General features: G+C 54.7%; 198 protein-coding genes, 1 tRNA gene, 2 other RNA genes and 1 riboswitch (2 of these 202 running past the window's edge). Of the genes, 75 read left to right on the top strand and 126 right to left on the bottom strand.

Annotated elements, in window-relative coordinates:
* The 3 genes in view from RA157_RS02240 to RA157_RS02250 are tightly spaced (at most 57 nt apart) and all read right to left on the bottom strand, a layout consistent with a single transcriptional unit that may run on beyond the window.
* Positions 1 to 401 carry the 5' end (the start) of a flagellar biosynthesis protein FlgL gene (locus tag RA157_RS02240; RefSeq protein ID WP_350334856.1) on the bottom strand. 1111 nt of this gene lie to the left of the window's left edge, so 401 of the gene's 1512 nt are visible here — the first part of the coding sequence; it begins with the start codon at positions 399 to 401; its stop codon lies off the left edge, out of view.
* Between the two features lie 15 nt (positions 402 to 416).
* Positions 417 to 2294, bottom strand: a complete 1878-nt coding sequence (flgK, locus tag RA157_RS02245; protein WP_350334857.1) for a flagellar hook-associated protein FlgK — start codon at positions 2292 to 2294, stop codon at positions 417 to 419.
* Between the two features lie 57 nt (positions 2295 to 2351).
* Positions 2352 to 3719, bottom strand: coding sequence for a flagellar hook protein FlgE (locus tag RA157_RS02250; RefSeq protein WP_350334858.1), 1368 nt, complete (start codon positions 3717 to 3719; stop codon positions 2352 to 2354).
* Between the two features lie 277 nt (positions 3720 to 3996).
* Between RA157_RS02250 and RA157_RS02255 the strand changes: the two genes are divergently transcribed.
* The 9 genes from RA157_RS02255 to RA157_RS02295 all read left to right on the top strand — a co-directional run bounded on the left by RA157_RS02255 (position 3997) and on the right by RA157_RS02295 (position 12819).
* A complete protein-coding gene (locus tag RA157_RS02255) occupies positions 3997 to 4839 on the top strand; it encodes an AAA family ATPase (RefSeq protein WP_350334859.1) in 843 nt (280 codons plus the stop codon).
* Positions 4840 to 4996: 157 nt separating this feature from the next.
* A complete protein-coding gene (locus RA157_RS02260; protein ID WP_350334860.1) occupies positions 4997 to 5530 on the top strand; it encodes a SixA phosphatase family protein in 534 nt (177 codons plus the stop codon).
* 69 nt (positions 5531 to 5599) lie between these two features.
* On the top strand, positions 5600 to 7108 hold the full coding sequence (locus RA157_RS02265) for a YcjX family GTP-binding protein (RefSeq protein ID WP_350334861.1): 1509 nt from the start codon (positions 5600 to 5602) through the stop codon (positions 7106 to 7108).
* Complete coding sequence (locus tag RA157_RS02270; protein WP_350334862.1) at positions 7105 to 8121, top strand: YcjF family protein; 1017 nt, start codon at positions 7105 to 7107, stop codon at positions 8119 to 8121. The genes RA157_RS02265 and RA157_RS02270 overlap by 4 nt, the downstream gene beginning before the upstream one ends.
* Before the next feature lie 52 nt (positions 8122 to 8173).
* Positions 8174 to 8749, top strand: a complete 576-nt coding sequence (locus RA157_RS02275) for a hypothetical protein (protein WP_350334863.1) — start codon at positions 8174 to 8176, stop codon at positions 8747 to 8749.
* A 103-nt stretch (positions 8750 to 8852) separates the two neighbouring features.
* Entirely contained in the window at positions 8853 to 10028 is a 1176-nt protein-coding gene (locus RA157_RS02280; RefSeq protein WP_350334864.1) for a vWA domain-containing protein, read from the top strand.
* Between the two features lie 109 nt (positions 10029 to 10137).
* The gene (locus tag RA157_RS02285; protein ID WP_350334865.1) at positions 10138 to 11370 is read left to right on the top strand and encodes a GNAT family N-acetyltransferase; all 1233 of its coding nucleotides are present in this window, start codon (positions 10138 to 10140) and stop codon (positions 11368 to 11370) included.
* A gap of 108 nt (positions 11371 to 11478) precedes the next feature.
* Positions 11479 to 12015, top strand: a complete 537-nt coding sequence (locus RA157_RS02290; protein ID WP_350334866.1) for an RNA polymerase sigma factor — start codon at positions 11479 to 11481, stop codon at positions 12013 to 12015.
* A gap of 18 nt (positions 12016 to 12033) precedes the next feature.
* Positions 12034 to 12819, top strand: a complete 786-nt coding sequence (locus tag RA157_RS02295) for an anti-sigma factor (protein ID WP_350334867.1) — start codon at positions 12034 to 12036, stop codon at positions 12817 to 12819.
* Between the two features lie 351 nt (positions 12820 to 13170).
* Here the strand turns inward: RA157_RS02295 and RA157_RS02300 are convergent, their stop codons facing one another.
* From RA157_RS02300 to RA157_RS02310, 3 genes are all read right to left on the bottom strand, one after another.
* Positions 13171 to 13632: a hypothetical protein gene (locus RA157_RS02300; RefSeq protein ID WP_350334868.1), complete on the bottom strand. Its 462-nt coding sequence runs from the start codon at positions 13630 to 13632 to the stop codon at positions 13171 to 13173.
* Between the two features lie 321 nt (positions 13633 to 13953).
* On the bottom strand, positions 13954 to 14274 hold the full coding sequence (locus RA157_RS02305; protein WP_350334869.1) for a 2Fe-2S iron-sulfur cluster-binding protein: 321 nt from the start codon (positions 14272 to 14274) through the stop codon (positions 13954 to 13956).
* 94 nt (positions 14275 to 14368) lie between these two features.
* Complete coding sequence (locus RA157_RS02310; RefSeq protein ID WP_350334870.1) at positions 14369 to 14626, bottom strand: hypothetical protein; 258 nt, start codon at positions 14624 to 14626, stop codon at positions 14369 to 14371.
* 433 nt (positions 14627 to 15059) lie between these two features.
* Between RA157_RS02310 and RA157_RS02315 the strand changes: the two genes are divergently transcribed.
* A complete protein-coding gene (locus RA157_RS02315; RefSeq protein ID WP_350334871.1) occupies positions 15060 to 20396 on the top strand; it encodes an apolipoprotein A-IV repeat region-like domain-containing protein in 5337 nt (1778 codons plus the stop codon).
* 272 nt (positions 20397 to 20668) lie between these two features.
* On the opposite strand, the gene RA157_RS02320 is transcribed toward RA157_RS02315, so the two are convergent.
* The 4 genes from RA157_RS02320 to RA157_RS02335 all read right to left on the bottom strand — a co-directional run bounded on the left by RA157_RS02320 (position 20669) and on the right by RA157_RS02335 (position 24892).
* A complete protein-coding gene (locus RA157_RS02320) occupies positions 20669 to 21256 on the bottom strand; it encodes an ABC-type transport auxiliary lipoprotein family protein (RefSeq protein ID WP_350334872.1) in 588 nt (195 codons plus the stop codon).
* A 203-nt stretch (positions 21257 to 21459) separates the two neighbouring features.
* Positions 21460 to 22899, bottom strand: coding sequence for an MlaD family protein (locus tag RA157_RS02325; protein WP_350334873.1), 1440 nt, complete (start codon positions 22897 to 22899; stop codon positions 21460 to 21462).
* Between the two features lie 9 nt (positions 22900 to 22908).
* The gene (locus RA157_RS02330; protein WP_350336257.1) at positions 22909 to 23670 is read right to left on the bottom strand and encodes an ABC transporter ATP-binding protein; all 762 of its coding nucleotides are present in this window, start codon (positions 23668 to 23670) and stop codon (positions 22909 to 22911) included.
* Positions 23671 to 23731: 61 nt separating this feature from the next.
* On the bottom strand, positions 23732 to 24892 hold the full coding sequence (locus tag RA157_RS02335) for an MlaE family lipid ABC transporter permease subunit (RefSeq protein ID WP_350334874.1): 1161 nt from the start codon (positions 24890 to 24892) through the stop codon (positions 23732 to 23734).
* A 199-nt stretch (positions 24893 to 25091) separates the two neighbouring features.
* On the opposite strand from RA157_RS02335, the gene dgcN reads away from it, so the two are divergent.
* Complete coding sequence (dgcN, locus tag RA157_RS02340; protein ID WP_350334875.1) at positions 25092 to 26099, top strand: N-acetyltransferase DgcN; 1008 nt, start codon at positions 25092 to 25094, stop codon at positions 26097 to 26099.
* Complete coding sequence (dgcA, locus tag RA157_RS02345) at positions 26099 to 27085, top strand: N-acetyl-D-Glu racemase DgcA (RefSeq protein ID WP_350334876.1); 987 nt, start codon at positions 26099 to 26101, stop codon at positions 27083 to 27085. Before dgcN ends, dgcA begins: the two co-directional genes overlap by 1 nt.
* 19 nt (positions 27086 to 27104) lie before the next feature.
* Here dgcA and RA157_RS02350 read toward each other — a convergent pair whose 3' ends face one another.
* Positions 27105 to 28292, bottom strand: a complete 1188-nt coding sequence (locus RA157_RS02350) for an MFS transporter (protein WP_350334877.1) — start codon at positions 28290 to 28292, stop codon at positions 27105 to 27107.
* A gap of 86 nt (positions 28293 to 28378) precedes the next feature.
* Between RA157_RS02350 and RA157_RS02355 the strand changes: the two genes are divergently transcribed.
* Entirely contained in the window at positions 28379 to 29506 is a 1128-nt protein-coding gene (locus tag RA157_RS02355; RefSeq protein WP_350334878.1) for a protein phosphatase CheZ, read from the top strand.
* Between the two features lie 14 nt (positions 29507 to 29520).
* Here the strand turns inward: RA157_RS02355 and RA157_RS02360 are convergent, their stop codons facing one another.
* Both RA157_RS02360 and RA157_RS02365 read right to left on the bottom strand, forming a co-directional pair.
* Positions 29521 to 30525, bottom strand: coding sequence for a glycosyltransferase family 4 protein (locus RA157_RS02360; protein WP_350334879.1), 1005 nt, complete (start codon positions 30523 to 30525; stop codon positions 29521 to 29523).
* 7 nt (positions 30526 to 30532) lie between these two features.
* Complete coding sequence (locus RA157_RS02365) at positions 30533 to 31333, bottom strand: UDP-2,3-diacylglucosamine diphosphatase (RefSeq protein ID WP_350334880.1); 801 nt, start codon at positions 31331 to 31333, stop codon at positions 30533 to 30535.
* 167 nt (positions 31334 to 31500) lie between these two features.
* Between RA157_RS02365 and RA157_RS02370 the strand changes: the two genes are divergently transcribed.
* The gene (locus RA157_RS02370; protein ID WP_350334881.1) at positions 31501 to 32280 is read left to right on the top strand and encodes an SDR family oxidoreductase; all 780 of its coding nucleotides are present in this window, start codon (positions 31501 to 31503) and stop codon (positions 32278 to 32280) included.
* Positions 32281 to 32351: 71 nt separating this feature from the next.
* Here the strand turns inward: RA157_RS02370 and RA157_RS02375 are convergent, their stop codons facing one another.
* Complete coding sequence (locus tag RA157_RS02375; RefSeq protein ID WP_350334882.1) at positions 32352 to 33623, bottom strand: OmpP1/FadL family transporter; 1272 nt, start codon at positions 33621 to 33623, stop codon at positions 32352 to 32354.
* Between the two features lie 366 nt (positions 33624 to 33989).
* Here RA157_RS02375 and RA157_RS02380 point away from each other — a divergent pair, with 366 nt between their 5' ends.
* The 3 genes from RA157_RS02380 (at position 33990) to RA157_RS02390 (ending at position 36663) form a co-directional block, all read left to right on the top strand.
* Positions 33990 to 34604: a LysE family translocator gene (locus tag RA157_RS02380; RefSeq protein WP_350334883.1), complete on the top strand. Its 615-nt coding sequence runs from the start codon at positions 33990 to 33992 to the stop codon at positions 34602 to 34604.
* A gap of 107 nt (positions 34605 to 34711) precedes the next feature.
* Positions 34712 to 35914, top strand: coding sequence for a glycosyltransferase family 61 protein (locus tag RA157_RS02385; RefSeq protein WP_350334884.1), 1203 nt, complete (start codon positions 34712 to 34714; stop codon positions 35912 to 35914).
* Positions 35914 to 36663, top strand: a complete 750-nt coding sequence (locus RA157_RS02390) for an acetyltransferase (protein WP_350334885.1) — start codon at positions 35914 to 35916, stop codon at positions 36661 to 36663. The genes RA157_RS02385 and RA157_RS02390 overlap by 1 nt, the downstream gene beginning before the upstream one ends.
* 120 nt (positions 36664 to 36783) lie before the next feature.
* Here the strand turns inward: RA157_RS02390 and rfbA are convergent, their stop codons facing one another.
* Complete coding sequence (rfbA, locus tag RA157_RS02395) at positions 36784 to 37665, bottom strand: glucose-1-phosphate thymidylyltransferase RfbA (protein WP_350334886.1); 882 nt, start codon at positions 37663 to 37665, stop codon at positions 36784 to 36786.
* Between the two features lie 193 nt (positions 37666 to 37858).
* Here rfbA and RA157_RS02400 point away from each other — a divergent pair, with 193 nt between their 5' ends.
* The 5 genes from RA157_RS02400 (at position 37859) to RA157_RS02420 (ending at position 42409) form a co-directional block, all read left to right on the top strand.
* The gene (locus tag RA157_RS02400) at positions 37859 to 38791 is read left to right on the top strand and encodes a glucosyl hydrolase (protein ID WP_350334887.1); all 933 of its coding nucleotides are present in this window, start codon (positions 37859 to 37861) and stop codon (positions 38789 to 38791) included.
* 137 nt (positions 38792 to 38928) lie between these two features.
* The gene (locus RA157_RS02405; RefSeq protein WP_350334888.1) at positions 38929 to 39741 is read left to right on the top strand and encodes a GNAT family N-acetyltransferase; all 813 of its coding nucleotides are present in this window, start codon (positions 38929 to 38931) and stop codon (positions 39739 to 39741) included.
* A 32-nt stretch (positions 39742 to 39773) separates the two neighbouring features.
* On the top strand, positions 39774 to 40796 hold the full coding sequence (gene rfbB / locus RA157_RS02410; protein ID WP_350334889.1) for a dTDP-glucose 4,6-dehydratase: 1023 nt from the start codon (positions 39774 to 39776) through the stop codon (positions 40794 to 40796).
* 36 nt (positions 40797 to 40832) lie between these two features.
* Positions 40833 to 41264: a sugar 3,4-ketoisomerase gene (locus RA157_RS02415; protein WP_350334890.1), complete on the top strand. Its 432-nt coding sequence runs from the start codon at positions 40833 to 40835 to the stop codon at positions 41262 to 41264.
* 8 nt (positions 41265 to 41272) lie between these two features.
* Complete coding sequence (locus tag RA157_RS02420) at positions 41273 to 42409, top strand: DegT/DnrJ/EryC1/StrS family aminotransferase (RefSeq protein ID WP_350334891.1); 1137 nt, start codon at positions 41273 to 41275, stop codon at positions 42407 to 42409.
* 18 nt (positions 42410 to 42427) lie between these two features.
* Here the strand turns inward: RA157_RS02420 and RA157_RS02425 are convergent, their stop codons facing one another.
* The 3 genes from RA157_RS02425 to galE form a co-directional block, all read right to left on the bottom strand.
* Positions 42428 to 44731: a xanthine dehydrogenase family protein molybdopterin-binding subunit gene (locus tag RA157_RS02425; RefSeq protein ID WP_350334892.1), complete on the bottom strand. Its 2304-nt coding sequence runs from the start codon at positions 44729 to 44731 to the stop codon at positions 42428 to 42430.
* A gap of 104 nt (positions 44732 to 44835) precedes the next feature.
* On the bottom strand, positions 44836 to 45732 hold the full coding sequence (gene mmsB, locus RA157_RS02430; RefSeq protein WP_350334893.1) for a 3-hydroxyisobutyrate dehydrogenase: 897 nt from the start codon (positions 45730 to 45732) through the stop codon (positions 44836 to 44838).
* A gap of 131 nt (positions 45733 to 45863) precedes the next feature.
* The gene (galE, locus tag RA157_RS02435; protein WP_350334894.1) at positions 45864 to 46856 is read right to left on the bottom strand and encodes a UDP-glucose 4-epimerase GalE; all 993 of its coding nucleotides are present in this window, start codon (positions 46854 to 46856) and stop codon (positions 45864 to 45866) included.
* Positions 46857 to 47272: 416 nt separating this feature from the next.
* Here galE and RA157_RS02440 point away from each other — a divergent pair, with 416 nt between their 5' ends.
* From RA157_RS02440 to RA157_RS02465, 6 genes are all read left to right on the top strand, one after another.
* Positions 47273 to 47977 carry a corrinoid protein gene (locus RA157_RS02440; protein WP_350334895.1) on the top strand — a complete coding sequence of 235 codons (705 nt, stop codon included), beginning with the start codon at positions 47273 to 47275 and terminating at the stop codon, positions 47975 to 47977.
* Positions 47978 to 48050: 73 nt separating this feature from the next.
* A complete protein-coding gene (locus tag RA157_RS02445; protein WP_434058461.1) occupies positions 48051 to 48620 on the top strand; it encodes a DUF1638 domain-containing protein in 570 nt (189 codons plus the stop codon).
* Positions 48621 to 48882: 262 nt separating this feature from the next.
* Positions 48883 to 49185, top strand: a complete 303-nt coding sequence (locus RA157_RS02450; RefSeq protein ID WP_350334896.1) for a virulence factor — start codon at positions 48883 to 48885, stop codon at positions 49183 to 49185.
* Positions 49178 to 50041: a methylenetetrahydrofolate reductase gene (locus tag RA157_RS02455; protein ID WP_350334897.1), complete on the top strand. Its 864-nt coding sequence runs from the start codon at positions 49178 to 49180 to the stop codon at positions 50039 to 50041. Before RA157_RS02450 ends, RA157_RS02455 begins: the two co-directional genes overlap by 8 nt.
* 41 nt (positions 50042 to 50082) lie before the next feature.
* Positions 50083 to 51009 (top strand): methyltetrahydrofolate cobalamin methyltransferase, encoded by a 927-nt coding sequence (locus RA157_RS02460; protein WP_350334898.1) that lies wholly within the window; start codon positions 50083 to 50085, stop codon positions 51007 to 51009.
* Between the two features lie 291 nt (positions 51010 to 51300).
* Positions 51301 to 53355 carry an ASKHA domain-containing protein gene (locus RA157_RS02465; protein ID WP_350334899.1) on the top strand — a complete coding sequence of 685 codons (2055 nt, stop codon included), beginning with the start codon at positions 51301 to 51303 and terminating at the stop codon, positions 53353 to 53355.
* 88 nt (positions 53356 to 53443) lie between these two features.
* Here RA157_RS02465 and RA157_RS02470 read toward each other — a convergent pair whose 3' ends face one another.
* The 3 genes from RA157_RS02470 to RA157_RS02480 all read right to left on the bottom strand — a co-directional run bounded on the left by RA157_RS02470 (position 53444) and on the right by RA157_RS02480 (position 59488).
* Positions 53444 to 54859, bottom strand: coding sequence for an L-serine ammonia-lyase (locus tag RA157_RS02470; protein WP_350334900.1), 1416 nt, complete (start codon positions 54857 to 54859; stop codon positions 53444 to 53446).
* A gap of 206 nt (positions 54860 to 55065) precedes the next feature.
* The gene (locus RA157_RS02475) at positions 55066 to 56601 is read right to left on the bottom strand and encodes a trimethylamine methyltransferase family protein (RefSeq protein ID WP_350334901.1); all 1536 of its coding nucleotides are present in this window, start codon (positions 56599 to 56601) and stop codon (positions 55066 to 55068) included.
* Between the two features lie 322 nt (positions 56602 to 56923).
* Entirely contained in the window at positions 56924 to 59488 is a 2565-nt protein-coding gene (locus RA157_RS02480; RefSeq protein WP_350334902.1) for a GcvT family protein, read from the bottom strand.
* Between the two features lie 559 nt (positions 59489 to 60047).
* On the opposite strand from RA157_RS02480, the gene bmt reads away from it, so the two are divergent.
* On the top strand, positions 60048 to 61076 hold the full coding sequence (gene bmt / locus RA157_RS02485) for a betaine--homocysteine S-methyltransferase (protein WP_350334903.1): 1029 nt from the start codon (positions 60048 to 60050) through the stop codon (positions 61074 to 61076).
* A gap of 86 nt (positions 61077 to 61162) precedes the next feature.
* Here bmt and RA157_RS02490 read toward each other — a convergent pair whose 3' ends face one another.
* The 7 genes from RA157_RS02490 to RA157_RS02520 form a co-directional block, all read right to left on the bottom strand.
* A complete protein-coding gene (locus tag RA157_RS02490; protein ID WP_350334904.1) occupies positions 61163 to 62275 on the bottom strand; it encodes an alpha/beta hydrolase in 1113 nt (370 codons plus the stop codon).
* Positions 62276 to 62368: 93 nt separating this feature from the next.
* Positions 62369 to 62962: an MOSC domain-containing protein gene (locus tag RA157_RS02495; protein WP_350334905.1), complete on the bottom strand. Its 594-nt coding sequence runs from the start codon at positions 62960 to 62962 to the stop codon at positions 62369 to 62371.
* A gap of 159 nt (positions 62963 to 63121) precedes the next feature.
* Positions 63122 to 63718, bottom strand: coding sequence for a sarcosine oxidase subunit gamma (locus RA157_RS02500; RefSeq protein WP_350334906.1), 597 nt, complete (start codon positions 63716 to 63718; stop codon positions 63122 to 63124).
* A complete protein-coding gene (locus tag RA157_RS02505) occupies positions 63711 to 66722 on the bottom strand; it encodes a sarcosine oxidase subunit alpha (RefSeq protein WP_350334907.1) in 3012 nt (1003 codons plus the stop codon). Before RA157_RS02505 ends, RA157_RS02500 begins: the two co-directional genes overlap by 8 nt.
* Positions 66722 to 67027 carry a sarcosine oxidase subunit delta gene (locus tag RA157_RS02510; RefSeq protein ID WP_350334908.1) on the bottom strand — a complete coding sequence of 102 codons (306 nt, stop codon included), beginning with the start codon at positions 67025 to 67027 and terminating at the stop codon, positions 66722 to 66724. Before RA157_RS02510 ends, RA157_RS02505 begins: the two co-directional genes overlap by 1 nt.
* Positions 67028 to 67040: 13 nt before the next feature.
* Entirely contained in the window at positions 67041 to 68288 is a 1248-nt protein-coding gene (locus RA157_RS02515; RefSeq protein WP_350334909.1) for a sarcosine oxidase subunit beta family protein, read from the bottom strand.
* A gap of 149 nt (positions 68289 to 68437) precedes the next feature.
* Positions 68438 to 69406: a GlxA family transcriptional regulator gene (locus tag RA157_RS02520; protein WP_350334910.1), complete on the bottom strand. Its 969-nt coding sequence runs from the start codon at positions 69404 to 69406 to the stop codon at positions 68438 to 68440.
* 271 nt (positions 69407 to 69677) lie between these two features.
* On the opposite strand from RA157_RS02520, the gene RA157_RS02525 reads away from it, so the two are divergent.
* Positions 69678 to 70523 (top strand): fumarylacetoacetate hydrolase family protein, encoded by an 846-nt coding sequence (locus RA157_RS02525; protein ID WP_350334911.1) that lies wholly within the window; start codon positions 69678 to 69680, stop codon positions 70521 to 70523.
* Positions 70524 to 70547: 24 nt separating this feature from the next.
* On the top strand, positions 70548 to 71774 hold the full coding sequence (locus RA157_RS02530) for a winged helix-turn-helix domain-containing protein (RefSeq protein WP_350334912.1): 1227 nt from the start codon (positions 70548 to 70550) through the stop codon (positions 71772 to 71774).
* 148 nt (positions 71775 to 71922) lie between these two features.
* On the opposite strand, the gene RA157_RS02535 is transcribed toward RA157_RS02530, so the two are convergent.
* Together RA157_RS02535 and RA157_RS02540 are read right to left on the bottom strand one after the other, a co-directional pair.
* Positions 71923 to 72429 carry a hypothetical protein gene (locus RA157_RS02535; protein WP_350334913.1) on the bottom strand — a complete coding sequence of 169 codons (507 nt, stop codon included), beginning with the start codon at positions 72427 to 72429 and terminating at the stop codon, positions 71923 to 71925.
* A gap of 116 nt (positions 72430 to 72545) precedes the next feature.
* Complete coding sequence (locus RA157_RS02540; protein ID WP_350334914.1) at positions 72546 to 73034, bottom strand: pseudoazurin; 489 nt, start codon at positions 73032 to 73034, stop codon at positions 72546 to 72548.
* A gap of 136 nt (positions 73035 to 73170) precedes the next feature.
* On the opposite strand from RA157_RS02540, the gene RA157_RS02545 reads away from it, so the two are divergent.
* The 3 genes from RA157_RS02545 (at position 73171) to RA157_RS02555 (ending at position 75488) form a co-directional block, all read left to right on the top strand.
* On the top strand, positions 73171 to 73578 hold the full coding sequence (locus RA157_RS02545; RefSeq protein WP_350334915.1) for a VOC family protein: 408 nt from the start codon (positions 73171 to 73173) through the stop codon (positions 73576 to 73578).
* A gap of 45 nt (positions 73579 to 73623) precedes the next feature.
* Entirely contained in the window at positions 73624 to 75018 is a 1395-nt protein-coding gene (gene fumC / locus RA157_RS02550) for a class II fumarate hydratase (protein ID WP_350334916.1), read from the top strand.
* 101 nt (positions 75019 to 75119) lie between these two features.
* The gene (locus tag RA157_RS02555) at positions 75120 to 75488 is read left to right on the top strand and encodes a GIY-YIG nuclease family protein (protein ID WP_350334917.1); all 369 of its coding nucleotides are present in this window, start codon (positions 75120 to 75122) and stop codon (positions 75486 to 75488) included.
* A gap of 154 nt (positions 75489 to 75642) precedes the next feature.
* Here RA157_RS02555 and RA157_RS02560 read toward each other — a convergent pair whose 3' ends face one another.
* The 3 genes from RA157_RS02560 to RA157_RS02570 all read right to left on the bottom strand — a co-directional run bounded on the left by RA157_RS02560 (position 75643) and on the right by RA157_RS02570 (position 79565).
* Positions 75643 to 77196, bottom strand: a complete 1554-nt coding sequence (locus RA157_RS02560) for a 2-isopropylmalate synthase (RefSeq protein ID WP_350334918.1) — start codon at positions 77194 to 77196, stop codon at positions 75643 to 75645.
* 339 nt (positions 77197 to 77535) lie between these two features.
* Positions 77536 to 78141, bottom strand: coding sequence for a hypothetical protein (locus RA157_RS02565; protein ID WP_350334919.1), 606 nt, complete (start codon positions 78139 to 78141; stop codon positions 77536 to 77538).
* Between the two features lie 71 nt (positions 78142 to 78212).
* Positions 78213 to 79565 (bottom strand): vWA domain-containing protein, encoded by a 1353-nt coding sequence (locus tag RA157_RS02570; RefSeq protein WP_350334920.1) that lies wholly within the window; start codon positions 79563 to 79565, stop codon positions 78213 to 78215.
* A gap of 236 nt (positions 79566 to 79801) precedes the next feature.
* Between RA157_RS02570 and RA157_RS02575 the strand changes: the two genes are divergently transcribed.
* From RA157_RS02575 to RA157_RS02585, 3 genes are all read left to right on the top strand, one after another.
* Positions 79802 to 80242: a DoxX family membrane protein gene (locus RA157_RS02575; RefSeq protein ID WP_350334921.1), complete on the top strand. Its 441-nt coding sequence runs from the start codon at positions 79802 to 79804 to the stop codon at positions 80240 to 80242.
* Positions 80243 to 80305: 63 nt separating this feature from the next.
* Positions 80306 to 81271 (top strand): helix-turn-helix transcriptional regulator, encoded by a 966-nt coding sequence (locus RA157_RS02580; RefSeq protein WP_350334922.1) that lies wholly within the window; start codon positions 80306 to 80308, stop codon positions 81269 to 81271.
* Between the two features lie 137 nt (positions 81272 to 81408).
* Positions 81409 to 82392, top strand: coding sequence for an MBL fold metallo-hydrolase (locus RA157_RS02585; RefSeq protein WP_350334923.1), 984 nt, complete (start codon positions 81409 to 81411; stop codon positions 82390 to 82392).
* 90 nt (positions 82393 to 82482) lie between these two features.
* Here the strand turns inward: RA157_RS02585 and RA157_RS02590 are convergent, their stop codons facing one another.
* The gene (locus tag RA157_RS02590) at positions 82483 to 83574 is read right to left on the bottom strand and encodes an L-dopachrome tautomerase-related protein (protein ID WP_350334924.1); all 1092 of its coding nucleotides are present in this window, start codon (positions 83572 to 83574) and stop codon (positions 82483 to 82485) included.
* 94 nt (positions 83575 to 83668) lie between these two features.
* Here RA157_RS02590 and RA157_RS02595 point away from each other — a divergent pair, with 94 nt between their 5' ends.
* Both RA157_RS02595 and RA157_RS02600 read left to right on the top strand, forming a co-directional pair.
* Positions 83669 to 84604 (top strand): LysR family transcriptional regulator, encoded by a 936-nt coding sequence (locus RA157_RS02595; RefSeq protein WP_350334925.1) that lies wholly within the window; start codon positions 83669 to 83671, stop codon positions 84602 to 84604.
* Positions 84595 to 85050 carry a GNAT family N-acetyltransferase gene (locus tag RA157_RS02600; protein WP_350334926.1) on the top strand — a complete coding sequence of 152 codons (456 nt, stop codon included), beginning with the start codon at positions 84595 to 84597 and terminating at the stop codon, positions 85048 to 85050. The genes RA157_RS02595 and RA157_RS02600 overlap by 10 nt, the downstream gene beginning before the upstream one ends.
* 52 nt (positions 85051 to 85102) lie before the next feature.
* On the opposite strand, the gene ilvC is transcribed toward RA157_RS02600, so the two are convergent.
* From ilvC to miaA, 5 genes are all read right to left on the bottom strand, one after another.
* The gene (ilvC, locus tag RA157_RS02605; RefSeq protein ID WP_350334927.1) at positions 85103 to 86125 is read right to left on the bottom strand and encodes a ketol-acid reductoisomerase; all 1023 of its coding nucleotides are present in this window, start codon (positions 86123 to 86125) and stop codon (positions 85103 to 85105) included.
* Positions 86126 to 86184: 59 nt separating this feature from the next.
* On the bottom strand, positions 86185 to 86877 hold the full coding sequence (locus RA157_RS02610) for a TetR/AcrR family transcriptional regulator (protein WP_434058462.1): 693 nt from the start codon (positions 86875 to 86877) through the stop codon (positions 86185 to 86187).
* Positions 86878 to 87303: 426 nt separating this feature from the next.
* Positions 87304 to 87855 carry an acetolactate synthase small subunit gene (ilvN, locus tag RA157_RS02615; RefSeq protein ID WP_350334929.1) on the bottom strand — a complete coding sequence of 184 codons (552 nt, stop codon included), beginning with the start codon at positions 87853 to 87855 and terminating at the stop codon, positions 87304 to 87306.
* 18 nt (positions 87856 to 87873) lie between these two features.
* Positions 87874 to 89643 carry an acetolactate synthase 3 large subunit gene (locus RA157_RS02620; protein ID WP_350334930.1) on the bottom strand — a complete coding sequence of 590 codons (1770 nt, stop codon included), beginning with the start codon at positions 89641 to 89643 and terminating at the stop codon, positions 87874 to 87876.
* Between the two features lie 233 nt (positions 89644 to 89876).
* The gene (gene miaA / locus RA157_RS02625) at positions 89877 to 90839 is read right to left on the bottom strand and encodes a tRNA (adenosine(37)-N6)-dimethylallyltransferase MiaA (protein WP_350336259.1); all 963 of its coding nucleotides are present in this window, start codon (positions 90837 to 90839) and stop codon (positions 89877 to 89879) included.
* 20 nt (positions 90840 to 90859) lie between these two features.
* Between miaA and serB the strand changes: the two genes are divergently transcribed.
* Complete coding sequence (serB, locus tag RA157_RS02630; RefSeq protein ID WP_350334931.1) at positions 90860 to 91753, top strand: phosphoserine phosphatase SerB; 894 nt, start codon at positions 90860 to 90862, stop codon at positions 91751 to 91753.
* On the opposite strand, the gene RA157_RS02635 is transcribed toward serB, so the two are convergent.
* The 7 genes from RA157_RS02635 to RA157_RS02665 form a co-directional block, all read right to left on the bottom strand.
* A complete protein-coding gene (locus RA157_RS02635; RefSeq protein WP_350334932.1) occupies positions 91743 to 93206 on the bottom strand; it encodes a Do family serine endopeptidase in 1464 nt (487 codons plus the stop codon). The two genes, serB and RA157_RS02635, sit on opposite strands and share 11 nt — an antisense overlap.
* Before the next feature lie 60 nt (positions 93207 to 93266).
* Complete coding sequence (locus RA157_RS02640) at positions 93267 to 93452, bottom strand: DUF2065 domain-containing protein (RefSeq protein ID WP_350334933.1); 186 nt, start codon at positions 93450 to 93452, stop codon at positions 93267 to 93269.
* A gap of 16 nt (positions 93453 to 93468) precedes the next feature.
* Positions 93469 to 94359, bottom strand: coding sequence for a protease modulator HflC (gene hflC, locus RA157_RS02645; protein WP_350334934.1), 891 nt, complete (start codon positions 94357 to 94359; stop codon positions 93469 to 93471).
* The gene (gene hflK, locus RA157_RS02650; protein ID WP_350334935.1) at positions 94356 to 95438 is read right to left on the bottom strand and encodes an FtsH protease activity modulator HflK; all 1083 of its coding nucleotides are present in this window, start codon (positions 95436 to 95438) and stop codon (positions 94356 to 94358) included. Before hflK ends, hflC begins: the two co-directional genes overlap by 4 nt.
* Positions 95439 to 95605: 167 nt before the next feature.
* Positions 95606 to 96121: a dihydrofolate reductase gene (locus tag RA157_RS02655; protein ID WP_350334936.1), complete on the bottom strand. Its 516-nt coding sequence runs from the start codon at positions 96119 to 96121 to the stop codon at positions 95606 to 95608.
* Positions 96121 to 96915, bottom strand: coding sequence for a thymidylate synthase (locus RA157_RS02660; RefSeq protein WP_350334937.1), 795 nt, complete (start codon positions 96913 to 96915; stop codon positions 96121 to 96123). The genes RA157_RS02655 and RA157_RS02660 overlap by 1 nt, the downstream gene beginning before the upstream one ends.
* Positions 96916 to 96960: 45 nt before the next feature.
* Complete coding sequence (locus tag RA157_RS02665) at positions 96961 to 97434, bottom strand: YHS domain-containing (seleno)protein (RefSeq protein WP_350334938.1); 474 nt, start codon at positions 97432 to 97434, stop codon at positions 96961 to 96963.
* Between the two features lie 167 nt (positions 97435 to 97601).
* Here RA157_RS02665 and ssrA point away from each other — a divergent pair.
* From ssrA to RA157_RS02685, 4 genes are all read left to right on the top strand, one after another.
* Positions 97602 to 97958, top strand: a transfer-messenger RNA (tmRNA) gene (gene ssrA / locus RA157_RS02670).
* A gap of 56 nt (positions 97959 to 98014) precedes the next feature.
* Positions 98015 to 98614, top strand: coding sequence for an SspB family protein (locus RA157_RS02675; RefSeq protein WP_350334939.1), 600 nt, complete (start codon positions 98015 to 98017; stop codon positions 98612 to 98614).
* A 479-nt stretch (positions 98615 to 99093) separates the two neighbouring features.
* Complete coding sequence (locus RA157_RS02680) at positions 99094 to 99282, top strand: DUF4169 family protein (protein ID WP_350336138.1); 189 nt, start codon at positions 99094 to 99096, stop codon at positions 99280 to 99282.
* A complete protein-coding gene (locus tag RA157_RS02685) occupies positions 99245 to 99520 on the top strand; it encodes a ribbon-helix-helix domain-containing protein (protein WP_350334940.1) in 276 nt (91 codons plus the stop codon). Before RA157_RS02680 ends, RA157_RS02685 begins: the two co-directional genes overlap by 38 nt.
* Positions 99521 to 99801: 281 nt before the next feature.
* Here the strand turns inward: RA157_RS02685 and RA157_RS02690 are convergent, their stop codons facing one another.
* Together RA157_RS02690 and RA157_RS02695 are read right to left on the bottom strand one after the other, a co-directional pair.
* The gene (locus tag RA157_RS02690) at positions 99802 to 103626 is read right to left on the bottom strand and encodes an AsmA family protein (protein ID WP_350336139.1); all 3825 of its coding nucleotides are present in this window, start codon (positions 103624 to 103626) and stop codon (positions 99802 to 99804) included.
* Between the two features lie 41 nt (positions 103627 to 103667).
* Positions 103668 to 105092 (bottom strand): FAD-binding oxidoreductase, encoded by a 1425-nt coding sequence (locus RA157_RS02695; RefSeq protein ID WP_350334941.1) that lies wholly within the window; start codon positions 105090 to 105092, stop codon positions 103668 to 103670.
* 225 nt (positions 105093 to 105317) lie between these two features.
* On the opposite strand from RA157_RS02695, the gene RA157_RS02700 reads away from it, so the two are divergent.
* The 5 genes from RA157_RS02700 to RA157_RS02720 all read left to right on the top strand — a co-directional run bounded on the left by RA157_RS02700 (position 105318) and on the right by RA157_RS02720 (position 112689).
* Entirely contained in the window at positions 105318 to 105770 is a 453-nt protein-coding gene (locus RA157_RS02700) for a thioesterase family protein (RefSeq protein ID WP_350336140.1), read from the top strand.
* Positions 105771 to 105776: 6 nt separating this feature from the next.
* The gene (locus RA157_RS02705; protein ID WP_350334942.1) at positions 105777 to 107414 is read left to right on the top strand and encodes a chloride channel protein; all 1638 of its coding nucleotides are present in this window, start codon (positions 105777 to 105779) and stop codon (positions 107412 to 107414) included.
* Positions 107415 to 107534: 120 nt separating this feature from the next.
* A complete protein-coding gene (locus tag RA157_RS02710; RefSeq protein WP_350334943.1) occupies positions 107535 to 109880 on the top strand; it encodes an ATP-dependent helicase in 2346 nt (781 codons plus the stop codon).
* Between the two features lie 22 nt (positions 109881 to 109902).
* On the top strand, positions 109903 to 110772 hold the full coding sequence (locus tag RA157_RS02715) for a 50S ribosomal protein L11 methyltransferase (RefSeq protein WP_350334944.1): 870 nt from the start codon (positions 109903 to 109905) through the stop codon (positions 110770 to 110772).
* Positions 110773 to 110874: 102 nt separating this feature from the next.
* Positions 110875 to 112689 (top strand): aminopeptidase P family protein, encoded by a 1815-nt coding sequence (locus RA157_RS02720; RefSeq protein ID WP_434058484.1) that lies wholly within the window; start codon positions 110875 to 110877, stop codon positions 112687 to 112689.
* Positions 112690 to 112824: 135 nt separating this feature from the next.
* Here the strand turns inward: RA157_RS02720 and ligA are convergent, their stop codons facing one another.
* From ligA to pdxR, 22 genes are all read right to left on the bottom strand, one after another.
* A complete protein-coding gene (ligA, locus tag RA157_RS02725) occupies positions 112825 to 114978 on the bottom strand; it encodes an NAD-dependent DNA ligase LigA (protein WP_350334946.1) in 2154 nt (717 codons plus the stop codon).
* The gene (gene recN, locus RA157_RS02730; protein WP_350334947.1) at positions 114975 to 116651 is read right to left on the bottom strand and encodes a DNA repair protein RecN; all 1677 of its coding nucleotides are present in this window, start codon (positions 116649 to 116651) and stop codon (positions 114975 to 114977) included. Before recN ends, ligA begins: the two co-directional genes overlap by 4 nt.
* A gap of 16 nt (positions 116652 to 116667) precedes the next feature.
* Positions 116668 to 117516 carry an outer membrane protein assembly factor BamD gene (locus tag RA157_RS02735; RefSeq protein ID WP_350334948.1) on the bottom strand — a complete coding sequence of 283 codons (849 nt, stop codon included), beginning with the start codon at positions 117514 to 117516 and terminating at the stop codon, positions 116668 to 116670.
* A gap of 277 nt (positions 117517 to 117793) precedes the next feature.
* Positions 117794 to 118741, bottom strand: coding sequence for a UDP-3-O-acyl-N-acetylglucosamine deacetylase (gene lpxC / locus RA157_RS02740; protein WP_350336141.1), 948 nt, complete (start codon positions 118739 to 118741; stop codon positions 117794 to 117796).
* 223 nt (positions 118742 to 118964) lie between these two features.
* Positions 118965 to 120746, bottom strand: coding sequence for a cell division protein FtsZ (ftsZ, locus tag RA157_RS02745; RefSeq protein ID WP_350334949.1), 1782 nt, complete (start codon positions 120744 to 120746; stop codon positions 118965 to 118967).
* 102 nt (positions 120747 to 120848) lie between these two features.
* Positions 120849 to 122138 carry a cell division protein FtsA gene (gene ftsA, locus RA157_RS02750; protein WP_350336142.1) on the bottom strand — a complete coding sequence of 430 codons (1290 nt, stop codon included), beginning with the start codon at positions 122136 to 122138 and terminating at the stop codon, positions 120849 to 120851.
* A 32-nt stretch (positions 122139 to 122170) separates the two neighbouring features.
* Positions 122171 to 123100, bottom strand: coding sequence for a cell division protein FtsQ/DivIB (locus tag RA157_RS02755; RefSeq protein WP_350334950.1), 930 nt, complete (start codon positions 123098 to 123100; stop codon positions 122171 to 122173).
* Positions 123088 to 124017 carry a D-alanine--D-alanine ligase gene (locus RA157_RS02760; protein WP_350334951.1) on the bottom strand — a complete coding sequence of 310 codons (930 nt, stop codon included), beginning with the start codon at positions 124015 to 124017 and terminating at the stop codon, positions 123088 to 123090. The genes RA157_RS02755 and RA157_RS02760 overlap by 13 nt, the downstream gene beginning before the upstream one ends.
* Positions 124018 to 124974: a UDP-N-acetylmuramate dehydrogenase gene (gene murB, locus RA157_RS02765; protein ID WP_350334952.1), complete on the bottom strand. Its 957-nt coding sequence runs from the start codon at positions 124972 to 124974 to the stop codon at positions 124018 to 124020.
* On the bottom strand, positions 124971 to 126386 hold the full coding sequence (gene murC / locus RA157_RS02770; RefSeq protein ID WP_350334953.1) for a UDP-N-acetylmuramate--L-alanine ligase: 1416 nt from the start codon (positions 126384 to 126386) through the stop codon (positions 124971 to 124973). The genes murB and murC overlap by 4 nt, the downstream gene beginning before the upstream one ends.
* A gap of 15 nt (positions 126387 to 126401) precedes the next feature.
* A complete protein-coding gene (murG, locus tag RA157_RS02775; RefSeq protein WP_350334954.1) occupies positions 126402 to 127511 on the bottom strand; it encodes an undecaprenyldiphospho-muramoylpentapeptide beta-N-acetylglucosaminyltransferase in 1110 nt (369 codons plus the stop codon).
* Positions 127501 to 128673, bottom strand: coding sequence for a putative lipid II flippase FtsW (gene ftsW / locus RA157_RS02780; RefSeq protein WP_350334955.1), 1173 nt, complete (start codon positions 128671 to 128673; stop codon positions 127501 to 127503). Before ftsW ends, murG begins: the two co-directional genes overlap by 11 nt.
* Positions 128673 to 130073 carry a UDP-N-acetylmuramoyl-L-alanine--D-glutamate ligase gene (gene murD / locus RA157_RS02785; protein WP_350334956.1) on the bottom strand — a complete coding sequence of 467 codons (1401 nt, stop codon included), beginning with the start codon at positions 130071 to 130073 and terminating at the stop codon, positions 128673 to 128675. The genes ftsW and murD overlap by 1 nt, the downstream gene beginning before the upstream one ends.
* 2 nt (positions 130074 to 130075) lie before the next feature.
* Positions 130076 to 131161, bottom strand: coding sequence for a phospho-N-acetylmuramoyl-pentapeptide-transferase (gene mraY, locus RA157_RS02790; protein WP_350334957.1), 1086 nt, complete (start codon positions 131159 to 131161; stop codon positions 130076 to 130078).
* Positions 131162 to 131178: 17 nt separating this feature from the next.
* Positions 131179 to 132585, bottom strand: a complete 1407-nt coding sequence (locus RA157_RS02795) for a UDP-N-acetylmuramoylalanyl-D-glutamyl-2,6-diaminopimelate--D-alanyl-D-alanine ligase (RefSeq protein WP_350334958.1) — start codon at positions 132583 to 132585, stop codon at positions 131179 to 131181.
* Entirely contained in the window at positions 132585 to 134048 is a 1464-nt protein-coding gene (locus RA157_RS02800; RefSeq protein WP_350334959.1) for a UDP-N-acetylmuramoyl-L-alanyl-D-glutamate--2,6-diaminopimelate ligase, read from the bottom strand. Before RA157_RS02800 ends, RA157_RS02795 begins: the two co-directional genes overlap by 1 nt.
* Before the next feature lie 48 nt (positions 134049 to 134096).
* Positions 134097 to 135833 carry a peptidoglycan D,D-transpeptidase FtsI family protein gene (locus RA157_RS02805; RefSeq protein ID WP_350334960.1) on the bottom strand — a complete coding sequence of 579 codons (1737 nt, stop codon included), beginning with the start codon at positions 135831 to 135833 and terminating at the stop codon, positions 134097 to 134099.
* Positions 135830 to 136189, bottom strand: a complete 360-nt coding sequence (ftsL, locus tag RA157_RS02810; RefSeq protein ID WP_350334961.1) for a cell division protein FtsL — start codon at positions 136187 to 136189, stop codon at positions 135830 to 135832. Before ftsL ends, RA157_RS02805 begins: the two co-directional genes overlap by 4 nt.
* A gap of 2 nt (positions 136190 to 136191) precedes the next feature.
* Entirely contained in the window at positions 136192 to 137229 is a 1038-nt protein-coding gene (rsmH, locus tag RA157_RS02815) for a 16S rRNA (cytosine(1402)-N(4))-methyltransferase RsmH (RefSeq protein ID WP_350334962.1), read from the bottom strand.
* Positions 137226 to 137705: a division/cell wall cluster transcriptional repressor MraZ gene (locus RA157_RS02820; protein ID WP_350334963.1), complete on the bottom strand. Its 480-nt coding sequence runs from the start codon at positions 137703 to 137705 to the stop codon at positions 137226 to 137228. Before RA157_RS02820 ends, rsmH begins: the two co-directional genes overlap by 4 nt.
* Positions 137706 to 138000: 295 nt before the next feature.
* Positions 138001 to 138382, bottom strand: an RNA gene (gene rnpB / locus RA157_RS02825) — RNase P RNA component class A.
* A gap of 45 nt (positions 138383 to 138427) precedes the next feature.
* Complete coding sequence (gene pdxR / locus RA157_RS02830; protein WP_350334964.1) at positions 138428 to 139945, bottom strand: MocR-like pyridoxine biosynthesis transcription factor PdxR; 1518 nt, start codon at positions 139943 to 139945, stop codon at positions 138428 to 138430.
* 79 nt (positions 139946 to 140024) lie between these two features.
* On the opposite strand from pdxR, the gene RA157_RS02835 reads away from it, so the two are divergent.
* Both RA157_RS02835 and RA157_RS02840 read left to right on the top strand, forming a co-directional pair.
* Entirely contained in the window at positions 140025 to 140792 is a 768-nt protein-coding gene (locus RA157_RS02835; protein WP_350334965.1) for a GNAT family N-acetyltransferase, read from the top strand.
* Positions 140793 to 140823: 31 nt separating this feature from the next.
* Positions 140824 to 141474 carry a pyridoxamine 5'-phosphate oxidase family protein gene (locus RA157_RS02840; protein WP_350334966.1) on the top strand — a complete coding sequence of 217 codons (651 nt, stop codon included), beginning with the start codon at positions 140824 to 140826 and terminating at the stop codon, positions 141472 to 141474.
* A 76-nt stretch (positions 141475 to 141550) separates the two neighbouring features.
* Here the strand turns inward: RA157_RS02840 and RA157_RS02845 are convergent, their stop codons facing one another.
* From RA157_RS02845 to RA157_RS02865, 5 genes are all read right to left on the bottom strand, one after another.
* A complete protein-coding gene (locus tag RA157_RS02845) occupies positions 141551 to 142045 on the bottom strand; it encodes a lytic transglycosylase domain-containing protein (RefSeq protein WP_350334967.1) in 495 nt (164 codons plus the stop codon).
* Between the two features lie 158 nt (positions 142046 to 142203).
* Positions 142204 to 142959, bottom strand: coding sequence for a peptidoglycan recognition protein family protein (locus RA157_RS02850; protein WP_350334968.1), 756 nt, complete (start codon positions 142957 to 142959; stop codon positions 142204 to 142206).
* Positions 142956 to 143663: a TerB family tellurite resistance protein gene (locus RA157_RS02855; protein WP_350334969.1), complete on the bottom strand. Its 708-nt coding sequence runs from the start codon at positions 143661 to 143663 to the stop codon at positions 142956 to 142958. Before RA157_RS02855 ends, RA157_RS02850 begins: the two co-directional genes overlap by 4 nt.
* A 161-nt stretch (positions 143664 to 143824) precedes the next feature.
* Positions 143825 to 144481 (bottom strand): cytochrome P460 family protein, encoded by a 657-nt coding sequence (locus RA157_RS02860; RefSeq protein ID WP_350334970.1) that lies wholly within the window; start codon positions 144479 to 144481, stop codon positions 143825 to 143827.
* Between the two features lie 61 nt (positions 144482 to 144542).
* Positions 144543 to 144974 carry a tetratricopeptide repeat protein gene (locus RA157_RS02865; protein WP_350334971.1) on the bottom strand — a complete coding sequence of 144 codons (432 nt, stop codon included), beginning with the start codon at positions 144972 to 144974 and terminating at the stop codon, positions 144543 to 144545.
* A 186-nt stretch (positions 144975 to 145160) separates the two neighbouring features.
* On the opposite strand from RA157_RS02865, the gene RA157_RS02870 reads away from it, so the two are divergent.
* Entirely contained in the window at positions 145161 to 146543 is a 1383-nt protein-coding gene (locus tag RA157_RS02870) for a multicopper oxidase family protein (protein ID WP_350334972.1), read from the top strand.
* A gap of 548 nt (positions 146544 to 147091) precedes the next feature.
* Here RA157_RS02870 and metF read toward each other — a convergent pair.
* From metF to RA157_RS02885, 3 genes are all read right to left on the bottom strand, one after another.
* Positions 147092 to 147988, bottom strand: a complete 897-nt coding sequence (metF, locus tag RA157_RS02875; RefSeq protein ID WP_350334973.1) for a methylenetetrahydrofolate reductase [NAD(P)H] — start codon at positions 147986 to 147988, stop codon at positions 147092 to 147094.
* Positions 147989 to 148049: 61 nt separating this feature from the next.
* The gene (locus tag RA157_RS02880; protein ID WP_350334974.1) at positions 148050 to 149030 is read right to left on the bottom strand and encodes an ArsR/SmtB family transcription factor; all 981 of its coding nucleotides are present in this window, start codon (positions 149028 to 149030) and stop codon (positions 148050 to 148052) included.
* A gap of 134 nt (positions 149031 to 149164) precedes the next feature.
* Positions 149165 to 150244 (bottom strand): DUF2336 domain-containing protein, encoded by a 1080-nt coding sequence (locus tag RA157_RS02885; protein WP_350334975.1) that lies wholly within the window; start codon positions 150242 to 150244, stop codon positions 149165 to 149167.
* 160 nt (positions 150245 to 150404) lie between these two features.
* Between RA157_RS02885 and tsaA the strand changes: the two genes are divergently transcribed.
* Entirely contained in the window at positions 150405 to 150905 is a 501-nt protein-coding gene (gene tsaA, locus RA157_RS02890) for a tRNA (N6-threonylcarbamoyladenosine(37)-N6)-methyltransferase TrmO (protein WP_350334976.1), read from the top strand.
* A 311-nt stretch (positions 150906 to 151216) separates the two neighbouring features.
* Here the strand turns inward: tsaA and RA157_RS02895 are convergent, their stop codons facing one another.
* Positions 151217 to 151633, bottom strand: coding sequence for a response regulator (locus tag RA157_RS02895; RefSeq protein WP_350334977.1), 417 nt, complete (start codon positions 151631 to 151633; stop codon positions 151217 to 151219).
* Positions 151634 to 151712: 79 nt separating this feature from the next.
* Here RA157_RS02895 and RA157_RS02900 point away from each other — a divergent pair, with 79 nt between their 5' ends.
* Entirely contained in the window at positions 151713 to 153224 is a 1512-nt protein-coding gene (locus RA157_RS02900; protein ID WP_350334978.1) for a PAS domain-containing sensor histidine kinase, read from the top strand.
* Between the two features lie 50 nt (positions 153225 to 153274).
* Here RA157_RS02900 and RA157_RS02905 read toward each other — a convergent pair whose 3' ends face one another.
* Entirely contained in the window at positions 153275 to 156247 is a 2973-nt protein-coding gene (locus tag RA157_RS02905) for an NAD(P)-dependent oxidoreductase (RefSeq protein ID WP_350336143.1), read from the bottom strand.
* Between the two features lie 377 nt (positions 156248 to 156624).
* On the opposite strand from RA157_RS02905, the gene RA157_RS02910 reads away from it, so the two are divergent.
* From RA157_RS02910 to RA157_RS02920, 3 genes are all read left to right on the top strand, one after another.
* Complete coding sequence (locus tag RA157_RS02910; protein ID WP_350334979.1) at positions 156625 to 156978, top strand: ArsR/SmtB family transcription factor; 354 nt, start codon at positions 156625 to 156627, stop codon at positions 156976 to 156978.
* Positions 156959 to 157417 (top strand): SRPBCC family protein, encoded by a 459-nt coding sequence (locus tag RA157_RS02915; RefSeq protein WP_350334980.1) that lies wholly within the window; start codon positions 156959 to 156961, stop codon positions 157415 to 157417. Before RA157_RS02910 ends, RA157_RS02915 begins: the two co-directional genes overlap by 20 nt.
* Positions 157418 to 157521: 104 nt before the next feature.
* The gene (locus tag RA157_RS02920; protein ID WP_350334981.1) at positions 157522 to 157980 is read left to right on the top strand and encodes a VOC family protein; all 459 of its coding nucleotides are present in this window, start codon (positions 157522 to 157524) and stop codon (positions 157978 to 157980) included.
* 269 nt (positions 157981 to 158249) lie between these two features.
* Here RA157_RS02920 and ettA read toward each other — a convergent pair whose 3' ends face one another.
* The 6 genes from ettA to RA157_RS02950 form a co-directional block, all read right to left on the bottom strand.
* The gene (gene ettA / locus RA157_RS02925; protein WP_350334982.1) at positions 158250 to 159914 is read right to left on the bottom strand and encodes an energy-dependent translational throttle protein EttA; all 1665 of its coding nucleotides are present in this window, start codon (positions 159912 to 159914) and stop codon (positions 158250 to 158252) included.
* A 64-nt stretch (positions 159915 to 159978) separates the two neighbouring features.
* A complete protein-coding gene (astB, locus tag RA157_RS02930) occupies positions 159979 to 161316 on the bottom strand; it encodes an N-succinylarginine dihydrolase (protein ID WP_350334983.1) in 1338 nt (445 codons plus the stop codon).
* The gene (astD, locus tag RA157_RS02935) at positions 161313 to 162785 is read right to left on the bottom strand and encodes a succinylglutamate-semialdehyde dehydrogenase (protein WP_350334984.1); all 1473 of its coding nucleotides are present in this window, start codon (positions 162783 to 162785) and stop codon (positions 161313 to 161315) included. Before astD ends, astB begins: the two co-directional genes overlap by 4 nt.
* Entirely contained in the window at positions 162782 to 163798 is a 1017-nt protein-coding gene (locus RA157_RS02940) for an arginine N-succinyltransferase (RefSeq protein WP_350334985.1), read from the bottom strand. The genes astD and RA157_RS02940 overlap by 4 nt, the downstream gene beginning before the upstream one ends.
* A complete protein-coding gene (locus RA157_RS02945) occupies positions 163792 to 165015 on the bottom strand; it encodes a hydrolase (RefSeq protein WP_350334986.1) in 1224 nt (407 codons plus the stop codon). Before RA157_RS02945 ends, RA157_RS02940 begins: the two co-directional genes overlap by 7 nt.
* 162 nt (positions 165016 to 165177) lie before the next feature.
* Positions 165178 to 165657, bottom strand: a complete 480-nt coding sequence (locus tag RA157_RS02950; RefSeq protein ID WP_350334987.1) for an Lrp/AsnC family transcriptional regulator — start codon at positions 165655 to 165657, stop codon at positions 165178 to 165180.
* Between the two features lie 180 nt (positions 165658 to 165837).
* Between RA157_RS02950 and RA157_RS02955 the strand changes: the two genes are divergently transcribed.
* Complete coding sequence (locus RA157_RS02955; protein ID WP_350334988.1) at positions 165838 to 167178, top strand: aminotransferase family protein; 1341 nt, start codon at positions 165838 to 165840, stop codon at positions 167176 to 167178.
* Between the two features lie 70 nt (positions 167179 to 167248).
* Positions 167249 to 168103, top strand: coding sequence for a D-amino-acid transaminase (locus RA157_RS02960; protein ID WP_350334989.1), 855 nt, complete (start codon positions 167249 to 167251; stop codon positions 168101 to 168103).
* A gap of 7 nt (positions 168104 to 168110) precedes the next feature.
* On the opposite strand, the gene RA157_RS02965 is transcribed toward RA157_RS02960, so the two are convergent.
* The 3 genes from RA157_RS02965 to RA157_RS02975 are packed head-to-tail and all read right to left on the bottom strand — an operon-like array spanning position 168111 to position 170711.
* Positions 168111 to 168878 (bottom strand): LamB/YcsF family protein, encoded by a 768-nt coding sequence (locus tag RA157_RS02965; protein ID WP_350334990.1) that lies wholly within the window; start codon positions 168876 to 168878, stop codon positions 168111 to 168113.
* Positions 168879 to 168906: 28 nt separating this feature from the next.
* Positions 168907 to 169953, bottom strand: coding sequence for a 5-oxoprolinase subunit C family protein (locus tag RA157_RS02970; RefSeq protein WP_350334991.1), 1047 nt, complete (start codon positions 169951 to 169953; stop codon positions 168907 to 168909).
* Positions 169950 to 170711 (bottom strand): 5-oxoprolinase subunit B family protein, encoded by a 762-nt coding sequence (locus RA157_RS02975; protein ID WP_350334992.1) that lies wholly within the window; start codon positions 170709 to 170711, stop codon positions 169950 to 169952. Before RA157_RS02975 ends, RA157_RS02970 begins: the two co-directional genes overlap by 4 nt.
* Positions 170712 to 170877: 166 nt before the next feature.
* Positions 170878 to 171072: riboswitch (cobalamin riboswitch) on the top strand.
* A gap of 105 nt (positions 171073 to 171177) precedes the next feature.
* Here RA157_RS02975 and RA157_RS02980 point away from each other — a divergent pair.
* Complete coding sequence (locus RA157_RS02980; protein WP_350334993.1) at positions 171178 to 172413, top strand: aromatic ring-hydroxylating oxygenase subunit alpha; 1236 nt, start codon at positions 171178 to 171180, stop codon at positions 172411 to 172413.
* Positions 172414 to 172418: 5 nt separating this feature from the next.
* Entirely contained in the window at positions 172419 to 173504 is a 1086-nt protein-coding gene (locus tag RA157_RS02985) for an FAD-binding oxidoreductase (RefSeq protein ID WP_350334994.1), read from the top strand.
* Positions 173505 to 173598: 94 nt separating this feature from the next.
* On the opposite strand, the gene RA157_RS02990 is transcribed toward RA157_RS02985, so the two are convergent.
* Positions 173599 to 176067 (bottom strand): GcvT family protein, encoded by a 2469-nt coding sequence (locus tag RA157_RS02990; RefSeq protein ID WP_350334995.1) that lies wholly within the window; start codon positions 176065 to 176067, stop codon positions 173599 to 173601.
* A gap of 57 nt (positions 176068 to 176124) precedes the next feature.
* Complete coding sequence (locus tag RA157_RS02995) at positions 176125 to 177660, bottom strand: trimethylamine methyltransferase family protein (RefSeq protein ID WP_350334996.1); 1536 nt, start codon at positions 177658 to 177660, stop codon at positions 176125 to 176127.
* 125 nt (positions 177661 to 177785) lie between these two features.
* Between RA157_RS02995 and RA157_RS03000 the strand changes: the two genes are divergently transcribed.
* Positions 177786 to 178688: a LysR substrate-binding domain-containing protein gene (locus RA157_RS03000; RefSeq protein ID WP_350334997.1), complete on the top strand. Its 903-nt coding sequence runs from the start codon at positions 177786 to 177788 to the stop codon at positions 178686 to 178688.
* Between the two features lie 56 nt (positions 178689 to 178744).
* Here RA157_RS03000 and RA157_RS03005 read toward each other — a convergent pair whose 3' ends face one another.
* From RA157_RS03005 to RA157_RS03035, 7 genes are all read right to left on the bottom strand, one after another.
* The gene (locus RA157_RS03005; protein WP_350334998.1) at positions 178745 to 179944 is read right to left on the bottom strand and encodes an ABC transporter substrate-binding protein; all 1200 of its coding nucleotides are present in this window, start codon (positions 179942 to 179944) and stop codon (positions 178745 to 178747) included.
* A 116-nt stretch (positions 179945 to 180060) separates the two neighbouring features.
* On the bottom strand, positions 180061 to 181014 hold the full coding sequence (locus RA157_RS03010) for a branched-chain amino acid ABC transporter permease (protein ID WP_350334999.1): 954 nt from the start codon (positions 181012 to 181014) through the stop codon (positions 180061 to 180063).
* 1 nt (position 181015) lies between these two features.
* Positions 181016 to 181906 (bottom strand): branched-chain amino acid ABC transporter permease, encoded by an 891-nt coding sequence (locus tag RA157_RS03015; RefSeq protein ID WP_350335000.1) that lies wholly within the window; start codon positions 181904 to 181906, stop codon positions 181016 to 181018.
* Positions 181899 to 182645: an ABC transporter ATP-binding protein gene (locus RA157_RS03020; protein WP_350335001.1), complete on the bottom strand. Its 747-nt coding sequence runs from the start codon at positions 182643 to 182645 to the stop codon at positions 181899 to 181901. Before RA157_RS03020 ends, RA157_RS03015 begins: the two co-directional genes overlap by 8 nt.
* A complete protein-coding gene (locus RA157_RS03025) occupies positions 182645 to 183406 on the bottom strand; it encodes an ABC transporter ATP-binding protein (protein WP_350335002.1) in 762 nt (253 codons plus the stop codon). Before RA157_RS03025 ends, RA157_RS03020 begins: the two co-directional genes overlap by 1 nt.
* Before the next feature lie 251 nt (positions 183407 to 183657).
* Positions 183658 to 184611: a LysR family transcriptional regulator gene (locus RA157_RS03030; RefSeq protein ID WP_350335003.1), complete on the bottom strand. Its 954-nt coding sequence runs from the start codon at positions 184609 to 184611 to the stop codon at positions 183658 to 183660.
* Between the two features lie 225 nt (positions 184612 to 184836).
* Positions 184837 to 184913, bottom strand: a tRNA-Ile gene (locus tag RA157_RS03035).
* 154 nt (positions 184914 to 185067) lie between these two features.
* On the opposite strand from RA157_RS03035, the gene RA157_RS03040 reads away from it, so the two are divergent.
* The gene (locus RA157_RS03040; protein ID WP_350335004.1) at positions 185068 to 185790 is read left to right on the top strand and encodes an SIMPL domain-containing protein; all 723 of its coding nucleotides are present in this window, start codon (positions 185068 to 185070) and stop codon (positions 185788 to 185790) included.
* A 69-nt stretch (positions 185791 to 185859) separates the two neighbouring features.
* Here RA157_RS03040 and rpoD read toward each other — a convergent pair whose 3' ends face one another.
* The 3 genes from rpoD to RA157_RS03055 form a co-directional block, all read right to left on the bottom strand.
* On the bottom strand, positions 185860 to 187911 hold the full coding sequence (gene rpoD, locus RA157_RS03045) for an RNA polymerase sigma factor RpoD (protein WP_350335005.1): 2052 nt from the start codon (positions 187909 to 187911) through the stop codon (positions 185860 to 185862).
* 424 nt (positions 187912 to 188335) lie between these two features.
* Positions 188336 to 190264 (bottom strand): DNA primase, encoded by a 1929-nt coding sequence (dnaG, locus tag RA157_RS03050; protein ID WP_350335006.1) that lies wholly within the window; start codon positions 190262 to 190264, stop codon positions 188336 to 188338.
* An 81-nt stretch (positions 190265 to 190345) separates the two neighbouring features.
* Complete coding sequence (locus RA157_RS03055) at positions 190346 to 190795, bottom strand: GatB/YqeY domain-containing protein (protein WP_350335007.1); 450 nt, start codon at positions 190793 to 190795, stop codon at positions 190346 to 190348.
* 259 nt (positions 190796 to 191054) lie between these two features.
* Between RA157_RS03055 and carA the strand changes: the two genes are divergently transcribed.
* Positions 191055 to 192257, top strand: a complete 1203-nt coding sequence (carA, locus tag RA157_RS03060; protein ID WP_350335008.1) for a glutamine-hydrolyzing carbamoyl-phosphate synthase small subunit — start codon at positions 191055 to 191057, stop codon at positions 192255 to 192257.
* Positions 192258 to 192294: 37 nt separating this feature from the next.
* Here the strand turns inward: carA and ypfJ are convergent, their stop codons facing one another.
* Positions 192295 to 193242, bottom strand: a complete 948-nt coding sequence (ypfJ, locus tag RA157_RS03065) for a KPN_02809 family neutral zinc metallopeptidase (protein WP_350335009.1) — start codon at positions 193240 to 193242, stop codon at positions 192295 to 192297.
* Positions 193243 to 193393: 151 nt separating this feature from the next.
* On the opposite strand from ypfJ, the gene RA157_RS03070 reads away from it, so the two are divergent.
* Positions 193394 to 193636, top strand: coding sequence for a helix-turn-helix domain-containing protein (locus tag RA157_RS03070; protein WP_350335010.1), 243 nt, complete (start codon positions 193394 to 193396; stop codon positions 193634 to 193636).
* A gap of 24 nt (positions 193637 to 193660) precedes the next feature.
* Here RA157_RS03070 and RA157_RS03075 read toward each other — a convergent pair whose 3' ends face one another.
* From RA157_RS03075 to RA157_RS03085, 3 genes are all read right to left on the bottom strand, one after another.
* On the bottom strand, positions 193661 to 194551 hold the full coding sequence (locus RA157_RS03075; RefSeq protein WP_350335011.1) for a LysR family transcriptional regulator: 891 nt from the start codon (positions 194549 to 194551) through the stop codon (positions 193661 to 193663).
* A gap of 33 nt (positions 194552 to 194584) precedes the next feature.
* Positions 194585 to 195550, bottom strand: a complete 966-nt coding sequence (gene trxB, locus RA157_RS03080) for a thioredoxin-disulfide reductase (RefSeq protein WP_350335012.1) — start codon at positions 195548 to 195550, stop codon at positions 194585 to 194587.
* Positions 195551 to 195662: 112 nt separating this feature from the next.
* The gene (locus RA157_RS03085) at positions 195663 to 196664 is read right to left on the bottom strand and encodes a mitochondrial fission ELM1 family protein (protein WP_350335013.1); all 1002 of its coding nucleotides are present in this window, start codon (positions 196662 to 196664) and stop codon (positions 195663 to 195665) included.
* Positions 196665 to 196805: 141 nt separating this feature from the next.
* On the opposite strand from RA157_RS03085, the gene RA157_RS03090 reads away from it, so the two are divergent.
* Positions 196806 to 197279 carry an Lrp/AsnC family transcriptional regulator gene (locus tag RA157_RS03090; protein WP_350335014.1) on the top strand — a complete coding sequence of 158 codons (474 nt, stop codon included), beginning with the start codon at positions 196806 to 196808 and terminating at the stop codon, positions 197277 to 197279.
* A gap of 51 nt (positions 197280 to 197330) precedes the next feature.
* Here the strand turns inward: RA157_RS03090 and greA are convergent, their stop codons facing one another.
* From greA to RA157_RS03105, 3 genes are all read right to left on the bottom strand, one after another.
* Positions 197331 to 197804, bottom strand: a complete 474-nt coding sequence (greA, locus tag RA157_RS03095; RefSeq protein WP_350335015.1) for a transcription elongation factor GreA — start codon at positions 197802 to 197804, stop codon at positions 197331 to 197333.
* A gap of 110 nt (positions 197805 to 197914) precedes the next feature.
* The gene (gene carB, locus RA157_RS03100) at positions 197915 to 201325 is read right to left on the bottom strand and encodes a carbamoyl-phosphate synthase large subunit (protein WP_350335016.1); all 3411 of its coding nucleotides are present in this window, start codon (positions 201323 to 201325) and stop codon (positions 197915 to 197917) included.
* Between the two features lie 171 nt (positions 201326 to 201496).
* The gene (locus tag RA157_RS03105; RefSeq protein ID WP_350335017.1) at positions 201497 to 202312 is read right to left on the bottom strand and encodes a LytTR family DNA-binding domain-containing protein; all 816 of its coding nucleotides are present in this window, start codon (positions 202310 to 202312) and stop codon (positions 201497 to 201499) included.
* An 88-nt stretch (positions 202313 to 202400) separates the two neighbouring features.
* Here RA157_RS03105 and RA157_RS03110 point away from each other — a divergent pair, with 88 nt between their 5' ends.
* A complete protein-coding gene (locus tag RA157_RS03110; protein ID WP_350335018.1) occupies positions 202401 to 202802 on the top strand; it encodes a DUF2306 domain-containing protein in 402 nt (133 codons plus the stop codon).
* Positions 202803 to 203299: 497 nt separating this feature from the next.
* Here the strand turns inward: RA157_RS03110 and msrP are convergent, their stop codons facing one another.
* The 4 genes from msrP to RA157_RS03130 all read right to left on the bottom strand — a co-directional run bounded on the left by msrP (position 203300) and on the right by RA157_RS03130 (position 208569).
* A complete protein-coding gene (gene msrP / locus RA157_RS03115) occupies positions 203300 to 204262 on the bottom strand; it encodes a protein-methionine-sulfoxide reductase catalytic subunit MsrP (RefSeq protein WP_350335019.1) in 963 nt (320 codons plus the stop codon).
* A 163-nt stretch (positions 204263 to 204425) separates the two neighbouring features.
* Positions 204426 to 206474, bottom strand: coding sequence for an elongation factor G (locus RA157_RS03120; RefSeq protein ID WP_350335020.1), 2049 nt, complete (start codon positions 206472 to 206474; stop codon positions 204426 to 204428).
* A 234-nt stretch (positions 206475 to 206708) separates the two neighbouring features.
* On the bottom strand, positions 206709 to 207185 hold the full coding sequence (locus RA157_RS03125; protein ID WP_350335021.1) for a DUF992 domain-containing protein: 477 nt from the start codon (positions 207183 to 207185) through the stop codon (positions 206709 to 206711).
* Between the two features lie 181 nt (positions 207186 to 207366).
* Positions 207367 to 208569: a pyridoxal phosphate-dependent aminotransferase gene (locus RA157_RS03130; RefSeq protein ID WP_350335022.1), complete on the bottom strand. Its 1203-nt coding sequence runs from the start codon at positions 208567 to 208569 to the stop codon at positions 207367 to 207369.
* 334 nt (positions 208570 to 208903) lie between these two features.
* On the opposite strand from RA157_RS03130, the gene RA157_RS03135 reads away from it, so the two are divergent.
* Complete coding sequence (locus RA157_RS03135) at positions 208904 to 209536, top strand: glutathione S-transferase family protein (protein ID WP_350335023.1); 633 nt, start codon at positions 208904 to 208906, stop codon at positions 209534 to 209536.
* Positions 209537 to 209596: 60 nt separating this feature from the next.
* On the opposite strand, the gene RA157_RS03140 is transcribed toward RA157_RS03135, so the two are convergent.
* Positions 209597 to 210082: a PH domain-containing protein gene (locus RA157_RS03140; protein WP_350335024.1), complete on the bottom strand. Its 486-nt coding sequence runs from the start codon at positions 210080 to 210082 to the stop codon at positions 209597 to 209599.
* Between the two features lie 160 nt (positions 210083 to 210242).
* On the opposite strand from RA157_RS03140, the gene RA157_RS03145 reads away from it, so the two are divergent.
* Positions 210243 to 211400 (top strand): PQQ-dependent sugar dehydrogenase, encoded by a 1158-nt coding sequence (locus RA157_RS03145; protein WP_350335025.1) that lies wholly within the window; start codon positions 210243 to 210245, stop codon positions 211398 to 211400.
* 93 nt (positions 211401 to 211493) lie between these two features.
* Here the strand turns inward: RA157_RS03145 and RA157_RS03150 are convergent, their stop codons facing one another.
* Together RA157_RS03150 and RA157_RS03155 are read right to left on the bottom strand one after the other, a co-directional pair.
* The gene (locus tag RA157_RS03150) at positions 211494 to 212054 is read right to left on the bottom strand and encodes a tetratricopeptide repeat protein (protein WP_350335026.1); all 561 of its coding nucleotides are present in this window, start codon (positions 212052 to 212054) and stop codon (positions 211494 to 211496) included.
* Positions 212055 to 212227: 173 nt separating this feature from the next.
* Positions 212228 to 214318, bottom strand: a complete 2091-nt coding sequence (locus tag RA157_RS03155) for a putative bifunctional diguanylate cyclase/phosphodiesterase (protein ID WP_350335027.1) — start codon at positions 214316 to 214318, stop codon at positions 212228 to 212230.
* 388 nt (positions 214319 to 214706) lie between these two features.
* Between RA157_RS03155 and uvrB the strand changes: the two genes are divergently transcribed.
* Positions 214707 to 217343, top strand: coding sequence for an excinuclease ABC subunit UvrB (uvrB, locus tag RA157_RS03160; protein ID WP_350335028.1), 2637 nt, complete (start codon positions 214707 to 214709; stop codon positions 217341 to 217343).
* Positions 217344 to 217451: 108 nt separating this feature from the next.
* Positions 217452 to 217817 (top strand): septal ring lytic transglycosylase RlpA family protein, encoded by a 366-nt coding sequence (locus RA157_RS03165; protein ID WP_350335029.1) that lies wholly within the window; start codon positions 217452 to 217454, stop codon positions 217815 to 217817.
* 2 nt (positions 217818 to 217819) lie between these two features.
* On the opposite strand, the gene RA157_RS03170 is transcribed toward RA157_RS03165, so the two are convergent.
* Positions 217820 to 218542 (bottom strand): class I SAM-dependent methyltransferase, encoded by a 723-nt coding sequence (locus RA157_RS03170; RefSeq protein WP_350335030.1) that lies wholly within the window; start codon positions 218540 to 218542, stop codon positions 217820 to 217822.
* A gap of 200 nt (positions 218543 to 218742) precedes the next feature.
* On the opposite strand from RA157_RS03170, the gene RA157_RS03175 reads away from it, so the two are divergent.
* Positions 218743 to 219135 (top strand): hypothetical protein, encoded by a 393-nt coding sequence (locus RA157_RS03175; protein WP_350335031.1) that lies wholly within the window; start codon positions 218743 to 218745, stop codon positions 219133 to 219135.
* Here the strand turns inward: RA157_RS03175 and RA157_RS03180 are convergent.
* The 3 genes from RA157_RS03180 to RA157_RS03190 form a co-directional block, all read right to left on the bottom strand.
* Positions 219132 to 220517: a DUF3179 domain-containing (seleno)protein gene (locus RA157_RS03180; protein WP_350335032.1), complete on the bottom strand. Its 1386-nt coding sequence runs from the start codon at positions 220515 to 220517 to the stop codon at positions 219132 to 219134. The genes RA157_RS03175 and RA157_RS03180 overlap by 4 nt on opposite strands.
* Before the next feature lie 157 nt (positions 220518 to 220674).
* The gene (locus RA157_RS03185) at positions 220675 to 221484 is read right to left on the bottom strand and encodes a CE1 family esterase (protein WP_350335033.1); all 810 of its coding nucleotides are present in this window, start codon (positions 221482 to 221484) and stop codon (positions 220675 to 220677) included.
* 117 nt (positions 221485 to 221601) lie between these two features.
* The gene (locus RA157_RS03190; protein ID WP_350335034.1) at positions 221602 to 222645 is read right to left on the bottom strand and encodes a zinc-dependent alcohol dehydrogenase family protein; all 1044 of its coding nucleotides are present in this window, start codon (positions 222643 to 222645) and stop codon (positions 221602 to 221604) included.
* Positions 222646 to 222836: 191 nt separating this feature from the next.
* Between RA157_RS03190 and RA157_RS03195 the strand changes: the two genes are divergently transcribed.
* Positions 222837 to 223505, top strand: a complete 669-nt coding sequence (locus tag RA157_RS03195) for a DUF938 domain-containing protein (RefSeq protein WP_350335035.1) — start codon at positions 222837 to 222839, stop codon at positions 223503 to 223505.
* A gap of 212 nt (positions 223506 to 223717) precedes the next feature.
* Positions 223718 to 224143: a DUF4864 domain-containing protein gene (locus tag RA157_RS03200; protein WP_350335036.1), complete on the top strand. Its 426-nt coding sequence runs from the start codon at positions 223718 to 223720 to the stop codon at positions 224141 to 224143.
* Between the two features lie 18 nt (positions 224144 to 224161).
* Here RA157_RS03200 and RA157_RS03205 read toward each other — a convergent pair whose 3' ends face one another.
* The 6 genes from RA157_RS03205 to RA157_RS03230 all read right to left on the bottom strand — a co-directional run bounded on the left by RA157_RS03205 (position 224162) and on the right by RA157_RS03230 (position 229374).
* Complete coding sequence (locus RA157_RS03205; RefSeq protein ID WP_350335037.1) at positions 224162 to 224800, bottom strand: MBL fold metallo-hydrolase; 639 nt, start codon at positions 224798 to 224800, stop codon at positions 224162 to 224164.
* 39 nt (positions 224801 to 224839) lie between these two features.
* The gene (locus tag RA157_RS03210; RefSeq protein WP_350336144.1) at positions 224840 to 225520 is read right to left on the bottom strand and encodes a DUF922 domain-containing protein; all 681 of its coding nucleotides are present in this window, start codon (positions 225518 to 225520) and stop codon (positions 224840 to 224842) included.
* An 86-nt stretch (positions 225521 to 225606) separates the two neighbouring features.
* Complete coding sequence (locus tag RA157_RS03215) at positions 225607 to 226476, bottom strand: phytanoyl-CoA dioxygenase family protein (protein ID WP_350335038.1); 870 nt, start codon at positions 226474 to 226476, stop codon at positions 225607 to 225609.
* A 176-nt stretch (positions 226477 to 226652) separates the two neighbouring features.
* A complete protein-coding gene (locus RA157_RS03220; RefSeq protein WP_434058463.1) occupies positions 226653 to 228014 on the bottom strand; it encodes a sensor histidine kinase in 1362 nt (453 codons plus the stop codon).
* A 53-nt stretch (positions 228015 to 228067) separates the two neighbouring features.
* The gene (locus RA157_RS03225) at positions 228068 to 228784 is read right to left on the bottom strand and encodes a response regulator (protein ID WP_350335039.1); all 717 of its coding nucleotides are present in this window, start codon (positions 228782 to 228784) and stop codon (positions 228068 to 228070) included.
* A gap of 14 nt (positions 228785 to 228798) precedes the next feature.
* Complete coding sequence (locus RA157_RS03230; RefSeq protein ID WP_434058464.1) at positions 228799 to 229374, bottom strand: MarR family winged helix-turn-helix transcriptional regulator; 576 nt, start codon at positions 229372 to 229374, stop codon at positions 228799 to 228801.
* A 202-nt stretch (positions 229375 to 229576) separates the two neighbouring features.
* On the opposite strand from RA157_RS03230, the gene RA157_RS03235 reads away from it, so the two are divergent.
* Complete coding sequence (locus RA157_RS03235; RefSeq protein ID WP_350335040.1) at positions 229577 to 230473, top strand: branched-chain amino acid aminotransferase; 897 nt, start codon at positions 229577 to 229579, stop codon at positions 230471 to 230473.
* 78 nt (positions 230474 to 230551) lie between these two features.
* Here the strand turns inward: RA157_RS03235 and RA157_RS03240 are convergent, their stop codons facing one another.
* On the bottom strand, positions 230552 to 230686 hold the 3' end of the coding sequence (locus RA157_RS03240) for a molybdenum cofactor biosynthesis protein MoaE (RefSeq protein ID WP_350335041.1). Its footprint extends 336 nt past the window's final position; only the last 135 of its 471 coding nucleotides appear in the window; the start codon falls outside the window, past its right edge; the stop codon is at positions 230552 to 230554.

Below are 230686 nucleotides of genomic sequence, written 5' to 3' on the forward strand. Positions count from 1 at the left end.
CGTCCGCCGACCTCGGAGTTCAGCAGACCAATCAACTCCGCAACAAGACTTTCTGTGCCACGCTGTGCTCCGGTTCTACCATCACTCAGCAACGTGAATTCATTGGCATCAACAAGACCCTGAGTATCCTGACCAATGGCAGAAATACGCTCAAGCGTCGTATCAATCACACTGGACCGGACCGTCAGCAGATTGATTGTCTCAAGATAGGCTTCCGTATTTGACAGGCGCTGCTGGAAATTGATCACCAGATTGGCATCACGTCCAAGACCACCATAGGTCTCGGAACGCTGGCCGGTGCCAAGCTGCCGCTCAAGGTCTTCAATACTGGATCGCAGATTACGTGTGTCACGGATCAGCTGAGTGGCAAACGTTCCAGCAATGGGTGAAGATGTAACCATCGGATCAGCCTATCTTTAAAATCTCAGAAGTGTGTTGAGCATTTCCTGCACGGCCTGGAGCACACGGGCATTCGCCGCATAGGCACTTTGCAGTTCACTCAACCGCGCGACTTCTTCATCAATATTCACCTTGGTTGCGTCTCGAAGTCGGGTCTCAAGCCCGTTCAGCGTCGTCTGCTGGGCGGTATTGATACTCTTGGTCGCTTCAGCTGCTGCCCCCTGAAAGGTAATCACCTGCCGGGCATAATCTTCGATCCGACCGCGGAACGGCGCGCCGTCCGAGCCAATACCTGTCCCCTCCGCGCTGAATTCAAAGAAACCATTCTTGAAAGCATCGGAAAGAGCGACAGCGCGTGTCGTGTCCCCGGCGGGTGTTTCTGGTGACGTACTATGGATCACAAGGAGTGAATTGTCCCTGAGAAGGGCCGGGTTAACAGTGATCCGCTGGGAGAAACCAACCTTCTGCCCATTGCCATCCAGGCTGCCCGTATAAGGATTACCACCGCTTCCATCGACAAAGAACGGCAAGGCTTCCGCCGATTCATCCTGCAAAGAGGATGCTGTTACAGAAGCCGAGACGCCCGTTATGTCAATCGTAGCAGCCGCTCCGTCATCCAGAATCTGAATGGTGGAGCCAGACGGGTTACTGACTGTAAAGCTTCCGCCAAGAGCCGCACCGATCTGGGTCGCCACAGAACCAATACCGCCCGAGAAATCAATGCCGAAAACTGTGTCATTGGGATCGGCAGTCGCATTGTTCGGCAATGGCAGAACGGACGGGTCGTCGACGCGGACCAGCGTGACTGTGCGGTCTTCACCCGGAGGCGTTTCCCGATACTGGATGGTCACTTCATTGCCAGCAGCCAAAGACGACAGATCAATATCGAAACCTTCTTGAGCGCCGGATGTAACTGCTGTGCCATCAACATCGTAGTTGGACAGAGCCAGAGCGAAGCTGTGCGCCAGTTCATCCAGCTGCTGTTGGGCCTGGGGCAGAACACTGTCACGCAGGTCTATGAGTGATTTGATCCGGCCTGACCTCAAAACATCAAGTTCGATCAGATCGATATTGGCCCCGCTCGCGCTTCTGAGCTCAAGCGTACCCACACCACGCTCCGTATCATCAGCAGACCATTCCTGATTGGCTGTAAGCGTGGAGCGGGTGTCAAAATCAAATTGCGCCGCCCGCCTGTCAAACAGCGTCAGGCCTGACTTGGTGAAAATCCGGACGGAGTTATTTTCTGCCGGAACAACCGTTACATCAAACAGTTCCGAGATCGTCTGGACCTGCCTGTCCCGCTCATCAAGAAGGTCAGCAGGCGGGGTTCCGTTCGTTGAATTCTCAATAATCTGATTGGTCAGAGTTTCAATCTGCTGCAAGGCAAGATTGGCTTCCTGAACGGCTGAACCGATATCTCGCTCCGCATCACTGCGCAGCGATTGGATCTCTCCCGACAGCGCATTGAACTGCGATGCCAGGATCTGGGCACGTGACAGGACTTCAGAACGGGCGGCAAAAGAGTCGGGACTTGCGGTCAGAGTTTCCAGAGACTGCGAGAAATTGCTCAGGATCGTATCAAGCGCATTCGTCGACCCCGGAGCGCCATAAGCCTGATCCAGCCGTTCAGCATAGGTGGCCCGGGTATCCGCATAATTCGCATCAGCCAGGCTGGCCCAGTACTGTCGCTGAATGGCCTTGTCCAGCAGGCGCGTCACCTCATCAGCCTGGATACCAATAACCCGTGAGCCGCCCACCTGAACCCGCTGGTTCAGTGACTTTTTGGTATAGCCCGGCGTATCCGCATTAGCGATATTCGCTGCGGTCAGCTCAAGATTTCTTTGGTTGGCATTAAGACCGGACAGCGCCAATCCCAATGCGGAACTCAGCCCCATAACATTCTCCCTGCCCACAGATTACCGGGGGAGAACACCCCCGGCATCAGAGGCGATTTATCGGATGATGTTGGTGATTTCCGACAACATTTCATCCGTCGTCGTGACCACCCGCGTGTTGGCCGTATAGGCCTGCTGGGTCACAATCAGCTTCGAGAACTCACTGGCAATATCCGTGTTCGATGCCTCTACAGCGTTACCTGTAATGGAACCGGTTCCGCCCAGAGTTGCCTGGCCTGACTGGGTGTTGGCGCTGAAGGCACCACCATCTTCCAGTTTCAGCTGGTTAGGCGCGTTGAACACAGCCAACGGAATCTGAGCGATGGCCTGGCTTCGGTTATTGGAGTAGTTCGCAATAATCCGGCCGTCTTCGATGGAAACGTCAACCAGCTCACCAGCCGGAGAGCCGTTCTGGGTCAGGTCGGTGATCCGCGCGACACCATTGCTGTCATCAAACTGCGTCAAGCCGCTGGAACCATGGCTCAGCGTGATATTACCAAGGTTTAGACCTCTGACTGTCAGGTTGTTCACGGTCACCGTATTGGTGGATGACGTCATGGTGCCGGAAGCGTCGAATTCATAATCGGCACCAACATTGGTCCAACCAACATCTGTCCCCGTTGCACTGGCATCATTCTGATAGAAAAGGTTCCAGGTCTCAGGAGAAGTATTGGACGTCTTTGCCCAGCGAAGCTGGATGTCAACAGGGGTACCATTGCTGTCAAATGCTGTAATGGAGCCGCCAGCGATGGAGTTTTCGAGGAAAAGAGTATTCTCACTCCCGATAACAGTGCCAGCACCGCCGGTTGTCGGATCATTGGTGAAATCCGCCGGATCAAGCAATTCACTATCCGCAACATCACTATCGGCATCAGTGGTCCGCGGGAAGCTGGCCAGGTTGGCACGATATTCAATCGTGGTCGTCGCTTCAGCAGCCAGGAAGCCCGCGCCAACATTGATGGCCTCCGGCGTACTGCCCTGCGGGTTACCCGTTGACGGATCAAGTGGCAGTGCCTGCAGATAGTAACCGCCACCGTTTACGAGGAAGCCTGAGTTATCCAGATCAAAATCACCGCGACGGGTGTAGAGATCGGTCCCACTAAAGATTGGCTGACCATTGTTGTCACCAATCCGGCTGGAAACAACAAAGAATCCCTCACCGTTAATCGCGATATTGGTATCAACAGCAGTACTCTGAACCGCACCCTGAATAGAGTTTGTCGCCTGGGACCGCGCCAGAACCGAGCCTGCAAACTGCCGAGCAACCGTCGAAGCATCAGACGAGATCAGGTCCTGGAAAGACGTGTCAAGCCGCTTGTACCCGACGGTCTGAGAGTTTGCGATATTACCGGAGATGTTCTCCAGCGCGAAAGACTGTGCCTGCAGGCCACCAACGGCGCTGAACAAGGCGTTAAAAATACCCATCGTGTTTGCCCTTCAGTCGACTCGCCCATCCTGGGCCTAACCAAATTCCTGATCCCTACAAGCAATGGGCATGCCAGATAGATTTCATTAACCATAACAGCATGTTGACCAATAGAGGCCTCAACACCCCTCCGTCAAAGCGGCAGGATCTGCCGCCTGAAGGCAGAAAATACCCATCAGAACAAAGCATGCGGACCACCCCTGTGTTCCATTCTTCTTGAACGAAACAAGCCCAGGCACTACGGTCTCCACCAACAGTATGAGCAGGATGAATCGTATGGCCTTTGAAAGCACCGATACCTATGTCGCCACCGATGATTTGCGGATTGCAGTCAATGCCGCAGTCACACTTGAGCGCCCGCTTCTTGTGAAAGGTGAGCCCGGCACTGGGAAAACGGTACTGGCACAGGAAGTCGCCAACGCACTCGGCACCAACCTCATCCAGTGGCACATCAAATCCTCCACAAAGGCGCAGCAGGGACTGTATGAGTATGATGCGGTTTCACGCCTCAGGGACAGTCAGCTTGGGGATGAAAAAGTTGAGGACATCGGCAACTACATCAAGCGAGGCAAGCTCTGGGAAGCGTTTACAGCCGACAATCGCCCTGTTCTGCTGATTGATGAAATCGACAAGGCAGACATCGAGTTTCCGAACGACCTTCTGCAGGAACTCGACCGCATGGAATTCCATGTCTACGAGACAGGCGAAACGGTCAAAGCTGAAAACCGCCCGGTTGTCATCATTACATCAAACAACGAAAAAGAGCTGCCGGATGCGTTCCTGCGCCGGTGTTTCTTCCACTACATCAAATTCCCTGATGCCGACACAATGGCAGCAATTGTGGATGTTCACTTTCCCGATCTGAAATCCCGCCTTCTGAAGGAAGCCCTTGGTGTCTTTTATCAGCTGCGGGATATTCCCGGCCTGAAGAAGAAACCATCCACCTCAGAACTGCTCGACTGGATCAAGCTTCTGCTGAATGAAGATGTAGACCCGGAAGTCCTCCGGGAAACGGAACAGAAAAAGCTGATCCCTCCCCTGCACGGCGCACTTCTGAAAAACGAGCAGGATGTTCATCTCTTTGAACGGCTCGCTTTCATGGCCCGTGGCAACCGCTGAACACACTGGCCCGTTCCCGACAAATTGCCGAACCGGGTACATATCCCGTTAACCAGGGCAGCAGACCTCTCGACAGGGTTATAAATTGTTGTCCGGCCTTACAGATCAGACTGCTATAATCCAGCCTGCTGATTGATCGATTCGAATTGGAAGTCCCATGCTGCGCCTCATGCTTCTCCGCCACGCCAAATCATCCTGGACCGGCACGACGCAGACCGACTTTGACCGGACCTTGAACGAGCGCGGCCGTCGCAGCGCTGCTCTTATGGGACACCATCTGTCAGATCATCGCCTGGTCCCCGAGCGCATTCTCTGCTCTTCAGCCCAGCGCTGCCGAGAAACCCTGGCGGGCCTGCTGCCTTATTTCTCTTCCGCAATGGATATCGATGTCTCACGTCCGCTCTATGACGCGATGGATGACGATTATATCGATCACATTCACGCCTTTGGTGGCAATGCCCGTTCGCTCATGCTGATCGGGCATAACTCGGCAACACAGGATACCGCCCTGTCTCTTATCGGCTCCGGTAATCCGGAACTGATCGAACAGATGAATGCTAAGTTCCCGACCGCCGGCATCGCGGTTATCGACTTCGACAAAACGGCCTGGTCAACAATTACGGCCAGTTCCGGGCGACTGGTCGCCTTCTTCCGCCCCCGTGACCTTGCCGCCAATGACATGGACGAATAGGCCCACCCGCTCATCAACGGTTGTCACCCCCCAAAAGAGGCTTATATCTGGTGAGAACCGGAGACCCATATGCCTCGACTGACCAGCCTGACCGATGAAGCCAAACTGGCACTGGATACCCTCAAGGATCAGGCAACATCCCTCACCACACCCGTTATCAAACTGGGTGTGACAGGGCTTTCCCGATCCGGGAAGACCATTTTCATTACAGCTCTGCTGAACCATCTTATCAACGGTGGCCGCCTGCCTCTCTTCGAGCCGTTCAACTCCGGCCGTATCACCCGCGCCTATCTGGAACACCAGCCCGATGATCTGGTGCCACGCTTTAATTACGAAAGACATCTGGGACAACTGAACGGGGAAAGATTGTGGCCGCAATCCACTCACTCAATCAGTGAGATGCGGCTGACGATTGAATATGAGAGCGACAGTCTGAGATCCCGCCTTCTCGGTGGTGGGCGTCTTCATCTCGATATTGTCGATTACCCCGGCGAATGGCTGCTTGATCTGCCGCTGTTGTCGATGACCTATCGTGACTGGTGTCTGCAGGCCCATAAGCAGGCTCGCCACCCGGCCCGGCTGAAGCTCGCCGGGGATTGGCTCGAAGTTCTGGAAAAGACAGATCCCGCAACCCCCGCAGATGAAGTTGCAGGCGCCAGACTCGCACAGGTCTTTACTGACTATCTCAAAGCATGCAGGCACGACGCACACGCACTCTCCTACCTGCCTCCCGGGCGCTTTCTGATGCCCGGAGATCTAGCAGGCTCCCCTGCGTTGACATTCGCCCCTCTTGTCGTGTCAGAAGAGACGGACGCTCCGAACCGCCATTCCTTATGGGCTATGATGGAGCGACGGTTCGAAGCTTATAAGAACCATGTTGTCCGACCATTTTTCAGAGATCATTTCGCACGACTGGATCGGCAGATCGTCCTTGTTGACCTGCTCAGCGCACTGAATGCCGGACCCGACGCTGTCACTGATCTGGAACAGACATTACAGGATGTACTCCAGTGCTTCCGGCCGGGCCGCACCGCCTGGCTGAGCAAACTGCTGAGTAGACGCATAGATCGTATCCTGTTCGCTGCGACAAAGGCAGATCACCTGCATCAGGCAGATCATGACCGGTTAGCCGCCATTCTGAAGCACCTGGTTTCAAGAGTGATTGATCGTGCTGAAATCAAAGGTGCCGGTATTGATGTCACAGCGCTCGCATCCATTCGAGCAACACGTGAAGCAGAGATACAGACCGGCGATGAAGCGCCCCTGCCAGCAATTATCGGAACCCCTCAGGAAGGTGAACGCATAAACGAACAAACATTCGATGGAAATCAGGAAATCGCCATATTTCCCGGTGACTTACCCGACAATCCGGATTCAGTTTTCAAGCAAATTGATTCAGCATCTGAAGATGCTGAATCTGCGTCTGATCTCACTGGTTCCTTGCGATTTGTGCGCTTTAGACCGCCCTTACCAACCCAAGCATCGGTGCCATCTACTCATGGCAAGCAAAGCAGCCATCTCCCTCATATCCGGCTGGACAAAGCACTGCACTTTCTGATCGGAGATCAGTTCCAATGACGGCAAAAAGACAACCCGGTGCCTTCGACCCCAATGCAGATAACGTCATCTCCGCACCGAAAGAGGCGCCAGAACAGGAAGACATTTCGTCGCCCCATACGCCTGAGACATCGGGACAGCCAGCAAAGAGACGAACCGGCTGGCTGACCGTGTTGGGATCAGCCCTGTTTGGACTGCTTCTGATCTGGTTGACGGAAAGCATATGGACCACGCTCCAGGATGCTCTCAACGGAACAAGCTGGTTCGGCTGGGCTACACTTGCATGTCTCTCCCTCGCCTTGCTGTCCGTCCTGGGTCTCATCGCACGTGAAGCCTTCGCGCTTCGTCGGCTGGGCAAGGTTGAACAGTTCCGTTCCCGCTTCACAGACGACAAAACTCACAGAGACAGAAAGACCGCAGAACTCTTTACCAGCGAGCTGATTGCACATTTCAGGCACATTCCGGAAACAGCGCGGGATCGACACAGCCTCAAGACCTATATGAAAGATGTGATGGATGCCGACGATCTTCTGATCCTGACTGAACGCACTCTGATTGCTCCCATCGACGAGCGCGCCATCGCCGTCATTCGACGAAACGCTCTACGCGCTTCCGCGATCACCGCACTCAGCCCACGCGCAATCATCGACATCCTTGCCATCCTTTACCTGTCGGCCAGAACGGTCCGAGATATTTCAGAACTCTACGCAGGTCGCCCGGGCTTTATCGGCATGTGCCGGATCGCTCGCTCAGCTGTCACGCACCTTGCTGTAACGGGAACTCTGGCCGCCGGAGATACGCTGTTGCAGCAGCTTCTGGGTCATGGCCTTGCGTCCCGTCTGTCTGCACGTCTCGGGGAAGGTATTCTGAACGGCCTGATGACCGTACGGCTTGGACTGGCGGTCATGGCTGTTTGCCGTCCGGTCCCGTTTACAGAAGACAATCGCCCTCGCCTGAAGACAGTCGCCAATGGTCTCTTCGAGGGTGTAGTCACGAACTCTTCAGAGACACGAGAGCACGAGAGGGTTGGTTAATCTTCAGCGAATAGACTAAGGTTGCAAAAAATAACCGACTGGAGAGACCGGGATGGAGCACTCGAACACATCGAGACTGTCAGTTTTGCGTCATCTGTTGATGATCCTCGCCCTGACATCCCTGGGAGTTATTGACAGCCTGACCTCATCCGCCTGGGCTGAACCGAACAGCCGGTTTCTCTCCCGCCTGGACGGCACCTGGGAAGGCCGTGGCCATATGGCCTTCGGACCCCAGAATACATTTGATTTCAATTGCCGCATCCAGGGCGATCCGAAACGCCAGGGACAGCAGGTCAAACTGACTGCAAGTTGCTGGCGTGGCCTTCTGTCCACATCAATGAATGCCGAACTCAAATATAACCCCCGGACCAGACGATATGAAGGTCTTTTCAACGACGTGACCAAGGCCTGGAAAATCGATATCAACGGTCGCCGCAAAGGCAACCGGCTGTCACTGGATCTGAAACAAGGCAGAGGACGCGGAATACTAAGCGCTAAATTCACCAAGGATGACAAGCTTGACCTGAACGTATCGATCGTCCACCTCAAATCAAAGAGGAAGATTCCGGTCATTTCCGTCAATCTGAAAAAAACCAGCGACAAAACCGTCACCCGTCGATTGCGCTAGAACACGCTTAGTCACGATACCTCCCAATACGGCGTGCGCCAGTCATTGCAATAAGCCTCTGCATGCGAATATAGTCCTGCCACACATCTGACAGGGTTGCTCCATGTTCACCACCTTCTTCCTGGAACTCAAACAGGCTGGCTTGCCTGTTTCCCTGCGGGAATATCTCACCCTGCTTGAGGCTCTGGACAGGGATCTCGCCAATCGCCAGGTGGAGAATTTCTACTACCTCTCCCGTACGGCACTGGTAAAAGACGAGCGCCATCTGGACAAGTTTGACCGTATTTTCGGCAGCACTTTCAAAGGGCTAGAACTCTTGTCTGAAGATGTCACCACAGAAATTCCTGAAGAGTGGCTCAGGAAACTGGCTGAGAAATACCTGACAGAAGAAGAAAAGCAGCAGATCCAGTCACTGGGGGGCTGGGACAAGCTGATGGAGACACTCAAGGAGCGCCTCAAGGAGCAGAAAGACCGGCATCAGGGTGGCAACAAGTGGATCGGAACAGCGGGCACTTCTCCTTTCGGGGCTTATGGCTACAATCCCGAGGGCATTCGCATTGGTCAGGATGAAAGCCGCCATCGCCGGGCCGTGAAAGTCTGGGACAAACGGGAATTCAAGGATCTCGATGATACGGTTGAACTTGGAACCCGTAACATCAAGGTTGCTCTCAGACGCCTTCGCCAGTTTGCCCGAACTGGAGCGGCAGATGAGCTTGATCTTGGCAACACAATCCGCAGCACCGCAGAGCGCGGCTATCTCGACATCCAGATGCGCCCGGAACGCCGCAACGCCATTAAGGTTCTGATCTTCTTTGATATCGGCGGTTCAATGGATGATCATATCCGGGTGTGTGAGGAGCTGTTCTCTGCTGCCAGAACAGAATTCAAGACGCTTGAATATTTCTACTTCCACAACTGCCTCTACGAATATGTCTGGAAGGACAACAAGCGCCGCTATACGGAACGGATCCCGACCTGGGACGTGCTGCACACCTACCCTTCCGACTACAAGATCCTGTTCGTTGGTGATGCATCCATGTCACCTTACGAGATCGCCTATCCGGGTGGTTCTGTCGAACACTGGAATGAAGAAGCCGGCGCTGTCTGGCTGGACCGTCTGTTGCAGATCTATGATCGATCTGTCTGGCTTAATCCGACGCCGGAACAGCACTGGTCCTATACGCATTCCATCGGCATGATCCGCCAGATATTCTCGGACCGCATGTATCCACTTACGCTGGAAGGCCTGGACGAGGCCATGCGGGAGCTGAGCCGTTAAGACTTTATCGTCATCGCTATTGAGAACTGCTTAACCCTCTTTGTTTGCCTGACTTTAAGGGTCAATCACTACACTGCCAGCTATCTAACCGGGCGTGAGAACAGCCCCGATGACAGAGGTAGTGATGGCAATCTCGGACTTTCAGGACGCTTTAGCAAAGCGTACCGGCTACGCCGGATGGCGAGAAAGCCTTGCTCGTCAGGGAACTGGCACCCTCTCTGTTGACTGGATAACCTCCATCACATCTCTTATGGAGCTTGAAGCTGACTGGCTTGAAATTCAGTCAGACAGCGGCCATCCCATCTATTTTCAGTCATTCAGCTGGGCAAAAACCTGGTCCAACTATTTTGCTGATGGTCCTGATGCTCCGTACCAACTGGCTATTGCGACCATACGGGACGATCACGAACTGGTCGGGATTCTTCCACTTGCACTGAAGAAAAGCTCTCTTGGGAACATTCTGGTCGGTCTCGGCGAGCCTATTGCCCAGTATGATGACATCCTCGTCCGCCATGGCTGGAATCCGCACGTGGTTCTTGATGCCTTCTGGCGATCATTGAAGCAAAGGGTGGATATTGATGGCCTGATGCTGCGTCGCATTCGCCAAACATCACCACTCTATACATATCGCTATCTGCAGCCATGGGCCGCAGAAAGGACCGAAGTCCCAATCCTGGATTTGAATGGCTACATCTCATCCGGAGCTGATTTCCTGGCAGAGGCATCTTCCGGCCTCAGGAAAGAAGTGCGACGCAAGGAAAAGAAGCTGGCCGAACTGGGTACGATCAAACAGAGCTTTTTCAGAGGCGGTCCTGAGGCTCAGCTTCTGACCCGCAAGGCACTCAGCTGGAAACAGGACTGGTTGCTGGCTAACAACATGACCAGCCGGATGTTCATGGATCAGAATGCGCTCAACATGCTGATTGAGTATACCGGCCGTACAAACAGCAACACACTGGTAAGCGCGCTCTACAAAGACGACACACCCATCGCAATCGAGCTCTCCTTTGCCTGCAACAAGCATCTTGGAAGCTTTCTCGGAGCCTATGATCCTGCCTTCAGCACCAATGGGGCGGGCCTTGTTCAAATGCAGAGAACAATCCAGTGGTCGATTGAAAACAGCTTCAGTCTGTATGATCTGTTACCGCCTGATGCCAGTTACAAACGCCGGGTCTCGAACCAGACTGTTGATATTGTGGATTTTGCCTGCCCTCTTTCTGAAAGAGGCTGGTTGACCTTTTACTGGTGGAACCGCCTTCTGAAACCGCGTCTGAAGCAGACTTTCTACCGCCTGCCGGAAAGCTGGCGATATCGTCTGGTCAATGCGCTCAACGCCGGATAGCTCAATTGTTACCGTGATTTCGCCTTTTTTGAGTTTTCGAACTAGCCAGCGTCCACACCACCGGATTATGGTGTAGGTGGTATATCTGACCGGGGTTCGCACACACGCATGCAATCTTCCAACGAACGTGAGCTGGTAAGCGGCGCATTGCCGGAAATCCTTCCGAGGCTATGGCGCTTCGCAATGGTGTTGTCCGGTCGTAGAGATGTTGCCGACGATCTGGTGCAGGCCACCTGCGTGCGTGCACTTGAACGCGCACATCAGTTTCAGCCAGGCACGCGGATAGATCGCTGGACTTTCACGATTCTGTCATCCATTTGGAAAAATCAGCTCAGATCCGAGAAGATCCGCCAGGGCCAGGGGTTCGTAGACCCTGAAGACGTTCTTGTTGAAGATGGAAATCGGAAGATCGAGGCGAATATTTTCCTCCAACAGGTGTTGAAGGAAGTACAGGCTTTGCCGGAAGCTCAACGCGTAACAGTCCTTCTCGTATATGTTGAAGGATTGAGTTACCGCGAGGCCTCGGAAGTGCTTGATATTCCAATCGGGACCGTTATGAGTCGTCTCTCTTCAGCCAGAGCTTCCCTGGGAAAGCTGGCAAAGGATACGCCCAGCGCGTCCGGCAGAACAAGGAAAGGGTCGTAAATGCCGTCTGAGGAACGGATGATCACGGACGAAATGATCGTCGCCGTTTTGGACGGGGAGGCGGACGAGAATCTGCGTCAGGCTGTTGAAGATGCAGTCGATGCCGATCCGAACGTCGCAGCCCGGGTTGATCTGCTGGCAGCGGGTGAGCGGCCATTTGCAGAAGCGTACGACCTTGTCCTGGAGCAGACAGATCAGACTCATCTGGCGCAACTCCTGAAAACTGCAGAAGAGAGTATCAGTAAACCTGCGCTGACGGTTGAGAATACAGGAACTGTTATCCCATGGCGTCGCCTGTCAGCTCTGGCCGCTGTACTGGTACTGGGTGTTGGCCTGGGCTTCGGCAGTTCACACCTGTCTACCCAGACGCAGCAGACGCAGATCGGCTGGCGACAGGCCGTTGCTGACTATCAGGCACTCTACACAAAAGACACTCTGGATCTCGCACGGCAAACCACAGAGCAGCAGACAAAAATTCTCGCCACAGTCTCAGAGAGACTGGGTCGACCGCTCACCCTTGAAGGTGTCAATCTTGACGGATTGAGCTATAGGCGCGCCCAGATCCTGAATTTCAAGGGGAAGGCTCTGGCCCAGCTTGCCTATCTGTCAGGTGAAGACGCGCCAATCGCGTTTTGCATTGTTGCGTCCGACAAGGGTGCAAAGCCGATGGCGACGGAAACACGCAACGGCCTCAATATCGCCTTCTGGAACGATGGCTCGCATGCCTACATGATCATTGGTGATCTGGATGAAGAGAGCCTGAAAAAACACGCTGCGGCCCTGCAAGCCGGCCTGACATCGTAAGATTAAAGCGCGTTGTACATAAGCGGGAAACGGTTCAGCGACAAACAACTCGTTTCAGTGAAATGTGTAAGGCGTGTTGCATGAGTTCCATTCAGCGCAACACGCTCTGATCTCGTCGTAACGGACATTGTCTTCAGCAGTTATCGGGAAGCAGAAGCCGCGGACCTGCTAAACAAGGCAAAAATCACCCATAACTGACTCAATGGCCTGTCATTTAAAGAAATAAGTCAAATGGCACTTTCTGATGTGTGCTGATCGGAAGGTCACAACACAGATGGTCAACGGTGAAATTCAGATACAACGCGTATTCTCGTTATTAGACAACGAAGGCAAATACCCTTCGAAAAATTGCTACGAACATATAGCTTTTATCAGCTGACTCTCCGTTGTGAGCCAATCTTCCTGAAGTATTGCCTTCTCTGCGTGGCTCGCTCTTGAATCAAGATTATCCAAACCATTTAAGATCTGAAACCCTTTGTCGAAATGAACTGCTATCACGGGATGCGAATGTCTACCTGCATCTACCTTCACCGTAAAACACTTATCATCAAGCCAATAGGCAAACGGACGCTCCCAGCAATAGACTGCGACTTTCTGTAAGCATCCAACAACGACTGACTGTTGATCACCGCCCGAACCCCAAACAATCATTCCCATATCGTTCAACATTGTCGCTTCAACGATATTGAAGGCGATCACAAATCGTGTGCTTGAAGCATTGAAGCACGTTTCATCACGGGCCCAGGGGTGACGGTCATGCGGGGCTATTGATTGGATGTCTAAATCATCTGGAATTCTATCTATATACTGCACGCATAACCCTATAAATTGATAGTTCTAGTGAACATTACTTCGCGACAACATCCAAATTTTCAATTATCTTTGCTAATCATATCGAAGTCTATGAAATCTCGCTTCTCTTTTGAGAACTAATTGAACCCACTCTGCTGACGGACATTCGTAATCCCTGCCTGATCATTGCGAAGAACATTAAAGCACCAGAACTTTAACCTGAATTGGCGGCGGTGTTTTAAGAACTTGCTCCTACGCGAGCTTTTATCCAAAAAGAAACCCTGCTTCCCGCGCTAGGCTATAGCGAGGAAACAGGGTTTCAATAATTCTGCACAAAATCTGTCAGGCCTGGCGTTCCGGAATCTCGAAGACCGCGCCATCAAGCTCATCCGTGATCTTGACCTGGCATGACAGACGGCTGGTCGGCCGGATGTCATAGGCAAAGTCCAGCATATCCTCTTCCATCGGATCAACGTCGCCAGCCTGATCTTTCCACTGCTCGCCAACATAGACATGACATGTCGCACAGGCGCAGGCACCACCACATTCGGCTTCAATACCCGGAACTGCATTCTTGATGGCATTTTCCATCACAGTGGTGCCATTGGCCGCTTCTACCGTGAAGGTCTTTCCGTCATGTGTCTGAAAGGTGATCGTTGCCATTCCAATTCCCTACCTGTCCGAATATGCCGCTTCGGCTCTCATGATTATTCAATTTGCCATATAAGGGATTTCTCGCTTTCAGACCAGCGTGTTTTTACAGCTTGGCTCGAAAGCTCCGAACCGCATCAAGCGTTTCCTTAATCAGAAAAGAAAATCGCGCCTGATTCAGGTCTGAATGGACTGCGTCATCCGAACAGTGAGGCGCCAGGAAATCTGCAAGCGCAAGGCACCCCACCCCAAGGCTGGCCCCTTTCAGGGTATGAGCTGCAGCCCTGAATCCGTCCGGCTGATCGCGGATTATGGGACATAAGGCCTCTATCTGTTCCTCATAAAGACCCAGAACAGTCTTCATGACGTCTTCGTCTCCAAAAGTCTGTTTCTCCAGTGTCTGGAGGTTAAAAATGCCATGTTCAGACACACATCTGACCTTTCCAACGATAAAAAGACGCCCCAGCATGCAGATTCCAGCACAATGTGGAAAAGACTCGGAATACGTGCAAGCGTCGATGACGGCAGAGACACCCTAGGAATTTATGGTTAACGCCCGACTACCTGATCTTAACATTAATGAAACGTCACTTTTCTGCGATTTTTCGGTTCCTTTTCTGCACTATTCCCAGTACGATAGCCTCGCGGCGAGAACTTTGTGTATATACGTTTGGTTGCATTTCTCTTGAGCGCATCTAGGGGGACACTTGCGTATCATCGATATATCGCGGTCGTAGAAGCCTGCTGCGTAATGTGGCAGACTAGGGTGTTTTGAGTATCGATCCGAGGCGACATTCATGGCGAAGAATACAACACCAAAGCAGGATCCGGCGGAAGCAGCGCTGTCTGCGGTAGAAGAAGCATTGAAGCTGGATTTCGGTGCAGAAGACAAGGACGCTTCATCAGAAGCAGCCCCTCCGGCTGACAAGAAGGCGTCAAAACGGGCAGCTGGCAAGGACGCGAAGGCAGCCGATGCCAAAGCGGCACGCCCTGGCATCAAGCGGCCTGCCAATGCCGCTAATGATGATCGGCGCTCCGTTGGCAATCTTGTCTATTCACTTCAAAGGCGCCCGTCCACGGCACCGCTCTGGATCGCATTCCTCCTGTCTGTCCTCTGGATAGCCGGTGGTGCCTATGTGACCATGACATCCTTCGGAGATACGCTGAAATCACTGACAACTGTGGGCGATCTCGCAGGCAGACCGGGGCTCCTTGGCGCTGTAATCGCCACGACATTGCCGGTTTTCTTCTTCTGGGTCATGGCCGCCATGATCAGACGTGCTCAGGAAATGCGCATTGTTGCCCGCTCCATGACGGAAGTCGCCATCCGTCTTGCTGAGCCGGAAGGAGTCGCAAAAGAAGCTGTTGTCAGCGTTGGACAGGCCATTCGCCGTGAAGTGGCTGCCATGGGTGACGGGATTGAGCGCGCTCTTGCCCGGACCAATGAACTTGAAGTCATGGTCCACAATGAAGTCGCCTCTCTTGAACGCTCCTACAATGACAACGAATTGCGCATCCGTGCACTGATTGAAGAATTGGTCAACCAGCGCGAAGCGATCGTCAACAATTCAGAACGGGTGAGCGCGGCCATCAGTGGCGCACATTCCGGTTTCCAGGACGAATTGCTCTCCGCAAGCAGCAAAATCGTTCAGGACATCACCGATGCAGGCGGAATAATCTCATCCGGCCTCAGCGAACGCGGTGAACACATCACAGTTGCTCTTGCCAATGCCGGTGAGACAATGATTTCCATGCTGTCTGATCGCGGCACTGATCTTGTGGATCGTTTGTCCAATACAAGTCAGGATGTGACCAGCGCTTTGCAGAAAACGGGCGCTGAAGTCGCAGGCTCCCTGCAATCCGCCAGCACTGACGTGTCCAACGCCCTTCAGTCAACCGGAACAGATGTGACCAACATGCTGGCCACCACCGGAACGGAAGTGGCCAAAACCATTTCCGATCGTGGTGACGAGGTCAATAATATCCTCTCCTATGTGGGCAGTGAAATTACGTCCAACATTGCCGCACGCGGTGATGAGGTGAATGAGAAACTCACAGCCGTCAGCAACCAGATGGAAGAGACCATCACGTCTCAGGGCCGTGACATCACAGATTCACTCAATCGCGCAAGCACAGAGCTGACAGCGTCCCTCACGCTCGCCAGCACCGAGCTCAACGCCACGGTTGAAGAGAAGCTGGGCAATGCCACACAGACCCTCACAGACACCGGGCAACGCGTTGTCGAGACGATCTCGACCCAGGTTGCAGACGTCAACTCCTCACTTCAGGCCACAGGCGAAGCTCTGCTTGTTGATCTCTCCCTGCGCGGCAACCAGCTGACCGACAAGCTTGATGAATCCGCAGGTCGGATTTCTGAAACAATCAGCACCAAAGGTGGTGAACTGGCGTCTCGTCTGGACACAACCAGTGAGCGGATTGACAATGCTGTCTCTGTTCGCGGTGCGGAACTGGCAGATCGTTTGACTGCCGCCGGAGAGGCAATTGCCTCCACGTTTGACACGCGGACCAACGATCTCGAGCTGCGCATCAACGACGCGACACAGCGCGTCAGCGACGCGTTTGGCAGCCATAGTGCCGATGTAACGGACCGTCTTGCAACGGTTGGCGCAGAAGTCGCCAAGGCCATTGCAACGCGTGGCAACCGCATTTCCGAAAGCATTCTGGAAACCAGCGAGCGGTTCTCGGCCAAACTGGCTGATGGCACCGATGCCCTGCAGGGTATCTTCGACGAACGCGGTTCCGCCATCCGTGATCTTCTGGATCAGCGTGTCAGCTCGTTTGATGACATCGTGACCATCAAGGGCCACAATCTTGTCGACTCTCTTGGCGGACGTATCGACGACCTGTCCATCAGTCTCGACAAGCATTCCGAAACGCTGACCAGCGCAATGGAAAGCCGTATCGGCAAACTGGACCAGACCCTGGATGACAAGACGAAAGCCCTGTCCAGCCTTCTTGAAGACAGGTCTGAGGCCATTGAAATCAGCTTCAATGACACATTGAGCAAGTTCAGCTCGTCCATCGACACCCACGCAACCGGCGTTGCCGATACCCTGTCTGATCGCCTGACTGGATTTGAGACATCGATCTCCACCCGTCTCACCACCTTTGAAGACAAGGTTGGTGGTCGTCTTGAAACGGCTGCAACAGCGTTTACCAGCAAGGCCGATTCCCTGGCCGATACGCTGGATGAGCGCACGGGACGTATCAACGATACGCTTGACGCACGGTCCCGGCAGATCAACGAGACCCTGCTTGATCGGACAAAAGAGATCGCGCAGGCCTTCGCACAGGGTCAGACGGAAATTTCAACAGCGCTTGACGGACGCCTGTCTGAAGTTGGGGACGTTCTGTCCCGCCAGGCCAATACGCTCACAGAAACCCTGTCTGACCGTGTGGCAGAGATCAACGTATCTCTCGGCTCCAAGGTCTTCGAAGTTGCGGAGACCCTCGATAGCCGTGCCACTGATCTGGAACGCGTCCTGAATGAACGCCTGCACAGCATTTCAACCGCATTTGCGACAGAAAGCGAAAAGGCCCGCGAGACACTGGCGACATCTGTCGACCTTGCAAACGACACCTTGCAGGTCCGCACCCGCGAGATCAATTCCGTTCTCGGCACGCGCAGTGCAGAGCTCGCAGCCCTTCTCGACAACCAGGGCAACACACTCGTGGCAACTCTGGAAACCCGCGGCGCGGATCTGTCCGGCAAGTTCCAGGAAGCTGGCGACGCAATCGTTCTGGCCCTCTCCACCAAAGGCGGGGAAATTGCCGAGACTGTTGCACGTCAGGGCCTTCAGGCAACCCGTTCGATTACAGAGAGCGGCGAAGCCCTGATTGGCGCGCTGACCGAGCAGAGCTCGGGTGCTGTTGAGGCCATGAGCAAGTCCAGCGCTGAGCTGGCTGAAACTCTCGACAGCAGAAGCCAGGCAGCCGTGACGGCTATGATACAGTCCAGCGCCGAGCTGTCGGAGACGCTCGCCACCCAGAGCCAGGCAACGGTTGATGCACTTACACGTACCGGTTCTGATATTGTCACAGCCTTTGACGGTCAGAGCCAGCAGACGCTGGAAGCAATGGCCGCAACGGGTAAGGATGTTGTTGCAACCCTTGACGAGAGAAGCCGTGACACGATTGCCTCCCTCACGGAGACCGGCGATAAGGTTGTGGCAAGCCTCGATGCCAACAGCAAGGAAATGGCCGAACTGCTGACCCAGGCTGGCGATGGAATGGTCAACGCCTTTGCAGCACGCAGCCAGGACGCGGTGGATGCTATCACCCGCACCAGCGGCGAGGTTGCTGCAACATTCGGCACCCGCAGCCGTGAGGCCGTCGAGGCTATTACCCAAACCAGCGACCATCTCGTCAATGTTCTGAGCACCCAGAGTGACAAGGCTGCCGAGGCCATGACCCAGTCCGGGACCATGCTGGCCTCGACCTTCAGCGAACAGACCCGTATGGCTGTCGAGACGCTGAATACAGCCAATGATCGCCTGACAACAACCATCGAAGAAAGCAGCCGAGAAGCTGTCAGCAGCCTCAGCGAATCCGGTGAGAAACTGCAGACAGAAGTCAGCTCCCTGCTTGGTGGTCTGGACAATGCCAATGTCATGCTGCGCAAGGTGCTTGATGATGCCGGTGCAAATCTGACTGAAGTCGAAACCACCCTGAGCCAGCGCGCCGGAGACTTCCGTACCGTCGTTGACCAGGCGGTTACTGACACGACACAGTCCAGCCACGTCATCTCCGATCAGGTGTCCATTCTGCGTGATGTTTCAACGTCGGTCCTTGCTGACGTCCAGTCTCTTGCCGAGAAATTTGACGAGCAGGCCCGCTCCCTTTCTGATGCTGCAAGCTCACTCGACAAGACCAACAAGACCATGGAAGACACTGTCGATGAGCGCCGCGCATCACTCGAGGCCCTGACCGACAGCCTGCTGCGCAAAACCCAGGACGTTGATCAGACAATGCGGTCCTTCATGACCCTCATCAACGAGACACTGGAAGCTGCAGAAATCCGTGCGAAGGATGTTGGTTCATCCCTCAGCCACAGTGCTGAGACAGCCGCCGCGACCATCGTCGACCGGCTTAACGCACTACGCATTACTGCTGATGAAGAAGGCCGACGTGCGTCCGATACCATGCAGACGGTTCAGTCCAAGGTGACAGAAGATCTGGCAGCAACGATTGGTGATGTCAGCTCACGCTTTGAAGCAACGGCTCAGGAACTGCGCCGCACCACCATGGATATGCGCACAGAGCTTGAAAGCACACGTGCTGATCTGAAGCGGGGTATCCTTGACCTCCCAGAGGAAACCAAGGAAGCCACAGCATCTATGCGTAAGGCGGTTCAGGATCAGATCAAGGCCCTGAACGAGCTGTCCTCTCTCGTGACAAAACACGGTGGTGGACTGGATCTGGCCAGCGCCCGCCGCGCCCAGACGCAGGTACAGGCCCCGGCTCAGCCGGCTCCTGCTGCGGAACCGGCTCCAGCCTATGTGCGGCAGGAACCAGCCCCTGCCTCGGCACCGGAGGTTCCGGCAGCCCGGGATACCGGACTGGACTTTACACTGCGCACCAGAGCTCAGGAGCCCCAGATTGAGGAAGAAGAGCGGGCACAGCCTCGCGGATGGGTAACCGACCTGCTTCGTCGGGCCTCCCGTGATGAAGAGGATCATGTCCCGGCACAGGAGCCTGTCTACCAGAGCGCCCAGCCAGCACGGGCACCTCAGCAGGCTGCACCAAGAGAAGATGAGCGCTCGCCGCTGCACATGGTGGAATCGCTCAACTCCCTGTCTGTCGATATCGCCCGTGCCATTGACCACGATGCCTTTATCGACCTGTGGAACCGGTACCGTCGTGGCGATCGTGATGTCTTCACCCGTCGTCTGTACACACTGCAGGGTCAGCAGACATTTGACGGCATCCGCCGCAAATATGCTCAGGACAATGAGTTCAAGCTGGCCGTGGATCGCTATATCGAAGATTTCGAGCGGCTGCTCGGAGAGGTTTCCCAGAACGATCGGGATAATATGCTCTCCCAGACCTATCTCACCTCCGATACAGGCAAGGTTTATACCATGCTGGCCCATGCCAGCGGGCGCCTAGGATAGGACGCTTAGCACCTGCAAAACACAAACCCCGGATCATTTAATGATCCGGGGTTTTCTTATGCCTTCAGCAGACCGCAGACAGCCCTGACCGATGACGACATCAGAAGAAGAGAGATGAATAGAGAAGACTGAAACGGCACCCGTACGCACGTTTCGGGAAACTGCTTTAAAGTACCAAACCTTAATGTTGAATCGGCGGCAGTACTTTAAGAGTCTGTTGTTGCACGAGCTTTTATCTGAAAGGCTGCCTATCAACTTTTCAGAAGCACACTCTAAATCCGTTGCAGGACCCAGCGGACAATATCGTCAGCTGCAGTATTGAAGGCCTGGTTGATACCCTCGACAACAAGATCAGCATCATGCCCTGCAACCGGTGCATTCGCTTCAAAAACGCGCTGTCCTACCAGTCGACCGTTGCGTTCATTGATGATCTTTACGCCAAACCGGACCACTGCCCGGCTGTCCCCGTCAGAAACAGCCTCAAAAGCCCTCACATCAAAAGCAAGCTGATAGTCAATCAGCAGTCCCTCACCTGGGCGACCAATCGCCCGTGTTCGCCCGCTGTTTTCAAACGTCTGGATCATCCGTGCCTGAACGAGCTTGGGGACGCTGTCCGTCCACTGAGCTTTGGCTAGATAGGACACCTCAAACGCATCCGATCTGATCGCGATCCGCTCACTGTCCAGAACGCTGACAGCAGAAGGTTCCTTGATCAGGAGTTGAGCACTGGTACCACTCTGCAAACCGTCAAAGGATGCAGGAGCCACCACGTCAAATGTTGCCCGCTCCTCACCACCAAGAAGCGCTGCGCAACCCGCCGTCGTCGCCAGCAAGGCCGTAACAACAGCCGCGCGGCTCATTTGTGCCAATCGACAATGGAAAGATACCATCAGTTACGCCGCCTGGACCCCAGCTCAACAAATCAATACAGAGTTTTCTTTCTAAAGGCTTTCTTAACGTGATGAAAGTGCCAATGCGTCACACAGACCGGTAATCTCCGTCAAATGACACACCGCCATTCAAATCACTACCTGAGCACCCCACGGCAAACGAGACACCAGGATCAGAACCGGCGGCCGTTATATTCCTTCACCTTTGATCCGCCAAACAACAGACTGTCTGGTTCCGTCTCGATCTTTTTGACCACACCTTCAATCCGCCGCAGAGTGACCCGGGCATCACCCACCAGTGCCTCTACGTCGCGCAATCCCCGTGTGGAGAATCGCGCCAGGCCATTGGCGATGGCATCAGCCCGTCCCTCAAAACTCTCGGCAATCTTGCGGATGGATTTCGCGGCCTGCTGGATTTCAGCAAAGAGCCCCTGCTCACTCAGATCACCAACAACCCCGTCAACCTTATCCAGGACACCATTGATCCGAAGTGAAGCCGCGTTCAGCCTCTGGGCAAGAGTCTTGGCATCCGCAACAATTGCATTGATGTTGTCGCGATTGTCCGACAGGGTCTGGGTAAAGTCCTTCACGTTACCAGCCGCAGCCTGCGCATCAGCCAGAATAGTATCAATCTGATCGCCCGACTCAGACAGAATCTTGGCAAAAGCGGACAGATCCTCACCACTCTTCACAAGGCCTGCCGTAAAGGTATTGGCATTTTCAATCGTCTGCCGGATCTGCTCGCTATCAAGTGCTGCAACGATTGTCTGAACGCTTTCAAGAGTTACATTCAGGCCGCTTGAGAAAGTTGAAAACTGTGATGCAGCTGTTTCGGCCTTGTCCACAATGGACTGGAAGTTTTCTGAGGCTTCAGACAAACGGACTGAGAACGCCTCCACATTGTTGATCGTGTTCCGAACCTTCTCTGGCTGGATCGCTTCAAGAATCGGATCAAGATTGGCCGAGACAACCTCCAGTCTCTGGGCAAGGCTGCCCACCTGATCGGCGGCGGATGAAACGCTGGACAGGAACCTGTCTACACCTTCAGAATTCTTCGCAAGAGCTTCGGTGAACACTTCAGCATTCTTGATGGTCTGGTTGAAGGACGGACTGTTATCGTCGAGAACCTTCTCAATTTTGAGCAGAACCGTATCTGCCCGCTGCACCAACCGGCGACCAGCCTGCAGGATATCCTGAAACGCAGACGGTTCCGCCGTCAACTGAGGTGTTCCCTCCTGACGCAATATATTGGGCTTGGTCGCAGTGCCTCCTTCCAACTCCACCAGAGCAACACCGGTAAGCCCCTGAAAAGCCAGAGATGCCCGTGTATCGCCCTTGACCGGAGTATTGGGATCCAGAAGCAGTTGACCAATCACGCGCCCCGGGTCATTCGGGTCAAGCGAGAGAGATTCAACAGATCCCACCTTGATACCGTTAAACAGAACATTGGCACCTTCACCCAGGCCCGTAACCGTGCCAGGGAAAACCACCGTCAATCGGGACTTTTCAGCGCCATCATCATATCGGGCAATCCACAAGGTCAGCCCCACACCAAGCAGTAAAACTGCCAGTGTGAAAAAACCGATCAGGACATAATTGGCCCGCGTTTCCATCTGTCGCTCCTAACCGGTCATATGGCGTGCACGGACGCCGTAGAAATAATCCCGGACCCAAGGGTGATCGACCTGCTTCATAGCATTCATATCGCCCGTGACAAGCACTTTACCCTCGGCAAGCACGGCAATTCGATCACAGGCTGTATAAAGACTACTCAAATCATGAGTGACCATAAAGACCGTCAGACCCAGCGTATCCCGCAGTTTGATAATGAGATCATCAAAGGCTGCTGCACCGATCGGATCGAGACCGGATGTGGGTTCATCAAGGAAGACAAGTTCCGGATCAAGAGCCAGGGCACGCGCCAGACTGGCTCGCTTGATCATGCCGCCGGACAATTCAGACGGCATCTTGTTGGCAGCATCCTCCGGCAGCCCCACAAGCTGAAGTTTCAGCATGGCCAGCTCATCCATCAGCTTCTTTGGAAGCTGCAAATGCTCCCTCATGGGAATTTCGATATTCTGCTTGACGGTCAGTGAGGAAATCAGCGCTCCATGCTGGAACAGCACTCCCCAGCGCCGCTCGACACTGCGTCGCTTATTGTCCCGTTTCTTGCGATCAATAGAGCTGCCCAGAACACACACTTCACCAGACTGCTTGCTGTTCAGCCCGACAATTGTCCGCAGAAGAACAGATTTCCCCGTTCCGGAAGCCCCGACCACGCCCAGAATTTCACCACGATGAAGGTCAAGGTCCAGATCCTGCAAAACCCGGTGCTCTTCAAATCCCACGCAAAGGCCCCGCACCGACAGCACAACATCCCGCATATCACCGGAGGCAGGTTCGCCGGGCACCCGAGGATCACTCTGATGGGAAAGGTCTGCCACTCTAATACCCCACAAAACCGAAGAAGATGGCAAACAGCCCATCAACAACAATCACCATGAAGATGGCCTTCACCACGGAAATCGTTGTTTGCCGACCGAGGGATTCAGCGCTTCCTTTTGTCCGCAAGCCTTCACTGCAGGCAATCAGCGCAATAATCAGCCCCATAAATGGCGCCTTGATCAATCCGACAAACAACGTATTCAGCTCAACAGCATCCTGCAGACGATCAAGGAAGATCTGTGGCGGCAATCCGGAATAGGCCCATGCCATCATCCCGGCCCCGAACAGACCGGACAGATTGGAGATAATCGTCAGAAGCGGCAGTGCGATAACAAGGCCGATCAATCGGGGGGCAACGAGCACCTCAACCGGATCAACGCCGATCACGCGCAACGCATCAATCTCCTCACGCATTTTCATGGAGCCGATTTCTGCCGTGAACGCGCTGCCCGACCGCCCGGCAATCATGATTGCCGTCAACAAAACACCCACCTCTCGCAGAACCAGGATGCCGACCAGATCGACCACAAAGAGCTCCGCACCGAATGTCCTGAGCTGGAAGGCCCCTTGCTGGGCCACAATCCCACCGATCAGAAAGGACATCAGGGCAATAATCGGCACAGCGGACAGGCCCGTCCGCTCGACCTGATTGATCACTGAAATGAACCGGATACGCCCCCGGCCCACAAGCCCTTTCAGAACACCAAGAATGACCTGTCCGATCAAGGAAGAGATTGCGAGAATGTCCAGCCAGACATTCATGACAACCCGACCAAGCCGTTCCAGAATATCCTGAACCGGGTTCCTCAACTGCTTTAAGGGAGCTTCCTTGCGGTCAATGCTGGCAATGGATGTGAGGAGAACCTGATGCTGGTCGCTGGCATTACGGACAGAGACCGAGGAAACACCTTCTTTGCGAGCCCGCCGCATAACCCGACAGAGGATCCAGGCCCCTGCTGTATCCAGTTCCTGCAATTCTGAAAGGTCGGCGACAATTGCCTTTTCTCCGGCAAGACGAACATCTCTGACGACAGGGTCAAGGTCTGTGGTGGCTTCAAGCGTCCAGTCTCCGGCCGGGCGCAGAACCAACGCGTCTCCGTCATGCAAAACAGACAACGTGCCCGCTGTGTCATTCGGTACCGTATTGTCCAGTGACGACATTCCAGAGCCTCAATACCGGTCTGTATCCGCTCTAACCTGGACACCTCACCAACATGGTGTTCGCCATTAGTTAAATTAACACAGAATCCATTGCACAAGTCAGCTTTGCATGGATATATCAGGTTCTCATCAGAACACATAGTGGCGGTCTGGCAATTTTGCCGATGCCGTCGAACACAATCGCTGCAAAGGTGCTGAGATGGAACTGAAGACACCCTACCTGCTATTCCTCGGCGACGTGCCGGACGCGCTGGCAGCCAAGACGGCACTTGGTATCGTCGACTGGCGCCCCGAATGGTGCATCGGCCAGCTTCGCCTGCCAGGCTGCAAGGCGGATTGCGGAGTTCCGGATCTGTCCCTGGATGAGGCGCGCGAAAAAGGTGTTCAGACCATGGTTATTGGCGTGGTCAATGCTGGTGGCGTGTTGCCTGACCATTGGGTAGACACTGTTGTTGCCGCACTTGAAGCCGGTCTTGATGTGGCGTCTGGCCTGCACAAGAAACTGGAATCCAACGAGCGCATCAAAGCTGCCGCAGAAGCCAATGGCCGCACATTGCACAATGTCCGTCATTCAGATCGCACATTCGACACAGGCAAGGGTACCAAACGCCGCGGCAAGCGCGTGCTGGCAGTGGGAACGGATTGTTCTGTGGGCAAGAAGTACACAGCCCTCGCCCTTGAAAAAGCCATGCGTGCCCGTGGTATGGACGCTGATTTCTGCGCAACCGGTCAGACAGGAATTTTCATCTCGGGCCGCGGCGTCTCTATTGATGCCGTTGTTGCAGATTTTATCGCCGGTGCAGCCGAATGGATCAGCCCGGCAGCCGAGAGCGACGACCACTGGGACGTGATTGAAGGCCAGGGCTCTCTTTTCCACCCGAGTTTCGCAGGCGTATCCATCGGGCTTCTACATGGGTCCCAACCGGACGCCCTGATCATCTGTCATGAGCCCACGCGCACAACGATGCGTGGAGTGGCAACACCTCTGCCAAGCATTCAGCAGGTCATCGACCTCAATCTGTCCTGTGCCAGGCTGACAAACCCGAATGTGCGGTGTGCGGGTATTGCCGTCAATACGCAGGCACTTGCCGAAGATGAGGCAAGAGCTTATCTCGCCGGGCTTTCAAGCGAATATGGCCTGCCTGCCACAGATCCCGTCCGCTTTGGCATGGACGAGATTGCAGCCAAATTGCAGGACGACTTCTGATGTCTGAACGCACGCTGAGCCATTCCATCGACCGTTTTCCAATTGCCGGGAGCTTCACGATCTCTCGTGGAAGTCGGACGGAAATCGTTGTTGTCAGCGTGACAATTTCCGAAGGGGGTCTTCAGGGGCGAGGAGAATGCGTCCCGTATGCCCGTTATGGGGAGAGCACCGACAGCGTCATTGATCAGATCAATGCTGTTACAGAGGCACTTTGCGCCGGTATGAGCCGACAGGAACTCCAATCTGCAATGCCCGCTGGCGCAGCCCGCAATGCTGTCGATTGTGCCCTTTGGGACCTTGAGTGCAAAAGCTCGGGCAGAACGGCAGCTGAGATTGCAGGCCTCCCCCGCCTCACCTCAGGCACGACAGCTTACACTTTGAGCCTTGGCACGCCGGATTCGATGTTTGACGCCGCCCGAACGAATGCCCACCGTCCTTTGCTGAAGGTGAAACTGGGCGGCGATGGTGATGCAGACCGGATCCGGGCCGTCCGTGACGGTGCACCCGATAGCCGCATTATCGTCGATGCCAACGAATCCTGGCGCGCGGATATCTACGAAATCAACATGGACGCTTGCGCAAAAGCAGGCGTCGTACTCGTAGAGCAACCACTTCCGGCATCTGATGACAGCGTGCTTTCTGAGCTGCCGCGCCCGATCACAGTCTGTGCAGATGAAAGCCTTCACACAAGGGCAGACCTGCCTCGCCTCAGACCTCTCTATGATGCGATCAATATCAAGCTCGACAAGGCTGGCGGTCTGACTGAGGCTCTGCTCCTTCAGCAGGACGCAAGAGCACAAGGGTTCAAGATCATGATCGGCTGCATGCTTGGCACCTCTCTAGCCATGGCTCCGGCCATGCTTATTGCGCAGGACGCTGACGTCATCGACCTTGATGGCCCGCTGTTGCTGGCCCAGGACAGGGATAACGCCCTGGCCTATGAAGACGGCCTGATCATGCCTCCTACCCCGGCACTCTGGGGCTAGAGCCAGTCCAGGAAGGTGTTCATTCTCTTAGTCTCTGGGCATTCAACATCCTCTCACCCAACAGGATCGCCGCCCCGGCAAAGGATGTCACAGCCATTACTGAAAACAGGATTTCGGCTCCCGCCTCATAGAGGAACCCTGCTGCCAGTGTGGTGACAGCCATCGCGACACTGGAAATTGTCGAATAGAGACCCTGTGCAGACCCGGCCTTGCGCCCATGAACCTGAGAGGCAATGAAGGCAACGATCCCCAAATGCGTCGCTCCAAAAGAGGCTGCGTGCAGGATCTGGAGAACAAAGGTCGTTTCAAGTCCTGATACAAACGGGAAAATCAACCAGCGCGCACCACCTAAAGCCGCACCCAGCCCGATCAGAAACACCGGACTGAGTATCCGCAGATGTTTTGAGACAAAGAACAGCAGGATTTCGGCAGTTACGCCAACAGACCACAAAAGTCCGATCTCTGTGCCACTAAACCCGGATCGCTGCCAGTAGAGTGTCCCAAAAGAATAGATACCTGCGTGAGCCGCCTGCACAAGTGCAGCAGCAGCCATGACAATTATCAGGCGACCCGTCAACCAGCGGGGCACCTCACCTGGCAGTATATATGCCTCAGCCATCGGCTGCTCAGATCGTGCCACGTCATCCGCCAGACGAGGCAACAGGACCGCACTGCCTGCAAGAACAGCAAACAGGATGGCCAGTGCCAGGAAAGTCTGGTCAGCAGACCCGGCCTCCATCAGCACACCACTCCCAAGTGTCCCCACAATGAAAGCCAGAGAGCCCCAGATCCTTATTCGCCCATAGTCGAGCTGGCGCAGACGAGCACCCAAAGCCGCTGATGCATCTGCCAGCGGCAGCAAAGGCTGCCAGAAAGCAGACACTGCAAACAGCATCAGAAACAGAAAAACAAGACCAGTCTGAAACCACAGAAGCGGAAAAATCAGGCAGGCCATGACGCTACAGCCAATCAGGGCTGTCCGCCGATCGCCATGCTGGTCCGCATAATGACTGATCACAGATGAGAACAGGATTTTCGCAACAATTGGTGCTGCCAGAACAACAGACAAATCAGCATTGCTGTCCAGTCGCTCATTCAACCAGACCGGAAATACGGGAATATAGAAGCCTAAAATAAGAAAAAAAGAGCCGTAGAAGACGGAAAAACGCAGCCCAAACCGATCTGACCGACTTCTTGATTGCGTCATTGCAATGAGATTCCTAAACTTTTTGATAAAGATTCGCCTTCATTCTTTGAAGGACACCGCATAAGCGAACTGAATGGCACGACCAGATGACGGAAAAAACTATGGCTATCGATACGCCTCCTGTCCCGATAAGGGAAGAAGATTATGAAGCGATTGAATCAGCCGTTATGGAGACTGCGCGAGGCCGCTGGTTTCTGAAGGAATACACGAGACGTCATCGGTCTGCAGATACCAATATGCTGCTGGATGCCATCAGCCGCCTCGAAAAAACGATTACCGGACCTCAACCCGCTCATGATGTCGACGCAATCCGCTTTGATCTGGCGGATATGGCCAATGCGATTGAGCGCACGAAGGAAGAGATTTCCCGCCTGCAAAGCGAAAACAATCCGGACAATCAGTTTGAACGCGCGTCATCCGAACTGGATGCCATTGTCGGTCAGACAGAAACTGCCACGTCTGAAATTCTGTCTGCAGCGGAAACCATCCAGGAAATCGCCTGGACTCTGCGTGAAAGTCAGGTTGATGAAGAAGCCTGCGATACGCTTGATGCCCGTTCCACCGAAATCTACATGGCCTGCTCTTTCCAGGATCTGACCGGACAGCGTATCCAGAAAGTGGTGCATGTTCTCAAATATCTGGAAGGCCGGATCAACGCGATGATGGACATCTGGGGCGAAGCTTCAGAAGCTGCTGGGGCCACCCCGGCGGCATCATCCGAAAACCCGTTCCGCCCTGCTGGTGATACAAGACCTGATGCTCATCTGCTCAACGGCCCTCAGCTTGAAGGGGAAGGCGTTGATCAGAGCGACGTGGATATGCTGCTCAGTGGCGCATCTGCAGATGACATGGAATTTGACGCCATCGACATCACGCCCTCAGCTGAGGCTGTTACGACAGACCCTGTCGAGATGGTTGCCGAACCAGCAGCTCTCGTAGAGGATGCGACCGAGCTTGCAACAGATGACATCGCTGCATTCGATGCTGATCTTGCTGAAGACATCGCAGATCTTGATAGTGGCTTCGAGCTCGATGCAAGTCCGGAAGTGATCCCGGCTGACGAGCCGACAGAAGCAGAAGTCGTTGCACCCGTCACAGATGAAACCCTCGAAACAGATTTCAGCGAAGCTATGGCAGATGCAGGAATCTCAATCGATATCGAGACGGATGCCGACGATCTGAGCTTCGGCGAACGTGCTGCTCTCACACAATAGATAATAGTCCCTTATCAGGGCCGGTGAGCTGCAGACGCAATTGTCAAAAACGTCTGAGCGCAACGCGCCCAGCTGTTTTCCAGGGCAAAATCCCGACAAGTATCCCGAGAGAGCTCCAGAGCATCCAGAGATGCCTGCCTGAGATCTCTGTTCAGGCAGCCGACAGGACGATCTCCCACCACATCAAGCGGACCTGTTACCGGATAGGCAGCGACAGGTAATCCCGAGGCCAGAGCCTCCAGAAGAACCACCCCGAATGTATCCGTCAAACTGGGGAAAACAAAAACATCCGCAGACGCATAGGCCTCCGCCAGCGCCTCTCCGGTGCGCGGTCCGACAAAATGTGTGTCAGGAAAAGCCTCTTCCAGTCCCTGGCGGGCAGGCCCGTCGCCAACCACGACTTTTGAACCGGGAAGATCCAGCTCCAGAAAAGCTTCGATGTTCTTTTCAACAGCCAACCGTCCCACATACAGAAAAACTGGTCCGGGCACATCGAACACAGCAACATCCCTTGGGCGAAACAGCTCTGTATCGACCCCACGCCACCAGACATGCAAATTGTCAAAGCCCCGTCCAGACAGGTCTTCCTTCATGCTCGGGGTTGTCACCAGAACCCCGGATCCGGAATTGTGAAACCTGCGCAGCCAGCGATAGGTCCAGCCGGTCGGAATGGGTGCGCGAGCACGGAGATATTCTGGAAACTTCGTATGATAACTTGTGGTGAACGAGACATCATTTTTGATGCACCATCGTCGGACAGCAAGGCCAATGGGCCCTTCTGTGGCAATATGCACATGCTCCGGTTCAAACGCCTGGATATGCCTCGCAACACCTCTGACACCGGTGAGGGACAGCCTGATCTCGGGATATGTCGGACAGGGAACGGTCCGAAAAAGCTCTGGCGACAGGATAAAAACACCATGCCCGTCAAGCCGTAATTCTTCGGTGACAGCCTGTAAGGTTCGGACAACCCCGTTGATCTGAGGCAGCCATGCATCCGTTGCAATGAGAATCTTCATCGTAGGGTCAAGCCGCCGCCTTGTGCTGGGATCGGCTCGGCACGGGCACCTGATCTTTCAACATGGTCCAGCGGATAAGCTCAAATGTGCCATCGTGATGCTCAGCGATTGCCGTACAGCTCTCAACCCAATCACCGGAATTGATGTATTCGATGCCATCAATGTTTCGGATCGCTGCATGGTGGATATGGCCACAGATAACCCCGTCCACCCGATGGCGACGGGCCTCTGATGCCAGAATACGCTCATAGTCACCGATATAATTGACGGCATTCTTGACCTTCGCCTTGGCCCAGGCAGACAGAGACCAGTATTGTAACCCCAGACGACGGCGGACATAATTGCTCACCGTGTTGAGGTCCAGCGCCAGTGTGTAGGCCCAATCCCCCACGAGGGCCAACCACCTGGCATGGCGGACGACCACATCAAAGTAGTCACCGTGAATAACCAGATAGCGCCGGTCATCCGCAGCCTGATGAATGGTATAATCCACCACCTCAATGCCGCCGAAATGAGAGCCGAGATAGCTTCTCAGAAATTCATCGTGATTACCGGGCGTATAGACAATACGCGTACCCTTACGGGCCTTTCGCAGCAGTTTCTGCACCACATCATTGTGTTGTTGAGGCCAGTACCAGCCCTTCTTCAATCGCCAGCCATCGACAATGTCACCGACCAGATAGATCGTCTCCGCATCATTGTGCTTCAGAAAGTCCAGAACAAAGTCCGCCTGGCACCCCCGTGTTCCAAGATGCAAATCGGAGAGGAACAAGGCGCGGTAATGCCGGTTTTTCAATTGGTCAGTCATGCAGATGCCCCAGCAGCGGAACGTTAACAATTTGAGCACCTTATCGACGATTCCGATTTCAGAATTATGACACCCCCGGGATCGGAGAAACCGGACATGAAACAGAGCCTTGCAACAGACCTCACACGGCCCCATTCTGAAAACAGGAAAGAGAACGGGAGTTGATTATGGATCTGGGGATCAAAGGTTTGGACGCAATCGTCTGTGCATCCAGTCGAGGGCTTGGCAAAGGCTGCGCTATGGCGTTGGCAGAGGCCGGGTGCAATCTGGTCATCAATAGCCGAAACGAAACCACGCTCAATGAGACAGCAGACGAGATAAGAGACCGTTTCGGAGTAAGGGTCACAGCGATTGCCGCAGATGTCAGTACGGCAGGTGGTCAGGCTCTGCTTCTGGAAGCCTGCCCGAACCCGTCCATTCTGGTGAATAACAATGGCGGCCCACCGCGCAAGGACTTCCGCGAAATCGGTCGCGAAGAAATCATTGATGGCGTGGTTCAGAACATGGTCACACCCATCGAACTCATCAAGGCAACGATAGACGGCATGGCTGAACGAGGCTTCGGGCGGATCGTCAACATCACCTCCCTGAGCGTCCGCCGCCCCCTGTCGGGCCTTGATGTTTCAAGCGGCGCCCGCGCCGGACTGACCGCCTTCCTTGCCGGCGTCTGTCGTCTCTATGCTGAGCAGAATGTAACAATCAACAATCTCCTGCCCGGCAAAATGGACACCACCCGACTGACAGGCGGTTTTGAGAAAGCAGCGCTCGCTACAGGCAGAACCATAGAGGAAGTCGCTCAGCAGCAAACCGCTGAAATTCCCGCAAAGCGCTTTGGCACTCCCGAGGAATTCGGCCAGACATGTGCCTTTCTCTGCTCACAACACGCCGGATATATGACAGGCCAGAACGTCTTGCTCGACGGTGGCCTGTTCGAAAGCGCATTCTGAAGCGACCCTGCCAAACACAAAAAAGGCCCGGAAAACCGGGCCTTTCAATTCGATACCGTAGTAACGACAGTCTACCACTTGTACTTCATAGCAGCACTGAGGATGTGTACATCCGCGTCGACGTCCGCTGCAAAAGAAACTCCGGCGAAATCCTGATGACCAGGGCCGATAAGCACTTCCGTATCAAACGTGGTGATATAGGAATACCCCAGATCAAAACCGAGCTGATCTGAATACTGATAGCTCATGCCAGCACTCAGCCAGAGCCGATCATCATCCGGAATTCTCAAACCACGAATTTCGGTATCAATCGGTGAAATTTCCCAGGCAGCACCAGCTCTCAACGTGAGTTTTTCATTATATCTGTATTCACCGCCAAGGGCGAAATACCAACCATCATCATAGTTGAACTCGAACGCCAGATCGGCAGGGATCACGGTTGTCGCCTGCTGAACCGGGAAAGAACCAAACCGGCTCCAATTGGTCCATTCAACCGTACCCAAAAGGTCAAATTCTTCCGTTATCGTCTGTCTGAAACTGAACGTGACAATCTCCGGCAGGGTCACATCATCAATGCGAATACCTGTCTGTCCGTTGAACGGCGCGCCAGCGGTCAAATCACCTTCAAGGTCAAAACTGACCGGTGACCGGTAACCAAGTCCAAGCTCGGTCCCTTCGAACGGCTTGAACGTAATCCCGGCCGTTCCACCAAAGCCGATGTCATCGCCTTCGAGCTCGAGCGTACCATTGGTCGGACCGAGGGAATTGGTCAGACGCGCATCGAAATAGGCTATGATCCCGCCGACAGCAACACTGACCTGATCGTTGATCTGGTAGGAAACAATCGGATTGCCATACAGTGACAGAACCTCATTGGTTCTCGAGAAAGTCTGTCCGGAGCCGTTCGGATTAGCCTTGGTCCGCAATCCGAATGGCGCATTGAGGGCAAAACCGAGAACAACATCGTCATTCAGACGATAAGCTGCATAAGATGACCCGACCAACCCGTCTCGACCGATGTCGCCCGGACCACCCAGGTTAAAAGGTGCATTCGCCAATGTGGTACCAGTGGGATCCACGTCGAAATCAGAGTTGGGCAGGATCACTGAGTAGTGACTTTCAGTCGTGATCCCCTCACCAGCCTGAGACAACGTTGCCGGATTCCAGAAAATAGAGCTGATGCCACTGCCATTTGCAGCCACACCAGCAAACGAAGAACCCTGCCCTGTTGCCGACTGTTCACGAAGGGCGAAGCTTCCTGCTTCAGCCATTCCAAGTGTTGAGACCAAGGCCACGCCGGACAACAAAGTCGCCAGCCCATGCTCTGCCCGAATTCTTCTCAATGCACCGCCTCCCGAGTTCACAGCATTGATTAATACAATCACGTTAGTGTGTAAGAAACGACGAATCACCAATGGCAGTCAATGCCACCACACAAATACTTGCTGTGATAAGCAACATGACTCCGGCAAACCGAAATACATTCACACTACCTGATATGTCATAAAACCTTGATATTCATCTCATTTACGAAAGCTCACCTAACGGAACTGTCATTTTGATCGATTCAGTAATAAGAATCAAAAAGTTATCCCTTGTTGCACCAGAAACACAGGTGACGTAGGGAGAGATAACGTAAGGTGATTGGTATGTTTGACCATCGGCAGATGCCACCGATCAAAGGTGATCACAGATGTGTAGGGGTTTGAATGATGACTTTTGAGCATATCCTTGCCTTTAATCTTGCCCTGCTGGCAGCCATGGCAAGCCCTGGTCCGGCCCTCCTCGCAGTCTTGCACACGACACTCTCAGCCGGCCGAATATCCGGCATCCTGACTGGCCTCGGCCTGGGACTGGTTGCCGCCACCTGGACAGCGGCAGCCCTTATCGGCCTCGACATCGTATTCAAGCTGTTCCCATGGGCCTACACATTATCAAAGATCGTAGGGGCACTTTATCTGCTCTACATCGCCCGCTCGATCTGGAAGTCAGCGACGGATGACATAGGTGGCGGCGCACCCGTCAAAGCCGGAACAGCATTGCTGCGCGGCATGCTTATCAACCTGCTTAATCCAAAGTCGGTTCTCTTTGCTGCGGCCGTGCTCGTGGTGATTTTCCCGTCCGGGCTCAGTTCTCTGGAAAAGGGTTTCATCATCCTCAACCATCTGCTTGTTGAATGGCTGTGCTACACAGTGCTGGCCATCCTGATTGGCACCCGGGCCATGAGCAGGCGTTACCTTGCTGCCAAGCATTATCTCGACAGGCTGACCGCCCTGGTGCTTGGTGCGCTTGGAGTACGTCTTTTGCTGGATGTTCAAAGGTAGAATACAACTGGACTTGCCATTCCCTTAACCCTAAACAGACCCGACTATTCAACCGTCGTCTGTTTCATATCTGCTTCATCCTGAAGCCAACCATATGCTGAAGCTCCATGCCATTTGTTCTGCCCGGCTCGAAGAAACGTTTTAACATCCGCTACGCCAGATGGGTCTGGTGGCGCGCGATCTGTCGGATCCTGCCTGCCCTCAGACACAAAATCCATTTTTACGACCGCCTGATTACTCCGGACAAGGTGCCCCACGAAGTTCTGTCCACTGTCGAACATCACTATGATCTTTGCACCCTCGGTCATGGCATGACAGACGCTGAAACAGCATTCATGGAACTGGCCTACGATCATGACAAAGCAACCAACAAGATTACCAATAAACGGACAGTCCGATGCCTGCGCGATATCCAGCTTCACGGCCAGGCGGGCAACCTGATCTACAATGCGCAAACTGTAGGGACAGATCCCAATCTGGTGAACTATTCCCATTGTCGGGCCTTTTTCAATCCACGCATTATAGAGCAGCCGGACGACCGGTTATGGTTGCCAATGCTTGGCATTCATCAGGGTCATAAACATTTCGGCCATTTCTTCATCGATTATCTGGCAATGATCTTCTATGGCATCCATGATCTGCCGAAAGACCAGCCCATCACCGTGGTGACCAGACAGGATCTCGCACCGTTCCAAAGGCTGGTTTATGAGCGCATCAAAGAGCGTTTCCCAAATGTCTCCTTCGTTGAAATGCCTACGGATGAATTCTGGGTATTACCGCGCGTCATCTTCGTCGACAGGCAACTGACGATCGGTTCGATTTTCTTTGACCCGGAATACACAGCATTTCTGAGAGACATCCTGTCGCCGGACGCGGAAGAACAACAAGCCATTGATAGCGGCGCCATCAAACTACCTACAGGCGGCCGCTACTACATCTCGCGCGGTGATGTTCCGAAACGCAATATTGCCAACGAAAGAGACCTGACCGAAGCACTGGAGCGGCATGGCTTCCAGACTATCCGACCAACGGAATATTCACTCACGCAGCAAGCAGCCATTTATCGCTCAGCAGACGCCATTGTCGCTGCAGCGGGCTCAGCCATGATCAACCTGACCCATGTGTCCCCTGAGACGAAAGTTCGCCTCTTTTACCCCTCCAATCAGGTTGGTGGAGATTTTCTCTGGCTTGCCAAATCGCTTGGCATTCAGGATCATAGGCATATCATCATGGGTCCGTCAGAAGGACGACGGGGGCATTATCGCGTGGATGCCACAGCAATTAATGAGATATTGGAAGGTGTCGACTGATGAGCAAAGAAGGGCTTGTAACCACGGGGCCAAACGGACAGTCTGTCTTGAAAACAGATCGTATGGCCGGATCTGCAGGCGATCAGTTGATCATTGTCGGTGGTGGAGAGACAGCGACGCTGGCCTATGAGTACTTCACTCACGACAGCCCTTACCAGGTTGTCGGTTTTGCAATCGAAAGCCAATACAGGGAAACGGACAGTTTTCTAGGTCTTCCTCTTGTCGATCTTGAAACGCTTGAGGAACATTTCCCTCCCGGCACCCATGATGCTCACGTTGCGGTCAGCGCTTCACAGTTGAACAGGAATCGAGCTCGACTGTTCAACGAAGTCAAAGGCAAAGGTTATCACTGTGCCAGCTATGTCAGCAGCGCATCATTTGTCTGGCACAACGCAAAGATCGGTGAGAATGTCTTCATTTTTGAAGACAATACCATACAGCCCTTCAGTGATATCGGCGACAACGTCGTTTTGTGGAGCGGCAATCATATTGGCCACAGAACGGTTGTGAAACCACATTGCTTCATCACCTCACATGTGGTGGTCTCGGGTTTCTGTACAGTGGGCGAGTACAGCTATATCGGCGTCAATGCGAGTATTGGCGACGAGATCACAATTGCCGAGGATAACTTCATCGCTATGGCCGCGGTTATTGCGAAAAGCACAGAACCGGACAAGGTCTATAAAGGCAACCCGGCTGAAGCCAGCAAGATTTCCGCTAAGCGCTTTTGCCGTGTACCCAAGGGCTAGAGTCAAAGCCTATTCATTCTGCGGAGGCGGTTTTCCGTTCGGCCTGGCGAAAGTCTGAAGGAACCCTGCCGGGTTTTCGAAGAACGTCAACAAAAAGCCGAGCAGTAAAATCTCCCTGCCCTAGGCAATCAGTCCGGTCAGATAGGCCCCATAAGGGCTTTTGGCATATTTGGCAGCCAGTCGCAGCAATTGCTCGTCATCAATGTAACCACAGTGATGGGCCACTTCCTCAATGCAGCCGATCTTGAGGCCCTGCTGCTGCTCGACAATCGAAACAAAATTTGATGCCTTCATGAGGGAATCAACCGTCCCCAGATCAATCCATGACGCCCCGCGCGACAGGATCAGAGCCTGAAGCGACTGTTCCTCAAGGTACAGATTGTTGAGATCGGTAATCTCAAGCTCACCACGTGCTGAAGGTTTCAGATCACGGGCAAAATCACAGACGCGCTCGTCATAGAAATACAGACCGATAGCAGCGATGTTGGATTTAGGCCTGGCTGGCTTTTCCTCAAGTGACAGAATACTACCGGTCTCGTCGGTCTCAATGATCCCGAAACGCTCCGGTTCCCGCGTCCGTGTACCCACAATAAACGCGCCATTTTCGACACTCAGACAGCGTTGCCACTCGGCATTCAGATTGCCCCAATAGAGGAGATTGTCCCCCAGCATCAGGGCAACAGGATCACCATTGACGAACTCGGCACCAACAATGAATGCATCTGCCAAACCGCGCGGTTCGTCCTGGACAGCATAAGAGATGGAAATACCGAGATCAGAACCGTCCCCCAAAATGTTCTGGAGGGAAGGTGTATCCTTTTCCGTACTGATAATCAGGATTTCCTCTATTCCCAACAGCATCAGGGTAGACAGAGGGTAGTGGATCATCGGCTTGTCATAGACAGGCAACAATTGTTTGCAGACAACATTTGTCAACGGCTGAAGACGTGTCCCGTGGCCACCGGCCAGAATAATGGCTTTTCTGATCACAATTCTGCTCATTCTCTTACCGGAACTCAAAGCCGGTCCTGATATAGACCGATACACTTATACGAAAACGCGACTGCATAAAATTGTTTTCCGTTCCGGGCAAAAAAAGGGAAACACCGCTATTCACCCATAGGGCCTTTCGGGTATGGTCGCGCGACTTCAGAATAACGGTGACAGACCGCCCGGACGCGGAGACGAGAACACGATGCAATGGAAAAAGCACGGCCTTGTATATGGGCCGGATGGAAGCCTGCCCTGGGCACAATCTCACGCGATGATTCCAACACCCTTCCAGCTCAACAAGGATGTTGTCCGGGTCTTCACCAGCTTCTGCGATGCATCCGGAATGGGGCGTCCGGGCTATGTGGATATTTCAGCACGAGACCCCATGCAGGTTCTTGACGTGTGTCAGACGCCTCTTATTGATGTTGGCAAGCCCGGAACCTTTGATGAAAATGGTGCTGTGGTCTGCTCAGTCACTCGGGCATCGTCCGGCGACGTTTTGATGTTCTATGTAGGCTTCGAGCTCGGCACCAAGATCAGGTACCGGCTGCTCACAGGTCTTGCCATCAGTCATGATGGCGGGCAGACCTTCATCAAACACCAGGAGACACCTGTTCTCGAACGCTCTACAGAAGAGCTGTTTTTCCGTTGTGGTCCTTATGCAAAAGCCCGACCAGACGGCAACGGTGTTGATCTCTGGTATGTAGCCGGTAGTGAATGGGTGGATGTGGAAGGCAAGGATATGCCGGTTTATGATGTTCGGCATGCTTTTTCCCCAGACGGGAAGACATGGCCCTCATCCGGCAATATCATCCTCGAAATCACTGACGATGATGAGCACGGTTATGGACGCCCATGCGTGATGCCACGCCCGGGTGGCGGCTATCGCATGTTTGTTTCAGTGCGGAAGAAGTCCGTCAAAGCCTATCGGCTTGCCTATGCCGAGTCAGAAGACGGAATCTCCTGGCAACGGGCGGATCACAAACTCAATCTTGATGTCAGTGAAAGCGGCTTCGATTCAGACGCCATCATGTATGCGACTCCATTCGAGATGAATGGCAAACTCTATGTCTTCTACAATGGCAACAACTTCGGTCGTGATGGATTTGCGCTGGCGGAGCTGATTGAAGAATGACCCTCACCATTCAACCATTCACGCAAACACAATCAGACAATTGGGATGCTTTTGTTGAGCGCTCGTGTCAGGGAACGTTCCTGCACAGCAGATTGTTTCTTTCCTATCATGGCGACCGATTCCAGGATCGTTCCCTGATGATCCTCCGCGATGACAAGCTTGTCGGAGTCCTTCCGGCAGCGAAACATCCCTCTGATCCCACAACAGTGATCAGTCACCCCGGAAGCTCTTATGGGGGCATTCTCCATGACGGTTATCTGTCAGGCGAGATCATGGTGACCACACTTCAGGCCATCTGTGATCACTATCAAGCGGCTGGCTGTAAAGAGCTGATCTACAAGGCCGTTCCATCATTCTATCACCGGTCTCCAGCCATGGATGACAGCTATGCTCTCTTTCGCCTGGGAGCAGACCGCTATCGTGTTGATCTCAGCGTAACGATTGACCTGGATAATCGCCGCCCGATTGGCTCCAGACGCAAGCGTGGCGTCAAAAAGGCTGTTAAGGCTGGCCTGGAGATTCAGACCGGTGCTCACCTCCTTCCGGCCTATTGGGATGTTGTCACAGCAAATCTCGCCGACAGGCATGACACCAGACCAGTCCACACACTGGATGAAATCCAGATGCTGGCAGATCGCTTTCCCGATACGATTTCCTGCACCTGCGCCCTTAAAGACGGCGTAATCTGTGGCGGTCTGGTCAACTTCCTGAGCCCCATGGTCATGCACAGCCAGTACATTGCATCCACGGCAGCCGGTCGTGACTGTAATGCTCTGGATATGGTCTTCGAACATTGCATTCTAAGCGCCCGGGAAGCCGGTTTGAGATATTTTGACTTCGGTATCTGCACCGAGGACAATGGCACCTATCTCAACGCTCCGCTCTATACCTACAAACACGAATTCGGCTCTGGTGCGACCGTGCATGAATTCTACCGGCTCACATTCTGATACCAGGCCCAACCATTTCGACGGATTTTACAATGCGTTTTCTTATTACCGGCGGGGCCGGCTTTATCGGATCAGCAGTCTGCCGCAGACTGGCGTCAAACCCCGCCTATCGGGTCGTCAATCTCGACAAGCTCACCTATGCCGGTAATCTCAGCTCGCTGCGCTCGCTTGACAACTGCGACACCTACCGTTTCGTTCAAGGTGACATTACTGACAGATCGCTCGTGGAAGAGCTCCTCTTTGAAGAAGAGATCGATGTCCTTATGCACCTCGCCGCGGAAAGCCATGTAGACCGGTCAATTGAAGGGCCTGCAGATTTCATCGAAACCAATATTGTTGGCACCTTTCAGCTTCTTCAGGCAGCGCGGACCTATTACGATACGTTGACGGGCGAGCGACGTGAACGCTTTAGATTCCATCATGTCTCCACAGATGAAGTGTTTGGTGATCTGCCCTATGACGACAGTCTGTTCCGGGAAGACAGTCCCTATGCACCATCTTCACCGTATTCAGCTTCAAAGGCATCATCAGATCATCTGGTCCGGGCATGGCATGAAACCTACAAACTGCCTGTTGTCCTCTCAAACTGTTCTAACAATTTCGGGCCCTTCCAATATCCGGAAAAGTTCATTCCCGTTATCATTCTGAATGCCCTCGACGGGCAATCAATCCCTGTTTACGGCAATGGCGAGAATGTCCGGGACTGGCTGTTCGTTGATGATCACGCAAAGGCGCTTGAGATGGTTGCCCGGGATGGACGGCTTGGCGAAAGCTACAATATCGGAGGGGATGGCGAGCGCCGCAATCTTGACGTTGTTCATGCCATATGTACCTGCCTCGATAAGGTGAGACCTCGGGAAGACGGAACATCCTATACAGATCAGATTCGCTTTGTGACAGACAGGCCCGGTCATGACAGGCGCTATGCAATTGATGCCAGCAAGATTAAATCCGAACTCGGATGGCAAGCAGAGCAGACATTTGAGACAGGCTTACAGGAAACCATCAACTGGTACCTGGAGAACCCCTGGTGGTGGTCTCCGCTTCGAGGCTGAGAACAAAGAACAAAAATCCGAGAACCGGAAAAAAACATGACAGATTGCGAAAGCAAAAAAGCCTATCTCATTGAGCTTAAAACCCACACGGACAGTCGTGGGAACCTCAGCGTCGGCCAGATCGGAGATGACTGGGATTTCGAGATTCGCCGGGTCTACTATCAGCACGGTCTTAAAGAAGACAAGCAGCGCGGTAATCACGCACACAAAGCCCTGCATCAGGTTATGATTGTCGTCTCAGGCTCCTGCACGGTCCTCACAGATGACGGGAAAAATCCAGCAGAAACATGGCACCTCGACACCCCGACCAAGGCTCTTCGGATCAAACCTGGTGTCTGGAGAGTGCTCGAGAATTTCTCCGAAGATGCAGTCGTCCTGGTTCTCGCATCCGAAGTCTATGACCCTGATGACTACATTCACGACTATGATGCTTTTCGCGCATACATTTCCGAACAGAATGAGGACTAACAGCAATCATGACTGACGGACCGGTCACATCTGTTCCCTTTCTGGAACCAAGAAAAGCCTATCTTGAGCTGAAAGAAGACATCGATCAGGCCATAGAACGTGTTCTTCTGTCGGGGCAGTATATCGGTGGCCGGGAGCTTGAAACCTTCGAGCAGGCCTTTGCCGCCTATTCTGATGCGGAGTTCTGTGTCGGCGTCGGTAATGGTCTTGATGCGCTGAGACTGGCTCTCCTTGCGCTCGATATCGGTCAGGGCGACGAAGTCATCGTACCAGTCCATACATTCGTCGCCACATGGCTTGGTGTCGATCAGGTGGGTGCAAAGGTCGTGCCCGTATCCTGCTCTGAGGACTACACAATCGATCCTGTAGCAATTGAGGCCGCGATTACCTCGCGAACCAAAGCCATCATGCCGGTCCATCTCTACGGACAGGCCTGCGATCTGGACGCAATTCAGAATATCGCCCGCAAACATGACCTTCATGTCATTGAGGATGCGGCACAATGCCAGGGTGTCCGTTCAGACAGCGGACGCCGCATCGGCGGGATCAGCGCCGTGACATGCTGGAGTTTCTATCCAGGCAAGAACCTTGGAGCGCTGGGAGATGGCGGTGCTGTCACCACCGATGACAAGAATATCGCCGATCGTATCCGTGAACTTGGAAACTATGGCTCCAGGCAGAAATATGTTCACAATGAGCTGGGAGTTAACTCACGGCTGGACCCGCTGCAGGCCGCAATCCTGACGGAAAAACTCAAAGTCCTGGACGACTGGAATCAAAGGCGCAAGGCCCTGGCCCAACGCTATCTGGACGGCCTAAGAGACACGCCAGGGCTCGATCTGCCTGTGGTCAACCGCGATCATGTCTGGCATCTGTTCCCGGTTCGGCTGGATCAGACGCTTCGGGATCGAAACACATTTCTGGATCAGCTCCACAGTAACGGGGTCAACACTGTCATTCACTACCCCATCCTGCCCTGCGACCAGCAATGCTATCAGGGCCGCACGGATTGGAGCGACCGGTTCCATACTGAACGGCGCTGGACGGAAACTCTGTTTTCCCTGCCTATTTCTCCACATCACACAAACGAAGACATTGATTTTGTCATTCGGCAGATCAAGGCGACTTTCCAACGCTCATCCTGAGAGAACAGCAGGAGAGAATTACTGTGTAGCCTCCCGGATCGCTTCCCAGACGCGCCCCGGCGTTGCCGGCATATGGAAGTCCGTAATGCCACAACCATCTGACAAGGCATCGATGACAGCGTTCATGACAGCCGGGCATGCACCGATCGTTCCGGCTTCCCCTGCTCCCTTGATACCCATCGCATTGATGGTTGAAGGGATGTTGCGCGTTTCAAAATCGATCATTGGCAGATCTGCGGCTTTCGGCAGGGCATAGTCCATCAGGGAGGCCGTCAGAAGCTGACCGGTCTCGTCATAGACCACATGTTCATAAAGTGCCTGGCCGATACCCTGCACAACACCACCGTGAACCTGCCCGGCAAGAAGAAGCGGGTTCACCACAACACCAAAGTCATCCACAATCGTATAACGCAAAACCTCTGTGTGTCCGGTTGCCGGGTCTATCTCGACTTCGCAGACATGGGTGCCATTCGGATAGGTCGCGTCGGTTTGCTTGAACTCACCCACACCCAGCAACTCATCCGGAGTCTCAGCCTTTGCGGCAATCTCGGCCAGCGAAACAGACCGATCCGTCCCCACGATACGGATCTCACCATCTGATACATCCAGATCGCTGACAGACGCTTCCAGCATGTCAGATGCGAGCGTCTTGAGCTTCTCAACCAGAGCTTTCCCCGCTTCATCGACAGACACAGCCCCCAGCGGAATGGATCTGGAACCGCCTGTGCCCCCACCACGGCGGATCTGAGCCGTGTCACCCTGGACCACTCGGAACCGGTCCGGTGAGAGGCCGAAATGCGCTGCGGCGACCTGGGCATAGGCGGTTGCATGCCCCTGCCCGTTGGACTGAGTGCCGATCAGAATGGTGAAGTTCCCACCCCGCTCCAGCCGGATCTGCGCTTCTTCCGATCCGGCAAAGGCACAGGCTTCAACATAGGTCGCAAGCCCGATGCCCCGGTATTTCCCTTGCGCTCTGGACTGCTCACGCCGTGCAGTAAAACCATCCCAGTCAGCACCGTTGCAGGTTTGCTCAAGATGGGCGGAAAATTCGCCTGTATCATAGGTTCGGCCACCTTGCGTTTTATAAGGCAAGGCCTCGGGCTGAATGAAATTTCGCCTGCGTATCTCCCTGGGGTCCAGCCCTGCCACACGGGCTGCCTCATCAACCAGCCGCTCGATCAGGTAGGCTGCCTCCGGTCTCCCTGCTCCGCGATAGGCATCGACAGGTACCGTGTTGGTAAAGACACCACGCAGCCGCACATGCAGGGCAGGAATGTCATAAACCCCCGTCGACATGGAAATACCAATCCACGGCACAATCGGTGCAAGCTGCGAAAGATAAGCCCCCATATTGGCGCGCAGGTCAATGCGCAGCCCCAGAAAGTGCCCCTCTCCATCAAGCGCAAGTTCAGCTGTTGCCAGATTGTCCCGACCCTGCGCACAGCCAAGGAAATGCTCCGTTCTCTCTCCAACCCATTTGACCGGGCGACCAAGTGCACGGGCAGCAAAAAGGGACAGCGGATATTCACGATACATCACCGCCTTGGTGCCGAAGCCACCACCGACATCTGGCGTAATGACCCGGAGCTGTGTCTTGTCGATACCCATAACACGGGAGAGAAGGATACGGATGTTATGGACGCCCTGGGTTCCGAGCGTGGCCGTAAACTGATCCGTGTCAGCATCATATTCTGCGACAATACCCCGGGTTTCCATATAGTTGGTGACAAGCCGGTTGTTGACAATCTCCAGCCTGGCGACCTGATGAGCTCCTGCAAACGCCTCATCTGTCGCGGTCGGGTCACCAAGACCGGATTCAAACGCCAGATTCGTCTCGCGACCGGCCCAGATGCACGGGGCATCAGACTGGAGAGCCGCGTCCACATCAACCACGGCGTCCATGTCGTCAAAATCAAATTCGATCAGCTCGGACGCATCCCTTGCCTGAAGTTTCGTCTCAGCCACAATAAAGGCCAGAGCGTCCCCGACATGGCGAACAATATCCCGGCACAGAATGTCATAGGGAGGCACATCAATAGGCGACCTGTCGACCTGGGGTGCAAGCGCTGTGCACAACAGTGGGGACAGGCCATCCAGGTCATCAGCGGTCAAGACAAGATGGACGCCCGGCGCGGACCGGGCCTCTTTAAGACCGTCCAGGCGGAACCGGGCATGCGCGACGGGAGACCGAAGAACATAGGCATGCAGACAATTATCCGGTGCAACATCATCTACAAACCGGCCCTGCCCGGTCAGCAAAGCCGGATCTTCAAGGCGCCGGACCGGCGCCCCTACTCCAAATTTCGCGTTCACAACGGTCATGCGTCATCCACCCCTGTCAATATCGTGATGCCTGAATCGTGATACCTGAGCCAAATCCTTTTGCCATGTAGGGTTCATGGGTTCGCATTGCCAGACTGAACGGATCAGTCAACCAGATCTCCGCGCAAAAAGCGGATAATACCGGAGAAGTCAGTCCCACCATGGCCGGCGGCATCAAACAGGCTGTAGAGCTGTGCCGCCTGAGCGCCCATCGGTGTGGCCGCACCGACATCCTGGGCTGCATCCTGGGCCAGCTTCAGATCTTTCAACATCAGAGCTGTGGCAAAACCCGGTTCATAGTCACGATTTGCGGGGCTGGCCGGGACCGGGCCCGGAACAGGACAATAGGTATTGATTGACCAGCACTGACCGGATGAGGTGGACGCTACATCAAACAGAGCCTGTTTATCCAGACCCAGCTTCTCGGCCAGAGCAAACCCCTCACAGGCTGCAATCATGGAAATACCAAGGATCATATTGTTGCAGATCTTGGCAGCCTGTCCCGCCCCTGCATCACCGCAATGAACAATCTTCTGTCCCATGATCTCGAGAATCGGTCTGGCACGGTCAAATGCTTCTGAAGGCCCGCCCGCCATAAAGGTCAGGGTCCCTGCGGAAGCACCACCGACACCGCCCGAGACCGGTGCATCCAGCATCAGCATATCCGCGTCAGACGCAGCCTGATGAACAGCACGGGCCGAAGCCACATCAATCGTGGATGAATCGATAAAGACAGTGCCCGGAGCAGCAGCGGACAGCAAACCATCAGGCCCTGTATAAACAGACAGAACGTGTTTTCCCGCGGGCAGCATGGTCACCACGAGCTCGGCTTCCGCAGCAATGTCCTTGGCGGTCGCCACAATCTCAATCCCATTAGCGCGCGCCGTAGCAAGCGCGTCCTCAGCAAGATCGAACCCTTTAACCGTATGTCCGGCCTTGACCAGATTGGCCGCCATCGGGCCGCCCATATTTCCAAGTCCGATAAATCCGATGGTCGCCATTGTCATCTCCACGGGCTGGTGTGCTTGGTACAGACATGATTCTGCTGGTGCAGATCATAAGCAATGATCAGCGCTATCCAAACAACATAGAGGGGGCGAGCTCAAGCTGGCAGAAGGGAGAATAGGCAGGACTATGTATGTTTTTGAAGAAGCATACGTTCCCAACTCAATGCAGTCTCGACAATGAGGTCAAGGTCTGCGTGGCTCGGCTCCCAGCCAAGCACAGATCCGGCACGTTCTGAATTGGCCACAAGGCTCGGTGGATCACCGGCACGACGATCCACATAGTTCACGGCAAAATCCACGCCTGACGCTCGTTTGACAGCCTCCAGAACCTGCAGAACGGAATAGCCGTGCCCATAACCGCAATTGGCGACCAGACTGTCTCCACCATCACGCAAGCGCGCAAGCGCAAGCGCATGAGCCTTAGCCAGATCACTGACATGGATGTAATCGCGAACGCAGGTTCCATCAGGCGTGTTATAGTCGGTACCGAACACATCCATATGAGAACGGTCGCCCAACGCCGTCTGATTGGCCACCTTGATCAGATGCGTTGCACGGGGCGTTGACTGACCAGCCCGCCCCTTGGGATCGGCACCGGCCACATTGAAATAACGCAAAGCCGTATAATTGAAATCCGGATAAGCAAAAGCCGCATCTCGCAGCATGATCTCCGTCATCAGCTTCGATGAGCCATAGGGAGAAATCGGCTGCAGGGGCATGTCTTCAGCAATGGGGCTGTCCGTATCCGGAATGCCGTAGACTGCTGCGGTTGAAGAGAAAATGAAGCTGTTCACCCCCGCTGACACCGCCTCTTCGATCAGGCCGCGCGACTTGACCGTATTGTTGAAATAATAGCCCAGCGGATCAGTGACGGAATCCGGCACCACGATAGAGCCGGCAAAATGAATGATCGCATTAACACCATGATCCCTGATCACCTGCCCGACCAGAGCCTGGTCTCCGATGTCTCCCACGACCAGCGGCACATCTTTCGGCAGAACCCAGTCAAACCCGGTCGAAAGATTGTCAATGACCACAACGGACTCACCGGAATCATGCAGTTCCCAGACCATATGGCTGCCAATGTATCCGCAGCCGCCCGTAATCAAGACAGACATCTTGTTTGCTCTCTTTGTTGGTATCAGATCGAAGCACTCACCTCTCCGATATAGCCTCAATTGATGAAGAGAGCTTGAAGACCAAGGGTGCATCTGCCCAACATCCGACAGGGTTTTCCGGGGAAAATCACGCGGACGTGACAGAGGAAATCAGCAAAGAGAAAAATGCGGCATCACTTCTCCGGACAGAAATGCATCGGAAAAAAACATTCTATGTCAGAGGCTTGTCGATCATATATTTCCAGCTTCCCATCAATCTGCATTTGCCGAAAGCCACGAAATTGGTTATTTTTTTGAAATAGTTCCAACCTGTCGCTGGTGTTCTGGAATGTGTCGCTTTAATTACACACTTCCAATACCAGTTCAAACACAGTGCTGGATTAGAATTATAAACTTGAGTTGCTGTGGAGCGGCCTATGTCCGAAGAGGAAGATCTCGACCTGCGTGAATTGCCCGATGATGAACTTGTCGAGCAAATGCACGATGATCTGTATGACGGTCTGAAAGATGAAGTCGAAGAAGGAACCCAGATCCTTCTCGAGCGTGGATGGACACCTTACAAAGTCCTGACCGAAGCGCTTGTTGAAGGCATGCGCATCGTTGGTGTGGATTTCCGTGATGGCATTCTGTTCGTTCCGGAAGTTCTGATGTCAGCCAATGCCATGAAGGCAGGCATGACCATCCTGCGTCCGCTGCTCGCCGAGACCGGCGCACAGAAGGTCGGCACGATGGTGATCGGCACCGTAAAGGGTGACATTCATGACATCGGCAAAAACCTCGTTTCCATGATGATGGAAGGCGCAGGCTTCGATGTGATCGATATCGGCATCAACAACCCTGTCGAGAACTACCTGGAAGCGCTCGAAGAGCACAAGCCGGACCTTCTTGGCATGTCTGCCCTGCTGACAACAACAATGCCGTACATGAAGGTCGTCATCGATGCCCTTAAAGAAAACGGCATCCGTGATGACTACGCGGTTCTCGTTGGCGGCGCTCCGCTGAACGAAGAGTTCTCTGAAGCTATCGGCGCAGACGCCTATTGCCGCGACGCTGCCGTTGCTGTGGAAACCGCTAAGGAATTCATGGCACGCAAGCACAACAAAGCCGGTGCCGCAGGATAAGGCTCCAGACGGCCTCGGGCCGACTGAAACATTAACGCTTGCCGGAGACACATCTTCGGCAAGCGAAAAAATCTTGATCCTGGCCTGCGGAGCCCTTGCGCGGGAAATTCTCGCCCTGATCAAGCAAGACGCTCTCTCCCACGTTACTCTTCACTGCCTCCCCGCTATATTGCACAACAGTCCGGAAAAGATTCCGGATGCTGTACGCGCATCCATTCGCGAACACAGGTCAGGCTATGACCGTATTCTTATCGGATACGGGGATTGCGGTACTGGTGGCCTGCTCGACAAGGTGCTTGAGGAAGAAGGGGCAGAACGGATCGGCGGGCCTCACTGCTATGCCTTCTTTACCGGCCTTGACGAGTTTGCCGAGCGTGAAGATGATTACATGCAGGCTTTCTTTCTGACCGATTTTCTGGCCCGGCACTTCGATGCCTTCGTCACCAAGCCCCTCGGCCTGGACCGCTTCCCGGAACTGAGGGACATGTATTTCGGGCACTACCAGAAAGTCGTTTATCTGGCCCAGACTCATGACGCCGAGCTGGAGCGGCAGGCCCGTGAAGGAGCCGAGAAACTGGGTCTGGACTTCGAGATTCGCTTCACTGGCTATGGCGATCTGGCACCTTTCGTAACCAGCCCATAAGCGACACGCCCTATGCTGCAAAGCAGCATGATCATGATGTCAATTTGCGGCACTTTCCCCCGGAAAAGTGCGCATTCCAGACACCCTTTCTCAACTTTTTTCACCATCGTCGGATTCATACGTTTGCGTGTCGCGACTGGAATATCAGAAACACCGCATAACAAACATACCTGTCAGTGAGTAAGCAGGGACTTCAGGCCTGCTGACTAACCACCACAGATATACAGGCGGCTACAGAGCTGCAGTCGTCCAGGAGAGCCAGATGGCACAAAGCACGATCGTGTATTGGCGTGATATCCCGACCCAGGTGATTGTCGGCGCAGGTCGGAAGAAGGTCAAACGCGAATTGGCAAACCGTTTCATGGTCGCCGTCGATTCCTGCGCCATGAAATCCGGCGCGGACGGAACAGACGACTACCTGGCGGACTGGCGTCGGGGCGAACCTCAGCCTTGCGGTGATGATCTGGAAGCTGAAGCAGATGCACTCGCAGCGAAACTTGAAGAAGACTATCCAACAAGCCGCCTCAAGGCTCTGATTGAGGCCGGAGGAAAAGACAATGGCTAATCTGAACACAAACGGCAAGATCCGGTCCTCCATCGAGGTCAGCCCTAAGCAGGCGATCGAGAAAGAAGAGATCTACGATGCAATCCCCAGAGGAGAGCGCGTCTACATCACAGATATTGGTACAGCTTCCGAAGACATGATCATCGCGGCCGCCAAGAAAGTGACTGACAAGGGTTTCGTCGCCGTACCGCATTTCCCGGCTCGCCGGTTCCAGAGCCACAGCGCTTTTGAAACCCGCATCAAGACCATGACCCAGGAATGCGGTGTGACCAGCCTTCTCACCATTGCTGGTGAAGCCGATAAGCCGGGCCCGTTCAAGTCAACGATCGACCTGTTCGAGACCGGTCTGTTCGACGAATGTGGCATCAAGAGCATTGCTGTTGCCGGTCACCCGGAAGGCGCACCGGACATCAAACCGGACGTCATCAAGGAATTCCTTCAGCGTAAAAACGAGATCGCCAGCAACAGCGATGCGGATTTTGTTATCGCAACGCAGTTTGGTTTCGATCCGGAACGTGTTATTGCGTGGCTTGATGAAATTCAGTCCTGGGGCAACACCTTCCCGGTTCATATCGGCATTGCCGGACCGGCCAAGATGACCACCCTTGTGAAATATGCCGGTATTGCCGGTGTTTCAAACTCCATGAATTTCCTCAAGAAGCGCGGCGGTGCTCTTCTCACCATGCTGACATCCTACAATCCGGATGACGTGGTCGCCCCGCTTGAGAAATATCTCGCAGCCAACCCGGACTCTCCGTTGGCGCAGATGCATGTGTATCCGTTCGGTGGCGTTGCAAAATGCGCTGAGTGGCTTTACGAACGTGGCACCTGGGAAAACAACGCAGCAGCGGCCTGATCGGCTGGCGCATAGCATTTTTGAAAATTAAGGGAAGCGAAATGACCCGTACTATTGTCAGCTCAGACAAGATGGAAATTGCCATCGGTTTTGACCAGCCGTTCTGCATCATTGGTGAGCGCATCAACCCGACCGGCCGTAAGAAGCTGGCCGCCGCCATGAAAGAAGGCGACTACTCCATGGTTGAGGCCGATGCCATTGCACAGGTAGAGGCTGGCGCTCACATGCTAGACGTCAATGCCGGTATTCCTCTGGCAGACGAACCGCGCATTCTGGCCGAAACCATCCAGCTGGTGCAGTCTCTGGTTGATGTGCCGATCGCAATCGACTCTTCCATCATCGACGCTCTGGAAGCCGGTCTGTCCGTCTACAAGGGCCGCGCACTGGTTAACTCCGTTACCGGTGAAGACGAGTCACTCGAGCGCGTTCTGCCGCTGGTCAAGAAATACGACGCTGCTGTTGTTGCTATCTCCAACGACGAAACCGGCATCTCCGAAGACCCGAATGTCCGTTTCGAAGTTGCGAAGAAGATCGTTGAACGCGCTGCCGACCACGGCATCTCTCACGATCGTGTTGTTGTTGACCCGCTCGTCATGCCGGTTGGTGCTCTGAACACCGCAGGTGTTCAGGTTTTTGACCTTCTCCGTCGTCTGCACACCGAGCTGAAAGTCAACACCACCTGTGGCGCATCCAACATCTCCTTCGGCATCCCGAACCGTCACGTGATGAACGCTCACTTCCTGGCCATGTCTTCCGTTGTTGGTATGACATCCGCCATCATGAACCCGCTTCACAAGGAAGAGCTCGAAGGTATCCGCGCAGCTGACGTGCTGAACGGTCACGATCCGGACTGCCTGTCCTGGCTGAAAGCCAACCGTCCTGCTGAAGAACCATCTGCTGATGGCGCTGAAGGTGGCGAAGGCCGTCGCGGTCGTCGCGGTGGCGAGCGTCGCCGTCGTCGCGCCTGATCAGGCTCAGACTGTTGAGATGATTTTAGCCGACCCGGAGCTGCTTCGGGTCGGCTTTTTGCTGGAAACGACAAAACTGGGACTGCTGGACAAGACAAACAATAAATTCGCCGATAAGTCATTGATCAGCAGAGAATAATTAATACATCACGCACAGAGTCACAGTGTCTCTACAGCGTGCTGCTGAAAAGTTGAAAGACTTTTCAGATAAAAGCTCGCGCAAAAACAAAATCTTAAAGCGCCACCACCGTCTCAGGTAAAGGTCCGGGCTTTAAGTGAATGGAGTCGGGAATGACGGAAACCGGAACAAAAGACAAAGCGCTGGTCATTTTCCAGCCAAGCGGTCGCAGGGGCACCTTTGAGGTCGGCACACCTGTTCTCGACGCGGCAAGATCCCTGGGTGTCTATATCGAATCCGTCTGTGGCGGACGTGGTATTTGTGGCCGGTGTCAGGTCAGCGTCTCAGAAGGCCAGTTCGCCAAGTACAACATCACCAGCTCTGCTGAAAACCTGTCGCAGTTTTCCGAGAAGGAAAAACGCTACGCCTCAAAGCGTGATCTGGCAGACGATCGCCGCCTGAGCTGCTCCGCGTTTGTCACCGGCGATCTGGTCATCGACGTCCCTGATGAGGGACAGGTCAACCGCCAAATGGTGCGCAAGGCAGCAGATACCCGGCATATCGACCGCGACCCGGCAACCCAGCTTTGCTATGTGGAAGTGGAAGAGCCGGATATGGAGAACCCGCTCTCCGATGCTGACCGGCTCATTGAAGCGATCAAGACCGAATGGGGTTATGAGAACCTCACAATCGACTTCCCGATTTACAAGTCTCTCCAGACCATTCTGCGTAAAGGCGACTGGAAAGTCACCGCAGCGGTCTTTGAAGACAAGGGACATCCGATAGTAACTGGACTTTGGTCCGGTTTCCACGACAGGCTCTACGGCCTGGCGGTTGATATCGGCTCCACCACCATCGCCATGCATCTGAATGACATGCTCACAGGACAGGTTGTCGCCTCAGCAGGTGTCTCCAACCCGCAGATCCGTTTCGGCGAAGATCTGATGTCCCGTGTGTCCTATATCCAGATGAACCCGGACAAGCAGCCCGAGCTCACCAAGGCCGTTCGCGATGCCATTGATACGATGATCGGTCAGGTGACGGAAGAAGCCGGTGTCGATCGCGAGGAAATCGTCGAAGGCGTCTTTGTTGGCAACCCGGTCATGCATCACCTGTTCCTCGGCGTTGATCCGGTTGAACTGGGCGGCGCACCATTCGCGCTGACCGTGTCTGAAGGCATGACCAATCTTGCCCGTGACATGGACATTCGCATCAATCCCTGCGGGCGGATCTATACCCTGCCCTGTATTGCCGGCCATGTGGGCGCTGATGCCGCAGCTGTTGCCCTCACAGAGGGCCCGCATCGTGGCGAGGAAACAACGCTTGTTGTGGATGTTGGAACCAATGCTGAGATCATCATCGGCAACAACAAGCGCGCCCTTGCGGCCAGCTCACCCACCGGCCCGGCCTTTGAAGGTGCAGAGATTTCCTGTGGTCAGCGGGCCGCTCCCGGTGCCATCGAGCGCGTACGCATCAACCCGGAAACCCTCGAGCCGCGGTTCAAAGTCATTGGTGTTGACCTCTGGTCTGATGAAGAGGGTTTCATTGAGGCGGCAGGTGAAATCGGCGTAACCGGCATCTGCGGTTCCGGCATTGTGGAAGTCATTGCCGAGATGTATCTCGCAGGCGTGATTTCCGAAGACGGCGTCGTTGATGGCTCCCTGCAGGCGAAAAGTGACCGTATCATCGCCAATGGCCGGACATTCTCTTATGTCCTCTGGTCTCATGGCGACACGGTTATCTCCATCATCCAGACAGATGTTCGGGCTATCCAGTTGGCCAAGGCCGCTCTCTATGCAGGCGTTAAGCTGCTGATGGACAAACTGGGTATCGAGACTCCCGACGCCATCAAGTTTGCTGGCGCATTTGGCAGCTTTATCGACCCCAAATATGCCATGGTGCTCGGCCTTATTCCGGACTGTCCGCTCGACAAGGTCAAAGGCGTTGGCAACTCAGCCGGAACAGGTGCCCGGATGGCTCTTCTCAATCGCGGGCATCGCCGCGAGATCGAGAAAACCGTCCGCGAGATCGAAAAGATCGAAACGGCACTTGAGAAAAAGTTCCAGGATCACTTCGTCAATGCGATGGCTTTCCCCAACAAGGTGGATCCATTCACCAACCTGCGGGCAGACGTGACCTTGCCGGAGAAGAAAGCACCAGCCGAACCGGGTGATGATGAAGCATCCGGTGGCCGGAGAGGTGGACGTAGGCGCTCACGCCGAGGCTGAAGCAAGTGACAGACAAAAAAGAACGCGGCCCCCGAGCCGCGTTTTTTTTACAGAGAGTTCTCCCGAAAGATCACCACCGGAATGGTCGTCAGCACTCGGGCAGATGCACACCAACCTTCACAGCCAGCCCGCCCTGGCTGGTCTCCTTGTAGCGCTCCAGCATGTCCTTGCCAGTTTCCCACATGGTCTCGATCACTGTATCCAGAGACACATGATGGCTGCCATCACCTTTCAGCGCCAGTGTTGTGGCATTGATCGCTTTGACCGAAGCCATGGCATTCCGCTCAATGCAGGGGATCTGGACCAGCCCGCCAACCGGGTCACAGGTCAGACCAAGATTATGCTCCATGCCAATCTCGGCAGCATTCTCAATCTGCTCATTACTACCTCCAAGCGCAGCCGTGAGGCCTGCAGCAGCCATGGAACAGGCAACGCCAACTTCTCCCTGGCACCCCACTTCAGCGCCTGAGATAGACGCATTCCGCTTATAGAGAACACCAATCGCTGCTGCCGTCAGCAGAAAGGTATAGACCCCCTGCTCGGTCGCCTTGGGATGCAGTTTACGATAATAATTGAGCACGGCAGGAATAATGCCCGCAGCCCCATTGGTCGGTGCCGTCACCACCTGACCACCGGCGGCATTCTCTTCATTGACAGCAAGCGCGTAGAGATTGACCCAGTCCAGAATACTGACCGGATCCTGATAGGATGATTCAGCCTGCTCCTGCAGGCGGCTCTTCATGGTCGGCGCGCGCCGTTTGACGCTCAGACCACCCGGCAGAATACCTTCGGTCCGGCAACCACGACGGATACAGTCCTGCATAACGTCCCAGATCCGGTCGAGGCCCTTGTAAACCTCATCCTCATCCCTGAGAGCCAGTTCATTGGCCAGAGCAATCTCAGCTATGGATTTGCCTGTTTCCCGCCCGATCTCCAGAAGCTCTACCGCTGTTGTAAACGGATGTGGGAGGGCCGCGACTGTCAGCTGTGGAGGTTCATTGCTGGTTGTCTCGTCTTCCGAAACCACAAAGCCGCCGCCGATGGAATAATAAATGCGTGAATCCAGCTCCTGTCCTTCGGCATCACGCGCAACAAACTTCATGCCGTTTGAATGAAACGGCAGAAATTCCCCAAACTTGAATTCAATAGCTGATTTCGGAAAGGCAACTGACTTGCGGCCGAACAGATTCAACTGTCCGGTTTCGTAAACCTCCGCCAATTTGCCAGGCACCGTCTCCGTGTCAATCAGATCCGGGCGCTCACCAAGCAGGCCGAGAATAGTCGCAGTATCCGTACCATGGCCAACACCGGTCAAAGCCAGCGAGCCATAAAGCTCCACCGTCACATGATCCAGTTTTTCAAAGAGGCCTGTATCATCCAACCGCTCACAATAACGATTTGCGGCGACCATTGGGCCGACTGAATGCGAGCTGGATGGCCCAATTCCAATCTTGAACAGATCGAAGACGCTGACGACTTCCTGGGTTTTCTGTTCCGTGTCCATACCCTGATATCCTTTGAAAGGAGAAAGAAGGCACGACACTGGCCATGCATTCCCGGCAACTGGGACACTAGCAAGACATGCTACGAAAGGATAACAAATTTCCGATGGGAAATTCCCTGTGGCCGACATGCATTTGACGCCACAGGGAAATTTTTATTCGGGAGGAGTGGTCTCCTCCCTGACTGGTTCGGCGATGCCGAAGCCTGTTAGATATTGCTGTCCGGGAATGAATCTTTCCGGCGTGCCATGAAGTCGATGAGAGCTTCATCAATGGCAACATCCAGTTCCGGAGCTTCATACTCAGCCAGCATCTTCTTCCATTTCTTGTTGGCACGCTGTGCCATATCAAGACGGCCATCCAGCTCCCACTGTTCGAAGGAGTTGTTGTCGGCAATCTCAGAACGGTAGAAACCGGATTCGAAGTTGGCCTGAGTATGAGCCGCACCAAGATAGTGACCGCCTGGACCAACTTCACGCAGGGCATCAAGTGCCAGCGCGTTTTCATCGGTCTTCACGCCCTTGGCCAGCACATGCATCATGCCGAGCTGGTCAGCATCCATGATCAGCTTCTCATAGGAAGAACAGAGACCACCTTCGAGCCAGCCAGCAGAGTGTAGCGCAAAGTTCACGCCACCCATCAGGGTTGCGGTGATCGTGTGCGCAGCTTCCTGTGCAGACTGAGCATCAGGCAGCTTGGAAGCTGTAAACGAACCACCGGAACGGAATGGCAGGCCAATACGGCGAGCAAGCTGGGCTGCACCGGCCAGAAGCAGAGACCCTTCAGGAGAACCAAAGGTCGGCGCACCGGACTGCATGGAGATGGACGATACGAATGCACCGAAAACAACCGGAGCACCCGGACGCAGCAGCTGCGTCAGAGCGGCACCAGACAGCGCTTCCGCATAAACCTGGGACAGCGTACCGGCAACCGTAACCGGGCTCATAGCGCCGGCAAGAATGAACGGTGATGTGATACAAGCCTGATTGTTGCGTGCATAGACCTTCATCGCACCCAGCATGGTCGCATCCCATACCAGCGGCGAGTTGGCGTTGATCAGCTGGATCATCACGCAGTTATTCTCGACAAAATCCGCACCAAAAGCGATTTTCGCCATATCGACGGAATCCTGTGCTCGCTCAGGAGCGGTAACAGACCCCATGAACGGCTTGTCAGAATATTTCAGGTGAGAATAGACCATGTCAAAATGGCGCTTGTTCACCGGCAGGTCGACCGGCTCACAGACTGTACCACCAGAGTGGTGCAGATATGGAGACATATAAGCCAGTTTGACGAAATTCCGGAAATCCTCAATCGTGCCATAGCGACGGCCACGGTCCAGGTCGGTCACGAAGGGAGGGCCATAGACCGGAGCGAACACTGTATTGTTGCCGCCAATCTGGACATTGCGCTGCGGGTTACGGGCCCACTGGGTGAATTCCCTCGGCGCGGTCTTTACGATTTCACGCAGAAGACCTTTCGGGAAGCGGACGCGCTCTCCGTCAACGTCAGCACCGGCGTTTTTCCAGATCTCAAGAACTTCCGGATCTTCACGGAACTCAACGCCGATTTCCTGAAGAATGGTTTCGCCCTGCTCTTCAACGCGGGACAGCCCCTCTTCATTCAGGTATTCCATCAGCGGAATTTCACGTGTGATGTACGGCACGGCTGCAACAGCCCCGCCCGACGTTCGCTTTTCCCTACGCGCGGAACGCCCGCGCCGCGCAGCCTGTCTGTCGGACATTTGTTTTCCTTAATTCACTACTAGTGCAACAGTTACCCTATAGTGACAAAGTTCCAATCCTGTTCTGCTCTCCGTGCGGCCTGCAGTTCTCTTAATTCGCCATTCCGCCGGTCACGCAGCATTTCAAGGCCTGAAACGATATTTTGCAATCCAATTCCGGGAAAAATGCAGAATAATTCTGCGCGCGGCAGGTTCACGGCTGATAACCCGCTCGTCTCTTTGTATAACCGGGCATGCTCAGGGGTTCAGTCAGACCAGACAACCCCCATAAAAAATGCCGGGGTCACAGCCCCGGCATCGTTTGTCAGTTTTGGAAATCCTATCAGGATTTCATACGGGCATTGGTCGGGTCGTAGAGAGCCTTCATGCCAACTGCTTCCACCTTGATCGGGAATTTCTGGTTGAAATACTCGATCTCCAGCTCACGGCCTTCTTCGCAATAGTCATGCGGCAGATAACCGAGTGCGATGTTCTTGTCTACGGACGGACCATAGGCAAAGCTGGTGGTGTAGGAGCGACGGCCCTTGCTGTCGATCAGCACTTCGTTGGTGCGCGGATCAATGATCGGGCAATTGCCCATCATGAAGCGGCGAACACCTTCCTGATCCACATCGTTGGTCACGGTCATGGTGCAGAGCAGAGCGGCCTGATGGTCAAGCTCACGCTGTGCAATATTGGCCGCTTTACCACGGAAGTCGGCAGCTTTGACCTTCGGACGGGCAAGACCTGCTTCAAGCAGGTTATACTCGGTCAGGAGGTCAGCATTCTGCAGACGCAGGCTCTTTTCCAGACGACGGCTGTTTGCGTAGGTCTCAACGCCGACCGGAGTGATGCCCAGTTCACGGAACATATCCCACAGAGCCAGACCATAGCTCATGGAGAAGTGCAGTTCCCAACCCTGTTCACCGACATAGGAGATACGGAAGCCTTTGACCGGCACGCCGCGCAGGGTGAAGTTTTTACATGCACCAAATCCGAAGTTTTCCAGATCCAGGCCAGCCGGGTCATCAGCCAGCTTCTGCAGGGTGGCACGGGCATTTGGACCCCAGACACCAATACAGCCATAATGATCTGTCCGGTCTTCAACAAAGACATCCCAGCCCTTGTCCTGAGCCATGCGGCGCAGATAGGTCGCATCACGGTTACCGGCATCACCACCATCGATCATCTGGAAGCGGTTCTCGCCCAGACGCAGAACGGTCAGGTCAGCCATCACACCGCCGGTGTCATCCAGGAAGTTGGTGTAAACACCTTTGCCGACAGCTGTGTCACCAGCCACTTTGGAGGAAGACACATATTCCATCAGTGTCGCGGCATCACGACCGGTCACATCGTAGATGGCAAAGTGAGACAGGTTCACCATGCCGATGTTCTCGGAAAGCTCCAGATGCTCGGCATTGGACACACGCCAGAAGTGACGATTGTCCCACTCATTCAGGCGCTCAGGCACACGGTCTGCATATTTCTCAAGCAAATGGTCATTGCCTGCATAACCATGCGCACGTTCCCAACCAACGATTTCCATGAAGTGGCCGCCGAATTCCTTCTCACGAAGGTAGTAAGGTGCAGTCCGCAGATTACGACCCATGGAATACGGCTCGCGGGAGTGAACCGGCGGGTTGTAGATCTTGAACGCTGTTTCATAGCAGCGGTCGTAGATGTATTTTTCAGACTTCTGGATCGGGTAGTAACGCGCATAATCAATGCTGGCGTGATCGATATGGGTACGACCATCAGTCATCCAGTCAGCAATGATCTTGCCGGTTCCTGGGCCGTCTTTAACCCAGACGGAAACACCGTACCAGAGACCGCGGACATCCGGAGATTCACCGATGGACGGACCACCGTCGGCTGTCACCTGAAGCAGACCGTTGAAGGAGTGCTTTTCGTTGTAGCCGAGTTCACCCAGGATAGGTGTCAGCTCCATGGCACGCTCAAGCGGCTCGATAACCTGTTCCATCTCAAGGTCACGCTGGGACGGAGACAGACGGGCCTGTTCCTTCTCGAGAATATCGCGCGGGTGAACCAGACGCGGCTCTTTCTCTTCGTAGTAACCCCATTCAATCTGGCCACCTTCAGTGGTACCAGCAGCGCCAGTGTCGCGCAGATATGCAGAGTTACCCTGGTCACGAAGCAGCGGGAAACCGATTTCCTTGCCAGTACCTGCGAACTCATCATACGGACCAAAGAAGGTCAGCGGGTGATCAACAGGCATAACCGGCAGATCTTCACCAGCCATCTCAGAAATCAGACGACCCCAGAGACCGGCACAGACAACAACATGCTCGGTAGCAATGTAGCCTTTTTCGGTGTGAACACCCTTGATGCGGCCGTTCTCGATATCAAGACCGGTACAGGAGCAGTTCGCGATGGTTTCCAGTTTACCGGTTGCTTCTGCTTCCTGAACCAGTTCACCGGCAACAGTCTGAGAGCGCGGAACAACCAGACCAGCGTCCGGGTCCCACAGGGCACCCTGGATGTAGTCGGTATCAACCAGCGGCATCTTTTCCTTGACTTCCTCAACGGACATCATCCGGACATTGCTGCCGAACGCACGACCGGAGGTTACGCGACGCTCCAGCTCGCGCATACGCTCATCGTCGTCTTTACGAGCAACCTCGATACCACCGATACGCTCGTAGCGACCGCGCGCTTCAAAGAAGTCGATGCTGTACTTGGTGGTGAAGATTGTCATCTGATCATGAGCGGTCATGAAGCAGAAATCTGATGCATGACCGGTGGACCCGATGTCGGTTGGAATACCGGATTTATCGATACCGATAATGTTGTCCCAGCCACGTTCAATCAGGTGGTGAGCAACGGAAGCACCAACAATACCGCCCTGCCCGATAATGACGACCTTCGCGCTTTTTTGGAACTGCGCCATGGATACCATCTCCATCTTGGAAGATTATGTTTATGAGGAATTTGTCGCATTTGACTGAATGCGTTCCTTGTGGCGCAATGTTATATAGCTTGCGCGTCAAAACTACACCTATTCCGACGGTTTCTGGCGACTATTACGACGGTTTCTCATGACAGTGCATAATCAGCGACATCATTGGGGACACTGCCTGGACATTTGCAGCAGAACAGCCGGCTCCGACGGACATCAGAATTCAATGTCCAGTTAACACAAGAAGCTATACAGCTGAGATTCTTTCTGAATCTCCGCACATCCCCCGGAAACACATCCCCCAACAGTGCGGAACGCGCTGAAACAGCATGCCCCGACAAAAGGCACTGACGAAAGCCATTTGCCGACTACCGGCGTTTCGCTCTCCAGATTTCTTGAATTTATACAAAGATTAGTTTTTGATTTTTTATATAAAGATATCCTTATGTCTATCTATCAACTCAGTTCATGCCGTGCTATAAAATCACAGCATTGTTAATTATGGCGGTCCACGACCGACCTGAAGTTTGCCGACAGTCAGGAGGCTCCCGTGTCAAAGTTACAAGATCTGATTACCGAGAAAGGCGTTCTGCTCGCCGACGGCGCAACGGGAACCAATTTCTTTGGCATGGGACTTGAATCCGGCAACCCGCCGGAGGAATGGAACCTGACCCTTCCTGAAAACGTCAAGCGGCTGCATCGTGGCTTTATCGAAGCCGGATCGGATATCATCCTGACCAATACATTTGGTGGAAACCGGCACCGTCTGAAACTGCACGCTTTTGACAATCAGGTCGCTGAGATCAACAAGGCAGCCGTACGCATTGCTCAGGAAGTGGCCGCAGAAGTCGACCGAACCGTGATCATTGCAGGCTCCATCGGCCCAACCGGAGAACTGCTCGCCCCTCTTGGAGAATTGACCTATGAAGGGGCCGTTGACGCCTTTCGTGAGCAGATGGTTGCCCTGAAAGAAGCAGGTGCGGATGCCCTTTGGGTCGAAACCATGTCATCTCCGGAAGAGATGAAAGCTGCAGCAGAAGCCGCTGATGGCCTCGATATTCCCTTCGTGCTCACCGCAAGCTTTGATACAGCGGGCAAGACCATGATGGGCCTGTCGCCAAAGGGTCTGGGTGATCTGACAAAGGAATTCAAATGTGAGCCGGTCGCAATCGGGTCCAACTGTGGGGTTGGCGCGTCCGATCTCCTCGCAGCAATCTCCGAACTGACCGCCGCTTACCCGGATATCATTGTGGTCGCCAAAGCCAATTGCGGCATCCCGCAGGTTTCTGGTGACAGCGTGATCTACACAGGTACGCCGGAACTGATGGAAGACTATGTCCGCCTCGCAATCGATGTCGGCGCACGCATCATTGGCGGCTGCTGCGGCACAGCCTGTGAGCACCTGTCCAGAATGCGTTATGCCATGGATCATCATGAACGCGGCCCGCGCCCGAGCAATGAAGTGATTGCCGCACGGACGGGACCATTTGTGGCAAATCTCGCCAATTCCAACAGCGAAACGGAAGGCCAGGCACAGCCACGCCGCCGCCGTGCTGGAGGTCGTCGTCGCAGCGCCTGATCTGCCCCAGATTTGGACAGTCAAAGATACGAGAAACCCGGCATCACCGATGCCGGGTTTTTATTTTCAGTCGATCCGCCCAGGTTTTATGGTGTTGCCAGACCGGGGATTGGAACAACGGTGCTTGCTGCATTCCGAACCAGATCAGTAAGGCTCGACCCGACCCGGACAAGATTCTGGCCAACACCCGAATCTTCGGTCCGTCCATCAACCAGACGGGCCTGCCTGGCCAGACGCGGCAGGATATCACTGATCTCAGCGAACGCTGAATGGCCACTGCGATCGGCGGAATCAACATCGGTCAGATCCAGCAGAATGAGACCTTGTTCCGCAAGCGCATCCCTGTCCCGATAAGCACCGAGACGCGGAACGTCACCGCCAAGACGCTCAGACAGCTGCAGAGGCAAATCATCACCTGAAGCGATCAGCAGAATGGGGCTTTCAGGTTTTCCAATATCTTTCATCTGCTCCATAAAGACATTCAGATCGATATCCGGTGCGGCCATAACGACGGCCCCCCGTCGTCCACGGAAAGGATCCTGTCCCTTCAGTCGGGACTGACGCAAGGTTTCCATCAACAGCCAATTGCCCATGGAATGAGCCATGATGTGAACCTTGCCCCTAGCATGGCGGGCAGCCAATTCAATTGTCTTTTCAAGCCTGTTCCGCGCTGCCGTCGCACTGTTCAGGTCATAAAGATACAACGGTACTTCCCCACGTGAGGCCCAGCTGAAATGAAGAGCGGTCCCCGGAAAACCGGAATCGTGCACAATCTGAGTGAACCGATAAAGACCCTCAGCAAAATGCGTGTTGTATCCATGTACAAAAATCAGAATATCACCAGAGCCCTGTTGCACGTCATGGATCAGATTCCGTGAGAAATCACGCGTCGACAAATGTCCCGCAGCACGTACGGTAAAGGCCTCCTGCGGATTGCCCGGATAGGTACTTGGCCACTCAATTTTATCGGTCTCATGCCCCGGAGGCACGGAGATGTGAAACTGTGCGAAATTAAGCCCTTCGGCCCGCTCGCCGTTGAAGTAAGTCCCGCGCCGCTCATCGCGCTGTCGCGAGCTCGCAACAAAGATCGTATGAAGAGAAGCCCCTGTATCAGGGTGCAGACTCGTCAGCAGGGCCCCACTTTCAGGACGCCCCCGCGCGCACCCCGACAGCACAAGAGCTGAGAGAAGAATCAACATCCAGTTTCGTAAAACAGAGCCAGACATCATGATTGCCAATCTCTTAGAGACATTCACAACACCGTCGCAAGCGGAGCAGCGTAACGTGCAAAGCTATCCGCGTTTCTTGAGCGCAGGTTCATAGATGCGCTGCGGTGGGATATGCAAGGTGCAGGTTTCCCCGATTTTCAGCATACCTTCCCGCTCAACCCAGGCTGTGACCCCGCGCTTGTTAATGGCCGCTTTGGGAAAGCCCATTCCCTTACCGGGATGTTTCTGCTCAATCAAAGATGCCGGATAACGGCAAGGCTCATTCTCCATATCACAGACAAGAGAAACACCATTCTCGAAAATCAGGCGGGAAGAAGGTGGAACCAGTGTGAAATCCGGAATACCCGACAGAACCAGATTGGCCCAGACCCATTCAGGCTCAATGCCGGGAATCTCAATCGTCGAGGCCACGCTTGCCATTTCTTCCTGAGAAACAATGGAAATCTGACGCGTGTTACGAATTTCCGTACCCACCGGATATTGCCTCTTCACCCTCACACAGGATGGACGGGTCAATCCACCATGCGCCTCTCCTTCAAAACCTGCATAGGTGACAGAGACTTCATCGATCCGGTCAACAGCAAAATCCTGTTCCCGGTCACGGTTGACCAGCAGACACTCAACTCGGCCTGTAATCGACGTCGGGCGTAAAATCACGAACTCAAATCCTTATGCTACACCAAAGGAACTCAGTATTGGCTCATGTGACTGAGCTTGCCCCCATACATCACTTTTAACGGCTAAACGAAAAAGGGGCGACCCGAAAGTCGCCCCTTCAATCATATATTATGACCATCTGTTACGGTCAGCGGACTATCAGGCAAATTCCCGCATATTCTCGAGCAGAAAGCGTGCCAGATATTCCGCAAAGGAATTCCGGACAAACAGCTTGAACTCAGGTTCATCACCGGTCTGGATGATGAGAACCTGTGCACGGGAATAAACGGTCTGTGCCGATTTTCCGACAGACCAGCACACCGGATCAATATCCAGCGGACAGCCCTTGTTCATCACCGTCCAGGCAGCTTCTCCTGAAAGGCTGAGCGTGGTGCGGTTATCTGACAGGTCCACAACGGAAACATGCTGATCGCCGAAAGCGGAAATCAGTGCACCCATGAGCGCTGCATCTTCTTCAGGAGCAACAATGCCCCATTCGTCTGGACCAAGCCAGACAGCGATGCGACGACCAGACCGGGACGTCGTATTCGGCTCAACCGGCAGATCAAGGCCAGTCGTACCCTGGAAAGCAGAGACAAATGCCGGATCATCGGCATTGCCACGTACGTTCAGCTGAACCAGGAACGCCTCTTCCCGAAGGCTGACCTTTGCAGATGAACCATTTTCCATCAGCGTCGTCAGATGGGCCAGTGGAGACCGCGGAGATGCGGCCGACAATGCTGCTGAATTAGCCATCTTTGCGCGCTCCTTCTTTGTCATAGAAGACCTGTCCGGTCACTTTGACAGCGTGATACTGACCACGAGACCAGGCGTAAAGGCGATCACCTTCCCGGTTGAAACCGTTCTTGCAGGTGGCAAGCGCGATGGAATGACCAAGCGCCGCACTCCAGTAAGACGAGGTCACGTGACCCAGCATCGGGATCGGCTTCGGTGCATTCGGATCTTCGATCACCTGCGCACCTTCGTCCAGAACCACTTTCGGATCTTCCGTCACAAGGCCAACCAGATGCTTACGGTCTGTCCGGGAGGTGTCCTCACGGGTATAAGACCGCTTGCCGATATAGTCTTTCTTGTTCGGAGAGACGATCCAGCTCATGCCCGCATCCTGCGGAGTGATGGTTCCGTCCGTATCCTGACCGGCGATGATGTAGCCTTTTTCCGCGCGCAGCACATGCATGGCTTCTGTGCCATACGGCGTAATGCCATGCGGCTTGCCAGCTTCCATCACAGCTTCCCACATGGCGAGGCCATAGCGGGTCGGAACGTTGATCTCGTAACCCAGTTCACCAGTAAACGAGATCCGGAAGACACGGGCAGCAACACCAGCCACTTCACGATCCTGAACACTCATGAACGGGAAGTTCTCAGTAGACCAGTCCTGTCCTGGAGCCAGAGCTTCCATCACCGCACGGGCTTTCGGGCCACCAACGGAAACCGTTGCCCACTGCTCGGTCACAGAGGTGAAGTAGACTTTCAGCTCAGGCCATTCTGTCTGGTGATACTCTTCCAGCCAGTCGAGAACACGAGCGGCACCGCCGGACGTGGTCGTCATGTGGAAGTGGTTCTCACCAAGGCGCGTGGTCACACCATCGTCGAAGATCATGCCGTCTTCACCGCACATTACACCATAGCGGCAACGACCGACGCCAAGCTTCAGCCAGGCATTGGTGTAGACGCGGTTGATGAATTCTGCGGCATCCGGACCCTGAATGTCGATCTTGCCCAGTGTCGAGGCGTCAAGGACACCAACACCATTGCGAACCGCCAGACATTCACGGTTGGTCGCGGCATGGATATCTTCGCCACCTTTCGGGAAATACCATGGGCGCTTCCACTGTCCCACATCCTCAAACTCAGCGCCGTTTTTCACATGCCAGGAATGAATGGAGGTGGTGCGGACCGGGTCGGACAGATCACCCAGCTCACGACCAGCCAACGCACCGAATGTAACCGGCGTGTAAGGCGGGCGGAATGTGGTGGTTCCGGTTTCCGGAATGGAGCGACCAACAGCTTCCGACAGGATTGCCAGGCCGTTGATGTTGCCGGTCTTGCCCTGATCGGTACCAAAGCCGGTCAGAGTGTAACGCTTCATATGCTCCACAGATTCGAAGCCTTCGCGAGCGGCCAGACGAATGTCGGCTGCCGTTGAATCGTTCTGGAAGTCGATGAAGTGTTTCTTCTTGGAACGGCCCACAGGGCTGTCCGTCGGGATCAGCCATGCAGCGGTTGGCAGGCCTGCATCGGTTTCTTCAGATGCCGGAGCACCAGCAGAAGATCCGTCGCCGAAACCTGCAACCTGGGCAGCTTCAGCACCAGCGGCATCACCGCCGGAGAGACAGGAACCCAGACCGAATTCACCATTTGCACCGCCAACAGACGCACATTTCTGAGCATAGAGAGCAGGTACGAAACCGGCTTTCTCGTCATCATAGCGCAGCTTGCCCTGAGACTGGCTGAACAGGTGAACAACCGGGCTCCAGCCGCCGGAAACCATCAGAAGGTCACAGGACAGGCTGATTTTGGAGCCGGAGACATCCTTGCCGTCAAAGGCCATCACTTCAACGCCGGTGACTTTCTTCTTGCCGTTGGTCGTGACAACGCCATAGCCGTCCATGATGCGGATGCCGGCAGCACGAGCCTGCTCAACAAAAGCACCGGTCGGATTCTTGCGGGTATCGACAATAGCGACGATCTCGGCACCAGCCGCCTTCATGTCCAATGCGGCTTCATAGGCGCCGTCATTGTTGGTGAAGACAACAGGCTTTTTACCAGCCAGTACGCCAAAACGATTGGCATAGGTCTGGGCACCGGAGGCAAGCATGACACCAGGACGGTCATTGTCGGCAAAAACCAGCGGACGCTCATGAGCACCGGTTGCCAGCACCACACGCTTGGCGCGGAAGTGCCAGACGCGCTGACGGACATTATCCGGAGATGACGCTTCGCTGGTATGATCCAGACGACGCTCAAGACCAATCAGATAGTTGTGGTCGAAATAGCCGAAGACCGTCGTGCGCTTCAGGACAATCACATTGTCCATTGCGTCCAGCTCTGCAGCAACCTCGGCCGCCCAGTCAGAACCGGCCTTGCCATCAACCGTACGGTTGACGTTCAGAAGGTAGCCGCCGAATTCCTGCTGCTCATCCGCGATAACCACGCGAGCACCGGTTTTGGCAGCAGCCAGGGCAGCCTGCAGACCGGAAGGTCCGGCCCCAACGACCAGCACGTCGCAGTGACGGTGGATATGGTCGTAATAATCGGGGTCCGGATCTTTCGGCGCCACGCCCCAGCCGGCAGCTCTCTGGATCGCAGGCTCAAGCACATTGTGCCAAAGCCATGGAGATCCAAACATGGTCTTGTAGTAGAACCCGGCAGCAAAGAACCGGTGGAAGACACCATTGATCGCCTGAACATCAAAGTTCACAGACGGCCAGCAGTTGACACTGGTTGCGACCAGGCCATTGAACAGCTCAATCTGTGTCGCCTTCGGGTTCGGTTCTGTCCGGTCACCGGTGCGAAGCTGAACCATTGCGTTCGGCTCTTCCGTACCGGCAGACATGATGCCGCGCGGACGGTGATACTTGAACGACCGGGCAACAAGATGCACACCATTGGCCAGAAGGGCTGATGCAAGCGTATCGCCTTCATACCCCTGATAGCTCTCACCGTTAAAGGTGAACGACAGGGATTTGGTCCGGTCGATACGACCGCCCTCTTCAATACGATATGACTGTGTCATCAGGCTTTCTCCTTCGCAGCCCGAAGCGCATCCAGGTCAGGACGCTCATCGTCAATCTTGTAAACCGCAAGGATCTCGTGGCTCACCGTGTCACGCACGGCATTGAACCAGCGACGGCAACCCTGGGCGTGCATCCAGCGTTCCTGATGCAGACCTTTTGTATTGGTCTTCATGAACAGGAAGTCGGCCCATTCCTTGTCATCCAGAGCTTCCGGGTCTTCCGGACGCGCGATGTGCGCCTCGTGACCATAGCGAAACTCGATTTCATCACGTTCCCCACACCAGGGGCATTTGATCAACAACATCGTTCAGCCCTCCTTAGTGAGCAACACCGGCAGCGCCGTGTTCGTCGATGAGGTAACCGGTTTCAAACCGGTCCAGTGTGAAGCCCTTGTTCAGCTCATGCGGCTCATCATTGGCAATCGTGTGGGCATAGACCCAGCCGGAACCCGGGATAGCCTTGAAGCCACCGGTACCCCAGCCGCCATTGATGTAGAGACCCTGAACCGGAAGCTTGGAAATGATGGCAGTCGCATCCGGGCAGGTATCAACAATACCGCCCCACGTCCGCATCATCTTCAGGCGTGAGAAGATCGGGAACATCTCAACAAGCGCGTTGATCTGGTGCTCAATGATGTGGAAGGAGCCACGCTGACCATAGGAGTTGAATGCATCGATACCGGCACCGATAACGAGCTCACCCTTGTCGGACTGGCTCACATAGACGTGCACGGCATTGGACATGACAACACATGGATGAACAGGCTTGATCGGCTCAGACACAAGTGCCTGAAGCGGGTGGCTCTCGACCGGCAGACGAATGCCAGCCATGTCAGCCAGAACAGACGAGTGACCAGCCACACAGATCGCAACCTTCTTGGCCTTGATCGTGCCCTTTGTGGTCTCAACGCCGGTAACCTTGCCGCCATCACGCAGGATATTGGTGACTTCACATCCCTGGATGATATCCACGCCGCGCTGGTCAGCACCACGGGCATAGCCCCACGCAACCGCATCGTGACGGCCAACACCACCGCGCCGCTGCAGGGTCGCACCCATAATCGGGTAACGCAGATCCTTGGACGTGTTGATGATCGGGCAGAATTCCTTGACCTGATCGGCATTCAGCCATTCGGCATCAATACCATTCAGGTTGTTGGCATTCACACGACGAACCGAGTCACGAACATCCTGAAGCGTATGCGCCAGGTTCATCACGCCGCGCTGGCTAAGCATGATGTTGTAGTTCAGGTCCCGGGACAGGCCTTCATAAAGCTGCAGGCTCTTCTCATAGAGATGAGCACTTTCATCCCAGAGATAGTTCGAGCGGATAATGGTGGTGTTACGGCCGGTATTACCGCCGCCAAGCCAGCCCTTTTCCAGAACCGCCACATTGGTGATTCCGTGCTCTTTAGCCAGATAGTAAGCCGTTGCAAGGCCATGCCCGCCGCCACCGATGATGACAACGTCATACTCGGATTTCGGCTCGGGGCTACGCCATTGACGCGGCCAGTTCTCGTGGTAGCTCAGCGCATTGCGCGCAAGCGAAAAGATCGAATAGCGCATTCTGTGTCCGCCCATTCAAGGAAGTATCGCGGACACTAGAGCCGATAATCAGTAAAATCGCTTCAATGAGCGCGACCATCAGGTGCCGCAAATGCGACATCAATGCACAAATCCGACATGAATACGGAGATTCAACCAAACAAGAGGAATTACTGCAGAGACCGACGCTCTTCACTCGGCGTCCGCTGGAAGTGTTCCCGATAGCACTTGGTGAAATGGGAGGCGGAAACGAAGCCACAGGATATTGCGATCTGCAGGATCGGCTGACTGGTCTGCCGCAGCAGAGATTGTGCTTGCTCCAGGCGGAGACGCAGATAATAGCGGGTTGGTGTACAGCCGAGATATTTCTGGAAAAGACGTTCCAGCTGACGGGACGACAGGCCCACAGTCGAAGCCAGTTGCGAGCAGCTCAATGGATCCTCAATAGAGTTCTCCATAATCTGCACCACATCCAGCAGCTTGCGATGAGTAATGCCCAACCGGGCGCGCAAATCGATTCTCTGCGCTTCCTCGCCTCGACGAATGGAATGGTGCAGACTCGATTCGGCAATAGCCATTGCCAGACGGTGACCATGCTGAATAGCAACAAACTGCAGCATCATATCCAGTGCAGCAGTTCCACCGGCGCAGGTATAGCGATTCCGGTCCACTTCATAGAGTTCGGACGAAACATCAATATCAGGGAACTCTTCCCGGAAGGAGTTGATGTTCTCCCAGTGGATGGTGCAGCGATAATCGTTCAGGAAGCCAGCCTTTGCCAGATAATAGCTGCCGGTACAGACCGAGCCGATGGACGACCCGCGCGAAAGCAGGAAGCGCAACTGTTTGGCCAGAGCCGGATGTGACTGGACACGTTCCACATTCACCCCTGCGCAGACGAGAACGAGGTCTGCACGCTCAATGTCCGCAACAGATCCATCCACATTGATGGACAGGCCATTGCTGGCCATTACCGGTTCGCCATCAACAGAATAGACGCCCCAGTCATAGAGTCGTTTTCCGGACAGACGATTGGCAATACGAAGCGGCTCGACCGACGATGAAAACGAAATCATCGTGTAATCAGTCAAGAGAACGAACGCGATAAACTGACGGTCCAGATCTTCGCTACTCTGCACTATAAAACCTCCGCGCTCAGCCCCGGAACGGGCTGGCGAGATATAACATTATGCGATCCGTGCACCCTCTGCCAAGAGATGTGGCACGGTGTCAAGACTGATCACTACCCTAAAAGCCTTTTGACGAAGTAAACTTATTCACTAAGCGACATAAAAAGTCGACCTCAATAACAACGAGAATTGCGATCAACCACTGGCGCGGTTACGCTGACTTCAATCAGCCTTCCCATTCCGCGATCAGGCGGGATAAGACATTCAGGAGAGAATTTTCATGAAACTTGTGCGGTTTGGACCTCCGGGTGAAGAAAAACCGGGCCTGCTGGACGCGGACGGCGTCTTGCGCGACCTGTCTGGCATCATTCCAGATGTGGCGGGTGCTGTCCTGCTGGACGAAGAACTGCAACGCATCCGCGATCTGGATCACGCAGCACTGCCAGCCGTCGAGGGCTCTCCACGCCTTGGCCCGTGTATCGGTCAGGTTGGCAAAATCGCATGCATCGGTCTCAATTACTCCGACCATGCGGCAGAGACCGGCATGGAAGTTCCCCGTGAGCCCATCCTGTTCATGAAGGCCACATCTGCAATCACCGGTCCGGATGATGGCATTGAAATCCCGCGCACCTCAGAGAAGACAGACTGGGAAGTGGAACTTGCGGTCGTCATCGGCAAGCAGGCCAAATATGTCAGCGAAGACGACGCCATGTCTCATGTGGCGGGTTATTGCGTCATCAATGATGTGTCCGAGCGAGATTTCCAGGCCAAGCGCAAAGGACAGTGGGTCAAGGGTAAGTCAGCCGACACATTCGGCCCGCTGGGGCCCTGGTTTGTCACCCGCGACGAGATTGCCGACCCGCAGGACCTCAAACTGTGGTGCAGCGTCAATGGAGATATGCGTCAGGACGGCTCCACAAAAACCATGGTCTATGGCGTCAGCTTCCTCGTCTCCTACCTGTCTCAGTTCATGAGCCTGCAGCCAGGTGACATCATCGCCACAGGAACCCCTCCCGGTGTGGGCCTTGGCATGGACCCACAGACCTTCCTGAAACCTGGCGATGTGGTCGAACTCGGTGTCGAGGGTCTCGGAACACAGAGACAGGTTGTCAGAGCCGCAGAGTAATAGCGTAACAGGCTACAGATTCACATGGCCAGTAACAGCGATAGCACACTCAGCAACAGGCAGGCGCGGCGTATCGCGCTTGCCGCCCAGGGCTTTCTGCCCCAGCGCCGTTCTCTCAAACGGTTCGACAGGCGGCATCTGGATGACGTGTTCAAGCACACCGGCCTGCTGCAGATTGACTCTGTCAATGTTATCGACCGGGCTCACTATCTGACGCTCTTCGCCCGCCTCGGGGCCTATGACAAGAGCTTGATAGACAAAGCTGCCCATATACCGGGCAAACGTGACCACTATTTCGAATATTGGGGGCATGAAGCCTCTATCCTGCCCGTGGAGCTCCAGCCGCTGCTGCGATGGCGCATGGAACGGGCCCGGAATTTTCGTGGCCTCTGGCGCGGCATTGCAGACTTCGTGAAAGAGAACCCGCACAAGCTGAAAGCCGTTCTGGATGAATTACGGGACAACGGCCCGAGTGGTGTTTCAAACATCGGCAAGGATGAACAGCGGACATCACCCTGGTGGGGTTGGCATGACACCAAAATCGCTCTCGAGTTTCTGTTCTGGACCGGAGATATCACATCAGCCGGTCGTCATAATTTCGAGCGCATATATGACCTGCCCGAGCGAGCGCTCCCATCAGACATTCTCAACACGCCAACACCCGATGAGCCCGAGGCCCACCGGGCCCTCATGACAATCGCAGCCAGATGTCACGGGGTTGGCACAGAAAAAGACCTCCGTGACTATTTCAGACTGGACGCGGTGGATGGCAAGCGGGCCTGCCAGGAACTGGTCGAAGAAGGCACGCTTGTTCCCGTTCATGTGGAAGGCTGGTCCCATCACGCCTATCTGTACAAGGACGCACGTGTTCCGGCCCGCGCCAGATGCCGGGCCCTTCTCGCCCCCTTTGATTCGCTCATCTGGGAGCGCAGTCGTACGGAGCGGCTGTTCAACTTCTTCTACCGTTTGGAAATCTATACGCCCGAACCAAAACGGCAATATGGCTATTACGTCCTGCCTTTCCTGTTGAACGACAGTCTGGTCGCACGAACAGACCTCAAAGCCAACCGTCAGGACAGCATCCTTGAGGTTCGTGCCACCCATAGCGAGAAAGGAATCGACCAATCAGTTGTTGTTCCGGCCCTTGCGGAAGAGCTTTCTCTGATGGCCAGCTGGCTGGGGCTTGACGCCATTCGAATTCACGAGAAAGGCGACCTGAGCACCGCTCTCTCAAAGGAAATTCACACCTGAAATCAAGCCTCTGGCAAGCCGTGCGGATTCAAATACGCAATCCCTTTAACATCAAGGCGCAAACGGAATCAGCACTTTAACTGATGGAAAATTCTGATTTTAAATCAGGATGATAAAACCAATTCCGAATTCTACCTCTCAGCCTCATTCATGAATGCCCGACCTGCTGATGAACCATCTGACGAGTACCCTTTTCCTGCACAAAGGGCAGAAGAGGCGTCAGGTTTGCGACCGCATCCAGCAACGCTTCCGTATTGTGCCCTTCACAGACCAGAAGTGCAGCAGCCTGGGCACTGAACCGGTCATCCCTGCGGATACACTGGATGACCCGCAACAAATGCCGCTCATGGTCGGTCACTTTGTGGCGGCAACACTTGCAATTGGGATTGTTAAAATGAAACCCGGTTCTGCGTGCTGTTCTCATGCGACTGAGCACGGCCATAACAGACATCCCAATGGCAGGACCGAATGTGTCACCGAAGAGGTGACACGCCTGCTCAAAAGCCACCTCCCAGTGCGGATGCTCCCGGTCGGCATAGGCCGTGCAAAAAATTCGGGCGACCTTCAGAAGATTTGTCTCAATCTCATCAAGCCTGGCTTCCTTGACGGTGAAGTCTTCTGCTGAGCTCCACTGCATGCGGCGTCGGTTGGTCATAGTCAGTTATCCGTTTGCAGCAGGCAGCTGCGGCCAGTGTAAAAAAGCGATAGAAGGAAGTCGGCATAATGAAACCGACTTCCTACGGGTCAGTTCTTCGCGTCTATGAATGAAAGCTAACTTGCGAGGAGACCGTCAGCCTCAACCTGTTCCCAGAGCCTCTTGAAAACCCTCTTCGCCTTGCCGCGCTGTTTGACAGCTTTGGCCGCTTCAAGATTGTGAGCAACGCCATCACCTTTGACGATCACGAGTCCCACCATGCCGAGAGAAACATGCGGCGTGCACATGTACCCATAGATACCGGGCTTCTCGAACGTGACAGAAATCTCCTGATTGATCTTGCCCTTCCAAGGCTCAGCGCCTTCAGGGATCATGCCCTTGATCGATGCTGAATTATGCCCTCGATTGGTCGGCAGAAACGTCACGGTATCCCCTGCTTCAACAGTCTGGATAAGCGGGTAGAATACATTGCGCATTTTGCGATGATCCGGATGCTTGTTCAGCATCTGCACTTCGTGAACTGTTGGCGCAGCCAATGCGGGCCGGGCAATTGCCAGACTGGCCATACCGACAATCAAACTACGACGGTCAATCAAAAGGGTCATCGCGGACATCCTGTTGCGAGAGCAAAACAAACTGATTTGGTGAGTCAAAATCTTTCTTGACTTCAATAGTCAGCAATATCTAAAAACATGACTATACAAGTCAAGTTTTATTTCTCGCAATGGAAGGTGATTTTCGATGATGACCGCCCACCGCACTCCCGAACCGGTTCTGCTGGCTTATGAGCTGGAGGACACCGTCCGTTTCTATAAGGAGCAACTGGGCTTCTCGATTATCCATCAGGAAGACAGCGTTCTCGCCGAGAGAGATGACATGACAATCAGGCTGGGTGTTGTGAGCAAAGATGTGGACATATCCGGCATGACGGCCATTCTTCGCACGGACAATGTACGCGCGGTTCACACGGAATACAGAGCAACAGGCATCCCGTCTGTCACTAACCTGCTCACGACACGAAAGAAACCACTTCAGTTCTCGCTGAAGGATATCAACGGCAACTATCTTCTGTTTGTCGGGCCTCAGCCCGAACTGGCCATCCTGCCCGGCAGCCTGGCAGCCATCGCCCGTGACCGGCAATACGCATAGCCCTATAGTGCAAGACACCGCGATTGACACAAAGGAAGCCAGACAATGCCTCTCAATCCCCGGACCGAATCTGATTCCTTTGGGTCTCTGGAAATCCCCGCGAACATGTATTACGGCGCACAGACGGCCCGTTCTCTCATCAATTTTCCGATTGGTGGCGAGACCATGCCAAGACCACTGGTCCATGCACTCGGTATCATCAAGCAAGCCGCGGCCCGGACAAACCATGCTCAAGGTAAACTTGAAGCGACCATTGCCGATGCCATAGACGCCGCAGCGGCTGAGGTTGCATCAGGGAAGCTGGACGACCATTTCCCGCTTGTGGTCTGGCAGACAGGTTCAGGCACCCAGTCCAACATGAATGCCAATGAAGTGATTGCAAACCGGGCTATCGAACTGCTCAGCGGGGAGGTCGGTAGCAAAACACCTGTTCACCCAAACGACCACTGCAATATGAGCCAGTCGTCCAATGATACCTTCCCGACAGCAATGCATATTGCCGCCGCCCGAGAGGTGACCCACACCCTGATACCAGCTCTTGAACAGCTGAGACGGGCACTGGACGAAAAAGCCGCCCTCTGGTCACATATCATCAAGATAGGCCGTACCCACACCCAGGACGCCACGCCTCTGACGCTTGGCCAGGAGTTCAGCGGCTATGCAACCCAGGTTGAACAGGGGATAAAGCGAATTACGCTGGCACTGGATGGATTGTATGAGCTGGCCCAGGGTGGCACTGCTGTCGGCACCGGGCTCAACACCAAGGACGGTTTTGCCGAAGCCTTTGCAGCCGAGGTCGCGGACCTTACCGGGCTGCCTTTCCGAACGGCTCCCAACAAATTTGAAGCTCTGGCTGCTCATGATGCCTGTGTCTTTGCCCATGGAGCCTTGACCACAATCGCCAGTGCGCTGTTCAAGATAGCCAATGATATCCGCTTTCTGGGGTCCGGACCGCGCTCAGGCCTGGGAGAACTTTCCCTGCCGGAAAACGAACCCGGTTCCTCCATCATGCCGGGCAAGGTCAATCCGACCCAGTGCGAGGCAATGACCATGGTCTGCGCACAGGTTCATGGCAACCAGACAACCCTCTCCTTTGCAGGCAGTCAGGGGCACTTTGAGCTGAACGTGTTCAAGCCCGTCATGGGCTACGCGCTTCTGCAGTCTATCCGCCTTCTTGCAGATGCCTCGGTCAGTTTCGCAGACCGTTGCATCGCCGGGATTGAACCGAATGAAGAGAACATTGCGCGCCTGATGGAGCGATCCCTCATGCTCGTCACAGCTCTGGCTCCTGCTATTGGTTATGACAGGGCAACCGAGATTGCGAAATATGCTCACAAGAATGGAACCACACTCAAACAAGAAGCGCTGCGGCTCGGCTATGTCAGTGATGAGGACTTCGACCGTCTGGTCAAACCGGAACAGATGATCGGCCCCTCATGAGGTTCCAGAGCCCTATTGCGCAGTTATTTGACAGCAGCCGGATGCAGCTCCCTCAACCTTTGGGCTGGAGCGATCCGGAGCAATACAGTCAAATTCCCAAAATGCCTGGAGCCTACCTGCTGCTGTTGACCTTGAATGAGCCCACCACAATCCTGCGCCCGAAGGCGACAGAACTTCCCGCCGGTGATTATGTTTATGCAGGCAGCGCGAACGGGCCGGGAGGACTTCAGGCACGTCTGGGGCGTCATCTGCGACCAGACAAAAAAGCACGCTGGCACATCGACCATCTGAGCCTCAGGGCAGCAGCTCTTTACGGTGCCTGGTACACGGATCAGACAGAATGCCAGTTACGGGAAGCTCTACAGGCGACCGGACTGTTCCAGATCCCCTGCCCCGGCTTCGGAAGTTCGGATTGCAGAACCTGCCTGAGCCATCTCCTACGCTGGCAGTCCCGAGAACGTCCACTTTAAAGCGCCAGACCTTTAACATGAATTGGTAGCGCTGCTTTAAAGGTTAGTTTTTGCGCGAGCTTTTATCTGAAAAGTCTATCAACTTTTCAGAAGCACGCTGTAAAAAGGGCAGCTGAAAGCCACCCTTCTACAATTTGCAAATTTTCGATTTTAATCAGACACCCACAGCGTGAGGCGCTGACTTTTCACGTCGGGTCACCAGCTTGTTCAAGGCACTGACATAGGCCCGGGCAGAGGCAACCATGGTATCCGTATCAGCACTGCGGCCGGTGACCATCTTGCCGTCTTCTTCCAGACGCACAGATACATCAGCCTGCGCATCTGTCCCCTCGGTCACCGCATGCACCTGATAGAGTGACAGGGTTGCCTCATGCGGCATCAGGGCCTTGATCGCATTGAACGTGGCATCAACCGGCCCGTCACCGGATTCTTCCTTGGTCACATGATGACCATCCATATCCAGTGTGATGATGGCCTTCTGTGGCCCGCCTGTACCAGCAATCACGGTCAGTGCGATAACTTTCACCACCTCGCTGGCAGCTGAAACCTCATCTTCAACCAAAGCGTCAATGTCTTCATCGAAAATGTGTTTCTTCTTATCTGCCAGGTCCTTAAAGCGACGGAATGCATCTTCAAGTGCATTCTCACCCAGCTCATAACCCAGCTCAACCAACTTCTCGCGGAAGGCATGGCGACCGGAATGTTTGCCCATGACCAGAGAGGTGGATTTCACACCGACATCTTCAGGACGCATGATTTCATAGGTTTCGGCATTCTTCAGCATACCATCCTGATGAATACCACTCTCATGGGCAAAGGCGTTCTTGCCGACAATCGCCTTATTGTACTGAACCGGGAAGGCAGACACGGCAGAAACCAGTTTTGAGGCACGCATCAGGTATTGTGGATTAATACTGGTCTCGTAGGACAGACGATCGCCACGGGTACGGATTGCCATAACGATCTCTTCCAGAGCCGCATTACCGGCCCGTTCACCCAAACCGTTGATGGTACACTCGATCTGGCGGGCACCACCAGCAACGCCGGCCAGAGAATTGGCAACAGCAAGTCCCAGATCATCATGACAATGCACCGAGAAAACGGCTTTATCTGAATTCGGCACACGCTCTTTGACCATTGCAAACAGAGCCTGATATTCCTCCGGCACCATATAGCCGACTGTGTCCGGAATATTGATCGTGGTGGCACCGGCATTGATCGCCGCTTCCACACAGCGGCAGAGGAAGTCATGATCGGTCCGCGTGCCATCTTCCGGAGACCATTCCACATCGTCCACCAGACTACGAGCACGGCTCACGCTTTCGATGATTTTCTCGTAAACCGTCTCAGGCTCCATCTGCAGCTTGTATTTCATGTGCAGGGGGCTCGTGGAAATAAACGTATGAATACGTCCGCGCTCAGCATGCTTGACTGCTTCACCGGCTCGGTCGATATCACGGGACGCAGCACGCGCCAGACCTGCAACGGTGGCCCGCTTCACACGCTTGGCTATCTCGCTGACGGCCTCAAAATCTCCGTTTGATGCAGCAGGAAAACCGGCTTCGATAATATCAACGCCCATCTCATCCAGCAGTTCAGCAACCTGAATCTTTTCTTCAAGTGTCATTGATGCGCCCGGGGACTGCTCACCATCCCGCAAGGTGGTATCAAAAATCAGAACGCGGTCTTTTTCCTGAGAAACTGTCATGGGTCTTGTCCTTCGTCGGTCTGGCCGCCTCGCGCACGTTTTGGCATCAGCCAGACACTATAATCAATCTGGTTCGCTAATTCGTCATCCCCTAAGTGCTCGCCTCGCAAAAAGGCTGCCAGCGCTCAGGGGCACCTAAGAAGAAGGAGGTCTAGAAGAAGAGCAGAACGAAGAGCACCGCCAGCCGGGGCGGTGGCAGGAACACAGTTCGCAAAATGTTGCGCGGTCTGGGTCATCAGTCTTTCGTTCGTCAGCAGTACGCGCTTCGCGCACCCTTCATGTATATCGAGAAACTCTTAACTGAATTTCAAACCGAGGGCAAGCCGGGTTTCAGAAGGCTTAGAGCCGCATCAAGAGGGCCCAGGATCGACCTCGCTTCTCATCAGGAAACAGATCAACAACCCTGCTCATGGACAGCTGTGCAAGCACGACCAGCCTGGCCTCTTTCAGCTCATTCCGAGCCCTGTCGGCAATCCGCTCCAGATAGAGGTCAATCCGCCCGGAGAGAAACAGATCCCAAGCCCCATCAACACAGGACACCGAGATATCACCCGTACGATCAGTGGCACGGAACGCCGCCTGAAAAATATCCTCAGTGGTGTCTCGCGTCGAGGGCGCAGCATAGAGAACAGAAACACGCCCTCCACAATCGGCAGCCAGCCCGGCCAGAACCCGATCAAGCCTCAGGACATCATGTCCTTGCCCGGCCAGGTCATCCGCAACAGGCCCCAGTGAGGAACAGGTGCAGATCAACCGGGATGAAGACAATTCGTTTTCAAACGCAGCGCGAACATCTGTCCGAAGTTTCTCGTCCAGTCCGTTCAATGTAACAGCCCGCGCAAGAAGGTCCGGGCGCACAACATGAGCAACACCTGCCGGGTCCGGCAGTATGCCCTTGATCAGATCCGCATTGGATTCTGCGGTATGAAACCAGATATCAGCCAAGATAGCCTCTAAAAAGAGAATCTCCCCGGAAAATCTTCCGGGGAGAACCATTCTGTTCGTGTTGAGCCGACTTACTTCTGGCTCTTGATCTCAAAGCGGTCCACGATACCAGTCGTGTCACCTTTCCGACCGTCCCACTGTCCCATTGCCAAAGTCGGCTTGCCTTTCGAGCGGATCAGCGTCAGTTCTTCCGTGGAAACATCAAACGTGTCCTGCTTGAAGTTCGCGAAATATTTCCGCCCGCGCTTTGACAGCGTAACGGCACTGGGGTTCTCTGCCAGGTCTCCAAGGAGCTTGTTGACATCGGCTTTGGAAGCATTCCCCCAGCCACAGCCTGAGCCGAGAATATTAGCCTGGAAGCTTGATTCCTCACCTTTCACGCGCTTGATGATGCTAACGCCAACCGCTGAACAGTGACCGGTATTGGTCCAGAGGTGAGCTGCAATGAAGTTGTCCTTATCTTCATAAAGGCCAACCCAGCCGCTGTCTCTGCCTGTCGCCATATCGAAGGTACCGGTCATTGTCATGTCCCAGTCACCACGCGGCGGCTTGGACTGCCACTGAACGATATTCTTGGAATTCTGCTCACGCAGACCGGAACGGCCTGAGTTAACCAGGATCAGTTCACCATTATCGACAACGTAGTTGTCCTGATCTTCATTGATCACAACCCAGTGCTCGCCAAGTGCCTCACCTTCAAATTCATCCAGGAAAACACTCTTTGCAGCTGGTCTAACTGGCTCCGGTTCAGGCTGAGGTGCAGGTTCTGCGGCAGCAACAACCGTTGCATTAAGCGCATCACTCAATGTAGAAGCATCAGCGGCTGCCAGATACTGACCACCCGTATTATCAGCAAGACAAGAGACCTGCTTGCCTTCCTCTTCCGAGAGGCCAAAGCCGATAACATGTGTTGTGAAATTGGTGCCTGACTTCTCGAGTTCATGACCCAGTGCGCACGGATCCTGATTGCAGGTCTCAAGACCGTCAGTGACCAGAACCACCGTCGCAGCCTTGTCTTCGTAACCGAGATGATTGGCCGCTTCACGAACAGCAAGTGTCAAAGGTGTCTTGCCTTTCGGCTTGATCGCATTGACCTCGTTGCGGATAGCGGCGCCGATATTCTTCTGCGGTGGCATAACCAGCTCGATATCATCGCACTGATTCTTGTGGCGATGGCCATAAGCCATAAGCCCGACCGCACGATCTTGCGGGATATTGCCGAGCACATCCGAGATGGTTTCCCGGGCAATCTCGATCTTGGCCTTGCCGTCAATCTGCCCCCACATAGAGCCGGATGCGTCAAGAACGAGGATGATGTTTTCATTACCATCAGCGGCCCGTGCCTGGGCGGACATGGTCAATCCAGCGCCCACAGCCAGAGCCGCAGTCGTCATAAGTGCCGTCTTCAGAATTGTCTTGGTCATTTTTTGCTCCATTGCCTTAGAAGTTTCAGATCTTCTGACCATCAGTCGCATCAAGCTTTGGAGAGGTTCAAAAAAAATTGCCTCGGAAGTTCTTTTTATTTCCAACAGCACAGTGAACGGATTGATATCCCAATATCTTAACTCCTGATTTTCCCGGGATTTCCCTTGCACCATCGGTACAGACTCCTTTACCTCCACTGACATATGGAAACCGGAATAGAACGCGAGGTCAAGAAATGTTGCAGGAAAATCGGGAAGCACTCGGAATGCTTATCCTGCGTCTGGGGCTGGCGTGGTTTATTTTTGTCTGGGCAGTAAACAAGTTCCTGGCGCCACAGCAATATGCCAATATCTGGAAGCATTTCCATGGAATAGACATAGGATCCCTGGCCAGCTATGGCTTCGGCACCATACAGATCATCATCTGCCTGATGGTATTTCTGGGGTGGAAAAGGCTCTGGAGCTATGGAGCGCTGGCGTTAATGCACGGGGTCACCATTGCCGTCATTTTCCCGAGACTGATTGATCCGTTCGAGATTTCCGAGCGCGGTTTCCCGGTCAATCGCAACTCTTCGATAGCCCTCGCCGTCTTTCTCGCCATGCTCGCCCTGTGGCTTCTCCGCCATCGGGACGTCTGGTCACTGGATGAGTGGCTCAAGGCAAAGGCCCGTGACTGAAGGCCCATACACTGATACCATCTCCCCTGACTATCATGATCAGATCGTCTCAGGGGTAAGGCCTTGCACAGCCAAAGACCAAGCCTGCCAACGGAAACACTGGAGAAATGGCAACGGGTCGTTGACCTGATCTCTGAACTTGCCAGAGTTCCGGCAACGCTGATCATGAGCACTGCTGGCGACAGCCACAAGGTCACTATCTCCAGTCATTCAGCGGGCAATCCCTATGAGCCCGGCCAGTCTTTCAAACTTGAAAAGAACCTCTATTGCTATGGAGTTCTGCAAAAGGGTGGAGAACTCTTTGTGGAAGATGCCCGCTGTGATCCGGACTGGATGGACAATGAGGACCTCTGCAAGGATGGCATGAGTTTTTACATTGGCTATCCCATCCGCTGGCCGGATGGTGGAATCTTCGGGACCATTTGTGTTCTTGATCGCAAGAAAAACGAGAAGGCCACCCTGTTCCGACGTGGATTACAGGAGTTCTGCGGTATTGTCGAAGATGACCTGGCCATGCTGCAAGAAGTAGAGCAGCGTAAACAGGCACAGACCGCCCTCAGACAGACCCTTGAAAGCCGTGACGCCACAATCAAAAGCCGGACCCACGCGCTTGAGGATGCCAATACGGCACTCCGTGTGCTGATAGAAAATGTTGAGACAACAAAGCGCGATGCGGAGCAGACAATCATCCGCCATATCAAGGACCAGATCCTTCCGCTTGTTGAAAAACTCCAGCTTCTTCAGCCCGACAATGACACCCAGCAGACATATGTGGAGATGATCAGAACCAGTCTCGAACAGATCACCTCAACCCTGTCATCTGAAGCCGAACAGGCTCTGTCCTGTATGACTCCGGCTGAGACCGAAATCATCCAACTGGTCCGCCACGGACGCACGACCAAGGAAATTGCCCGCATTCTGCATCGCGAGCCAAGCACAATTGACTTCCACCGCAACAATATCCGGCAAAAGCTTGGCCTGAACCGTCGTCAGAATCTTCGCCGCCACCTCTTGTCACTATCTCACTGAGATATCTGCGGAACTCATAGAGAATAAGGGGATTACCCCCATATTATTCAATCATTCTTCAGAGGATGAGCTTTCTGTCCAATCTCCTACCCTGATCATCCGGGCATTCGCCCAGCCATAACGGGAGGAGAAGTGGAATGGAAAAGGATCAACTGCAACCGGTATATGTTGACGGAAAAACAGAGGACATGCCGGAAAATCTGTCCCGGCGTTCATTCTTTATGGCCGCTGGCGCTGCTGGTCTCGGCGCTGCGGCGACCATGGCAGCAACCTCACCAACACAGGCCCAGTCCACAGACTGGACACAGCCCGGCAACAACAACCACGTCATTGAGCTGCAGAACGCGGACAGTTTTCCGGATGGAGAAGTCGGCATTGATTTCTACGGACATTGCGCCCTGAAGATTACGTCACCAGGTGGTGCAACCATTCTGTTTGATCCGTGGCGTGATGACCCGTCAGGGGCCTGGGGCCTATGGTTCAAGCAGAAGTTCCCGGAAACCCCGGTCGATATCACGATGTCGACCCATACCCATTTTGATCATGATGCAATTGACCGCCCCGTCTCAACCATGGTGCTCGATCGCATGGTCGGAACGTTTGAGTTCGCCGATCTGAAGATCACCGGTTTTGCCGACAAGCACGCCTGTGTCGCACCGGGCTGGTATCCATGGACTGATGCTCTGAAGGAATTCGGCGTTGAAGCCTGCCCGCCCAACAATGTGGGGCATATGGACATGGTGGTCTATGTGGTTGAGACCGGTGGTGTCCGAACCCTGATCTGGGGCGACAACAGGCCTGACCCGGGCCCGGAATTCTGGGAAGCGATTGGCCGTGTCGATGTGCTGACCTTACCCGTGGATGGCTCCCAGCACATCCTGTCTTATGACCAGGCAAACGCTATCGTTGACCGGCTGAAGCCGAATGTGGTCATCCCGACCCACTATCTGAGTGAGACCACCACCTATACCCTCTCAACACTCCAGCCTGCCGATGAATGGGTAAAGGCCCAGAAGAGCTTTACAATGCAGGACGGTGCAAGCCTGAAACTCGCGTCATCTGAAGTCGAAAAGATGCAGAGCGAATTTATCTATTTCGGCCATAACGCGCTCACAACCTGAGTCTCTCGTAATCAAGGGCTACTCATATAACACCCTCCGGAAGGGCAGAATAATCACCCTTCCGGAGTACTGGACCGTATCCCGAGTTTCCTATCGCCCGCTCACGCCCTGCCCCAGAGCAGGAAACCGGACAATCCGGAAGTTGCCGGTGGACGCATCCTTGCCACCATTCAGCACAGGAGAGCGGTGCAGTTCATTGACTGTTGCATAGACATATCCATCAGGTCCGATTGCAAATCCATCCGGCCAGGACAGGGTTTCGTCAGACTGGAACAGCACATCATAGCTGCCATCAGGCCGGGTCACACCAATCGCATTGTCCGTCATTGCCGTGATGTAGACATTTCCAGCCACATCTACGGTTGAGCCATCGGAAATGGGCTTGTCACCATAACGGACCACACGGCTTTCAAGCTCGGCATCACTTAGGGTTTCATTCAGCAGGTCGTCCGTGCGAACGCGATACATGGCGCTTGCTGTCATCGGCGCGAAATAGACCCAGCTGTTTGTCGGATCGACCGTAATCGGATTGACACCAATCTTGGCCGGATTTCCCCCAAGCAGAACTTCTTTGCCATCAATGATCATCGGTGTGTCTTCAGGCGTCGTGACCTTCGATCCCTCAAGCACACGCCGCGCACGACCCGTCTCAAGGTCCAGCACAATCAGGGCGGAGTTCTGCCCGTCTCCCGTATCCGAGATGTAGATCGCATTGTGATCCCGATCCACGGCCAGATCATTCAGGAAGGATGTGGGCCGCGTAACCGGCTGGCCCAGATAGTGGATTGCATGGAGTTTTTCGGTTCGGGTGTTCCAGCCGACCACACGACCAGCATGACCGTCCCCCTGTCCATCGAGCATCCAGAGAATTCCCTGTCGGTCAGCCCGGAGCCCCAGAACACCTTTCAACCCGTCGCCATCCTCTTTCGGAGCACGTGCCCAGCCCTCTGTGGGATAAGGCCTGGTTGACCCGTCTTTCATGACTTCAACCACCCGAAGCTCCGGGCCATAAAATTCATGAACGGACATGAACATCCGGCCATCAGGGCCAATCGCGAGATTACCCGGAGGCATAGCTTTCTCAAACTCCAGATAGGTTTCAATCTGTTGAGCCGATGCAGCCATCGCTGAAGGCAAAGCCAGGCCACATGCCACACATGCAGACAGCAGAAGTGATTTCATAAAATCCTCCATTCAGATTTGTGACAGCTAGCCTATCAATCGATTTTTTCTTATAAAGTGAGTGATATCTAAAATCAGAATTCGAAAATTTCGAATGTATAGCATTGTCGATCTTCAGACCTTCATTGCCGTCGCACGCCAGGGCGGCATTACCGCTGCCGCCTCTCATCTGCGCATTTCAGCGGCCACAACCAGCCATCGGATTGCCAAGCTTGAGGCAACGCTGGGCATCAAGCTCTTTCATCGAAACAGCCGCAATGTCACCATCAGTCATGAAGGTCTGATCTTCCTGGAGAAGGTTGAACCGATCCTTCTCCAGCTTCAGGAGGCAGAACAGGCTGTCGGTGTTGGAGAAAGTGAGCTGCGCGGACATCTTCGCGTCACCACATCGCCCTGGATCCTGTCACGGTTTATCATGCCGCATCTGGCTCGCTTCCGAACCCGCCACCCGGATCTGACCATCGATTTCCTGACCGTTGATCGTTATGTCTCGCTGGTTGAGGAAGGGCTCGACTGTGCCATTCGCGTCGGCAATCTGACCGATTCGTCACTCATTGCCCGCAAGCTCGGTGAAAGTGATCGGATTATCTGTGCCGCACCGGAGTTTCTCGACCAGCACGGCACCCCCGCCTCTCTTGATGATCTGGAAGATGCATTGTGGGTCTGCCTGCCCTGGCAAAGCCAGTTTACGGCCAGAAACGAGACCGGCTCAGCCCGCCGCCTGACAATCAGCAGAAGTGTGACAGTGTCCAACTCTGACATTCTCACCGATGCAGCACTTCAGGGCCTCGGCATCACAGTAAAATCCCGTCTGGCGGTTGCTCGTGAGCTGGCCGCTGGCAGTCTGGTGGAAATCATGCCCGGAGTTCTTGAGCCATCATCCGCTCCAATCTGGTTCCTCTATCCACCCAACGGTCGCAACAGCCGCAAGACCATGGAATTCAGCCGGCTGGTCCAGTCTGCCTTCAAAGATACTGTAACGGAGTTTCCCACTGCCGAGCCCGGCACGGACAATGCACAATGGTCATAGAAAAAGCCAAAACAGCGGATCTGGCTACCATAAAGATCTGCGCCAGACACGCTTATCAGATTTACATAAAGGATATCGGTCGGGAACCGGCCCCTATGGTCGCTGACTTTGCCGCACAGATTGCCGAGGGCATTATCCATGTGGCGCGGGACAACCGCGGCGCTGTACTTGGCTTCATCTGCTTTTATCCGCGCGATGATCACATGCATCTGGAAAATGTTGCGGTCAGCCCGGCAAGCCACGGTCTTGGCGTCGGCAAAGCTCTGATTTCTTTCTGCGAGGATCAGGCACGCAAGACCGGTCTTGAGGCTGTGGAGCTTTATACCAATGTCAGGATGACAGCCAACCTGTCGCTCTATCCTCACCTTGGCTATGTGGAGACCCACCGGATGCAGGAAGACGGCTTTGATCGTGTCTTCTTCAGGAAAGAACTTCGAGCACAATAGAAAAGCCCCCGGCACAGACCGAGGGCTCTCCACGTAATTCGGCAAAACCGGATTAGTTTTTCGCTTTGTCCACCAGTTTGTTGGCGGAAATCCATGGCATCATGCCACGCAGTTTTTCGCCGGTTTCTTCAATCTGGTGCGCATCATTGTTGCGACGGGTTGCCTTGAAGCTCGGCTGGCCAACCTTGTTCTCAAGCATGAAGTCACGCACGAAACGGCCGGACTGAATGTCGTTCAGAACCTCTTTCATGGCAGCTTTACACTGATCTTTCGGGACGACGCGCGGGCCGGAAACATACTCACCATACTCAGCCGTGTTGGAGATGGAGTAGTTCATGTTGGCAATGCCGCCTTCATAGATCAGGTCGACAATCAGCTTCACTTCGTGCAGGCACTCAAAGTAAGCCATTTCCGGCGCATAACCGGCTTCAACAAGAGTTTCAAAACCGTTGCGGATCAGCTCGACAAGGCCACCGCAGAGAACAGCCTGCTCACCGAACAGATCGGTTTCACACTCTTCCTTGAAGTTGGTTTCGATGATGCCGGAGCGGCCACCACCGATAGCGGAGCAATAGCTGAGACCCAGCTCAAGAGCATTGCCGGATGCGTTCTGATGAACGGCAACAAGGCACGGCACACCGCCACCTTTCTGATATTCACCACGCACTGTGTGGCCCGGGCCTTTTGGAGCCATCATGATCACGTCAACGGTCGGCTTTGGCTCGATCAGGTTGAAGTGGACATTGAGACCGTGAGCAAAAGCAAGGGCAGCGCCATCACGCAGGTTGGCATGGATGTGCTCGGCATAGATGTCTGCCTGATGTTCATCCGGGGTCAGGATCATCACCAGATCGGCCCATTTGGCAGCTTCAGCGATTTCCATGACTTTCAGACCGGCAGCCTCAACCTTGGCAGCGGTGGAAGAACCGGCACGCAGAGCAACGACAACCTCTTTGACGCCTGATTCATGCAGGTTCAGCGCGTGCGCATGTCCCTGGGAACCATAGCCGACAATGGCAACTTTCTTGTCTTTGATGATGTTGATATCGCAATCACGATCATAATAAACGCGCATAACCTGTCCTCTTTCTATGCACATCCGGGGCAAGCCCCAGTGGTTTACTGGCCGACCCTCTAAGAGCCGGAGTTTTGATTTGACCCTGCAGCCGCATCCGTGCAGCACAGCCGGTAGAACTGCGTCACGGCCTCGTCAGCCCGACGCATGAAATCCCGTTCGCTCTCTCTAAGACCTTCACCCAGAAGCATGCGAACGTGACAATCCCTGATCACCAACCCATAGAGAAGGCTGTATGCCTCATCCGGGTCATCAAATGACAGAAGCCCGCGCGACCGTCCCTCTTCCAGAAGGGTCCGCGCATTGGCACTGATCATCCGTTTACCGCGCTCAAGCAGCAAAGTGCCAAGCGCTGCCCCCTCACCGCCAGCCTGGCCAATCGCAAGCCGGTTTAGAGCCAGAGAGGTCTCGCCAAACAGAACGCTCATCAGCTGGGTAACAAATGATCTGAGCCGTGCCTGATAAGCCCGGGCATCACCGCCATCCGCCTCAGCGTCCGGAAAACCGACCTTCCCTGCCTGAAAGGTAATCACAGCTTCAAGCAGACCCTGCCTGTCACCAAACCATTTGTAGAGACTCTCTTTCGAGCAATTCGCGGCCCGCGCAAGCCCTGCTGTTGTCAGCCCCTTTTCCCCGCCATCCACAAGCAATTGCAGTGCCTTTTCAAGCACATCCGCCTGCCGGGAGGAAAATCTCTGCACTGTGTCTGCCCGAGCCTGGGAAAGTTCATCATTCCTTTTCCCGGAAGCCATATCCCCGTCAGAAATCTCAGAAGCATAACAAGACACAGGCTCGTCAGCCGCACGCAAAGCGGAGCCGTCCAAAGAGCCCAAGCCCTTCGTCGAACCATTCCCCGCATTCGCTGAACGCCCAGTCACAACCGCAATCCACTCACTTGAAAATCAAACGTACCGTACCGTACGGTTCTTATTTTTTACGGTAAGACAAGAGGAGTGTCAACAACCGGTACTATGGAAATCAACAAGTGACATGTCTGGGCGAGGAAAAGCGCTAGTCAACAGGTGCCAAACTCTGGATTTTACTGCAGAGAATCACCGCAGGTCCAAGTCTGCTCCTCACCCGCTTGAAACAAAAAATCAGTATGGTGAAGGAACAATCATCCCTTCACCATCATGCTGCACAAGCCCGGCAGTCAATCTGATCGTGCTCTGGCAGAGCTACAGAGCCTCACCGCCACGGCCAACAGCAACGACACCTGTACGGGCCACTTCGACAAGGCCCAGTGGCTCCATAATGGAGATGAACTGGTTCAGCTTATTGGTACGACCGGTTATTTCAAAGGTGAAGTGCTCCACTGTGGCATCGATGACACGAGCCTGGAACGCCTCTGCCAGACGCAGGGCTTCAATTCTGTTGTGGCCCTCTCCACGCACCTTGACCATCGCCAGTTCACGCTCCAGCGGACGGCCATCAACGGCATCAAGGCTCAGATTGGTCACCCGGTGCACCGGCACCAGGCGTTCGAGCTGATGGTGGATCTGCTCAATGATCATCGGCGTACCCGTGGTCACAATGGTGATGCGGGACAGATGATCGGCCTGAGACGTTTCCGACACGGTGAGCGAGTCGATATTGTACCCGCGTCCGGAGAACAGCCCGACCACGCGGGCTAGAACACCAGCCTCGTTATCCACGAGGACCGATAGGGTATGTGTTTCTTCACGCTGGGAAATTTCCTTCAGGAAATAAGCGGAGCCTTGCTGATTCATGATCTCACCCACCCTGTCTTAAACGAGCATCTTGCCATCTTCGCCAATGGCGTTTTCAATCGCCTCGTCATTGGCTTCATCCGGCAGCAGCATTTCATTATGTGCCTTGCCCGACGGGATCATCGGGAAGCAGTTGGTCAGATTGGCAACCCGGCAATCAAACAGAACCGGCTCATCACAATCAATCATCTCCTGAATGGCAGCATCCAGCTCGGATGGCTTTTCACAGCGAATGCCGCGCCCGCCATAGGCTTCCGCCAGCTTGACGAAATCTGGCAAAGCCTCTGTATAGCTCTCAGACAGGCGGTTGCCATGCAGCAATTGCTGCCACTGCCGCACCATCCCCATATACTGGTTGTTCAGGATAAAAATCTTGATCGGCATGCGATACTGAATGGCCGTCGACATCTCCTGCATGGTCATCAGAACCGATGCGTCACCGGCAATATCAATAACCAGACTGTTCGGATGGGCCACCTGAACGCCGAGCGCCGCCGGCAAGCCATACCCCATGGTGCCAAGACCACCAGAGGTCATCCAGCGGTTCGGCTCATCAAAACCGTAGAACTGAGCAGCCCACATCTGATGCTGCCCCACTTCCGTGGTGATGTAGGTATCGCGGTCCTTGGTCAGTTCATACAGGCGCTGGATGGCATATTGCGGCATGATGACATCATCATTGGCGGTATAGGCAAGGCAGTTACGCGCCTGCCAGCCCTTAATCTGAGCCCACCAGCTTTTCAGAGCCTGCTTGTCCTGCTCAACAGCAGAAGACCGCCACAGACGTACGATATCATCCATCACATTGCCAACGTCGCCGACAATCGGCAGATCAACCTGGATATTCTTGTTGATCGATGATGGGTCAATGTCGATGTGGATCTTCTTCGAACCTGGCGAAAACGCGTCCGTCCGGCCGGTGATCCGGTCATCGAACCGCGCACCAATGCAAACCATCAGATCACAGTCATGCATGACCATGTTGGCTTCGTAAGTACCGTGCATGCCCAGCATACCAACCCAGTTGTCGCCGGATGCCGGATATGCGCCAAGTCCCATCAGGGTAGAGGTAATCGGGAAGCCGGTCAGGCTGACCAGTTCACGCAGCAGCTGGGTCGCTTCCGGACCGGAGTTGATAACACCTCCGCCCGTATAGAGAACCGGCTTCTTGGCATTCGCCATCATCTCTACAGCCATCTTGATGCTGGCGAGATCACCCTTCACCTGCGGCTTGTAGGAGGTGTGCGACATGGACGGCTTCGGCCCTTCATAGGTGCCGGTAGCAAACTGAACGTCTTTCGGGATATCAACGACAACCGGACCTGGACGGCCGGACGTCGCAACATAGAATGCCTCATGCAGAATACGCGGCAGATCCGCAATATCCCGCACCAGCCAGTTATGTTTCGTGCATGGGCGGGTAATACCGACCGTGTCACACTCCTGGAACGCATCATTGCCGATCAAAGCCGTCGGAACCTGTCCTGACAGACAGACCAGCGGGATCGAATCAAGCATAGCATCAGCCAGTGGCGTGACCGCATTGGTGGCACCCGGACCGGATGTAACCAGCATGACACCCGGCTTACCGGTGGAACGGGCATAGCCTTCAGCTGCGTGTCCTGCACCCTGCTCATGCCGTACGAGAATGTGCTTAAGTTTGTCCTGCTGGAACAGCTCATCATAAATCGGTAGCACAGCACCGCCCGGATAGCCGAAGACGTGCTCCACACCCTGATCGATCAGAGCTTGAACAACCATTTCCGCACCAGTCATTTGCCGTGTCATCGTTCATTTCCTTATGCTTCGGCACATCAATCCAGTTCAAAAGCAAGGTCAGTCTGTTTCTTGTTCGCAAGCCGTGCCTGACTGTCGTCCGGCAACAAAAAAGGGGCCGTTTCCTGGCCCCTGGCTGCGCACTACCGATCCCGACAACGTCACGTTATCGCGGCAGCGCGCCTTCCCACTACGACAAGAATAATCCTGCTGAACATAAAGTCCTCACTTTGTTGCGGCGCAACTTAATCCGCCTCCTGAGAGGGGTCAACCCTCTTTTCCAAACATGTCCGAATTTCTTCAATTGTTTTTCGAAAATTGCGCGCGTCCAGTCTGACCCAGTCTGAAAACTGGTTCCGGAACCAGGTTCCCTGCCGCTTTGCATACCGTCGGGAATCACGCCTCGCGAGCTCGATTCCCTCCTCAAGAGAACAATCTCCGTCCAGACAGGGTGCAAGCTGCGGGACACCGATAGCCTTCATCACAGGCAGAGCCGGATCAAGGTTACGTTTCAACAGGTCTTCGACCTCCGAAAGCCCGCCCTCCTCGACCATTTGTCCGAACCGCGCATTGATCCGCTCGTAAAGAAGCTCCCTCGGCGGATCGAGTACAAAACGGGCAACCCGTTCAGCAGAAAGAAGTGGCGGGCTGTTCGGTTCTGACTGCCAGTCCGCAAGCGAGCGCCCGGTCTGATCCAGAACTTCCAGTGCACGGATTATTCGCTGACCATCCTGCGGCATCAACCGCCCGGCCATAACCGGATCGCGCTCACTCAGGGCATCAAAGAGAGCATCCTGCCCTTTGTCTTCCAGAAAGCTGCGCCAGTACTGGCGGACAGTGGGGTTAATATCCGGAATAGGCGACAACCCGTTCAAGAGGGCAGAGAAGTAGAGCCCCGTACCGCCGAGGATGATTGGCAGGCGTTGTTGCTGTCTGAGGCGCTCCAGCAGAGGTTTGACATCCGTCAGCCATTCACCAACCGAATAAGACTGCTCAGGCGCTACATGACCATAGAGATAATGAGGGGCCCGCGCTTCATCCTCAGAAGACGGACGCGCGCTGATAATACGCAGACCGGAATAGACCTGCATGGAATCCGCATTGATGATGACGCCATCAAGAGCTTCAGCCAGCGCCAGACCAAATGCGGACTTGCCGCTTGCCGTCGGTCCGGCTAACAAAATGGCTTCTATCCCATATTGGTTCATCACAAGGCTGTCTTCCCACTATGTCCCTTGTTGCAACGCTTGTCGCCGCTCCGAAATCCCGCGTGCTTGACCCGGACTTTGTCAAAAACCTTGACGCACTGCCCTGGATAACAGGCACCAAAACACTCAGCGATGAGCAGGCTCTGGATCTTCAGATAGCCGAAACGGAACAAAGCGAAAAGACCATTGAGGAGACAATCCGTCAGCTCTGCGGGAATCGCCCGGTGGATATCCTTGTCCAGCCACAGACAAACCGCAGGAAACAGCTCTTCCTTGCTGATATGGATTCAACCATGATCGGTCAGGAATGCATTGATGAACTGGCGGCCGAACTGGGACTGAAAGACCATATCGCTGCGATCACTGAACGGGCCATGCGCGGGGAAATCGCCTTTGAACCGGCTCTCAAGGAACGGGTGGCTCTGCTGAAAGGGCTCGACCTCTCCGTCGTCGACACGGTCATTCGGGACAGGATCACACTGACGGAAGGTGCGCGCACGCTTATCCAGACCATGCGCCACCACGGAACATATTGCGCACTCGTCTCCGGAGGCTTCACGGTCTTCACCGACCGGATTGCCGGGATGCTGGGCTTCCATGAAAACAGAGCCAACATCCTGCACCACGAAGATGGCATTCTGACGGGAGATGTGGGACTGCCTATACTTGGACGGGATGCTAAGCGTGACCGACTGCTTGCCCTGCGGGACGAACACTCCATACCAGCAGATGCCACAATGGCCGTTGGTGACGGAGCCAATGACCTGGCCATGCTGTCAGAAGCATCAATCGGCATTGCCTGGCGGGCCAAACCTGCGGTAGCCGAGCAGGCGAACGCCCGGATTGACCATGCTGATATGACAGCCCTGCTTTATGCCCAGGGCTATCATCAGGACGACTTCGTTACGGGTTAAGTGGAAGCGAGATATACCGGACTTCACCGTCTCCGGTGAAAATCAGAAGGCTGGCCCGCGTTCTCTTGTTGTCAATCAGGGTCTTGAGCTCTTTGGCAGCTTCCTGCTCTGTGACAACCGGCATCTGGGCGATTTCTCCGATGACATCACCAGCCTTGATCTTGCGCCCGGCTGCAACACTGCCCTCTTCAACACCGATGACGGCAACACCCTTAATATCATCAGCAATCTTGTATTGCGCGCGGAACGCGTCAGACAGCGGGCCAAGCTCAAGACCAAAGAGTGCCTTGAGGTCAAGCGGAGGCTGGGAAACCTCGGCTTTCTCAATGCCCTTCTCTTTCAGACGACCAATGGTCACGTCCAAAACCTGTCGTGAACCATCACGAAACACCACAACAGGCACCTCTGCACCCACGGGCGCTGCAGCCACAAATCGTGGCAGGTCGCGCATTTTCGTCACGGGTCTGCCGTCAAATTCCAGAATAATATCGCCGACGCGAATATCGGCACCTGCTGCTGGCCCGTTCTCACTCACCCCACTAATCAACGCACCACTGGTATCCGCCAGTCCCAGCTCTTCCGCCTTTTCATCAGACACAGGCTGAATGCGCACCCCCAGCCAGCCGCGTCGGGTCTCACCAAATTCCTGCAACTGCGCAATGACGGCCTGGGCATTATTGGACGGGATCGAAAAACCGATGCCAATTGATCCACCGGTTGGAGAAATGATAGCCGTATTCACGCCGATCACTTCACCAGCCATATTGAACAATGGTCCGCCGGAATTGCCCCGGTTGATTGCGGCATCCGTCTGAAGAAAATTGTCGTAAGGGCCGGAATTGATATCTCGGTTACGGGCGGAGACAATACCCGATGTCACAGTCCCGCCCAGATTAAAAGGGTTACCGATCGCAATCACCTGATGGCCGACCCGTACCTTGTCGGAATCACCCATAGGCACGGATTTCAGCGGTTTGGGCGGGTCCACCTTGAGAACAGCCAGGTCGGTCTTGGCATCCCTGCCAATAACACGAGCCTCCAGCTTGGTCCCGTCATTGAAATTGGCATAGATCTCGTCCGCCTCGGCAATGACATGGTTATTAGTGATGATGATACCGGACGGGTCGACCACAAAGCCGGAACCCAGAGACTGGACTTTCTGTGGCTGCCGTCCATTTCCCTCCTGCCCTTCGAAGAAATCCTCAAAGAACTCCTTAAAGGGTGATCCCTCAGGGACTTCCGGAATGGGAATCCCGCGAGAGCCACCAACCGTCTGGGCGGTAGAGATATTCACCACCGCATCAATCAGGCTGTCGACAAGATCAGCAATTTCTTCTGAATCATGCGCGGAAGTCGGGCTCGCTGCTGGCACAATCAGCGCCAGTGCCACGATCAGAGCCAACACATATCGGCTCGCCCCCCCGATCAGTCCTGTGGTGAGACGATGTCGCATGGAATGGCTCCTCCTCGCTTTGCCATCACAGTCTTTATGCTGTGTCAGCCCGCGATTGGATCACCCGCGCACAAGCCAGACCAGCAATGTCCCGAAAAATGCCGCCGCCAGTCCCGCACGTCGCAGAACATGATCCGGCATCGGGATCATCTGAACTAATATCGATTTCATACGGGAAGGCATCAAGGCATAAAGTGCGCCCTCGATCACAAATACGAGACCGAGGGCGACAATCAGATCATTCACAGTGAGTTAACCGGGCTTACTGTGCTGCAGATGACGGAACGGCACCACCTGATTCCCTGAAGAAACGGAAGAAATCCGAATCAGGGGTCAGAACCAGCGTGGTGTCATTCTTCTGCAGGGCTTCACGATAGGCCTGCATGGAGCGGTAGAATTCGAAGAAGTCCGCATCCTGGGAATAGGCGTTTGCGAAGATACGGTTACTCTCCGCGTCACCATCACCCCGGATGATTTCTGAATCCCGCTTCGCTTCAGCCAGGAGCACCGTTACCTGACGATCAGCACGCGACGTGATGCGCCGGGCTGCCTCTTCACCCTGAGCACGCAGTTCTGTTGCCTGACGCTGACGCTCTGTCTGCATCCGCGAGAACACCGCATTCTGGTTCTGTACCGGAAGATCAGCACGGCGGATACGGACATCCACAATCTGAATGCCGATATCACGGGCCTGCACATCCATCTGGACCAGGATACGCTCCATCACTTCTTCACGCTTGTCGCGAACAACTGCAATGAAGGAATCCTTACCGATTTCTGCACGCAGAACAGAGTTCAGGAAGGTTGAGAGACGCACTTCACCCTGAGGGATATTGTTGACCGTCTGATAGAATTTCACCGGATCAACAATCTGGTACCGGGAAAACGCATCCACAACGAGACGCTTCTGGTCAGAGGCGATCACCTCTTGCGGCGGCGTATCAAGATTGAGGATACGCTTGTCGATCGGAACAGCCTGCTGGATGAACGGGATTTTCACGTTCAGGCCAGGCTCGGTAATCGAGCGTTTGATATCACCGAACTGCAGAACCAGAACCTGCTGATACGGATAAACCACGAACAGCGAGGCGAATGCCAGAACAGCAAAAGCGGCAACAAGAATGCCAAGGCCGTAAAGGGTACCTGTTTTCATCGTGTTGCCCCCTGGTTTGAGCCGGTCAGACGATCAAGCGGCAGGAACGGCACAACACCGGACCCTTTGCCATCATTGTTATCAATGATGATCTTGTTCTGACCACGGAGAACCTCTTCCATGGTTTCAAGGAACAGACGCTTCCGGGTCACATCCGGAGCCGTTTTGTAGGCGCCATAGACTTTCAGGAAACGGTCAGCCTGACCGGTGGCATTGGCAACAACCTGATCCCGGTAACCATTGGCGGCTTCCAGAATACGGGCAGCTTCACCACGCGCTTCCGGAACAACCTTGTTGGCATAGGTTTCAGCTTCGTTCTGCACACGCTCCTGGTCGGCCTTAGCCGCCTGAACGTCACGGAATGCATCAATCACCTCACGAGGCGGGTTGACGTTCTGCGTCTGCACCTGACGGACAGAAATACCAGCCTGGTAGGAATCAAGCGTCTGCTGCATCAGCTCAAGGACAGCAGCCTCTGTGCCAGCACGGTTTTCTGTCAGGATCGGCTCAATATCGCTGTTGCCGATGATTTCACGCATGGCACTTTCAGCAACCTGACGAACAGCCGTTTCCGGGTCTTCCACATTGAACAGGAAGTCACGGGCGTTCTGGATACGCCACTGAACCTTGAAGTCGATATCAACGATGTTCTCATCGCCCGTCAGCATCAGGCTGTCTTCAAGATTGTTGCCTGAAGAGCCGATCGACGTTTCACGAACAGTCAGAACCTTCGGCCGGAACACAGTACCGACAGGAGACGGGAAATTATAGTTCAGGCCGGGCTGTGTGGTTCCGACATATTTGCCGAAGACCAGCTCAACACCCACTTCATCCTGCTTGACCGTATAAAAACCGGTTCCAAGCCAGACAGCCGCCAGAAGAACCAGAATCAGAGCGATCCCTTTACCCCCAAACGAACCGCCACCGGGAACAACATTTTTCAGCTTGTCCTGACTGCGGCGAATAATCTCTTCTAGGTCTGGCTGATTATTGGGGCCGGAATTCTGCGGGCCGGACCCCCAAGGGCCACCATTGCCCCCTTTCCAGCCACCACCACCGGATTGGTTACTCCAGGGCATATTTGCTCCTCATCATGGATCTACGGATGCACCATGCATAGAAATGCAGGTCATGCGATAGGTTATAGGTATGCGATCACAATGTTTCAATGCGGATAAGAGCAGCAGTCGCGCATTCCTGAGGTTTAGATTAACGCGAACAATGAGCAGGGCTCGAATAGTTGGCGCTATTTCCGCTCATAAGTGATCAGTTCGATATTGGTGAAGTCCTTGTCCGTACGCGGGATCTCTTCACGGTGTGATACGCTCCAATCATCAGATGAGATGTGCGGGAAACGCGTATCCCCCTCCGGTTCTGCATCGACCTGGGTGATATACAGCCGATCAGCCCTATCAATCGTTGCCGAATAGATTTGCCCGCCGCCAACAACCATCATCTCATCAACGCCACGGGCTTCGGCCAGTTCCTGCCCTTTCACCAGCGCGTCATCAATGGTTGCACAGCGATAGACACCCTCTTCGGAAAAGCTGTCATCCCGCGTAATCACAAGATTGTCTCGCCCATCCAGAGCCTTACCGATGGCATAGAATGTCTTTCGACCCATGATGATGGGCTTGCCCATGGTCAGCGCCCGGAATCGTTTCAGATCCGACGAGAGACCATGCCCCCAGGGCATATCATTGGCTGAGCCAATCATGCCGTTTTTGGCAACAGCGGCAATAAGACACAATTTTACAGACATCAGACAGCAACCTCTGCTTTGATATGCGGATGAGGGTCGTAGCCGGTCAGAGTGAAGTCGGAATAGTCGAAATCAAACAGTGATCTGACATCCGGGTTCAGCGCCATCTGCGGCAGGGCTCTGGGCGCTCGCATCAACTGCTCCCGCGCCTGATCCTCATGGTTGGAATAGATATGCGCATCCCCGAGCGTATGCACAAAATCACCAGGCTCAAGACCTGATACCTGGGCAATCATCATGGTGAGCAGCGCATAGGAAGCGATATTGAACGGAACACCCAGAAAGATATCGGCCGAACGCTGATAGAGCTGACAGGATAACCGCCCCTGAGACACATAAAACTGAAACAGGCAGTGACAGGGTGGCAACGCCATTTCCCCCACATCGGCCGGATTCCATGCCGATATAATCAGGCGGCGGGACATCGGATCCGTCTGAAGGCGCTCCAGCAGGTCAGAGATCTGATCAATGACCCGGCCATCCGGCGCAGCCCAGGACCGCCACTGCTTGCCATAAACAGGCCCCAGATTACCCGCGTCATCCGCCCATTCATCCCAGATGGACACCCCGTTATCCTTGAGATAGGAAATATTGGTGTCGCCCCTGAGGAACCACAGAAGTTCATAAATGATTGAGCGCAGATGCAGCTTCTTGGTGGTGACAAGCGGAAATCCGGCAGACAGATCATAGCGCATCTGATGACCAAAGACGGATCGTGTTCCCACGCCCGTCCGGTCATCACGCACTACGCCATGTTGAAGAACGTGATCTAGAAGATCGAGATATTGCCGCATCAGTCTCCCCGGATTCGTTGGTGAATCCCTAGAGACCTATCATTTTCACGGCGTGAAAATCGAGTCCCAATAGGCCTGTGCTCTTGAAATCTTCTGTGCTCGGGCTGTGTCCCATCTTGATGCAATCGTGTCATCCCGGTTCAGATATAGCCGTCCATCAATAATGGACCAGGTTTCGGGATTGGCATCCTTGAGCATTCCCTTGGCAACATCATAAGCTGAATAGCCACCGAATTGCGGCACATAAGCCGCCGGATCAATAGCAAAGGTTGAACGGTTTTCCTTGTTCTCGAAAGCCCAGACAACCCCATTGTAACGATATGTATAGCTGGTCTTGCCCTTGGCAGGCCGTCCCTGCCGGAAATAGGCAACCGGGTCATAACCGGACAGAGCCACGCCATCGACACTGTTTACCGACAGGTCCTGTGGCTTGACGGTTGTCGTCATATCCGGTTCTCTGAATGCGGCAAGGGTCAAAAATCCCGCAACGGCCGCCAGTAAAACTGCGCTACGTCTCATGACCATCACTCCTGTACAACGAATTAGGTTGTATATGGTGATGCTCGTAAGGCCTGTCCAGACCACAGATTTTCACGTCCATGTGAGAAAATTAACTACGCAATGCGCCGCCTGCCCTCATATTGGGTTAGGCATGTTTTCCAAAGCCCACATGTGTTTTTGCGTCAACCCTTTTCACGCCCTTCGGGAATCTCTATATTTGCATTGCTGGTTTTCCAGCTATGGCGATAAACGGTCAGTGTAATAAACCTATCGGACCCGGGGGCGGTACCCGGCGCCTCCACCAAAGCACATACAGGTTATGTGTTTCGGCGGGGGCGAAATAGGATCGACGAGGGCGTAAAGACTGAACTTTTGCTCGGCATGGTTCCGCCGTTATCGGGCCGTTTCAATAGTTGCAAATGACAACTATGCTATGGACAACGCTGTTGCTGCGTAATGCGGTACCAGTAGTCTGCTAAAGTCCTGTCGGGTAGCACCGTCAGGCGGGGTTCCGGAGGCACCTGGCAACAGAAGCCTCCACCTAATTTGACGTGCTGATCTCAGCGCCCAGCCCACCCCGGTAACGGACCTGCATTTGATGACAACAGATCATATCCGCTTCGACATTCTGGCACAGGAAGCTCTCAGAGGCGTCGTGCGCCGGGTTCTATCGGAAGTATCAAAGGCTGGCCTGCCGGGAGAGCACCACTTTTACATCTCGTTTGATACGCGTGCGCCGGGCGTCGACATTTCCGAGCGTCTGCATGAACAATATGCAGAAGACATGACGATTGTCCTGCAGCACCAGTTCTGGGACCTGGCCGTACACGAGCATCACTTTGAAATTGGCCTGTCCTTCAGCGGTGTACCTGAGAAACTTGTCGTCCCCTTTTCAGCGATCAAGGGCTTCTTTGACCCCTCAGTACAGTTCGGCCTCCAGTTCGATGTCAGCATGGGTGAGGAAGCCGATCTCGAACAGGACGAGCTGACAGATACTCTGCTTAAGGACAAACCTGTTCCGCTTGAGCCTTTGGAACAGGACAAACCGGTTGATGTGACACCGGCAGCGGAACCTCTTTCTGAGACGATCACACAGTCGGAAAAAACTGAAGAAAAAGAGTCAGAAAAGCCCCCGGCAGGTGAGACCGGTGGTGCGGATGTTGTCTCTCTGGATTCCTTCAGAAAAAAACCATCCTGATCTGTTCCCGCCTGGCTTGGTATCATCCAGACAGATATTCCGACCTACAATGCAGGTCTGGAGTATATCCGGCTTTTATTGGGACGCTCCCCAACGGGCAGAAACACGCTGATCACAACGTGCAAAAGAAGCCTGCTGAAACGTCACCTTCTTAAGATTGCAAAAATACGCATTCTATTTAATGAATATAAAAAAGCGCGCCACCTGACGAATTCCACATTAGGCGCCAACCAATCTCAAAAACGTCCCCTACCTGACCGGCAGCCCGCAGATTAATAGTGATTCTGTTAATCGCACATCTTTATTCAAAAGCGAAAGAATCAATTTTTAGTTGCAAAAAATACCAATAAAAAATGGTAATTTTGCTGAATTCGGACCATAATGAGGTAAAATAAACCCGAAATTAGCTATCTTCGCTCGATATCACTTGGCAAATGATCCGGATTTTGACAGGCTAGCTTCATCAGAATGGTGAAATGATGACAAACGTAATCAATCTTCGATCAGCAAAGAAAAAACGAGAGCGATCGGGGCGTGAGAAAATTGCGGCGGCTAATCGGGTCAAGTTCGGAAGAACCAAAGCACAAAAGGAACTCGAGAAAGCTGAAGGTCGACTGAAGGAGAAGACCCTTGACTCTCACCAACGAGAAAACCAGTCGGAAGACTGAAAAGGACGCACACGGCATTCGTAAACGTTCTGTAACCATTGCGGGTCACCGAACAAGCTTGTCGCTTGAAGACCCGTTTTGGGAAGCACTGCAGGAAATTGCGCGCCAGCGTGGCGTCAGTATTGCCAAGATCATCCGTGAAGTTGATGCGGAACGATCTGTTGGCAACCTGTCTTCTGCCATCCGGATCAAGATCCTTGGTCATTTCCGGAGTGACATGAAACAGGCTGCTGAATAGCAGGCGATATTCTGTGAGACAGCATGCGGTTAAAGGCAGTGGTTTACAACCACTGCCTTTTTCTACAGCGTGCTTCTGGAAAGTTGATAGACTTTTCAGATAAAAGCTCGCGCAAAAACAAACCCTTAAAGCACCGCTAGCAATTCAAGCTAAAGGTCTGTGCTTTAAAGCATATTCCCGAAAAATGCGCGCGTCTTTCGGATAAGAATATGTCTGGAAACAAAGAGATAGAGCCTTTGGAGTGATCCCGTTTTCACACAAATGCTCTATGAAGGCTCGCTTCAGTTCACAGGGCCAATTTCTACCGGAGCATCCAGCGGTGGCAGAAGGGTCTCCGTTTCCGGTGGGTTCGGATCAAGCAGGTCATCCGTTTCACTCAATGCGCCCCGGATAAGGTTCTCAAAGGACGCCTGATCCTGATCGCTAAGCTGCTTGCGCGCCGGTTTCTTGGGAGCAACAGTCCGTGGCCGGCTTGATGGCGCGGTTGTCACAGGGGTCTGGACTTCAGGGGCCTGGACTTCGGGGGCCTCGATTTCGGGTTCTGGCACTTGTGAAACCGCAGGTCTGCGGGCCTGACCTCCAGTGACCGTATCCTCCACTGAGGCTTCGCTTTCCCCATCCGAAGGCAAAGGCGCTTCAGCAGGTTCATTGCGAGCAGAAAGATGCCGGTCGCGTTCCTGCTTGATCCGTCTCAGTTCCCGCGACAGATAATCCCGCTCCAGAATATCATCCTGCAGGCGTTCGATTTCCTCAACTTCCTGCTCAAAGGCCCGAATGGTCAGGAAGCCGACAAAGGTCGAAAGATCGATCGCCCGCTCCGGCTGCCGCATATCACCGGAGAATACAAGAGCGGCCTCCGGCCTGCCGCCCGCGACCGCGTCCTCACCCGCATCAACAGACAGGGTCCAGGCGCTCTCAAGTTCAAGAGACCGAAAATCCATCTGACCATTTGCGAAAGTGGTCGCCTGACGACCTGTATCAAATGTTACATTGCGGGATCGCGCCACACCGTTGCTGAGTGAAAATGCGCCACTGGCCTGAGAAAAGGACAAGGCACCTGAATCCAGATGACCCGCAAACAGATCCTTTAGTCGCTCATCAGACACTTCCAGCCCGCCATCAACAGCACGGATGATCAGACCAAATGCAGCCGGGTTCATCTGTTGCAGGGCACCCTCTTTCAGATTGAAGGTCCCTTCACCACCAAGATTGGCCACCAGCCCGGAGAGGCTCCGCCCCTCAGACATCAGTTGGGCCGTAACAGACAGATCACCATCGACCAGGGGTAACCCGGACGCTCTGGATACCCATAGAAGCTCTTCAGCGCGATTCTCTGATAGCTGGACGCGGATCTCTGAACGCACCGTATCGTCAATCCGGTCAATCTGCAGCTGCCCCGATGCCTCACCACCGGCAAAGCCACCTTTATCCAGGGTCACAGTGAGAGAAGATGGCCGATAGCGCGTGGTCAGATCCGCATTTGAAATAGTCTTTGTCCCGGCAAGGACCAGCCGCTCCACATCAAGCGATAAGTCAAACGCCACATCACCAGCCAGAGCATCACCAAAGACCGTTTCCGACCAGATCGGCGCGGCCTCTGGTTCAAGAGAAACACCGTCCCCGAGAATAGAGCTCATCACAGCTTCAAGTGACAGTTCCGGCACTGAGAATGTGCCTTCAGCCTTTGGTCTCTCGCGGCGCAGGTCAACCGTAAGCGCCCCGGACAGGGACTGCTGAGACAATTGGCCTTTCACATCTGCAAAAGAAATCTGCCGGTCCTTCACTGACAACCTGCTCGTCAGATTCGAATCAAGTCGTGTTGCTCCATATCCCGGCAAGGGTTGACCAAGGGTCAGTACAAGCGGCAGAACATCATCTGACACCAGAGACACAGCGCCTGACAGCATGAGGGTGTCATTCTGAATACCACCATCGCCATCAAACTGCGCCTGAGTTCCGCCAAGATTGAGATCAACCTTCAATGCACCGCCTTCTGACGGTTTGCCGTCAAAGACCGCACTGATCATCGCTGAACCACCTGGTTCAACAGGAACCACATCAATCCCGAGCTGGCGCAGCAGTGGCAGGGTTTTCGGATTGCTCATATCCGCACTCAGCACCCATTCCGCATCGACAGGACGTGCGGGGCTTCCCTGCACAAAAGCATCAAGGGCCAGTTCCGTCTCACCAATCTTCCCGCGCACCTGTCCGGTGAACCGGGCACTCCCCTCCTCGGCACCTGCATCTGCCGCAAGGGAGAGATCAATGTTACGTAACGCCGGTTCAGCATTGCGCAGGCGTTGGCTCAGACTTTGCGGGAGCCCCGCCGCCTCCAGAAAGGCGATAACACCGGAAAATCGCTGCGCTTTGAGATCAAGAGTCATATTGCCGCGCGGCTCGGAAAAAATCCGCTCGAACTGCCCTTCACCCTTCAGAGAAGCTCCGGCAAGATCCGCAACCTTCAACCGGTCAACCTTGAGGTTCTGCCCGTCAAAGGCCACCGAGACATCAACACCTTGCGCATTTCCCTGTTCAGATTCAATCTGCCCGGCCTGAAACGCGAGCTTGATACCGGACGAAGGTCCGGCCCCACGCAGCAAGGTGCCAAAAGCAGTCAGAAGATCAAGACGCACCGTCTTGGTCTGCGCGTCCACGTCAAGGACACTATTCTCACCCGACTGGTGCTGAACCGACCCGCGCAATACAGTCTTACCGGAGGTCAGATTAAACCTGTCGAGGCTCCACCCGTCAGGCCCCAAAGACAATCCACCCTTGAGGACCAGACCATCTCTCGGACGCCCGCTTGTTCCCTGCTCAACGGCCAGACCGAGCCAGTTCAGAAACACATCCGGTTGATCGGTAGAAAGCGTCAGCGGTCCCTTGATGAACTGACCATTGCCCCCGGCCTCGCCTGAGAGAAGGACATCTGTTCCACCCGGCAATCGGCCACGCAAGGTATCAACGATTGCACCGTTCGGAGACATGGAAAGGTCAAGCTGGACACTCTGGATAAGGTCACCTGCGACAACAATCCCGGGCACGTCAAAGCCGATTTTTCCATCAATTCCCGGCCAGGCGATGCTTCGGGCTGTATCAGACAGAGCGGATAGAGCTTTTTCAACAGAAACAGGTTTATCAGGCCCGTCACCGAGTGCCCGGTCCAGGTCAATCTGCCGCGATGTCAGAACAGCATCCAGTCTTGGGGCCCTTGAGTAATCAAGGCTTCCGGCCCCGCTGAACGTATAACTGCCCGCCTGCCCTTCACTTCCAAAAATGGTGGTGAATTCCGGCAATCTCAGCATGGCAGACGTCAGCTCAAAGCTGCCGCGGCTTGTCCATCGATTGGCCTGCTGGTCGTTATCGTCCTGCGCTTCCAGAGACAGTTCCTGAAGATCAAACCGGCCTTCATAACGCAGAGTCTGATCCGGACGGCTGATCCTTCCATCAAGCGCAAGAGTGACAGGCCTGTGGGCCGGCACCAGGCTGATCTTGCTGCGCAGGCCCGTATCATCCGCCAGTCCTGTGGCAATAATAGCTGAATAACGCTGACCATCGAACAGGCCACTGCCTTCAATCTTGTAAGGACCCTGCAGACTGCGCGCACTCAGGGACGCATTGATATTCTCGACAAGAAAAGTACGGCCATTCCGCTTGTCATCCAGCCGGAACGATCCGCCCCTGATCGTCACCGCGTCAAAGACAAAGCTCAGCTCCTGAGTTTCAGGTGTCGACTTGAGGTCTATCCAGTCAAGCGAGCCGTCATCCTGCACAGAGACAGACACATCCGGATTATCCAGCACCATATCAATAATGCGTACTTCACCACTGAACAGCGGCATCAGTTCGATACGGGTTTCAAACTGCTCAACCCGGACAGATGGTCCACCATCGTCGCCAATCCGCACATCTTCGAAGGCCAGCATCGGCGTCGGCAGAAGACGAGCGTCAGCCTTTCCGGCCACAACAACCCGATGACCGAGCAAGCGCGAGGCTTCAGTCTCAAATGTTGTTCGATATGCGGACCAGTCCACAAACAGCGGCCCGATCAAAGCAACCAGAAGCGCGATGACGATTGTGCCGCCTATAGTAACGTAAAGCGAATTCAGCGAATTACTCCATCATTGGAGAGCCAGTTCAGGCCTGTTTATCATGCCCCGATTTGAATGGGGAGAATCTTTCCCGGATTCAGAATATTAAGCGGGTCCAGCGCCTGCTTGATCAAGGCCATCGGCCCGAGAGCCAGGCCATGCTCCTGTTCCATATACTTGATCTTCCCCTGGCCGATACCATGCTCACCGGTGCAGGTTCCTTCCATGCCAATGGCCCGTTCGGCCAGGCGGTTCAAAAACGTGTCAGCGGCAGCCAGCTCTTCTGTGCTCTCCATATCCAGAAGCAGCAGAACATGAAAGTTGCCATCTCCCACATGGCCGACAATCGGAGCAAGAAGTCCCAGCTCGTCCAGATCGGCAGCAGTCTCACTCACACACTCAGCCAGTCGTGAAATCGGCACGCAGACATCTGTTGAGACGCCGCGCGCACCCGGCCGCAAGGCCACAGAAGCCCAATAGGCATCATGGCGCGCTTTCCAAAGCCTTGTCCGGTCTTCCGCCTGGGTAGCCCAGGTGAAGGGACCACCACCAAGATCGTCTGCAATAGCACCAAAAAGATCCGACTGTTCTGCAACCGAGGCATCAGAGCCGTGAAATTCCAGAAACAGCATAGGCTGCTCTGGCAGATCCAGTTTCGAGTACGCATTACACGCCTTGACCTGCAAAGGATCCAGAAGCTCGATCCGGGCAACAGGAATTCCGCACTGGATAGCAGCAATCGTCGCCTGACAGGCGGCATCTATACTGGGGAACGGGCAAACACCACCCGAGATAGCCTCCGGAATACCGTGCAGCTTCAGCGTCAGTTCCGTGAGAACCCCCAATGTACCCTCTGAACCGATAAGAAGCCGGGTGAGATCATATCCGGCAGAGGATTTCTTGGCCCGGCGGCCTGTCCTGATAATCCGCCCGTCCGCCATCACAGCAGTCAGGTTGATGACATTATCCCGCATGGTGCCGTAACGAACCGCATTGGTTCCTGATGCCCGGGTTGCAGCCATGCCGCCAAGGCTGGCATCCGCACCCGGATCAATCGGGAAAAACAAGCCGGTATCCCGCAGATATTCATTCAACTGGATCCGGGTAACACCGGCCTGTACTTGGCAATCCAGATCTTCCGGGTGAACGGCCAGAACCGCATTCATCCCGGTCATATCAAGGCATACACCACCGGCAGCCGCATTCACATGACCTTCAAGAGACGTTCCCGCCCCGAACGGGATGACCGGCACACCATAGTCCGCACAGGTGGAAACAATCTCGGACACCTCTTCGGTGCTTTCAGGAAAAACCACACAATCCGGCGGCATGTTCGGGATAAACGTTGTTGTATGCCCGTGCTGTTCCAGCAGAGAAGGAGACACGGAAGCGCGCTCGCCAAATCTCTGCTTGAGGATAGAGAGAACCGTGGCAATCCCGTCCTCATTCCGTTCCAAAGCGGGAAAACGATCTGCAATTCCCATAACTCACTCCCAAACAACCCCGAAATCCCGCAAAAACGGGACGACCTTATCATTGGCGTCAATGATCATGGATGCCATAATAGACTCAAAGACGAGTCGAAACACCTGAACAATATGCGACAAGAGTTCCAGCGCACCAGTCTGTTCAGGACGCACAAAGCATAATCGTCAAAACCGGGGAAATTCGTGACCTTAGCCTATCCTGCCCCTCTTATCTCATCCCGCATGACCATCGAACTGGACTGGATTGATTATAACGGCCATCTCAACATGGCCTTCTACAATGTCCTGTTTGACCGAGGTGTGGACGAGGCTTTCGCGCTCGTCGGGATGGGGCCGGATTATGTCCGATCACGCAATATGTCGTTTTTCACCGCAGAAGTGCATGTCTGTTATTTGCGGGAACTCCATCTGAATGATCCTGTCACGGTATCTTTCCAGCTTCTGGATCTGGATGACAAACGGGCACGTTTCTTCCAGGAACTGCGACATGCGGATGAAGGCTGGATTTCTGCAACATCCGAACAGCTCTGCGTACATGTGGATATGACAGAGAGGCGGTCTGCTCCTTATCCGGAGGATGTCAAAGGCAGGCTTGAGGCGCTTCAGGATGCGCACCGGCCTATGCCCTTCCCCGAGAAGGCCGGTCGGACAATCGAGATCAAAAGGAAGACATGATCCCCCATGAGGCAGCAGTTTCTACATCTGGTTAATCTGCTGATCCGCTGGATCGAGCCGAACTTCCGTTATTTCCGCACCACCCGGCAACCCATTCTCTGGTTTCTGGCACTGGCCATCGGAATAAGTGTCGGTCTTGCCGCTGTTTTTCTCCGTTATGCAATCGGCGTTGTCCAACTGCCCTGGCTCGGCACCATCAGTGAACTTGTTGTCACTGCAGCACGTGAGCAGCCCTGGTGGGTTATCGTCGCGGCACCGACACTGGGCGGGGTGATTGTTGGCTGGTTTCTGACCTATGTTCAGCCGGGCCATCGGGCCAATGGCGTGGCCGATGTGATTGAAGCCCGCGCTCTTGGTGGCAGGGGGCTTCCTTTCTGGCCCGGTATCAGCAGTGCCTTTATCACCATTATCTCACTTGGGTCAGGCGCCAGCGCCGGGCGAGAAGGACCAATGGTTCATCTTGGGGCCACGTTGTCTGCAGCCATTGCCCGCTTCTTCAGCCTGCCCGCATCAGGTCGCAGAACTCTGCTGGCGGCGGGCGTTGCCAGCGCTGTTTCAGCCTCGTTCAATGCGCCCATTGCAGGCGTTCTCTTTGCCCATGAAGTGATCCTCGGCCATTACAGCATTTCAGCCTTTGTCCCCATCGTCATTTCATCTGTGATGGGCACACTGGTATCTCATCTGATTATCGGGGATGTCGCAGCCTTCATCATCCCGAACTATCAGATCACCTCTTACTGGGAAATCCCGGCCTTTGGCCTTCTCGGCATCACATGTGCAGCGGTTGCGATCCTGTTTCAGTTTGCGCTTATTGGAACGGACTGGGTTGCCCGCCACATCACCATGCCTCTCTGGTTCCGCCCGGTCATTGGCGGATTTGCCGTTGGCTGTATGGGGCTGGTGTTTCCAGAAGTCCTGGGCGTTGGTTATGAGACAACAGACGCCGCACTGAAGCAGGATCTGCCACTCACGCTGATGCTGACGCTCATCGTGATGAAGACGGCAGCAACCGCCATAACGCTCGCTTCGCGCTTCGGGGGTGGCATTTTCACACCGGCCCTCTATCTCGGGGCTTTGACCGGTGGCGCTTTCGGCCTGATCGCCGCCGGGGCCTTCCCTGACCTCGCCTCCAGCCACGGCCTTTACGCCATTCTCGGCATGGCGGCTGTGGCTTCTGCCGTATTGGGCGCGCCTATCTCCACCACTGTCATCGTCTTTGAGCTGACCGGTGGGTACGACGTCACCATAGCCCTTCTGTTAACGGCCTCCATTGCCACTGGCCTAACGCTGGCTGTGCACGGACGGTCCTTTTTTCACTGGCAGCTTGAAATGCGCGGCGTCTTTCTACAGGACGGCCCGCACCGCTATCTTATGGGCACGATCAAGGTCCGGGACTTCATGGAACGCCCCGACATCGGCGACCCCGAACCCGAACCCTTCGACCCCGGTTCGGGTTTCCCCTATCTCCGACCACACGACACATTGGAAACCGCTTTGCGGATGTTCGATTCAAGTGGGGCCACTGATATCCCGGTGGTCGATGAAAACGACGCAACCAGGGCCATTGCCTGCGCCAGACAGGTTCGGGCACTGCGTTATTTCAACAAGGAATTGATCGCCACAAGCGTAGAAGAACACCGGTAGCACCTTTTTGGCCGGGTTAGCACAGGAAGCCATTCCGTTTCCGTTCTGTTCACTGCTATAGTGGCCGCCAAATTGATTCCGGCCTGATACAGACGCATCGGGCCAGCGACCGGGTTTTTCATGACACGACCTGACGATACTTTTGACCATGTGCCTTTGTCCGTGCCACAGCCGGGCGGCATTGCTGCGCGCGCCATGGGCCGGCGACCAGTGCCCTATCTTGATGGCCTGAACCCGGAACAACGCGATGCCGTTGAGACCACAGAAGGCCCGCTTCTTGTGCTGGCCGGAGCCGGCACAGGCAAGACCCGGGTTCTGACAACACGTATTGCCCATATTCTGGCCAGTGGCAAAGCCCATCCCAATCAGATCCTCGCCGTGACCTTTACCAACAAGGCCGCACGCGAAATGAAACACCGCATCGGCCAGTCGATTGGTGCCGGTGTTGAAGGCATGACATGGCTCGGCACGTTCCATTCCATCGGTATTCGCATTCTCCGCTACAGGCCGGAGCTGGTAGGGCTGAAGCCGAATTTCACGGTGCTGGATACGGACGACCAGCTCCGTCTTATGAAACAACTCATCCAGGCTGAAGGGCTTGATGACAAGCGCTGGCCCGCCCGGCAGTTCCTGTCCTATGTGGATGGCTGGAAAAACCGTGGTCTGACACCTGAACAAGTGCCGGATGGAGAAGCCGGAGCCTTTGGCAATGGAAAGGGCGGCAAACTCTACCAGGACTATCAGGCCCGCCTGAAGATCCTGAACGCTGTGGATTTCGGTGACCTTCTGCTCGAGTGTATCCGCATGTTTCGGGAAAATCCCGATGTGCTGGCCGACTTCCAGCGCCGGTTCCGCTACATGCTGGTGGACGAGTATCAGGATACAAACATTGCCCAGTATCTCTGGCTGCGGATGCTTGCCCAGAAAAACCCGAATATCTGCTGCGTCGGCGATGATGACCAGTCCATCTATGGCTGGCGTGGTGCAGAAGTAGACAACATTCTCAGGTTTGAGAAGGACTTTCCCGGCGCCAGGGTCATCCGGCTTGAAAGAAATTACCGTTCCACACCGCATATTCTGGCCTGCGCCTCCCATCTCATCTCCCATAACGAGGGACGACTAGGCAAAACGCTTTTCACAGATGTTGATGATCAGAACGCGGCAGAAAAAGTGTCTGTTGCATCAGCCTGGGACTCTGAAGAAGAAGCCCGTGCGATCGGGGAAGAGATTGAAGCTCTCCAATCCAAAAGCCACGCCCTCAATGATATCGCCATTCTCGTCCGTGCATCCTTCCAGATGCGCGAATTCGAAGACCGGTTCATTACGCTGGGCCTGAATTACCGCGTCATCGGCGGCCCCCGTTTTTATGAACGGAAAGAAATTCGCGACGCGCTGGCCTATCTCCGGGTTGTTGTCCAGCCAGCCGATGATCTCGCATTTGAGCGCATCGTCAATGTGCCGAAGCGTGGTCTTGGTGACGCCACGCTGAAGATTGTCCATGCCTATGCCCGCGCGCGTGAAATTCCTCTGACCGAAGCCGTCCGCGACCTGGTGGAAACAGAAGAGCTGAAGCCAAAGCCGCGCAATACATTGAAGACATTGCTGCAGGACTTTGACCGCTGGGCGGGACTACTCTCATCAACCCCTCATTCAGAGGTCTGCGAGACCCTTCTGGATGAATCCGGTTACACCGAGATGTGGCAGAAGGACCGCAGCGCCGATGCACCCGGGCGTCTTGAAAACCTCAAGGAACTTATCCGTTCCATGGAAGAGTTCGAATCTCTGCCAAGCTTTCTCGAACATATCTCACTGGTCATGGACAGCGAGAATAACGAGAATGATGATGCGGTCAGCATCATGACGCTTCACTCTGCCAAAGGGCTTGAATTCGACACCGTTTTCCTGCCCGGCTGGGAGGAAGGCTTGTTCCCCCACCAGCGCGCGCTGGATGAAGCTGGACGCAGCGGACTTGAGGAAGAGCGGCGGTTGGCTTATGTGGGCGTCACCCGGGCGCGGAAAAAAGCCTTTATCTGGTTTGCCGGGAACAGGCGCATTCACGGTCTCTGGCAGAATTCAATGCCATCCCGCTTTGTCGACGAGTTGCCCCAGGAGCACGTGGAAATCAAGGAAGCCTCATCCAGCTATGGTGGTTATGGCGGGCAAAGCCGTTTCGAACGGTCCTCATCCTTTTCAAGCGCCTATGACACGCCAGGATGGCAGCGGGCACAGAGAAGTGGCAGAAGCTCATCCGCGTCCGGCCACAGGTCATCAGCACCGATGATCGAGGGTGAACTGATAGCCAAGAGCGTGATCGGTGGCTCTTCTCTTTATGAGAAAGGGGAACGTGTGTTCCATCAGAAATTCGGTTATGGAACCATCCGCTCCATTGATGGAAACAAACTGACCATCGAATTCGAGAAAGCGGGTCAGAAACGCGTTCTCGATTCCTTTGTCGAGCGCCACTGATCTGTCCTGAAAGTCACATCCTATGCCAGTATTACAAGCCAGTGTTACAGCCGACAAAGCCTTTGCTGACCGCGCCACGGACGCGCTTGAAGATCTGTTTTCCGAAGATGGCACCCCCATCGCCTGTTTCGAGGTCGAAGACGGCGTCTGGTGTGCATCCGTCTACCTTGAAACAGAAGCCCCGGACACAGAAAGCAGCCGGATCAGGACGCATCTTGAAGCTCACGGACTGGCTGCTGGTCTTGTCATCGAAGAGCTGCCGGATACGGACTGGGTTACAGAAAGTCTTGCAGGCCTGACACCGGTGCCCGTTGGCCGGTTCCTGGTTCATGGCAGCCATGACAAGGATGCTGTACAGCCGCACATGATCAGCCTTCTGGTCGATGCGGCACAAGCCTTCGGAACGGGCCATCACGGCACCACATCGGGCTGCCTTCAGGCCATTGACGACCTTCTGAAAAAACGCAGCTTCCATCGCTGCATTGATGTGGGTACCGGCACAGGGGTTCTTGCTATGGCTCTGGCCAAACGGCTGCACCGCCCTGTGCTTGCATCCGACATTGATCCCATAGCGACCAGAGTGGCGAGGGATAATGCCCGCCTGAACCAATGCCACCCCTGGACCAGCTGCATGACCGCAACAGGCACACACCACCCTGATGTTCAGAAGTCCGCTCCCTATGACCTGGTCGTCGCCAATATTCTGGCAGGGCCCCTGTCTGCACTGGCGCCAGACCTCACCCGAATTCTGACACAAGACGGTCGTCTTATCCTGTCCGGGCTCCTTGAACGGCAAGGGAACTGGATCCTGACCCGCTATCGCCAGCATGGCCTTTATCTCGAACGGCGCTACGTGAGGGAAGGCTGGCTGACCTTGATCCTTAAACGTTAGGATCCCGACCTTGAAAACACGTATAGATCGAAAGATTAACTTGAAATGAGTGAATTTATAAAAAATAACTCAAAAGAAGTTAAAATGTACATGACAAAGCCCATGTTCCAGTCCTATGAGCAGACATCCAATCCGAGATTTGGCCGTGAGCGGTGTACCCGATTGCGGGACTGGCTCTCCAGTAACGGTCTGGATGGATTTCTTGTTCCGCGTTCAGATGAACATCAGGGGGAATACGTCCCTCCCCACGCAGAACGCCTTGCCTGGCTGACCGGCTTCAACGGTTCTGCAGGCCTTTCAATTGTGCTGAGAGACACGGCGGCCATTTTTGTCGATGGCCGGTACACTATCCAGGTCAAGGAACAGGTGGATACGAGTGTTTTTGAGCCGAGACATCTGATCGAGAACCCGCCAAAGGACTGGCTGGCTGAAACGCTGTCAGAAGGACAGAAACTGGCCTACGATCCCTGGCTGCATACAGTGTCCGAGATCAAGAGCCTCCGCAAAGCGGTGGAGGGTGCAGGTGCCGAACTGGTCAAGATTGACCAGAACGCCGTCGATGCAATCTGGACAGACCAGCCTGATGCGCCTGCGGGCGCCGTTCAGCTTCATCCTCTTGCCCTGGCGGGTGAAAGCAGCGACAGAAAACTTTCAAAACTGGCAGAAACCCTCGTAGAAAAGACAGTTGATGCGACGGTACTGACTCAGCCGGATTCAATTGCCTGGCTGCTGAATGTCCGTGGGTCGGACGTCTCGCATACCCCCCTGCCCTTGTCTTTTGCGATCCTCCACAAGGATGGTGCTCTGCACTGGTTCATCTCCGGAGAGAAGGTAAAAGGCATTGCTGACAGCTTTTCTGATCAGATCACCCAGTGCGAGCCGGATACATTCAACACAGCGCTCGAAGAGCTCGGCAAAGCGAATGCAACTGTGCTTCTGGACCCGGCCTGGGCAGCAGATGCCATTGCCAGTCTGGTAGAAGATAACGGCGGCTCAATACTGGCAGAAGCAGACATCTGTCTCCTGCCCAAGGCACGGAAAAACGCCGCCGAAATCGAAGGAACCAGGCAGGCTCATATTCGTGATGGTGTTGCTTATGCGAAGTTTCTCTGCTGGCTGGATGAGGAAATCGCCAATGGTGAACCAACCGAAATCTCCGTCGCCAGAACGCTCGAAGGCTTCCGCGCGGCAAGTGGAGAACTGAAGGATATTTCCTTCGATACCATCTCTGCAGCAGGCCCTCATGGTGCAATTAACCATTATCGAGTTACTTTTGATACAGATCTTCCTCTTTCGACCGGCCCTGTCTTCCTGATTGACTCCGGCGCGCAGTATGAAGATGGCACCACCGACATCACACGAACCATTGCTGTCGATGCACAAAGCCTCGAGGTCCGCACCCGGAACACGCTGGTCCTGAAGGGTATGATTGCCATTTCCACAGCCCGCTTCCCAAAAGGCACAACAGGCGGCCATCTGGATGCTCTGGCTCGCATGGCTCTATGGCAGAACGGTCTGGATTTCGATCACGGGACCGGTCATGGCGTGGGCTCCTACCTCTCCGTTCACGAAGGTCCGCAGCGCATTTCTAAAGCCTCGATGGTTCCGCTTGAGCCAGGCATGATTCTGTCTAACGAGCCGGGCTACTACAAGGAAGACGCGTACGGTATCCGTATTGAAAATCTGATTGTTGTCCGTGAGGCTGAAGAGGTTCCGGGTGGCGACCGCCCTATGTACTCATTCGAGACCCTGACACTTGCGCCCATCGACCAGCGGCTGATTGAAAAGAGCCTGCTGTCCGATGAGGAGAAGGCATGGCTGAACAGTTATCACCAGACTGTTTTCCAGACCCTGTCTCCACATCTGGGTGATCATGAACGCCGCTGGCTTCAGCAGGCGACGGATATGATCGCTTAGAGCGTGCTTCTGAAAAGTTGATAGACTTTTCAGATAAAAGCTCGTGCAGAAACAAACTCTTAAAGCACCACCGCCGGTTCAGGTTAAAGGTCTGGTGCTTTAATAGGCGATCCTTATCCAGGGAACAAAACGCGTTTACTGTTCGCCCTCAATGAGGGCGAACCAGCCGTTTTCATCAATCACCTGAACACCGGAATCCTGCGCCTTTTTCAGCTTGCTGCCCGCCCCGGGACCGGCAACCAGAATATCCGTCTTCTTTGAAACAGAACCCGCCACTTTCGCGCCGAGACGCTCAGCCATGGCCTTTGCCTCATCACGGCTCATCTGTTCAAGTTTACCGGTGAAAACAACAATCTTGCCCGCAACCGGTGAACTGTCGGAAACCGTCTCAAGCGGCAAAGGCGTCACCTGCTCGGCCAGAGCATCAACAATTGCGAGATTATGCACTTCGGAGAAAAACTCCACCGCAGCACGCGCGACAATATCACCGATCCCGTCTGTGGCGACCAGATCAGCCCAGGCTTCACTTTCAGGATCATGCGCAGCGACCAGCGCGTCACGCAACATATCGAAAGACCCGTATGTCCGCGCCAGCGTCTTCGCATTGGTTTCACCGATATGCCGGATACCGAGCGCGAAGATAAAGCGGTTGAGATCAATTGAGCGACGTTCGTCAATGGCGTCAAACAGATTACCGGCAGACTTGGGGCCCCAGCCTTCCCGATCCTTCAGGCGCTTTAGTGACCGAGCATCACGGTCCCGCAGGGTAAAAATATCAGCAGGATTCATGATGAGGCCATCCCTGTAGAACGCCTCCACCTGCCTGGCCCCCAGCCCTTCAATGTCAAAGGCATTGCGCGCCACAAAATGCTTCAAACGCTCCACAGCCTGAGCCGGACAGATAAGTCCACCACTGCACCGCTTGACCGCATCCACCTTGCCTGTTGCCTCATTCACATCGCGGATCGCATGACTGCCACAGGCAGGACAGGCATCGGGGAAGACGAAGGCTTCAGCATCATCAGCACGTTTGGACAGATCCACATCGACAATCTGCGGAATAACATCCCCTGCGCGCTGAATGGTAACCGTATCCCCCACGCGCAGGTCCTTGCCCTCGCGGATACTCTCACCATTTGAGCCAACACCCCGCACATAATCTTCATTGTGCAATGTCGCATTGGACACCACAACGCCGCCAACTGTGACGGGTCGCAGTTTGGCAACCGGCGTCAGTGCGCCTGTACGCCCGACCTGGATATCAATTCCATCCAGAATCGTGGTCGCTTTCTCTGCTGGAAACTTGTGAGCAATCGCCCAGCGCGGCGACCGGGACACAAAGCCGAGCCGGGCCTGGTAATCCAGCCGGTCGACCTTGTAGACAACACCATCAATATCATAGCCAAGCACTGCACGATCCGCTTCAATCGACCGATACACTGCAAGTACATCACCCACAGCTCCACAGCGCTGGAGATAAGGATTGACGGTAAAGCCCCATTCCGCAAGGCACGCGACCATACCGGCCTGTGTCTCAGATGGCATCGCACTCATGTCACCCCAGGCATAGGCGAAGAACTGCAATGGCCGGGAGGCGGTAATGTCCGGGTTAAGCTGCCGGAGCGACCCGGCCGCTGCGTTACGCGGATTAGCAAATACCTTGCCGCCATGGGCAAGCATCCGGTCATTCAACGCCGCAAAATCCTCATGCGCCATATAGACCTCACCGCGCACCTCGACCACATCGGGGATATCGGAGCCGGAAAGGGTCTGCGGGATAGAGGAAATTGTCCGGATATTGGCGGTGATATTCTCCCCAACAGCCCCATCGCCACGGGTGGCAGCAACAGTCAGAACACCTTTTTCATAGCGCAGACTTGCTGACAGGCCATCAATCTTCGGTTCCGCAGTAAAGGCCAGGTCCGCGTCAGCATCCAACCCGAGGAATCGCCTGATTCTCTGGTCAAACTCGGCAACATCCTCATCATCAAAGGCATTGTCGAGCGACAGCATCGGCACCGCATGCTGTACCTTCTCAAACTTCTCCTGGGGCCTGGCACCAACCCTGTCACTGGCCGAATCGGCAAGTTTTAAATGGGGAAAGCGTGCTTCAAGCGCCAGATTGCGGCGCTTCAGATGATCATAGTCCGCATCGCTGATCAGCGGCGCATCCTGTCCATGATAGGCCTCATCATGTTGCAGAAGCTCCTGCCCCAGCGCATCCAGCTCTGCACGTGCTTCATCTTCCGTCAGATCATCAACGGACCGGTCCCTGAGAGTTCCGCTCATGCACTCCCTGCACCCGCCATCAGCCTGTCTGCTGCAGCGCGTGCCTCCTCTGTTATTGTTGCGCCTGCCAGCATGCGGGCAATTTCTTCCCGGCGAGATGGTCCGGAAAGCGCCGAGACCTGCGTCGCGACCCGTTCCTCGTCAGCCACACGGGATTTTGCGATCAGCATATGGCCAGCAGCACGGGCGGCCACCTGCGGCGCATGCGTGATCGACAGAACCTGCACCCGCCCCGCAAGGCGAGCAAGGCGTAACCCGATTGCTTCCGCAACAGCACCGCCAACACCGGTGTCAATCTCATCAAAGACGAGCGTAGGCGCCGAGGCCTTGTCAGCCAGAACGACCTTTAACGCCAAAAGGAAGCGGGATAACTCACCACCGGACGCGACCTTCATCATAGGCCCGGGCTTCGTACCGGGATTGGTCTGGACCCAGAATGCCACCTGATCGATGCCGTCAGCCTGCGGCAGGTCCCGATCTGCCTCGTGATGCACGATGAACCGGGCCGCCTCAAGTTTCAGGTCCGGCAATTCGGAATTCACAAGCTCAGCCAGTGCACCGGCATGATCAGCCCGCTGCTCACTCAGGCGCTCTGCCAGAGACCAGTAAGTGGCCCACGCCGTTTCCAGCTCTGCAGCAAAACCATCAAGACGCTCTTCACCTGCATCCAGCGTTTCAAGCTGCCCGGCCATATCCGTGGCAAGAACAGGTAATTGCTCCACCGGTACGTGATATTTGCGGGATGCTGCTCTCAGAGCAAACAGACGTTCTTCCACCTCTTCAAGCTCACGCGGGTTGAAGTCCGCATCACGCAGGGCCTGCTCAAGCGCCGTAGAGGCGTCCTCAAGGCCATTCAGAGACCGGTCCAGGGCTTCCAGCGCATCATCCAGCATTCCACCCATATCAGCAGCCTTACGCTGCAGGCGGCGCATAAGGCCGGATATGGTGGGGATAGGAGAGGCATTGCCGCTGATAATCTCAACCGCATCATTCAGATCAGAAGCGATCTTCTCTGAATTCATCATGGTCTGGCGTCGTTCGGCCAGGCTCTCCTCTTCCCCTGCTTCAGGAGCAAGGGTCTGCAGCTCTTCAACAGAAGCACGCAGATAATCGGCTTCACGCCGGGCAGCCTCTATTTCGGCCTGTAATCTGTCCCGCTCCTTTTCGAGATGGCGACAGCTCTGGAACGCCTTCCGGACATCATCACAGAGTCCAGTCAGTTCGCCGTAGGAATCAAGAAGAGCTCTGTGGCTGGCAGGATCAATCAGCGCCCGGTCATCATGCTGGCCATGGATTTCAACCAGCAGACCACCAATATCCCGGAGAAGCCCGGCAGATACGGGCTGATCATTGACAAAGGCCCGTGTCCGACCGTCCGCTGACTGCACACGTCGCAGCACCAGCTCACCATCAGCATCAATATCATGAGCATTCAGATGAACAAAAACCGGATGGTCTGCTGGAAGATCAAAGGTCGCGATCACATGTCCCTGTTTGACACCTGACCGGACAAGACCGCCATCACCGCGGCCACCCAGAGCAAGGGACAGGGAATCAAGCAGGATAGACTTGCCCGCACCGGTTTCTCCAGTGAGCACGGTCAAGCCATCCGAAAAATCGATATCCAGCCGATCAATCAGAACGATATCACGGATCGACAAAGCCCCCAGCATGATCCGATGATTGTCCTTAGCTGAGACCTGTCAGAGTACCCACTGTCTTGCTGATCCAGGAGCCCTTGTTTTCCTGCGGCTTGTAACCACCTTCCGCAAGAAGTTCATAGGCCCGCTGGTACCATTCGCTGTCCGGGAAGTTATGTCCAAGCACAGCAGCAGCGGTCTGCGCTTCCGGTACAACTCCGAGCGCCAGATAGGTCTCGGTCAGACGGAGAAGCGCTTCCTCCACATGACGTGTGGTCTGATATTCGGAAACAACGGTTTTGAAGCGGTTCGCCGCAGCAATATATTCCTGCCGCTCCTGATAGTACCGGCCCACCTGCATTTCCTTACCGGCAAGCTGATCGAGCGTAACACGTACTTTCTGGCGCGCATCATCCGTATAATCCGATTCAGGATAACGCTGCACCAGCTCACGCATGGCTCTCAGCGCCTTGGCTGTCATTTCCTGATCACGGGTCACATCCGGGATCTGGCGGAAATAGGACTGGCCGATCAGATATTGCACATAAGCGGCATCTTCATCGCCCGGATACAGCGTGATGAAACGACGAGCCGAAGAGATCGCATCGTCATACCGGGCGTTCTGGAAATTCGTATAGGTACTCAGCACAAGAGACTTCTTGGCCCAGGTCGAATAGGGATGCTGACGGTCAAGATCCTTGAACTTCTTCTGGGCCGTCGAGACATCGCCTGAGTTCAGAGCAGCCAGTCCCTCGTTATAGAGCCGGTCAGCCGGCTCGTCCTTGAAAGCCAGATCATCCAGCGATTCTTCAGTGCTGGAACAGGCTGCAAGAAACGTCATACAAGCTGCAGCAAGCCAACCGAAATACGCTGGTACTGTTTTCCGAGTGCTATTCATCGCCTGAATTTATCCCATAACGCTGTAGCCATACGCTGAGGCAAAACAATACTGCCGCAGAGCTGCCCATGACAAGTCACCAAAGACCGTTTGATGTCTTTACCCTAAATCCACCTCGAACGCCAAGCCCGATGCCATGAAATTGGAGCGGAACTAAGGCAATTTTTCCACCCATGGCCGACGGGTTACACCCTTTCAGGGCATAAAAGCAAAAGGGGCCAGAAACCGGCCCCGCAATAATGCCCCCGGACACGCCGGGATATTCCGGTAATCCCTGTTACGAAACATCCGCACGGAATGCAGCAGCGGCAATACCAGCTGGCAATTCCCCATGGCCAACCGTGCGGGTCGGAGCTTCTTCAACATATTCCCAGGCGTCGGGGTCAGCAAACAGGGCCTTGACCATGTTGATATTCACACGATGGCCACCACGATAAGAGCGATAAAGCCCAAGAATAGGCGCCCCCGCAAGAGACAGGTCACCAACAGCATCAAGGGTCTTGTGCCGAACAAACTCGTCCGGGTACCGCAGCCCTTCAGGGTTGACCACTTCATCGTCACCCAGAACAACCGTGTTATCGAGCGAGGAGCCAAGTGCATAACCCATGGCCCAGAGACCTTCCACATCCTTCATGAAGCCAAAGGTCCGCGCTCTGCTCAACTCATCACGGAAAACAGCCGGGGACAGATCACCGGAAAATTTCTGGCGACCGATAACCGGCGTATCAAAATCAATCTCGACCTCAAACCGGCTGCCATCAAACGGACGAAGCTCTGCATAGGACTGGCCATTCTCAATCCGGACAGGCTTCAGAACCTTGATGAAGCGGCGGGCACGGCGCTGCTGCTTAAGCCCGACCTGCTCGAAAGCATCGATATAGGCAGCGGAACTGCCGTCAAAGACCGGAACTTCCGGGCCATCAATCTCAATCAGAACATTGTCCACGCCATAGGCAACAAGAGCAGCCATCAGATGCTCGACCGTTGCAACAGACACGCTGCTCGGATCACCAAGCACAGTGCACAGCTCTGTTGCAGACACAACCTTGTGGGACGCGCGGATTTCGTAATCCTTGCCATCTTCGGAACGCAGAAAAACAATACCATGATCATCTTCAGCAGGATGAAGCGTCATCGAGACCGGCTTACCACTGTGAACACCGATACCGGAAAGTTCCACAGGCTCAGCCAGAGTGTGTTGCCGCCGCACGTCAGTCATGGTCATCATTCTGTCCCGAAAGATTTTATTATTGGATTTTCGAATCTGCGCCCTTAAGCCCTGATGGCTGCACAATACAAGTCACCCGCAACGGGTACAAATCACGCTTTCTTACTGTTTGTTACGATTTTCAGAAAACTTTCAGATGCTGTAATTCATTGAATTTAAACGAAAAACAGGGGCAGAAAATCTGCCCCTGTCATAATCTGTAACAGTCTGTATCAGACGATCAGTTCGCCTGGCGACGGAGGAATGCCGGGATTTCCAGCTGCTCATCCTCATGAGCCTGTGGCTGAGGCTGGGCACGGCCACGCGGATCAAGCTGACCCTGCTGCGGCTGATACATGCCCTGAGGTGCCGGGCGCGGCTTTGCAAATTCGCTGCGCGGAGCCTGCTGTGGCGCATAAGCCTGAGGAGGAGCCATCTGGGCTGTGGCAGGCATCTGCGGGCGAACCTGCTGGGTCGGAGCCGGAGCAGGTTCTGCTTCAGCAGCCTCATGCTCCTTGCGACCCAGGCCAACATTGGCCAGGCGGCGCAGAATGGTCATCGGACCTTTTTCCTCAGCCTCAGGAGCAGTTTCCTGAGGAGCTTCTGGAGCCATGCGAGCCTGAAACTCTCGCTGACCGACCGGCGGGAACTCTTCCATACGCGGCATACGCGGTGCACGAGGCTCAGGCATTTCAGCCTGCGGCGGAATGAAATGACGCTGCGGTGCTGGCTGTTCAGCAACTTCCGGAGCTGGCATCGGATCGATTTCCGGCTGCGGCTCTGGCTCACTGAATGCTGGCATTTCCGGGCGGAAAGGCTCAATCATCACATCCGGATCTTCAGCACTGGCAACCGGAGCTGCTTCCATTTCCTCATACTGCATCAGATCAGCGGAAACCTGCTCCTGGACATCATCACGGATGATGAACTGCGGCAGTTCCACTTCTTCTGCGTGCTCTTCCTCGGCAACTTCTTCATGCTGCTCGACGGTCAGCGTTTCACGCTGCTGAGCCAGCTCGGAAAGACGGATTTCAGCAGGGGTCACCTCTTCAAGGATCTCCTGATCGATACCCGTTGCCACAACAGAGACGCGGATGACACCCTCAAGGCCTTCATCAAACGTAGCGCCCAGAATGATATTGGCTTCCGGATCGACTTCCTCGCGGATGCGGGTTGCCGCTTCGTCCACTTCAAACAGGGTCAGATCCTGACCACCGGTGATCGAAATCAGCAGACCGCGTGCACCCTGCATGGAGATGTCATCCAGCAGCGGGTTGGCAATAGCCGCTTCAGCAGCCTGAACAGCACGACGGTCACCGGACGCTTCACCGGTACCCATCATCGCCTTGCCCATCTCGCGCATGATTGAGCGAACATCAGCAAAGTCCAGATTGATCAGGCCTTCCTTGACCATCAGATCCGTGATGCAGGCCACGCCGGAATAAAGCACTTCGTCAGCCATGGAGAAGGCATCAGCGAATGTGGTTTTCTCATTGGCGATACGGAACAGGTTCTGGTTCGGAATGCAGATCAGCGTATCCACATTCTTCTGCAGTTCATCAATGCCGCTTTCCGCAATACGCATGCGGCGCTGGCCTTCGAAGTGGAACGGCTTGGTGACCACGCCGACTGTGAGAATGCCATGTTCACGCGCAGCCCGGGCGATCACAGGAGCTGCCCCCGTACCCGTGCCGCCTCCCATACCTGCGGTGATGAAAACCATGTGTGAGCCAGCCAGATGGTCATTGATCTCATCAATCACCTCTTCGGCAGCAGCACGACCGATTTCCGGCTGAGAACCTGCGCCGAGCCCCTCGGTCACGGCAATTCCCATCTGGACCACACGCTCGGCCTGAGACGTGGACAACGCCTGGGCATCGGTATTGGCAACGACGAACTCAACGCCCTGCAATCCGGCTGTGATCATGTTGTTGACGGCGTTGCCGCCAGCTCCACCAACACCAAACACCGTGATACGCGGCTTCAGTTCTGTGATATCGGGCATCTTCAAATTAATGGTCATGGCATCCTCGTCGGGCTTGGACGGCCATTCCCGCCGTCTCGACCTCTCTCAGTATTCTCCGATTCACCTTGATTCGACGAGGTTAAACCGGAAAAAGATGTATTAAAAGCACTCCCTGAACCACTGACCGACCCGGGCGAAGTACCCGTCCGTCCCGGTCAGGGACAGTTTTTGTTTTCTCGTTGCAAACTGTTCAATCTGGGCAACCTGCGGATAAATCAGCAGGCCGACCGCAGCGGAAAAAGACGGCCCCTTGGCAATCTCCGGCAGACCAGCAGCCCCAAGGGGACGGCCGAGCCGAACATTCCGCGCCAGAATCCGTCTTGCGACTTCCGACATTCCCGTAAGCTGGCTTGCACCACCGGTCAGCACCAGACGGCGACCGACCTGGGCAGAAAACCCGCTTGAATTAATCTTGTCCCGAGCCAGCTCAAGGATCTCTTCAACCCGAGGCCGGATGATCCGCGTCAGCGCAGAGCGTGGCACCTGGTGGGGCAAATCCCGCTCATCATCACCGACTGGCGGAACGGTCAGGATCTCACGATCATCAGACACACTCGGCAAAGCGCTGCCAGCAAGGGTCTTCAGCCGTTCCGCATCGGCCAGCCGTGTGGACAGGCCGCGGGCAATATCCATGGTCACATGATGCCCGCCAATGGCAAAGCCATCGGTATGCACAAACTGACCCTCGACGAAAATCGAAATCGTTGTGGTGCCACCACCCATATCGATACAGGCAACGCCAAGTTCAGCTTCATCGTCCACCAGAACGGAAAGACCGCTGGCATAAGGCGTAGCAACAAAAGCCTCCACCTGCAGATGACAGCGATTGACACAGAGCTCAAGGTTCCGGATCGGCGCATGGTCTGCAGTGACCACATGCATATCCACACCGAGCTTGTTGCCGAACATATCTGTCGGATCACTGATGCCGCGATTGCCATCAAGAGAATAGCCAATCGGCAGGGAGTGAATGGATGAACGCCCTTCCGTCAGCGAATGAGACCGACCGGCCCGAAGAACCCGGGCAATATCATCTTCCTGCACTTCATGGCCATCAAGAGCAACGCTGGCGCTGTATGTTTCGCTCTGCAATCGGCCTGCAGACATGCTGACAATGAGAGAATCCACGGTCAGATTGGCCATCCGCTCCGCTGCATCAACAGCGTGACGGATACAGCGTTCTGCCGCTTCCATATCGGTAACAACACCGGACTTCATGCCCTGGGCCTGACGCTGACCAAAACCGATAATCTCGATCTGATGGGTCCGGCCACGTAGTGCTTCACCCGGATCACGCGGACGCAACCGCGCGATGATGCAGCAGACCTTGGTGGAACCGACATCCAGAACCGACACAACAGACGAGCGATGCTGTGGCAACGGCTTCATGTGCACGCCACGAACGCTTTCAGGAAGGCGGATCATGCGTCACCTCCCGTCTTGCGCCGCTTGATGGCTGCTTCAAAAGCCGCCTTGCGCTCAGTTGCAGCGTCATCCGTCAGACGCAATGTCACCTTGTCAGCGAACCGCAAGTCGACCCGTGAGATATCCCGGGCCAGAATCTGGCGATCCCGCGCAAGCGCATCCAGATCACGAAGCGCGCGGGCAAGTCCCTCTTCCGGCAGAAGAACCACAGTGCCTGTATCCAGATGCAGATTCCAGCGGCGGTCTGCAATGCGAGATGAGGCCCGCAGACGGCTCTGCAGAAGCGGATAGCGCACCAGTTCGGAGAAAAGCCCCTCGGCTTCACGCTGGGCACCTCGTCCGACAATCAGAGGAAGGCTGGCAAAATCGCCACCCTGCACATCAATGATCGGCTCACCGGCCTGGTCAACCACGGATAACAGGCTGCCGCGCTGCCAGACCGCAAACGGCCGGCGCTCGGTCACAGCTATCCGCAAGGTACCGGGATAGAATTTCTGTACGGTCACAGATGAAATCCAGGGATTGGCCAGCAGCCGGTCCCGTGCATCTGCCACATTGAAAGCAATGAGGGATGTGGATGGGGTAATTCCGAGCTGGGACAGAATCTCTGATTCAGACACAGATGCCTGGCCGGAAATATGCACTTCGGTAATCGCCAGACCGGCCTTTTTGGACGCGGCATCAACAGCCGGGCCGAGATGCCCGCCAAGAGATGCCCCATACACGATGGCTGCGGAAAGGAAGGCAACCGTTGATACCGTACCAAGCCACTTCGGTGTCAGATTGAGGAGGCGCCAGCTTTCAGACGCCAGTTTTGCGAAGGAACCATAACGATGACGCAGCGAATATTCACGATCAAGTCGCGCCTGTTCGGCGGATTTGATCCCGTCGCTGTCTCCATCATGTCGCTTCGCTAACGGTTGCAAGAAGCGTCCTCCACCATCCAACTGACCAATGCGCGGAAATCATGTCCGGCATCTGCTGCAAGTTCCGGCACCAGTGACGTTTCCGTCATGCCGGGCTGCGTATTAACTTCAAGACAAATCAACTCACCTGTGCCGTGCAATCGGTCATCGAACCGGAAATCAGCGCGACTCACACCGCGACAGCCAAGCGATTGATGTGCTCTTAAGGTTAATGTCTGTATGTTTTGGTAAATATTCGGTGAAATTTCTGCCGGAAGAATGTGTTTTGATCCACCAGGGCGATATTTTGAATCGAAATCATAGAAGCCTTCGTCAGGCAGGATCTCAATCACCCCCAGGGCCACGTCACCCATCACCGCACAGGTCAGCTCGCGGCCCGGAATATAGCGCTCAACCATAACAATTTCGCCATATGGCCAGTTATCTGAATAGAGCTGTTGGGGTGGATGTTCCATGTCTTCAGAGACAATCAGAACGCCATAACTGGACCCCTCATTCACCGGTTTGATGACATAAGGCGGCTTCATCACATGTTCGCGCGCTGCATCTAATCTGTGGACAATTTTTGATTCTGCAACGGGTACACCCGCCTCACGCATCACATCCTTGGCCTTTTCCTTGTGCATCGCCAGTGCAGATGCAAGGACACCGGAATGCGTATAGGGGATGCTGAGCGTCTCAAGAATGCCCTGAATACAACCATCCTCACCGTATGGGCCATGCAGGGCATTGAAAACCACATCGGGCTTCAGCTCCTGCAGCACAGTCGCAACAGACGGCTCGGCATCCACCCGTGTCACACGGTAGCCTGCGTCCTCAAGAGCATCAGCGCAGGCATTGCCGGACGCAAGACTAACACTCCGTTCCGCGGACCATCCGCCCATCAGAACAGCTACATGCTTACCAGTGCTCATCATTTATCTCCCGAGAAAGGGTTGAATATTCACGCCATCCGGCAAGGTGCCAATCCGCTTGATTTCCCAGTCAAGCCGAATGCCGCTTGTTGCCAGAACCTGAGACCGAACCGTCTCCCCAAGCAGTTCAAGTTCCGTGGCCGTCGCGTTTCCGGTATTGAGCAGGAAATTGCAGTGCAATTCAGAAACCTGGGCATCGCCGATATTCATGCCACGGCAACCTGCCGCATCAATAAGCTGCCAGGACTTGTGCCCTTCCGGATTCTTGAACGTCGAGCCTCCCGTACGGCTCTTTACCGGCTGCGTCGCTTCACGCGAGGCTGTGATCTGCTCCATCTCAGCGCGCAACGCGTCCGGTTCCCCGGCAGAACCGCGATACAGGGCTTCCGTGAAAATCAGGTCACCAGATGCTTCTGAGTGCCGATAGCTGTATCCGAAATCAGCGTTTGACAGGATATGAACCTGCCCCTGCCTATCAACCGCGCGGGCTTCGATGAGGAAATCCTTCGTCTCACCGCCATAGGCACCGGCATTCATGCGCAATGCGCCGCCAATACCACCCGGAATGCCCCGGTAGAAGGACAGCCCCGCTATCCCCGCATCAGCCGCCGCCTTGGCTGCTCTGACATCAGGCACAGCAGCACCGACGCGCAAATGGTGATCGGGTTCCGTGGTAATCTGCCCGAACCCCTTGGCCGAGAGGCGTACAACAACCCCGGCAACACCACCATCCCGCACAAGAGTGTTGGACCCAAGACCCAGAACCGTGACAGGAATGTCTTCCGGCAGAACCGCCAGAAACCGGGCCAGGTCCTCTTCATCAGCAGGTTGGAAAAGCAGCTGCGCCGGTCCACCGACACGGAACCAGACATAATCCTTCAGCGGAGCATTGGTGATCAGGCGCCCACGGACACCTTCAAAAGCAGAGCCGTGTTCTTCCAGAAGATCCGGGAAACTCATCCCTTCCCTCCTTCAAGCTGTTCAAGCGCCTCCGGCAGGGCATGAGCCCAATGTGTAATACTGCCAGCCCCGAGACAAATCACAAGGTCTCCCGGTTCGGCCTGCTCGCGGATCAACCCGGCAAGGCTCTCCGGTCCTTCCAGCGGCAGCACACTGCGGTGGCCGTGGCTTCTCAAACCGGATACAAGCCCGGTCTTGTCCGCACCTTCAATCGGCTCCTCACCGGCTTCATAGACATCAGCAATGATCACCGTGTCCGCATCATTGAAACAGCCGCAGAATTCATCAAACAGGTCATGCAGACGCGTATAGCGGTGTGGCTGCATGACCGCGACTACCTTGCCTTCTGTCGCCGAGCGCGCAGCCTGCAAAACCGCTGCAATCTCTACCGGATGATGGGCGTAATCATCAAAGATGCGGATGCCGTTCCAGGTTCCGGTTGCCGTAAAGCGGCGCTTGACCCCGCCAAAATTCTGCAACCCGGTTCTGATCGCGTCTTCCGATACATCAAGGTTGAGCGCGACCGCGATTGCAGCAACAGAGTTCGAGATATTGTGCAGACCCGGCATGGGAAGAGTCAGATCATTGATAGCCGTTTCCACTCCGGTCGCGCGATCGCGCGCGATTAGATCAAATTTCGAGAACCCGTTATCGGAGCGCACATTGCGGAACCGGATATCAGCCTGCGGATTTGCACCATAAGTGACGATCCGACGGTCCTCAATCCGACCCACAAGAGCCTGCACTTCCGGGTGGTCAAGACACATCACCGCGAAACCATAAAACGGTACATTCTCGACAAACAGCCGGAACGCCTCACGGGCATTGTCAAATGTGCCGTAATGGTCCAGATGCTCCGGGTCGATATTGGTGACAATCGCTACATCGGCAGGAAGCTTGACGAATGTGCCATCGGATTCGTCTGCCTCGACCACCATCCACTGGCCTTCTCCAAGACGTGCATTGGTGCCGTAAGCATTGATGATACCGCCATTGATAACGGTCGGATCAAACCCCGCAGCATCAAGCAGAGTTGCCACCAGAGACGTGGTGGTGGTCTTACCATGCGTACCACCAACAGCCACAGCCGAACGAAGGCGCATCAGTTCAGCCAGCATTTCCGCGCGCCGAACAACAGGCACCATACGGTCACGTGCAGCACACAGCTCCGGATTATCCGGCTTGATGGCGGATGATACGACCAGAACCCGTGCCTCACCGAGATTCTCCTCGGCATGCCCGATAGAAACCGAAATGCCCTTGGCTCTCAGACGCTGAACATTGGCGCTGTCTGACATATCGGAGCCCTGAACCCGATATCCGAGATTATTCAGAACCTCGGCGATCCCGCTCATCCCGATACCACCAATACCCACAAAATGAATGGGTCCGATATCCTGAGGCATTTTCATCGATCACAAGATCCTTCAATTCGAGTTGTGAGTCAGCTCATCCACAAGATCAGCCAGCCTGACAGCGGCATCGGGATAGCCCGCAGATTTGGCCGCAGAGGCCGCAGTCCATAGTTTTTCCGGTTCATCAAGAAGCGCGCTCAGATCTCCCGCCAGACGCTCCGGTGTCAGATCAGCCTGCTCTCTGATCCATGCCCCGCCGGCCTCTGCCAGACCTTCAGCATTCAGCCGCTGATCATGATCAAGCGCACCCGGGTAAGGAATGAGAATAGCCGGTCGTCCGATAACAGCCAGTTCCGATACAGTGGATGCTCCAGCGCGCGAAATCACCAGATGGCTTTCAGCCATGCGCTGCGGCAAATCCTCAAAGAAGGTTTCCAGCTCGATACTCATCCCAAGTGCCCGATAGCGCGCAAGCGTTGTGGAGAGGTTCTCAGGACGACATTGCTGCACAACCGAAACAAGATTGCGCTTGTCCTCGGGCAACAGCTCAAACGCAGCAGGCACTACCTCAGACAGGAATTGAGCGCCCTGACTGCCGCCGAAAACCAGAAGCCGGAACGGCAGATGGCCGCCCATGGTCGGATAAGGCCTGTCTGCCGCCTCAATCACTTCAGGACGGACAGGATTGCCCGTGTGGATGGTTCGCGCATGACCATCAAGCCCGCGCGTCTGCGGCAGGCTCATGGCAACAGCATGGATGTTCTTCAGAACAGCTTTGTTCGCCCGGCCCAATACGGCATTCTGCTCATGGATACAGGTCGGCACACCGAGCTTCTGCCCCATATACAGCGGAGGGAAAGTCGGATAGCCGCCAAAACCGACAATAAGATCAGGCTGGTAACGCTTGATAAGCTGTCGGGATTCATAAAACCCGGTCAGAAGCTGAATGGCACCCCGCGCCAGCGCTACCGGTGATTTCCGGGCAAAAGTCGCTGATGACACCCGATGAATCCGCGCGCCCAGAAAAGCCTCATCATAGGAAGAAACCCGATCATCGGTCAGCCAGTGCACCAGATAGTCACGTTTGAGCAACTCAGCAGTCAGTGCGGCTGCCGGGAACACATGACCACCGGTCCCACCAGCGGCAACAAAAACACGTTTGGGATCTGATTCAGACTGCATCTGGTTTGGTAACCTGTTCAGAACGGGCAAGAGGCTGGCGATGCCTGAGCGCGGATCGCACCGGCTTGCTGCGGGTGAAGGCGAGAACCACCCCCATGACAAAAGCGGCTGATAACATGGATGACCCGCCATAGGAAATGAATGGCAATGTCATGCCTTTGGCAGGCATCAGCTTGAGATTAACCCCGAGATTGATCACCACCTGCAGGCCGAACAGCGAGACAAGGCCGAATGTCGCCAGACGATGAAAGGCATCATCGAGACGCTGCGCCTGATAGAGCCCGCGCATGACCACAAACACCATGATAGCCAGCAGCAGCAGGCAGACGATGATGCCGAATTCCTCGGCAGCCACCGCAAAGATGAAATCCGTATGGGAATCCGGCAGGATCCGTTTCACGGTCCCCTCGCCCGGCCCCCGTCCGAACCAGCCACCTTTGACAAAGGCATCAATGGCTGTATCCACCTGAAACGTGTCCCCCGATGACGGGTCAAGAAAGCGATTGATACGCCCTGCCACATGGGCAACGGTGAGGTAGGCAATCACACCGCCAATCACACCAAGCCCGGCCAGCGCGAAAATCCAGGTCCAGGACAGACCGGCCATGAAAAACACCATACCCCAGGCGGCCCCGACCAGAGCAGTCTGGCCGAAATCCGGCTGGGCGACGAGCAGAGACACCACCATAACCAAAAGCAGAATGGCAAAGATATTGCCCGGAATATCCGCCTGACGCTTGTGTTCTGCAAACAACCAGCCAGACAGAATGATCAAGGCGGGCTTCACGAACTCAGACGGCTGCAGTGAGAAACCACCCACCGAGATCCAGCGGCGGGCGCCCTTGATTTCAAGACCGATAAACAGCGTCACGATCATCAGGGCAACACCGCCCAGGAAAACCAGAAGCGCGAGCCGTCGCACCTGTTTTGGAGACAGCAGCGAAACGCCGAGAAAGATCACGAGAGACGGGATCATGAACACAGCATGGCGTTTGACGAAATGGTAGGAATCAAGCCCCAGCCGTTCAGCAACCGGAGGGCTGGCGGCAAATGAGAAAATAAACCCGGTGATCATAAGGGCGATGACGGAAAACAGCAGATACCGGTCGACAGTCCACCACCATCGACCGATCAGGGTTCCGCCTTCCGTCCGGCTGACCATCAGAGGGCCTCCGCTTTCGGCTGGTCCAGATCGAGCGCTTCCACAGCCTTTCTGAAGGCATCACCACGCAACTCGAAATTGTCATACTGATCGAAAGAAGCACAGGCCGGAGACAGAAGAACAACAGCTTCATCCAGGCCCGACCGGAAAGCATCACGCGCTGCCAGAACAACGGCATGATCCATTGTTGAGGCGATCTCGTGCGGCACTTTTTTGCCCAGAGTGGCGGCAAACGGCTCTGCCGCCTCGCCAATCAGATAGGCCTTCCGGATACGCGGGTAGAATGGCTCAAGCTCATCGATACCGCCATCCTTGGCACGACCACCCGCAATCCAGAAAATATCCTGGAACGAACCAAGAGCCGTTGCAGCCGCATCCACATTGGTGGCTTTGGAGTCATTTACAAAGGCAATGTCGGCAATCCGGCGAACCTCTTCCATACGGTGAGCCAGTCCGGGAAAGCTCCTCAGCCCCTTGGCCAGCGCGTCATAGCTGACACCAAGGCAACGGGCGATAGCAGCATAGGCAGCTGCATTCTGCGCGTTATGCCGACCTCTCAGAGACGGAATGCCGGTAAGGCGGGTCACCACGTGACGACGCCCGGACAGAGTATCAACCAGCTGGTCAGCCATAGCATACAGACCATGACCCAGCGCCTGTCGTGTGCTGATGTCGATCACAGAGACACCATCAGATTTCAGTGTCTCTGAAATAGACCGCGTTGTCTCGTCATCAATACCGATGACGGCGGTCTCCGACTGCGCCACAAGATTCCGCTTCACTGCTGCATAATGCTCGAACGAGCCATGCCTGTCGATATGGTCTGGGCTGATATTCAGCAGAACACCAATCGTCGGATCAAGCGTTGGCGCCAGATCAATCTGATAGGACGAACATTCGAGAACATAAACGGCATTGTCAGACAGTTCATCCAGCGAGAGCACAGCAACGCCGATATTGCCGCCCATCTGCACATTGAAACCGCAGGCCTTCAAACCGTGCGCCACAAGCGCCGTTGTGGTTGACTTACCGTTGGTTCCGGTAATTGCAACAAGCTTTGAACCCGGCGCACGAGCAGCTCGCTCGCGGCAAAAAACTTCAATATCACCGATAATCTCGACACCGGCCCTATTGGCCAGATTGACGATCCGGTGCGGCACCGGATGGGTCAGCGGAACACCTGGCGCAAGGACGAGAGAGTCAAACCGACCCCAGTCCGCGTCATCAAGACTGCCAACGGGGATACCCTCCCTGGCCGCTTCATCCATCCGACCCTGATTGTCATCAGCTGCGAGAACCTGTGCGCCCCCGGCAACAAGAGCTCTGGCGGTTGCCATGCCACTGCCGCCAAGCCCGAACAGAGCAACCGATTTTCCCTTGAATGTGGTTGCCTTGATCATGCCTACCTCAGCTTCAGCGTCGACAGGCCGATAAGCGCCAGGACAACAGCAATAATCCAGAACCGGATCACCACCTGCGGCTCTGTCCAGCCAAGATGCTCAAAGTGGTGATGGATCGGAGCCATGCGGAACACCCGCTTACCGGTCAGCTTGTAGGACCCCACCTGGATGATGACCGACACAGCCTCAAGGACGAAGAGCCCGCCGATAATAGCCAGAACGATCTCGTGTTTAATGGCGACCGAAATAGCCCCCAGCATACCTCCAAGAGCCAGAGACCCGGTATCACCCATGAAGATGGCCGCTGGCGGTGCATTGAACCACAGGAAGCCCAGCCCCGCACCAATCAGTGCACCACAGAGAATGGAGAGCTCACCCGCGCCGACCACATAGTGGATCTGGAGATAGGATGAGAACACCTCGTTTCCGGTGAGATAGGCAATCATGCCAAAGCTGGCACCGGCAATCATCACCGGGACAATAGCAAGACCATCCAGACCATCGGTCAGGTTAACCGCATTGCCCGCACCAACAATCACAAAGGCTCCGAACAGGATGAAGAACCAGCCAAGGTCAACCACCAGATCCTTGAAGAACGGGAAAGCAAGTGATGTAGCGAAAGCCGTATCGCCCACAAGCGCCACAACAAGGCAGGCAATACCGGCAATAAGCGCTTCCAACCCCAACCGGGACCGGCCGGAAAAGCCCTTGTGGGATGATTTCGTCACCTTGAGATAATCATCATAAAGACCAATGAGACCGAAACCGAGCGTCACACCCATAACCACCCAGACATACGGATTGCTCAGATCAGCCCAGAGCAGAGTGGAAACCAGAACGCTAGACAGGATCATCAACCCGCCCATGGTCGGCGTGCCTTTTTTGGTCAGGATATGGCTCTGCGGACCATCCTCGCGGATAGGCTGTCCCTTCCCCTGACGAACCCGCAAACTGTCAATGATCCCCGGTCCAAACAGGAAGACAAACAGCAAGGCCGTCATCACGGCACCGCCAGTCCTGAACGTAATATAACGGAACACGTTCAGAACCGAGATCTGGTCCGACAACTCCGCAAGAAGAAGAAACATTCTGCTTTACCCTGCCCTCAGGCCGTTGACCGGCCGAATTCCTTTTTCAGCATCTCAACCAGCGGCCCCATACGGCTACCGAGAGATCCTTTGATCATGATGACATCACCCGGCCCCACTGCATTCTGCAAAGGCTCATGCAGGCCGTCCGACGTTGGTGCATAAGCACCGCGAACAGTCTCTGGCAAAGCCTTCCAGAGATGTTCCATATCCGGTCCACTACAGAAAACACAGTCCACCGAAGCTTCTTCAATTGCCTCAGCAAGACCGGCATGGAAGACGGGCGAATCACTACCCAGTTCCAGCATATCACCGAGAACGGCAATTCTGCGTCCACCTGTGCCTCTTTCCGAGCTTCCAAGCAACCGTATTGCGGCTTTCACGGATGTGGGGTTGGCATTGTAGCTCTCATCAATGAGCGTCATGCTGCCGCCCTTGCGTGTCAGGCTGTGCTGCTCTCCACGACCTTTCGGAGCGGTAAAATCGGCAAGCGCCATGCCTGCAAGCGCAAGGTCCGCTCCCAGAACATGAACAGCCGTCAGGATAGCGAGGCTGTTCAACGCCATATGATCCCCCGGCGCACCCAGCTTGAAATGCATCGGACTACCGAGAACCGAAACATCCAGAACAGACATTACACCTTGGCTGATGATGGTTTCCAGCCGTGTATCCGCATCCACGGATCGTCCAAAACTCACAATGCGCTGAACACCGGCAGCACGGGCAGATGCAAAGAGATGATCAAAATAACCATTGTCGCGATTGATGATGGCAACACCATCAGACACCAGGCCCTCGAAAATCTCCGCCTTGGCATCGGCTATCTCATCAACTGAGGAGAAGTGAGCCAGATGCACCGGGGCAACAGTGGTGATGATTGCCGCATGTGGCTGAACCATCTTCACCAGCGGCCGGATCTCATCAGAATGGTTCATGCCGATTTCAAAGACACCGAACTCGGTATCAGATGGCATCCGCGCCAATGTCAGCGGCACACCCCAATGATTGTTGAAACTGGCAACAGCCGCATGGGTTTTGCCCTGGCGCGACAGCACCAGCCGCAGGCCATCCTTTGTGCTGGTTTTCCCGACGCTTCCTGTCACCGCGACAATACGGGCCTTAGAGCGGGCCCGAGCAGCAACAGCCAGTCGTTCCAGCGCCCTCAGCACATCATCCACCAGCACATAGGGCTGCGGCGTGGTTTCATCAGCCCGCGAGACAACCGCAAAGGCCGCTCCGTTATCCAGAGCCGCTTTTACAAAATCATGACCATCGAACCGGTCACCCTTGATGGCAAAGAAGGCATGCCCAGGTTCAAGGGACCGACTGTCAATCGACAGATCCAGAACATCCCCCTCAACCGACCCCACCAAAGAGCCACTGGTCGCCTCAAGAAAATCAGCAAGTGTCCACAAGACAGTCATCAGGCACCCCGCTCAGACAATGCCATACGTAGTTCATCATGATCAGAGAACGGATGCATGACACCCTTGATCAGTTGCCCGGTCTCGTGCCCCTTGCCAGCCACCACCAGCACATCACCAGCCTCAAGAAGCCCCACGCCATGGCGGATTGCTTTCCCGCGGTCGCCGATCTCAAGTGCTTTCGGTGCAGCATCAAGAATGGCGCGACGGACAAGGGCCGGATCTTCGTTACGCGGGTTATCGTCCGTCACAATGGCAATATCAGCCTGGGCTTCTGCAATGCCGCCCATAATGGCCCGCTTGCCCGGGTCCCTGTCCCCACCGGCACCAAACACAACAATCAGTCGCCCGTTCGTGAACGGCTTCAAGGCACGCAGAGTATGATCCAGCGCCTCCGGCTTGTGGGCATAATCAACAAAGCAGAGGCTCTCACCCGGCCCGCGCCCCACAAGCTCAAGCCGTCCTGGAGCACCCTTAAGGCTTTCAAGCGCTGAGAAGGCCTCCTCAATACGGCACCCACCCGCAATCGCAAGCCCGGCAGCCAGGATGGCATTGGAGACCTGAAACTCTCCCACAAGCGGCAGCAGGAACGACACGTCCTGACCAAACGCGTTGACGTTGACCGACTGGCCGAACCCGTCAATCGCAACGGACTTGATCCGGATATCATCGCCTTGAAAGCCAACCGTCTGCACCGGGTGACCGGCAGCCCTGGCCCGTTCAGCCATCAGCTGGCCGTAAGAATCGTCCACGTTGATAATCGCAGGTGCGTCCTGTGGCAGCAAAGTGTCAAACAGACGGGCCTTGGCGTCGAAATAAGCCTCGGTCGTCTCGTGATAGTCCAGATGATCCCGCCCCAGATTGGTAAATCCGGCTGCTTTCAGGCTCACTCCGTCCAGTCGACGCTGGTCAATGCCATGGGAGGATGCCTCAAGCGCCACATGGGTACAGCCATCGTCCGCAAGCGATTGAAGACTGCGATGCAATGAAACAGGATCAGGTGTGGTCAGTCCGCCGTAGACATCACCATTGGGAGACACAATCCCGAGCGTTCCGACACTTGCCGCCTTGAGCTTTGCGGATAACCAGATCTGACGGACAAAGGACGCGACAGATGTTTTGCCGCTGGTCCCTGTCACAGCAACCACCGTTTCCGGCTGCGGAGCAAAGAAACGCGCAGCCATGAGCGCGAAGTCCCGCCGGACATCATCACTGCGCAGAACGGTCGGCCCGGATGGAACTTCACCGATTTCCGGAGCCAGAACACAGTTTGCACCAGCCGCGATGGCGTCGCCCACAAAGCGCATGCCATCCACCTGCGTTCCGGGCAAAGCCGCAAAGAGCGCGCCCGTCTCGACCACCCGACTGTCTGAGGTAATGGTGCTGATTTCGACGTCCGCGTTGCCTTCAATAGAAACCGAATCGCTGACGAGATCTTTCAGATGTCTGGCCTTGTCCGACATGCTTTCACTCTTGCTGTTCTTTGCCCCTCTCCTTTAAAGCGATCCGCTTCAGAAGGAAACAAGAATGGTTTGCGCATCAATGCCGTCAAATTTGGGGCGAACACCCAGCATGGGAGCAATTCGGGCAATCACCTTGCCAGCCGTCGGTGCTGCATTGTAACCGGCTGTAGCATAGCCGAACGTCCCTTCAGCTGCTTTTGGTTCGTCCAGCATGATCAGGACAACAAATTCCGGATCGTCCATCGGAAAAGCAGAAAGGAAGGACGTATAGAGCCGGTCCTTGGCATAGCGACCATTGACCACCTTCTCAGACGTCCCTGTTTTGCCGCCAACCCGATAGCCGAGCACATTGGCCTTGCGGCCGGAACCCTCTTCCGAATTCAACTTGAAAAGATACCGCATCTGCCGACTGGTTTCAGGCAGAAGAACCTGCTCTCCAGCCGCATAGGCCTCCTCTGCACTGCGCACAAAGAAGGTGGGCTTGATCAGTCGACCACCATTGACAAGCGCGGCTGCTGCGGCAGCTGTCTGGATCGGAGCCACCGACAGTCCATGACCAAAAGAGATGGTCATTGTGCTGAGATCGGTCCAGTCGCGCGGTGCAAGCGGTCGCCGGTTTTCAGGCAGTTCGGTTTTCAGTCTTGTCAGCAGTCCAAGGCGGCGGAGAAAATCCTGATGCGCATCCTTGCCAAGGCTCAGCGCCATTTTAGCGGTGCCAATATTGGAAGAATAAATAAAGATCTCCGACACACTGAGAGATCGTTTCTTGGCGTGGAAATCTGAAATCGTGAAGCCGCCCCGGCGAATGGGCTTTGTGGCGTCAAACTGATCAGACAGCCGGATGCGTCCGGAATCAAGCGCCATGGCTGTTGTGAACGCCTTAAACGTCGATCCCATTTCATAGACACCGGCTGTGACGCGATTGATCCGGTCATCATCAAGTGCCGTTGCAGGGTCATTCGGGTCATAGTCAGGCAGGGAAGCAAGACCGAAGACTTCGCCGGTCTTCGCGCTCAGGACGATACCAGACACGGCATCTGCTTTGAAAAACTCCTTGGCTTTTGCCAGCTCGTCACGCAGCACATGCTGCACCCGAAGATCAATGGAGAGATTGACCGGCTCCATCCGCTGGTTCCGGGCGAAACCGAAATCACGCAGGTCGGCCAGGCCTTCGTCATCCAGATGCTTTTCAATTCCCGCAATGCCCTGATTGTCCACATTCACATGACCGATCACATGAGCAGCGGTCGGCCCACTGGGATAAAAGCGCCGTTTTTCAGGCAGGAACCCAAGACCGGGCAATCCAAGCGCATGAAGAGCAGCCTGCTGTCTTGGTGTGATTTCCCGCTTGAGCCAGACAAATCCGCGCCCGCTCTCAAGCCGCTCACGCAATGTGCTCTCGCTCAGGTCTGGCAGGACTGACAGGATCCGTTCAACAGCTTCATCCACATCAACCACGCGCCGCGGTTCGGCATAGAGCGAAGCACTCTGGATATCTGTCGCCAGAATTTCACCGTTGCGGTCAAGAAGATTGGGCCGTGTCGCAGCAATCGCGTCCTTTGCCGTCAGGCGAATGCCCGCTTGCGCCGTGTCGGTCTGGGCCAACTGGATAAGACGCCCGGCAATTGCCGCATAAAGTCCAAGGAAAACCAGTGCGACAAGCACAGTCCGGGACCGGGCAATCTTGACAGCACCCTTCTGGCTGCCTTCCAGAACAACCCCGTCATCTCCCGAAGCATCCTCTTCGGGCCTGGAGTTCCAGCGCTTTTGGAAAAACTGCTTCATTGTGCCAGCACTCCCGGCTGGCCAGCCGCGACGCCGCCAAGCGCACCACGCGAGAGCGGATCAAGCTCAATCGGGCGCAACGGAACATCATCCAGCGTCGAGAACTGATAGACTTCCATGGGGCCAAGCTGCAATTGCTGCTCGTAACGCTCCACCAGCGTCTGAATACGGTCAGGTCTGCTCAAGTGGCTCCATTCAGCCTGAAGGATTTCAATCGTCTGGCGGACTTCATCAATCTGACCCTGCAAAGCGGCAGCCCGATCGGACGCCTCCTCGGCTTCACCCTTGATCTGGTAGACATATCCAACGCCCAGAACAACAAGCAGGATAAGAATGAGATTCACAACTCTACTCACAATTACCCTCCTTTACCCATAACCAGATCAGGCACGCCCCATGCCGTCTGGTCTGAGTGTCTTGATGGCGCATCCGTCCGCACAGCTGCTCTCAGGCGGGATGAGCGCGCACGCGGGTTCTCCGCAATTTCATCATCCTGAGGCGAAAGAGCCTTACGGGTTTTCAAAGTAAAGGTTGCATCCGGCAAGTCCTGCTCCGGCCGATGCCGGGAACCGCCACCATGGGTCTTCGACCGCTCAGTGAAGAAGCGCTTGACGATCCGGTCTTCCAGAGAATGGAAGGTCACCACAACAAGCCGCCCGCCTGGCTTCAGCACACGCTCTGCTGCAAGCAGAGCTCGGCCAAGCTCATCAAGTTCGCCATTCACATAGATCCGCAGAGCCTGAAAAGTCCGGGTTGCGGGGTGTATCTTGTCCCGCATGCCACGGCCAATTGTCTTCTCGACAAGGCTGGCTAGTGTGCTGGTGCGTGTGATCCGCTCAGCTTTGCGGGCTTCAACGATCGCCTTGGCGATACGGCGTGATTTCTTTTCTTCACCAAAAATGTAGAGCACCCGGGCAAGATCGGCCTCGCCGAGCTCATTCACCACATCTTCCGCGCTTGGCCCCGCCTGCTCCATCCGCATGTCGAGCGGGCCATCATAGCGAAATGAAAATCCGCGTTCCGCCTCATCAAGCTGCATGGAAGAAACGCCGATATCGAGCACAACTCCGTCCACAAATCCGCCGAGCTGTTCATCAACCAGCGCATCAAGATCGCCGAAACGCCCCATAACGAGCTGAAGTTTGCCGGAAAAACGATCCACCAGAGCCTGACCGTCACGGATTGCATTCGGATCACGATCAATCGCAAGAACAGAACCGGCACCGGCTTCAAGGATAGCTGTCGTATAGCCACCAAGGCCAAACGTGCCATCCACGAACACACCGCCATCTCGCGGCTCCAGCGTATCCAGCGTATCCAGCACTTCTCGAAGAAGAACGGGGACGTGACGGGATGGTCCGCCAGCAGCATTTTCGTGCACGCTGCCTCCCGTCATGTATCCGCCCCCGAATTGGGCGAGCCTGAAGACGTTGCTCCAAGCCTGCGACGCAGCTCACGCACGCGAATTTTGGCCTCATTGCGATACGTTTCAAAGCGTTCGGGCGCCCAGATCTGAAACTTGTAACCCTGACCGACAAAGGTCACATGGGTCGTGATACCTGCATGTTCTTTCAACGCATCTGACAGGGTAACGCGACCGTCTGTATCAATCTTCAGGTTCTCGCTTTCACCCAGAAGAGCTGTCGACAGGAACTCATGATCTTCAGAAAATGTCTCAAACTGCGCCAGCCGATCCCGGATAGCCCCCTGAAACCGGGAGCCGCCCGCATCAATAGCCTGCATGTCAAGTGTCGGACAACAATAGAGAAATTTGGCTTCCTCATAATCCAACACGGCCCGAAAGGCTGCCGGGATAGACACCCGTCCTTTCGAATCCAGCTTGTTGGTTACGCGGGAGACAAAATCACTCATCAGTATCCCCAAAAACGCAGGCTCTCTTCGACCCGCTTCAGATTCCCAATCAAACTGAGCGACAAACCGTCCTGATCCTGACTGTTCAGCCTGCCCACACTGACAACACGCCCGATCACTCAGTACAACTTCATGGGATAATATGGGATATCATGGGAGAATATGGGCGTCAATGGAATCGTCCGGGATTCATGCCCTATACACATGTCTAAACCAACCGCGAAAGGGTTAAGATTTCCTTTCATCGGATTCCCCTCTGCAGAGTTCCGAGTTCAGGCTGTTACAGGAAAGAAAGTACGCCAGTCGGTCTGTAAGCCGGGTTTTGTATGGCGGAGAAACTCCGCGCGGCAATCATTCATCTGGGATGCCCATCACTGGACACCTCACGCGACCCACCCGGACAGCTGACGTGGAAATACGCCTGGACACAGGCCCGCGCTGTCCCTATTCGGTCTTGCTCCCGGTGGGGTTTACCATGCCGCTTCCGTTACCGGTCGCGCGGTGAGCTCTTACCTCACCCTTTCACCCTTACCGATCATGATCGGCGGTTTGCTTTCTGTGGCACTGTCCCTGAGGTCGCCCCCGCCGGATGTTATCCGGCACCGTATTTCCATGGAGCCCGGACTTTCCTCCCCGGATTGCTTTCGCGACACCGGAGCGATCACCCGACCGACTGGCAGGATGGCCTTACGAAGATAGAGCCTGAGGGTCAAGCACCAAGATTATCCGATTGCTGCATATTCTGTTGAGGCACGCTCCTGCAGAAGCTTCAGCAGAGCCCGACTGGCACGTTGTATCTCTTGCTCGGGAGAACTGGCGAACCCCAGCAGCAGCCCCTGCCGGCGGGGTGCAGTCGTATAAGACGGGCTCAGCGGAACCCCGTCAAAACCCAGCGCCCTGAACTGCATCGCCAGGCTGACGTCGTCCATCGTCTGGTCCCGCAGCCAGGCGACGAGCTGCATTCCACCATCCGGCACAACAATATTCAGATAGGCCCCGCAGGTATCCAGCAGCAATTTGGCCATGACATCACGACGCTGCTCGTAAATCTGGCGCATCTGCCTGACATGGGCACGGTAATGGCCATCCTCAATGAAATCAGCCAGCGCATCCTGAATATAAAGGCTCGGCACCTGCCCCGTATTCCGCAAGGCCCGTGAAAACGCCTCCACCAGCCCACGCGGAACAACAAGATAGGCCACACGCAAGGCAGGCAGCATGGTCTTTGCGAAGGTGCCCATATAGATGACACTGCCATTTTGATCGAGCCCCTGCAGCGACGCGATCGGCCGTCCGCGATAGTGGAACTCGCTGTCATAATCGTCTTCGATAATGAAAGCCCCGGTCTGTGCTGCCCGGTTCAGCAGTTCCGTACGTCGTTCAAGCCCCATAAAAACGCCGGTCGGATATTGATGCGATGGCGTGACGTAGATCAGGCGGGGGTCTCCGGCCTGACGTTTGATGGAAACCCCTTCTTCATCGACCGGCACCGGTACGATACGAGCTCCGACACCAAAAAGAGAGGCCCGCATGCCGTGATATCCCGGCTCCTCGATCCAGGCTTCATCCCCCGGGTCAACCAGCATACGGGCGACAAGATCAAGCGCCGCCTGGGCAGAACTGAGAACCAGCAACTGGTCATCACCGGCACGGAGCCCCCGGAACTCAACCAGATGCCGCATGATCGCAGATTTGAGGCGGGGAAGGCCCTGATAATATTCATAGCCACCGCGACGACCGGTGATCTGCCGCCCGGCCCGCCTCAAACACCGGGCCCAGAGGTCAGACGGGAACAGTCTCGGGTCCGGCATACAGGGCTGCATCGGCAGAACCTGCTCTTCATCGCGGCGCTGAACCCTTGTCAGAGCCTCACCAGCACGCGACAAGCGGACAGCATTGTCCTGTCCTGACATATCAACAGTCTCAAGACCAACATCACCGGGCAGGAACTGGTCAGCAGCCGGAGCCACGCGGGTCCCGCCACCTTTTCGAGTGATCAGATATCCCTCCATGGTCAGCTGCTCATAGGCCGCAACCACGGTATTACGGCCCACATCCAGCATATCGGCCAATTGCCGCGTTGCCGGGAGCCGAAGATGTGCTGGCATGGTTCCGGATACAATCGCGGCCTTGATCTGCCTGTAAAGCTGCCGATTGAGCGGTTCAGGAAGGGCCCGATCCAGAGCCAAAGATGAAACAGCCTGCTCCATAACTTCATTAGTCCCATATGATGTGAACATTTGGACCTTTATGAAGAACCAAACAAAAGAAACCATATAGGCGGGCAACAGGGAACGCAAGACGTGGAGCTGACAGGGAATGCAAGAACCATATCAGTGGCAGAACAACGACCAGGGTTATTCGGTCGGACTGCCACTCACGCATGCGAAAAGACCGGACCATCCGCGCAGACAGGCTCTTGAAGGACAGTACTGCACGCTCCAGCCTCTTGATGCTAGGAAACATGCTCGCCAGCTTCATGACGCAAACAAACTTGATGCAGATGGCAGCATCTGGACTTACCTGCCTTACGGACCCTTTGCAAAACTCACCGATTATCAATCCTGGCTTTCCGATTCGGCGACCAGCATTGATCCGATATTCTTCACCATTCTGGAGCGGGAAACAGGAGAAGCCGTCGGGCTTCTTTCCTACCTCAGGGTCAATCCCGCAGCCGGGTCCATCGAAGTCGGCCATATTTGCCTCTCCCCAAAAGCACAGAGGACACGGTTGGCAACGGAGGCTCTGTTCTTGCTGATGAGCAATGCCTTTGCTCTCGGCTATCGTCGGTTCGAATGGAAATGCGATGCCCTGAACCGGGGTTCAAGAGCGGCCGCCGAACGACTTGGCCTGTCCTTTGAGGGTGTTTTCCGCCAGGCCACTCATTACAAAGGCAGAAACCGGGACACGGCCTGGTTTGCGGCAACAGACCAGGACTGGGCAACACTCAAGCCCGCTTTCGAACACTGGCTCGCCCAGGACAATTTTGATGAGGCCGGGCATCAGATCAGCAGCCTGTCCAAACTGACAGCGCCAGTCCTTCACCTGCGTTTCTCAGACTGGCCGCTTGCAAGCAAACTTCCCTGACACAAGACAATACCAAGATACGAGATATCCAATGACTGACATTTACAATCCAACCAAGCTCGGCAAGATTCGCGTTGGAGCAAAGGCTTCCTATGACAAAGAGAGCATCCATGCGGTTCTTGACCAGGGCCTGATTGCCCATATGGGATTTCAGGTCAGTGACAGACCTGTGGTCATTCCCATGGCCTATGGCCGGATAGGCGACAAGGTCTATGTTCACGGTGCCAAGGCCACCCGCGCAATCAAGGCGAACAGGAACGGACTGCCCATCTGCCTGACGATTACACTGATTGACGGGATAGTGGTCGCAAGGTCCAGCTTTCACTCTTCGATGAACTACAGATCCGTTGTGCTGCACGGAACAGCCAATGTGGTCTCAGACAATGAGGAAATAGAGGCCGCACTTGCAGCCATTACCAATCATCTATTGCCGGATCGCTGGTCCGAGGTCCGCCCTTCAACCCACAAAGAAATCGCCGCCACCGGTGTTCTCGGGGTTACAATAGAAGAGGCATCCCTCAAGCAGCGCTCGGGGATGCCCATTGACGATGATGAAGATTATGAAACAGACGCCTGGGGTGGCGTTCTTCCCATCTCCACAGTGTACGGCACACCATATGACGATGGCCGTATCAGATCAGATATAGCGGTCCCGAAATCCGTTCTGGCCCGGTCGTCCTGATCGCTTACAGCGTGCTTCTGAAAAGTTGATAGACTTTTCAGATAAAAGCTCGCGCTAAAATGACCCTAGAAATACATTACACCCGGCCAATGACCTTCTTCACCTTGCGGCAATAGCGGGCACTGGTCGGGTTCATCCGCTTGGCATAATGACCGGCATTATATTTCAGGATAGCCCCACAGATGGTTTTGCCACCGCGCTTATAGGCACCGGCAAGATATTTCATGCCATACTTGATATTGGTTTCAGGATGGAACAGCGCCTTGCGCGATCCCTTGAAGCCCATGCCCCGCGCCGTGCGTGGCTTGATCTGCATAAGACCCACTTCACCAGCACGCCCGACGGCGCGCGGATTAAAGCGGCTCTCAATCTGAACCACAGCAAGGGCCAGATTAACAGGCACACCCTGTTTACGGGCTTCCCGAATGACCATGGATTTCAGACCATTGTTCTTGGTCTGGGAATAGGCCAGTCCCTTGGAATTTGTTGAGCTTCCCTGTAGCGGTCCTGTTCCACAAGCCGCCAGCCCCATGAGCAGGGTAATCAATACAACGCGGTTGAATGCGATCATTTTTATTGTCCATCATTTGCAGAAAGCCGGGCTTTAAGTGCCCTTTTTCCGCCCCGGCAAAAACTGGAGGGGCAAAAAGTGCGCAAATGTGACCAAATTATGAATTTTACCCTGCAATGCAGCAAAAAGGTCCCAGAACACCACAAATCAGAAAAAAGTCACGTTTTCTGCAAGCGAACGACATCATTCAGCGTCGCCAAAGTGGACAGGTCTGCAATGCCATCCACCCGCTCAGGACGGAACCGCCGCTGAAACGCTGTCACCACAAAAACTGTCTTCCGGTCAAAGACACCAGAGACCTCCACATTATACCCGACCAGGGCAAACATGGTTTGCAAGGCGCGAATGGGCTGCCCCTCGTCACCTTCCTGATACAGCGGACCATCCTGAATAGAATGAGGTGGCGTGTAGAGGCACAGGCCTTCAGCAGCAAGCTGATGCCAGGGGAACAGTTCACCCGGATCCTGTTTACGATCCGGCGCTATATCAGAGTGAGCCAGAACACGATCTACAGCGATTGATCGCCTGCTGCAGATATCATCACAAAGCGCAATCACAGCATCAATCTGGATTTGAGGAAAGGCCTCATAGCCATGCTCATGGCCCGGATTGTGAATTTCGATGCCGATTGAGCAGGAGTTCAGATCCGTATTGCCCTGCCAGAACGACCGGCCTGCATGCCAGGCCCGCTTGTCTTCTGACACAAGCTGGATAATCGAACCGTCTGCGTGGATGAAGTAATGACAGGAGACCTGGCTTTCTTCAATGGAAAGCCAGCGCAAAGCGGCCTCTGCGCTGGGCATTCCTGTGTAATGCAGAATGATTGTATCAGCCGCAGCATCATTCTTGCGGGGGCCGAAATTGGGTGATGGCGAGAACCCCGAAACCAGATCACTGTCAGCGTCCAGAGTCATCTCAATCCGCGTTCCGCTGCAATCTCACCCCAGGCCACATTCACATCAGCGAGTTTCTGATTGGCCAGTTCGATAAACTCCTGGGGTACTCCACGTGCCATCATGCGGTCCGGGTGATGCTCGGCAACGAGCTTGCGATACTGGCGTTTGATATCGCTGTCACTCATCTCGCGGTCAACACCCAGAACCGCGTAAGGATCAGCGTGCTCGGACATATGGCGTGCCTTAATACGGCTGAAACAGCGATCTTCAAGGCCGAAAATATCAGCCACATGTTCGAGATAGGACAGTTCATTCTCGTGGATAACGCCATCAGCCTTGGCAATATGGAACAGGCCATCAACAATATCCACCAGTGTTTCGCTCTCATCCTTGAGAAGCTCGGATAATTGTGCCGCGTAAGCCTCATAGCCAGCTACATCACGCTTGGCGAGATTAAACACCCGGGCAACATTACGCGCCTCGGAAGACGGGATTTCAACAATCTGCTTGAACGCGATAATCTCGTCCTGGGTGACAACGCCATCGGCCTTGGCCATTTTCGCCGATAGAGCAATCATTGCCACGGTAAAAGCCATCTGCCGACGCGTCTCGCTACCGCTTACAGACGTAAAATACCCGGCAACACGATCAAGAAACGCGCTGATCGTCTCCTTGCCAGATACCTGTGCTGCAAGCTCTGCGATTTTGTCCCAAATGCTCATATCTGAAGTTTATGCGACTCGGCACCCGCTTGCGAGTGCTCATTTGGAGCACATCCATTCTATGGTGGTTCACTTGACCGGCTGGAACAAAGAAGGCCCGGCAGATTTGCCGGGCCTTCTCCGATATTCAGGTCAGACGTCTTTGACGCCCATCGTGAAGCTTAACCTTCGACGCGGTAATCCACATCGGGGAAAAACATTGCATCATAGTCTTCAAGAGCGTTCTGATGACAACCATGGCAGAACTTGATCTTCTTCTCGGATTCTGTTCCGGTCTGGCCGATGATCTTGCCTTTCGGAGAAATCAGGGTGTACTTCCAGTCACCTGTATCCGGGAGCGTACCAGCAGCAACTTTTTCCATCAGGAAAAGCGGGCCCGGACGAACCTTGCCATCCTTCTTGGAGACCGCGAAGCTTTCCTTGGCAGCAATCGTGCCAACCGGCATGACGTTCTTGTCCACATCATCATATTTCAGATAGGCTTCCTTGCCGATATCGTTGATGTAATGCTGAACAAAGCGCTTGCCGTGTGTCGGAGAGACAAAGGTGTTGGTGTTTGGCACAAACCAGCTTCGGAAAGCCGTTGCTTCTTCAAGACCGGACCCTTTGTACCCTTCTGCCAGTTTGTCCTTGATGCAATCATACAAAGCGGTCGCATCAGCATCTGTCAGGTCATCTTTGGCTTTCTTCGTTTCACATGCCGCCGCATGAGCCGGAGATGTCAGAGACGGAGCATATGATCCTGTCTCAATTCCTGTAAGTCCCGCCACTCCAAGTGTCGCACCGAACACTGCTATCGCTGCAAGTTTCTTAGTCATTATTGGTATCCTTCCCGTTTTCGGAGATGATCTTGCATCTCGAAACTTTTCATATCCCGTATCAGTTGGCTGAAAGCCCGAACTCATCCAGAATCTGCTTCGCGAGCGGATGCCCGAGCCGGGCAGACTTCTGAAGCCATTTGGCCGCAACGTCTGTGTTTTGAGTAGATTCCTGAAGCAGCAAATCTGCCAGACGGATCATCGCAAGAGGGTCGCCCCGCTTTGCGCCGATCGCATACCAGTGACGGGCCTTGCCCAGATCTACAATGTCTGCTTCACCTGTCTCGTAGAAGCCTGCAACGATCACAATGGATTCCAGATCACCAAGTTCTGCGGCCTGCAGCCACAGGGAAAATGCCGTTACCGTGTCACCGCCGTCATAGGCTTCCGACGCCCGCTCTTCCAATGCGTCCGTGCTGGTTGCAGCCGTTACGCTACCAGCAGCACTCGCCAGAAACATCAGTGAAAACAACAATGTGGCTAATCGGATCATCCAAGCCCCTTGAGACAAAATGTCACTCTCTCTTGGATGGAAAATCGCAATTGGAACCGGCCCAGGCAACACACGATCAAACAACTATCCGTGAGCGGAGAGACTTGCCACCTCCGGCTATCCATCTGTAAAGTCAACAGATCTGAGTCTGAGAGCCGTCACCCTCTGGCAAGAGATCGTATACTCATGAGCCCTTCATTCAGCCGTCGCACCCTGCTTAAGGGCGCTGGTCTTATGGCTGCCTCCGCGGCAGTCCCTGCTTCCCTGAAAGCACTCGCAGCCACAACACCAGAACTGACCGCTCAGTTCGACAAGAACAACCTCATGCTGCCCGGTGCTGCTCCCACGCGCGTGATGACCTATGAACAGGGCCACATGCCCCCTATCCTCCGGGCCAGGCAGGGGAAACCCTTTTCCTTCCGGCTCGTGAACAGATTGCCGGAACCGACAACAATCCACAGCCACGGCATTCGCCTGCCAAATGAGATGGATGGCGTTCCGTTTCTGACGCAGGCAGCCCTGTACGAAGACGACAGCTTCACCTATTCCTTCACACCGCCTGATGCAGGAACATTCTGGTACCATCCTCATTGCAACAGCCTGGAGCAGATCGGCTATGGTCTGGCGGGCGCATTGATTGTGGATGAAGCAAAAGACCCTGGCTTCGACGATGACATCACTCTGGTCATGCGCGACTGGCGCCTTCGGTCTGATGGCAATTACCTGCCATTCTACAAGGCACGCTCCTCAGCCCGAGCCGGAACATTTGGAACAATCCGGACATCAAACTGGCAACAGGCTCCACTCTATGACGTTCCCTCCGGTGGTCTTGTCCGTCTGAGGCTGATTGCGGCAGACGTCACCCGCATCTATTCCATCGCCTCTCCCCAGATGAAAGCCATGATCATCGCAGTGGATGGCAATCCGGTTTCCTCGCCTTCATTGCTTGAGACAATGCGGATCGGTCCGGGCCAAAGGCTCGATCTAGCCATACAGATACCGCAGGAGGAAGGAACGACAGCAAAGATCATAAGCCATTCAGGAAGCGGGGCATTTGCCGTTGCGCGACTGAGAGCAAACGGGGCATCGCTAAAGCGTCACATCAGGGACACCCCACAGCTCCCGGCCAATCCGGTACAGGACATCGACCCAAAGACAGCAGAACCCGTTCTGATGGAGTTTTCAGCCTCGGCCGAGAAAGCCCCGGCCAATATCATATGCGGATCCATCGGTTACACATTCTGGGCCATCAATCAGGCAGCCTGGCGCGGCAGCACAGCCAACCCGACAGAGCCCATGATGACATTCAAGCTTGGCAAAAGTTACCGGATCACTCTGATCAACCGCACCCCGCATACCCACCCCGTTCATCTTCATGGCATGAGCTTCCGGCTGCTGAACTCGAACAAGCGGCAGATCCCCAACTACGTCACGGATACAGCCCTGCTGCTGCCTGATGAGCGGATGGACATCGGACTTGTTGCGGACAACCCCGGAGACTGGCTACTCCACTGCCATATTCTGGAACATCAGAAAAGCGGTATGAGTTCGTTCGTACGTGTTGAATAGCCGGGCTGCATAAACCGACTCGCCACAACCCTGCCCTGTCAGATTTATTACAAAACCATGACAGGGAATTAACACTTTGGCGAACAATGCGACAACTTGCCCACATGGAGGCGGAAGGAGAAATAATCATTTATAACCAGTTCGTTAACGCCAGTTTATCCAAAGGATTTACACCTTTTGGCGCAATGCAGCATAATTTTTCCTAGGCCTCATCCGTCTTCCGACATAAAATCATCTCATCGAAGGCAAGATTGGAGATCGGTTATGGGTCACATTACGCCACTTAATATTATAGCAGTCTGCTCAACTTTCGCATTTCTCGGAGCAATAATCCTTGGATTAGTCTGAGTCCCATACCATCGAGTCAAGAGTTTCTCACAGCCGGTCAAACTGACCGGCTGTTTTATTTTGAAATGCCCGGAAGCGGCTGGTTTACAGCGTGCTTCTGAAAAGTTGATAGACTTTTCAGATAAAAGCTCGCGCAAAAACAAACCCTTAAAGCACCGCTACCAATTCAAGTTAAAGGCCTGGTGCTTTAGGAGACCAGTCTAGGCAGCCTGAGCCAGAGAATTCGGCCGAACGCCAATCATCCAGCATATCGCGTATGTGAGCTCTGCCCTGTTCATTGTGTAGAAGTGAAAATCACGCACGCCACGCTGATGCAGATCTTGAACCTGTTCGGCAGCATAAGCAGCGGCAATCAGCTCACGCGTCTTGAGGTCATTATCCAGACCTTCATATCGCTCGGCCAGCCAGGTCGGCATTGCCGTCCCGCATCGCTCTGCAAATGACGCGACCTGTTTGTAGTTCAGGATAGGCAGAATTCCAGGCACAATAGGGATATTGATTCCGGCTGCCCGCACCCGATCCACATAGGACTCGTAAAGATCATTATAGAAGAAAAACTGCGTAATGGCGCGTGTCGCTCCAGCATCCACTTTCCGCTTCAGCACATCAATTTCATGCTGCCAGCTCGGACTTTCCGGGTGCTTTTCCGGATAGGCAGACACAAAGACATCGAAGTCACCGATATCCCTTATCCCCCGTACAAGCTCATCTGTGGTCTGGTAGCCATCGGGATGAGCTTCATAAGCTGCCCCGACACCGGCAGCCGGGTCGCCGCGCAAAGCGACAACATGCTGGATACCGGCTGACTTGTAAGAACGGATCACATGATTGACGTCTTCCTTCGACGCACCGACACAGGTCAGATGCGCTGCAGGCGCAAGAGACGTCTCGCGCCGGATCCTCGCCACCGCATCAAGCGTCGGCTCCCTTGTGGTTCCGCCTGCACCATAAGTGACGGAAACGAAGTCCGGATTGAGAGGTTCCAGTCTGCGGATTGTCTGCCAGAGAGACATGGCCATCTGTTCCGACTTTGGCGGAAAGAACTCGAATGACACACGCAAGTCACTGACAGGCGTAGCGATTTCGGTATTAGGCATAGTCATATCCCTCGATCAGATTGATTATCGGCAGATTGATTTGTGGTTTGGCTAAATTAGCTCAGGCCAGACTAAGAACCCCTTGCGGGCGTTCGGGCTTTGAGGCGACCCATAGGCAGACCGTCAGCGCGTCCTCTCCCTCATCCTGTCGATGAAGTTCAGCGTCAGAGGTCATCACAAGGCCTGCATCCTCGATCCAGCGGCGCACATGCTCCGTGTCAAACCCAAGCCGTCTGTGGGCATGGTCATCACGAAGAAACTCGAGATGATGGGGGGCAAAGTCCACGAGTACGAGAACACCGCCAGGCAGCAGGGCGCGCGCAGCTTCTTCAATCGCCCGATGCGGCTCATCAAGAAAGTGAAGCACCTGATGGATGGTCACCAGATCGCTGCTCTCTTCAAACCGGGCGAGATCCAGAATGCTGCCGTGCAGAACTTCTGTATTGGTCACCGCATCACGGGCGAGATTGGCTCGGGCCACTTCCAGCATGGAATGGCTCATATCAACGCCGACACCCTTGTCGATCTGACCGGAAAACAGCTGAAGAATTCGACCTGTCCCGGTACCAAGGTCGAGAAGTGACTGGAAATGACGGCCGTGAACAGCATTCAGCATTGCCTGCTCAACCTGCTCGTCAGACACGTGAAGAGATCTGATCCGATCCCAGGACGTCGCGTTACGTGAGAAGTAACGTGTAGCCCGCTCCAGATGGACATTCCAGATAGCCCGCAGCGCGGCAAGATCCCCATCAAGAACAGGGTCTTCAGGATTCAGCTGCTCATTCAACAAGGTAACCAGCTCTCTCGCCTGGTCATCTTCCGCCAGCTTATAATACACCCAGGATCCTTCAGGAGACCGGTTGATAAGGTCAGCATCTGTCAGGATCTTCAGATGGCGTGAGATACGGGGCTGGCTCTGTTCCAGAATGAGCGTAAAATCCTTGACCGTCAGATCGCCCTCGGCCAGGAGCGCAAGCATACGCAGCCGCGTCGGTTCCCCGGCAGCCTTCAACCGTTGTACCAGTGTATCAAGGTCAGTCACATCACACTCCAGATAAGATATAAAGATATCTTTATATGATATTTGAAACTTGTCAACTGGAACAGCCATAAAAAAAGAGGCCGGAAATCCGGCCTCCAAGTTCGGGGTAACACAAGTCAGGAAGGGAAAATCATCTAACCGTCTGTATTCCAATAGGAAACAATCCTCTGGGCTGTCTCGACCTTCAGGGTTTCAAACCGCAACATGGCGATGTTCCGCACATCATTGGAAAGCCAGGTCGCAAGCGGACCAACAGAGAGAAACTGCTGAATTGTTGAATCAGCGAACTCAGCAGCCCGGGCTGAAACCACCAGAGGCTCCATCTGCTTCTTGCTGACCCAGGTCATAATCGTACTGCGTTCAAGGTCACACAGGCGGCACAGGATAGAGATCGCAAGAGCCAGATCATTGTCCTTCATGGCATCCACCAGATGCAGCTCATCCAGCTGACCGTGGACCATAAAGGACGTTACCTGGCGCTCGGCCTGATCGAAGTCACAGCCATCAAACAGGAAGTCAAAACCAAGGCGCTCTTCCGCCACACGCGCGGCATCTTCAATCTTGTTGAGTTCTGAGAAGCGCCCCTTTTCAACAAGCTGAGCTCGCACTTCATGGGTCGCATGTCTGATGAGTTCGGCCAGGAGATGCTTTGGCATATCCTCGCGCTCCGCCAGAGTTCTCTGCAAGCTCTCATCACGTGACAATTGCGCAGACAGAAGGCGGGCTGCCACATCTCCAAAGCGGGCGCCCGGGTTTGCGGCCAGCTCACGACGTGTCTGGTCATCCCCCCGGTGGGCGACGGCATCTGTCACATGTTCGGACAGGGATGTACGCTGAGCAATGAATGTTGCATGGGACGGTGATTTGGAATCCGCAACCCGGATGAGGTCATCGTCAGTCAGAACAGGGGAATGCTTCAAGACCGGTTCCGCGACCACGTAATCATCTTCCGCCAGGGCGCAAACGAAATCCCGAGGTGCATTCTGGAGATCTGCAAGCTTTTCAGAAGCAAAGCGCTTGGCTTCCTGCTCCACCATGTCCGCCAATCGCAGAAGAACGGAGTCATAAATATGCAGAAGATCATCTGAGCACCGGTCTGCTGTCAGAGCAAACAGGGAAACAACCTGCTTCATCAATGCACCACGGCGCTCCACAGATGGATCCTGCTCCAGCGCATTAAAATCGACCAGTTGGGTCTCAACGGCCATAGACATGATTTTCGTCCCTTTTCAAGTACGCAACCTGAGAGGACCTTAGCACCAAGAAACGTAGAACCGTTTAAATGTGCACATGGCATTTGAGTAAACTGCGAGTAGAAACTGACTAAAAAATCAAAGATATTTAGCTAAAATTGCAAGCATATCGGAGCACCTGATGAGCGAGATAAAAACGCACTGGCCGCCTGAGGGAGAAGCAGATGCCAGCCTCTATTATATAGGGCGGATCAGAACGCCCTGGACCACCAAGAGGCAATGCCCGCGCAACGCTCAGGAAAGCGAGGTCATCTGCCAGATCGAGCTGCTCCCGCAGTTCCAACTAGCACTTAGATCGCTTGATACAGCCACTCACATTATCGTGCTTTACTGGCTCAATCAGGCAGACCGCGACCTCGTCGTCCAGCATCCTTCCTTTGACAACCAGGCTCACGGCACATTCGCGCTTCGCTCACCAAACAGGCCGAACCCCATAGGTCTTTCCGTCGCCCGGCTGATCAGCATCAACGAGAGCAGTCTGTCAATCCGTCATATCGATTGCCTGGACGGCACGCCCCTGCTGGATATCAAACCCTATCTTCCAAACACAGATGCTATCACGGACGCCCATGTGGGCTGGTATGAGCAGCGGGCCTGGCCTGACCGCAGGCGATCTGATTGAAACCTTACGCATTGGGATGAAAGAAAAACGGAGCCGCAAAGCAGCTCCGTTCGTGGATGGTTCGAGGAGACACGCGAGAATCAAAGGCCATCCACATTATCCGACTGACGTGAGTCGAAGGACGCGATGGGAACACCAATGCCACAAGTGACACAGCTGCCCCATCGCGCCCACAGGACCATTCGAAAATCCGGGGCATGGATTTACATCTTTCAAATAGCCTGCCCCGTGAACATGACAGCGCGCCTCAATCAGATCAAATCGCATTAATCGATGATGACGATAAGATAAATTTATAAACACTCAATAGATTACAAAAGCGTCTCCAGAAGCCGGGTCATATCCTTGAGCGTTTCCGGTTTCGAAAAAACATCATCGGCCCCATAGCGGCGCGCTTTTGCAAAACTATCCTCATCAGACGCCGTCGTAACGACGATCAGTCGGAGCTGCTTGAGAACCGCATCTTCGCGACAGATTTGCAGAAGGTCAAAGCCAGTGAGACCAGGCATATTCAGATCCACCAGAACCAAATCGGGCCAATCCCCTGCACTCACCTTCTCTCTCAAACTCACAAGGGCACTTTCTCCATCTGAGGCGACCGAAATATTAGCCTCAGAAGCGGTAACCCGTGCCGCTTTCGCCAAAGCACGCCGCATGACCAGAACATCATCCGGATCATCATCGATAATAAAGATTTTGCATGGCAGTCTGCTAGACTGCTGATACATCGGCATACTGGTTACCCAATTTATACGTACTACACCGTATAATCCGACAGGCAATCCGGCAACTACACTTGTGGATATGATGACTGCTCGCGACACTGAGATCGACACAAAGCTACCCACCGCAGCAGCGGACCAACTGCTTGGCGGTCTGGGTCTGCTTGACTGTTCCGAGTGCCCGGCGGGCCAGATAAATCCCGTATACCTGGTTGACGGAAACGAGGCATTTCGCACCCTGCTGTGTTCAGACCAGCGACTGAGCCACGGTCGAGATATAAGCCCCGATCTGACCCGGCTTCTGGGCGCACAAGGCAGCACAACAATCAGGAAATCTCTGGATAGCAAGACAGTCCAGAGAACGACGCTGACCTCTGATAAACCGGGCACTCTGAGCTATCTCATCTCCATCTACCCGGACGAGACCCGCGACAGGCATATCTGGCTGAGCTTCACGCCTCTTCCCGCCAATGAAACGGAGCCATCAGGTCAGCAGGGCACTAAGCCGGATGAATTTGAAAAACTCTACAGAAAAACTCCGGCCCTCATGCATTCCATTGATGGAGAAGGAAAACTTCTTGAAGTCAGCGACGCCTGGCTGGATGCTTTCGGATATCAGCGTGAGGAAGTGATCGGAAAGAAGTCCAGCGATTTCCTGACGCCGGAATCAAGAGAGCTGGCAGTCAACGTCATCCTTCCCCGGTTCTTCGAGGAAAAGGAATGCTGGAACACACCCTATAAATGGGTCCGTAAGGATGGTTCCATCTTCCAGGGAGATCTCTCGGCAATCATGCGGAATGATGATGCGGACCCCATGATCAAAACACTTGCTGTTATCACAGATGTCACAGAGCGGAATGAAGCTCGTGACAGGCTTCAGGCAAGCGCTGAGCAACTATCTGTGGTCAATGCGAAACTCAATCAGTTTGCTCACGTGGCATCCCATGATCTTCAGGAGCCGCTTCGCAAGATCAAGACATTCTCCCACATCCTGATTGATGCAATTGCTGAGGGCGATCATGAAGATGCCGAGCTGGCACGGCAGGTTCTGACAAGCTCTGTCGACAAAGCGCGGAACCTCATTCGGGACCTGCTGGACTATGCCAGATCCCAGAATCAGGAACTCACCATCGCTCCGTTCAACATCACTGAGATCATCAATCGCAGTGTTTCAGGATTGTCCCAGCTGATCGAAGAAGTGGGAGCTCAGATCAAAATAACCTCAGCGGACGATATCATATCCGGAGATCCTCAGCAGATAGAGATGCTTCTCAGCAACCTTATCAACAATGCTGTCAAATACCGGCGCTCTGACCAGCCTTGTCTTGTCACGATCGTCTTCGAAATCACTCCGGATAAGAGCTGGGCTCTGAGTGTAAAAGACAATGGTCTGGGTTTTGACCCCAAATATGACAAGCAGATCTTCGAGCCGTTCAAACGCCTGCATCCGGACGCAAGACAAGGCAGCGGCATCGGGCTGGCAATCTGTAAATCCGTCTGTGATCGGCACGGCTGGGATATTTCGGCAGTTTCCGAACCCGGTAATGGCAGCACATTCACCGTCACTCCGCTCCCTGACAAACAGGGAAGGCAATAAAAAAGCCGGGTGAACAATCACCCGGCTTCTTTGTACTCATCCGCTTAGGATCAGCCGTATGGGCCTTTCAGGCCAAGCTCTTCCATCAGAGACGCATAACGGTTGGAATGATACACAAGCTGCGCACCATACTGGTTAACCAGCTCCTGGCGGCGATCCGCATCTGTTGTGGATGCAAACGCACCCCAGATAGCAGCCATCTGCTCAGCAGATTCACGAGCCTGAGCGGCGGCACCCGCGCTGCCTGCAGCAGAGCTCAGCGCGTTCGGTGTCACTTTGCCAACGCCATTGACAGTTGTTGCGCCAGAATTGGTGTAACCTTCCGGCAGGTCGCCTTTCAGGTTGGTCACAGCTTTGTACTGGATCACATCAAAGATCTGGTCGATAGCCTGCTTGGCACCTTCCACACGGCTCAGATGCTCGGTGTCAGCTGCAGCATGCGGCAGCAGTTCCAGCTTATCACCATGACGCTCAACAAGGCCGAGATACGGAACCATCGGTCCTGAAAGCTCACCGGTCTCAGCGTTCTTGAACAGATCAGCATCGATTGCCGCATACCGCACTTTACCGCTGGTGAGAGCTGCATCAAGTGCGTCCGCATTGACCACTTCACCACGGTCATAATTGACGATGATAGCGCCGTCATTCATGGCATTGAGAACGTCAGTATTGACCAGGCTGTCATTGGCAAACTTGCCGGTTTCGGCATTCAGTGCACCAAGGCCGGTATGCGGGCTCAGAACATCAGCGCCGGTTGCAGCTTCAATCGGTGTCTCGGCGTAGGTAAAGCCTTCAGACTCGATCCAGTCCTTGTGGTGAGCACGGGCATAGATGGATACATTCATGCCAAGGGCTTTGCCGAGATTGGCCACTTCACGACCGATATTGCCGTAGCCGATAACGGCCATTTTCTTGCCTTCGAGCTTCTCGGTCGGGAACTTGCAAAGATCCTTACCTGTGTCGAAGTTGCCGTCACAGACCAGACCGTGCATTTCGTCGACCGGAAGATCCGGAGCAACTTTCAGAAGCGCCTTGATGGCCATGTGAGCGGTTGCACGGCTGTTGAAGCTCGGTGTGTTCATCAGCGGAGCTTCACCGCCGGTGCCGTTGCCGCCACCCCAGGAGGCAGAGCCCATATTGCCGGTACCGGCACCGATACGAACGCCACCATGCTTGAAGACGGACGCCTGCGGCAGGAAGGTCGCGGCAACGATAGTCGCGTCATACTGACCGTCTTTGGTGCGCGGCAGCAGTTCTTCTTCGGTTGACAGGTTCGGCTCGTAGAAGAAGTGGATTTTACCAGCTTCCAGGTCCTGACCGTCATGACCGCCTTCGTGGAAGACACCGCCCTTGCTCTCAACATGGGCACGGGCTTCTGAATGGTCCGGGTTGCCGTTGGCATCAAACTTCAGGCCAATGAGGTCAGCAACAAGAACCTTGTAAGCCTTGCTCTGATCATCCTGACGAACGCGACCACCAGCAGCAGAAGCAGAGGATTCGAACGTTTCACCCTGCTCTGCCAGCAGTTCTTCAAGAACAACAGCTTTGGCACGCAGATAGGCATATTCGAGGTTGTCCAGAAGAGCCGGGATATCAGCATGCGGACGGATACCACCAATCCAGGCCCGGTAGTCACCAGGGGTGCCCGGGAAAGCATTGACGTAGCGAGCCACATCAAGGCCTGGCTCACGGTCACCATTCGGATGGGTCAGACCTTCAAAGCCAAGCAGCTGCTTGGAGCGGGCAATGATGCGCGCATGTAGATCAGCGTCGGTGATGTCGGCATCATTGACTTTCAGAAGGGTCACGGCAGCACCACGACGGGCCACTTCCTCAACGCCAAGCTCAAACAGGTCATGGCTTGCGACCCAGTCATTGACAGCTTCACGGTTTTCAATGGAACGGCGGTTCAGATCACGAACAGAACCAACCAGCTTCTCGGAACGCAGCAGGCCAAATGTGGTTTCAGCGAAAGCCAGCGTCGAGAAGGTGTTGATGATGCCGCCGAGCATCTTGTGCTCTGCCGGGTCGTAGAACGGGCCAAGGCCAACGGTTTTCTTGCCGGTCAGCGGCAGTTTCGGGTTTTCCGGAACAACAATCTTGAGCTGACGCGCAATCGCCCAGGACGGATCATTCTGGTTTTCTTCAACCAGCGCCAGAGCGGCCGGGGTGAAGGAGATCAGGAAGTAACCGGAGATACCGCCGATTGCCTTCTGCAGCGGCATGAACATGCAGCATTTGTTCTGAACCTGGTCAACCAGATCCTGATCCCAGACCATAGAACCAAGCAGAGACGTGGCGTCGATAACAGCATGGTGGTTTGCCGGATCACGATCGATCCAGGCCAGCAGATTCTTGATGTCGCCGTCTGTGTAGGTGGACGCGCCGGTTGTTTCATGACCTACGCCGAAGAAGACTTTGACGCCCATTTCGACCAGCTCATCAGCAGACGGGATAGCGCCTTCCTTGCCGGTGAAGTGAACACGACCCATGTCGCCGTTCGGAGCATATTTGTGCAGCTCAAGGATCTGCGCACCCCAGGACTGACGGAAGAATCCGCCGATCATGGCTTCTTCTGATTCCGGACGCGGTGTATCAACAAAGATATGCTGATCCTGTTTGTTGGCGTTGATCAGATGAACAGCGGCAACAGTGAAACCGGAGTGACCGCCGCCCAGACCGACAGCCATCTTGTTCTGCTTCGGGAACTCGAAATAGCGGTTGATCTCGTACATCATGTCGAGAAGAACCTTATCCGCCGGATAGCCGCGGTGCATGGAGCGGCCCAGCTCAGCAGACGTGATCGGTCCGAGATCGTTACCCTTGTCGTCGAGCTTGCGATAGTTGGCTTCAAGCCATGCTTCGAACTCGAAGCGCATCAGGCGGCTGTCGACCTCATCGGTCGTGATATCCGTGATCGGACCCACACCGAAAAACTGGTTGGAGGTCCGGGCCGGAGCACCGGCTGCGGTCGCGGCCAGCGCGGCTTCTCTCTGCGCTTTCAAGTCAGCAATCGACGCCATGTCAGGTTCCTTGTCTGAAAAAATCATCCCACGCATTCTTTCCTGAATGCGGTTTTTTATGTGATGCGGAAAATACGTCCACTTTCGGAATATTGCTCCACCCAAATCCGACACATGTTGAAGAGCGAGCGTCGCAATTACGTTAGTGACTGAAGATCATCCCGGCAGACCGGCCATATCCAGTGTCAAATGCGGGAATTCTCCCGTTGCTCCAAACTTTCCAGAACCATGTCGAAAGAGAAAAACGGAGCAAAAAGGGCGCCCGGCTTTTCTCCATCCGACATAGGCCCAACCAAGATCGCTATGGGGCCTTCGCAACTTGACAGTGCTTCTGCTTTATTATTAGCATATTTGTTAATTAACAAATGAGAGAATTAATGGATACTCCCCTTCCCCAACTCTTTGCAGCCCTGGCGGACCCGACACGCTTTGCCATCATTGAGCGTCTGAGAGAGAACGGCGAGCAGCATATCGGCCAAATATCCGAGCCGTTTCAAATGTCAGCTCCAGCGATCTCGCGACATATCAAAATTCTGGAACAGGCCGGCCTGGTGAAACGAAGAACAGAACAGCAGAAGCGGTTCCTTAGCCTGCGCAGGGAGTGCTTTTCGACCCTTGATGACTGGATACGACACTATCGGGAATTCTGGAACGACAGCTTCGACCGCCTCGATAACTATCTGGAAATCAGAACCAATTCAGGAAATCACGATGCAACAGACAAGCCATGAGACAGAATCCAGAATTCTTCGACTGGATCGGGAGTTCAATGCATCACCGGAACAGGTCTATGATGCCTGGACCGATCCGGAACAGCTTGTACAATGGTGGGGCCCTGAAGGAATGACCATTCCGGATTGCCGGATGGACCTTCGGGTCGGGGGCCACTGGACCACAACAATGCTGTCTGCCGAAGGCAACCGTCACACGGTGCAGGGGGTCTATACGGTCCTGGATCGACCTCACCACATCGCCTTCACCTGGGCCTGGCTCTACGATGAAGGCCTTGGTCATGAGACCATTGTTGATGTGCACCTGGAACGGACAGAGCGCGGGGGCACAAAGCTGACCATGGTCCAGCAGATCTTTGCCGAAGAAGAACACCGCAACAACCATGAATCCGGTTGGTCATCGACCTTCAACTGCCTTGAGGTCTTTTTGTCAGCCTAATACCAAAGACAGGCTGCGGGACTTCCATTCAACTCACCGCACTTTGGGGTCCAAATTACACCAGACCGAACAAGGCAAGATCAAACCAAAACAGGGAGGACACAATGAAAACACTACCGGACGGCATGAGCAGCGTCATACCCCATCTGATGTTCGATGGAGCCGATGAGGCGATCGCCTTTTATGAGAAAACTCTCGATGCAAACCTCACAGGTCGTGTCGGCATGCCTGGCTCAGACAGTGTCTTGCACGCAATGCTGCAGATCGGTACCTCTACCGTGTTTGTCAGTGATCCCATGCCGGGATCAGAGCGACGTCCTCCTCAAGGCCTGTCACCGGTCGAATTCTATGTTTATGTGGAGGATGTAGACGCCGCATTCTCAAAGGCCATGGCAGGCGGCATGACCTCCCCGGACGAAGGTCCGATGGATATGTTCTGGGGCGACAGAACCGCTGTGGTGCATGACCCCTATGGCTATGTCTGGACCCTGGCTCAACATCAGCGTGACGTTACTCCAGAGGAAATCGAAGCGGCCATGGCAACAATGATGCAACAGGAATAACAGAAGGCAACCAGGTCCCGGCTTGTTATCGTTGACTTTCCGGTCATTGGCCCATCTCGGGCCTACAGCGTGCTTCTGAACAGTTGGTAGACTTTTCAGATAAAAGCTCGCGCAGAAACAGGTTCTTAAAGCACCACTGCCGATTGAGGTTAAAGATCTGGTGCTTTGTGCAGAAAGACTGCCGCTACAAACGGGACCATAGCGCTCTTTTGAATAAAAAAGAGGCGAGCATCATGCCCGCCCCTTCAAATCTTCAGGTCCTGTCAGGATCAGCGTGTCAGACGCTTGTACTTGATCCGTTTCGGATTGACTGAATCCGGGCCAAGTCGGCGAATCTTGTCCTGCTCATAATCTTCGAAGTTACCTTCGAACCACTCAACGTGGCTATCGCCTTCAAAGGCCAGCATATGGGTCGCAATACGGTCGAGGAAGAAGCGATCATGCGAAATCACAACAACGCAGCCGGCGAAATCCTCAAGCGCATCCTCAAGGGCAGCCAGTGTTTCAGTGTCCAGATCGTTGGTCGGCTCATCGAGCAGCAGAACGTTGGAACCGGAGCGCAGCATTTTCGCCAGATGGACACGGTTACGCTGACCACCTGAGAGATTACCGACTTTCTGCTGCTGATCACCACCCTTGAAATTAAATGATGAGCAGTAAGCGCGGCTGTTCAGCTCTCGCTTGCCGAGCTTGATAATCTCATCACCGCCGGAGATCTCTTCCCAGACAGTCTTATTCGGATCAAGCGCATCACGGCTCTGGTCTACATAACCAAGGTCAACTGTATCACCGAGGCGGACCGCACCGGAATCAGGCTGTTCCTGACCCGTCAGCATCTTGAAGAGCGTGGTCTTACCAGCACCGTTCGGGCCGATAACACCGACGATGCCACCCGGAGGAAGCTTGAAGTTCAGACCATCAATCAGGGTCTTGTCACCAAAGCTCTTTGCCAGGTCCTCAGCTTCAATCACCACATCACCAAGACGCTCGCCTGGCGGGATAATAATCTGCGCATTGCCCGGAGAGCGCTCTTCGTTCCGCTTGAGCAGCTCGTCATAGGCCTTGATACGGGCCTTGGATTTTGCCTGACGGGCTTTCGGGCTGGCACTGATCCATTCACGCTCACGGGCCAGTGCACGCTGACGGGCAGCCTCTTCACGGCCTTCCTGTGCCATACGCTTGGCCTTGGCTTCCAGATAGGCGGAGTAATTGCCTTCGTATGGAATGCCACGACCGCGATCAAGCTCCAGAATCCAGCCGGTCACATTATCAAGGAAGTAACGATCGTGGGTGATGATCAGGACAGCGCCAGCAAACTCGCGCAGGAATTTCTCGAGCCACGCAACCGTCTCAGCATCAAGGTGGTTGGTCGGCTCATCGAGCAGCAGCAGGTCAGGCTTTTCCAGAAGCAGCTTGCAGAGCGCCACACGACGCTTCTCACCACCGGACAGCTTGGACACATCCGCGTCTGACGGCGGGCAGCGAAGCGCATCAAGAGCCACTTCAACCTGGGAATCAAGATCCCAGAGATTATCCGCGTCAATCTTGTCCTGAAGCTCGGTCATCTTCTCCATCAGCTCATCGGAATAATCTTCCGCAAGCTTCATGGCGAGCTCGTTATATTCGTCAACAATGGCTTTCTTGTCCGCGACAGCAACCATCACATTGCCGAGCACATCCTTGCTTTCATCCAGCTGAGGTTCCTGCGGCAGATAGCCAACCGTTGCGCCCTTGGCGACCCAGGCCTCACCCGTATAATCATTGTCCAGGCCTGCCATAATCCGCAGAAGCGTGGACTTACCGGCACCGTTCGGGCCAAGCACGCCAATCTTTGCGTCCGGATAGAAGGACAGATGAATGTTATCGAGAACTTTCTTGCCACCGGCATAGGACTTGGACGTCCCCTGCATGTGATAGATGAATTGGCGCGCCATGTATCGAACCGACCTCTAAGCGTGATAGCTGAAACGGGAATTGCGCCTCTTTTAGAGAAACCCGTCAGGAAGGGCAACGCTGAAAGTCATAGAGAGGTCCAAGTTCCAGAAGACCCGTCAGGTCATCCAGCGCAGCGCGCGTTTCATCAACAAGCAAAGGATCACGCAGGTCATCCGGAGCCAGTTCTTCCCGATAATGGCGTTTGACCCAAGCCTCAAGCGCGGAAATCCGCTCTTCGGTCATCAGAACAGCACCTCCTAGTCGCTGCTGATCATCAAGCGAGAGGGCAACACGCAGCCTGAGACAGGCGGGACCACCACCATTCTGCATACTTTCTCGCAGATCAAAGTAATCAGCCCGGACGATCGGATTATCCATATCCAGAAGATCAGCCACATAGCTTTTTGTATTGGGGTTACTCTCCGCATCCTGTGGCAGGATCAGCGCCATCCCGGCCCCATCCGGCAAGGAGACAAGCTGCGAGTTGAACAGATAGGAGCGGATCGCATCATCCAGGCTCACCCGATTGGCCGGGACTTCAACAAAGACAGGATCAAATGAACAGGCCGCACGAACAGCCGCCTGCATGCCATCCCGATCCTCAAAGGCCTGCTCATGGTAGAACTGGACAGAGCCATTGGCCACAGCAACCACGTCATTATGGAAGGCTCCTGCTTCAATTGCCTCACGGCTCTGCAGCACATAGATCGTGCGACGCTCGTCAAGTCCATGGGTCCGGGCAATGGCCTGACTGGCTTCAAGGGCCTGTCGAGGTGGAAACCGTCGTCCTTCCAGCCGGTCAAAGGCAGATCGCCCATAAACAAACAGCTCAGCCCCGATATCACCATGCGCCGCACAGAACCGCCCGTGATTGGCCGCTCCCTCATCACCAAACCCGCCGCCATAGGGCACGGCTTCGTGGACTGCAAACCGCTGCGGGTCAGGAAAAATCGCTGACAGGGTTCTGAAGGTCTGTTCCGCTTCCAGCGACCGGTGGAACATGGTGCCAAGATTGGCCACCGTCAGATGGGTCCGGCTATCTCTTGTGTCAGTTGCCGGTGATACCGTTGCCGCATTTGCGGTCCACATGGCCGAAGCAGACATCAGATTGGCCAGAAGAACCGGCGAGGCCCGGTAACAGGCATCCACCATCTCTGCTGTTGTACCGGAAAAGCCCAATCCTCTCAGAACCCGGTCCTGCGGTCGCTCATGGGGCGGCAAAACACCCTGCGGGATACCCAACGCCATCAGATGGCGCATCTTGGCAAGCCCCTGAAGCGCAGCCTGTCGCGGTCGGGACACAGCCCCCGCATTACGGCTCGACGCCAGATTGCCAAGAGACAGACCACCATAATTATGGGTCGGGCCGACCAACCCGTCGAAATTGACTTCCTGCATCATCTGTCCTGCTCTCCCGGCAGCGGGGTTTCATCAGAGGCGTTGCTTCGCACCATGCTGGCGCGCGGATAGGCACAATAGTCAGCGGCATAATATCCCGCCGGTCGGTGGTTCCCCGATAGGCCAATACCGCCGAACGGTGCCCGCCCGGATGCGCCTGCCGTGGGCTGGTTGATATTGACAATCCCCGCCCGGCTTTGATTGAGGAAAGGTTCAAACAGACTGCTGTCATCAGAGAGCAAGGCAGATGCCAGACCAAAGCGGGTATTGTTTGCCAGCGCCACAGCCTCTTCAAACTCGTCAACCTGGTAGACCTGCAGCAAGGGGCCGAAAATTTCATCGTCCGAGGCAGCCGCCGCATTGCTCATATCGATGATGCCCGGCGAGACGAAGGCAGGCCCCAGATCCATGGCTCCAGCTTTCAACAGAACGTCACCACCGAGGCCTTCAAGATGAGCCTGCCCCCGCAAAACACTATCCCGCGCATGCTCTGAAATAAGCGCTCCCATGAACGGATTGGGGTCGGCACGCGGGTGATTGATAGCCAGACGACCGGCTAGCTCCACAACCTTCTTCATAAGATTCTGAGAAGATTCATCTTTACCGACAATCAGTCGACGGGCGCATGTACATCTCTGACCGCCTGAGAGATAGGCGGACCGGACAATCATACGGGCGGCACCCAGTGTATCGTGCGCACCCCACGCAACAATTGGATTATTGCCGCCAAGTTCAAGCGCAACAATCTTGTCCGGATGCCCAGCCAGATCCCGATGGATCGACAGACCTGCTTTCACCCCACCGGTAAACAGCACGCCCGCAACATCATCATGACTGATCAGTTGTCGGGCTGTCCCAGCATCCCCATGAACCAGATTGATGACACCCTTGGGGAGACCTGCAGCCTCCCACAGTCTTATCGTCAACTCAGCCACTGCAGGTGTCTGTTCGCTCGGCTTGAAGATGACGCTGTTCCCGGCCAGAAGCGCTGGCACAATATGGCCATTGGGCAGGTGCCCCGGAAAGTTGAACGGCCCCAGCACCACCATCACGCCATGAGCATGATGACGGGTCACAAGCGTCACCCCGTTGGCTTCCGTCTCCCGCACACCAGTGCGCTCGTGATAGGCATCAACCGATATGGCAATCTTGCCGATCATGGATGCGGCTTCTCCTGCAGCATCCCAGAACGGCTTGCCGGTTTCCCGGCTGATCAGCAATGCCAGCGTGTCCTTATTCTCACGGAGTTGGTCTTCAAAAGACTTTACAATGGAAAGGCGCTCTTCAAAGCCCATGGCCCGCCAAGTTTGCCCGCCTTTAACCGCGACTTCAACAACATCAAGCGCCTGCTCATCATCGGCCATTCGGCCATGCCAGATTGACGTCTGTTCTGCCGGGTCGAGAGACGTCAGGTCATTGCCTCGCCCCTCTATCCACTGCCCGCCGATAAAAAGCTCGCCACTCAACATCATTTACGCTCCATCGGATAGACAAGAACCGGCTCACCTTCGCCGACATTCAGCGCGATCCGCAGCTCATCAGACAGGGATATCATCTCACCTGACAGGGATACGGCCCCCTGAACAGTGACAAACTGCTCCAGATCCAGGTTCGAGATAAGGCATTTCTGCTCACCTGTTTGAATGCTGTCGCTCTTCTGAACCATGTATCTCCGAGCATCCCGGACAATACCGATATTCTTCTGCCGCGCTTCAATACACGGACCGGCATCGAAGATATCAACCAGATTCTCATAGGAAAAACCTTGGCTCTCAAGCAGCCTGAGCGCGCCAGCCGCACCATCATGCGGGACGGCAACAACGTCACGAGCACTGTCCGGCAGAAGATCGGCGTAAATCGGATAGCTCGGCATCAGTTCCGCAATAAACCGGTAGTCCCTGCCCGACCGCTGATCAGCCGTTGTCAGGTCCAGTTTGAAGAACTGACGCCCGACCGCATCCCAGAAAGGAGAATTCCCTTCTTCATCCGTCCAACCTCTGATTTCAGCCATAACACGGTCAGGAAACCGTTCGCGAAATGCAGCAAGAAACATCAGACGGGTGAAGGAAATCAGACGCCCTCGGCCCCCTCCCCTAGCATCGGGCGAGAGATAGAGCGTGCCCAGCTCTGCAGCGCCCACATAGTCATTGACCAGATGCAGAACCTGGGCATCCACACGGATATCCAGATCGGGAGACGCCTTGGCAATCCGGGCAACCCGATAATTATAGAAAGGCCTGTCCAGCCCGACAGATGCGTAAATCGCACTGAGCCCGACAATCGCGCCATTCTCTTCCAAAACAAACAGATAGGCCTCGTCTCCCGGTTCAGTGATCGTCTTGTCAAGGCTGGACAAGGCATGATCTATCCTGTGCCGGGCTTCTTTCGGGCTGCGGGGCATGGTGGTCATATGGCCACTGACAGACAGTATCAGCTCTGTCAGTGCAGCCTCATCCGCCGCCCGGACACCGCGCGCGATCAACATGTCATATCTCCGTTTGAAAGAGGCGCATCCTGAAAAGACACCAGGACCGAAGTGAGAAGCAGCACCCGCTCAAGAAAACTGTCCTCTACAGCAAATTCATCTGCTGAATGAATGGCGCCACCACGCACACCAAGTGTGTCCACCACGGGGATGCCACCGGCAGCGATATTGTTCCCGTCGCACACCCCGCCTGTATCTGACCAGGTCACATCAAGCCCCTGCTCCACACCAAGAGCATGGACGCGATGAAACAGCTGCGCGTGATTATCCGTCATCGGTTTAGCCGGTCGATGAACAGCACCATGCAGCGCAACCTCCACATCAGCCTGACCATTGTGGTGTTCTGCAATCCGGCGGAGTTCCTGTTCTGCCCAGGCCATGTGGTGAGGTTCAGGCGAGCGGATATTCACCCGCACCACAGCGGATGCGGCAACCGAATTCAAACTATCACCACCGCGCATCAGGCCCACATTAAACGTGGTCCGTTCCCGCTGGCCATTCAGCCCATCCACATCCGCAATCAGCCGGGCAGCGGCAGTAATCGCGTTCCGGCCCTCATGAAAAGCCCGGCCCGCATGGGCAGCTCGGCCCTTGAAGGCAAAATGGAAATTGCCACTGCCACCACGGCCACCGGCCAGTGATCCGTCAGCCAGAGCCGGTTCGACAACAAGACCAGCCTCAACGCCTTGCGCAGCCGCCGTGAGATGCCGGGCGGAGGCAAGCGAACCGGTTTCCTCATCTGAATTGATCAGAACATCAATGCCCATATCCGGCATGAGGCCGAAGCGCTCAACCGCTTCAAAAGCCCGGAACAGAATGGCCAGACCACCCTTCATATCGGCAATGCCCGGTCCATTAAGATGGCCATTGCCGATCCTTGTCACAGACTGGAAGGGATGGCTCTCCGGGTAAACCGTATCTACGTGACCAACACAGAGAAGACGACGCGTGGCTTCCGGTCTCAGCTGCGCCCGCAAGACAGGACCAAAATGAAGGACTTCTGGCTCGCCCTGGTCACTGATTGATGTGACCGGGTCAGACTCTTCAAGAGCACAGGCAAAGGACAGGCGCTCCAACTCAGCGCGCACCAGATCCTGCATTGTGCTGATACCCGCAAGATTGCGCGTACCGGAGTTGATATGACTCCAGCCAATCGCTTTCTCGACGGTTTCATCGGCCGTTGTCGCCAGCCAGTCCTTAACGTGATGATGCAGCAAATCCGAAGTCCTTCTTATGAGCCAGGCTGATGAGCCGGGGTATGAAGGCTCGACAGATAGATCCTGCATCAAGTCAGGCCGAATGTGCTGCCGAACTTCGATGGAAGCGCGACAAGAGCATCGTCAGGACAGAAAACTTCAGAATATTATTCGGAAAACACCTTACTCAGAGCGAGCAATCATCCCCACGGGCATACCACGGAACGGCTTGGCTTCGGACAGCATCGGGATGGTAATCAGCTTGGAGATACCGATTTCCGCACTGATCAACCGATCTGACAGCTCACTGAGATGGCGCATGTCACGGACCACAACCTGCAGCAGATAGTCAAACCGGGCGCCAACCATGAAACTGGCCACCACTTCGTCCGTTGACTGGATTGCCTCATCGAACCTGTTGAAATCATTTTTATAATGATTTTCCAGCGAGATTTGGAAGAAAGCTGTCAGAGAAGAACCAACTTTGTCCAGATCAACCATGGCACAATAACTGGAGATATATCCCGCTTCTTCCAGCCAGCGCGTTCGGGTCAGACAGGCACTGGGAGACAGCCCTACTTCATCAGCCAGATCCTGATTGGTAATCCGGGCATTGCCCTGAAGGGCTGCGAGAATCTTGAGATTGATCCGATCCAGTTTCATAATGCTCTCTTCCGAATAATCTGCGGCCTAACAAACACAAACCACATCAAAGCGCAACCGTTTCCGCAAAGCCGATAAGACATTTCGCACCGCCTGTGCTTGAATTTTAGCCAAATAGTGCCTCACGCCGTCGTTGGCATGCGGCATTTTTCCAGGCACCAAGGCAGGATGATCATTGCTATGCAGAATATTCTTCACCCGGCAACATCGATTCAATTGCTTGAGGAAACCGGCCCCCGCGTTATGCAGCACGCATCCGGCATGCATGTGATTGATCAGGATGGCAACCGGCTGATTGACGGCACTGCTGGCCTCTGGTGTTCGAATGTGGGCCATGGCCGCAAGGAAATTGGAGAGGCCATGCAAACCGCCGTCTCCGAACTCGATTATTTTCACACGTTCAACGGCTTTTCCAACGCTCAACAGATCAGGTTGTCTGAACGCCTGGCGGATCTCGCACCAGCCGGGCTGAATCACGTCTTTTTCGGATCGTCAGGGTCGGACGCCAATGACACGCTGATCAAGATACTCTGGCACTATAATGTCATTCAGGGGCGGCCTGAGAAGAAGAAGGTTATTGCCCGCTGGCAAGCCTATCACGGCACATCCATTTCCACTGCCAGCCTTACAGGTCTTCCGGGCTTTCACAAAGGTTTCCACCTGCCACTGGATTTCGTCGTCCATGTCTCCTGCCCGCATTTCTATCGCTATGGACAGGAAGGAGAAACCGAGGCCGCCTATACAGCCCGGCTGCTCCGGGAACTGGAGGAGACCATTGAGAAAGAAGGTGCTGAGACCATCGCCGGTTTTATCGGTGAGCCGATTATCGGCGCAGGTGGCGTCATCACTCCACCAGAGGGATACTGGGCCGGTGTACAGGAGATCTGCCGCAAACATGACATCCTGATTATCGCTGACGAGGTGGTCAGCGGATATGGTCGCACCGGCAGCATGTTTGCCTGCCCAGAACTCGGCATCAAGCCTGATATGATGACCACCGCAAAAGGCCTGACCGCTGGCACGTTCCCCTATTCCGCCGCGTTTGTTTCTGACCAAATCCATGACGTTCTGCGCAAAGGCTCCGAGCTTTTCGGCGCTTTTGCCCATGGCTATACCTATTCCGGCCATCCAGTTGGTGCAGCAGTTGCCAATACGGTTCTGGATATTATTGAGCAGGATAATCTGATTGAGAATGCCCGCACCGTCGGCACCTATCTGCATCAGGAGCTTCAGAAGCTGGCTGACCGCCATCCCAATATCGGTGAGATCAGGGGCAGGGGTCTTCTCGCAGGTATTCAGCTTGTTACCGACAAAGAGACAAAGACCCTGTTTGAAACATCCGAGAAAATGCCCGGTAAACTGTCTGAAGCCTGCTATAGAAAAGGCCTGATTATCCGCCCGCTTCCCACTGTCAGTTCACTGGCCCTGTCCCCGCCATTGATCATGACAAAAGCCAACGTGGACGCCACACTGGAGATACTGGCAGACGGGCTTGAAACCATCTTCGGCAAACAAGCATAAAAGACGCTCGGCAAGGCCCGAAAACGTGTTAAACCAGCCCCATTGACGGCAACAAATCGGATCAAATGCTATGAGCAGGATTGTATATGTGAACGGCGACTATCTGCCGGAGGAAGACGCCAGAATTTCGGTTTTCGATCGCGGCTTCCTGTTTGCAGATGGTGTTTATGAGGTGAGTTCTGTCCTGAACGGCCGCCTGATTGACAATGAAGGACATCTGGTCCGCCTGCGCCGGTCACTCAATGAGCTGAATATGCCCGCTCCGGCCTCTGACGCCGATATTGAAGAGATTCAGAACGAGCTTATCAAACGCAATAATGTGGAAGAAGGCGGCGTCTACCTTCAGGTCACACGCGGCGCTGCGGACAGAGATTTTCTCTACCCCAAAAATGCCAAGCCGTCTCTCGTTCTCTTCACTCAGGCACGCTCCGTTATTGATAACCCGAAGGCAAAGACTGGCATGTCTGTCATTCTGCTTGAGGATATTCGCTGGCGTCGCCGGGATATCAAGACCGTCGGGCTCCTCGCCCAGTCGATGGCGAAACAGGCTGCGTTTGAGGCGGGTGCCGACGATGCCTGGATGCATCAGGATGGTTTCATTACCGAAGGCAGTTCCAACAATGCCTATATCGTCAAAGATGGCACCATCATCACGCGTCACCTGAGCAACGATATCCTGCACGGCATCACCCGTAAGGCTGTTCTCGCACTGGCGAAAGAAACCGGCATGCCGATTGAAGAGCGCGCCTTCACCCCGGACGAAGCAAAGGATGCAGATGAAGCCTTCGTCACCTCTGCCTCAACCTTTGTCATGCCTGTGGTCAAGATCGACGGCAGCGACATAGGAACCGGAACACCTGGCCCTATCGCCACTCGTCTGAGAACCCTCTATATCGAAGAAGCCCTGAACAGCATCAAGGACTAGGACCGGCCTAGCTTCCGAACATCTTCACTGCGATACCGGCCTTTTCCAGTCGGTTTCGCAGAGCGGATGCCATGGCAACCGCTGCCGGATTATCTCCATGGACGCAGATGGTTTCCGGCTTGACGGGCGTTCTCACACCATTGATGGACGTGACCGCCTGATCATCAATCATCTTCAGCACACGGTCCGCCGCCATATCAGCATCATGAATGACAGAACCCGGCACTGACCGGGATACAAGGGTTCCGTCATCATTATAGGCACGGTCAGCAAAGACCTCACGGGCGATATTGCCGCCCTGCTCCAAAGTGGCTTTTTCAAGTGCGGTTGACGCCATAGCGACAACGTAAAGGTCTGGATCAACGGCCCGTGCCGCTTCCACATACATATCCGCCAGGGCCTTGTCACGGCTGGCCATATTGGCAAAGGCGCCATGCAGTTTGACGTGGCGGACGTGCGCACCATTGACCCGGGCCATGGCCTGGATTGCGCCGATCTGATAGATGATATCACGCGACAAAACATCATGCGGGATACCCTGGATTTCATAACGCCCAAAGCCATGCAGATCCCGGAATCCAGGATGCGCGCCGATACCGACACCTTTCGCCTGGCACATCCTGATTGTCTTATCCATGACCTGTGGATCACCGGCATGAAAGCCGCAGGCAACATTGGCGCTGGTGACAATATCCAGCATCTCGGCATCATGACCCATCACCCACGGGCCGTAGGATTCGCCAAGATCCACGTTCAGATCAATTGAGGATGTCATTGTCTTTTCATTCCATTTCTGTTCGCGCTCAATCCCTGTCCCAGGGCAACATATCACCATCAGCGACTGCGCCACTAATCAACTGATAGGACAGAAGGTCATCCATCTCGGACGGATCTCTCAACAAAGGCGTGCTCAGGCTCGGCAAACGCTCAAGCTCTGCCCTGAAACGCGACAGGCAGCCAAGTGCTGTCTCTTCATCAACCAGCTGGAAACGGAAACGGCTGCCGCTTGGCAATTGCGCCAGAGCATTCAGGTCAGCACCAATCACCGTTGCAATGCGTGGATAGCCACCAGTGGGCTGCCTGTCAGCAAGCAATACCGCTGGGAAACCGTCCCCCGGAATTTGAATATCGCCGAGAGAAATCGCGTCAGATGTTCCCGACAGAGCCATTTCAGTGTTGAACGGGTCTGCGGCAAAATCCAGCCGAACCCCCATTCTGTCCCGCTTGGAGGAAACCTGAAACTCGGTGGCCAGAAACCGGGCCCGCTCATCCTCTGAATAATAATGCGCCTGCGCACCCCAGAGAATGCGAATGACAGACCGTCCGAAATACCCGGGTTCCGGCAGGGCTTCCCCAAGCTTCGATCGTGCAGGACCATCACCAATCTTCAGGCAATCGCCCGCCTGAAGCATCCGCCCCTGATACCCGCCAAACCCCGCCTTTACATGGGTCGCACGCGCGCCCATGGCCATCGGCACATCAAAACCGCCAGCCACAGACAGATAACCATAAGCACCACCGGACGCGCCACCGATATCGAGCACCTGCCCCTCTTCAAGCCGGAATGCCGAACGCCAGACAACAGGTGTGCCATCAACGGAGGCTCGAAAGCATGCCCCCGTCAGCGCCACATCGACAGCTCCATACTCCGCCTGGAAACGACCACCAAGGCCATAAAACTCAAGCACTGCAAGCTCTGATGCCTGCCCCAGAAGGGCTGAACCTTCCCGATAGGCGAAGGCATCAACCACCCCGCCTTCGGTCACGCCATAACGTTGATAGCCGGGACGCCCCAGGTCCTGCACACTGACAGCAGGCCCGGCGGACAAAACGCGGAGAACAGGGTTCACGACAGCACCTCCCGCTCCACTACGCTTTCGCCGGACAGAACACGCGTCATCAGATCCTCAAACTCATCTTTGCAGATTGGCTTGAATGCCACTTCATCACCGGGTTCCATCAGGAAAACCGGATCACGCTGGAGATCAAAATTGCGGAATGGTGTCAGCCCGATCCGCCGCCAGCCTGTTGGCATGGCTATAGGGAAAATAACGGTCTGCCGAACAGCAACACAAATCGACCCAACCGGCTCTTCCGGTTTGACATGATCAAGCCGGGCAAAGTCCCATGGCTCCGGCAAAGCTCCGCAATAGGCCAATCCCGGTGAAAAGCCGATCATGTTTACCCGCAAGCGGTCCGCAGAATGCTGATGTATCACGTCTTCTGCCTCAACACCCAGAAGAGCGGCCACATCCTCAAGGTCTGGCCCTTCCTCATCGCCATATTTTACTGGAATACGCCAGAGACTTCGCCCCTCCGGCAACTCAGATGCATACCAGTCCCGGTCAGACAGCAAATCTGAAAGAAGTCCACGCAGGGTCTGTGGAGCCAGGTCAAGCGGATCAAACCGGATCAGCACAGATCGATTGGTAGGTGCTGTTTCCAGGATCTGTGGCAGGGCCATCGTCCGCAAGGCCGCATCAAACACGATGGCCGCCGTGTTGCAACGCTCATCAAGCCTGTCACCAAACTCAACGGTCACCGCCGCCTCACCGACCGATCGGATCAACGGATATTGTGGTTCAGAGACAGAAGACGACAGCGTCAAAACGAACACTCTTTCAAACAGAAAACAGGTTCCGATTTGTACATGGTCGAGCCGGTTTGTGAAGACCGGATTTAAACCAAGCGGTTCACAACACAGTCGGAAACATGGTGTCTGTTCTATTTTAAATCATGTCGTTTTTGTCGTCAGATACAGTTTTGAATCGGTCTAACGTCCGGAAAATCAAGGTGCCGCCTGCGGGCGGAGAATTGGGAAGCCGGTGAAAATCCGGCACTGCCCCCGCAACGGTAAGGACGGGCAGAACGTGGCAAAAACCACTGGGTTTGAGGAAATCCGGGAAGGTGCCATGTCGGTCGCGAGACCCCGTCCAAGTCCGGAAACCAGCCTTGTTTGTCAACGTCAACCGCGGGTGGCGGTGAACGGCGTGGATCCGGCCTGTCTTTCCGGTGCGCCCTCACTTTCGCCTGCCTGTATTGCCGCGGGGTAGCGGCAGAAAATCAGGTCGATCATGTATCAGCAATCCGATATTTTCATGCACTTGCTTAATCGCAAGTCCGCTCACTCGCTTGAGCAGCCTTTCTACACAGATCAGTCCATCTTCGACTATGACATGTCCGAGATCTTCTACAAGGACTGGCTGTTTGCGATCCCCGCATGTGAACTGGCAAAGCCTGGCAGTTATGTGACCCATCAGGTCGGTGCCTACTCCGTCATCATCGTTCGCGGTCAGGATCAGGTCATTCGGGCCTTCCACAATGCCTGCCGCCACCGCGGATCGGCCGTCTGCACCGCTAAAAAGGGCAATACGCCAAAACTGGTCTGCCCTTATCATCAGTGGACCTACGAACTTGACGGCTCACTTCTCTGGGCGCGAGACATGGGTCCTGATTTTGACGCCAGCAAGCATGGTCTGAAACCTGTCCATTGTCGCGAGCTGGAAGGCCTTGTTTACATCTGCCTCGCCAACCATGCCCCGGACTTCGATCGATTTGCAGAGCTGGCCCGGCCTTATCTCCGGCATCATGACCTCGGCAATGCCAAGGTCGCTTATGAAAGCTCCATCGTCGAGAATGGCAACTGGAAACTGGTCTGGGAAAACAACCGCGAATGCTACCATTGCGGTGGAAACCATCCCGCACTCTGCCGCACATTCCCTGATGATCCAGCGGTTACCGGCATCGAGGGCGGCACAACACCTCCTCACCTTCAGGCACATTTTGACCGCTGTGAACAGGCCGGACTGGCCTCCGGGTTCCATCTGAGCGCAGACGGGCGCTACCGGCTTGCCAGAATGCCATTGAAGGAGAAGGCGGAAAGCTACACGATGGATGGCAAGATAGCCGTCAGCAAAAAACTGGGTTCTGTTCCGTTCAATGATGCGGGTGCGTTGTTGAAGTTCAACTACCCGACCACCTGGAATCACTTCCTGCCGGATCACTCCATCGTCTTCCGCGTCACCCCGCTTTCCCCGACCACAACAGAGGTCACCACCAAATGGCTTGTGCACAAGGATGCGGTGGAAGGTGTCGATTATGACCTGAAACGCCTGACAGAAGTCTGGATAGCCACCAATAATGAAGATCGTCGCGTGGTTGAGGACAACCAGCGCGGCATCAATTCACCGGCTTATGAGCCCGGCCCGTACTCTCCAACCCAGGAAAGCGGTGTTATCCAGTTCATTGACTGGTACTGCGAGCGTCTTCTCTCCGGCATGAGAAGACTGAATGTAGCGGCTGCGGAGTAGGCGAAATGGGTCTTCATCAACATTTCGAAACCCTGGACGATTCCGCCATCTGGTCGGACGACGAAGCCCTTGAGTGCACTCTTGTGGTTCGCGAAACTGAAGATACGGCAACGTTCACGTTCCGGGCACCATCCGGTGCCTGGTTCCGTTATCAGCCGGGGCAATTCCTGACCCTTGAACTGCCCGTACCAGGTGAAATCGTCTGGCGGACCTATACAATCTCGTCATCACCGTCGAGACCACTCTCCATCTCAGTAACGGTCAAGGCCCAGCCTGACAGTATCGGCACACGCTGGATGATGGATCACCTGAAGCCAGGCATGCGACTGAACGCGAAGGGCCCAGCCGGCGTTTTTACCCTACCGAAACGCCCGAACGGAAAATTCCTGTTCATCTCAGCAGGCTCCGGGATTACGCCAAGCCTGTCGATGACACAGTATCTCTATGACCGGGGACAGGACCCCGATATCTGCTATGTGAACTGTGCCCGTCGCCCATCCGACATCATCAGGAAATCCCAGCTCGAATACATGGCTTCGCGTGTGCACGGTCTGCAGCTGCATTTTGTCGTCGAAGAAGATGACCCGTTTCAGGCCTGGACCGGCTATCGTGGCAGACTGTCCCAGGTGATGCTGTCGATGATCGCACCGGACTACCTGGAACGGGAAGTCTATTGCTGTGGCCCCGAGCCCTTCATGCAGGCCGTCCGCGATATCCTGAACGCGCTCGGCTTCGATATGGATAACTACAATCAGGAAAGCTTCGGGGCGCCAGCTGAAACCGTGGCGGAGGTCGAGGAAATCGACGATACCGTTCCGGATGAGCAGAAAGAGGCAGAAATCGTCTTCACACAGTCCGACGTCAGCACGCCTTGCACGGAGACAGACACAGTGCTCGGCATTGCAAGGTCTTCCGGCCTGAATATCCCGTCAGGCTGTACCTTTGGCGTCTGCGGTACCTGCAAGGTGAAGAAAGTCAGCGGCGACGTTCATATGGTTCATTCAGGTGGTATTTCAGAAGACGACATCGCCGATGGCTATATCCTCGCCTGTTGTTCCAATCCGATCGGCCGCGTGGAAATCGATATCTGACGGGTTACAGACTTGCTCTGTAAACTGAAAAGCCGCCCGCAGTTTTGCGGGCGGCTTTTCTCTTATCTAGCCAACTGAGGCCGGGGTCCTGACCCTAGACGCGCATATTGGCACCGTTTGCATCATAGATCGGCCCGCCGAGAACTTCTGCATCGTAAAATTCACCCAAAATTTCGACCTGCAGCCTGGTTCCCGGTTCAGCATTGGCCACAGAAACGTATCCCATGGCCATTGACTGGCCAACGCGATGTCCATAGCCGCCAGAGCTGACATAGCCGACGGCTTCCCCATCCTTGAGGATTGCTTCGTCGTTTGACACATCGATGCCGTCCACATCGATCGTCATGGTCACAAGCTTCCGCTCGACACCTTCATCACGGAAGGTTTCAGTGGCAGCCTTGCCAACGAAATCCTTCTTCCAGTTGATGAACACGTCCATACCGGATTCAACCGCATTGAAGTCCGGCCGGAATTCAAGCGTCCAGACGCCCCAGCCTTTTTCGAGACGCATGGACATCAGCGCACGTGCGCCGTACCAGCGATACCCCAGATCAGCACCGGCATCCTCTATGGCTTCCGCCAAACGCAGCAGATATTGCGGACGGCAATAGATCTCAAAACCAAGTTCACCTGAGAAGCTGATCCGGTTCAGGATAACAGGCACACCACCGACAAAGGTCTGGCGCAAGTCGCGGAACTTAAAGGCATCCGCAGAAACATCATCGCGGGTTATCCGCGCCAGAAGTTCGCGCGATTTCGGGCCAGACAGCGCAATGCCATGCCAGTCGTCAGAGACATTCCCGTAGGTCACACCCTCCGGCAGGTCTTTTTCAAACCAGCGACGATGCGCCTCCTGCATGGCACCAGAGCCAAACAGCATGAAGTGATCGTCCGCCAGACAGGCAACCGTCAGATCGCCGTAGAGGCGGCCTTTTTCCGTCAGCATGGGTGTCAGGGTCAGACGACCCGTCTTCGGTACATACCCGGCCAATACGCGATCAAGATAGGCACGGGCACCTTCACCCTTGAACTCATGCTTGGCAAAGTTGGCAATCTCAATGCCGCCCACCGCTTCCCGAACAGCGGCAACTTCCCGAGCCACATAATCATGTGACCGGTTCCGCTCGAATGTGGGATCCTCATGGGCGTCTTCCGGACCATCCGCAAACCAGAGCGCATTCTCAAGACCAAAGCCCTGCCCCATAACAGCGCCTTTGGCGATCAGACGATCATAAAGCGCTGTTGTTTTCTGAAGGCGTCCCTTGGGCAGGGTTTCATTCGGGAAGGTCATCACGAAACGGCGTTCGTAATTCTCTGAAGACTTAACGGTGCCCCAGTCCGGGGTTGCGAACTCACCGAAGCGGGCGACATCCATAGCCCACACGTCGATGGACGGCTCACCGTCAATCATCCACTCAGCCATGGTGAGGCCAACACCACCACCCTGACAGAAACCAGCCATGACACCGACCGCGACCCAGTAGTTTTTCATACCAGGAACCGGGCCAATCATCGGGTTGCCATCGGGGCCGAACGTGAATGGCCCGTTGATCATGTCCTTGATGCCTGCTTCCCCAATGGTCGGGATGCGCTCGAAAGACATTTCAAGGCGGTCGGCAATCCTGTCCAGATCAGGCTGCAGAAGCTCATGGCCGAAGTCCCATGGCGTGCCGTCAACCTTCCACGGCGTCGATTTCGGCTCATAAGTGCCAAGCAGCATGCCCTGCCGCTCCTGCCGGAAATAGATGTTCGCTTCATAGTCAATACCGGCAGGCAGGCGACCCGCTTCACCCATGCTCTCCATCCGCTCGGCAATCAACGGAATCTTCTCGGTGATCAGGTAATGATGCTCCATCGGCTGCACCGGCAGATGAATACCTGACATGTGTCCTACTTCGCGCGCCCAGAGGCCGCCGCAGTTGACCACATATTCCGCATTGATCGTGCCCTTCGGCGTCGTCAGATCCCAGCTGCCGTCAGGACGCTGGCTCATGCTGGTGACCCCGCAATGGGTGAAGTACTGCGCCCCGTGAACGCGCGCGGACTTGGCAAAGGCATAGGTTGCCCCGGACGGATCCAGATCACCATCCTGATCATCCCAGAGAGCCGCATAATAGTGTTTCGGGTCAATCAGCGGATGACGCTCTGCCAGTTCCTGCGGAGAAATGAATTCCTGATGCAGGCCCATATAACGGGCCTTGGAGCGTTCACGCTTCAGGTAGTCGTACCACTCCTTGGTGGACGCCGCATAGAACCCGCCAGTGATGTGCAGGCCCACGGAGTGCCCGGATGTCTCTTCAATCTCCTTGTAGAGATCAATCGTGTAGGACTGCAGACGGGAAATGTTGGGATCAGACGAGATGGTGTGAATCTGTCCAGCCGCGTGCCAGGATGATCCGGACGTCAGTTCATCCCGCTCAAGCAGAACAACATCCTTCCAGCCGAATTTAGACAGATGGAACAGGATGGAACAACCAACAACACCACCGCCGATCACAACGACTTTGGCGTGGGACGGCAGAGCCTTGCTGCCAGTGCTTTCATCTTTCTGGATTTCAGGCATATCTGTCTTCTTTCATGACTTCAAAAGGCCATCTCTGGCCGCATCTGCAATTCAGGGTCAGTACCAGGCGTCCGGCATGGAGGCTTTGCGCTGCTCGACAAAGGCTTTCAGCTCTTCGTCCTTGGCCACATCCATCTCCGGCAGCTCATAGGTATCCAGCAACATGTTCCAGCGCTCATAAGCCCGGCGGGCCGTATCTTTCGAACCCATCTCGGTCCACTGCTCAACGCTTTCCGAATCAGACATTCTGGCGTCGTAATAGGCTGTCTCGTAATTACCCATCGTATGCCCGCAACCGAGGAAGTGACCACCCGGCTCCACCTCGTGATACGCTGAGCGGGCCAGACCGTTATCGTTGGTTTCGATGCCGTTCAGAACCACAGCCATGGCCCCCAGGCGGTCAGCATCAATCACCAGCTTCTCAAAGCCCATAGACAGACCGCCTTCCATCCAGCCCGCGGAATGAAGCACGAAGTTCGCCCCGCCCAGGACCGTGGAATGGATGGAATCCGCGCTTTCAAATGCAGCCTGTGCATCCGGGACCTTGGAAGCGGTCAGCGAACCACCACAGCGGAGCGGCACACCAAGACGGCGGGCCAGCTGGCCGATAATGTAGTTGGACATGACCGGCTCCGGCATGCCGAATGTTGGTGCGCCGGATTTAAGGCTCATGGATGAGAGGAAGTTCCCCAGAATGAACGGAGCGCCCGGGCGGACCAGCTGGCTGAATGCCCCGCAGGCCATCCCTTCTGCCAGCGCCTGGGCAATCGCCCCTGCCGTAGTGACAGGGCCCATCGCGCCGCCGAGAACAAATGGAGCAACGACAATTCCCTGATTGGCCCCGCAATAGACCTGGATGGCCTCGGACGCGACCTTGTCCACCAGCAGAGGCGAGTTTGTGTTGACGTTCCCCATGATGACGCATTTCTGCTCAAGGGTATCTGCCCCGTGTAGGATGCGCGCCATTTCAACGGAATCTTCTGCTCTTTCTTTCTCTGTGATTGCGCCCAGCATCGGCTTGGTGCTGTAGCGCATGTGGGTATAGAGCATATCCAGATGGCGCTTGTTGACCGGCACATCACAGGGCTCGCAGGTCACAAAGCCCGAGTGATGCAGCGACGGCAGCATGGCCGTGATTTTCACAAGCTTCTCGAAATCCGCCATGTTGCCATAGCGGCGGCCACCTTCCAGATCACGCACAAATGGCGCCCCGTACATGGGTGCGAAGATCGTATGCTTGCCGCCAATCTTCACCGAGCGCCCCTCATGGAAGGCATGCTGGGTAAACTCAGAGGGGATGGTCTTCATCAGCTCCTGAGCCATACCCTTTGGCAGGCGCACACGTGTGCTCTTTACATCGGCCCCGGCATCCTTCCAGATTTCAAGCGCTCTCGCATCATCCCGGAATTCGACCCCGATTTCCTGCAGTAGCCAGTCTGCCTGGTTCTCCAGATCAACCAGCCCTTCCTCTCCGAGAAACTCGAAATAGGGAATCTTGCGGGTGATATAGGCAGGAGCATCCACCACGGCCCGCTCTGCACTCGCTCCACTTCCACCGCGCCGTCTGCGCGACCGTCCTCTGGTATCCGACATGACTGTTCTCGTTCTTGAAGGCCTGCCCGTGACAGCCCTGTGTCATTTTTACGAAAACCCAGTCTAACGGCACGAGCTGTCCTTGTGACGCTTGAAAATTCTGATCCTTTGGATAAATTGAATTTATGCAAAAACTCCGAAAACTCATCCAGTCTCCGACATCCCTGTTCGCATTTGAAGCAGCCGCTCGCCATGGCTCGTTCACAAAAGCCGCAGCAGAGCTTAATGTTTCACAGCCTGCTGTCAGCTTTGCCATCAAGCAACTGGAGGCAAGCCTTGGTGTTACCCTGTTCGAACGCAGGCATCGAGTAATCAGGTTGACTGATGCAGGAGAGACATTCTTCAAGGATGTATCCATCGGCTTGAGCCATATCGGGCAGTCTGCCGAAGGCTTGTCACAGGTATCATACGATGAGCATGTGACCGTATCCACATCAACAGCCTTCGCCAATTACTGGATTGTGCCGCGCCTTTCCGAGTTCAAAACCCGCTTCCCCGATATTGATCTGCGCCTGCAATGTACGGATCAGGATGGCGATCTGGTCAGCGAAGGCATCACCCTTGGCATCCGCCGCGGGAAGGAGGGCGACTGGCCAGGCTATGAGGCCGAGCGGTTGACAGACGAGATCATCCACGCGGTGTGTAGCCCTGCCCACAGAGCCGCATCCGAGACAATCAGCAAAGCGGAAGACTTGCTCAACTACCAGCTCATTCATCTGGAAGAGCCTTACCGCCCCCGCCCCACCTGGTCAGACTGGTTCGCCAGCCACGGGGTCAGTTACAAGGATAAAGGAGATGGGTTGAGATTGAACGATTACGCCCTTGTGCTGCAAACCGCCATGGCTGCCCAGGGCATTGCCATGGGGTGGCAGCATGTCACCGACAGCCTTGTCGAACGCGGTCTCCTCCATCGCATAGAAGGCCTCCGCTACCATTCCGGCAGCGCCTTCTGCATGATCTGGAACAAGGCCACTCCGCTGAATGACAAGGCCCAGGCCGTCAGAGACTGGATCTTATCCGGGCAGTAAAAAAAGGCCCACATCGCTGCGGGCCTTTCTTTAATTTGCTGTATCAGGTGCGCTGATTAGCGGGTCTGCCAGGTGCCGTCGTCACCGACGATCATCAGGTCATAGATACCAGCCACATCACCATTGCCGTCGAAATCAACAGCACCGGTTGCGCCTTCGTAGTTGATGTCTTTGCCTTCAGCAATCAGTGCCTTGGCCTTGGCCCACTCACCCGGACGGATAACTTCCCCCGGGGCCGTTGAGACAGAAGCCAGAGCTGCCGGGATAGCTGCGCGGTCCGCAGAACCGGCCTTTTCAATCGCCAGAGCCATCAGGAAGGCTGCATCATAACCATGAGCGGCATAAGGAGCGGCAGGGTCATTGCCGGTTTCCTTGTAAGCAGCAGCAAAAGCCTTGTGAGAGGCATTGGACTGGTCAGACGCAGGCTGCGAAATCCACATCCGGCCTTTCAGGTTCTCCGCACCGATCTGCTCGATAACAGACTTGTCCATCATGCCGTCAGCCGCATAGAACTTGGAGAACAGACCATTTTCAAGACTGTTGCGAACGATGGAAATGCCGCTGGAACCATAATAGGCAAACAGGGCCAGAGCATCCGGCTTGCCGCCCGCGAGGGTGGACAGTTCAGAACGGTAGGACGCCTTGTTCGGCTCGTGAGCCTGATTGGCCGTGATCTTACCGCCGAGGGCTTCATATTCTTTGGCAAAGACACCAGCCAGACCGGCATTGTAGTCATCATTGGCATACGTCACGGCAACGCTTTTAACGCCAGCATCAAAAACGATCTTGGCCAGAGCAGCACCCTGATAGGCATCAGACGGAGCCACACGGAACACGGTGCCGTTGTCTTTCAGCTCGGTGATCGATGGTGCGGTGGCCGAGTCAGAAACAACGGCAACACCAGCCGGGATACTGACAGACTGCACAAGACCGCTGGTCGCGCCAGAGCAGCTCGGACCCACGATACCGACAACCTGCTCGACATTGACAAGTTTGTTGCCTGTATCAACAGCCGCTTTCGGATCACAGGCTGAATCGCCCACAACCATCGTCATGGTATCGCCTTTGAGAAGGCCGCCATTATCATTCACATGTTTCACAGCCAGGTTACGGCCAGCCAGGATTGGGCCAACCAGCTCGGCAATCGGGCCGGTCACACCACCAGCGGAGCCAACCTTGATTTCACCGGCATTGGCAGACGCTGCTGCAAGGGCCAGTGTTGACGCTGCGAGAGTCAGGGATTTCAACAATTTCATGAGTAAACTCCTCTCCTGTTTCTCAAAATATACAGTTTTTCGAATGTGGAACAAAGACTTATCTCACTTCAATGATAAAGCCCGGGCCCCACTGACAGTCTTTCAAAGACAGCCGGTCACAAGGACTGGCTGTTCTTGATCTTCGGACGCACTTCCGGAAAGAAGCCCTGTGGGAACTTCTGCAGGAAGATCTGCAAAGCCAAACCAATCAGGAAGATGCGGACGTAAGCTGTTCTGACAGCAAGTTCAGTCGGCAGCTGGCCTGTGAGAATCTCGGTAGCGGACCAGACTCCCCAGATCAGGAAAGCGCCGACAATTGCCCCCTTGTTGTTGGCACTGCCACCAATGATCAGCATCACCCAGACAAGAAATGTCGCCAGAAGCGGCTCTGTAGCATTCGGGTCGACAAATTTCAGGTAGTGGGCCATCAGAGCACCGGCCAGTGCCATGATCATGCAGCCGATAACAAAGCCTTCCATACGGAAGGTCTCCACATTCTTACCAGCTGCCTTAACGGCGGTCTCATTCTCGCGGATCGCCGTCATCACACGGCCCCATGGTGACTTCCGCACCACTTCCAGCATCAGATAAAGAACAGCAACAATGGCCAGAACCAGCCCCAGAAAGGCGAAGTGGTTCCACGGCTCAGGCAGGCCCTCAAAGGGTTTGGGAATCTGCGTCACACCGCGGGGGCCATTGGTTGCCCAGGTCTCGTTCTTCAGGATGAGACGGAAGATCTCGGCAATACCAATCGTGGCAATGGCAAGATAGTCACTTCGAAGCTTGAGGCAGACCTTGCCTATGCCGTAGGCGATGATCCCGGACAACAGCATGGCCGCACCAAAACCCACCACATAGGGCATCTCGAACCCGCCCAGATGACGCACAGACGGCGCTGTGGTCAGAAGTGCCGATGTATAGGCACCAATACCGAAGAACCCGGCAATACCTGCATTGAACAAGCCGCCAAATCCCCACTGGACGTTCAATCCCAGTGTCAGCACCGCATAAATTCCACCCATGGTCAGCAGGGCGATCAGATAGAGCATATATCCGTAAAGCTGATCCATATCAGAACACCTTGCCTTTGAAGAGACCGGTCGGACGCCACAACAGCATGCCAACCATGATGACAAAGGCCACACCGGCCTTGTAACCCGGGTTGATCAAGGGCGCATCTGTGATCCACGGATAAGCGGACAGCTCTTCCGCCAGGCCAATAATCAGACCACCGGCAACCGCTCCATAGGGGCGACCGATACCGCCCAGAATGGCCGCAGCAAACATTGGCAGCAGCAGCTTGAAGCCCATCATGGTCTCAACCTGGGTATCAATAGCCAGGAAAACACCCGCCGCGCAGGCCAGACCGGCACCAACCACCCAGGTCGCCATCACCACCTTTTCCGTATCGATACCCGTCAGGCGCGCCAGTTCCGGCGAATCCGACATGGCCCGCATGGCCTTGCCAATCTTTGTGTAGGTCAGCAGGTAATGCACACAGAACATCAGCGCCACAGCACAGCCGATAATCAGCACATGCTTCGGCAGAATGCGGATCGTATCAAACAGCCACCATGGGAACTGGATACCCGGGAGGATGCTCTTGAGCTGAACACCCCAGAAGAACTGCACCGCAGACCGGATCATCAGCATCAGACCAAACGAGGCAATCACAAGCATGATGACCGGCGCGTTACGCAAGGGCTTGTAGAACGCCTTGTCGACACCGATAGCCACAGCCACAGTCAGCACCATGGCAATCGGCAGAACTGCGAGCGGATGCAGACTTGTCAGCTGCACCAGAGACCAGGCAAAATAGACGCCCAGCGTCATGATTTCCCCATGAGCAAAGTTCGCAAAGCGCAGAATGCCGAAGGTCATCGAAATACCGATGGCCCCAAGAGCATAGATACTGCCGAGCACGAGCCCCGGGATGAAGTAGAAATTGATAAACTCAGCCATTTGCATCCCCGTCGGGATTCTTGTTGCCAGACTTGCCGCCACCGAGGAACATCTCGCCGACATCCGGATCATTCAGAAGGTCTTCACCGGTTCCCTCGAAACGGTTCTTGCCATCCACCAGCACATACCCGCGATGAGCAATACCCAGGGCCTGCTTAGCATTCTGTTCCACCATCAGAATAGGCGTACCTGCCGCATGGATGGTCTTCACAATCGAGAAAATCTCGCCACGATATTTGGGAGAAAGACCGGCAGTCGGTTCATCCAGAAGCAGGATTTTCGGCTCAAGCATCAGCGCCTTGCCCATGGCCACCATCTGTCGTTGACCACCAGACAGCGTCCCGGCCGCCTGACGACGCTTCTCGGCCAGTGGCGGGAAGATCTCATAGATTTCCTGAATACGCGGGCGATAGTCGTCGGTCCGCACAAAGGCACCCATTTCGAGATTTTCCTCAACACTCAGGGTCGGGAAAATATTGGATGTCTGCGGCACATAGCACACGCCGTGACGCACCACCTGCTCCGGCGGGGTGTTGGTGATATCCTGTCCGTCCAGCACAACATTGCCGGATGTCAGTTTCAGCAGACCGAAGACCGATTTCATCGCTGTGGATTTACCGGCACCATTCGGCCCGATGATTACAACGATCTCGTCCTTCTCAACCGCCATCGAAACACCATGCAGGATCTGGGTATCTCCATAACCGCCGATGACTGAATTCAGTTCAAGCACAGCCATTACGCATCCTCCCCGCCAAGATAGGCATCCAGCACTTGCGGGTTGCTGCGCACATCAGCCATTTTGCCTTCTGTAAGAACAGTGCCTTCCGCCAGCACGATGACCGGATCACAGATCGCTGCAATCAGATCCATGTCATGCTCAATGACGCAGAATGTATAGCCACGCTCCTCACGCAAACGCACAATCATATCGCGGATCTTGAGCAGCAGCGTCGGATTCACCCCGGCGCCTGGCTCATCCAGCAACACGAGCTTGGCATCCGTCATCATCGTGCGGCCGAGTTCCAGAAGCTTCTTCTGCCCGCCGGACAGGTTGCCTGCTCTTTCATCCCTCAGATGAGAGATCGACAGAAACTCAAGGGCATCCTCTGCAAGAGCCCGGACTTCATCTTCCCGACGTTTGACGGACTTCGAAGAAAGCCAGTTATTGAAAATGCGCTCGCCCGGCTGCTGCGGTGGAACCAGCATCAGGTTCTCCAGCACAGTCATCTTGGCAAACTCATGAGGAATCTGGAATGTCCGGACGATACCGCGATGGAACATCTGATAGGTGGGAAGACCGGTAATGTCTTCTCCCTCAAAGATGATGCGCCCGGATGACGGCGCGAGTTCTCCGGCAATCATGTTGAATGTAGTGGTCTTACCAGCCCCGTTCGGTCCAATCAGCCCCGTAATGGACCCCTTGCTGATTTCAAATGAGCACTCATTAACTGCATGAACCCCACCAAAGTTCTTGCTGAGCTTTTCTACCTTGAGCACGTGTGCTCCGCCTTCCTCGTAAAAGCCTGTTAGGCAATCTTTTTATCGCACATGTGGCAGGAAGCAGCACCACCCGATGAGAGCTGGCCTTTATAACGCGACCATTGCAACTGTATCGACTGTCAACCTCTACCCCGAATGTGGGGCATTAATACAGTATTCAGAGCCCAATTCAATCAGAGTCCATCATCAGGCTGAGAGATTTGAAGTGAGATACGCAGCTGAAAAGCCTGGTATCCCAATCTCGAAAATCAGGCGAGATCCGGCCTGCCCGCAACATCTGACTGAAGTGCCGGCAACCGATTATTGCGGATCATGTCACGACAATGCTCGACAAAGGCCTGAACTGTTCCAGTGGCACCGGCCCCCGGTGTCATAACAAGTCCCATGCGCACCGGTCTGACATCACCAGCGAGAGGGATAAAAACCAGTTTCCCCCCATCCGGCGAGCGGTCATTGAGAGGCCTGATATTGACAATCGAATAGCCATAGTTGTTGGCAACCAGACTGCGCATAACCGCAATGTCTTTTGTCCGCTCAGCAATCTGCGGCTTGATACCCGTACCCGCGAAAAATGACAGGAAATACTCGCTGCTGTGGGGCAGATCCAGAAGCACCATCGGGTAGGTCTGCAGCTCAGCAATCGTCAGGGCCTCCTGCCCCGCAAGCGGATGCTCTTCTCCCAGAAGCACATAAGGCTTCAGCTCAAGCAGCGGAACAAAATCCAGGTCATTAGGAATATCAATCTCGTAGGTCACAGCCAGATCCAGCTTTGCCTGTCTTACTCCACTGAAGATCTCATGCTGGTTAAGTTCATGCTGGCGGAACCTCACATCCGGATAACGGCCCTCGAAGTCTCGCCTCAGACGCGGCAGGATGATCTGTGCGAAGGTCAGCAGGCACCCTACAGACAAGGGGCCACGAACCTGACCGGAAATTTCGCCAGCCAGATTGTTGAAATAGTCCGCTTCCTTCAGAATAACCCGCGCCTGTTCCAGCAAACGCTGACCGGATTGCGTCAGCAGCAGGCCTTGCGCATGTTTGCGCACAAACAGATCAAGCCCAAACTCCTTTTCCAGCTGTGAAACTGCCGTGGAAATAGACGGAGAAGAGATGTTCAGCTTCTCACTGGCTATGGAAATGCTGCCGTACTCGCCAACAGCGACAAAATATTCAAGCTGTCGAAATGTAAAGCGCAGAGGCATGATATCAGCTTCCCATTCGGCACAAGATCAGGGCATTCACCAGAGAGCTTAATCACTCTTCTCACCCGTTGCATCCAGATCTTTGGTTTCTCACCAGCTTATGACATCAGCAATAAGCCGCCCACCCCATGAGAGAAGGCGGGTTCGCAGGTGCAAACGCACGCCGCGCTGTTAGCGCGCCCCGTCAGAGATCATGAGTAAAGCGAATTGTTGTGAGATAAGAAATGGTGGGCCCGGTAGGACTCGAACCTACGACCAGACCGTTATGAGCGGTCGGCTCTAACCAACTGAGCTACAGGCCCCCATGGGATTAAACGGTTATACAAGCTTCAATTCAGGCGGCAAGCCTGTTCGTCGCAATGCGGTCGTATTTTTTTGTGACACCCCTATAGATCATTGATTTGACTTTCAAAAAAACTCACAGTTGACCCATAATTCACAACCGGAGCATTTCAGATGAAATCCTTATTGAGCAGCTTTGTTGTTGTCTGCGCCTTGCTGACGCCTGCATCAATCTCCCATGCAGAAGAACAGAACCCGGCATACCTGACCATAACTGCCACGGGTACCGTCAAGGCAGAGCCTGACATGGCCGTGCTCACCACCGGCGTTCAGACCAGAGGCAAAACCGCCAAAGAAGCGCTTCGAGAGAATTCAGCTGCCATGGAAAAGGCGCTTGCAACCATTACCGCAGCAGGTGTTGAGCGCAAGAACATCCAGACAAGCAATTTCAGCATTCAGCCGCAATATATCTATCCGCGCGACAGCAATGGCCAGTCAAAACCACCCAAACTGGTTGGCTATATAGTGTCCAATCAGGTGACCGTCACAGTCAAGGATCTCGACAAGGTCGGCTCGCTGCTTGATGCCGTCATCTCGGCAGGTGCCAATAATGCCGGTAATCTCAGCTTCTCTATTGCAGAGCCGGACCCGCTTCAAAACGAGGCACGGCGCAAGGCTGTTCAGAAGGCCCGGGAGAGAGCCGAACTCTATGCGGAGACCGCAGGCGTCAGACTGGGGCACATTCTATCCATCTCGGAAGGTCACATACGCCCACCGCATACGCCACACTTCAAGGCAGAGGTCGCTGCATTGCGCGCTGCGGATTCCGTTCCCGTTGCAGCAGGCGAACAGAGCCTCAATGCGACAGTCACCATCACCTGGCAACTTGAGCAGTAGAACCGAAAAAGGCCGGGTCTAAACCCGGCCTTTTCACGATAGGATCGTCAAACGTCCAGCGTCCCGATGTTAGCTGTCAAGGAAGCTACGCAGCTTGCGTGAACGGCTCGGATGTTTGAGCTTCCGCAGCGCCTTCGCCTCAATCTGACGAATACGTTCACGGGTCACCGAGAACTGCTGACCAACCTCTTCCAGAGTGTGGTCTGTGTTCATACCAATGCCGAAGCGCATGCGCAGCACACGTTCCTCACGCGGGGTGAGCGAGGCAAGAACACGGGTTGTCGTCTCACGCAGATTGGACTGAATAGCCGCATCAATCGGCAGAATGGCATTCTTGTCCTCAATGAAATCACCCAGATGGGAATCTTCCTCATCACCGATTGGCGTTTCAAGGGAGATCGGCTCCTTGGCAATCTTGAGAACCTTGCGCACCTTCTCCAGTGGCATCTGCAGTTTCTCAGCCAGCTCTTCCGGTGTCGGCTCGCGACCAATCTCATGCAGCATCTGCCGGGAGGTCCGGACAATCTTGTTGATTGTCTCGATCATATGCACCGGGATACGGATGGTCCGGGCCTGATCGGCAATAGACCGGGTGATCGCCTGCCTGATCCACCAGGTCGCATAGGTAGAGAACTTGTATCCGCGACGATACTCGAACTTGTCCACCGCCTTCATCAGGCCGATATTGCCTTCCTGAATCAGGTCAAGGAACTGCAGACCGCGATTGGTGTATTTCTTGGCGATGGAAATCACCAGACGCAGGTTGGCTTCCACCATTTCCTTCTTGGCGATCCGGGCTTCACGTTCGCCCTTCTGCACCATGTGAACGATACGGCGGAATTCCGAAATTTCGAGACCGGTCTCAGTCGCAAGGTTCTGGATTTCCCGACGCAGGTCCTTCAGAAGTTCCTTCTCCCGGGCAACCAGTTCTTTCCAGCCGCGAGATCCCAGATTGGCCACGCGACGAATCCAGTTCGGATCAAGCTCAGAGCCCTGATACTGCTTCAGGAAGTCATCACGACGGACACCGAAGGATTCTGCAAGACGCAGCAGACGACCCTCATAACCGATCAGGCTCTTGTTGATATCATAAAGCTGTTCCACCAGAGCCTCGATACGGTTCTGGTTCAGCGACAGGGACTTCACTTCAACAATGATGTCCTCTTTCAGCTTCTTGTAACGACGCTCCTGAGACGGAGACAGGGTCTTGTTCTGCAGGCGGTTTTCCACCAGCTGATCCTGAAGACGGCGCAGCTTTTTGTAGTCGTCCGCGATCTGGTCAAAGATTTCGAGAACCTTCGGCTTCAATTCGGCTTCCATGGCAGACAGGGAGACATTGCTCTCCATGTCATCATCATCGTCTTCGCCTTCACCACCTTCGCCATCAGTCTGCGCTTCGCCGTCACCAGCCGGGGCAGCCTGTGCCTTGGTGTCCTGAGGCTGCGAGGACACAATCCGTGGTCCGCTTGCAGCAGCGGCTTCACCTGAGGCCGCCTCGCCTTCTTCACCGTCACCATCTTCATCCTCATCTTCGGCCGCGCGGGCCAGAGGGTCGGAATAGGTGGCTTCCAGGTCGATAATGTCACGCAGCAGAATGCGGCCTTCATTCAGCTCATCACGCCAGATGATAATCGCCTGGAATGTCAGCGGGCTCTCGCAGAGGCCGGCAATCATGGCTTCGCGGCCAGCTTCGATCCGCTTGGCGATGGCAATCTCGCCTTCACGGGACAGAAGCTCGACAGATCCCATCTCGCGCAGATACATACGGACCGGGTCATCCGTTCTGTCAGTCGGCTCGCGGGTTGTCGTCTTGGCTACAGCGGTTGAGCTGGCAGCAACCAGATCGCCGCCCTCAGCCGCAGCTTCCTCTTCCGCTTCCTCGTCAGATTCGACCACGTTGATCCCCATGTCACTCAGCATGGACATCGTGTCTTCAATCTGCTCGGAGGTAACCTCTTCAGACGGCAGAACAGCGTTCAGCTCTTCATAGGTTACATAACCACGTTTCTTGGCGGTCTTGATCATCTTCTTGACCGCGGCATCGGAAAGGTCGAGAAGCGGGCTATCCTGGGATTCCGGATTAGCGCCTGCATCTGCCTTTTCTGTCGCCTTCGCCACCATAATCTCTCCTCACGCTCGCCAGGAGCGGGTCGTCAGGACCAGGCCAGACGCACTGATCCAAGTGTTCCAATCAGGCAAGAGATACGCTCTCTCCGTTAAATGGGGATTAACCCTGCCATCCAACGTTGCCCATAATTACCGTCCGGCCTGCTGATTGGTCAGCAACCGGGTTAAAATCTTCCGGGATTGTGCGGCTGGTTTTATCATTCGCCGGGTCAGTTCCCTACAGCGCCAGTTTGCCACATGAATAAATCTATTTAGCGTTCCTGTGGAAATCTTCAAGCGCCGAATCGATTCGGCGGCGGAATAAACCGGTGATTCGCGGCGAAAATCCGCAAATGTGAAAGCTGAATGATCTGAATCGGTTATCTGGAGCGATCTATGCCTGAACTTGACGCACTGATTCGGAAAGTGATTCGACCGGTCAATTTGCCGCCAGAGCCATCAGGTTCGATGTATCCGGTTGCCCCTTGTAGTTCTTGCGGATCAGGCCGGATTCTTCAACCAGTTCCTGTTCGTCACGGGCAAGCTCCTCGCGAAGCCGGCGAATATCTCTGGTCAGGGAAATCAGAAGCTGCTCATCATCCGGTGTCGGCTCACGCTTGGCGCATTCATCCAGCACCCGCTCCACATCTCCCTCCATATCCCGGACACAGAGGTAGGACAGGAAATAGTCCATACTCCGCACGATAAAGTCCTGGGCCGGATGGAATTTGAGAATGGGAAAACGCCTCAGAATCATGACGCCGGAAACCTCGACATTGCCGTCATCATCAACCTTGCGCGGACCATGCAGAGTTCCAAGGGCCGCATAGAAACGCGGGTCGAGCTTCTGATAGATCTCCGCGGTTGAAAGCTCATCACAGGCTATCAGCAGTGTATAGAGCCCTTTCGCAAAGGCATTGTGCACATCCAGCTTGAACTCATAGAGTGTGATGTCTTCGATCTTGTCCGAATAGATATTCGGGTAATGCACACAAAGGCCGAGAACAATACGTTCAATATCAATGGCCTTGTCCTTTTCAGGTACCGGCAGACTATAGGCGGCCTCCTGGACTGCGGGCGCAGACGCCTTGCGGTCTGTGGTCCAGAACAGATTGGACAGTTCAATCCGGTATTTCATCCGGTACTGCCGCTGAACAAGCGCGTCCTTGATCTGGTTCACAAGCTGGTTGAGCCGGTTTTCAAGAGCCGCTTTCCGCTCCGGCGTATCAATCGGCGTAACACTGATTTCCCGCCGCCAGAGAATATCCGAGAGGGGGATCGATCGCTCCAGCTGATTCCGAAACGCCTCAAGCCCGCCATTCTGGATCAGGTCATCCGGATCCTGTCCTTCTGGCAGAAGCGCAAAATTGAACGACTTCCCGGCCTTCAACTCCGGCAGGATACGATCAACAGCCCGGTGGGCGGCCCCCAGTCCCGCGCGGTCGCCATCGAAACAAATGACCGGCTCCGCAGACAGTCGCCAGAGCCTGCCGATCTGACTTTCCGTAAAGGCCGTCCCGAGCGTAGCCACCACAGCCTTGATACCAGCCTGATAGACAGCGATCGCATCCATATAGCCTTCTGTGACAACCACAGAACCGCCCTCATAGGCCGCCTGGCGGGCCCGGTGGGCGTTGAACAGCAGATAGCCCTTGTGAAACAGACTGGTCTCGGGCGAGTTCAGATATTTCGGTTTGCCATCCGGATCGAGCGTCCGGCCACCAAAGGCCACGACCCGGCCTTTTTCATCCTGGATAGGAATAATCAGGCGATTGCGGAACCTGTCATAAGTGGGTCTGCCATCATCTGGCTGGATAATCAGTCCAACCGCAATCATATCGGCTTCACTGACCCCCTGCCCTGCCAGATGTTCCTTGAGTGCAGTCCGCCCATCAGGCGCATAACCGATACGGAACTCCGCAACAGTTTCAGAGGTCAACTTACGCTGCTGCACATAAGAGCGGATAGGGGCGGCACTGGGCGCACGCAACTGGGCCTGAAAGAAAGTGCAAGCCATCTCGGCAATGTCGATCAGGCTGGCTTTCTGCTTCTCACGGCGCTCTGCATGCGGGTCTACCTTCGGAAGCCTAACGCCGGTTTCATCCGCAAGCCGCTCCACCGCTTCTGGAAAAGACAGGCCCTCGGTCTCCATCAGAAAGGTGAAGATATCCCCATGCTGACCGGATGAGAAACAGTGATAAAAGCCCTTTTGGTCATTCACCGTAAAGGACGGTGTCTTTTCATTGGTGAACGGGCTGAGACCCGCAAATTCACGCCCCTGACGGCGCAGCTTGACCCGTCGGCCAACCACTTCCGAAACAGGAAGTCGCGCCCGGATCTCGTCCAGAATGTCAGGGGTGAAGCGCATTATGTAGCCCCGATGAAAAGCGTGTCGCTTTCAGTTTACGATTTTCGTCACAAGGATGCCAAGCGGACTTTTGAAACCCGCCTATTTCAACAGCTCCTTAACAATCGCACTGGCCTTGCTGAAATCCATCTGGCCGGGATATTTCTCTTTCAGAACAGCCATGCACTTGCCCATATCGCGCAGGCCCTGGGCACCTGAAGTCTCGATAGCCGATGAGCAGACAGCGCGCACCTCGTCCTCAGACATCTGTTTTGGCAGGAAGTCGCGGATAATGTCGATCTCGGCCTTTTCCTGCTCTGCCAGCTCAAGACGACCCGCCTCTTCATAGGCCTTGATGGAATCATTGCGCTGCTTGATCATCTTGCCGAGAATCTGCTGGATATCAGAATCCGTTACAGGGTCCTTGTTATCGGAGCGATTGGCGATATCCCGATCTTTGATAGCAGCCAGAATGAGCCTGAGAGTACTCACCCGCCGTTGATTTTTGGCCTTGATTGCCTGCTTCAGACTGTCATTCAGCTTCTCACGCATCAGCAAGTCACTCCGCTTTGTTCTTCTATCGGGCTCATTCAATGAGTATGATTCACGAGGAAATACATCAAGCTATTGTTTTTACAAAGAAAAAACTTCCATCTTCGTGCTTGACGGGCTGACCGCTTTCGCCTAATTTCAGCCAACTCTCGACAGCCGCCGGTCCCTGTTTGCCGCACCCGCATGAGAAGCGGACGCACAGTCACGCGCGACGATCAAGAGTGCGCTACACTATACGAACATCTGCAGGACGCAAGCCATGGTCACGAATGTCTGGGAAGATCCGAAGCCAACCGCTCTCCTTGTCTTGGCAGATGGGACAGTCATAGAGGGACAGGGCCTCGGCGCCGTTGGCCACGCTGTCGGTGAAGTCTGCTTCAACACCGCCATTACCGGATATCAGGAAATCCTGACCGATCCGTCTTACGCCGGTCAGATCATCACCTTCACCTTCCCGCATATCGGTAATGTGGGCACGAATGACGAAGATATCGAGACCGTCAACATGGCATCATCTTCCGGTGTTCGCGGATGTGTGCTGAAGACCGATATCACAGACCCGTCAAACTACCGCTCCGGACGCCATTTTGATGCCTGGCTGAAAGCTCGTGGCATTATCGGCATCAGCGGTATCGACACCCGTGCCCTGACAGCACTCATTCGCGAAAAAGGCATGCCGAACGCGGTGATTGCTCATTCCGAAACCGGCGAATTCGACATTGACGCGCTGAAAGCAGAAGCTGCTGCATGGCCGGGCCTTGAAGGAATGGATCTGGCGAAGGAAGTCACCTGCCCACAGACCTACACATGGTCCGAAACACCCTGGACCTGGCCGGAAGGTTTCGGTGAGCGCCAGGCTGAGGCCTACCACATCGTCGCTGTGGACTTCGGCGTAAAACGCAACATCCTCCGCCTGCTGGCAAATGAGAACTGCAAGGTCACTGTTGTTCCTGCAACGGCAACAGCCGAAGACATTCTTGCGCACAATCCGGACGGTGTCTTCCTGTCAAACGGCCCCGGCGACCCGGCAGCCACCGGCGAGTATGCCGTGCCGATGGTAAAAGAGATCGTCGCGAAGGATATCCCGGTCTTTGGCATCTGCCTTGGCCATCAGATCCTCGCCCTGGCTTTGGGTGCAACCACCATGAAGATGCACCAGGGGCACCATGGCGCCAACCATCCGGTAAAAGACCACACCACATCCAAGGTGGAAATCACCTCGATGAACCACGGCTTCGCTGTAGACACAGATAGCCTGCCGGATGGCGTTGAAGAAACCCATATTTCCCTGTTTGACGGTTCAAACTGCGGCCTGGCTCTCAGCGGCAAACCGGTCTTTTCCGTACAATACCATCCGGAAGCCAATCCCGGCCCACAGGACAGCCATTATCTGTTCAAGCGGTTCATCAACCACATTCGCCAGCTCAAGGGTGACGAACTCGTTCAGGAAACGGCAGCTTAAAGCACCTTCCATGATCTCAAGCTAGAGGTCTGGTGCTCTAAAGTCGCACATCCTTTGCGAAGGTATCGCAGGCCTGCATCTCGCCGCTGCGGAAGCCTTCGAGAAACCAGCGTTTCCGCTGTTCTGATGTCCCATGATTGAAGCTCTCGGGCACCACATAGCCTTGCAGACGTTTCTGGATTGCATCATCCCCGATCTGGGTGGCAGCATTCAACGCTTCTTCAAGATCACCTTCTTCCAGAAGTCCTTGCTGCTCGGAGTGAAAGCCCCAGACACCGGCGAAACAGTCAGCCTGCAGCTCTACTCGGATCGACATGGCATTCTCCTGAGCCTTCGATAAAGACCGGCGGATCCGATTGAACTCCGGCAGAACACCAATCAGGTTTTGGACATGATGTCCCACTTCATGAGCAAGCACATAGGCTTGAGCAAAGTCTCCCGGCGCCTCGAACTTCTTTCGAAGTTCGTTGTAGAATGACAGATCGATATAGACCTTGCTGTCACCCGGGCAATAGAACGGGCCACTTGCAGAACTGGCAAAGCCACAGGCGGACTGGACCTGTCCTGTAAACAACACCAGCTTTGGCTCACGATAAGTCTGCCCCTGGGCGTTGAAGATCTTGTGCCAGCTGTCTTCGGTATCCGCCAGAACGGTCGCAACAAACTGGCGCATTTCATCCTGCCGACCAACTGTTTGCGCTTCATATGAGCCAGAGCTATTTCCAGAATTGCCCGACGACTGTGTCAAAGGAATCTCGCCTCCCAACATCAGAGACAGCACCTGAAGTGGATTGCCGCCCATCAGCCAGATCACAAGACCCGCGACCACCAGAAAGCCGATACTGAGTTTCCCGCCACGCCGACGACCGCCGCGACCCATTGGTAATCGCAACCGGCGACCACTCAACCGGCGACCAAAGCCACGGCCCCGCGCTCCACGCCTATCTTCAATATTTGAACTCTGCCGACGGCCTCTCCAGCGCATGTCACTGCTCCAACGTTCACTCCCCCTCACCAGCTCTAGCAGGAACAGAGCTTGATGTCTTGAGGTTCAAAATTGCGAAAAACAGAATTTTTCAATTGCGCACTGAGTGCACCATTACTACTCTGCATCGCAGAATAGAGGGAGCGGTATCATGTCACCTGAAGGCTTCAGGGCCTGGCGCAAACAGATGGGGCTAAAGCAGAAGGACGCAGCCGACCGTCTGGGTCTCAAGAAGCGTATGGTTCAGTATTACGAGAAAGGTGAACGCAACGGAGTTCCCGTCAGCATTCCCAAAGCCGTACGTCTGGCCTGCTACGCGATTACAAACGGCATCGATGACTTTGACGGCAAGCACGTGACCCACGTATCTGAGGATCAGATCACTCAGGATTGAGAGAAGCAGGACATTCCGGGCAGATCAGAAACGCCAGGTCTTGGCCTTTGAAATCAGAAAATCACGGAAGACCGATACGCGCGCTGACTTCTTCAACTCTTCCGGATAAACAAAATAAGTATCGAATGACGGCAGATTGGCATCCAGATCAATCTGCACAAGCCCGGAATCGGAGTCGATCAGATAATCCGGCAGGATAGCAACACCTATTCCCTTCAAAGCAGCCCGTTTGATGGCCAGAATATTGCTGATCTTCAGCGTAGACAATCGCGGGTTACTGGCAGAACGACCTGCTGTCTCAAGCCAGTTTATTTCCTTCAGATAGCCAGGAGCCCGTTCGCCAAAGGTGATAATCCGGTGATCGTCCAGATCAGACACCTTATCGGGATGGCCGAACTGGTTGATGTAGGCTGGAGACGCAAACAGATGGAAATGAACGGTGAACAGACGCCGCTGGATCAGGTCCGGCTGGGTCGGTTTTCTAAGGCGGATCGCCACGTCCGCCTCCCGCATAGCCAGATCAAGTTCCTGATCTTCCAGCATCAGATCAATCTGCAGATCAGGATAGAGTTCGATGAACTCGTTGAGGCGCGCCGCAAGCCAGGTTGAGCCAAGGCCGATGGTGGTGGTTACCCGCAGGGTGCCTGTCGGTTTGTTACGGGAATCGGTGAGATGCGCCTGAACAGACTCAAGCTTCACCAGCACTTCATGCGCGGTGCGATAAAGCGTTTCGCCCTGCTCGGTCAAAATAAGTCCGCGCGCGTGCCGATGAAACAACGGCACGCCTACCTCATGCTCAAGCGCACTCACCTGCCGACTGATAGCCGACTGGCTCATATGGAGCTTGTCACCCGCATGGGTAAAGCTCCCCGCCTGAGCAGCCGCATGAAATATGCGGAGCTTGTCCCAATCCATGGCCTGTTTCCTCCCTTTCAGGCCCGAAATTCTTTATTCCGCAGCTTCGCTGGCAGCCTCATGTTCTGCAATATAACGTTCAGCTTCAAGTGCAGCCATGCAGCCCATTCCGGCTGCAGTCACAGCCTGGCGGAAAATATCATCCGTCACATCACCGGCAGCGAAAACCCCCGGAATACTTGTCTCAGTTGAATCCGGTGCCGTCCAGATATACCCCGAATCCTTCAGCTTCAGCTGATCCTTCACAAGACTTGTCTCAGGAGCATGACCAATAGCGATGAAAATGCCATCTATAGGCATTTCTGTCAGCTCACCTGTCTGGGTATTCTTCAGACGGACACCGGTAACCGCTGGCGGGAAACCATCCTTGCCCAGAACCTCATCCAGCTCGCTGTTCCAGATCATTTCAATTTTTTCGTTACGGAACAGCCGCTCCTGGAGAATCCGTTCGGAGCGCAGCTCATCACGACGGTGTACCAGATAAACCTTTGAGGCATGGTTGGTCAGATAGAGCGCTTCCTCAACAGCCGTGTTACCACCACCGACAACAACCACTTCCTTGCCGCGATAGAAAAAGCCGTCACAAGTGGCACAGGCCGAAACACCAAAGCCCTGGAATTTTTTCTCGGACGGCAACCCGAGCCATTTGGCCTGAGCACCTGTGGCCAGAACCAGTGTATCAGCGGAATAGGTGTCACCGCTTTCTGCAACAAGCTGGAAAGGGCGAACCGACAGGTCGACTGAGGCAATATGGTCCTGAACAAGCCGCGTTCCCACATGCTCGGCCTGTTTTTCCATCTGCTCCATCAACCAGGGGCCCTGAATTGTATCTGCAAACCCAGGGTAATTCTCCACATCCGTGGTGATGGTGAGCTGACCACCCTTCTGCAAACCGGCAATCAGAATAGGTTCCATCATGGCCCGCGCCGAATAGATGGCTGCGGTGTATCCAGCTGGTCCTGATCCGATGATAATGGTCTTCGAATGATAATGCGCCATGGTAAGCTCAACCTTATATGTTCTACGTCCGACCTAACAATCCCAAGCGGACGTTAGCAAGAGATATGGCTGATTCCCGTGACACAGTCGACCATATCTCCCGACATATAGGTCAGCTCTCACTGGTAACCAACTGCTGAAAATCAGAAAATGCCTGTGCCAGAGCCTGAGCAATTGCCGGCGTCGCGTCAATCTGGGGATAGCCAGCTGCACAGGACGCCTTTTGATCCCCTACTGCACCCTGTTGAGGCAGTTTATCCAGAAATCGCGCCAGCTTCGGGTTCAGTTGCGGTGGCCTGAGAACCGACACCGGACAACCGGCTGCGAGCACTTCACTCACCATATTATGAGAGTCACCAGTTACCGCCAGCAGGTCCGATTGCGCCAGTATCTGACGATAGGGGTTATCCCCTTCACCGGACCAGATCCAGAACGGTTTCTCTGCAAGATGTTGAGACAAAGCCTCCAGGAAAGCTGCTGGCGTCCGGCGAGATGGCGTCACCAGAATAGAACCCGCCTGCCGGACCAGAGGTTCAAGCTGACCAAGCACCGCTGAACCAGTCTGATCCTGATCACCTCGTCCTCCGGTCGGATCGCCGACAACCAGTCCCAGCCAGGGGCGCGGAAGCTGCACCCAGTCTTCCGGAACGACAGCGCGCGCACTCTCCAGCACATCAGGGCTGATCCGATGAGGAGCCGTATCCGTCACCATCACATTTCCGCCCCGCAGACGGTCATGTGCTGGTACCCAGATAAAATCAGCAAAGCCTGTACCGATGCGCGGATCTTTCAGGAAAACCGTAAAAACCCGCCCGGCAGACGCCTTCTTGATAACCGGAAGGTAAGCTGCAGCCCGTCGACCGGATGCGATAACCAGATCCGGAAATGGCGGATGAACAGGGCTGCCCGGCTGATCCGGCCTGTCTCCGGGAGGAATCGGCCCGCGCGGCAGAAACCAGTGCCATGGCCTGCCCGGTGCCACAACCCGCTCCTCTATATCCAGCCCCAGACGCTCGGCCAGGCCCAGGCATTGCGCCCGGTCGCCCATCTTGCCATCTGTCAGAACCCAGGCACGTCGCCCTTCAAGACACTGGTCATTCCTGGTCTCTGTCACGAAAGCGGTTCCGATATGATCGCAGTTGAGTTATACAATTACCCGGATTCGAAGCATGATTGCGCAACATGATATAATTCATGCGCAAAATTCTGCCCCCGGATCCAAAGCAGGATCATTACTACAACAGGCGGGCGCACCGTGAAAGTCAGACTCGACGAGACCGACTGGAAAATACTCTATGAGCTGCAGCAGGATGGCCGCATGACGAATGTGGAACTTGCCCGGCGGGTCGGCATTTCGGCACCACCTTGCCTGCGCCGGGTCAGAGCACTGGAAGAAGGCGGCATCATTCGCGGTTATCGGGCGCTGCTGGACGAGAAACAGACCAACTACCCGATTATGGCCTTTGCCATGGTCGGCCTGACCAGTCAAGCTGAACAGGATCTGGCCGCTTTTGAAGACAAGATCAGAAACTGGCCACTGGTCAGGGAATGCTACATGCTGTCCGGAGAGGTCGACTTCCTGCTCAAATGCGTCGCCCCGGATCTGGACATGTTCCAGAACTTCATCATCAAGGAACTGACCGCCGCAGACAATGTGGACAGTGTCCGGACCTCCCTCACCCTGCGAGCGATCAAGGACGAGCCGACAGTTCCACTGGATGAAACGTAAAAAACGACAGCCAGAGCCGTCGCTTTCCAAAACATCGCCTGTCTTACAGGATCAGATGAACTTGACTTCAATGATCTCGTAGGAACGGGCACCACCCGGTGCAGCCACTTCCACAGAATCATCCACAGCCTTGCCGATCAGAGCGCGTGCGATCGGAGACGAGATCGAGATCTTGCCTGACTTCACATCAGCTTCCATATCACCGACGATCTTGTAGGTTTTCTCTTCTTCCGTGTCTTCATCGACCAGTGTGACAGTTGCACCGAATTTCACGGTGTCGCCAGACAGCTTGGTCACATCAATCACTTCCGCACGAGACAATTTGTCTTCCAGCTCGGAAATGCGGCCTTCATTCAGGCTCTGGGCTTCTTTGGCAGCGTGGTATTCCGCATTTTCGGAAAGATCACCATGCGCGCGCGCTTCGGCAATAGCCTGGATGATGCGCGGACGCTCTTCAGACGTGCGCTGTTTCAATTCTGCCTGGAGGGCAATCTGGCCCTCAATCGTCATTGGGATCTTTTCCATATTCAGCGATCCTCCGCTTCCGACGTCATAATGCCGGAGACAATAATAGCCCGGACCCGGTAAAATCCGTGGTGGACTTTACCGTTTCCGAGATCGAATAAGCATGCCGATCAGAAATAATCCTGCAACGGCCTGACTTCCAGATTACCGCTCCGATAGGCTTCAATGCCCTTGGCCGCAGCAATCGCGCCGGACAGCGTCGTGTAATAGGGCACCTTGTTCATCAAGGCTGCCTGACGCAGCGACCGGCTGTCAGCGAGAGCTTGTATACCTTCTGTTGTGTTAAACACAAGCTGTATCTCGCCGTTCTTGATAGCATCAACAATATGCGGCCGACCTTCAAGTACCTTGTTGATCTTTGAGCAGGTAATACCATGAGATGCCAGGAAACGCTGCGTTCCGCTTGTTGCAACAATCCGGAAACCGTTTGCTTCCAGACGCCGCATCATATCGACGGCCTGTTCCTTGTCCTGGTCGCGCATGGAAACAAACACGGTTCCCTTTTTCGGAACGCTGCTGTTGGAGCCCGCACCAAGCTGGGACTTGGCAAAGGCAATGGCAAAGTCACGGTCCAGACCGATGACCTCACCGGTTGACCGCATTTCCGGGCCGAGAACCGTATCAACACCAGGGAAACGAGCAAACGGGAAGACCGCTTCCTTGACCGCAATGTGATCCAGCTGCTTGGCCTTCAGGTCGAAGGACGCCAGCGTTTCCCCGGCCATGACCCGGGATGCGATCTTGGCAATCGGATAGCCAATGGTCTTGGCAACGAACGGAACCGTGCGCGATGCGCGCGGGTTCACTTCAAGAACGAAGATCTCACCATTCTTGATAGCGTACTGAACGTTCATCAGGCCGCCAACATTGAGGCCGAGCGCCAGAGCCTTTGTCTGTCGTTCCAGCTCGTCCAGAATGTCCTGGCTGAGGGAATAAGGCGGCAGGGAACAGGCGGAATCGCCGGAGTGAATACCAGCTTCCTCGATATGCTCCATGATGCCGCAGACGAACACATCCTTGCCGTCACACAAGGCATCAACGTCAACCTCGATGGCACCGGACAAATAGGTGTCAATCAGAACCGGGCTATCACCAGAAACCACAACGGCCTCAGTGATATAGCGCTCAAACTGGCTGTCATCGCGGACAATTTCCATGGCCCGGCCACCCAGAACATAGGACGGACGAATGACAACCGGATAACCGATCCTGGAAATGATCTCGCGCGCTTCCTCTGCAGACTGGGCGATACCGTTCACCGGCTGCTTCAATTCAAGCTGATGCAGCAGCTTCTGGAAGCGGTCGCGGTCTTCAGCCAGGTCAATCGCATCCGGAGACGTTCCAAGAATTGGAATACCTGCATCCTGAAGTGCCTGCGCCAGTTTCAGCGGTGTCTGGCCACCAAACTGCACAATCACGCCATGCAGGGTGCCATTGCTCTGCTCAACCCGCAGGATTTCAAGCACATCTTCTGCCGTGAGCGGCTCGAAATACAGGCGATCAGATGTGTCATAGTCTGTTGAAACCGTTTCAGGGTTACAGTTGATCATGATGGTTTCATAACCGGCATCCGAAAGAGCGAATGCAGCATGACAACAGCAGTAATCAAACTCGATACCCTGACCGATCCGGTTCGGACCACCACCGAGAATAACGACTTTTTTCGCGTCAGTCGGGCGGGCTTCACTGCCATCAAGACCGGCAAGACTGGTCTCGTATGTCGAGTACATATAGGCGGTCGGTGAGGCAAACTCGGCAGCACATGTGTCGATGCGCTTATAGACCGGGTGCACATCAAGAGCAGCGCGCTGCTTGCGCACATCCGCTTCCGTGCTCGAAGCCAGCACGGCCAGACGCGCGTCTGAGAAACCGGCGGCTTTCAGGCGGCGCATACCGGAGACCGTGTTTGGCAGACCATGTTCGCGCACCAGATTTTCCAGATCAATAATGGCCTGGAACTGCTCAATGAACCATGGATCGATCTTGCAGCTGCTGTAGATCTGGTCATGACTGACGCCCAACCGCAGGGCCTGGGCCACTTTCAGCAGACGATCCGGGCGTGGTGTACCGAGAGCTGCACGGATCGCGTTCTTGTCGTCCCCTTCACCGAGACCAGCAATAACAACTTCATCCAGACCCTGAAGGCCCGTTTCAAGGCCGCGCAGCGCTTTCTGGAACGATTCGGCAAAAGTCCGGCCGATAGCCATCACTTCACCAACTGACTTCATCGCCGTGGTCAGGTTGGAGTCAGAGCCCGGGAATTTTTCGAACGCAAAGCGCGGGATCTTGGTGACCACATAGTCAATGCTTGGTTCGAAGGAGGCAGGTGTTGCGCCGCCAGTGATGTCATTTTCAAGCTCATCCAGCGTATAGCCGACAGCCAGTTTCGCCGCCACTTTGGCAATCGGGAAACCGGTCGCCTTGGATGCAAGAGCGGAAGACCGCGAAACACGCGGGTTCATCTCAATGACAATCAGACGGCCATTCTCCGGATTGACGGCGAACTGAACGTTCGACCCGCCCGTCTCAACGCCGATCTCACGCAGAACCGCCACTGAGGCATTCCGCATGATCTGGTATTCCTTGTCCGTCAGCGTCAGCGCCGGAGCCACCGTGATCGAGTCACCGGTATGGACACCCATCGGGTCGATATTCTCGATGGAACAGATGATGATGCAATTGTCGTCCCGGTCGCGGACAACTTCCATCTCATACTCTTTCCAGCCAAGTACGGATTCTTCAATCAGAACTTCGGTGGTCGGAGAAGCATCAAGGCCGCTTTCGATGATCTGGAAATATTCTTCCCGGTTATAGGCAATGCCGCCACCGGTTCCGCCCAGCGTAAAGGACGGACGAATGATGGCCGGAAGACCAACAAAATCAAGCGCGTCAGCCGCAAGTGCAAGCGCACGGGTCTTGTAGCGTTCCTTCCGCTCATATTCCCCGCCAGCCCATTCGGACTCGAATTTCTCAAGCCGCTCGGAGCGCGTCGCTTCATCAAGATCCGCATTGCTGATCTCAAACAGCGCCTCGTCCCGCAGGTGCTTGTCTTCCGCCTTCAGATCTGTCGCATTGGCCAGGCGGGATTTCGGGGTCTCAAGGCCAATCCGGTGCATGGCTTCCCTGAAGAGCTTACGGTCTTCAGCCATATCGATAGCCTCGGCATTGGCACCGATCATCTCAACATTGAAGCGCTCCAGAACACCCATGCTCTTCAGTGAGAGGGCACAGTTCAGAGCTGTCTGGCCGCCCATGGTCGGCAGAAGCGCATCCGGACGTTCCTTCTCGATGATCTTGGCCACCACATCCGGCGTGATCGGCTCCACATAGGTAACATCCGCCAGATCCGGGTCTGTCATGATTGTCGCCGGATTGGAGTTCACCAGAATGATCCGGTAGCCTTCCTCACGCAGTGCCTTACAGGCCTGGGTTCCGGAATAATCGAACTCACATGCCTGACCAATAACAATAGGTCCGGCACCAATGATAAGGATGGATTTGAGGTCGGTACGTTTTGGCATGCATCGCGCTCGCAAATAGGCGCAGGGCACCAGAGCCCCGCCGCTGAATGTCAGCCTGAATGGGATTGGACGGTGTTTAACGCAAGATGATCGGAAGCACCATAGGGGAAACGCATTTTCTTTACGTTTTCGATAACTTTCCCCACGGATGACCGTCATTCTCGGGGATGATCAGTCCAGCCATCCCTCCGCTTTCAGCTCTTTCACATAAGAACGGCTGATCGGCACCACATGACCGGAGAGAAGCTCAAGGCTGTAGCGACCATTTTCGCGCAGGACAGAGCGAACTGCGGCCCGCACGACCCAGTGCGAGCGGTGCACACGAGCGCCCTGCAGGTTTTCAAGTTCCGAAATCGCGTCCGAAAACCGCATCAGAACAAGCTCGGACCCATCTGCAGCACAGGCTTCCACATAGTGATCACGCATTGTCAGGTGAGTCAGTTGCTCAAATCGGATCGTCTTGAGGCGGCGAAAAAACACCGGTTCCGCATCATCCAAAGTGGCCGGATCATCCTCAGGACCCGAATCGCCCTCTCTGATTTCGCCACCGGACGGCAGCATCTGCCCGAGGAAGGCATCTGTGATGAAGTTCCATAACAGCGCAATCCCGAAACCAACCGCGACAAGATAGACCAACCCAGGCAGTTCATTCGCCTCAGGGAAAAAGAGCCTGTTCACCAAAGACACCCAGACGGCGATCGGCACGGAAACAAGCAATGCCAGAAGCAGACTTCTCGGAACAGGCAAAGCGGCACAGCGTCCGGCAATCCAGTCAGAGCGAAACATCCAATGTCCGAACAGCCAGACCGGCCCCAGAAGGACGACCCAGTAAGCAATACGCAGAGGCCAGTCCAGACGAATATAGGTTCCGAAAGGACCAATCACAGACGCAAAAGTAACAGCCCCCATAAGAATGCAGAACGACCAGAACCATTGCGATTCAATCAGTCGTTCGCGTAGCGTCAATGGCAATCGAATGAATTTCACGAACCCGATCCGGCTGTTTGCGTAACCCGGCTTGATGACCCGTCCGATTCAGGCTTCAAGCACTCTATCAAACTAGTAAGACAGCGAGATGATGACAATAGCGCCTCTTTTAACAGCAAGTCTGCCGGTTCAAATCCATCTTTTGTCAGCCGTCGCGGCGCTTCTGCTGACAATCATCCTGTTGAGCGGCCGCAAAGGGACCGAGGTTCATCGCTGGCTTGGTCGCCTCTGGATAGCGCTGATGGCCATTGTTGCACTCAGCTCGTTTCTCATCTTCGAGATAAGACTGCTGGGACCCTTCAGCCCGATCCATATTCTGTCTGTCATCACACTGGCCGGGCTCATCGGCGGCTGGACGATGGCGCGTCGTGGCAATGTCAGGCGACATGCCCGCATTATGAAGAGCCTTGTCTTCGGGGGACTGATGCTGGCCGGCCTGTTCACTCTGGTGCCCGGAAGGTTGATGTATGCGATGGTCTTCGGAGGATAAACCGGTGCCTCACACAGCCCTGCGCAAACTGCATAGCTGACATGCGGAAGTCTCACTTGCTCCGGGAACCGCCTGCGTGGCATAAGCTCGCCAAGTTGTTGAAGCGGTCACACTTTATCCTCCTCCCAAAGGTGGCTGTTTCCAACCTCCCTTTTGAAGGTGATTATGCTGCATATCCTCCTGTGCAGCTAGTACTTGCCGGGCTTCTCCAGAAGCCCGGCTTTTTCTTTTCTACAGCGCGCTTCTGCAAAGTTGATAGATTTTTCAGATAAAAGCTCGCTCAGAAACAAACTCTTAGAGCATTTTGCGATGAACAGGATTCATACGCATGCTCTATGTCCGCGAGTTGTTTGTCGCCAAACCGGTTCCCACTTTGGCGCAACACGCTCTGAAGCACCGCCGCTGATTCAGGTTCAAGGTCTGGCACTTTATGCGGGCAACGAAAAAGGCCCGCCGGAGCGAGCCTCTGTTCCTAGTCTATGTCCTGCGACGGGCGCTTACATATAGAGCGGTTCCTTATCTTCAAGGCCGTCATAGAGATGAGCCACATACTCACCATAGCCGTTGAAGAGCTGGGTCGGAATTTTCTCGCCACTTTCAAGCACAGTTTCCCGGGCCTGACTCCAGCGCGGATGGGAGACCTCCGGGTTCACATTGGCCCAGAACCCGTACTCATTCTTCTGGATCTGCTCCCAGAAACTCACGGGGCGCTCTTCGGTGAAGGAGAACCGGACAATCGACTTGATAGACTTGAAACCGTATTTCCAAGGCAAAGCGAGCCTCAGCGGCGCGCCGAATTGCTTGTGAAGCGGCTTGCCGTAAGCTCCGGTAACAAGAAATGCCAGGTCATTTGTCGCTTCTTCAATGGTCACCCCTTCCACATAAGGCCAAGGGTACCAGCTCTGCTTCTGGCCGGTTGCCACATCAGGATTATGGAAGGTTTCCATACGGAGATATTTGGCCTTCGACAACGGTTTGGCCAATGCCACAAGGTCCTTCAATGGAAAACCCGACCAGGGCACCGTCATCGACCATGCTTCCACACAGCGGTGACGATAGAGCCGCTCTTCAACCGAGACCTTGCGGATCAGGTCATCAAATTCGATGGTGAAAGGATTTTCCACCTCGCCATCAATACGGACTTCCCAGGGGCGGATATTGAGTGCCTGGGCCCGCTGATAGATCCGCTTGTGAGAGCCGAACTCATAGAAATTGTTATAGGTCGAATTGATCGCCTCCGGCGTAACCGGACGCTCAATCGTATAAAGCTCGTTGCGCTTGGCAGGATAGAGATCCGCGGTCGGGTCAACCGCTTCCTCCGCTTTCGCACGCAAGCCTCCAGCACCCAGAAGGAGCCCCCCTCCGGCTGCAGCAAGCAATTGTCTTCTATTCAGAAAGGCCGCCTCGGACGTTGCCGCATGCTCCGGCAATTCCCACCCCCGCTGACGTTTGACAAACATATTCAATTCTCCGCACAGTTTGGCTCAACCTACGGAGCGGCCCGATCGCGTTCAAATCACGTCTCCGTCATGGCTAAGCTCATGACCGGACCGTATCAGGGCTGACACGATCCGGCCATGACAACACATCCAGGAGACAACGTGCCCTGGATGTGGTGTCTCATCAGGCTGCCTCACTGTCCCGCTGGGCCAGCACCGCATCAGCCGCCTTGCCGGTCAATTCAGCAAGATGATCAAAACGGGTGGTGAAAGACCCCGCCCCTGCCGTGGCAGACCGGATCTCAACAATCAGGTTCCGAACCTCATTCTCCGGCATGATTGCTTCAACCACATCCCAACCGGCCCAGCCATCTTTGCCGTCAAAGCCCAGTAGCTGACCACGGTGTGAGGACACGATCGCATTGATTTTCGGCGTGTCACTGTTCGGACAAGAGATATCAACATGCACCATCGGTTCCAGGAGAACAGGCGAACACTCCGCCAGACCTTCCCGGATGGCCAGCTGCGCTGCCATTTTGAAAGCCTGGTCCGATGAATCCACCGAATGATAGGACCCGTCAGAGAGATTGACCGCCACGTCAACAACCTGGAAGCCAAGCGGACCTTTCTTCAGACTTTCCTCGACCCCGTTTTCAACAGCCGAGAAATACTGTTTGGGAACCGCACCACCAGTAATGTTCTGGGTAAACTCAAATCCCGTTCCACGCGGCTGCGGACGGATATCCAGCAACACGTCGCCAAACTGCCCATGACCACCGGACTGCTTCTTGTGCTTGCCGCGCTGGCTGATCGATTTGCGGATGGTTTCCCTGTAAGGCACGCTCGGGGCATGCGAGGTTACATCAATCCCGTATTTGCCTGTCAACCGTTCAACGGCAACACGCAGATGCATTTCACCCTGCCCTTCAAGAAGAGTTTCACCGGTTTCCTGCACCTGACAGACAGACAGAGAGATATCTTCCTCAACAATCTTCTGAAGAACACTGGACAGCTTGACCTCGTCCTTGCGTTCAACAGGAGCCACCGCAAGCGACAGCACGGGTTTGGGAATATCAAGTGTCCCAAGCTGCACACCACCGGCCTTTTCTGAAGACAGGGTCGCACCGGCCCCTCCAACATCAAGCTTTCCAAGTCCGATGACCTCACCAGCCTGGGCCACTCCGCGCTTTGTCGCTTTCTGCCCCTGGATATCAAAGATGCCGGAAACCCGACCGCCATCTCCATCTGATGTCAAAAGCTCTGTCCCGTCACTCACCTCACCAGCGAGAACACGGGCAACAGAAATCTTGCCGCCATGCGAGGTGTGAATACTCTTGAGGATCTGAACACTGGTTCCACTGGCTTCCCCACCCAACCGGGTGACAAGACTTTCGACAGCGGGAGCTTCATGGCGCAGAGACTTCAGCAGACGCAGAATACCATTGCCATGGCTGGCAGAACCCATGAAGACCGGGCAAATCTGGCCGCTTTGCATTTCGTCTGTCAGGTCGCCAAACACCGTGGCCAGGTCAGGCTCTTCATCCTCAAGCAGGGTCTCCATCAGGGTGTCATCATAATCCGCCAGGGTCTCAAGCATCGAGAACCGGGCCTCAGCTTCACGGACCTTGTCCGCGTCCGACATATCAATGACTTCACTTGGCGCGTGCTCCCGGAACACATGGGCCCGTTCCAGAGCAAGGTCGATAAATCCGGTGATCACATCATTCTGCCAGATGGGAATCTGCCGCAGAACAAAGGGCCGCGCACTGGCAGGCTGCAGCAGGGACAGAACATCACGGACCGGCATAGCGACCTTGTCCGTCTTGTTCAGAAACAGCATATGGGGAATTGCCCTATCTTCAAGGGACTTCAGAATAAGCTGAAGTGCAGGCACCTTTCGCTCATCCGCCTCACAACAGACAATGGCGAGGTCGACCGCACCAGAAATACCAGCGGCTTCTCCGGCAAACTCAACTGAGCCCGGACAATCCAGGAAGGTATAGCGATCCCCCATAAACGTCGCCTGGGCAATATTGGTCTCGACGCTCATATTGTGTGCCCGCGCCTCAGGCGAGCCATCGCCAACGCTGGAGCCCGCATCCACACTGCCCATACGCTCCAAAACGCCACAACGCTCCAGGATGGCCTCCAGGAGCGTTGTCTTTCCACTGCCGAACGGCCCCATAATCGCAATCGCGCGGGGCCCGGATACTCTGCCATGGTGGTTTTCCATCTTTGCCTCCTGTTCCTGATATGTTCCAACGGTCACAACCGTAAACACGGCGGGGGATCTGAGCTTTCAGCAAACCCGTCTCAAACATGAGACTGCTTTCAGAAGGGTGATGCAAGGAAAACACGTGTTGCAACGCAATAGATCAGACGTTTCTGAACCGGCGGATTGTCGCACCATCAAAGCAAAAGGCACGCCCCACGGACGTGCCCTTTATGTTCTGTTCGACACCGGTCATTAGCGCCCGCTATGTCTCAGGTTGAGCTCGGCTGCACCGGCAGCAAGGCTAAGACCGGTCTGCACCTGTACACTGACGGGCTGCAACGTAACGGACTGGTCAAATCCGCCGACAAACACATTGGCTCCGGCTCCGACACCAGCAGTCACTTCTGCAGCGGCTCCCAGATAACGCCCTTCAAGAGCTCCACCATTTGACGCAACCGTTGGTGCGAGAACAATCCAGGCCAGCTCACCGGTCGCGCCCGAGCTCAGGTCCAGACCATATTTGTCGAGCGACCCGGAATAATGCTCAACCGTGCCATCAATCGACTGGAATGTGCAGTTCAGAGACCGGCTGCTGATCACGATAATGCCTGAGCTTTCAGATGCAGAACAGCTGAGGTTGCCGATTTCAACCGGGCTCGCGGCAGTTGCCGGAGCAACACCGGACATCAGAGAGGCCGCGACAAGTGCAGTTCCAAGAATCTTTTTCATGATCTTTCTCCAGACTGGCCAACAGAAGCAAAGTGCTCCCGTTTACGTAAACTGGATATGTGGGGCCTTGATCACACGTGCCAATCAGCTCTCATCATCACTGCGTGAAAGCCTCGTGACATAAAAAAGCCGCCGCAGACTCTGCGACGGCTCATAAAGTCAGCAATGCAAACGATATCGCTTATGTCAGGCTGGCACAGAACCGCTGGATGCGTTCGCAGGATTCTTCCAGTGCTTCCGTTGAAGTCGCATAGGAGATCCGGAAGTTTGGTCCAAGACCAAAGGCAGAGCCCTGAACAACAGCAACACCTTCCGCTTCCAGCAATTCCGTAACGAAGTCTTCGTCAGTCTCAAGCACCTTGCCGGACGGTGTGGTCTTGCCCATACAGCCAGCACAGGATGGGAACACGTAGAACGCCCCTTCAGGGGTCGGACATACGAGACCTGTGGCCTGGTTGAGCATGGAAACGACCAGATCACGGCGTTCCTTGAAGACGGCAGCCCGCTCAGAAATGAAGTCCTGCGTGCCATTCAGCGCTTCAACAGCAGCCCACTGGGCTATGGATGTCGGGTTGGACGTGGTCTGAGACTGAACCTTACGCATCGCATTGATCAGCTCTACAGGCCCGGCCGCATAGCCGATGCGCCAGCCGGTCATCGCGTAGGCCTTGGACACACCATTCATGGTCAGTGTCCGGTCCTTGAGGCCTGGCTCAACCTGGGCAGGTGTCACAAACTCGAAATCATCGTAGACAAGGTGCTCATACATATCGTCAGACAGGATCCAGACATGCGGATGCTTCATCAGAACATCCGTGAGTGCCTTCAGCTCATCGCGGGAATAGGCAGCACCACTCGGGTTGGATGGCGAGTTGAACACAAACCACTTGGTCTTTTCCGTAATCGCAGCATCAAGCGCTTCCGGACGCAGTTTGAAACCATCGTCCATGGTCGCACCAACAAAAACAGGCTCGCCACCACAGAGAAGCGCCATATCCGGATAGGATACCCAGTAAGGTGCCGGGATGAGAACCTCATCACCCGGATTAAGCGTCGCTGCAAAAGCATTGTAGATGATCGGCTTGCCACCAGGCGCCACAAAGCACTGAGCCGGATCGTAATCGAGACCGTTCTCACGCTTGAACTTGTCAGCGATCGCCTGTTTCAGTTCTGGAATACCATCGACCGCAGTATACTTGGTCTCACCGCGCTCGATCGCTTCAATAGCGGCCTTCTTGATATTATCCGGCGTATCGAAATCAGGCTCACCAGCACCAAGGCCAATAACGTCGCGGCCGCTGGCTTTCAGCTCACGCGCCTTGTTGGATACTGCAATGGTAGCGGACGGTTTAACTCTGGACAGAGAGTCGGCAATAAACCCCATGGGTTATCTCCTGCGATCTTTTGTGTAGCGAGGAAAAACGCGGCGCGAACCTAGGCCTCGGCAGCCGAGAATGCAAGGTCTATGCTGAGACATTGGTCGGATTTATAATCCCTGCAGCTCAGCTGGCACAAAATTTCACCCTGTGTCACTCCAGCCAAAACCCAAGCCACCAAATAAAAATCATAGTAAAAATAATATTAAACAACGATACAAGAATTACGAGCAAAACACTCAAAATAGAAGAAACATTATATTAGTTTTTCTGAGATATAAATACAAGAGAAAGACAAATGGCTGACAGCGAATAAGCAAGACAATAGATTGGGGGCAATCAATGCATAAGCTTTACGCGACATACGGATCTGGAAATTGCTACAAAGTACAGCTCTTGATGCACCAGATCGGCATTCCCTTTACCGTCAAAAATATTGACGTCCTGAAGGGTGAGACCAAATCAGAGGCCTATCTGGCTATCAATCCGAATGGCAAGGTGCCCTTCCTGTCGCTGGAAAATGGTGAGACCATCGGCGAGTCGAACGCCATGCTGCAGCATCTGGCCCATGGGACGCATCTGACGCCGGAAAGTCATTTCGACCGCATCAAGATGTTCGAATGGATGCTCTGGGAACAGTCAAGCCACGAGCCGAATATCAGTCCGGCCCGTTTCATGATCGCTATTCTTCCCGAGCTGCGCGAAGCAAACAAAGACCGTATTGCGGAATGGCAGCAGAAGGGCAACAAGGCCCTCGGCATCATGAACAATTATCTGGCAAAGCACGATTGGCTGGCTGGCGAGAAATACTCAATCGCTGATATCTCGCTCTATGGATACACACATGTCGCACATGAAGGCGAGTTCGACATGGATCAGTATCCGCACATTCAGGCCTGGATGGCACGCGTTGCAGAGACGCCAAACTATATCTCTATGCCTGAAATCATGCAGGATCTGCTGAAAGCAGCCTAAACTGCCCTGATCAGAATTCAGAAGAATGAACGAGGGAGGCGATTTGCCTCCCTTTCTTTTTCAGCGCCTGGCGACTTCCAGTCTCAGTCGCTCACAGACCTGCGCGCCCTGCCGGATATCCGACACCACATAGCGCAAGCCAGACCGAAGCGTGATGACCACAGCGCCTGCATCTTTCGGCAGCGCCACAAATCCATGCGCAAACCGAACATCCTCGATATCCGTATAGGGAATGGTGATACCGTCAATACCATCCAGTATCCGTCGGATAACACAGCTGTCTTCCCCCAGAGCAACCCGGTTGGTCTGATAGCGCAAAAATGCATGAAGAAACAGAAAAGGACCGCCAATCAACACCACGACAAGTGCCAGACGCGCCAGTCCATGATTGTTGGTCTTGTCGTCCAGAACGAACCATAAGAGGAGATAGGCCGTCACGATCAGGACGGATGGCACAAAAAGAGACCAGTGGGCGGAAAACGTCTCGAAGCCGCTTTCTTCGCCGCGATCCAAACCGTCCAGAGTTTCGCCAAATGACAGCGCCATGGATGAAAGACTACTCCCTTTTTCGCGATTCGACAAAGAGGGGCATACAACCACAGGCATTCGGCATACCAATCAAAATGATTGTGACTTGCGATCACCACAAACTGGGAACACCCTCTACTGGGGCACAAAAGCGCTTTCCGAAGGAGGAAATACGGTCATGATAGCCAGATACGCAGCGGTCACGGCATTGGCCCTGTCGACGTCGGTTCTGTCGACATTGTTCACAGCTCTTCCAGCGCGGGCCGCCGGTGTTGAAATCAAAACGGAAGACTACACACTGATCGCAGACAAGATTGCCGACAACCTTGACCACCCCTGGGGTCTGGCGTTTTTGCCGGATCAATCCATGCTGGTTACAGAACGCCGTGGCCGTCTGCGCCATGTAAAGAACGGCGTGGTGTCAGCGCCTCTCAAAGGCTTGCCAAGGATAGCGGATGGCGGTCAAGGCGGATTGCTGGATGTCGCCGTCGCGCCCGATTTCAATCAGACACGTCACATCTATTTCACCTTTTCGGAGCCTTCAAAGGACAGACGCTCCTTCGGCACGGCCCTGGGGCGAGCCAGACTGAACCTGTCACCCACACCTCATCTGACCGAAGCCACAGTGCTGTTTTCCCAGAACAGGAAAACACGGACCAGACGGCATTTCGGTTCCCGGATCGTCTTCGCGCCGGACGGAACCCTGTTCCTCACAATCGGCGACAGAGGAGACAGACCACGTGCCCAGGACCCACGCGATCATGCAGGATCTGTTATTCGGCTGAACCGGGACGGATCAGTTCCCAAAGACAACCCTTTTGCAGATGGCAGAGATGGCGCGCCTGAAATCTGGTCAATCGGTCATCGCAATCCACAAGGTGCCACATGGCACAAGGGAGAAAACGCCCTCTGGACCGTTGAGCATGGCGCGCGCGGCGGGGATGAAATCAACAGGCCGAGAAAGGGTCTCAACTATGGATGGCCCGTGATTTCCTATGGCAGACACTATTCCGGTCTTCCAATCGGAGAAGGAAAGCGGAAATCCGGGCTGGAGCAACCTCTCTATTACTGGGATCCATCCATCGCCCCATCCGGCCTCGCCTATTATGATGGCACGGCTTTCAAGAAATGGCAGGGCAACATTCTCGTCGGCGCCCTCAAGGACCGGATGCTGGTAAGGCTGAAGCTGAACGGATCACGCGTCGTCCATGAAGAGCGCATCCTGAAACGTCGCTTTGGCCGCATTCGGGATGTGCGACAGGGGCCCGACGGACTGGTCTACCTTCTGATAGATGACGATGATGGCGCAATTATCCGCCTGAGCCCCAAGCGCTAGGGTTCAGAACCCTAAGGCCGAAAAAAGAGAAAAGCCCCGACAAATTGTCGGGGCTTTCTCAAATCCAATCCGTGGCTTTGCGCCAAAGGCAACTTATGCAGCGTTGCGGATGAACCGGTCAAGCTCACGATATTCGTAGGTATCGGAACCAACACGCTTCTCAATCTCACGGAGCTGCTCCTTAGCAAGATCCATCTTCCCGAGATGTACATAAGCCTCACCAAGATAGGCCCGTGTCAGCGTATAGTTCGGATCAATGGAAAGCGCTTTGTGGTAGTAGCTCAGCCCAACATCAAAACGACCAAGCTTCCGGTTTGCATAGCCCATATAGTTCAGGACCCGCGGGTCATCCTGGTTAGACACGGTCTGCAGAACAGCAATCGCTTCGCGATAATCGCCGTTCTTGGCCAGGCGCGCGCCGGTCCAGTACTTGTCTTCATCCTGAATGACACTGGATGTCTTGCGCACACATTTTTTCAGGCGTTTGGAATAAACATGTCCCCGTTTACAGGACTTCTTCTTTGCTTTTGTCGCTTTCGGCTTCGGCTGAACAAACGTGCTTTCACCCGCAGCATTTGCAGAGACAATCGAGTAAGGCATGAATGTCACTGCCATTCCGGCAATAACGGCAGATCTCAACAAGGCAGTTTTCATAACATATCCTCCAAATGAACTTGACGAGGATTATACGGAAGTTTTCCGGAAAAGAGCTTCAAACGTTCAACACATATTCTGGCATAGGTTTGAATGAATAAAACCGGAAGCTCGTTTGTTCTATCCCGAGGCAGTCCAAATTCCGTGAGGCCTCATAATACCCGTCACTCGCGTTAGCTGATCAGGAAAGTGCCGCCAGGTACCGGCTGGACCACCATCCGTTTCTCAAACTCCTGAACGGGGAGTGGCGGGCTGAACAGATAGCCCTGATATTCATGACAGCCCCGCTCCGCCAGCCATTGAAGCTGACTTTCACGTTCAACACCTTCAGCCACGATCTTAACATCAAGCAGCTGGCACATGTTGATAATAACACCGGCAATCGCTTCCAGATCGGGATCCTGCATAAATGAGCGGTCAATCTTCAGGCAGCTGATCGGATAGCGCTGCAGATATCCCAGATTGGAATAACCGGTGCCAAAGTCATCAATGGCAAGCTGGAAACCCATTGCCTCAATGTGCTTCAGTTCCTTGATCAGCTGCTCATTGTCACCCATCAGCATGGATTCCGTGATTTCAAGCTCAAACCTTGAAGGATCACAATCCGTCATGTTCGCAAGACGGCGGATGGCCGGAATAAGCTCCTTGCTGTGAAACTGCCGCGGCGACAGGTTGACGGATACGGTGATATCATGCCCCAGCGCATGCCAGATCCGCTGCTGTATCGCTGCATTCTCCATCACCCACTCACCGATCGGCTCAATCAGGCCGGTTTCCTCGGCAACGGCAATAAACTCTCCCGGCTGCCGGATTCCCAGCTCCGGATGACGCCAGCGGATCAGCGCTTCGGCACCAACAATCTTGTTTTCGGCGACAGAGACACGCGGCTGATAGAACAGCTCAAATTCACCATTATCGACGGCCTTGCGCAGCGATGATTCAAGCTCAAGCCGGCTCTCGGCCTGTTCATTCATATAAGGCGCGAAGAAGCTGTACTGGTTCCGGCCGCCATCCTTGGATTCATACATGGCCAGGTCAGCATTCTTCAGCATTTCATCAATATTTTCGCCGTCATTGGGGTAAAGGCTGATACCAATGCTGGGCGTCACCTGAAGGTCTCGTTCTCCGATGGTCATTGGACGCGCCAATGCAGCAAGAATACTGTTCGCGACCTGGGACGCATTGCTGTGCTCATCAATATCTGTCAGCAGGACAACAAACTCATCGCCACCGAGACGTGCCAGAACATCGGTCTTCCGGACACAGGATCTCAGGCGACGGGAGACCATCACCAGCAGTTCATCGCCAACCGCATGCCCCAGAGAATCGTTGATGTGCTTGAAGCGATCCAGATCGATGAAAAGAAGCGCAACCTTCTTCTGATCCTCATCTGCCCGGTCAAGAATGGCGTTCATTTCCTGGGTCAGATATGTCCTGTTATAAAGGCCGGTAAGAATGTCATGATGAGCCAGATAGGCGATCTTCTGCTCTGCAGCTTCACGCTCGGTCACATCCACTTCCGTTACCAGAATGGCCGGCTCACCCGTTACGGAATCGCGGCTCATTCGAGCGTCAATTTCGTGCGTCCGGACACCATCTGTTGTCTGGACACGCGCGGAGAAGCATCGCTCTCCCCGTCGCTTCAGCGCGCTGGTCAGCCCGCGTTTGTCGGACGACCTGATCAGTCTGCTGGTAAGTGTCTTGGTGTTGTCAGCTCTGGACTGGCGTGCAGCCGGGTTCTCGTAGAGAAGCTCTCCATGCTCATCAAAGAGCGAAATCATGGCCCGGGTATGCAGAAGCGCCTGGGCGCTGCGCAGAACATCTGGTGTCTGGCTGTCCTCGGCAATAGCCTCACACAACATGGCCATGCGACCATCATCCAGCAGAACTCCACGGAACATGCAGCGGACAGTTACCGGCTCGCCACCAGGATACAGGGTCCACAACTCGCTGAACGTCGCCCCATCATGGAAATCCTGCTGATATTGCTTCAGGCGACGGGACACCGTTGGAGACATCTCGCTGCCCATATCCCGGGCAAGCAGATCTTCTCTGGTTTCCGCATTCCATAAAGTGAGGGCCTTGTCATTTGTCCAGCAGACATGGCCTTTATCAATATCGAAGACCCAGACAGGGATGACGGAATCTTCAAGCAGACGCAAGCGAGCAGAAAGGGCTTGTCTCTCTCGCGCGCCATTCTCAGACCCGGGAAGAGAGACAACGTTGCTGCTATCCTTCTGACCGATGCGAGATCGCGCCGACATGTGCAACTCCTGCCTAACCTGCTCGAAACATTAGGCTTGAAAGCAGACCAAAACGTTAAACGTTACAGAAAAGAGGTAACAAAATGCCTCACTCATCTTTCTTGGTAAATGGAGTCTAAATCAGAATTTAACATTAGAAGTTGATGAAATACTCAAATACAACACACGTCGCAGACAACAGTCGAAACAAGCCCGAAAAACTGCGCATTAGCATTACAACCAATCAGGATCAGACGTTAACAGGCATCCAGCCCTTTTGTGCAAACAGCCTTGCAATTAACCGAAACCAATCTACCTCAAACCTGCCAAACAGGATAAGCTGAAGCCGTTTCTGAAACCAGAATCGTTAAAAGTCGCACTGAGTCATTAAGATCCGCCGGAACAGCAGATGAGCAAGAAGCGCAAGACAGAGCAACAGGACGAAAGTCAGGCTGGCGGTTTCGGTGAAACTCCACAGGCCGGTTTTGTCGTCGACAGCGCTCCACTCTCGGGCTCGATTGCCGACTGGGCGAACGAGATCTCAGAGGAAGCAGCCAGGCCTGCACCCAAGGCACAGGAAAAGACAAAGACACGGAAAAAGTCAGCCGCCAAGGAACGCGTCGCAACAGGTCTGAACCCGGTTGCCGGGCTCGACATCTCTTATGAAGATGCGATGCAGGGTGCCGCGCCACGTGCTGGCGTGACCGCAACGGTTTCCGCCCTCGAAACGCTGATTGAACGCGGCAGGCCTCTCTTTGCAGATGACCAGCCCTGGGTCCCGCATCGCCCGCCACGCCCCGAGAAATCCGAAGGTGGCGTCCAGTTCAAGCTGGCATCGGAGTTTGATCCGAGAGGCGACCAGCCACAAGCCATCGAAGAACTGGTGGAAGGCGTGAACAATGGCGAAGCCTCCCAGGTTCTTCTTGGCGTTACCGGGTCGGGCAAGACCTTCACCATGGCGCAGGTGATCAATCACACCCAGCGTCCGGCGCTCATTCTCGCCCCAAACAAGACTCTGGCCGCGCAGCTCTATGGAGAGTTCAAGTCCTTTTTCCCGGACAATGCCGTTGAATATTTTGTCTCCTATTACGACTATTATCAGCCGGAGGCCTATGTGCCCCGCTCTGATACATTCATCGAAAAAGAGGCAACGGTTAATGAGCAGATTGACCGTATGCGCCACTCGGCCACCCGTGCTCTTCTCGAGCGGGACGATGTAATCATCGTCGCGTCAGTATCCTGCATCTATGGTATCGGATCGGTCGAAACCTACACCGCCATGACCTTTTCCATTGAGGTCGGCGAGCAGCTCGACCAGCGGCAGTTGATTGCCGACCTGGTGGCCCTGCAATACAAACGCTCTGATGCGGCCTTCCAGCGCGGCACATTCCGGGTGCGTGGGGATACGATTGAGATTTTCCCGGCCCACTATGAAGATCGGGCCTGGCGTGTATCCCTGTTCGGCGATGAAGTGGAGGATATCACCGAGTTCGATCCGCTTACGGGCAAGAAAAGCGGCGAGATGCAATTGGTGAAGATTTACGCCAATTCGCACTACGTAACGCCAAAGCCGACCCTGCAGCAGGCTATCAAATCAATCAAGGCTGAGCTCTCTATCCGTCTTGAAGAGCTCTATGCTCATGGCCGCCTTCTGGAAGCCCAGCGGCTGGAACAGCGTTGCCGTTTTGATCTGGAAATGATGGAAGCGACCGGTGCCTGCGCTGGCATTGAGAACTATTCCCGCTACCTCACAGGCCGCAAGCCGGGCGAACCGCCCCCCACTCTGTTCGAATATCTTCCAGACGATGCTCTGGTCTTTGTCGATGAGAGCCATGTGACCATCGGTCAGCTGGGTGGCATGTATCGAGGCGACTTCCGGCGGAAGGCGACGCTGGCGGAGTACGGCTTCCGCCTGCCGTCCTGCATGGACAACAGGCCTTTGCGGTTTGAGGAATGGGACGCCATGCGCCCCCAATCGGTTTTCGTATCCGCGACCCCCGGCGGCTGGGAGCTGGAAGAAACCGGTGGCGTCTTCGCCGAACAGGTCATCCGGCCAACCGGCCTGACTGATCCGGATATCGATATCCGGCCCGCTTCCAGCCAGGTCGAAGACCTTCTGGGCGAAGTCCGCGAAGTAGCCCAGAAAGGCAATCGGGTTCTGGTGACCACGCTCACCAAGCGCATGGCCGAAGACCTGACCGAATATCTGCACGAGCATGGTGTCCGTGTGCGCTATATGCATTCCGATATTGATACTCTCGAACGGATTGAGATCATCCGCGACCTGCGACTTGGAACCTTTGACGTGCTGGTGGGCATCAACCTGCTGCGCGAGGGGCTCGACATTCCGGAGTGTTCTCTGGTTGCCATTCTGGACGCGGACAAGGAAGGCTTCCTGCGTTCGGAAACCTCTCTTGTCCAGACCATCGGCCGCGCCGCCCGTAACGTGGATGGCCGGGTCATCCTCTATGCTGACAACATGACCGGCAGCATGGAACGCGCCATTGCGGAAACCAACCGCCGTCGGGAGAAACAGCAGGCTTATAACGTCGCCCACAACATCACTCCCGCCTCAGTCAGGAAAAACATCGGCGACATCCTTGAAAGCGTCTATGAGCAGGATCACGTCACAGTTGATCGCGGACTTGCCGAAGAAAGCAAAGCGGTTGCCGGGCACAATCTCAAGGCCCACATGGCGGATCTTGAGAAGCGCATGAAGGATGCCGCTGCCAATCTGGAATTCGAGGAAGCGGCCCGTCTGCGTGACGAGCTCAAGCGTCTGCAGGACACAGAACTGGCCATTGCCGATGATCCACTGGCCAGGCAGGCAGCCATTGAGGACAAAGCGGGAAGCTTTGCCGGACAGCAGAAATACGGCAAGGCAGGCAACTTGCCAAAATCCTCAAAGGCAGCCAAGCCCGAACTTGGCAAGATGGGGCCTGGCAGCGAGCGAGCCATCCCCAAAGGCGGCTCCGCACCCAAAAAGCGCGGACGCAGCACAGGTGGCAAACCCGGAACGAGAACCTATAAGACCAATCGGACATAACGTGAGACAGATGCCTGATTTCTGCCGCAAAGTCCCTGTATGAGACGCGCGGGAGGATCAGGCATTGAGTCGGGAAACAGACCAATGCGCAATCAGGGGCGAATTCTTATGACTGGTCTGTCTTGCACAACACTCAAACTCATTCCTCTGGCCGCTGTTGCAGCACTGGCATTGGCCCAGCCTGCAACCGCTAAACAGCAATGCGGCAAAGCGTCGTGGTATGAGCTCACATCCAAAACCGCATCAGGCGAAATGGCCAACCCGAACCGGCTGACCGCTGCACACCCTTCCCTGCCCTTTGGCAGCCGCGTGGTTGTGACCAATCAGAAAAACGGCCGCAGCATCACCCTGCGCATCAATGATCGCGGGCCTTTTGTCAAAAACCGCATCATCGACGTAACCCGTGCCGCAGCCTACAAACTCGGTTTCAAAAATGCAGGCATTGCCCGGGTCTGTGTGGAACGGGTGGGATAAAATCAACGGGTCTTGCGGGCAACGAAGAATTTCCGTGTCAGCTGCTGGCAGCAATCATAGTTCGGATTATCGATGATATGGGTCTTGATGGCGTCATTGACGCCTTCATAAGATGAGAAGGCATCATCAAAGCAGATCCAGCCACCGGGCACGAGGAAACTATTGATGATTCTGATATCCTGGCTGACAGCATCAAAGCTGTGATCACCATCAACGAATGCCAGACGCACTTTAAAATCATCCCGCACAGTTTTCGAGAATGTCTTCATTGTTCCGCGGCAAGGCAGCACAACATCCTGCAGATTATTGGCCTCAATCGCACTTGTAAAAGCATTCAAGGTGCTGCCAAAGCGATCATAGACTGGAACAATGTCGCGCTGGAAAGGTTCATCCCAGACAGTCTGCTCATGGTGTGCGTCATATTTCACACCATCCAGCACTACGCTGAAAGAATGAGATCCATCGTCATTCGCAAACCAGTCATTGCGTTCCGGAAACAGGTCAACACAGAACACTCGCGTATTGGGAGAAAGTCGGGCCGCCATCCCAATTGCCACAGCGGACCGTCCGCACCAGGAGCCCATCTCCAGAATATCTCCCTCGAGGTGGCTACTGCTGAGGGTCAGAGCAAACAACATGGACAGCTGATCAATTGGCGACCAGCCCGGGATGGATTCCACCGCATCCTCAATCTGGGTAACAATAGGTCGCGTTATCTTATCCATATCTGAAACTCTTCAATTGCAGTAACGTCAGCCTGATTCAGGCTTTTTGCAGAGTAACAAGAAAAACGGATCAAGCCAGTCATGTCCGTATATTTCGACGGCTATTTCACTGTAATGAACAGGATGCCTCTGACGTAAGACAGGGCAATTCAAAGTGAATTGATTGGCACACCTTCCATGTGACTCTTTAAAAGAGCTCCATGCGCTCTCTTCGTACCGGTCTTCTGCTTGTTCTGCTCACATCACCCGCTCTTGCGGATGAGCGGGCGGCGTTTTACGGAACATGGGGCACGGAGAAGCAATGCGCGCGGGCACCTATCAAGCCCGGTGGAACAGTATTGTCAGAACCATTCAGGATTGATCCGCTCTGGCTGCGACAGGGCACGCTGTGGTGCAGTCTCAGATGGGGGCCGGTTGAGGCACGTGGAGACGGGTTATTTACCGGTGCGCATGTGCAGTGCGGGGAGGATTCTGTCCGCGGCTATTTTCTCGGTATGGATCTGTCCGGTAAAGAACTGACTCTCCGCTGGGACTTTCCTCTGGCAAACGGTCCCCTGCACCGATGTACAGGGGACAGGGTCAAGGCCGATTAACCCGGCCAGAGGGCCGTTTTTGGATGGAACTGAGACCAGGCGAACCAGAAAGCCTGATGGCTACCCAGATCAGATCCATCTGATCCCACAGCCTTGATACCGCCCGCCGCAAGCTGCAGGCGAATATTCTCATAGGAAATACTCTCGCCATTCTTCAGCGCCACCAGAGCCTTGCTGCGCTGAAAGGCTATGGGCTTGCCGGATGCTGTGATGACGCCGATGATATCCTCATGGACCGGCAGACGCGGGTCCACATCCCCCACCGGGAAGATCGGCCCATTCGCATCGCGATTGTTGCGGAAATTGAAATCCCGACCAAGTGCCAGAGCTTCAACCAGAACCGTGGTCTCAGGATGTTCTTTTTTCCACGTGGCCCAATCTGTTGTCACCACACTGGCCTGCTGTAGTTTCAAACCCTTTTTGGCCAGCGGCCCGGTGACTGCGTGACCAAGGAACGTATCAAATACTGAAAACGTATTGATGTCATACATCACCTTGTTGGACCGGATAAGAAGACCGGACGTCCGAAGAACCGGACGGTCAATGCCCGCTGGAAGCTGATCTGTAAAATAAGCCTGGGCAGCGCCACACAGGGTGCAATAGGGAATGCCGAGATGACGGCCACCAAGCGTATCATTGACCATCTCACGAACTTCCATGATCCGGCGCGGATAAGCCCGATACTCGCCATTTACCTCAACGCCGAAGACAATGTCATCATCCTTCAGCCATGTGGCCTCTGCTGCACTGCTTACCTGAGGATTATCGGCCGCCGGAATACAATTGCAGGGTTTGTCAGTCGTATCATAGGCACGATCATCAATCAGCACACCGCCCCAAGAGACAAGGCGCCAGTCAATATCACCCTCGACAAAAATCTTGTCCCAACCGGGCACAATACTGGTGAAAACGGCCCGTTTTGCGCGAAGGTAATCAGGCGGTGCGGGAATATCCCAGGCAATGAGATGATCCGTCACAACACCCCAGTTGTTCTCATGAGGCAGTGTTTTGCCAAACAGTTTGGACGCCGCATCCGTCAGCACTCCGTTAAGCTGCTGACTGGACACAAACCGCATCAGATCGCTGATGATCCAGACAAGCCTCGGGTCTTTCGACGCGGCAATCTCCTCAAGAGCAACAACCTGATCACGTCCCCAGACCGATTGGGTCATGCTGTCAATGAAAGCCGTTTTCACAGCCGCCTGAAGACTATCGGACAAGGGGCCTTCCGGAATGGTCGGAGGAGTGCCAAACTTCTCAATCACATAGTCGGGCAGCGGAGCCGCTGCATGGGGCCGGACAGCCCCCAGCCAGACAAACGAAACGATCGCCAGAACCACAAACAAGATGGAACGGAATTGAAAATTCTTTGCCAATGCCATGGACGGACCTTTCGCCTGCTTGTTTCCCAGCAGAACGTGAGGCGACTGACAAACGCACCGCCATCTCTGCTGCATAGTGTAAAGCGCATATGATTATGCGCCCTTCTTGCAGCACCTCCAATCACGGCACATCAGCATTTGGTGAAGGCTGTATGGGTCAGGAGCCGTCCGGCAGCCCTGCGAGCCAGTCGAGCCCGTGCCCAACCCATTCCGCAGGAATGGAATGCCCCCGTTCATGCAGGCAAAGCTCCAGAACACGCCCGGTTCCACTCTTATCCCAACGGGTGCAGGTCAGTCTTTCATCTCTGGCATCAGCCAACCGACCATTACCCTGGGTGTTATTCAGGCGTCTGAGGATTTCAAACCCTTCCGGGATTGGCATTGAATTGTAGATTCCAATCTCATCATAGGCGACAACCTTGTCCGCAAGGCCATGGATATGCCGGAGATTGACCGGCCCTGTCGGGCAAGTGTCAGGATTTGAACGCCAAAACCCGCCTGCAATCGGCGCGTAAGCTCTGAACAGACGCCCTTCATAGCAGGCAACGTTCCAGACCATGGATGCACCACGGGAAAAGCCGGACGCTAATGTCTGGCTCTCATCAATAGGCCAGCGGCGGCGCACATCATCCATCACTGCGCGAATATAGGCGGCCTCATCCCGGCCACTCTCTGCCCTGCCCCGACCGATCTGTCGCCAATACCCAGTGCGCGCAAAAGGCGCGACAAACAGAGCGCCACGGTCCGTTACTCCGCGAACCATGCCACGGTTGCGGAATGTTCCTTCCGGGGAACCGTTCCAGCCATGGAAGTAAACCACCAGGCGCAGTGGCGTCTTCTGATCCCAGTTGTCCGGAACAGCAGCGAGGTAATATCCTCCGGGCACCTCACACCGGGTATCATGCCCGCAGGCCATTGCACTGGAGGAGATGGATACAAAAGCCAGAAGAATGAGCAGAATGCGCATGAAAATACCTGGGTCGCGATCAATCAGTCTGAGTTCAGACTGTTCGCAAGCAGACGCTGAACCACAAGACAATTGTGTGTGAGATACAGCCGGATGACGCGCCAAGCCCGGATTATCTTAACTGAATTGCGTGATCACCGTTGCACCGAGCGCCTGGAACTTATCCATCTGAACCAGATGTCCCGGGGCTTCATCAAGGCTGATTTTCTGCCCTACAAGACGGGATGGCTGAAGCTTGCCCGTCCGCACCATATCCAGCATGGCGCCGTATCGATGTGACTGCATGCCATGGCTGCCGAGAATTTCAAGTTCATAGGCAATAACCCTCGCCATCGGCACATTTGGCATGCTGTGCTGACCCAGCATCAGCCCGACCTGAACATGTTTGCCTCGACGGCGCAAATTCTGCACTGAATTGAAACAGGTCACGGGATGCCCCAGGGCATCGATGGAAACATGGGCACCACCATCTGTCAGGCTCATCACGGCTTCTGGCACATCGGGTTCTTCGGATGCATTGACCGTCGCAACAGCTCCAAGTGCCTTGGCCAGGGCCAGTTTCTCCGGGGCAATATCCACAGCAATAACATTGGCACCCGCCGCATTGGCAATCATCACGGCGGACAAGCCCACACCTCCACAGCCATGGATAACCACCCATTGGCCCGATGAAACTCGACCCTGGTCAACAACCGCACGAAAAGAGGTGGCAAACCGGCAACCAAGACTGGCTGCTGTGGCAAAGTCCATCTCCTCAGGCAGGCGGACAAGATTCAGGTCAGCATGATGGATACCGACAAATTCGGCAAATGACCCCCAATGCGTAAATCCTGGCTGAAACTGATTGTGGCAGACCTGCTGATGCCCGGCATGGCATTCAGGGCAGGTACCACAGCCTCCAACAAATGGCACGGTGACACGGTCGCCGACCTGCCAAAGAGACACATTCTTGCCCGAGGCAACCACTGTTCCTGCCAGCTCGTGTCCGGGCACGTGTGGCAGTTCAATATCCGGATCGTGCCCCATCCAGCCATGCCAGTCACTGCGGCAAAGACCTGTCGCTTCGACTTTCACGACAACACCATCAGGTGATGGTGCCGGGTCAGGTACCGTCACAACCTTTGGAGCAACCTGGAATGTCTCGAAAAGAACCGCTTTCATGGACACAAACTTTCCGCACTGGAAGCAAAGCCACGCTTCACTCTATTAGGGTCAGGAGCTATTAATTTCGTTCATTCTGTTCATCAGGGAAAGACCAATTTCAATATTGTCCCGGCAAAGCAACCTCCCCGCCCCTTGACCCGGCTACCCCGTCACGCCATGTCTAACGGCGGATAAAACGGGAGGACAGGATGGCCGAGACACCGGTTGAGTTTGGAGCACCAAAAGCCGAAGCACTGGATGACGGGCGGCTGGATGCATCGTCTTTTCATCGCAACAGTGATCCGGTAAAGGCGGTGGTGGACAAGCACGTGTCAGTCGCGGCCAGCCATGTGCTTGAAGTGGCCAGTGGCACCGGCCAGCATGTCTGCAACTGGGCCCGCCTCAGACCCGAATGTACTTTCTGGCCTACAGATCTTGCACCGTTTCACATTGACAGTATCAATGGCTGGCGCTCTTTCTTCAACCTCACTAATATCAGGCCCGCACATAAGCTGGATATCACTACTGAAGACTGGTGCGATGCCGCCGGACACCCCTACCCGCCTCTTGATGCTGTCATTGGCATGAACATTCTGCATATTGCCCCCTGGACCGTTTCTGAAGGCCTGTTTTCCGGAGCCGGGAAAGCCCTTAAATCTGGAGGGGTTCTGATGATCTATGGCCCGTTCAAGAAAGCCGGGCAGCATATATCAGACAGCAATGTGCAGTTTGACCAGAACCTGCGTCAGACAGACCCAGACTGGGGCGTCCGTGACCAGGATGACCTTGACAGACTGGCAGTCGGAGCGGGCCTTACACCGGAAGCACCAGAACCGATGCCTGCAAACAATTTTACCCTCATCTACCGAAAAACGTGATTGCCTGACAATCCGGGCCTCAATCAGTCGAATAAATCCGCCATCAGCCTGTTAACGTAACAAGAGTCAGACAACTGACCTAAAGCACCTGATCTCTAACTTGAATTGGTAACGGTGCTTTAAGAGTTTGTTTCTGCGCGAGCTTTCATCTGAAAAGTCTATCAACTTTTCAGAAGCACGTTGTAGACAGCCAGTCGGAAGGGAGATTGATCATGACACGTTTCAGTTTTACAGGTTTATCACTGGTCCTTAGCCTGGTCTCGGGTCTGATCTGGCCAGTTTCAGCCTTCGCGGATACCAGCGAGCGGCAGACGATCATCCATGAGCAGATCCAGGCTTTTCAGGCCGACGACACCCGACAGGCCTGGTCTTATGCAGCACCTGCCATTCAGGTGCGCTTTGGTGATGCGGATCAGTTCATGAGCATGGTGCGCAGCCAGTATCAGCCACTATACCGCCCCCGCGCCTACACGATGGGGGAAACAGTCGAAACGCCGCGTGGCCCCGGACAGATCGTTCATGTGATTGATGATCAGGGCCGCCCATGGCAGGCGCTCTACCTGTTCACGGCTGACAACAAGGATGAGTGGAAAATCAGCGGCTGCTATCTCCACCTGCTACCAGGCGAGGATATCTAGAATACGTCCCGATGCCGTCTATCTGAGGAACGGGTTCGTTGCCCGCTCCTCACCAATGGTGGAATGCGGGCCGTGCCCGCAGATAAAGGTCACATCATCACCAAGCGGCAGAAGCTTCTCTGTAATGGACTTGATCAGCGTATCATGATCACCACCCGGTAGATCGGTCCGCCCGACAGAGCCCTTGAACAGTACATCCCCGACCAGCGCAAAGCGGCTTTCTGCCTGATAGAACACAACATGGCCTGGCGCGTGTCCCGGACAATGGAGAACGTCGAAATCAAGTCCCGCGATCGAGACCACATCCCCTTCCTGAAGCCAGCGATCCGGCTCAATCGTCTTGACCTCCGGCATATTGAACTGGGCAGCCTGATCAGCCACACGTTCAATCAGCTTGCGATCATCTTCATGCGGGCCCTCAACCTCCACATCAAGCAGGTCACGAAGGTCGGCTGCTCCACCAATATGATCGATGTGGCCATGGGTCAGCAGGATCCGCTCGACCTGAACTTCATTCTCTTCGAGAACCTGCCGGATAACGTCCACATCCCCGCCCGGATCAATCACCACACCGTTCTTCGTTTCGTCATCCCATATAATGGTGCAGTTCTGCTGAAACGGGGTCACCGGAACAATAGCAACTTTCATCTGAGGCATGGGAAACCTTTGAGGTTGAGCTGTGTGAAAAACTGCTGATCAGCGACCAGAAGAGCGTTCGATCATCAATCGATCCAGATCCGTAAGAACAATTTCCCGCTTCGGCGGATTCCTGAATTCTTTCAGAGCCTGACGCATAAGGGCAAGTCGACTGACACGACGGGATTCCTTCTGGTCAAAAGCGAAATGCTGCGCCTCACACCGCTGTGCTTCTTTCTTGATAATAGCCGACACCTTGTCTTCCAGAACAGAGCAGGTCTTGCTCGGGCGCAAAGCCCTGACCTTCTGGTCAATCCGCTTTGCACAACCAAGATAGATCTTGCGATGCGTCAGTTCGTGGCTTTCGGCTTTTTTGTAGAAGCGCTTGAAGTTCTTCAACGTCCGGGCCGGAACGCCATTTGTGGTGCGAAGCTTCGGCAGGGTAATCTCGAACTTCGTGACAACACCAAAGCCTTTGATCCGACACCGGTCTGTCTTTACCAGACGGCCTTTCAGAGAGAAATCCTGCTCAATGGACGCAAGCGCATGGCTGCCATCCACAATCGGCCCGCGCTGGTCCATATTTGAGACGATATCAGCGGCAGACTTGCCACGGATCGTATAGTGCTTGATCTCGGTTTTGGTTTCCACATCAGCATAGGCCATATTGCCGATAACCAGAAAACCGGCCGCCAGAGCGGTTATACGTCCAACCCTATTGCCCCAACCTGTCCACAACACGATACGCAACCCTCACCTGTCCCGATACGAGTTTCCAAGTGTTGCACGAGCCTGTGCCCACTGCAATCAACAAGTGCCACTTTCTGTCAGACAACACACAAGTCATCCGGCTCCATCATGGATGGCTCAAGCATTTGCTCAGTTGCGACAGACCGGAACAGGGAGTGCCCCAGACGCGGCGCGGCGCCGTCCACATTTGGCGCTCCCGCCTTGTTACGATCCGATCTGGAGACCGTACGGGTCTCGAAATTGAATCGGGTTCGACCTGTCGTATTCACTGCAGATGCATGCAGATGATAACCGGAGAAGGCCACGATCTCGCCAGGCCTGATATCAAGCGGAAGCACAGAAGACGCGTCCGGTTCTTCTGTCACAGTCGGCAAAAGAGGATAGTCGCTACGATCCCCTGACCGGACACGCCGCATCAGTTCATCGAAATCCCAATCACCGCTGTCATTGGCAATCGGAGTGTCCCAGTAGTACGGATAGAAGAGTACGGTTGTTGCTTCCTGGATATCGTAGATCGGGGCCCACCAGTTGATCTGCTGCGCGATATTTGTCGCCCAACCATCTCTGTGAGCAGGCAACGCTCTGACACGCCAGCTCCACAGCGCCTGATTACTGGGCTGGCGCCTCAGCTTGCGGATATCCTCATAGACATCAGACGGATCATATCCAAGCTCCTCAAACATGCCCCGATAAAGCCGGGAAACATCCTCATCTGTCCTGAACCGCTTGGCGACCTCACCAACAATCCTGTTGAAACTCTCGCCATCCAGATGATTTTCCGCGTCCCTCGGATCATGTGGGGAGAAGGCCTCCTTAAGGGCAAGGCGAGCCCAGTCTGACAGCGCCTTGACGGACTGTAATTCTGTCAGAATCACAATCTCACCGGAAAAGACACGTTCCCCCAACTCGTCACATCCGATCTCACGCCCCAGTCGAACAACACACATCTGCATGAACCCCAGCTTTCAATAGGAATTGCAGACTTGCCATTGATCAGAGCTGCATTCTAGCTTCCCGGCGTCACAGAAGTCGCATGATGAACAGACGTACAATTTGCCGCACGGCATCCAGCAACAGAAATCGGTTGCTACAATCAAACCGGTAGCACTTTGGCAAAATCTTCTTAAGCCGGGATACGCAAAGTTACCCGCAGGCCACCGGCGGGGCTGTCCGACAGCTGGATATCACCGCCGTGCCCGCGGGCCGCATCCCGCGCGATGGTCAATCCGAGGCCTGTTCCACCGATGTCCTGGTTTCTGGCACTGTCAACACGGTAGAACGGCTTGAATACATTATCCCGCTCCTCAGCAGAAATCCCTGGCCCGTTATCGTCGACAATGACTGTAAGCCAGCCGCCGGAATGGTCTCCTGCCACCGTCACCTGATCCGCGAATTTGGCTGCATTCCGGATAAGGTTCCCGATGCAGCGTTTCATCGCACCCGGCCTCAGGAAAACAGACGGCTCCCCTTCAAAGGACAGGGAAACACGTGCACCTTCATGAGAGACTTCACCAGCCAGACCAGACAACAGGACGGCTATGTTAACGTCCTCCGGCTCTTCACCCGCTGTACCTTTGGCAAAGGCCATATAGTCTTCCATCATCCGCTGCATCTCATCCACATCCGCTTCCATGTCACGGGCCTCGGGATTATCTCCCAGCAGCGCCAGCTGAAGCTTGAAGCGGGTCAGGATGGTGCGAAGGTCATGGCTGACGCCTGCCAGCATCGTGGTGCGCTGGTCAATCTGCCGCTCGATCCGTCGGCTCATCTCGATAAAGGCAAGACTTGCCTGACGCACTTCCCGAGCGCCCCTTGGCCTGAAGTCCCGCGGCACGGCACGCCCTTTACCGAAGCGCTCCGCAGCTTCCGCCAACCGCTGGATCGGGCGGATCTGGTTTCGCAGAAACAGGATCGAGACGAGGATCAGCACAAGAGCTGTCCCCATCATCCAGACAATGAAGATATGTGAGTTGGAGGCATAAGTCTGACTGCGGCGGGCAAAGACCTGGAGAATACGTCCGTCCAGCGCAACACGGATTTCGACAAGATTGGACCGCCCCACAGTATCAAGCCAGAACGGCCGGCCAATCCTGCTGCCAAGCTCGGCGCTCAAGGCCCGGTCGAGCAGGGAGAAGAACGGTTTCGGTCCCGTACGCGGCAGCGTGTCCTCTTCCAGAAAGGCCATATTCAGCCCCAGACGTTGGGCTGCTATCTCAACAATCTTGTCCTGCTGTTCAGGCTCCTTGAACGTATCTGCCAGCTCAATCACTGCCGCAATGTCTTGCGACAGAGACGCAGACAGACGCTGGGTCACGGTCTGCCAATGGCGCTCCATGAAGACAAAGGCCAGAACACTCTGCAGAATGACCATCGGCATGATGACGATAAGCAGAGACCGGCCAAACAGGCCCTTTGGCATACGCCGGGCCAGCCCACGCGCAAACCTGTGCCAGAACCCCAGCGGACTGGGCCTGTGTTCCGTCATAACCGCCTTCGGGCTATCGGGGTCTGCCCCCAATCTGCTCTGCTCAGACACGTTCAGTCCGTCACCAGCCTGTACCCGATCCCGCGCACGGTCTGCAGGTAGCGGGGATTGGCCGGATCAGCTTCAATCTTCCGGCGCAAGCGGTTGATCTGAACATCAACCGTTCGTTCACCCGCACCATCAGCAGACGCCAGCTCATGGCGCGGCACAGTATCCCCGATCTTGTGGGCCAGCATGACCAGAAGCTCCCGCTCCCGCTCAGTCAGACGAACAGGAACCCCGTGACCGGACAATTCCTGACGCTTTACATCAAAAACGAAAGAGCCGAATTTCAAACTGTCGAGAACCGGTTTTTCCGCAAAACCGTCCCGCTTCAGAATGTTACTGATCCGCAACAGCAATTCGCGCGGCTCAAACGGCTTTGCCAGATAGTCATCGGCCCCAAGCTCCAATCCCTGGATCCGGTTCTCTGTCTCCGCCCGTGCCGTCAGCATCAGGATCGGAACAGACAGGGTCTCGCGGAGAGAACTTACGAGGGAAAAGCCACTCTCTCCAGGCATCATGACATCAACAATCAGCAGATCAAATGACAGGCTCGCAAGCTTGCGCCTTGCATCCGCTGCATCTTCCGCCTCGGTCACACGAAAGCCATTCGTTCCCAGATAGCGATGCAGCAGCGACCGGATCCGGCTGTCATCATCGACCACAAGCAGATGCGGCGCATCATCAGTCAGTTGAACCGGATTTGTCTGTTCAGATGGAGGAACCATGTCGGAACGTCACCTCACTTCGTCTCGATTTCCGAGACAGGCTGGCCAGTCTTCACAAAGCTGCGGACATCCCCCTGCTGCTCACCATTGATCATCGACATGAGGAACCGCTCAATCACCTGACGCTCTCCAGGGGATGCATCCAGTAGAGCTTTCGCAATCCGCTCGGATTGGGGTCGGAGCAAGGCGAGAGCCAGAGAACGCCCCTCCTCTGTCGGATAGAGCAGCCGTTGCCTGCGATCCGTCGGACCCTGTTTCTGGATAATATAACCCTTGTCAACAAGCTGCTTGAGAACACGCCCGAGGCTCTGCTTGGTAATCTGCAGGATATCGAGAAGGTCAGCGACCCGGATCCCCGGATTACGATTGACGAAATGCAGAACCCGGTGATGGGCCCGTCCGAATTCAAATTCCTGAAGAATCTCATCCGGGTCCCGGGTAAAATCGCGATACGCAAAAAACAACAACTCAATCAGATCAAAGGGAATTCCCTCTTCCGACGACATTGGCGTTGTGATCAGACCTGCACCGTCATCCAGAGCATCATCATCTGAATTGTCAGATTGCGTCGGAAAAATTAAGTCAGCCATATTGACATATTTTTTTACGATTGTTACTGAAGTTGTACAAATTGCGAAAGGATAGAACCCAATTATACGATTTCCTTGAAGCGGAGCCCGGTTTCAACTGAGAACCATCCAAATCAGGATCGACATTACCGGGTCTGGCCACGCAACGCAAAGCGAACCGACGCCGAGAGGCGAAAGATACAATAATGCAGGAGTAAGGAAAATGGCTGGTCTGCCATTCGATCAAAGAGAGGGCGTCATCTGGTACAATGGCGAATTCGTTGACTGGGCGGATGCCAAAGTCCATGTCCTGACCCACGGCCTCCACTACGGAAGCTGCGTCTTCGAAGGTGAGCGCGCCTATGGCGGCAAGATCTTCAAGCTGACGGAACATACAGAGCGTCTGATTGAATCAGGCCGCATTCTCGGTTTTGAGGTTCCATATTCTGTCGAAGAGATCGACGCAGCCTGTGTGGAAATCCTCGACCGGATGAACCTGGTTGATGCCTATCTTCGCCCTGTTGCATGGCGCGGCAGTGAAATGATGGGTGTATCCGCCCAGCAGAACCGCATCAATGTTGCCATCGCTGCCTGGGAATGGCCATCCTATTTCAAGCCGGAAGAGCGCCTGAAAGGCATTCGTCTGGATATGGCAGAATACCGTCGCCCGGATCCGGCAACAGCCCCATGCCGCTCAAAAGCCGCTGGCCTCTATATGATCTGCACCCTGTCAAAGCACGCAGCTGAGGCAAAGGGTTATGCTGACGCCCTGATGCTGGACTATCGCGGCCTCGTCGCCGAAGCAACCGGAGCCAATGTCTTCTTCATCAAGGATGGTGAAGTACATACACCAAAGCCCGACTGCTTCCTTGACGGCATCACACGCCGGACCGTGATTGATCTGATCAAGCGCCGCGGCGTCAACGTCATTGAACGGGCAATCAAGCCGGAAGAAATGTCAGATTTCGAAGAGTGCTTCCTCACAGGAACCGCTGCCGAAGTGACACCGGTTTCAGAGATCGGCCCCTACACATTCTCCGTCGGAGAGCTTTCCAAAGCCCTGATGGAAGACTATACGGCAGAAGTCACACCTGCCAGCTCGGGCGAGGCAGCTGCTTGATAAAAGCCTGATAGACCACAAAAAAACCGGCGATCAGATCGCCGGTTTTTTTGTTGAAAGCTCTCTGTACCCGGGCGCTCAGTCCTGCCAGCGTAGCAACGCCTCGTCATCATCTTCCTTGGCGTCCACCCAACCGCCCGGTTCCCCGGTCTTGGGATATTCCTTTTTCCAGAAGGGCGCTCTGGTCTTGAGAAAGTCCATGACAAACTCAGC

Origin of the sequence: Coralliovum pocilloporae, from assembly GCF_030845175.1 — a bacterium.
GTDB classification, from domain to species: Bacteria; Pseudomonadota; Alphaproteobacteria; order Rhizobiales; family Cohaesibacteraceae; genus Coralliovum; species Coralliovum pocilloporae.

Coding starts and splice junctions, on each gene's coding strand:
- flgK (WP_350334857.1), bottom strand. CDS start 2,294: ATGGGGCTGAGTTCCGCATTGGGATTGGCGCTGTCCGGTCTTAATGCC.
- RA157_RS02250 (WP_350334858.1), bottom strand. CDS start 3,719: ATGGGTATTTTTAACGCCTTGTTCAGCGCCGTTGGTGGCCTGCAGGCA.
- RA157_RS02255 (WP_350334859.1), top strand. CDS start 3,997: ATGGCCTTTGAAAGCACCGATACCTATGTCGCCACCGATGATTTGCGG.
- RA157_RS02260 (WP_350334860.1), top strand. CDS start 4,997: ATGCTGCGCCTCATGCTTCTCCGCCACGCCAAATCATCCTGGACCGGC.
- RA157_RS02265 (WP_350334861.1), top strand. CDS start 5,600: ATGCCTCGACTGACCAGCCTGACCGATGAAGCCAAACTGGCACTGGAT.
- RA157_RS02270 (WP_350334862.1), top strand. CDS start 7,105: ATGACGGCAAAAAGACAACCCGGTGCCTTCGACCCCAATGCAGATAAC.
- RA157_RS02275 (WP_350334863.1), top strand. CDS start 8,174: ATGGAGCACTCGAACACATCGAGACTGTCAGTTTTGCGTCATCTGTTG.
- RA157_RS02280 (WP_350334864.1), top strand. CDS start 8,853: ATGTTCACCACCTTCTTCCTGGAACTCAAACAGGCTGGCTTGCCTGTT.
- RA157_RS02285 (WP_350334865.1), top strand. CDS start 10,138: ATGACAGAGGTAGTGATGGCAATCTCGGACTTTCAGGACGCTTTAGCA.
- RA157_RS02290 (WP_350334866.1), top strand. CDS start 11,479: ATGCAATCTTCCAACGAACGTGAGCTGGTAAGCGGCGCATTGCCGGAA.
- RA157_RS02295 (WP_350334867.1), top strand. CDS start 12,034: ATGATCACGGACGAAATGATCGTCGCCGTTTTGGACGGGGAGGCGGAC.
- RA157_RS02305 (WP_350334869.1), bottom strand. CDS start 14,274: ATGGCAACGATCACCTTTCAGACACATGACGGAAAGACCTTCACGGTA.
- RA157_RS02310 (WP_350334870.1), bottom strand. CDS start 14,626: ATGAAGACTGTTCTGGGTCTTTATGAGGAACAGATAGAGGCCTTATGT.
- RA157_RS02315 (WP_350334871.1), top strand. CDS start 15,060: ATGGCGAAGAATACAACACCAAAGCAGGATCCGGCGGAAGCAGCGCTG.
- RA157_RS02320 (WP_350334872.1), bottom strand. CDS start 21,256: ATGAGCCGCGCGGCTGTTGTTACGGCCTTGCTGGCGACGACGGCGGGT.
- RA157_RS02325 (WP_350334873.1), bottom strand. CDS start 22,899: ATGGAAACGCGGGCCAATTATGTCCTGATCGGTTTTTTCACACTGGCA.
- RA157_RS02330 (WP_350336257.1), bottom strand. CDS start 23,670: ATGCGGGATGTTGTGCTGTCGGTGCGGGGCCTTTGCGTGGGATTTGAA.
- RA157_RS02335 (WP_350334874.1), bottom strand. CDS start 24,892: ATGTCGTCACTGGACAATACGGTACCGAATGACACAGCGGGCACGTTG.
- dgcN (WP_350334875.1), top strand. CDS start 25,092: ATGGAACTGAAGACACCCTACCTGCTATTCCTCGGCGACGTGCCGGAC.
- dgcA (WP_350334876.1), top strand. CDS start 26,099: ATGTCTGAACGCACGCTGAGCCATTCCATCGACCGTTTTCCAATTGCC.
- RA157_RS02350 (WP_350334877.1), bottom strand. CDS start 28,292: ATGACGCAATCAAGAAGTCGGTCAGATCGGTTTGGGCTGCGTTTTTCC.
- RA157_RS02355 (WP_350334878.1), top strand. CDS start 28,379: ATGACGGAAAAAACTATGGCTATCGATACGCCTCCTGTCCCGATAAGG.
- RA157_RS02360 (WP_350334879.1), bottom strand. CDS start 30,525: ATGAAGATTCTCATTGCAACGGATGCATGGCTGCCTCAGATCAACGGG.
- RA157_RS02365 (WP_350334880.1), bottom strand. CDS start 31,333: ATGACTGACCAATTGAAAAACCGGCATTACCGCGCCTTGTTCCTCTCC.
- RA157_RS02370 (WP_350334881.1), top strand. CDS start 31,501: ATGGATCTGGGGATCAAAGGTTTGGACGCAATCGTCTGTGCATCCAGT.
- RA157_RS02380 (WP_350334883.1), top strand. CDS start 33,990: ATGATGACTTTTGAGCATATCCTTGCCTTTAATCTTGCCCTGCTGGCA.
- RA157_RS02385 (WP_350334884.1), top strand. CDS start 34,712: ATGCCATTTGTTCTGCCCGGCTCGAAGAAACGTTTTAACATCCGCTAC.
- RA157_RS02390 (WP_350334885.1), top strand. CDS start 35,914: ATGAGCAAAGAAGGGCTTGTAACCACGGGGCCAAACGGACAGTCTGTC.
- rfbA (WP_350334886.1), bottom strand. CDS start 37,665: ATGAGCAGAATTGTGATCAGAAAAGCCATTATTCTGGCCGGTGGCCAC.
- RA157_RS02400 (WP_350334887.1), top strand. CDS start 37,859: ATGCAATGGAAAAAGCACGGCCTTGTATATGGGCCGGATGGAAGCCTG.
- RA157_RS02405 (WP_350334888.1), top strand. CDS start 38,929: ATGATCCTCCGCGATGACAAGCTTGTCGGAGTCCTTCCGGCAGCGAAA.
- rfbB (WP_350334889.1), top strand. CDS start 39,774: ATGCGTTTTCTTATTACCGGCGGGGCCGGCTTTATCGGATCAGCAGTC.
- RA157_RS02415 (WP_350334890.1), top strand. CDS start 40,833: ATGACAGATTGCGAAAGCAAAAAAGCCTATCTCATTGAGCTTAAAACC.
- RA157_RS02420 (WP_350334891.1), top strand. CDS start 41,273: ATGACTGACGGACCGGTCACATCTGTTCCCTTTCTGGAACCAAGAAAA.
- RA157_RS02425 (WP_350334892.1), bottom strand. CDS start 44,731: ATGACCGTTGTGAACGCGAAATTTGGAGTAGGGGCGCCGGTCCGGCGC.
- mmsB (WP_350334893.1), bottom strand. CDS start 45,732: ATGGCGACCATCGGATTTATCGGACTTGGAAATATGGGCGGCCCGATG.
- galE (WP_350334894.1), bottom strand. CDS start 46,856: ATGTCTGTCTTGATTACGGGCGGCTGCGGATACATTGGCAGCCATATG.
- RA157_RS02440 (WP_350334895.1), top strand. CDS start 47,273: ATGTCCGAAGAGGAAGATCTCGACCTGCGTGAATTGCCCGATGATGAA.
- RA157_RS02450 (WP_350334896.1), top strand. CDS start 48,883: ATGGCACAAAGCACGATCGTGTATTGGCGTGATATCCCGACCCAGGTG.
- RA157_RS02455 (WP_350334897.1), top strand. CDS start 49,178: ATGGCTAATCTGAACACAAACGGCAAGATCCGGTCCTCCATCGAGGTC.
- RA157_RS02460 (WP_350334898.1), top strand. CDS start 50,083: ATGACCCGTACTATTGTCAGCTCAGACAAGATGGAAATTGCCATCGGT.
- RA157_RS02465 (WP_350334899.1), top strand. CDS start 51,301: ATGACGGAAACCGGAACAAAAGACAAAGCGCTGGTCATTTTCCAGCCA.
- RA157_RS02470 (WP_350334900.1), bottom strand. CDS start 54,859: ATGGACACGGAACAGAAAACCCAGGAAGTCGTCAGCGTCTTCGATCTG.
- RA157_RS02475 (WP_350334901.1), bottom strand. CDS start 56,601: ATGTCCGACAGACAGGCTGCGCGGCGCGGGCGTTCCGCGCGTAGGGAA.
- RA157_RS02480 (WP_350334902.1), bottom strand. CDS start 59,488: ATGGCGCAGTTCCAAAAAAGCGCGAAGGTCGTCATTATCGGGCAGGGC.
- RA157_RS02490 (WP_350334904.1), bottom strand. CDS start 62,275: ATGTTGATTCTTCTCTCAGCTCTTGTGCTGTCGGGGTGCGCGCGGGGG.
- RA157_RS02500 (WP_350334906.1), bottom strand. CDS start 63,718: ATGGCTAATTCAGCAGCATTGTCGGCCGCATCTCCGCGGTCTCCACTG.
- RA157_RS02505 (WP_350334907.1), bottom strand. CDS start 66,722: ATGACACAGTCATATCGTATTGAAGAGGGCGGTCGTATCGACCGGACC.
- RA157_RS02510 (WP_350334908.1), bottom strand. CDS start 67,027: ATGTTGTTGATCAAATGCCCCTGGTGTGGGGAACGTGATGAAATCGAG.
- RA157_RS02515 (WP_350334909.1), bottom strand. CDS start 68,288: ATGCGCTATTCGATCTTTTCGCTTGCGCGCAATGCGCTGAGCTACCAC.
- RA157_RS02525 (WP_350334911.1), top strand. CDS start 69,678: ATGAAACTTGTGCGGTTTGGACCTCCGGGTGAAGAAAAACCGGGCCTG.
- RA157_RS02530 (WP_350334912.1), top strand. CDS start 70,548: ATGGCCAGTAACAGCGATAGCACACTCAGCAACAGGCAGGCGCGGCGT.
- RA157_RS02535 (WP_350334913.1), bottom strand. CDS start 72,429: ATGACCAACCGACGCCGCATGCAGTGGAGCTCAGCAGAAGACTTCACC.
- RA157_RS02540 (WP_350334914.1), bottom strand. CDS start 73,034: ATGACCCTTTTGATTGACCGTCGTAGTTTGATTGTCGGTATGGCCAGT.
- RA157_RS02545 (WP_350334915.1), top strand. CDS start 73,171: ATGATGACCGCCCACCGCACTCCCGAACCGGTTCTGCTGGCTTATGAG.
- fumC (WP_350334916.1), top strand. CDS start 73,624: ATGCCTCTCAATCCCCGGACCGAATCTGATTCCTTTGGGTCTCTGGAA.
- RA157_RS02555 (WP_350334917.1), top strand. CDS start 75,120: ATGCCTGGAGCCTACCTGCTGCTGTTGACCTTGAATGAGCCCACCACA.
- RA157_RS02560 (WP_350334918.1), bottom strand. CDS start 77,196: ATGACAGTTTCTCAGGAAAAAGACCGCGTTCTGATTTTTGATACCACC.
- RA157_RS02570 (WP_350334920.1), bottom strand. CDS start 79,565: ATGACCAAGACAATTCTGAAGACGGCACTTATGACGACTGCGGCTCTG.
- RA157_RS02575 (WP_350334921.1), top strand. CDS start 79,802: ATGTTGCAGGAAAATCGGGAAGCACTCGGAATGCTTATCCTGCGTCTG.
- RA157_RS02585 (WP_350334923.1), top strand. CDS start 81,409: ATGGAAAAGGATCAACTGCAACCGGTATATGTTGACGGAAAAACAGAG.
- RA157_RS02590 (WP_350334924.1), bottom strand. CDS start 83,574: ATGAAATCACTTCTGCTGTCTGCATGTGTGGCATGTGGCCTGGCTTTG.
- RA157_RS02595 (WP_350334925.1), top strand. CDS start 83,669: ATGTATAGCATTGTCGATCTTCAGACCTTCATTGCCGTCGCACGCCAG.
- RA157_RS02600 (WP_350334926.1), top strand. CDS start 84,595: ATGGTCATAGAAAAAGCCAAAACAGCGGATCTGGCTACCATAAAGATC.
- ilvC (WP_350334927.1), bottom strand. CDS start 86,125: ATGCGCGTTTATTATGATCGTGATTGCGATATCAACATCATCAAAGAC.
- RA157_RS02610 (WP_434058462.1), bottom strand. CDS start 86,877: ATGGCTTCCGGGAAAAGGAATGATGAACTTTCCCAGGCTCGGGCAGAC.
- ilvN (WP_350334929.1), bottom strand. CDS start 87,855: ATGAATCAGCAAGGCTCCGCTTATTTCCTGAAGGAAATTTCCCAGCGT.
- RA157_RS02620 (WP_350334930.1), bottom strand. CDS start 89,643: ATGACACGGCAAATGACTGGTGCGGAAATGGTTGTTCAAGCTCTGATC.
- miaA (WP_350336259.1), bottom strand. CDS start 90,839: ATGAACCAATATGGGATAGAAGCCATTTTGTTAGCCGGACCGACGGCA.
- serB (WP_350334931.1), top strand. CDS start 90,860: ATGTCCCTTGTTGCAACGCTTGTCGCCGCTCCGAAATCCCGCGTGCTT.
- RA157_RS02635 (WP_350334932.1), bottom strand. CDS start 93,206: ATGCGACATCGTCTCACCACAGGACTGATCGGGGGGGCGAGCCGATAT.
- hflC (WP_350334934.1), bottom strand. CDS start 94,359: ATGAAAACAGGTACCCTTTACGGCCTTGGCATTCTTGTTGCCGCTTTT.
- hflK (WP_350334935.1), bottom strand. CDS start 95,438: ATGCCCTGGAGTAACCAATCCGGTGGTGGTGGCTGGAAAGGGGGCAAT.
- RA157_RS02655 (WP_350334936.1), bottom strand. CDS start 96,121: ATGTCTGTAAAATTGTGTCTTATTGCCGCTGTTGCCAAAAACGGCATG.
- RA157_RS02660 (WP_350334937.1), bottom strand. CDS start 96,915: ATGCGGCAATATCTCGATCTTCTAGATCACGTTCTTCAACATGGCGTA.
- RA157_RS02665 (WP_350334938.1), bottom strand. CDS start 97,434: ATGAGACGTAGCGCAGTTTTACTGGCGGCCGTTGCGGGATTTTTGACC.
- RA157_RS02675 (WP_350334939.1), top strand. CDS start 98,015: ATGACAACAGATCATATCCGCTTCGACATTCTGGCACAGGAAGCTCTC.
- RA157_RS02680 (WP_350336138.1), top strand. CDS start 99,094: ATGACAAACGTAATCAATCTTCGATCAGCAAAGAAAAAACGAGAGCGA.
- RA157_RS02695 (WP_350334941.1), bottom strand. CDS start 105,092: ATGGGAATTGCAGATCGTTTTCCCGCTTTGGAACGGAATGAGGACGGG.
- RA157_RS02700 (WP_350336140.1), top strand. CDS start 105,318: ATGACCATCGAACTGGACTGGATTGATTATAACGGCCATCTCAACATG.
- RA157_RS02705 (WP_350334942.1), top strand. CDS start 105,777: ATGAGGCAGCAGTTTCTACATCTGGTTAATCTGCTGATCCGCTGGATC.
- RA157_RS02710 (WP_350334943.1), top strand. CDS start 107,535: ATGACACGACCTGACGATACTTTTGACCATGTGCCTTTGTCCGTGCCA.
- RA157_RS02715 (WP_350334944.1), top strand. CDS start 109,903: ATGCCAGTATTACAAGCCAGTGTTACAGCCGACAAAGCCTTTGCTGAC.
- RA157_RS02720 (WP_434058484.1), top strand. CDS start 110,875: ATGTTCCAGTCCTATGAGCAGACATCCAATCCGAGATTTGGCCGTGAG.
- ligA (WP_350334946.1), bottom strand. CDS start 114,978: ATGAGCGGAACTCTCAGGGACCGGTCCGTTGATGATCTGACGGAAGAT.
- recN (WP_350334947.1), bottom strand. CDS start 116,651: ATGCTGGGGGCTTTGTCGATCCGTGATATCGTTCTGATTGATCGGCTG.
- RA157_RS02735 (WP_350334948.1), bottom strand. CDS start 117,516: ATGAATAGCACTCGGAAAACAGTACCAGCGTATTTCGGTTGGCTTGCT.
- lpxC (WP_350336141.1), bottom strand. CDS start 118,741: ATGACCATGACTGACGTGCGGCGGCAACACACTCTGGCTGAGCCTGTG.
- ftsZ (WP_350334949.1), bottom strand. CDS start 120,746: ATGACCATTAATTTGAAGATGCCCGATATCACAGAACTGAAGCCGCGT.
- ftsA (WP_350336142.1), bottom strand. CDS start 122,138: ATGAAGCCGTTGCCACAGCATCGCTCGTCTGTTGTGTCGGTTCTGGAT.
- RA157_RS02760 (WP_350334951.1), bottom strand. CDS start 124,017: ATGATGAGCACTGGTAAGCATGTAGCTGTTCTGATGGGCGGATGGTCC.
- murB (WP_350334952.1), bottom strand. CDS start 124,974: ATGAGTTTCCCGGATCTTCTGGAAGAACACGGCTCTGCTTTTGAAGGT.
- murC (WP_350334953.1), bottom strand. CDS start 126,386: ATGAAAATGCCTCAGGATATCGGACCCATTCATTTTGTGGGTATTGGT.
- murG (WP_350334954.1), bottom strand. CDS start 127,511: ATGCAGTCTGAATCAGATCCCAAACGTGTTTTTGTTGCCGCTGGTGGG.
- ftsW (WP_350334955.1), bottom strand. CDS start 128,673: ATGGTCAGCCGGACGGAAGGCGGAACCCTGATCGGTCGATGGTGGTGG.
- murD (WP_350334956.1), bottom strand. CDS start 130,073: ATGATCAAGGCAACCACATTCAAGGGAAAATCGGTTGCTCTGTTCGGG.
- mraY (WP_350334957.1), bottom strand. CDS start 131,161: ATGTTTCTTCTTCTTGCGGAGTTGTCGGACCAGATCTCGGTTCTGAAC.
- RA157_RS02795 (WP_350334958.1), bottom strand. CDS start 132,585: ATGACTGTCTTGTGGACACTTGCTGATTTTCTTGAGGCGACCAGTGGC.
- RA157_RS02800 (WP_350334959.1), bottom strand. CDS start 134,048: ATGTCGGACAAGGCCAGACATCTGAAAGATCTCGTCAGCGATTCGGTT.
- RA157_RS02805 (WP_350334960.1), bottom strand. CDS start 135,833: ATGAAGCAGTTTTTCCAAAAGCGCTGGAACTCCAGGCCCGAAGAGGAT.
- rsmH (WP_350334962.1), bottom strand. CDS start 137,229: ATGACGGGAGGCAGCGTGCACGAAAATGCTGCTGGCGGACCATCCCGT.
- RA157_RS02820 (WP_350334963.1), bottom strand. CDS start 137,705: ATGAGTGATTTTGTCTCCCGCGTAACCAACAAGCTGGATTCGAAAGGA.
- pdxR (WP_350334964.1), bottom strand. CDS start 139,945: ATGTTCACATCATATGGGACTAATGAAGTTATGGAGCAGGCTGTTTCA.
- RA157_RS02835 (WP_350334965.1), top strand. CDS start 140,025: ATGCAAGAACCATATCAGTGGCAGAACAACGACCAGGGTTATTCGGTC.
- RA157_RS02840 (WP_350334966.1), top strand. CDS start 140,824: ATGACTGACATTTACAATCCAACCAAGCTCGGCAAGATTCGCGTTGGA.
- RA157_RS02845 (WP_350334967.1), bottom strand. CDS start 142,045: ATGATCGCATTCAACCGCGTTGTATTGATTACCCTGCTCATGGGGCTG.
- RA157_RS02850 (WP_350334968.1), bottom strand. CDS start 142,959: ATGACTCTGGACGCTGACAGTGATCTGGTTTCGGGGTTCTCGCCATCA.
- RA157_RS02855 (WP_350334969.1), bottom strand. CDS start 143,663: ATGAGCATTTGGGACAAAATCGCAGAGCTTGCAGCACAGGTATCTGGC.
- RA157_RS02860 (WP_350334970.1), bottom strand. CDS start 144,481: ATGACTAAGAAACTTGCAGCGATAGCAGTGTTCGGTGCGACACTTGGA.
- RA157_RS02865 (WP_350334971.1), bottom strand. CDS start 144,974: ATGATCCGATTAGCCACATTGTTGTTTTCACTGATGTTTCTGGCGAGT.
- RA157_RS02870 (WP_350334972.1), top strand. CDS start 145,161: ATGAGCCCTTCATTCAGCCGTCGCACCCTGCTTAAGGGCGCTGGTCTT.
- metF (WP_350334973.1), bottom strand. CDS start 147,988: ATGCCTAATACCGAAATCGCTACGCCTGTCAGTGACTTGCGTGTGTCA.
- RA157_RS02885 (WP_350334975.1), bottom strand. CDS start 150,244: ATGTCTATGGCCGTTGAGACCCAACTGGTCGATTTTAATGCGCTGGAG.
- tsaA (WP_350334976.1), top strand. CDS start 150,405: ATGAGCGAGATAAAAACGCACTGGCCGCCTGAGGGAGAAGCAGATGCC.
- RA157_RS02895 (WP_350334977.1), bottom strand. CDS start 151,633: ATGTATCAGCAGTCTAGCAGACTGCCATGCAAAATCTTTATTATCGAT.
- RA157_RS02900 (WP_350334978.1), top strand. CDS start 151,713: ATGACTGCTCGCGACACTGAGATCGACACAAAGCTACCCACCGCAGCA.
- RA157_RS02905 (WP_350336143.1), bottom strand. CDS start 156,247: ATGGCGTCGATTGCTGACTTGAAAGCGCAGAGAGAAGCCGCGCTGGCC.
- RA157_RS02910 (WP_350334979.1), top strand. CDS start 156,625: ATGGATACTCCCCTTCCCCAACTCTTTGCAGCCCTGGCGGACCCGACA.
- RA157_RS02915 (WP_350334980.1), top strand. CDS start 156,959: ATGCAACAGACAAGCCATGAGACAGAATCCAGAATTCTTCGACTGGAT.
- RA157_RS02920 (WP_350334981.1), top strand. CDS start 157,522: ATGAAAACACTACCGGACGGCATGAGCAGCGTCATACCCCATCTGATG.
- ettA (WP_350334982.1), bottom strand. CDS start 159,914: ATGGCGCGCCAATTCATCTATCACATGCAGGGGACGTCCAAGTCCTAT.
- astB (WP_350334983.1), bottom strand. CDS start 161,316: ATGATGCAGGAAGTCAATTTCGACGGGTTGGTCGGCCCGACCCATAAT.
- astD (WP_350334984.1), bottom strand. CDS start 162,785: ATGATGTTGAGTGGCGAGCTTTTTATCGGCGGGCAGTGGATAGAGGGG.
- RA157_RS02940 (WP_350334985.1), bottom strand. CDS start 163,798: ATGTTGATCGCGCGCGGTGTCCGGGCGGCGGATGAGGCTGCACTGACA.
- RA157_RS02950 (WP_350334987.1), bottom strand. CDS start 165,657: ATGAAACTGGATCGGATCAATCTCAAGATTCTCGCAGCCCTTCAGGGC.
- RA157_RS02955 (WP_350334988.1), top strand. CDS start 165,838: ATGCAGAATATTCTTCACCCGGCAACATCGATTCAATTGCTTGAGGAA.
- RA157_RS02960 (WP_350334989.1), top strand. CDS start 167,249: ATGAGCAGGATTGTATATGTGAACGGCGACTATCTGCCGGAGGAAGAC.
- RA157_RS02965 (WP_350334990.1), bottom strand. CDS start 168,878: ATGACATCCTCAATTGATCTGAACGTGGATCTTGGCGAATCCTACGGC.
- RA157_RS02980 (WP_350334993.1), top strand. CDS start 171,178: ATGTATCAGCAATCCGATATTTTCATGCACTTGCTTAATCGCAAGTCC.
- RA157_RS02985 (WP_350334994.1), top strand. CDS start 172,419: ATGGGTCTTCATCAACATTTCGAAACCCTGGACGATTCCGCCATCTGG.
- RA157_RS02990 (WP_350334995.1), bottom strand. CDS start 176,067: ATGCCTGAAATCCAGAAAGATGAAAGCACTGGCAGCAAGGCTCTGCCG.
- RA157_RS02995 (WP_350334996.1), bottom strand. CDS start 177,660: ATGTCGGATACCAGAGGACGGTCGCGCAGACGGCGCGGTGGAAGTGGA.
- RA157_RS03000 (WP_350334997.1), top strand. CDS start 177,786: ATGCAAAAACTCCGAAAACTCATCCAGTCTCCGACATCCCTGTTCGCA.
- RA157_RS03005 (WP_350334998.1), bottom strand. CDS start 179,944: ATGAAATTGTTGAAATCCCTGACTCTCGCAGCGTCAACACTGGCCCTT.
- RA157_RS03010 (WP_350334999.1), bottom strand. CDS start 181,014: ATGGATCAGCTTTACGGATATATGCTCTATCTGATCGCCCTGCTGACC.
- RA157_RS03015 (WP_350335000.1), bottom strand. CDS start 181,906: ATGGCTGAGTTTATCAATTTCTACTTCATCCCGGGGCTCGTGCTCGGC.
- RA157_RS03020 (WP_350335001.1), bottom strand. CDS start 182,645: ATGGCTGTGCTTGAACTGAATTCAGTCATCGGCGGTTATGGAGATACC.
- RA157_RS03030 (WP_350335003.1), bottom strand. CDS start 184,611: ATGCCTCTGCGCTTTACATTTCGACAGCTTGAATATTTTGTCGCTGTT.
- RA157_RS03040 (WP_350335004.1), top strand. CDS start 185,068: ATGAAATCCTTATTGAGCAGCTTTGTTGTTGTCTGCGCCTTGCTGACG.
- rpoD (WP_350335005.1), bottom strand. CDS start 187,911: ATGGTGGCGAAGGCGACAGAAAAGGCAGATGCAGGCGCTAATCCGGAA.
- dnaG (WP_350335006.1), bottom strand. CDS start 190,264: ATGCGCTTCACCCCTGACATTCTGGACGAGATCCGGGCGCGACTTCCT.
- RA157_RS03055 (WP_350335007.1), bottom strand. CDS start 190,795: ATGCGTGAGAAGCTGAATGACAGTCTGAAGCAGGCAATCAAGGCCAAA.
- carA (WP_350335008.1), top strand. CDS start 191,055: ATGGTCACGAATGTCTGGGAAGATCCGAAGCCAACCGCTCTCCTTGTC.
- ypfJ (WP_350335009.1), bottom strand. CDS start 193,242: ATGCGCTGGAGAGGCCGTCGGCAGAGTTCAAATATTGAAGATAGGCGT.
- RA157_RS03070 (WP_350335010.1), top strand. CDS start 193,394: ATGTCACCTGAAGGCTTCAGGGCCTGGCGCAAACAGATGGGGCTAAAG.
- RA157_RS03075 (WP_350335011.1), bottom strand. CDS start 194,551: ATGGATTGGGACAAGCTCCGCATATTTCATGCGGCTGCTCAGGCGGGG.
- trxB (WP_350335012.1), bottom strand. CDS start 195,550: ATGGCGCATTATCATTCGAAGACCATTATCATCGGATCAGGACCAGCT.
- greA (WP_350335015.1), bottom strand. CDS start 197,804: ATGGAAAAGATCCCAATGACGATTGAGGGCCAGATTGCCCTCCAGGCA.
- carB (WP_350335016.1), bottom strand. CDS start 201,325: ATGCCAAAACGTACCGACCTCAAATCCATCCTTATCATTGGTGCCGGA.
- RA157_RS03110 (WP_350335018.1), top strand. CDS start 202,401: ATGATGACAATAGCGCCTCTTTTAACAGCAAGTCTGCCGGTTCAAATC.
- msrP (WP_350335019.1), bottom strand. CDS start 204,262: ATGTTTGTCAAACGTCAGCGGGGGTGGGAATTGCCGGAGCATGCGGCA.
- RA157_RS03120 (WP_350335020.1), bottom strand. CDS start 206,474: ATGGAAAACCACCATGGCAGAGTATCCGGGCCCCGCGCGATTGCGATT.
- RA157_RS03125 (WP_350335021.1), bottom strand. CDS start 207,185: ATGAAAAAGATTCTTGGAACTGCACTTGTCGCGGCCTCTCTGATGTCC.
- RA157_RS03130 (WP_350335022.1), bottom strand. CDS start 208,569: ATGGGGTTTATTGCCGACTCTCTGTCCAGAGTTAAACCGTCCGCTACC.
- RA157_RS03135 (WP_350335023.1), top strand. CDS start 208,904: ATGCATAAGCTTTACGCGACATACGGATCTGGAAATTGCTACAAAGTA.
- RA157_RS03140 (WP_350335024.1), bottom strand. CDS start 210,082: ATGGCGCTGTCATTTGGCGAAACTCTGGACGGTTTGGATCGCGGCGAA.
- RA157_RS03145 (WP_350335025.1), top strand. CDS start 210,243: ATGATAGCCAGATACGCAGCGGTCACGGCATTGGCCCTGTCGACGTCG.
- RA157_RS03150 (WP_350335026.1), bottom strand. CDS start 212,054: ATGAAAACTGCCTTGTTGAGATCTGCCGTTATTGCCGGAATGGCAGTG.
- RA157_RS03155 (WP_350335027.1), bottom strand. CDS start 214,318: ATGTCGGCGCGATCTCGCATCGGTCAGAAGGATAGCAGCAACGTTGTC.
- uvrB (WP_350335028.1), top strand. CDS start 214,707: ATGAGCAAGAAGCGCAAGACAGAGCAACAGGACGAAAGTCAGGCTGGC.
- RA157_RS03165 (WP_350335029.1), top strand. CDS start 217,452: ATGACTGGTCTGTCTTGCACAACACTCAAACTCATTCCTCTGGCCGCT.
- RA157_RS03170 (WP_350335030.1), bottom strand. CDS start 218,542: ATGGATAAGATAACGCGACCTATTGTTACCCAGATTGAGGATGCGGTG.
- RA157_RS03175 (WP_350335031.1), top strand. CDS start 218,743: ATGCGCTCTCTTCGTACCGGTCTTCTGCTTGTTCTGCTCACATCACCC.
- RA157_RS03180 (WP_350335032.1), bottom strand. CDS start 220,517: ATGGCATTGGCAAAGAATTTTCAATTCCGTTCCATCTTGTTTGTGGTT.
- RA157_RS03185 (WP_350335033.1), bottom strand. CDS start 221,484: ATGCGCATTCTGCTCATTCTTCTGGCTTTTGTATCCATCTCCTCCAGT.
- RA157_RS03190 (WP_350335034.1), bottom strand. CDS start 222,645: ATGAAAGCGGTTCTTTTCGAGACATTCCAGGTTGCTCCAAAGGTTGTG.
- RA157_RS03195 (WP_350335035.1), top strand. CDS start 222,837: ATGGCCGAGACACCGGTTGAGTTTGGAGCACCAAAAGCCGAAGCACTG.
- RA157_RS03200 (WP_350335036.1), top strand. CDS start 223,718: ATGACACGTTTCAGTTTTACAGGTTTATCACTGGTCCTTAGCCTGGTC.
- RA157_RS03205 (WP_350335037.1), bottom strand. CDS start 224,800: ATGCCTCAGATGAAAGTTGCTATTGTTCCGGTGACCCCGTTTCAGCAG.
- RA157_RS03215 (WP_350335038.1), bottom strand. CDS start 226,476: ATGTGTGTTGTTCGACTGGGGCGTGAGATCGGATGTGACGAGTTGGGG.
- RA157_RS03220 (WP_434058463.1), bottom strand. CDS start 228,014: ATGACGGAACACAGGCCCAGTCCGCTGGGGTTCTGGCACAGGTTTGCG.
- RA157_RS03225 (WP_350335039.1), bottom strand. CDS start 228,784: ATGGTTCCTCCATCTGAACAGACAAATCCGGTTCAACTGACTGATGAT.
- RA157_RS03230 (WP_434058464.1), bottom strand. CDS start 229,374: ATGGCTGACTTAATTTTTCCGACGCAATCTGACAATTCAGATGATGAT.
- RA157_RS03235 (WP_350335040.1), top strand. CDS start 229,577: ATGGCTGGTCTGCCATTCGATCAAAGAGAGGGCGTCATCTGGTACAAT.